This window comes from Algoriphagus limi (genome assembly GCF_024919275.1).
In the GTDB taxonomy this organism is placed as follows: Bacteria; Bacteroidota; Bacteroidia; order Cytophagales; family Cyclobacteriaceae; genus Algoriphagus; species Algoriphagus limi.
Map to the genome: position 1 here is coordinate 37,677 of NZ_JANWGH010000003.1, position 230,686 is coordinate 268,362.

169 protein-coding genes and 1 tRNA gene (1 of these 170 running past the window's edge) are annotated in these 230,686 nt (G+C 41.6%); 74 read left to right on the forward strand and 96 right to left on the reverse strand.

Annotation, left to right across the window (positions count from 1 at the left end; genetic code table 11):
- The 6 genes from NY014_RS12385 to NY014_RS12410 all read right to left on the reverse strand — a co-directional run.
- Positions 1-873: immunoglobulin domain-containing protein (locus NY014_RS12385; RefSeq protein ID WP_259414908.1), on the reverse strand; the 873-nt coding region annotated here is incomplete at its 3' end.
- A 351-nt stretch (positions 874-1,224) separates the two neighbouring features.
- Positions 1,225-2,514 (reverse strand): hypothetical protein, encoded by a 1,290-nt coding sequence (locus NY014_RS12390; RefSeq protein ID WP_259414909.1) that lies wholly within the window; start codon positions 2,512-2,514, stop codon positions 1,225-1,227.
- Positions 2,515-2,675: 161 nt separating this feature from the next.
- A complete protein-coding gene (rho, locus tag NY014_RS12395) occupies positions 2,676-4,412 on the reverse strand; it encodes a transcription termination factor Rho (protein ID WP_259414910.1) in 1,737 nt (578 codons plus the stop codon).
- 187 nt (positions 4,413-4,599) lie between these two features.
- Positions 4,600-5,292, reverse strand: a complete 693-nt coding sequence (gene recO, locus NY014_RS12400) for a DNA repair protein RecO (protein WP_259414911.1) — start codon at positions 5,290-5,292, stop codon at positions 4,600-4,602.
- Positions 5,289-5,876: a thymidine kinase gene (locus tag NY014_RS12405; RefSeq protein ID WP_135076427.1), complete on the reverse strand. Its 588-nt coding sequence runs from the start codon at positions 5,874-5,876 to the stop codon at positions 5,289-5,291. Before NY014_RS12405 ends, recO begins: the two co-directional genes overlap by 4 nt.
- Positions 5,877-5,879: 3 nt before the next feature.
- Positions 5,880-6,206 carry a 2Fe-2S iron-sulfur cluster-binding protein gene (locus tag NY014_RS12410; protein WP_135076424.1) on the reverse strand — a complete coding sequence of 109 codons (327 nt, stop codon included), beginning with the start codon at positions 6,204-6,206 and terminating at the stop codon, positions 5,880-5,882.
- Between the two features lie 31 nt (positions 6,207-6,237).
- Here NY014_RS12410 and NY014_RS12415 point away from each other — a divergent pair, with 31 nt between their 5' ends.
- On the forward strand, positions 6,238-7,338 hold the full coding sequence (locus tag NY014_RS12415) for a DUF8457 domain-containing protein (protein WP_259414912.1): 1,101 nt from the start codon (positions 6,238-6,240) through the stop codon (positions 7,336-7,338).
- Here the strand turns inward: NY014_RS12415 and rodA are convergent.
- The 5 genes from rodA to NY014_RS12440 are packed head-to-tail and all read right to left on the reverse strand — an operon-like array spanning position 7,335 to position 12,795.
- Positions 7,335-8,609, reverse strand: a complete 1,275-nt coding sequence (gene rodA / locus NY014_RS12420) for a rod shape-determining protein RodA (protein ID WP_135076418.1) — start codon at positions 8,607-8,609, stop codon at positions 7,335-7,337. The genes NY014_RS12415 and rodA overlap by 4 nt on opposite strands.
- Positions 8,610-10,412, reverse strand: coding sequence for a penicillin-binding protein 2 (mrdA, locus tag NY014_RS12425; protein WP_259414913.1), 1,803 nt, complete (start codon positions 10,410-10,412; stop codon positions 8,610-8,612).
- Positions 10,409-10,933, reverse strand: a complete 525-nt coding sequence (locus NY014_RS12430) for a rod shape-determining protein MreD (protein WP_259414914.1) — start codon at positions 10,931-10,933, stop codon at positions 10,409-10,411. Before NY014_RS12430 ends, mrdA begins: the two co-directional genes overlap by 4 nt.
- Complete coding sequence (mreC, locus tag NY014_RS12435; protein WP_259414915.1) at positions 10,923-11,759, reverse strand: rod shape-determining protein MreC; 837 nt, start codon at positions 11,757-11,759, stop codon at positions 10,923-10,925. The genes NY014_RS12430 and mreC overlap by 11 nt, the downstream gene beginning before the upstream one ends.
- Before the next feature lie 7 nt (positions 11,760-11,766).
- Positions 11,767-12,795, reverse strand: a complete 1,029-nt coding sequence (locus tag NY014_RS12440) for a rod shape-determining protein (protein ID WP_135076406.1) — start codon at positions 12,793-12,795, stop codon at positions 11,767-11,769.
- A gap of 327 nt (positions 12,796-13,122) precedes the next feature.
- Between NY014_RS12440 and rimP the strand changes: the two genes are divergently transcribed.
- From rimP to NY014_RS12465, 5 genes are all read left to right on the forward strand, one after another.
- Complete coding sequence (rimP, locus tag NY014_RS12445) at positions 13,123-13,596, forward strand: ribosome maturation factor RimP (protein ID WP_259414916.1); 474 nt, start codon at positions 13,123-13,125, stop codon at positions 13,594-13,596.
- 5 nt (positions 13,597-13,601) lie between these two features.
- Positions 13,602-14,846: a transcription termination factor NusA gene (gene nusA / locus NY014_RS12450; RefSeq protein ID WP_259414917.1), complete on the forward strand. Its 1,245-nt coding sequence runs from the start codon at positions 13,602-13,604 to the stop codon at positions 14,844-14,846.
- 61 nt (positions 14,847-14,907) lie between these two features.
- A complete protein-coding gene (gene infB, locus NY014_RS12455) occupies positions 14,908-17,661 on the forward strand; it encodes a translation initiation factor IF-2 (protein WP_259414918.1) in 2,754 nt (917 codons plus the stop codon).
- Between the two features lie 332 nt (positions 17,662-17,993).
- Positions 17,994-18,500: a hypothetical protein gene (locus tag NY014_RS12460; RefSeq protein WP_259414919.1), complete on the forward strand. Its 507-nt coding sequence runs from the start codon at positions 17,994-17,996 to the stop codon at positions 18,498-18,500.
- A 204-nt stretch (positions 18,501-18,704) separates the two neighbouring features.
- Complete coding sequence (locus tag NY014_RS12465; protein WP_259414920.1) at positions 18,705-19,814, forward strand: hypothetical protein; 1,110 nt, start codon at positions 18,705-18,707, stop codon at positions 19,812-19,814.
- 9 nt (positions 19,815-19,823) lie between these two features.
- Here NY014_RS12465 and NY014_RS12470 read toward each other — a convergent pair whose 3' ends face one another.
- Positions 19,824-21,458, reverse strand: a complete 1,635-nt coding sequence (locus NY014_RS12470) for a carbon starvation CstA family protein (protein WP_259414921.1) — start codon at positions 21,456-21,458, stop codon at positions 19,824-19,826.
- Positions 21,459-21,662: 204 nt separating this feature from the next.
- Here NY014_RS12470 and accD point away from each other — a divergent pair, with 204 nt between their 5' ends.
- The 7 genes from accD to NY014_RS12505 all read left to right on the forward strand — a co-directional run bounded on the left by accD (position 21,663) and on the right by NY014_RS12505 (position 28,418).
- Positions 21,663-22,505: an acetyl-CoA carboxylase, carboxyltransferase subunit beta gene (gene accD / locus NY014_RS12475; protein WP_259414922.1), complete on the forward strand. Its 843-nt coding sequence runs from the start codon at positions 21,663-21,665 to the stop codon at positions 22,503-22,505.
- A gap of 138 nt (positions 22,506-22,643) precedes the next feature.
- Positions 22,644-23,948, forward strand: coding sequence for an NADH:ubiquinone reductase (Na(+)-transporting) subunit F (gene nqrF / locus NY014_RS12480; protein ID WP_135076378.1), 1,305 nt, complete (start codon positions 22,644-22,646; stop codon positions 23,946-23,948).
- A 126-nt stretch (positions 23,949-24,074) separates the two neighbouring features.
- Positions 24,075-25,229, forward strand: a complete 1,155-nt coding sequence (locus NY014_RS12485; protein ID WP_259414923.1) for a formimidoylglutamase — start codon at positions 24,075-24,077, stop codon at positions 25,227-25,229.
- A complete protein-coding gene (locus NY014_RS12490) occupies positions 25,229-25,456 on the forward strand; it encodes a cytochrome b5 domain-containing protein (protein ID WP_259414924.1) in 228 nt (75 codons plus the stop codon). Before NY014_RS12485 ends, NY014_RS12490 begins: the two co-directional genes overlap by 1 nt.
- Before the next feature lies 1 nt (position 25,457).
- On the forward strand, positions 25,458-26,300 hold the full coding sequence (locus NY014_RS12495) for an N-acetylglucosamine kinase (protein ID WP_259414925.1): 843 nt from the start codon (positions 25,458-25,460) through the stop codon (positions 26,298-26,300).
- The gene (murQ, locus tag NY014_RS12500) at positions 26,297-27,109 is read left to right on the forward strand and encodes an N-acetylmuramic acid 6-phosphate etherase (protein WP_259414926.1); all 813 of its coding nucleotides are present in this window, start codon (positions 26,297-26,299) and stop codon (positions 27,107-27,109) included. The genes NY014_RS12495 and murQ overlap by 4 nt, the downstream gene beginning before the upstream one ends.
- A gap of 109 nt (positions 27,110-27,218) precedes the next feature.
- On the forward strand, positions 27,219-28,418 hold the full coding sequence (locus NY014_RS12505; RefSeq protein WP_259414927.1) for a pseudouridine synthase: 1,200 nt from the start codon (positions 27,219-27,221) through the stop codon (positions 28,416-28,418).
- 316 nt (positions 28,419-28,734) lie between these two features.
- Here the strand turns inward: NY014_RS12505 and trxA are convergent, their stop codons facing one another.
- The 10 genes from trxA to NY014_RS12555 form a co-directional block, all read right to left on the reverse strand.
- Positions 28,735-29,040: a thioredoxin gene (gene trxA / locus NY014_RS12510; protein ID WP_259414928.1), complete on the reverse strand. Its 306-nt coding sequence runs from the start codon at positions 29,038-29,040 to the stop codon at positions 28,735-28,737.
- A gap of 64 nt (positions 29,041-29,104) precedes the next feature.
- Positions 29,105-29,650, reverse strand: coding sequence for an OmpH/Skp family outer membrane protein (locus NY014_RS12515; RefSeq protein WP_135076357.1), 546 nt, complete (start codon positions 29,648-29,650; stop codon positions 29,105-29,107).
- A gap of 11 nt (positions 29,651-29,661) precedes the next feature.
- Positions 29,662-30,192: an OmpH/Skp family outer membrane protein gene (locus NY014_RS12520; protein ID WP_259414929.1), complete on the reverse strand. Its 531-nt coding sequence runs from the start codon at positions 30,190-30,192 to the stop codon at positions 29,662-29,664.
- An 88-nt stretch (positions 30,193-30,280) separates the two neighbouring features.
- The gene (locus NY014_RS12525; RefSeq protein WP_259414930.1) at positions 30,281-32,977 is read right to left on the reverse strand and encodes a BamA/OMP85 family outer membrane protein; all 2,697 of its coding nucleotides are present in this window, start codon (positions 32,975-32,977) and stop codon (positions 30,281-30,283) included.
- Positions 32,978-32,983: 6 nt separating this feature from the next.
- Positions 32,984-33,721 (reverse strand): undecaprenyl pyrophosphate synthase, encoded by a 738-nt coding sequence (gene uppS, locus NY014_RS12530; RefSeq protein WP_259414931.1) that lies wholly within the window; start codon positions 33,719-33,721, stop codon positions 32,984-32,986.
- A gap of 82 nt (positions 33,722-33,803) precedes the next feature.
- On the reverse strand, positions 33,804-34,553 hold the full coding sequence (gene porG, locus NY014_RS12535) for a type IX secretion system protein PorG (protein WP_259414932.1): 750 nt from the start codon (positions 34,551-34,553) through the stop codon (positions 33,804-33,806).
- 103 nt (positions 34,554-34,656) lie between these two features.
- Positions 34,657-35,532: an NAD kinase gene (locus tag NY014_RS12540; RefSeq protein ID WP_259414933.1), complete on the reverse strand. Its 876-nt coding sequence runs from the start codon at positions 35,530-35,532 to the stop codon at positions 34,657-34,659.
- Positions 35,533-35,535: 3 nt separating this feature from the next.
- Positions 35,536-36,201, reverse strand: a complete 666-nt coding sequence (locus tag NY014_RS12545) for a CBS domain-containing protein (protein WP_259414934.1) — start codon at positions 36,199-36,201, stop codon at positions 35,536-35,538.
- Between the two features lie 81 nt (positions 36,202-36,282).
- Positions 36,283-37,479, reverse strand: a complete 1,197-nt coding sequence (gene chrA / locus NY014_RS12550) for a chromate efflux transporter (RefSeq protein ID WP_259414935.1) — start codon at positions 37,477-37,479, stop codon at positions 36,283-36,285.
- Positions 37,480-37,482: 3 nt separating this feature from the next.
- Positions 37,483-38,460, reverse strand: coding sequence for an isopenicillin N synthase family dioxygenase (locus tag NY014_RS12555; RefSeq protein WP_259414936.1), 978 nt, complete (start codon positions 38,458-38,460; stop codon positions 37,483-37,485).
- 74 nt (positions 38,461-38,534) lie between these two features.
- Here NY014_RS12555 and NY014_RS12560 point away from each other — a divergent pair, with 74 nt between their 5' ends.
- The 3 genes from NY014_RS12560 to NY014_RS12570 all read left to right on the forward strand — a co-directional run bounded on the left by NY014_RS12560 (position 38,535) and on the right by NY014_RS12570 (position 41,273).
- Positions 38,535-39,308, forward strand: a complete 774-nt coding sequence (locus tag NY014_RS12560) for a hypothetical protein (RefSeq protein ID WP_259414937.1) — start codon at positions 38,535-38,537, stop codon at positions 39,306-39,308.
- Positions 39,309-39,346: 38 nt separating this feature from the next.
- Entirely contained in the window at positions 39,347-40,618 is a 1,272-nt protein-coding gene (serS, locus tag NY014_RS12565; RefSeq protein ID WP_259414938.1) for a serine--tRNA ligase, read from the forward strand.
- A 232-nt stretch (positions 40,619-40,850) separates the two neighbouring features.
- Positions 40,851-41,273, forward strand: coding sequence for a nuclear transport factor 2 family protein (locus NY014_RS12570; protein WP_259414939.1), 423 nt, complete (start codon positions 40,851-40,853; stop codon positions 41,271-41,273).
- Positions 41,274-41,290: 17 nt separating this feature from the next.
- Here the strand turns inward: NY014_RS12570 and uvrA are convergent, their stop codons facing one another.
- Complete coding sequence (gene uvrA, locus NY014_RS12575) at positions 41,291-44,107, reverse strand: excinuclease ABC subunit UvrA (RefSeq protein ID WP_259414940.1); 2,817 nt, start codon at positions 44,105-44,107, stop codon at positions 41,291-41,293.
- A gap of 685 nt (positions 44,108-44,792) precedes the next feature.
- Between uvrA and pnuC the strand changes: the two genes are divergently transcribed.
- The 3 genes from pnuC to NY014_RS12590 are packed head-to-tail and all read left to right on the forward strand — an operon-like array spanning position 44,793 to position 47,481.
- Positions 44,793-45,410: a nicotinamide riboside transporter PnuC gene (gene pnuC, locus NY014_RS12580; RefSeq protein ID WP_259414941.1), complete on the forward strand. Its 618-nt coding sequence runs from the start codon at positions 44,793-44,795 to the stop codon at positions 45,408-45,410.
- Complete coding sequence (locus NY014_RS12585) at positions 45,397-45,927, forward strand: AAA family ATPase (RefSeq protein WP_259414942.1); 531 nt, start codon at positions 45,397-45,399, stop codon at positions 45,925-45,927. Before pnuC ends, NY014_RS12585 begins: the two co-directional genes overlap by 14 nt.
- A gap of 6 nt (positions 45,928-45,933) precedes the next feature.
- The gene (locus NY014_RS12590) at positions 45,934-47,481 is read left to right on the forward strand and encodes an arylsulfatase (protein ID WP_259414943.1); all 1,548 of its coding nucleotides are present in this window, start codon (positions 45,934-45,936) and stop codon (positions 47,479-47,481) included.
- 17 nt (positions 47,482-47,498) lie between these two features.
- Here NY014_RS12590 and NY014_RS12595 read toward each other — a convergent pair whose 3' ends face one another.
- Genes NY014_RS12595 through NY014_RS12605 form a run of 3 tightly spaced genes read right to left on the reverse strand, consistent with a single transcriptional unit; the run spans position 47,499 to position 51,714 of the window.
- The gene (locus NY014_RS12595; protein WP_259414944.1) at positions 47,499-48,533 is read right to left on the reverse strand and encodes a metallophosphoesterase family protein; all 1,035 of its coding nucleotides are present in this window, start codon (positions 48,531-48,533) and stop codon (positions 47,499-47,501) included.
- A 38-nt stretch (positions 48,534-48,571) separates the two neighbouring features.
- Entirely contained in the window at positions 48,572-49,651 is a 1,080-nt protein-coding gene (locus NY014_RS12600; RefSeq protein WP_259414945.1) for a serine hydrolase domain-containing protein, read from the reverse strand.
- A complete protein-coding gene (locus tag NY014_RS12605; RefSeq protein WP_259414946.1) occupies positions 49,648-51,714 on the reverse strand; it encodes a S9 family peptidase in 2,067 nt (688 codons plus the stop codon). The genes NY014_RS12600 and NY014_RS12605 overlap by 4 nt, the downstream gene beginning before the upstream one ends.
- Before the next feature lie 137 nt (positions 51,715-51,851).
- Here NY014_RS12605 and NY014_RS12610 point away from each other — a divergent pair, with 137 nt between their 5' ends.
- Complete coding sequence (locus NY014_RS12610) at positions 51,852-53,189, forward strand: glucuronyl esterase domain-containing protein (protein ID WP_259414947.1); 1,338 nt, start codon at positions 51,852-51,854, stop codon at positions 53,187-53,189.
- Between the two features lie 75 nt (positions 53,190-53,264).
- Complete coding sequence (locus tag NY014_RS12615) at positions 53,265-54,230, forward strand: alkaline phosphatase family protein (RefSeq protein WP_259414948.1); 966 nt, start codon at positions 53,265-53,267, stop codon at positions 54,228-54,230.
- A 33-nt stretch (positions 54,231-54,263) separates the two neighbouring features.
- On the opposite strand, the gene NY014_RS12620 is transcribed toward NY014_RS12615, so the two are convergent.
- Positions 54,264-55,808 carry a M20/M25/M40 family metallo-hydrolase gene (locus NY014_RS12620; RefSeq protein ID WP_259414949.1) on the reverse strand — a complete coding sequence of 515 codons (1,545 nt, stop codon included), beginning with the start codon at positions 55,806-55,808 and terminating at the stop codon, positions 54,264-54,266.
- Between the two features lie 193 nt (positions 55,809-56,001).
- Between NY014_RS12620 and NY014_RS12625 the strand changes: the two genes are divergently transcribed.
- Genes NY014_RS12625 through NY014_RS12650 form a run of 6 tightly spaced genes read left to right on the forward strand, consistent with a single transcriptional unit; the run spans position 56,002 to position 62,530 of the window.
- On the forward strand, positions 56,002-56,889 hold the full coding sequence (locus NY014_RS12625; protein ID WP_259414950.1) for an EboA domain-containing protein: 888 nt from the start codon (positions 56,002-56,004) through the stop codon (positions 56,887-56,889).
- A gap of 42 nt (positions 56,890-56,931) precedes the next feature.
- Positions 56,932-57,843 carry a TatD family hydrolase gene (locus NY014_RS12630; protein ID WP_259414951.1) on the forward strand — a complete coding sequence of 304 codons (912 nt, stop codon included), beginning with the start codon at positions 56,932-56,934 and terminating at the stop codon, positions 57,841-57,843.
- A gap of 3 nt (positions 57,844-57,846) precedes the next feature.
- Positions 57,847-58,755 (forward strand): UbiA-like protein EboC, encoded by a 909-nt coding sequence (gene eboC, locus NY014_RS12635; protein WP_259414952.1) that lies wholly within the window; start codon positions 57,847-57,849, stop codon positions 58,753-58,755.
- Between the two features lie 49 nt (positions 58,756-58,804).
- Positions 58,805-59,953, forward strand: coding sequence for a 3-dehydroquinate synthase (locus NY014_RS12640; RefSeq protein ID WP_259414953.1), 1,149 nt, complete (start codon positions 58,805-58,807; stop codon positions 59,951-59,953).
- 2 nt (positions 59,954-59,955) lie between these two features.
- The gene (gene eboE, locus NY014_RS12645; RefSeq protein WP_259414954.1) at positions 59,956-61,158 is read left to right on the forward strand and encodes a metabolite traffic protein EboE; all 1,203 of its coding nucleotides are present in this window, start codon (positions 59,956-59,958) and stop codon (positions 61,156-61,158) included.
- Position 61,159: 1 nt separating this feature from the next.
- Complete coding sequence (locus NY014_RS12650) at positions 61,160-62,530, forward strand: alkaline phosphatase family protein (protein ID WP_259414955.1); 1,371 nt, start codon at positions 61,160-61,162, stop codon at positions 62,528-62,530.
- On the opposite strand, the gene NY014_RS12655 is transcribed toward NY014_RS12650, so the two are convergent.
- The 8 genes from NY014_RS12655 to NY014_RS12690 form a co-directional block, all read right to left on the reverse strand.
- Complete coding sequence (locus tag NY014_RS12655; RefSeq protein ID WP_259414956.1) at positions 62,527-63,111, reverse strand: HD domain-containing protein; 585 nt, start codon at positions 63,109-63,111, stop codon at positions 62,527-62,529. The two genes, NY014_RS12650 and NY014_RS12655, sit on opposite strands and share 4 nt — an antisense overlap.
- Positions 63,108-64,004: a YitT family protein gene (locus NY014_RS12660; protein ID WP_259414957.1), complete on the reverse strand. Its 897-nt coding sequence runs from the start codon at positions 64,002-64,004 to the stop codon at positions 63,108-63,110. Before NY014_RS12660 ends, NY014_RS12655 begins: the two co-directional genes overlap by 4 nt.
- 196 nt (positions 64,005-64,200) lie before the next feature.
- Positions 64,201-67,815: an amidohydrolase family protein gene (locus NY014_RS12665; RefSeq protein WP_259414958.1), complete on the reverse strand. Its 3,615-nt coding sequence runs from the start codon at positions 67,813-67,815 to the stop codon at positions 64,201-64,203.
- Positions 67,816-67,911: 96 nt separating this feature from the next.
- Complete coding sequence (locus tag NY014_RS12670; protein ID WP_259414959.1) at positions 67,912-68,658, reverse strand: DUF6090 family protein; 747 nt, start codon at positions 68,656-68,658, stop codon at positions 67,912-67,914.
- A gap of 32 nt (positions 68,659-68,690) precedes the next feature.
- Positions 68,691-69,740, reverse strand: a complete 1,050-nt coding sequence (locus NY014_RS12675) for an adenylate/guanylate cyclase domain-containing protein (RefSeq protein WP_259414960.1) — start codon at positions 69,738-69,740, stop codon at positions 68,691-68,693.
- A gap of 8 nt (positions 69,741-69,748) precedes the next feature.
- On the reverse strand, positions 69,749-70,132 hold the full coding sequence (locus NY014_RS12680; RefSeq protein WP_259414961.1) for a response regulator: 384 nt from the start codon (positions 70,130-70,132) through the stop codon (positions 69,749-69,751).
- Entirely contained in the window at positions 70,129-71,499 is a 1,371-nt protein-coding gene (locus tag NY014_RS12685; RefSeq protein ID WP_259414962.1) for a sensor histidine kinase, read from the reverse strand. The genes NY014_RS12680 and NY014_RS12685 overlap by 4 nt, the downstream gene beginning before the upstream one ends.
- Entirely contained in the window at positions 71,496-75,083 is a 3,588-nt protein-coding gene (locus NY014_RS12690; RefSeq protein ID WP_259414963.1) for a two-component regulator propeller domain-containing protein, read from the reverse strand. Before NY014_RS12690 ends, NY014_RS12685 begins: the two co-directional genes overlap by 4 nt.
- A gap of 456 nt (positions 75,084-75,539) precedes the next feature.
- On the opposite strand from NY014_RS12690, the gene NY014_RS12695 reads away from it, so the two are divergent.
- From NY014_RS12695 to NY014_RS12720, 6 genes are all read left to right on the forward strand, one after another.
- On the forward strand, positions 75,540-76,742 hold the full coding sequence (locus NY014_RS12695) for an FIST signal transduction protein (RefSeq protein ID WP_259414964.1): 1,203 nt from the start codon (positions 75,540-75,542) through the stop codon (positions 76,740-76,742).
- Positions 76,743-76,752: 10 nt separating this feature from the next.
- Positions 76,753-78,096 carry an adenylate/guanylate cyclase domain-containing protein gene (locus tag NY014_RS12700; RefSeq protein ID WP_259414965.1) on the forward strand — a complete coding sequence of 448 codons (1,344 nt, stop codon included), beginning with the start codon at positions 76,753-76,755 and terminating at the stop codon, positions 78,094-78,096.
- An 86-nt stretch (positions 78,097-78,182) separates the two neighbouring features.
- The gene (locus tag NY014_RS12705) at positions 78,183-80,366 is read left to right on the forward strand and encodes a hypothetical protein (RefSeq protein WP_259414966.1); all 2,184 of its coding nucleotides are present in this window, start codon (positions 78,183-78,185) and stop codon (positions 80,364-80,366) included.
- A gap of 17 nt (positions 80,367-80,383) precedes the next feature.
- A complete protein-coding gene (locus NY014_RS12710) occupies positions 80,384-81,856 on the forward strand; it encodes a hypothetical protein (RefSeq protein WP_259414967.1) in 1,473 nt (490 codons plus the stop codon).
- Between the two features lie 371 nt (positions 81,857-82,227).
- Positions 82,228-83,154 carry a bile acid:sodium symporter family protein gene (locus NY014_RS12715; RefSeq protein WP_259414968.1) on the forward strand — a complete coding sequence of 309 codons (927 nt, stop codon included), beginning with the start codon at positions 82,228-82,230 and terminating at the stop codon, positions 83,152-83,154.
- Positions 83,155-83,222: 68 nt separating this feature from the next.
- A complete protein-coding gene (locus NY014_RS12720) occupies positions 83,223-86,489 on the forward strand; it encodes a S41 family peptidase (protein WP_259414969.1) in 3,267 nt (1,088 codons plus the stop codon).
- A 35-nt stretch (positions 86,490-86,524) separates the two neighbouring features.
- Here NY014_RS12720 and NY014_RS12725 read toward each other — a convergent pair whose 3' ends face one another.
- From NY014_RS12725 to NY014_RS12850, 25 genes are all read right to left on the reverse strand, one after another.
- A complete protein-coding gene (locus NY014_RS12725) occupies positions 86,525-87,277 on the reverse strand; it encodes an SDR family NAD(P)-dependent oxidoreductase (RefSeq protein WP_259414970.1) in 753 nt (250 codons plus the stop codon).
- Positions 87,278-87,279: 2 nt separating this feature from the next.
- A complete protein-coding gene (locus NY014_RS12730; RefSeq protein WP_259414971.1) occupies positions 87,280-87,480 on the reverse strand; it encodes a hypothetical protein in 201 nt (66 codons plus the stop codon).
- 180 nt (positions 87,481-87,660) lie between these two features.
- Positions 87,661-88,461, reverse strand: a complete 801-nt coding sequence (locus NY014_RS12735) for a DUF6090 family protein (RefSeq protein WP_259414972.1) — start codon at positions 88,459-88,461, stop codon at positions 87,661-87,663.
- A gap of 267 nt (positions 88,462-88,728) precedes the next feature.
- Entirely contained in the window at positions 88,729-89,760 is a 1,032-nt protein-coding gene (locus NY014_RS12740; RefSeq protein ID WP_259414973.1) for a methyltransferase, read from the reverse strand.
- A 230-nt stretch (positions 89,761-89,990) separates the two neighbouring features.
- Entirely contained in the window at positions 89,991-90,512 is a 522-nt protein-coding gene (locus tag NY014_RS12745) for an ester cyclase (protein ID WP_259414974.1), read from the reverse strand.
- A 268-nt stretch (positions 90,513-90,780) separates the two neighbouring features.
- Positions 90,781-91,926 carry an FIST signal transduction protein gene (locus NY014_RS12750; protein ID WP_259414975.1) on the reverse strand — a complete coding sequence of 382 codons (1,146 nt, stop codon included), beginning with the start codon at positions 91,924-91,926 and terminating at the stop codon, positions 90,781-90,783.
- A 9-nt stretch (positions 91,927-91,935) separates the two neighbouring features.
- The gene (locus NY014_RS12755) at positions 91,936-93,078 is read right to left on the reverse strand and encodes an FIST signal transduction protein (RefSeq protein WP_259414976.1); all 1,143 of its coding nucleotides are present in this window, start codon (positions 93,076-93,078) and stop codon (positions 91,936-91,938) included.
- A 3-nt stretch (positions 93,079-93,081) separates the two neighbouring features.
- Positions 93,082-95,034, reverse strand: coding sequence for an ATP-binding protein (locus tag NY014_RS12760; protein WP_259414977.1), 1,953 nt, complete (start codon positions 95,032-95,034; stop codon positions 93,082-93,084).
- Complete coding sequence (locus tag NY014_RS12765) at positions 95,031-98,279, reverse strand: sensor histidine kinase (RefSeq protein WP_259414978.1); 3,249 nt, start codon at positions 98,277-98,279, stop codon at positions 95,031-95,033. Before NY014_RS12765 ends, NY014_RS12760 begins: the two co-directional genes overlap by 4 nt.
- A 49-nt stretch (positions 98,280-98,328) precedes the next feature.
- Positions 98,329-102,003 carry a sensor histidine kinase gene (locus NY014_RS12770; protein WP_259414979.1) on the reverse strand — a complete coding sequence of 1,225 codons (3,675 nt, stop codon included), beginning with the start codon at positions 102,001-102,003 and terminating at the stop codon, positions 98,329-98,331.
- Positions 102,004-102,005: 2 nt separating this feature from the next.
- Entirely contained in the window at positions 102,006-105,695 is a 3,690-nt protein-coding gene (locus NY014_RS12775; RefSeq protein ID WP_259414980.1) for a sensor histidine kinase, read from the reverse strand.
- A complete protein-coding gene (locus NY014_RS12780) occupies positions 105,692-106,765 on the reverse strand; it encodes a sensor histidine kinase (protein WP_259414981.1) in 1,074 nt (357 codons plus the stop codon). Before NY014_RS12780 ends, NY014_RS12775 begins: the two co-directional genes overlap by 4 nt.
- Positions 106,766-107,905, reverse strand: coding sequence for an FIST signal transduction protein (locus NY014_RS12785; RefSeq protein ID WP_259414982.1), 1,140 nt, complete (start codon positions 107,903-107,905; stop codon positions 106,766-106,768).
- 22 nt (positions 107,906-107,927) lie between these two features.
- Positions 107,928-109,067, reverse strand: coding sequence for an FIST signal transduction protein (locus tag NY014_RS12790; protein ID WP_259414983.1), 1,140 nt, complete (start codon positions 109,065-109,067; stop codon positions 107,928-107,930).
- A 23-nt stretch (positions 109,068-109,090) separates the two neighbouring features.
- Entirely contained in the window at positions 109,091-110,251 is a 1,161-nt protein-coding gene (locus NY014_RS12795; protein ID WP_259414984.1) for an FIST signal transduction protein, read from the reverse strand.
- Positions 110,248-123,450, reverse strand: a complete 13,203-nt coding sequence (locus tag NY014_RS12800) for an ATP-binding protein (RefSeq protein ID WP_259414985.1) — start codon at positions 123,448-123,450, stop codon at positions 110,248-110,250. Before NY014_RS12800 ends, NY014_RS12795 begins: the two co-directional genes overlap by 4 nt.
- A 7-nt stretch (positions 123,451-123,457) precedes the next feature.
- Positions 123,458-130,531, reverse strand: a complete 7,074-nt coding sequence (locus tag NY014_RS12805; protein WP_259415535.1) for an ATP-binding protein — start codon at positions 130,529-130,531, stop codon at positions 123,458-123,460.
- A 374-nt stretch (positions 130,532-130,905) separates the two neighbouring features.
- On the reverse strand, positions 130,906-131,634 hold the full coding sequence (locus NY014_RS12810; protein ID WP_259414986.1) for a DUF6090 family protein: 729 nt from the start codon (positions 131,632-131,634) through the stop codon (positions 130,906-130,908).
- A gap of 4 nt (positions 131,635-131,638) precedes the next feature.
- Entirely contained in the window at positions 131,639-132,400 is a 762-nt protein-coding gene (locus tag NY014_RS12815; RefSeq protein ID WP_259414987.1) for a DUF6090 family protein, read from the reverse strand.
- A 1-nt stretch (position 132,401) separates the two neighbouring features.
- Positions 132,402-133,196, reverse strand: a complete 795-nt coding sequence (locus NY014_RS12820; RefSeq protein ID WP_259414988.1) for a DUF6090 family protein — start codon at positions 133,194-133,196, stop codon at positions 132,402-132,404.
- Complete coding sequence (locus NY014_RS12825; RefSeq protein ID WP_259414989.1) at positions 133,196-133,939, reverse strand: DUF6090 family protein; 744 nt, start codon at positions 133,937-133,939, stop codon at positions 133,196-133,198. The genes NY014_RS12820 and NY014_RS12825 overlap by 1 nt, the downstream gene beginning before the upstream one ends.
- Complete coding sequence (locus NY014_RS12835; RefSeq protein WP_354003185.1) at positions 133,936-137,319, reverse strand: sensor histidine kinase; 3,384 nt, start codon at positions 137,317-137,319, stop codon at positions 133,936-133,938. Before NY014_RS12835 ends, NY014_RS12825 begins: the two co-directional genes overlap by 4 nt.
- Positions 137,316-138,077 carry a DUF6090 family protein gene (locus NY014_RS12840; protein WP_259414990.1) on the reverse strand — a complete coding sequence of 254 codons (762 nt, stop codon included), beginning with the start codon at positions 138,075-138,077 and terminating at the stop codon, positions 137,316-137,318. Before NY014_RS12840 ends, NY014_RS12835 begins: the two co-directional genes overlap by 4 nt.
- Positions 138,078-138,093: 16 nt before the next feature.
- Positions 138,094-138,876, reverse strand: a complete 783-nt coding sequence (locus tag NY014_RS12845) for a DUF6090 family protein (RefSeq protein WP_259414991.1) — start codon at positions 138,874-138,876, stop codon at positions 138,094-138,096.
- The gene (locus NY014_RS12850; protein WP_259414992.1) at positions 138,873-139,940 is read right to left on the reverse strand and encodes a DUF6090 family protein; all 1,068 of its coding nucleotides are present in this window, start codon (positions 139,938-139,940) and stop codon (positions 138,873-138,875) included. The genes NY014_RS12845 and NY014_RS12850 overlap by 4 nt, the downstream gene beginning before the upstream one ends.
- Positions 139,941-140,397: 457 nt before the next feature.
- On the opposite strand from NY014_RS12850, the gene NY014_RS12855 reads away from it, so the two are divergent.
- From NY014_RS12855 to NY014_RS12865, 3 genes are all read left to right on the forward strand, one after another.
- Complete coding sequence (locus NY014_RS12855; protein ID WP_259414993.1) at positions 140,398-144,417, forward strand: hybrid sensor histidine kinase/response regulator transcription factor; 4,020 nt, start codon at positions 140,398-140,400, stop codon at positions 144,415-144,417.
- A 296-nt stretch (positions 144,418-144,713) separates the two neighbouring features.
- The gene (locus NY014_RS12860) at positions 144,714-145,886 is read left to right on the forward strand and encodes a right-handed parallel beta-helix repeat-containing protein (protein ID WP_259414994.1); all 1,173 of its coding nucleotides are present in this window, start codon (positions 144,714-144,716) and stop codon (positions 145,884-145,886) included.
- A 280-nt stretch (positions 145,887-146,166) separates the two neighbouring features.
- The gene (locus tag NY014_RS12865; RefSeq protein WP_259414995.1) at positions 146,167-146,415 is read left to right on the forward strand and encodes an NHL repeat-containing protein; all 249 of its coding nucleotides are present in this window, start codon (positions 146,167-146,169) and stop codon (positions 146,413-146,415) included.
- A gap of 283 nt (positions 146,416-146,698) precedes the next feature.
- On the opposite strand, the gene NY014_RS12870 is transcribed toward NY014_RS12865, so the two are convergent.
- The 14 genes from NY014_RS12870 to NY014_RS12935 form a co-directional block, all read right to left on the reverse strand.
- Entirely contained in the window at positions 146,699-147,412 is a 714-nt protein-coding gene (locus NY014_RS12870) for a DUF6090 family protein (protein WP_259414996.1), read from the reverse strand.
- A 29-nt stretch (positions 147,413-147,441) separates the two neighbouring features.
- Complete coding sequence (locus tag NY014_RS12875) at positions 147,442-148,161, reverse strand: hypothetical protein (protein ID WP_259414997.1); 720 nt, start codon at positions 148,159-148,161, stop codon at positions 147,442-147,444.
- A 102-nt stretch (positions 148,162-148,263) separates the two neighbouring features.
- Entirely contained in the window at positions 148,264-150,078 is a 1,815-nt protein-coding gene (locus NY014_RS12880) for a potassium channel family protein (RefSeq protein WP_259414998.1), read from the reverse strand.
- A 1-nt stretch (position 150,079) separates the two neighbouring features.
- Positions 150,080-151,765, reverse strand: a complete 1,686-nt coding sequence (locus tag NY014_RS12885; RefSeq protein ID WP_259414999.1) for a potassium channel family protein — start codon at positions 151,763-151,765, stop codon at positions 150,080-150,082.
- Position 151,766: 1 nt separating this feature from the next.
- Positions 151,767-153,611: a potassium channel family protein gene (locus tag NY014_RS12890; RefSeq protein WP_259415000.1), complete on the reverse strand. Its 1,845-nt coding sequence runs from the start codon at positions 153,609-153,611 to the stop codon at positions 151,767-151,769.
- 4 nt (positions 153,612-153,615) lie between these two features.
- On the reverse strand, positions 153,616-154,047 hold the full coding sequence (locus tag NY014_RS12895) for a YybH family protein (protein ID WP_259415001.1): 432 nt from the start codon (positions 154,045-154,047) through the stop codon (positions 153,616-153,618).
- Positions 154,044-156,074 (reverse strand): S9 family peptidase, encoded by a 2,031-nt coding sequence (locus tag NY014_RS12900; protein ID WP_259415002.1) that lies wholly within the window; start codon positions 156,072-156,074, stop codon positions 154,044-154,046. The genes NY014_RS12895 and NY014_RS12900 overlap by 4 nt, the downstream gene beginning before the upstream one ends.
- Positions 156,075-156,081: 7 nt before the next feature.
- Entirely contained in the window at positions 156,082-157,404 is a 1,323-nt protein-coding gene (locus NY014_RS12905) for an APC family permease (RefSeq protein ID WP_259415003.1), read from the reverse strand.
- A gap of 3 nt (positions 157,405-157,407) precedes the next feature.
- Positions 157,408-159,054, reverse strand: a complete 1,647-nt coding sequence (locus tag NY014_RS12910) for an arylsulfatase (protein WP_259415004.1) — start codon at positions 159,052-159,054, stop codon at positions 157,408-157,410.
- A gap of 83 nt (positions 159,055-159,137) precedes the next feature.
- Positions 159,138-161,030, reverse strand: a complete 1,893-nt coding sequence (locus NY014_RS12915; RefSeq protein WP_259415005.1) for an adenylate/guanylate cyclase domain-containing protein — start codon at positions 161,028-161,030, stop codon at positions 159,138-159,140.
- 65 nt (positions 161,031-161,095) lie between these two features.
- The gene (locus NY014_RS12920; RefSeq protein WP_259415006.1) at positions 161,096-162,481 is read right to left on the reverse strand and encodes a sulfatase-like hydrolase/transferase; all 1,386 of its coding nucleotides are present in this window, start codon (positions 162,479-162,481) and stop codon (positions 161,096-161,098) included.
- A 5-nt stretch (positions 162,482-162,486) separates the two neighbouring features.
- A complete protein-coding gene (locus NY014_RS12925) occupies positions 162,487-163,299 on the reverse strand; it encodes a peptidylprolyl isomerase (RefSeq protein WP_259415007.1) in 813 nt (270 codons plus the stop codon).
- A gap of 36 nt (positions 163,300-163,335) precedes the next feature.
- Positions 163,336-164,406 carry a DUF3500 domain-containing protein gene (locus NY014_RS12930; protein WP_259415008.1) on the reverse strand — a complete coding sequence of 357 codons (1,071 nt, stop codon included), beginning with the start codon at positions 164,404-164,406 and terminating at the stop codon, positions 163,336-163,338.
- A gap of 10 nt (positions 164,407-164,416) precedes the next feature.
- On the reverse strand, positions 164,417-165,181 hold the full coding sequence (locus NY014_RS12935) for a hypothetical protein (RefSeq protein WP_259415009.1): 765 nt from the start codon (positions 165,179-165,181) through the stop codon (positions 164,417-164,419).
- A 758-nt stretch (positions 165,182-165,939) separates the two neighbouring features.
- Between NY014_RS12935 and htpG the strand changes: the two genes are divergently transcribed.
- From htpG to NY014_RS12960, 5 genes are all read left to right on the forward strand, one after another.
- Complete coding sequence (gene htpG / locus NY014_RS12940) at positions 165,940-167,826, forward strand: molecular chaperone HtpG (RefSeq protein ID WP_259415010.1); 1,887 nt, start codon at positions 165,940-165,942, stop codon at positions 167,824-167,826.
- A 449-nt stretch (positions 167,827-168,275) separates the two neighbouring features.
- A complete protein-coding gene (locus NY014_RS12945; protein ID WP_259415011.1) occupies positions 168,276-169,049 on the forward strand; it encodes a hypothetical protein in 774 nt (257 codons plus the stop codon).
- Between the two features lie 326 nt (positions 169,050-169,375).
- On the forward strand, positions 169,376-170,539 hold the full coding sequence (locus NY014_RS12950; RefSeq protein ID WP_259415012.1) for a 6-bladed beta-propeller: 1,164 nt from the start codon (positions 169,376-169,378) through the stop codon (positions 170,537-170,539).
- A gap of 442 nt (positions 170,540-170,981) precedes the next feature.
- Positions 170,982-172,235: a methionine adenosyltransferase gene (gene metK / locus NY014_RS12955; RefSeq protein ID WP_259415013.1), complete on the forward strand. Its 1,254-nt coding sequence runs from the start codon at positions 170,982-170,984 to the stop codon at positions 172,233-172,235.
- 182 nt (positions 172,236-172,417) lie between these two features.
- Positions 172,418-174,592, forward strand: coding sequence for a bifunctional alpha,alpha-trehalose-phosphate synthase (UDP-forming)/trehalose-phosphatase (locus NY014_RS12960; RefSeq protein ID WP_259415014.1), 2,175 nt, complete (start codon positions 172,418-172,420; stop codon positions 174,590-174,592).
- A 270-nt stretch (positions 174,593-174,862) separates the two neighbouring features.
- Here NY014_RS12960 and NY014_RS12965 read toward each other — a convergent pair whose 3' ends face one another.
- The 7 genes from NY014_RS12965 to NY014_RS12995 form a co-directional block, all read right to left on the reverse strand.
- Complete coding sequence (locus tag NY014_RS12965; RefSeq protein WP_259415015.1) at positions 174,863-176,644, reverse strand: glycoside hydrolase family 15 protein; 1,782 nt, start codon at positions 176,642-176,644, stop codon at positions 174,863-174,865.
- Positions 176,645-176,832: 188 nt separating this feature from the next.
- Entirely contained in the window at positions 176,833-177,972 is a 1,140-nt protein-coding gene (locus NY014_RS12970; RefSeq protein ID WP_259415016.1) for a 6-bladed beta-propeller, read from the reverse strand.
- Positions 177,973-178,024: 52 nt separating this feature from the next.
- Entirely contained in the window at positions 178,025-178,228 is a 204-nt protein-coding gene (locus NY014_RS12975) for a hypothetical protein (RefSeq protein ID WP_259415017.1), read from the reverse strand.
- A gap of 225 nt (positions 178,229-178,453) precedes the next feature.
- Positions 178,454-179,020, reverse strand: coding sequence for a nicotinate (nicotinamide) nucleotide adenylyltransferase (gene nadD / locus NY014_RS12980; RefSeq protein ID WP_259415018.1), 567 nt, complete (start codon positions 179,018-179,020; stop codon positions 178,454-178,456).
- Between the two features lie 3 nt (positions 179,021-179,023).
- Complete coding sequence (gmk, locus tag NY014_RS12985) at positions 179,024-179,596, reverse strand: guanylate kinase (protein ID WP_259415019.1); 573 nt, start codon at positions 179,594-179,596, stop codon at positions 179,024-179,026.
- A gap of 1 nt (position 179,597) precedes the next feature.
- The gene (locus NY014_RS12990; RefSeq protein ID WP_135076044.1) at positions 179,598-179,873 is read right to left on the reverse strand and encodes a mycothiol system anti-sigma-R factor; all 276 of its coding nucleotides are present in this window, start codon (positions 179,871-179,873) and stop codon (positions 179,598-179,600) included.
- Positions 179,874-179,885: 12 nt separating this feature from the next.
- A complete protein-coding gene (locus NY014_RS12995) occupies positions 179,886-180,479 on the reverse strand; it encodes a sigma-70 family RNA polymerase sigma factor (RefSeq protein ID WP_135076041.1) in 594 nt (197 codons plus the stop codon).
- 117 nt (positions 180,480-180,596) lie between these two features.
- Here NY014_RS12995 and NY014_RS13000 point away from each other — a divergent pair, with 117 nt between their 5' ends.
- From NY014_RS13000 to NY014_RS13050, 11 genes are all read left to right on the forward strand, one after another.
- Positions 180,597-181,433: a lysophospholipid acyltransferase family protein gene (locus NY014_RS13000; RefSeq protein WP_259415020.1), complete on the forward strand. Its 837-nt coding sequence runs from the start codon at positions 180,597-180,599 to the stop codon at positions 181,431-181,433.
- A 202-nt stretch (positions 181,434-181,635) separates the two neighbouring features.
- Positions 181,636-183,894 (forward strand): ATP-dependent helicase, encoded by a 2,259-nt coding sequence (locus NY014_RS13005; RefSeq protein WP_259415021.1) that lies wholly within the window; start codon positions 181,636-181,638, stop codon positions 183,892-183,894.
- A gap of 95 nt (positions 183,895-183,989) precedes the next feature.
- A complete protein-coding gene (locus NY014_RS13010) occupies positions 183,990-184,607 on the forward strand; it encodes a DUF4290 domain-containing protein (RefSeq protein ID WP_435520639.1) in 618 nt (205 codons plus the stop codon).
- Positions 184,608-185,912 (forward strand): UDP-N-acetylglucosamine 1-carboxyvinyltransferase, encoded by a 1,305-nt coding sequence (murA, locus tag NY014_RS13015; RefSeq protein WP_135076032.1) that lies wholly within the window; start codon positions 184,608-184,610, stop codon positions 185,910-185,912.
- An 11-nt stretch (positions 185,913-185,923) separates the two neighbouring features.
- Positions 185,924-186,916, forward strand: coding sequence for a glycosyltransferase family 61 protein (locus NY014_RS13020; RefSeq protein WP_259415022.1), 993 nt, complete (start codon positions 185,924-185,926; stop codon positions 186,914-186,916).
- Positions 186,917-187,009: 93 nt separating this feature from the next.
- Positions 187,010-188,728, forward strand: coding sequence for an IlvD/Edd family dehydratase (locus tag NY014_RS13025; protein ID WP_259415023.1), 1,719 nt, complete (start codon positions 187,010-187,012; stop codon positions 188,726-188,728).
- Positions 188,729-188,753: 25 nt separating this feature from the next.
- Complete coding sequence (locus tag NY014_RS13030) at positions 188,754-189,527, forward strand: SDR family NAD(P)-dependent oxidoreductase (RefSeq protein ID WP_259415024.1); 774 nt, start codon at positions 188,754-188,756, stop codon at positions 189,525-189,527.
- Between the two features lie 13 nt (positions 189,528-189,540).
- Positions 189,541-190,209 (forward strand): acetoacetate decarboxylase family protein, encoded by a 669-nt coding sequence (locus NY014_RS13035; protein WP_259415025.1) that lies wholly within the window; start codon positions 189,541-189,543, stop codon positions 190,207-190,209.
- Positions 190,193-190,984, forward strand: coding sequence for an SDR family NAD(P)-dependent oxidoreductase (locus NY014_RS13040; RefSeq protein ID WP_259415026.1), 792 nt, complete (start codon positions 190,193-190,195; stop codon positions 190,982-190,984). Before NY014_RS13035 ends, NY014_RS13040 begins: the two co-directional genes overlap by 17 nt.
- Positions 190,985-191,009: 25 nt before the next feature.
- Positions 191,010-191,651, forward strand: a complete 642-nt coding sequence (locus tag NY014_RS13045) for a hypothetical protein (protein WP_259415027.1) — start codon at positions 191,010-191,012, stop codon at positions 191,649-191,651.
- Between the two features lie 385 nt (positions 191,652-192,036).
- A complete protein-coding gene (locus tag NY014_RS13050) occupies positions 192,037-192,924 on the forward strand; it encodes a Nif3-like dinuclear metal center hexameric protein (RefSeq protein ID WP_259415028.1) in 888 nt (295 codons plus the stop codon).
- A 67-nt stretch (positions 192,925-192,991) separates the two neighbouring features.
- On the opposite strand, the gene NY014_RS13055 is transcribed toward NY014_RS13050, so the two are convergent.
- A complete protein-coding gene (locus NY014_RS13055) occupies positions 192,992-193,531 on the reverse strand; it encodes a retropepsin-like aspartic protease (protein ID WP_259415029.1) in 540 nt (179 codons plus the stop codon).
- Positions 193,532-193,600: 69 nt separating this feature from the next.
- A tRNA-Arg gene (locus NY014_RS13060) sits at positions 193,601-193,672 on the reverse strand.
- A 214-nt stretch (positions 193,673-193,886) separates the two neighbouring features.
- Between NY014_RS13060 and NY014_RS13065 the strand changes: the two genes are divergently transcribed.
- The 12 genes from NY014_RS13065 to NY014_RS13120 all read left to right on the forward strand — a co-directional run bounded on the left by NY014_RS13065 (position 193,887) and on the right by NY014_RS13120 (position 203,648).
- Positions 193,887-194,447: a 30S ribosomal protein S16 gene (locus NY014_RS13065; RefSeq protein ID WP_259415030.1), complete on the forward strand. Its 561-nt coding sequence runs from the start codon at positions 193,887-193,889 to the stop codon at positions 194,445-194,447.
- 14 nt (positions 194,448-194,461) lie between these two features.
- Positions 194,462-194,992: a ribosome maturation factor RimM gene (rimM, locus tag NY014_RS13070; protein WP_259415031.1), complete on the forward strand. Its 531-nt coding sequence runs from the start codon at positions 194,462-194,464 to the stop codon at positions 194,990-194,992.
- Positions 194,993-194,995: 3 nt separating this feature from the next.
- Complete coding sequence (gene trmD, locus NY014_RS13075; protein ID WP_259415032.1) at positions 194,996-195,712, forward strand: tRNA (guanosine(37)-N1)-methyltransferase TrmD; 717 nt, start codon at positions 194,996-194,998, stop codon at positions 195,710-195,712.
- Between the two features lie 51 nt (positions 195,713-195,763).
- Positions 195,764-196,129, forward strand: coding sequence for a 50S ribosomal protein L19 (gene rplS / locus NY014_RS13080; RefSeq protein WP_259415033.1), 366 nt, complete (start codon positions 195,764-195,766; stop codon positions 196,127-196,129).
- 85 nt (positions 196,130-196,214) lie between these two features.
- Complete coding sequence (locus NY014_RS13085) at positions 196,215-196,496, forward strand: hypothetical protein (RefSeq protein ID WP_259415034.1); 282 nt, start codon at positions 196,215-196,217, stop codon at positions 196,494-196,496.
- A gap of 152 nt (positions 196,497-196,648) precedes the next feature.
- On the forward strand, positions 196,649-198,187 hold the full coding sequence (gene gltX / locus NY014_RS13090; RefSeq protein ID WP_259415035.1) for a glutamate--tRNA ligase: 1,539 nt from the start codon (positions 196,649-196,651) through the stop codon (positions 198,185-198,187).
- 10 nt (positions 198,188-198,197) lie between these two features.
- Positions 198,198-198,410, forward strand: coding sequence for a hypothetical protein (locus NY014_RS13095; protein ID WP_259415036.1), 213 nt, complete (start codon positions 198,198-198,200; stop codon positions 198,408-198,410).
- A gap of 170 nt (positions 198,411-198,580) precedes the next feature.
- A complete protein-coding gene (locus NY014_RS13100; RefSeq protein ID WP_259415037.1) occupies positions 198,581-201,349 on the forward strand; it encodes a TonB-dependent receptor in 2,769 nt (922 codons plus the stop codon).
- Positions 201,350-201,356: 7 nt separating this feature from the next.
- On the forward strand, positions 201,357-202,019 hold the full coding sequence (locus tag NY014_RS13105) for a porin family protein (protein WP_259415038.1): 663 nt from the start codon (positions 201,357-201,359) through the stop codon (positions 202,017-202,019).
- Between the two features lie 68 nt (positions 202,020-202,087).
- Positions 202,088-202,582, forward strand: a complete 495-nt coding sequence (locus tag NY014_RS13110) for an RNA polymerase sigma factor (RefSeq protein WP_259415039.1) — start codon at positions 202,088-202,090, stop codon at positions 202,580-202,582.
- Complete coding sequence (locus tag NY014_RS13115; RefSeq protein WP_259415040.1) at positions 202,572-202,886, forward strand: hypothetical protein; 315 nt, start codon at positions 202,572-202,574, stop codon at positions 202,884-202,886. The genes NY014_RS13110 and NY014_RS13115 overlap by 11 nt, the downstream gene beginning before the upstream one ends.
- A 12-nt stretch (positions 202,887-202,898) precedes the next feature.
- On the forward strand, positions 202,899-203,648 hold the full coding sequence (locus NY014_RS13120; protein ID WP_259415041.1) for a Spy/CpxP family protein refolding chaperone: 750 nt from the start codon (positions 202,899-202,901) through the stop codon (positions 203,646-203,648).
- Positions 203,649-203,707: 59 nt separating this feature from the next.
- Here the strand turns inward: NY014_RS13120 and NY014_RS13125 are convergent, their stop codons facing one another.
- A complete protein-coding gene (locus NY014_RS13125) occupies positions 203,708-204,997 on the reverse strand; it encodes an amidohydrolase (protein ID WP_259415042.1) in 1,290 nt (429 codons plus the stop codon).
- A 130-nt stretch (positions 204,998-205,127) separates the two neighbouring features.
- Here NY014_RS13125 and NY014_RS13130 point away from each other — a divergent pair, with 130 nt between their 5' ends.
- From NY014_RS13130 to dnaN, 5 genes are all read left to right on the forward strand, one after another.
- Entirely contained in the window at positions 205,128-205,826 is a 699-nt protein-coding gene (locus NY014_RS13130; protein ID WP_259415043.1) for an SDR family oxidoreductase, read from the forward strand.
- A 485-nt stretch (positions 205,827-206,311) separates the two neighbouring features.
- A complete protein-coding gene (gldA, locus tag NY014_RS13135; protein WP_259415044.1) occupies positions 206,312-207,217 on the forward strand; it encodes a gliding motility-associated ABC transporter ATP-binding subunit GldA in 906 nt (301 codons plus the stop codon).
- Positions 207,214-207,933, forward strand: coding sequence for a gliding motility-associated ABC transporter permease subunit GldF (gene gldF, locus NY014_RS13140; protein WP_259415045.1), 720 nt, complete (start codon positions 207,214-207,216; stop codon positions 207,931-207,933). Before gldA ends, gldF begins: the two co-directional genes overlap by 4 nt.
- On the forward strand, positions 207,930-209,606 hold the full coding sequence (gldG, locus tag NY014_RS13145) for a gliding motility-associated ABC transporter substrate-binding protein GldG (RefSeq protein ID WP_259415046.1): 1,677 nt from the start codon (positions 207,930-207,932) through the stop codon (positions 209,604-209,606). Before gldF ends, gldG begins: the two co-directional genes overlap by 4 nt.
- Positions 209,607-209,828: 222 nt before the next feature.
- Positions 209,829-210,953 carry a DNA polymerase III subunit beta gene (gene dnaN, locus NY014_RS13150; protein ID WP_135075954.1) on the forward strand — a complete coding sequence of 375 codons (1,125 nt, stop codon included), beginning with the start codon at positions 209,829-209,831 and terminating at the stop codon, positions 210,951-210,953.
- A gap of 109 nt (positions 210,954-211,062) precedes the next feature.
- On the opposite strand, the gene NY014_RS13155 is transcribed toward dnaN, so the two are convergent.
- The 4 genes from NY014_RS13155 to NY014_RS13170 form a co-directional block, all read right to left on the reverse strand.
- Positions 211,063-211,287 carry a VF530 family protein gene (locus tag NY014_RS13155; RefSeq protein ID WP_259415047.1) on the reverse strand — a complete coding sequence of 75 codons (225 nt, stop codon included), beginning with the start codon at positions 211,285-211,287 and terminating at the stop codon, positions 211,063-211,065.
- Positions 211,288-211,452: 165 nt separating this feature from the next.
- A complete protein-coding gene (locus NY014_RS13160; RefSeq protein WP_259415048.1) occupies positions 211,453-212,868 on the reverse strand; it encodes a S1C family serine protease in 1,416 nt (471 codons plus the stop codon).
- Positions 212,869-212,931: 63 nt separating this feature from the next.
- Complete coding sequence (locus tag NY014_RS13165) at positions 212,932-213,507, reverse strand: hypothetical protein (protein ID WP_259415049.1); 576 nt, start codon at positions 213,505-213,507, stop codon at positions 212,932-212,934.
- The gene (locus NY014_RS13170) at positions 213,494-213,994 is read right to left on the reverse strand and encodes an RNA polymerase sigma factor (RefSeq protein ID WP_259415050.1); all 501 of its coding nucleotides are present in this window, start codon (positions 213,992-213,994) and stop codon (positions 213,494-213,496) included. Before NY014_RS13170 ends, NY014_RS13165 begins: the two co-directional genes overlap by 14 nt.
- A 142-nt stretch (positions 213,995-214,136) precedes the next feature.
- On the opposite strand from NY014_RS13170, the gene NY014_RS13175 reads away from it, so the two are divergent.
- A complete protein-coding gene (locus NY014_RS13175) occupies positions 214,137-214,739 on the forward strand; it encodes a DUF7010 family protein (RefSeq protein WP_259415051.1) in 603 nt (200 codons plus the stop codon).
- Between the two features lie 212 nt (positions 214,740-214,951).
- Entirely contained in the window at positions 214,952-215,950 is a 999-nt protein-coding gene (locus NY014_RS13180) for a hypothetical protein (protein ID WP_259415052.1), read from the forward strand.
- A 172-nt stretch (positions 215,951-216,122) separates the two neighbouring features.
- Here NY014_RS13180 and NY014_RS13185 read toward each other — a convergent pair whose 3' ends face one another.
- The 3 genes from NY014_RS13185 to NY014_RS13195 all read right to left on the reverse strand — a co-directional run bounded on the left by NY014_RS13185 (position 216,123) and on the right by NY014_RS13195 (position 220,640).
- Positions 216,123-217,925, reverse strand: coding sequence for a serine hydrolase (locus NY014_RS13185; protein WP_259415053.1), 1,803 nt, complete (start codon positions 217,923-217,925; stop codon positions 216,123-216,125).
- 69 nt (positions 217,926-217,994) lie between these two features.
- Positions 217,995-218,942 carry a sugar phosphate isomerase/epimerase family protein gene (locus NY014_RS13190; RefSeq protein WP_259415054.1) on the reverse strand — a complete coding sequence of 316 codons (948 nt, stop codon included), beginning with the start codon at positions 218,940-218,942 and terminating at the stop codon, positions 217,995-217,997.
- A 192-nt stretch (positions 218,943-219,134) separates the two neighbouring features.
- Positions 219,135-220,640 carry a Gfo/Idh/MocA family protein gene (locus tag NY014_RS13195; RefSeq protein WP_259415055.1) on the reverse strand — a complete coding sequence of 502 codons (1,506 nt, stop codon included), beginning with the start codon at positions 220,638-220,640 and terminating at the stop codon, positions 219,135-219,137.
- Between the two features lie 147 nt (positions 220,641-220,787).
- Between NY014_RS13195 and NY014_RS13200 the strand changes: the two genes are divergently transcribed.
- Entirely contained in the window at positions 220,788-222,422 is a 1,635-nt protein-coding gene (locus NY014_RS13200; protein WP_259415056.1) for a sulfatase family protein, read from the forward strand.
- A gap of 145 nt (positions 222,423-222,567) precedes the next feature.
- Here NY014_RS13200 and NY014_RS13205 read toward each other — a convergent pair whose 3' ends face one another.
- The 3 genes from NY014_RS13205 to NY014_RS13215 are packed head-to-tail and all read right to left on the reverse strand — an operon-like array spanning position 222,568 to position 226,536.
- The gene (locus NY014_RS13205) at positions 222,568-223,368 is read right to left on the reverse strand and encodes a GH25 family lysozyme (protein WP_259415057.1); all 801 of its coding nucleotides are present in this window, start codon (positions 223,366-223,368) and stop codon (positions 222,568-222,570) included.
- A gap of 14 nt (positions 223,369-223,382) precedes the next feature.
- Complete coding sequence (locus tag NY014_RS13210) at positions 223,383-225,242, reverse strand: alpha-amylase family protein (RefSeq protein ID WP_259415058.1); 1,860 nt, start codon at positions 225,240-225,242, stop codon at positions 223,383-223,385.
- 4 nt (positions 225,243-225,246) lie between these two features.
- Complete coding sequence (locus NY014_RS13215) at positions 225,247-226,536, reverse strand: M20/M25/M40 family metallo-hydrolase (RefSeq protein ID WP_259415059.1); 1,290 nt, start codon at positions 226,534-226,536, stop codon at positions 225,247-225,249.
- A gap of 161 nt (positions 226,537-226,697) precedes the next feature.
- Here NY014_RS13215 and NY014_RS13220 point away from each other — a divergent pair, with 161 nt between their 5' ends.
- Together NY014_RS13220 and NY014_RS13225 are read left to right on the forward strand one after the other, a co-directional pair.
- On the forward strand, positions 226,698-228,404 hold the full coding sequence (locus NY014_RS13220; RefSeq protein ID WP_259415060.1) for a GMC oxidoreductase: 1,707 nt from the start codon (positions 226,698-226,700) through the stop codon (positions 228,402-228,404).
- Positions 228,405-228,407: 3 nt separating this feature from the next.
- Positions 228,408-229,001, forward strand: a complete 594-nt coding sequence (locus NY014_RS13225) for a gluconate 2-dehydrogenase subunit 3 family protein (protein WP_259415061.1) — start codon at positions 228,408-228,410, stop codon at positions 228,999-229,001.
- Between the two features lie 16 nt (positions 229,002-229,017).
- Here the strand turns inward: NY014_RS13225 and NY014_RS13230 are convergent, their stop codons facing one another.
- Positions 229,018-229,443 carry a hypothetical protein gene (locus NY014_RS13230; RefSeq protein ID WP_259415062.1) on the reverse strand — a complete coding sequence of 142 codons (426 nt, stop codon included), beginning with the start codon at positions 229,441-229,443 and terminating at the stop codon, positions 229,018-229,020.
- A gap of 175 nt (positions 229,444-229,618) precedes the next feature.
- Positions 229,619-230,686 carry the 3' portion of a PEGA domain-containing protein gene (locus NY014_RS13235; protein ID WP_259415063.1) on the reverse strand. 267 nt of this gene lie beyond the right edge of the window, so 1,068 of the gene's 1,335 nt are visible here — the last part of the coding sequence; its start codon lies beyond the right edge, outside the window; its stop codon occupies positions 229,619-229,621.

Here is a 230,686-nt window from a genome sequence, read left to right on the forward strand (position 1 = left end):
GAACCATTCATAGGAGATGGTTCCCGTACCGGTTGCGGCGACGCTCAGGTCGGTAACTGATCCGTTTTGGCAGACGGTTTCTCCCACGGGCTGTGAGGTGATTTCTGTTTCCGGGGTTACGGTCAGCTGAACGATATCGGAGTTGACTGATCCGCAGGTTGCACTGGTAGCGGTGGCGAAATAGTAGAAGGTTCCGTCGTTCGAGATATCGGGAGTATGTGTTGCGCCGGTTCCTACGGAGGTTGCTCCGGAGTAAGAGTTTGAGGAGTTGACGAACCATTCATAGGAGATGGTTCCCGTACCGGTTGCGGCGACGCTCAGGTCGGTAACTGATCCGTTTTGGCAGACGGTTTCTCCCACGGGCTGTGAGGTGATTTCTGTTTCCGGGGTTACGGTGATGGTTCCTGTTTCAGTTGTTGTCCCAGCACAACTGCCCCCTGATGCATTAACCTCAAAAGGATATGATCCGGCAGTCCCAGGACCAGGCGCTCCGCTAATGGTTAATGTATTGCCTGACATTGAGTATGTAACACCTGTAGGGAGGCCTATCACTGAAACAGATCCTGAACCTAAGACTTCATAAGTGATATTTACGATATTCTGCTCTTCGCATATTGTCTGGATATCTGTCCCAGCAGCAGAAGTCAAATTTATAGTACAAGCAAAAATCTCCTCAATCCTTAAATTCTCTTTAGGATCAACTTCTTTTTTGATTGTTGTTATCGGCTCAATCTCCTTTTGTTCTTCAGCTTCGAAAAGCTGAATGAAAGGTTTGAGATCAGAGATATTGATTTCTTTGGTTTGGGCATAGAACTTCCAGCTGAAAAATATCAGAACTATAAAAAGTGATACTTTGAGTAAAGTTCTACTCATAGGCCGTTGTTTAGCATTTAAATGCATTTCAGTCGGCTAAAAATGCATTTCAAATTTAACTTTTATCTTTTGGAAAGCCTAATAAATTGAATGAATTTTCTAGTCTTTCCGCTTGATAATCAGTTAAGTTATAAGGTATATATCCCCTTATTATATACTTTATATATCTCAATCTTATATTATTCCAAATTCAAATAATATATGATCAAGTACATTATTTTGTTACTTGACGAATTTTATTTCAATTATTACAGATAAAGGGATTCAAATCTATTTAAAATTTTGTCATATCCAAAAAATCAAGAAAAAAATTGGATATGTATAAGATGGGTATAGAAAAATTTTGGAGGCTTATTTTCGAATGATTCGTATTTGTTGATTTTCATTGTTCCAAAAAATATCTAGGAGGAATAATCCTTCTCCTGCATTTCTTAAATAATCCGAAACTGTTTTTTCCACTTCCATAGTGGAGTACACCAAAAATTCAGTTCCAGTCCCTTGAGAATTATAGATTCTGACTAAAAGAGGAGAGTCATTCAAAGAGTCTTTGTCCCGTAATTGAAGTTGAATACTTTCATTGTTTTTTGATGGGTTGGGATACAAAACCCAAGCACTTTCTCCTCGGGAAGGATTAACAGTAATGCCCCGTATTTCAGTGTAATTTGCAGTACCATCAAAATCTATCTGCTTCAATCTATAAAAAATATTTCCACCTCCAATAGGAAGTTTTTGGTCTATGAATACATATTCTTTTGGACCATCAGAATAACCCACACCGACTACATTGCCGATCTTTTCCCAATTCTTAACCCCATTAATTGATCGCTCTATTTCAAATCCTTGATTTTCCCATTCTTTGGTAGTTGCCCATTGTAACTCAGCTATTCTTAATTGAGAATTAAATTCGGCAGTGAAATAAGCATATTCAACTGGAAGAATACGGGCTGAAAGAATTTTGCAGAGTTCACCCAATTGTATTTCATCTGTCCAGGAAATATTGCCTGAGGTTCCGGGAATTGGAGGGTTAGTATTCTCACAAAGTTCCGATTGATCTCCTGACCAACCTGTAACAACCACTCCACCAGTTCCGATATTCAATACTGCTTCACCCAATTCTAATTTTGAATTCGGTCCTTGGAGATTGATCGTGACTTGTTCTAAGGTGAATATATTTCTTGTATCATCTCTGGAATCAAAGCGGATTTCTCCTCCATCCTCCACGCAGATAGTTACATTTTCTAACTCAGTTATATAAATCAAGTCCAATACGGAACCTGCCCCAACCACTATACAACCATTTGTAATAGTGAATCCAGGCTCATTTCCTTGATTTGGACGATCCAAAGTTAAATCAGCTCCGTTTTGCAAAATGATACCACCTAGATTAAAATCAGATGCTTCCCAAGTATAGGCTACATTCGCACCGGTGAATTTTGCAATCTGTCCCTCTAAAAAATCTCCAGTTCCAGTCCATCGGCTTTCATCCAAGCCTTGGTTGGTTCGATCATTTACAAGGGTTATGGAGGAAGTATAGGTTCTTGGACTTCCGCATTCAGCGCATTGACTATAGGATTTTGTGCTGAATTGAAATAGCACAATGAGAAGCGAAATGAAGATTTTCAGATCGATTTTCTGTTCCAATTTTTAGGCAAAAGGGGTGATTGGGATGGGAGCAGATTAGTACATACAAAAGTTTGAAATTTTTGATACTTTCTGCAAAAAATTAGGGGTGTACTGCATAAAAATAAAAAGACCCTGAAAGTAATGACAATCAGGGTCTATAGCTTTGATTTTTGAATGAATTACCCGTTCATACTGATCAGGAATTCCGCATTGTCCCGGGTTCCTTTCATACGCTGAAGCAGGAACTCCATGGACTCTTGTGCCGTCATATCGCTCATCAATTTGCGAAGGATCCAAACGCGCTGCATCTCTTCTTTGTCCATTAATAGATCTTCTCGACGAGTACCAGAACTCAAGACATCAATAGATGGATAGATTCTTCTGTTTGCAAGTTTACGATCCAATGCCAATTCCATGTTACCGGTTCCCTTGAATTCCTCGAAGATCACTTCATCCATTTTAGAACCAGTTTCAACCAAGGCTGTTGCGATAATGGTCAAAGAGCCGCCATTTTCTACATTTCTCGCAGCTCCGAAGAATCGCTTAGGCTTATGCAAGGCATTGGCATCCACACCACCGGAAAGGATTTTTCCGGAGCTTGGTACGACGGTATTGTGTGCTCTAGCCAATCGGGTGATGGAATCCAACAAAATCACTACATCGTGACCTACTTCTACCATTCGCTTTGCTTTCTCCAAAACGATATTAGCAACCTTCACATGGCGCTCAGCCTGCTCATCAAAAGTAGATGAAATTACTTCTGCTCGTACAGATCGAGCCATATCTGTCACTTCCTCAGGTCGCTCATCGATCAACAAGATCATCAAATGAACCTCTGGATGATTTTGTGTGATGGCATTAGCAATTTGTTGCAAAAGAACTGTCTTACCAGTTTTTGGCTGAGCTACGATCATACCACGTTGTCCCTTTCCGATAGGAGCAAACAAATCCAAAATTCGAGTGGAATACCCATCCGGTTTGGTAGACAAGTTCAATCGCTCCTCAGGGAATAATGGGGTGAGGTATTCAAATGGAACTCGATCCCGAATTTCGTCGGTGGTTTTTCCATTGACTGTCCCGATCTTCAATAAGGCGAAATATTTTTCTCCTTCTTTAGGAGGACGGATAGATCCTTTAATATGGTCTCCCGTTTTCAGGCCAAAAAGTTTGATTTGACTTGGAGATACGTAGATATCATCAGGAGATGCAAGGTAGTTATAATCTAAAGAACGAAGGAATCCATATCCTTCTTGCATGATTTCCAATACCCCTTCATTTTCGATGACTCCGTCAAATTCCCGAGGGCTTACGTAAGTTTTTTTCTTTCCACCTTGAACGGTTTCAGCTGTAGGAGTCAAGATCTCATCTTGAGATTTGAAGTTTTTGCGCTTTGGAAGATCTACTTCAGGTTCGCTTTTCTGTTCAGGAGTGCTTTGTTTGTCTTCCTGAGAAGCTTTTTCCACATTCACTTCCTCAAAAACGCGCTTTCTTGGTCGGAAAGTTTTTGGAGATTCCTCTGCAGTTTCTGCAGCTTTTTTCTCGGGTTTATGCTTAGGCTTTTCAGCTTTTGGCTCTTCCTTCTGTTTGGCTTTTTCTTCTTTAGGAGCTGAATCTTCCGATTTTTCAGTCACGTTCTGTCTTCTGAATTTCGGCTTGTATTCCGCTTCTTCTTGAGGTTTTTCAGCTGCTTTTGGGGCAGGTTTGGATTCTGGTTCTGGAGCTGGTTTTTCTTGGATTTCTGCGAGGGCGGGCTTTTTCTTAGGGAGGGCTTTCTCGGGGGTGATTGCTTGTTGGTCGAGAATTGCGTAGACGAGTTCGTCTTTTTTAAGGGATTTGAAGTTTTTGACGCCCAACTCCTCTGCGATTTCCTTCAGCTCAGACAATAATCTGATTCTGAGTTCTTCTATGTTGTACATAAAGAGATGATAAGTAAATAATAATGTGTGCTAAAATGCTAATTAGGAATCGTAAATGTTTTCGAAGCAAAAAAGAACTGCTGGAAAGTTTCAAGCCAAAGTGGGCTGGCCTGTTCATTTACGGTGTTGATGCAATATTACAGTTATATCGTTGATTTAACAAATATTTATTTTCAGTGAAATAAATTTATTCTTCCATAATCTGTCTAATTACGGTAATGGACTTCCATGGTTGATTATGATCCAATTGCTCTGAAAAGAAGTCCAATAAATAATCCAGTAACTTTCTTCGGATTAGATGAGGTATGCGTGCCTTGCAGGCGAAGGAATTTTCCATCAATTCATGCAAATAAGTCGATACTACGGGTATTTCTTCAGGAGAAAAAGGCAAGGTTCTGCTTTCTTCTAAGAAAATGGAAACTTCCTCTGGTCCAAAACCCAAAAACTTTGCCAACTGAATTAAAAATGCATGCGGATAATGCCGGAGCTCGATATTCGGTAAGTCCAAATGAATCAGAGATTTTTTTATCCAATCAAAAAGCCATTCGTTTTGATAATTTTCATAAATGGACTTGCTAATTGCCTCTGCCACAAAAAGAGCGATGCTTGTTTTTCGAAAATCAAACGGGATCAACTGGTAAGGATGGTTGATTTTTGCTTCAGAAATCCGCTGAAGACCTGCCCCTTCTTTTTCATAGACCACCAAGTCCAACATAGTCATGGGTTGGTACAAGGCGATTTTTGATTTGTTTCCGGCTTTTCGAACGCTGTTTACAATGTAGGATTTAAAGCCTAATTCGCGGGTGAAGATTTTAACGATCACGCTGCTTTCCTGATATCGGATGCAACTGATGACGATTCCTTCTGTCTTCCGAATCATGGTCGCTTATCTTCCAGAAAGCATCTTCGGCATCGGGCTTCGTAACTTTCTTTTTCACCCAAAACCACCTTTTGGCGAGAATCAGAAAGCCGAAGGGAGAAAGCCGCCAAATCTCCGCATTTCATACATATGGCGTGTACCTTGGTGACATATTCAGCAGTCGCCATCAACTTTGGCATGGGGTCAAAGGGCTGTCCTTCAAAATCCATATCCAAGCCAGCTAAAATTACGCGCTTTCCTTGATTGGCTAATTGATTGACCACCGGAACGATGCGGTCATCGAAAAACTGAACCTCGTCGATTCCCACCACATCACAATCACCTGTCAATAGTAAAATGTCTTCTGCAAAATTGACTGGAGTAGATCGAATCGAAGTCTCATTGTGTGATACCACTTCTTCTTCGTGGTAACGCGTGTCTATTTTGGGCTTAAAAATCTCGACCTTCAACTTGGCGATTTTTGCCCGATTTAATCTGCGAATTAATTCCTCGGTTTTTCCGGAAAACATGGACCCACAGATGACTTCAATCTGTCCTTTTCGCTCTGTATTTTTTGTTCCTCTTGGGGATCTTTCTACAAACATACCTCAGTCACTATACTCTAAATGAGGAAATTTATTGATTTCTGCTACTCTAATATGCAATTCACCTGCTGGAAGTTCAGCCTGGCAGCATAACCGCTCATTATCTTTTAATCTACCCTGATTTCTGAAAAAAAGCTCCCGTTCATTCGGAGGGCTAAGATTTTCCATTCCGGAAACCACGATCATTTTGCAACTTGTACAGCGTCCTTTTTTGCCGCAGGCATGCATCCAGTCAATGCCATTTTCATGAATTAATTCAATAACTTTACCCGAAGATTTCTCCGAATCTATGGTACGATTGTAGAGATTTTCTATCACAATTCGGGACATTTGTTCGTTGACTTTTGTAAATCACCAGCTAATGACAACTCAAATTAACAGCAATTATTTAGAAAAATACGCCAAAGATTACGCAGAGATTGTCTGCGATCGCTTTTATCAGAATCGCCAATTTATTACCGGACAGGATATAGTGGGCCTCACTGCATCCGTTCAGGTCAATTTTTTTGTGATACGGAGGCTTTTTGAGCTTTGGCAGCAGGAATTACAAAAGCTAAAGAGTAACCCCTATTTCGATTATCGGGATGTGGCAGTTCACGAGGCTTTGACCCAATTTATGAATGTCCTTTCCCGCCGGATCAAAGTGGAGCGAAATCATCTTCAGCCCTTGGTTGAATTTGCTGTTCAAAAATCTATTGAATTGGCAACAAATCCGGTAGCTTTTTACCAGGCCGAAATAGATAAAGCTCCTTCGCAAAAAATCAATGAGTACCTCGCCGAAAATAAAAGATATTACAAATGGCATCCTCAGGTTATTACTTTTTTGATTGATAAAGCTGGTTTTGGACAGGATCCAATTGCCTACAAAAAAGCGATTGCGGCAAATTATCAAGCAATCAAGGAGCAGTTGGAATCGGTAAATCTACTGTTGGCGACCTTAGGAGAAATTAAAGCCTTTGACCTGGATGCTTATATTGAAAATGCACAAGAGACAGAAGCACCAAAGCCGATAGTTGAGGAAGAAAAACAAGACTCATTCTTTGATCAAATTGAGTCCGAGCCTGCTTCTTCTGAACCAGAGGAAGAGAAGGTTCCTGAAGTGGCACCAGCTCCTGAGGCTCCTCAAGCACAGCCCATTTCTCAATCAAATTTCACAGGAAAATTAGATCCTAATCAAATCAAATCTCGCTTTGCTGCGGAGAGTTACAAGGGAATGAAAGGTTTGATTGGGGAATTGTCAGAAAGTTTGGCAATCAATCAGCGCTTTATGTTCCGTAAGGAATTATTCGAAGGCAATGATGATCTTTTGACCCATGCTTTGAAAACCCTTGACGCTTGTAAATCTTTCGATGAGGCAGTCGAGGTGATCAACGTACGCTATTTGACGGAATTGGGATGGGACGAAAGCTCCGAACCTGTAGAGGAGTTTTTGCACGTGGTTTACAGACGTTTTTCGGATTAACTGATTCGACCTAGTTGCTGAGAACGGGAGGCATCCATTTTTACAAAAATGAAAAGCAACATGGTAAATGACCACAAGGACGATCCTCCATAACTGAAGAAGGGTAGGGGAATTCCAACTACTGGAAAGAGTCCAATGGTCATGGAAATATTGATCATAAAGTGGAAAAATAGGATGGAAACCACGGAATATCCATAAATCCTCGAGAATCGGGTCTTTTGGCGCTCAGCCATAACCACTAGGCGATAAAGCAGGGCCACAAATAGTCCAATCACGATAAAGCTTCCTGCCCATCCAAATTCCTCTCCCAGCGTACAGAATATAAAGTCTGTGTGCTGTTCTGGAACAAAATCAAACTTTGTCTGAGTACCTTGAAGATATCCTTTCCCAAAGAAACCTCCCGATCCAATAGCGATTTTGGATTGGGTTACATTCCAACCTACTCCCAGGGGATCGATGTCTGGATTAAACAATACCATGATTCGGTTTTGTTGATGAGGGGGGAGTTTAGAAACAACCCAGTCAATACTATAGGTGTAGCCAATCATCAACAAAGCAATCGCCGAAAAAGCAATGGTTCGCTTCCAGGAAGTTTTTCCGATTGATATCAGAATCAAGGCGAGAATAGCGATTGCTCCTACGAGATAAAGATTATTTTCAATTCCTAAAGCCAAAAGAGTCAAGGCAATAAATCCTAACCCTAGGATGTAGTATCGTTGAGGTAGCCCTTCACGGTAGAACATGATCAAAAAGGAAAAATAAACCATGGCCGTTCCTGTGTCAGGCTGCAATAAAATCAAGACTATAGGAAGCATTAGGACTCCAAATGCTACTAATTGATTTTTGGTTTTGGCAAGGTCAAATGTCGGTCGCTCCATCACTTTGGCAAGTGCTAGGGCGGTTGCAAATTTGGCAAATTCTCCGGGCTGTATGCGGAAGGAGCCAAATCCAATTGAAAGAACCTGTCCATTGACTTCTTTTCCAAAGACAGGTGTCAATAGAAGAATAAACAGAAAGACCAGATAGATGGGAAGGGCTAGATTTTCAAAAAGGCGATGATCTGCCGCCATGATCAAAATGATCAAGACCACCGAGATCCCAATCCGGACAAGCTGCTGACCGGAATTTATGGACATGTCAAACATGCTTTGAGGAGCCTGACTGTCATACACGGCAGCATAGATATTAAACCACCCGATGATCACCAAGGCAAAATAAATGACCACTACCAGCCAATCTACTCGGTTAATAGGAATATCGGGCTCTCTCATTTAATAGATAAAGTTTCCTGCCAAAACATATTCTTCCAAAGCTGGACGGGTAATCTGCCCTTTGATGTACTTTTCAATCATCAAAGACGCGGTACTTGCAGCGGCTCTACCTCCCCAGCCGGCATTCTCCACATAAACCGCGATGGCAATTTTTGGATCGTCTTTTGGTGCAAAAGCCACAAATACGGAATGGTCTTCTCCATGAGGATTTTGAGCAGTCCCGGTTTTTCCTGCAATCACCAAATCCTCAATAATCGCTCGGTTTGCTGTTCCATAAAGTGCTTCAGCCATGGCATCTTGGATTAGGTCAAAATGCTTGGCATCCACACCCACTTCATGCTTGGTGCGGTATTTGGCAGGGATTCGAGTTGGATCTCCGTCAATTGCTTTGATCAAATGAGGGGTATAGTAATAGCCTTTGTTTGCAAAAATCGCTGCCAAATTTGCCATTTGAAGCGGGGTGACCAATAACTCCCCCTGCCCAATAGAAAGAGAGTAGATGGTGGAATATTTCCATCTTCCTTCTCCATAAATTCTATCATAGAGCTTACTCGAAGGGACATCGCCTCCATATTCACCAATCATATCGACGCCAAGTCGTCCACCCAGTCCAAATTTCAGCACTTTTTCCCGCCAAGAATCGAGACCAATTTCAGTGTCCTTGAATGTATTCGAGGAAACTTCCCGGTTGATCATTCTGCGGAACGCTTGGTGATAATAAGGATTACAAGAGTTTCGAATAGCTCCAAACAAATTCACAGGTGAAGGGTGATTATGACAAGCAACTAATGATTTGTTGCAGGCATAGGTTGTTTCTGGAAAAAGAATTCCTTCCTGAAGTCCGATCAAACTTTGGACAATTTTGAAAGTCGAACCTGGAGGATAGCGAGCCATAATAGGTCTATTTAGGAATGGCTTGCTATTCAAGGAATTTAAAATAGTGTAATTTTTCCCAAAATCTGCTCCAGTTAGATCGTTGGGATCATAAAAGGGAGCGGAAATAAATGCCAAGATTTCCCCGGTTTTTGGTTCAATAGCTACAACAGATCCTGTTTTCCCTTGCATCAAATATTCTCCATAGAGCTGAAGATCCCGATCCAAGGTGGAGGTCAAATTAGTGCCTGCTACCGAAGCGGTGTCATAGGCTCCATTTTTAAAAGGTCCTTTGTCGACTCCGCGTACGTTGACCATCTTGTATTTCACACCTTTTTGGCCTCGGAGCTCATCTTCATAAAATCGCTCCATTCCGCTGAGGCCTACATAATCTCCCTGTTCGTAATAGTCCGTGGTATCTCGCTCCAACTGTTGGCCATTAATCTCTCCGATATATCCCAAAGCATGTGCGGCAATAGGAGTCGGATATGAACGAACCGATCGAGTCGTGATGAATAAGCCCGGATAGTCGATTAAGAAGTCCTGGATTTTGGCAAAATCCGTAGTAGAAATTTGCTTGATCAAAGGAGATGGCTTGACCGAGGAATATTTCCTCGCCGCATTGTAAGCCGTGATTAATTGTTCTTTTTCAATTCCAAAAATGCTGAGAAAGCGAGCGGTGTCTTTGACTGTAAATTCCTTTGGGACAACCATCAAATCAAAAATGGGATTGTTGTAAACCAACAATTCTCCGTTCCGATCATAGATTAGTCCCCGATAAGGATGATCCACCACCCGCTGAATAGCATTTCGTTCAGCTCTTCTCGAAAAACTATCATCGACAACCTGAATCATGAAGAGCTTGGTAAGGAGCACCAAACCCACTAAGAAAATGACAATGATAATGATAAACGGCCTTTGGTCGTTCATAGAATTCCCCTCCTTCTTTTAAAGAACAACGCCTGTACAAGTATAGCCAAAAGCGCAGTCAAAATCGAAGAAAAGAAGCTTTTGTTTAGGATATTTAAGAAGCCTAAAGTCCCCCATTGATCTACGAAGAAAAATATGAGGCAAAAGAAAAAAGTCATAGGTAAAATATAAGTCAAATACCAGCCTGTTCCCATTTCCTGTAAGGTTGGTTCGGTATCTTCATCATAGCCTCCTGTTGGGCTAATTACTCTCAACCATAATGGTCTGATAAAAGCCAAAAAGGTGGTTCCAGCAGCATGAATCCCGCCTGTATCATAGAAAATATCCACGACAAGACCCAATCCAAAACTGATCAGCAATAAAGAAATCGGTGTCGTATTGATAGGAAGATGGAGAATTAGGATGATGTAGAGAAAACAAAGACCCACTCCAAAAAGTGCCAGGTTTTTGAATAAGAAAACCTGAAGTGCAACTAGGATAATTCCCCAAGCCAAATACGAAAGTAGATTCCTAATATTCATCGCTGATTTCGGCTTTTTGGTACAAAGAATCCAACTCGCTTAATTCGGTATTTTCAATCAAGTAAACGTGGTTTAGCTTGCTGAAATCTGCACTGAGCTTGACGGTAATATTCAGATAATTTTGATCCTCGCCCGGAGCAACTTCGCTGATCGTCCCGATTAAGATACCTTCCGGGAAAATGGCATTGAAGCCAGAAGTCACCACTGTGTCTCCTTGGCTTGCCAACACATGTCGGGGCACGTAGAGCATTTTTGCATATTGGGGATCATTCCCATCCCAATTGATGGAGCCAAAGACATCACTGGATTTGATTTTTGAAGAAACTAACAAGCCAGTGTTCAAAAGAGAAATTCCAACAGCATAGTTGTTTGAAACGGTTTTTACACGACCCACCACACCTTCTTGGTTGAATATTCCCATTCCCTCTTTCACTCCTTGGTTACTACCTTGGTTGATCGTAAGGTGATTTTGAGTGAGTCTAAGGGTTTGTCCTACCACCCGCGCACTCTGTACTGTGTAGGAGGCTCTAAAAGCTGAATCCAAACCCTCCTCAGAAAGGCTATCGTAAGGAGTTAGTAAGGTGATTTGCTGAAGCAATTCCGCATTTTGAGAAGCTAGGTCCTGATTTTCTTCCGCTAGATTGAAAAAGCCTACAACATCAGCTTGAGTTTTAAGCATGCTCCCTGTCAATGCCATCGAACTGTTGAAAAAAGCTGCCCCTTGGGGGGAGTTATTTCGGACCACCATCCAAATGGCGATGATTTCTAAAAATACAAATAATAAAAGGGCCCTTAGTCTATAAAGGAATTCTAAAATGCGTAGCATTCAGGCTTTAAGTCATCAATACTGTTCGGAAATTTTGTAGGTTTTTCAAGGCAGTACCAGTTCCTCTAACTACTGCGCGAAGTGGATCCTCAGCAATGTGAATAGGCAACTTCGTTTTTTGATGAAGTCGCTTATCCAATCCTTTCAAAAGAGCTCCACCCCCAGTAAGGTGAATTCCATTGTCATAGATATCCGCTGATAATTCAGGGGGAGCAATTTCAAGAGCCTTCAATACCGCTTCTTCAATTTTGGACACAGACTTATCCAAAGCAAAAGCAATTTCAGAATAGGACACTTTGATGACCTTTGGAATACCTGTCATCAAGTCTCTACCTCGGATTTCATAATCTTCAGGAGCCTCGTCCAATTCAGTCAATGCAGAACCAATTGCGATTTTTACTTTTTCAGCAGAACGCTCTCCGATCAGAAGGTTGTGCTGTCTTCGCATGTAATCCAAAATATCCTTGGTGAAGGTGTCTCCAGCTACTCGGATGGATTGGTCGGCCACAATTCCTGACAAAGCAATCAAAGCGATTTCTGTTGTTCCACCTCCGATATCCACGATCATGGAGCCCATTGGCTTTTCTATGTCGATACCGATTCCAATTGCCGCAGCGATTGGCTCAAAAATCATATATACCTCTTTGGCACCAGCATGCTCAGCTGAGTCACGAACAGCTCTTTTTTCCACTTCGGTAATACCAGAAGGAATACAAATCACCATTCGGTGAGATTGCGGGAACATCCCTTTCTTCTGACCTGGGATCATTTTGATAAGACCACGAATCATCTGCTCAGCCGCGTAGAAGTCGGCAATCACGCCATCCTTCAAAGGACGAATAGTCTTGATGTTTTCGTGTGTCTTTTCGTGCATGTTCATCGCTTCCCTTCCGACAGCCAAAACTCGGTTATTGGTCTTGTCTATCGCAATGATGGAAGGCTCATCCACTACGATTTTATCTTTATGAATAATCAGCGTATTGGCTGTCCCCAGATCGATGGCGATGTCACTTGAAAAAAAATCAAATAATCCCATGTTGTATGCTTGGTGTTTTTATTAAATGCAGATTGGAAAGTTTAACAGCGGTAACAAGTTACGCATTATTAAACGGAGGTCGGCAAAATTATTATCTTCTGTCCATAAAATTGAATCATTGGGGATATTTTTTAGATGAAATTGAAGAATAAAAGTCGCTTTCTCCATAAATCCCTAAAAATGACCTTAAATCTTTCAAAATCATTCCTCTCTCCAATTTTCATAGATAAGAGAAAATTGTTTTTCGATTAAAATTATTTTACCTTTGTGCCGTATTCGGAAGTTTCTAGAGGGGACCACATGTCCCCTCTTTCATTATCGATTCTTATGGAGGATTTAAAGCAAAAATTGATTGAGCTTGTCGAGCGGAATCTCCCTGATGAGGAGCATTTCATGGTTGACCTGCAATTGACCCCCAAAAAGGATCAGTTAAATCTGAATATTTTGATCGATGCCGATCAGGGATTGACAATCGATTCTTGTGCTAAAGTGAGTCGATCGGTTTCTGAGGAAATTGAAACCTTGGATTTGATTGATTCCGCTTATCGGATCGAAGTTTCCTCTCCCGGAGTGGATTTTCCGCTTTCAAGCGTCCGTCAATATCGTAAGAATGTCGGAAGAGAGCTGAAGGTTCTTTTGGCAGATGGCAAAGAGCAAAAAGGAAAGCTAGTGGAAGCCAATGATAATGGTATTCTACTTTCTGTAAAAGTTAAAGAGAAGGGGAAAAAGGCAGTAGAAGTAGAAACGCCCATTTCCTATGTTGAGATAAAAAAATCAGTTGTACAAGTGTCTTTTAAATAAATCAAATGGATGCCAAAGTTTTAATCGAATCCTTCGCGGAATTTGCGAGATCTAAAAATGTGGATCGCCCTACGATGATCCGTATTCTTGAGGATGTGTTCAGAGCCATGATCCGGAAAAAATTTGAAACGGATGAAAACTTTGACGTAACCATCAACGCCGATAAGGGGGATTTGGAGATTTTCCGAATTCGGGAGATTGTAGACGACAACTCAGAGGATATTTGGGATTTCGATAAAATCAGCCTTACTGATGCTCGTAAAATCGAACCTGATTTCGAAATCGGGGAGGAAGTTTATGAGAAAATTGAGCTGGAAGAATTTGGCAGAAGAGCAGTACAAATGGCTCGTCAGACTTTGATCCAAAAGATCAAAGATTTGGAAAAAGATATTCTGTTTAACAAATACGAGGAATTGGTAGGAGAAGTAGTCACTGCTGAAGTTTATCAGATTTTGAGCAGAGAAGTGTTGTTGATTGATGGAGAAGGCAACGAGTTGATCTTACCAAAAGGAGAGCAGATTCCTAAGGATAGGTTTAGAAAAGGGGATACTGTGAAGGCGATTGTTCACAAAGTGGACATGATGAACGGAAACCCTAAAATCATCCTTTCTAGAACTTCACCTGTGTTCTTGGAAAGACTATTCGAAAACGAGGTTCCTGAAGTATATGATGGTTTGATTACCATTGTAAAAATCGTTCGTGAGCCAGGTGAGCGGGCAAAAGTGGCTGTTGAATCCTATGATGATCGCATTGATCCGGTAGGAGCTTGTGTGGGTATGAAAGGATCACGAATTCACGCAATTGTTCGTGAATTGCAGAATGAAAATATAGATGTAATCAATTACACAGAAAACTTGGAGCTGTATGTATCCAGAGCTTTGAGTCCTGCTAAAGTTTCTTCCATTTCTGTAAATGAGGAAACCAAGCGAATTTCAGTGTTCTTGAAGCCAGATCAGGTTTCACTTGCTATCGGAAAAGGTGGTTATAATATCAAATTGGCCAGCAAATTGGTAGGATATGAAATTGATGTCTTCAGAGAGCTTAATGAGAATGAAGAAGAAGACGTGGATTTGGTTGAATTTGCAGATGAAATCGATGCTTGGATCATCGATGAATTGAAGAAAACTGGTTTGGATACAGCCAAATCGGTATTGGCTTTGACCAAGGAGGATTTGGTACGTCGTACGGAACTGGAAGAAGAAACCATTGAGGAAATTTTCCGAATCCTACGTCAAGAATTTGAACAATAATAGACTGAAAGTCTACCTATTACCCAATATTTAAAATAGATTTCGAAAGCGGTTTTTGCGTATGTCAGAAGAAAAAATGATGAGATTAGGCGCTTTAGCTAGGAAGCTCAACGTGGGTACTGCTACCCTTGTAGAGACTTTGGCGAAAAAGGGCCATGAGGTGCAGGATAATCCTAATTCTAAAATCAGCATGGAGCAAGTGGAGCTGCTGAATAAAGAATTCAGGTCCTCAGCTCAAGAAAAAGAAGAAGCTTCACATTTATCAATTGGGAAGCGTCACGAGACAGTTACGCTCGAATCCGAACCTCAGCCTGAGCCCGCTCCAGCTCCCGCTCCGACTCCGGCACCAAAAGAAGAGCCTGCTCCTCCAGCTCCCGCTCCAGAGCCTGTAGCTGAAAAGCCCGCTCCAGCAGAGCCTCAACCTGAAAAGGTGAATATTGAAGGCCCAAAACTGGAAGGTATTAAAGTATTGGGTAAAATTGACCTGACTCCGAAAGGGGATACTAAAAAGCCTAAAAAAGAAGAGCCTGCGGTGAAGAAACCAGAGGCTAAGAAGGCTCCTGAAGCACCTAAAGCTCCTGAAAAACCAAAAGCACAGGAAAAGCAAGTTGAAAAGCCTGCTGCTCCAGCACCTCAGAAGCCTGTGGAAAAAGCTCCTCCGGCACCAGCTCCAAAAGATGAGGTAATCGCTGCAAAAGCGGATAACCTGAAAGGGCTGACCGTTTTAGGTAAAATCGAATTACCAACCGAAAAGAAGAAGAAAGGCGGTCCTGTTGCTTCTTCGGACGAACGTGCTCGTGATAAGAAGCGACCAAGAAAACGTATTGACAAGGGCAATAGGAATAGAGGTCAAGGCCAACAAGGTCAAGGTGATGGACAGAAGGGTGGAAAGAAAGGACAGCCGGCTAGAACGCACAAAGTAGAGCCTACTCAAAAGGAAATCCAAGATCAAATCAAGCAAACGCTTGCCAGATTGCAAGGTGGAAAATCCGGAGGAAAAAAGAGCCGCCGTGATAAGAAAGCCGAGCGAGAGAAGGATACAGCCGAAATGGCACAGGAAGGATCAAAGATTCTAAAAGTTACCGAATTTATTTCGGCAAACGATCTTGCTTCCCTATTGGATGTCTCTGTGAATGAGATCATATCTACCTGTATGTCATTGGGAATGTTCGTTTCCATCAATCAGCGATTGGATGCAGAAGCAATTACCATTATCGCAGATGAGTTTGGCTATGAGGTAGAATTTACCAAAGATATTGAAGAGGAAATTGTAGAGGAAGAAGAGGATAAGCCAGAAGATCTTGTGGAGCGAGCTCCAATTGTCACTATCATGGGACACGTCGATCATGGTAAGACCTCTCTCTTGGACTACATTCGCCGATCAAAGGTAACTGCTGATGAGGCTGGAGGTATCACCCAGCATATCGGGGCCTATGATGTGCGTACCAAAGATGGACATAAGATCGCCTTCTTGGATACGCCGGGTCACGAAGCCTTTACTGCGATGCGTGCACGTGGTGCTAAAATCACTGACGTGGCCATCATTGTGATTGCTGCCGACGATAGCATCATGCCTCAAACCAAAGAAGCTATCAACCACGCTCAAGTAGCGGGTGTTCCGATGATCTTTGCGATCAACAAGGTGGATAAGCCAAACGCCAATCCAAATAAGATCAAAGAGGAATTAGCGAATATGAACTTATTGGTAGAAGAATGGGGTGGTAAATACCAGTCTCAGGATATTTCTGCCAAAACAGGTCAAGGTGTTGATGAGCTTTTGGAAAAAGTTCTTTTGGAAGCTGAAATCCTTGAATTAAAAGCTAATCCTAATAAGAACGCTGTTGGTACTGTAATCGAAGCGTCTTTGGATAAAGGTCGTGGTTATGTAGCAACCGTAATGATTCAAGCAGGAACATTGCACGTTGGTGATGTGATGGTAGCTGGATCTCACTATGGCCGTGTGAAGGCTATGTTTGACCATACCGGTAAAAAACTGAAAGAGGCTGGACCATCTACTCCAATTCAGATATTAGGTTTAAGTGGAGCTCCTCAGGCAGGGGATTCCTTGAAAGTCTATGACAATGAACGGGAGGCCAGAGAAATTGCCAACTCCAGAGAGCAAATTCAACGAGAGCAAAGTCTCCGAACCAAGAAGCATATCACCTTGGATGAAATAGGCAGACGATTGGCAATTGGTAACTTCAAAGAACTCAACATCATCATCAAAGGTGATGTGGATGGTTCTGTGGAAGCCTTATCCGATTCCCTGTTGAAACTTTCTACCGATGAGGTAAAAGTGAGTATCATCCATAAAGGTGTTGGACAGATTTCCGAATCTGATGTATTGCTAGCTTCTGCTTCTGATGCGATCATCTTAGGATTCCAGGTTCGTCCTTCTACCAATGCGAAGAGACTTGCTGAACAGGAAGAAATCGAGATCAGACACTACTCAATCATCTACGATGCGATCAACCAAATCAAGGATGCGATAGAGGGTATGCTTGAGCCGGAATTTGAAGAAGTTATTACGGGTAATATCCAAGTTCGCGAGGTATTCAAAATCTCCAAAGTGGGAACAGTCGCTGGTTCTTATGTGACAGATGGATACATCACTAGAAAGAACAAAATCCGTGTGATTCGAGATGGTATTGTAATCCACGATGGTGAAATCGACCAATTGAAGCGATTCAAGGATGATGTAGCCGAAGTGAAAGCTGGATACGAATGCGGTATTTCTATCAAAAACTTCAACAACATCCAAGTAGATGATACTATTGAAGGTTATGAAATGCGAGAAGTAAAGCGCAAGCTTTAATCAACATAAATTCAACTGAAAAGGAGTAGGGAAACCTGCTCCTTTTTTCTTTAATCAAATGCTGTTTGCACTTCAATTTTTATTCAAGGCGCTTTCAATTCTAAGTTTGCTTTGTCTTTTTTTGGGATTGATCCGTCCCGTTTTGGTGCTTTGGTTTTTGGATAGGATGAATAGGCTAAAGGTGATCCAAGTGTATGGCCTTTTATTCTTGATTTCCGGTCTTTTTTATTGGCTTCTGAATTTTATTTCCAAATAAAAATTCTGACTTTTATCATATTCCGATTGTATTGGTCTTGAAAAAATTAGTCCCTGTACTTTTATTTCTATGTTTTGTGTCGTACCACTTTGGGTACTACCTCTACTATTTTTCCTCTCATTACCAGTTAGAGCAGAGTTGGCAGGATAAAATCTATTCAGAGCAAACTGAAGGCTTGGAAGAGCGATTTCTGGAAATTCCACTTTCGGCTCCCTACATGGCTGATCAGGATGAATACCAATTGACCAATACCCGTTTTGAAAAAGACGGGAAGTATTATCGAGCCATTAAGCAACGTTATCAAAAAGATACGCTTCAAATCATCTATGTGCCTGATACGGCAAGAAGAACTTTAGAATCCACAGTTCAGAAATGGATAAGTTTTTTGACCGAAAATGACTATCCAGGCAAGAGTGAAAATTCAACACAATTGAAGGTTTTCATCAAGGATTATGTGGAAACACCTTCTTTTGAAATTCAGTGGATAGGGGAATCTCCTTATCTACAACATCAAGGGTTTATTTTTTCAACTTACAAGAGTCCTTTTTTTCAATTAACTACCCCACCTCCGCAATTCGCGTAATCAATTTCTTTTTCCGGCATTTTAAAAACTGCTAGGATTTAAATCTAGAGTTGAATTCAACTCTCCAGATCAATTTACCCCATTCTTCAGGTGCGGCAATAGGCTTTTCTTTTAAACAAAGTTAAGTCTTCCTTGCTATGTATTCCTATCTCCTTTCGAGTAAGGTTTGGGGATTTTCTAAAACATTTATTACGCATTTAAATCATGAAAAAAACATATACAGTTATTGTATTGGCTTTAGGTTTCTTGCTTTTGCCATCAATTAGTTGGTCACAAGGATGTGTGGCTATCCGTCAATATTCTGGCTTGGGAAATGCCGTTGGGCAGGGTAATTTTCAAGCCAAAGGGGATTTGAACCTCAGTTTGAATTACCGCTATTTTAAGAGTTTTAGGCATTTTCGAGGCACTCATGAAGAACCAAACCGAGTCGAAGATGGAACAGAAGTGATCAACTGGTCCCATGGAGTAGACTTCAATATCAGTTATGCTTTTTCCAATCGGTTGTATGGAATAATTTCTCTGCCATTTGCCTATAATGAACGATCCTCACTTTATGAGCATGGCAGAACTGAAAGGCATAGCACTTATTCTAAAGGTTTGGCTGACATGCGGATTGGCGCTGGATTTTGGTTGTTTTCAGATGAAAAACCTAGAAAAGGAAATATCGCAATGGGTCTAGGAGTAAAAATCCCAAGTGGAGACGATGCTGCTAGTGATACCTTTTTTAATGTTGGGCCAAATGGAGAATCAGAAATCAGACCGGTAGATCAATCTATTCAGCTTGGAGATGGAGGAGTAGGTTTGATTTTGGATACCCAGGGGATATGGGAACTTTCGCATGGATTCTATTCCTATTTCAGTGGATTTTATATGATCAATCCACGAAACACAAATGGTACTCCTACTTATAGGAGACGCGAAAGTGAAGCAATCATGAGTGTGACTGATCAATATGCATTCCGTAGCGGTTTGTTCTATAGTGTTAAATCCATTCACGGCCTGGGCTTAGTTTTTGGAGGAAGGCTAGAAGGGATCCCGGTAAGAGATTTTGTTGGAGAAAGTGATGGATTTAGAAGGCCAGGCTATGTGATTTCGGTGGAACCCGGGCTAAGTTATATGCTGGGAAATGTGACTGGAACTCTAAATGTTCCTATTGCTTTGGTGAGAAATCGAACTAGAAGTTTGACAGATATTGCAGACTCTACACCAGATAATATCCGACATGGAGATGCGGCTTTTGCAGATTATCTGATCAATTTTTCTTTGGCTTGGAGAATACCAAAGAAAGCTCCGCAAATATTTAATTCTTTGTAGGCGAAAAGGTCAAAGAGCCTTTGCAGGTTCTTTGACCTTACTTTTGATACTTTTCGTAGCCAAGACCATTAGGGAAATTGCCAAGATGAATAGCAAGGCTGCCATGATAGAAAGCACATAGACTTGATCTTGAAAATTTTTCCATGCGAATAATCCAAGGGAAGCCAAAGTCACCGTAAACATGAAAAACATGGGAATGGTAACAAAAAGCGCATTCTTCTTTTTATGGATCATCCAAACAGCAATAGTTAAGAGTGCTAAAGCAGCAAGCAACTGATTAGCAGAGCCGAAAATGGGCCATAAAACAGCAAATTCTCCTGAAGCCAACAAGAGTGCTGAGAAAATCACGACCAATCCAGTTGAAATAAATCGATTTTGAGAAAGCGTCTTTCCTGCTGGAGTTTTGACATCTTCAAAATATTCTTGGACAGTGAATCGCGCCAATCTTGTACACGTATCAAGCGTAGTCAATGCAAAGGCAGAAACGGTTAAGGCTACAAAACTCACTGCAAACTCCTCTGAAATCCCCAAGGTGGAAATCATTCCTCCCAAACCCGTTGAAAAAAGAGCTACAGGGCCTTCTTCGCCAAGACGAGATAGGTATTCTCCTTTTTCCAAAATCACTACCGCACCTACTGATAAGATTGCAAGAAATGATTCGATCAACATGCCCCCAAATCCAACGATTTTGGCATCACTTTCTTTATCAAGTTGCTTGGAAGTAGTGCCCGAGGCTACCAGGGAATGAAAGCCACTAATGGCACCACAGGCTATCGTCACAAATAGGACAGGGAAGATATACCCCAAATTTTCGGTAGCGAGTGTGATTTCACTACTCATTTTGATACTAGGATTGGCGAAGACTACACCCAAGATGGCAGCGATCATCATTCCATAAAGAAGGAAACTATTCAGGTAATCCCTTGGCTGAAGAAGCAGGCTGACAGGAGTGACCGATGCGATGAAAGCATAAGCTAAAAGCAGGAAGATCCAGGCTTTATAATCTAAAGCAAAGGGGATTAGCATGCCCAAGTAAACCGAAAAATACATCAGGACTATCCCAATAACAGAGATTATTAAGAAGGCTTTTTTGCGATTACCAACTAGGCGATTGACAAATCCAAAAACTACTGCAAGGAGAATAAATAAGAAGGAAGCCGAGGCTACACTTGGGTTGGTGATAAAAGTTTTGGCAATAATGTCTGCAAAAACCCCAATTACAAGAATTAATGTTGAGAAGCTAAAGATGACAAACAGCTGTTTTCCCTGAAGTCCGATTTGATTTCGGATAATGACCCCAATTGATTTTCCTTCGGTTCGAAGTGACGCAGCCATACTTCCTAAGTCATGGACTGCCCCAAAAAATATTCCCCCTACCAAAATCCAAAGAACGGCAGGGATCCACCCAAATGTCACGGCGATGATGGGTCCAACAATCGGCCCCGCCCCGGCGATGGAGGCAAAGTGATGGCCCAAAACTACAATAGGTTTGCTAGGTTCATAATCCACTCCATCTCGTAGCGTGTGGGCTGGAGAAGGGTTTTTGTCATTCAATCCAAATTTCCGGTACACGAAATTTCCATAAAACCGGTAGGCTAGAATAAGAATGATTGCCGAAAGGATAAGGATGATGGTGTAGCTCATGGGCTAGGTGATTTTGGGTATTGGCCAAAGTGGCCAGAATGCCTGAAATTAAGAAAATATTTAGGATTTTATGGGTAAAAATGACTGGATAAGCGAGCAGTTTGAATTACATAAAGGGTCATGGCTTGATAAGTTCTGTTTTCATTTCATGGATTTAAGGTCTAAATTTGTTTCTTTAACTTTTCTAACCCAGAAAAAACAGATATGGCGTGGTTTAAACGAACTGATAAAGGGATTAAAACCTCAACCGCTGAGAAAAAGGATGCTCCTGATGGGCTTTGGTTTAAAACCCCAAAAGGAAATATCATTCATACGCGGGAGCTCAAGAATAATTCCTATGTGTGCCCGGATGATGATTATCACGTAAAAATCGGTTCAGCCGAGTATTTTGAAATTCTCTTCGACGATAACAAATTCACCGAGCTGGATGCAAATATGACTTCAGGGGATCCTTTGAAGTTTACTGATACCAAGCCTTACCCTGTTCGGATCAAAAGCAGCATTGAAAAGACGGAATTGAAAGATGCCGTGCGAACTGCCCATGGAAAAATGAACGGGTTGAATATTGTCATTGCTTGTATGGATTTTAATTTCATCGGGGGCTCTATGGGTTCTGTGGTTGGAGAAAAAATTGCCCGAGCGATTGATTACGCACTAAAACACAAAGTTCCATTCTTGATGATTTCCAAATCAGGTGGAGCGCGGATGATGGAAGCTGGATTTTCCTTGATGCAAATGGCAAAGACTTCTGCGAAACTGGCTTTATTGGATCAGGCAGGTATTCCTTATATTTCACTTTTGACAGATCCAACGACCGGCGGAGTTACCGCTTCTTATGCCATGTTGGGCGATTTTAATATTGCCGAGCCTGGTGCTTTGATTGGTTTTGCAGGTCCTCGGGTTATTCGAGAGACAATCGGCAAAGATCTTCCAAAAGGTTTTCAAAGTTCCGAGTTTGTATTGGAACACGGATTTTTGGATTTCATTGTCGACAGACGGCAGTTGAAAAGCAGACTGACAACTTTGTTAAACCTCTTGAACAATTAATCAGTTATGATCTTATAAAAAAGCAAATTCAACCTTCAATTTTATAGGAAGGGTTGAATGCTTTTGATGATTAATAAATATATTTGTGCGCCTGTAAAAAAGGCATTTAATCCATAAGAATAGAAAAACCAAAATTTCATGGGTTCAGTAATTATCACGTCAATCGTAGCATTTACCCTGATCATCTTGTTGCTGGTTTTTATCCTCCTATTTGCTCAGTCCAAACTGGTCAACTCTGGAGATGTGAAAATCGTCATCAACGGAGATGAAGGCAGCCCTATCATCGCTTCAGCGGGTACCAGCTTGCTTTCAACTTTGGGTAATCAGAAGATTTTTCTTCCTTCAGCATGTGGAGGGGGCGGTACTTGTGCGATGTGCAAGTGCGTAGTAGAAGAAGGAGGCGGTGAAGTCCTTCCAACTGAAGTTGGTCACCTTAGTCGAGCAGAGCAGCAAGGAAATGTCCGATTGGCTTGCCAGGTAAAGGTTAAGCAGGATATGAAAATCCGTGTTCCGGAAGAGATTTTCGGAATCAAGAAGTGGGAATGCGAAGTTATTTCCAACTACAACGTTTCTACCTTTATCAAGGAATTTAAGGTGAAACTTCCAGAAGGCGAGACACTCGACTTCGAATCCGGAGGTTATATCCAAATTGACGTTCCACCAATCACGGTTAATTTCAAAGATATCGATATCACTCCACATCCTGAGTTGGGTCACCCAGCAGATGTATACAAGAGTGATTGGGATAAATTTGGATTGTGGGATTTGGTGATGAAAAATGACGAGGAGCTTTTCCGAGCTTACTCCATGGCCAACCACCCAGCTGAAGGTAACATTATCATGTTGACCATCCGTATTGCTACTCCACCATGGGATAGAGCAAATAACAAGTGGATGGATGTAAATCCAGGGGTATGTTCTTCTTACGTATTCTCCAGAAAGCCGGGTGATAAAGTGACTATTTCTGGTCCTTACGGAGAATTCCACATCAACCCAACTCAGCGTGAAATGATCTATATCGGTGGTGGTGCTGGTATGGCTCCATTGAGATCTCATATCTTCCACCTGTTCCACACTGAGAAAACTCATCGTAAGGTTTCTTACTGGTATGGAGGCCGTTCTAAAAAAGAACTATTCTACGTACCTCATTTCCGAGCGATCGAAAAAGACTTCCCGAATTTCAAATTCTACATCGGACTTTCTGAACCACTTCCAGAAGATAATTGGAAGATTAAGAAATCCCTAGATGACGAAGAAGGAGATGGCTATGTAGGATTTATTCACCAGGTATTGTATGACAACTATCTGAAGAATCATCCAGAGCCAGACGAGATCGAATATTACCTATGCGGTCCTCCTTTGATGAACGCAGCTGTACTAAAAATGCTCGATGATCTAGGAATTCCGGATGAAAACATCCGATTCGACGACTTCGGAGGATAAAACAAGAAAGTCTGTCTCGGAAAACGGGACAGACTTTTTTTATTATTGGTAAGCATAAGCCTTTTTAAAGAAGCTGTCTTCGGTGGATACTTCTTTTTGATTATTTTTAAAATCTAACGCACCCGTATGAGTATTCAGTCTTTTTTTGAACCAGTTGCCGAATTTCTTTGGCAGAAAAAATATCCCGATAACTCCTTCTTTAAACAGATTCATTGGTATGGAGAGGAATTTCCCGATTTAAAGGGGATTCAAATTGCTTTGGTAGGATTGAAGGAAACTAGAGGAGTCAAGCAATCCAAGAGCGCCGAGCGTGGAGCTTCAGAGATTCGAGAAAAACTTTATTCCCTTAAAAGAGGAATTGGTCCCTATAGAGTGGCAGATTTGGGGGATTTGATTCCTGGAGAGAATCTCCAGGAAACCTATGAGCGAATTCAGAAAGTCGGGGATTTCTTGATGAAAAAACAAATTCTGCCGATTTATCTGGGAGGAACTCATGACTTGGATATTGGACAATATTTGTCCTATGAGAAAATGAAAAAGCTGGTCAGCCTTCTGACAGTGGATGCGAAACTTGATATGGAAGAAGACGGTCCCATGGCTGATAAGCATACTCAGGAGATCATCCTCCATCAACCTAATTTTCTTTTCACTTATTCCCATTTGGCCTATCAAAGCTATTTGGTAGACCCGACTTTAATTAATGTGATTGAGAAGTTGTATTTCGACCATATGCGACTGGGAATGGTTCGAAAGGAGTTTAAGGAAATTGAGCCCATAATTCGTAATGCGGATTTATTGAGTTTCGATCTTTCGGCAGTGCAGTCATCTGATGCTCCAGGTGTACTTGAAGCGAATCCGTTCGGTTTGACTGCTGAGGAAGCTTGTCAGATTTGTTGGTTTGCTGGGATGAATGAGAAATTGAGCTCATTCGGACTTTATGGATATGAGCCATACTATGATGATGCACAGAATAAGACGGCTATGGTTGCTGCTGTAATGATTTGGTACTTTATCGAAGGGTTTTATTCTAGAAAGGACAGTTTATCATTTAAGAGCAGCGATTACATCAAGTACACGGTTTCCTTGGACACCAAGCCAAATACCTTGGTTTTTTATAAAAGTAAGCGAAGCGGGAAATGGTGGATGGAAATCCCCCATGGCGATAAGGACCATTTTGAGCGTGGCAGTTCCACCGTTCCTTGTAGCTATTCTGATTACCAAACTGCCCAAAAAGGAGAGATTCCTGAGCGCTGGATTAATGCCCAGATCAAGTTGCTCTAATGAATACTTACACTCGGCAACAACTTGCCCTTCGAAATGGTCAAGACAAACCCGAAGTTTGGATTGCATTTCGCGGGGTAATATATGATGTGACAGAATCGCGACTTTGGAAAACCGGAAAGCATTATGAGCATTGGGCCGGGCAAGACCTTACGGAGGAATTAAGCGATGCTCCCCATACAGAACAGGTTTTTGAGCGATTCAAACCTATAGGTAGATTGATTTGATATGATATTAATTGCTGATAGCGGTTCCAGTAAAACAGACTGGAGAGTAATCCATGCTAATGGGCAGATTTCCCAATTTCGTGGAGTAGGGTTTAATCCTTATTACCAGAGTTCAGAGCAAATGGCTTCTGAAATGAAGGTTGACTTTTTATTGAACCTCCAGGATGAAATTCGAGAAATCCACTATTATGGTGCGGGTTGCTCGACTCCTGAACGCAAAGCTGAAGTTGCAAAGGCTTTATCCACTGTTTTCCCATCAGCATCAATCGAAGTTGATCATGACTTAGCCGCGGCAGCAAGAGCTACCTGTGGCCATTCTGCTGGGATAGCTTGTATTTTGGGCACTGGATCGAATAGTTGTGATTATGATGGAGAAAAAATCATCGCCAATAGGCCAGCACCTGGTTATATCTTAGGAGATGAAGGTGGAGGGGGATACATTGGCCAAAAACTCCTAAAGGACTTTATCAATGAAGATATGCCTCAGGAAATACGGAAGGATCTCATAGATGAATTTCAGTTGACTCAGGCCATTATTCAAGAAAACATTTATAGAAAACCTTTTCCAAATCGGTACATGGCAAGTTTTTGCCGCTTCATTTCTGAGCATAAAAGTCATCCTTATTGTTACAGACTTTTTTACGATTCATTTATGGAATTCTTCGAAATGCATGTATTCCGGTATCCTGATTTTCATAAGAAGCCAGTGAACTTCGTAGGTTCTATTGCATATTACAATTCCGATATCCTTCGTAAAGCCGCTATGGATAAAGGTCTTCATGTTAAATTAATTCTAGAAAGCCCAATCGCGGGCTTGACACTTTACCACCAAGAAATGCTATGAAGGTAACAGAAACCAGTTCCCTATATGACAATTTGGAGCAAATGTCCATCAAGGATTTACTCCGAAATATTAATCAGGAAGACCATAAGGTAGCCGAAGCAGTCAAATTGGTGATTCCAAAGATTACTGCTTTGGTGGAAAAGATTGTTCCTAGAATGAAAGAAGGGGGGAGGCTTTTTTATATAGGTGCAGGAACGTCTGGAAGGCTAGGTATTTTGGACGCTTCTGAATGTCCTCCTACCTATGGGGTTCCTCACGATTGGGTGATTGGATTAATAGCAGGGGGAGATGCGGCAATTCGGAAAGCAGTAGAAAATGCCGAAGATGACCCAAATCAAGCATGGAGGGATATTCAGGAATATGGTTTCAACGAGTTGGATACCGTGATTGGAATCGCTGCTTCCGGTACTACACCCTATGTTATTGGAGGAGTTAGGACTGCCAAGGAAAAAGGATTGTTGACAGGATGTATCACCTGTAATCCTGATTCACCTTTGAGTAAAGAAGTGGAGTATCCTATTGAAGTGATCGTAGGGCCCGAATTTGTGACGGGAAGTACCCGTATGAAAGCTGGAACTGCGCAGAAGTTGGTTCTGAATATGATTTCTACCACAACGATGATTAAGTTGGGAAGAGTAAAAGGCAATAAGATGGTTGATATGCAGCTTTCCAATGCGAAGCTAGTGGAGCGTGGGACACGGATGATTATGGAGGCAACAGGCTTAGATGCTCAAGAAGCGAAAGAATTATTATTGAAAGAAGGGTCTGTTAGAAAAGCTACTCAGGCTTTTTATCAGGGAAAGAAATAATTCTTTAGAACAAAATTGATAAAAAGCCTGTATCTTTGCAGGCTCTTTAAGCGGTTGAATTTCAATTGCTTATTTTAAAATTTAATTACAGCAGTGATGCTGCATACTTATGAGAAAAAACAATTCAAGAAAGCCTTTTTTCAATCAAGAAAAGCAAGGTAAAAAAGAAGAGAGATCACAGGATTTCTCAGGATTTGAATCCAAAAAAAGATCCTTTGGCTCCTCTGAAAAGAAAAGTGGTCCAAAAGGAGGAAAATTCGAAAAGAAAGGTGGGAACCCTGCATTCAAAAACAAATTTGAAGACGAGGGTAAACCAAAATTTTCAAAAGACTCTAAACCGGGTAAACGATTTTTTGGAGAAGAAGAATCCGGTAAAGGAAGACCTCAACCGAAGGAATCCAAGTCTTCGGGGCGAGTTTATTTGGGAAGGGGAAAAGATCAAAAGCCTATTTATGGCGATAAATCCGAAGGTTTTTCTGGAAATAAACCTACTAAAAAGGGCTTCGGCAAGAACAGACCTTCTAGAATCCAAAATCAGGATTTGATTCGTCCTGAATATCAATTTGAAAATGTTCCAAAAGGCAAGAAGAACCAAGATCAAGATGAAATTCGTCTGAACAAATACATTGCGAATTCTGGAATCTGTTCAAGAAGGGAAGCTGATGAATTGATCGCACAAGGTCTTGTTTCCGTGAATGGCAAGGTGGTGACCGAATTGGGATTGAAAGTCCATCGAAATGATCGTGTCGTTTACAATGGGAAAAGAATAAATCCTGAGAAGCCAGTTTATTTGCTTTTGAATAAGCCCAAGGATTTCATCACCACGACTGAAGATCCCATGGAGCGAAAGACCGTCATGAATCTCGTGGAGAATGCCTGTGAGGAGCGAATTTTCCCAGTAGGAAGATTGGATCGGAACACCACAGGTCTGTTATTATTTACCAATGACGGAGAACTGGCAGCAAAGCTTTCTCATCCTTCGAATGAGATCAAGAAGATCTATCAAGTGACATTGGATAAGCCTTTGACTAAAAATGATGAAGAGGCGATTCGCGAAGGACTTACGCTAGAGGATGGCCCTGCCAACGTTGATGATTTGCAGGTACTTTCTCTGGATAGAAAGATTTTGGGATTGGAAATCCACATTGGTAGAAACCGTATCGTAAGGAGAATATTTGCTCACTTAGGTTATGATGTGACTGCTCTAGATCGAGTACTATATGCAGGCTTGGATAAGAAAGATCTCAAACGCGGACATTATCGCTTCCTTAGCGAAAAGGAAGTCATGCGATTGAAATATTTCACCTAATAAAAAAGCTCCTGAAAAGGAGCTTTTTTTTTTAATAGATTATTAAAATTTGAATCATTAATTAGACAGCCTGTATACTTTTTCCAGTAGTAATCGATACGTATATAGCTTTAGCAAAATCTTTTTAATGCTTGAATCAAGTCTTTTTTTGTCATGATTCTCGCCCCAGTTCGTGTCTCCACGAACTGGAATTCATCTTTGTCGTTTTACGTGAGTGGAGACACTCACGTCGGCGATATAATGGATTATTAAAATTTGAATCATTAATTAGACAGCCTGTATACTTTTTCCTGTAGTAATCGATGCGGATGAAGCTTTAGCAAAATCCTTTTAACGCTTGAATCAGATCTTTTTTTGTCATGATTCCGGCTTTTCTCCAAAGGATTTTTCCTCTTTTAAAAAGTACATAATGAGGAATGGATCGTATTCCAAATTGCTGGGAAAGCTGAGGGTATTGATCTACATTCAATTTGAGTAATTTGATTTTCCCTCCCAATTCATCCAATGCCATATCCAAAACGGGATTCATGGTTTGACAAGGGCCGCACCAGTCTGCATAAAAATCCACCAAAATGGCATCTTGACTTTTTTGGATCAGTTCTTTTGGGTTTTTCTTTGGCATGGTTGAAATAAAAAAGCCGGCTCCTGAATAACAAGAACCGGCTAAAATTAAGTTTCAATTTCGATTAGTTTCCAGCTGGAGGAGTAGGTAATTGGATACCTAACTTAGCCAAAACCAACTCAGTAAATTTATCTTCTTCTTTAGTGTAAAGCAAGATTGGTGCTTGACCTGCAGTTTCTGCGAAAACGTGTGTGTAGTTGTTTTCAGCAGCTACCGCATTGATAGCGTTGATTACTTTAGTCTGAACTGGCTCAAGCAATTCTTGTAATTTTCTCTGGTAGGAGATTTCAGCATCTTGCTGATACTTTTGAACATCCTCTTGAAGTTTTGTCAATTCTGCTTCTTTGGCTGCACGTGCATCGTCAGTCATAGTAGGAGCAGCTTGCTGGTAAGACTGCACCTGACGCTGAAAATCAGCAACTTTTGTTTGGATATTAGTTTGAAGCTGAGTTTGGTAATCTTGAAGATCAGCTCCGATTTGTTCCATTTCTGGCATCAAATCCATGATAAACTCAACATTGGTATACCCAATTTTCAATTCTTGTGCCTGAGCGGCAAATCCTACGCAAAGCAGAGCAATTGCAGAAAGGATAACTTTTACTTTCATCATTTGTGTTTTATTTAATTGTTGTCTTCAATTCCCAATTCATCCAAGACAAATTCTGAATAATCATGCCTTGGATCGGTATAAATAATGCCCGAAGGTACGGAAGCTTTGTCAAATAATACAGCCAAGTTATTTTTTCGAGAAACTCGCTCGATGGCATCGTATATTTTTGACTGCAAAGGCTGCAGAAGTTCGGCCTGCTTTTGGAAATACTGACCGTTAATTCCAAATATTCGACTGTTGAATTCCTGAGATTGCTTTTCTTTTTCCCGGATTTCACCAAGTCGCTTTTGGTACATTTCTTCTGTCAGGAGGACTTCTTCCGCCTTCAGCTGCACATACATTTCTTTTATCTCAGCGTCCAAATCCTGTGCCTCTTTCTTCCAGGCATTGCTTAGCTTTTCAAGCTCTTGTTGTACGGTTTTATAGTCCGGATGTTTATTCAGAATATATTCCGAATCAATATATCCGAATTTTTGAGCTGTTAACTGACTGGAAATCAGAGTAAAGCCAAATAAAAGCGCTATGGTTAGAAATCTTTTCATGTTCAAGTCATTTTAAGGAGCTTGGATAAAACGAATTCAAGGCTCCGAAAATTTTGACATAAATTAACCAATACACGCCATTTTCCTACTATCTGAATTGCTGTCCGATGGTAAAGTGGAACTGTGGACCACTTCTTCGGGTCTGTCCAGGAATTGCATCAAATCCATATCCCCAGTCAACTCCAAGCAAACCAAAGGCTGGCATGAAGATTCTAGCACCAAAACCAGCTGATTTTTTCAAATCATACGGGTTAAATTCTTTATAGGATCCCCAGTTGTTTCCGGCTTCAGCAAATCCAAGCACGAAGATGGTTGCAGAAGGATTTGGAGAAACTAGGAATCGTAATTCCATCACATACTTATTATAGACTATACCACCGTAAGGATCTGGATTTTCAGTTCCTCGGGTATCTCTACCTGGAGTGATGGATTGGTTTTCGTAGCCTCTCAAACCGATGATTTCTTGACCTAAAGCAAAGTTGTTGAAGGTCATACCATCACCACCCATTACGAAACGCTCCAAAGGAATTATTCCGATTCGGTCTCCGTAGGAGCCCAAGAAGCCCATATGTGCTCGAGCACTAGCTACTAGCTTGTTTGACCCAAATAGTGGAGTGTAAATACTCGCATCAAACATCCACTTGTGGTATTCCAACCACTTGTATTTTTCCTCATCCGGAGACTCCGCATCTATATTTTTATTCAAAGATGTATAAGGTGGAGTCAATGCTGTAGACAACATAATGTTGGATCCAAAACGAGGATAGATCGGGTTGTCTACGTTATTTCTAGCAATCGTATTATTGAATGTAATACTGTTGGATCGACCTGTTGGATAGCTTAGACCGAAGGAAGTTCCGAATCGGTCAAACTCATAAACTTGGAACTGTAATGAATTCGAAATGCTGAAATAGTCATCTGGCCAAGTCACCCTTCTTGCCAAACCTATGGTCGCTCCGGTGATTTTGAAGAAACCTAATTCGTTTCCAAAGTTGGCAGAGTTAAAGAAGTCTACCTGTCGCTGTACAGAGTGGTTAAAGCTAATGCTCAGAGCGTTTGGTTTTCTTCCGCCAAACCAAGGTTCAGTAAGGGAAACTGAATAGTTCTGGAATGTTCGCCCGTTTGCTTGTACACGTAAGGATAGTTTTTGACCATCACCTACTGGAAGGGGATCCCACTTGTCGAAATTACCGATGTTTTTGATGGAGAAGTTGTTGAATACAAGTCCAACTGTACCTACGAAGCCGTAGAATCCACCCCAACCACCGGAGAGTTCAATCTGGTCATTTGGTCTTTCTTCCAGCTCAAAAGTGATATCTACGGTAGCTGCCTCAAAGTTTGGTCTAAGGTCCGGATTGATCTTTTCCGGGTCAAAATAACCCAATTGGGAGAGTTCTCGGATGGTTCGAACCAACAAGGCTCTGTTGAATTTCTGCCCAGGTAGAATCCGGATTTCCCGCATCACCACGTGGTCAGAAGTCCGCTCATTACCTTTAATGTTGACCGAATTCACAGTAACCTGTGGTCCTTCGAAAATCCGCATTTCCAGATCAATGGAGTCTCCGACTACATTAACTTCTACCGGTTGGATATTGAAGAAAAGGTATCCATCATCTTGGTAAAGGGAGCTGACATCATCCCCTTTTTGAGGGTCATAATTCAAACGCTTATCCAAGCGTTCTTTATCGTAAACATCACCTTTTTGAATGCCTAATTTGGCTCTCAATACCTCATCTGGATGGATGAAGTTTCCTGTAAATTCAATGTTTCGATAGTAATATTTTCTGCCTTCCTCTAGCTCCAAATCAATATTGATCTCATCTTTTCCATAAGCATAAACCGAATCCGATACAATTTTTGCATCCCGGAATCCTTTTGTTTGGTAGAAGTTGATCACATTGTCTTTGTCGTTTCGATATTCCTTCGGAATGTATTTGGAGCCGGCAAAGAAGTTCAGTTTGAAATTTTTATTGATATACGTTTTTACATCCTCTCTTGAAGCAGAGTCTGTATATCGAATCGTGTTGGCGAAATCAGAAGCAGAAGCATCTGTCATTCGTGAATAAAGGTCTCTGAAAACACTCACCCGAGCATGTTCCTTGGTCTTTTTCAGCTTCCCTTTTACTTTGGAATCAGCAATTTCCTCATTTCCGAAAATGCGGATTTCATTGATTTTTACCTTGCTTTTTGGATCTACATCAAATCGAAGCAATACACTATTAGGCAAAGTGGTGTCACGGACCTGATTGACCTTTACTTCAGTGTTCAAGTAGCCTTTGTCCACAAAATATTTTTGAATATTTCGTTCTGCGGTATTCAATACATCTTCACGGACTACTCGTCCTCGGATATTGATTTTATCCCGGAGTTCACTTTCCTGAGTTTTGTTGATTCCGGTAAATTCCACTCTTGAGAATCGAGGTCTTTCGGTCAGTTCCAAAAGCAAATAGATGTCTTCACCTTCGATTTTGGTAACCAAAATTTTCACATCACCAATGATGCCTTGATTCCACAGTTTCTTCAATGCATTGGAAATGGCATCACCTGGAACTTCAATCCGGTCATCGACTTTGATACCTGCAAGAGAAATAATGGCGTTTTCATCCAGTGTTGAAAGCCCTACTGCCTTGATTTCGGCCACTCGAAAAGTCTGGGGTTTGGAATAATTTAATTCCAAAATATCAACTGGCTTGGCTGTGGCAAAGCGAGATTGTCCCAGTCGAATCTGTGACATCGCCGTACTTGCCCAAATCAGACAAAACAGAATCAGTAAACTTCTTTTCATCAAAACTTAAGATTTAATCTGCTCACCAGTTTTACCAAATCTACGCTCTCTTTGTTGATAGTCTAGAATGGCTGCGACTAGGTGTTCTCTTCTGAAATCCGGCCATAGCACAGGAGTAAAATGCAACTCCGTGTAGGCCAATTGCCAAAGCAGAAAATTGCTTATACGAAACTCTCCGCTAGTCCGAATCATTAATTCCGGATCCGGGATACCGGCAGTTTCTAAATGGTCGGCAACTACCTGTTGGTTGATGTCTTCCACTTGCAATTTTCCTTCAGAGATTTTTTGAGCAATGCGCTTGGTCGCTTGGGTAATTTCCCACTGTCCGCTATAACTCAAAGCCAAGATTACAGTAAGTCCATCATTTTGGGCTGTAGTTCTTTTGGCTTCCATGAGTTTATCGTAGGCAGCAGGTGGAAGGCTATCTAGGTCTCCGATACTTTCCAGACGAATATTGTTTTTCATCATCATGGGAACTTCATCGGTGATGGTCTTGACTAGAAGCTCCATCAAACCATTGATTTCTTCCTGAGGGCGGGACCAGTTTTCGGTAGAAAATGAAAAGAGGGTAAGGTACTTTACACCTAAGTTTTCAGCACCTTCAATGGCGTCTTTTACTGCTTGGATGGCATTTCGGTGACCGAAGATCCGCATGGCGCCTTTTTTCTTCGCCCAGCGGCCGTTACCGTCCATGATGATTGCAATATGTTTTGGGATTCGCTTTAGGTCTAAAACTTCCTTCATTACTTCCGATCCGGGTGCCTTCAATTTTGGAGGTACAAAAATGCTATTTCTTTTCCAATAATTTAGCCTAAGTATCAAATAATTAATAGGCGTAGCATTTTGTACTCTGGATCGTATAGCTCAAGCTGACTCCCAAAAAATAGTACCAATCCTTGTCATAGGGGTTTCCAAAGTTTATCCCAAAAGGAATATCGGGATTTGCTGGATCTTGAAAACGGGGGATCGGAGGTGTGCTTCCGTCAATCTTATCGATATAGTCCGTAAATGTGGCTCGTATACCTGCTTCAACTTGTAAAGTCCATCGATCATTCAATCGATACTTGATGCCACCGCCAAAAGGGATGATTACCGAGCCAAGATTGTAGCGTTCTGAAGGATTGTATGCAAAGGTATTTCCCTTCATAAAGAAATGGGAATAGCCGATTCCAAAGAATGCATAAGGTGACCAGAAGAATTCAGAATCATTTCTCAGGAAATCCAGGAAATTAAATTCCATTATCGCAGTTCCTTCTAAAACTCCTCCTCTAAATCTAGCATCCCGACGCTGTGCAGGTAAATCCAAAGGTCGAACACTATCGGTTGCCCGAAGCGTCCCAGCGGTAATTCCTACCCTAAGTGACCAGACATTGTCAAAATTTCTCTTGCCAAACAACGTGCCGTGAAGACCCAAATGGTCCAGGTCAATATTCCGTAGGATATCTCCAGTGTATGCCGTAGTACCCAATCCACCCCCGACTTCATATTTCTGAGCATGAGCTTGGGAAAAAATCCCCATCCCAAAAATCCAGAAAAAGAATAGGAAGGAAGAAATCTGAAAATTGACCTTTTTCAAGACGATGCAAGTTATGAAGTACCTAACGTTTAAAAAACGCCGTTTCGTATCTACAGGGTTAATCTTTGTTAAGCTGTTTTTCAAGATTTATTTGAACTGGAAATCAATTTCTCATGTCAAATCCCCAATTCAATTTATGCCTTAAGGTATCAAAAAAATCGTAATTGGGGAGCTTGACAAGTTTAGCGAAGAATTTTTCCTTTCTGATTTTAAATTTCATTTCTGAAGAAACAGAGGTGGATCTTGAGTCAAGTGATATCAAAAATCGCTCTGCTCTTCCTTCTATTTCAAAACTGATTTCACTTTCATCCGAAACGATAATGGGACGAACATTCAAATTATGTGGGCTAACAGGAGTGATAACAAAGTTCTTGGCTGAAGGTGAAATCAAAGGCCCCCCGCAGCTAAGGGAATATCCGGTAGATCCCGTTGGAGTTGCTACAATTAATCCATCCGCCCAATAACTATTCAGATAGCGCCCATCAATGTAGGTATGGACTGTAATCATGGAAGAGGTGTCTCGTTTGTGAATGGTGAATTCATTCAATCCGAAATTCAATCCATCAAACAATCTCCTTTTGGTCTTAAGAGAAACCAAACTTCGGTTTTCGATTTGAAAATTTTCGGTAGCTAAATGCTCTACAGCCTCACTGATTTTGTCGGTGGAAACAGTAGCCAAAAAGCCCAAACGGCCAGTATTTAATCCCAAAATCGGCGTTTCTAATTCTCCAACCTGACAGACAGAATCCAGCAATGTCCCATCGCCGCCTATTGAAATCAGAAACTTCATGGCTTTCATGTCTTTGGGATTTTCCAAAACTTCAAACTTCAGTCCGGTCTTGCCATGCATTCGCAGATTTCGATCAAATTGCTGAGTCACAAAGATTTCGAAACCGTGATTTTCTAAGGATTTAAATAGAGCCCGTACGTCTTTTAAGAATTCATGCTTCAATGACAGGCCATGCAGCGCGATTTTCATACGCTAAATATCTAAAAATCTCAGCAAGTTACCGATTCGGTCTTCTTCACTGCTGATTTGAGTCTCTTCTTGGTAATGATCTAGAATTTTGTAGCCGAAGCGCTCCAAGGTGGCTTTGATATATCGCAACTCAGGCTTGTCGAGCTTGAGCGTCAATTTGATTTTGTTTTCATCCAGTGGGTCACTGCTGATGAAAGAACTCAAAATCTTGGTGTTTTCGGTTTCTGCCAAGCGGGCGATTTCGGCAAGGCTGTAATCCGTCATATTCATTGACAAGACCAAAACAGATCCTTGCGATTGTATAGAGAGACTGTCAGCAATCGCCGCAATCGCATCTTCCATAGTGACTACTCCCATATAAGCCATTTCTCGATCCAATACTGCTACGATGTTTGAATCCTGCTCAGAGCTGACTCTCAGCACATCATAAATATGCTGATCTGAATAAACCCAGCATGCTGGCATGTCTAAGGAAATTTCTTCCACTGTTGCCTCAGGATTATTTAAATCGAAGATGGTTTCCTCACTTAAAAAACCAAGGAATTTCCCCTTATCCACTACAGGCAGAAAATTGGTACGAATCTCCTGCATCCAACTCAAAGCCATCTTAGCTTGATCGCTCAGCTTAAGTGGTGGAATGAGATTATTGATGAATTCGTAGGCCTGCATGAATGAAAGATAGGAAATGATTTGAAATGTTAAAACGTCCAAGAGCCTATTCTTGTTCCCTTGACCGAAATTCTGAGTTGATTAAAACAACCAATTATTAAGGATTCCTAGCAAAATTCCGCCCAAAATGATCCAAGGAGAGGAGATTTTGGTGAATTGTAAAAGAGAATAAGCTCCCAGAATCATGAGAATATTCAAAAAGTTGGCTTCTAGGGGTTCAAAAAGAAGATAGGCAGCTGCAATCAGCATTCCGCAAGAAACTGCGTTGATTCCCTCCAAGGCAGCCCGAACAGGTCGATATTTCTTTAATTGATCCCAAAATCGAATCACAAAGAATATCATGAAAATCCCGGGAAGAAAGATTCCTGCCGCAGCAATTAAGCCTCCTGTTAAGAATCCGATTAGCCCATATTCCCGCATGGAAAGAGCTCCCACAAAAGAGGAGATACTAAAGGTGGGGCCAGGGATTCCCTGAGAAATTGCATATCCAGTCAAAAATTCTTCTGAAGAAAGGAAGTTTTTGAAATCTACAAATTCGGCATAGAGGTAGGGAACTAAAACTTGTCCTCCACCAAAAATCAAACTTCCGTTCCGGTAGAAATTCTCAAAAAGCAATACGGGTTGATATCTGGTCAACGCACCCAAAACAGCTGCAATAACCAAAACACCTCCCCATAAATAAAAATTTGCCCATTGAATGCGCAAGGGCTCATCCTGTTCCAGTTTCGGTTGTTTTTTATACTTGATAGAAGTGCTCAATCCGCCGATTACCAAGAGCACAGGGAAGACAAATGGTGAACTGTAGAAAAATGCCACAAAAGTGGAAATCAATACCAAGACCATAGCTTCTGTGGTTTGAACCATTTTACTGATGGTTTTTTGCGCAGCAAAAATGATAAAGCCAATAGCCATTGGTTGAATGAATTTGGCGAAGTTGAGGGCATCCGGGCTGGTTTCTTGCAAGAAGAAAATTAGGGCTGCTGCCGCAGTCATAATCAGCGTTGCTGGAATGATCCAAACCAATAAAGCTAAATAGGCTAGATTAGGTCCTCCCACTCGGAATCCGATAGCAGATATCAATTGAGTGGAGGATGGACCGGGGAGCATGTTGCAGAGAGCATTGAGCTCCCAAAGTTCATCTTCGGTGATGTAGTTTCGAACCTTCACCATACGCTCCAGAAGCATGGCTAAAAATGCCTGAGGTCCACCAAAGGCAGTAAGAGAAAGGGCCAGAATGTCCTTCAGAAATAAGTAGTATCTGACCCTTTTTATTGACATCGCTTATTTTCTCAGTCCCAATTCACGAAGTCGCTCTTCCAAGAATTCTCCTGCTGTTGCATCTGTAAACTGCTTTGGATTTTCAGCGCTGATGCAGCTTTCCAAACAGGTCAAATCCATTTCTGAACGTGGATGCATGAAGAACGGAATAGAAAAACGGCTAGTATTCATCAATTCTCGCGGTGGATTGACTACGCGGTGAATGGTGGATTTCAGTTTTTTATTTGTCAATCGCTCCAACATATCACCTACATTCACTACCAATTGATCAGGTAGTGCAGTGATTGGGATCCATTTTCCGTCTTTTCTAAGTACCTGCAAACCATCAGCACTTGCTCCCATCAATAAGGTTATCAAGTTGATATCTCCATGCTCGGCGGCACGTACTGCATCCTCAGGAACCTCCTCAGGGTTTTGGATTGGGAAGTAGTGAATTTGGCGGAGGATGGAATTTCCATAGGCAACTTTATCCTCAAAGTAATCCTGAGGCAGATCCAAACTTATGGCAATGGCCTGCAACATGGATTTTCCAGCTTTTTCCAGGGTTTGGTAAGCTTCGATTGCTACCTCTTTGAACTCAGGAACTTCTTCCGGCCAAACATTCTCCGGATATTCCTTTTTCACAGAATCTTCGTCAGCAATAAAAGACAGTTCCTGTCCTACATGGTAGAATTCCTTCAAATCACCGGTATTTCTACCCTTTGCATGCTCTTTTCCTTTCCCTGTGTAACCTCTTTGATAACCAATTTCTGGTCTTTCATATTTTGCTTTTACTTCATCAGGAAGAGCAAAATACTTCTTGATGGCAGCATAAAGTCTATCCTGCAAGTCTTGGCTAAGTCCGTGGTTTTTGATCGCCACAAAACCAATGTTTTCGTAGGCTTCGCTCAATTTCTTGACAAAAGCCGCTTTCTGTTCGGGAGTCCCCGAGGTGAAATCCGCCAAGTCTAAGCTTGGAATTTCATCGAAAAGGATGGACATATTTTAGTTGATTTAGATGATAATGAGCACAAATTTTGCCCAAAAATAATACCTTTAGTTTCAAATCCCTCACCATGAAAAAAAACCTCTTTGCACTTTCCATATTGGGCTTTGCATTATTTTCTTGTTCTGAAAATCGCAAGAAAATCAACGAGCAAGTTGTTGGACCAGCCCAAATTGATTCAGCTACGGTAGTCAGCACCAGCCCAAATGTAGCCTTTTTTCAATATGATGAGTTGCCGGATTATCCGGACGCTGTTTTGGAATTGTTCACTCCATTGGGTAATCAGGTCTTCAAGCCGGGAAAAGTCCCTTTTGAGTTCAATATCAAGAATTACCCTTTTGAGGAAGAAGCTTCGAATCAATTTAAGCTTTTTATGGTATTGAATAATAATGATCCTATTGGATATCGAAGTCCAATCTTTCAGCAGGAGTTAGAAGAAGGAACTTATCGGGTTGTTGCTTTTTTGGTAGACGAGGCGGGATTTGCCTTGAAGAATTTCGGGAATTACGTAGACCGTGATTTTCAGGTGGGGGATTCTCGACCCTTTCCTTATTCTGCTGAGCCGTATTTGGCTGTGAATTATCCAAGAAACCAAGAATTGATTGAGGAGGGGGAAGAATTGGTGGTGGACTTTTTGGTATTGGGTGGAGATATGAAACTCGACGATCTTCAAGTGAAAATCGAAGTAGGTGATTATCATTATGAGATTGATCATATGGCACCCGTTCGGGTGGATAATCTCCCCTCAGGTGAATACCAAGTAAAAATTTCCCTTTTAAGAAAAGACGGAACTGAGCTGGAAGGACCATTCTCTTCGGTTTCTAAGACGGTCCTTGTCCGATAAGTCCTTATCTTTGTGCCTCAAAAATTCCAAAAGTATTCATGCTATTAGTTAATCATATTCGTGATCAATTTGATGTGGTTTTGGCCGGCTTGCAAAAGCGGAATTTTCCGGATGCATTGGCGGTATTGAATCAGGTGCTTGCACTCGATGATCAACGAAAAACTACTCAAACCCAACGGGATCAGCTTCAGGCTGAATCCAACAGTATTTCCAAGGAAATTGGAATGCTCATGAAGTCTGGAAAACGAGAAGAAGCAGAGCAAATCAAAGCCCGAACTGCTCAACTCAAGCAGGAAATCAAGGACTTGGATGATCAAAATTCCAAAGCTGAGGAAGAGTTAAAAGCCCTTCTATATACGATTCCGAATATTCCTCATTCTTCTGTTCCTGCAGGGAAATCTGCAGAAGACAATGAAGTTGTTTTGGAGCATGGTGTTATCCCAAACCTTGGTGAGGATAAATTGCCGCATTGGGAGCTGATCAAAAAATATGACATCATTGACTTTGATCTAGGGGTGAAAATCACCGGAGCAGGCTTCCCTGTCTACAAAGGAAAGGGAGCAAGATTGCAGCGAGCTTTGATCAATTTCTTCTTAGATGAAGCCTTGAAAGCTGGGTTTTTGGAAGTACAGCCGCCGATTTTGGTAAATGAAGACTCAGGGTATGGAACAGGCCAACTTCCGGATAAGGAAGGGCAAATGTATCATGCTACTGCTGATAATTTATACCTGATTCCAACGGCGGAAGTCCCTATTACCAATTTGTATCGGGATGTGATTCTTTCGGAGGAGGATTTACCGATTCGAAATGTAGGCTATACGCCATGTTTCCGTCGGGAAGCCGGAAGTTGGGGTGCGCATGTGCGGGGTTTGAATCGATTGCACCAATTCGACAAAGTAGAAATCGTACAAATCACGCATCCCGATAAATCCTACGAGGCTTTGGAAGAGATGAGTTCCTATGTACAGGGATTATTGCAAAAGCTCGAGCTCCCATATCGAGTGCTTCGACTTTGTGGAGGAGATATGGGCTTTACTTCTGCTTTGACTTACGATATGGAAGTATTCTCAGCGGCTCAGGAGCGATGGTTGGAGGTGAGTTCTGTTTCCAATTTTGAAACTTACCAAACCAATCGTCTAAAATTGCGATTCAGAGGCGAGGATAAGAAAACCCAATTGGCTCACTCGCTGAATGGATCAGCTTTGGCTCTTCCACGAATTGTAGCTGCTATTTTGGAAAATAACCAAGGACCGGGTGGTATTCAAATGCCAAAAGTCTTGCACCCATATTTGGGATTTGATAAGATCTAATTGACGAATTGGGCTAGTAGCACATTTTAATTTAAAACCACATAGTAACATAAATAGCATAGTAGATATTGGCTGGAAATAAGAGGGTTAAGCGTTAGTTTTCGGTCAAGAGCGGATATCAAAAAGTTATGTACCCTATGATTCTATGTGGTGAAAAAAACCACATAGCAACATAGAAAACAGAGTTGATTAGGGCTGGGATTGAGCGGTCTCCCTTTAACCATTTCAAACAATGAAAAATATCCTTGTTCTCTTTTTTCTGATCCTTATCTCAGGTAGTGTTTTGGCCCAAGAGCAAACAGATCGGGAATTGATTCAAGCTACGGTCAAAAATTATTTTGATGGGATGATTCAGCGAGACCGATCCAAATTGGAAGAGGCTTTTTTGCCGGAGGCGAGATTGATAGGATATAGAGGAGAAAACCTGACTATCACGGATTTTGAAACTTGGGCAGAAGGAACTGCCAAGGGAGAACCCCGAGACCCGGCTGCCTATAAAAATGAAATCATATCCATCCGAGTACAAGGGAATACTGCTTCTGTCGAAACAGAGTTGTATTGGCCAGGAATCTATTATTATGATTTTCTTACACTTATTAAGGTAGAAGGCAAGTGGAAGATTGTACACAAAAGCTGGTACGAGCGAAAACTTTAAACTTTAGCTTACATTTATTAAGTAAAACTCTCCCGCAGATACTTAGCAGTATAATTTCCTTCTTCTTTTGCCAAATCTTCTGGGGTCCCTGCATAGGTCAAATGCCCTCCTTTGTTTCCCCCTTCTGGACCCAAATCGATCACCCAATCGGCAGAACGGATCACTTCTGTGTTATGCTCAATGATAATTACCGAATGACCCTGATCGATCAATGCATTGATGCTGTGTAAGAGCTTGCTGATATCGTGGAAGTGAAGTCCAGTAGTCGGTTCGTCAAAAATAAAGAGCACCTGATCACCGGATTTGGTGCCGCCTTTTCCAAGGAATGAAGCTAATTTTACTCGTTGGGCCTCTCCTCCGGAAAGGGTATTGGAGCTTTGTCCCATCCCGATATAGCCTAATCCAACTTCCTGCAAAGGCTGAAGCCGATTGATTATTTGGGTTTTTCCCTGAAAGAATTCCATCGCTTCGTCTATGGTCATTCCCAAGACTTCGGAGATATCCTTGTCCTTGTATTTGACATCGAGGATTTCATTCTTGAAGCGTTTTCCCTTGCAGGATTCACAGGTTAGGTGGATATCTGCCATAAATTGCATTTCCACAGTAATCGTTCCTTCCCCCTGACAAGCTTCACATCGGCCTCCGTCTACATTGAAAGAGAAAAATGCAGGTTTGTATCCTCGTTGCTTAGAAAGTGGCTGATCTGCAAAAAGTGCCCGAATGGCATCGTATGCCTTGACATAGGTGACAGGATTGGATCTGGATGATTTTCCAATCGGATTTTGATCCACAAATTCCACTTGGGTAATCCGCTTGTAATCCCCTTCAATTCGGTCGTATTTTCCACTCTCATCAATGACGGTTCCGAGCATTTTGCCTAAAGCAGGATAAAGGACTTTTTTGATCAGCGTAGATTTTCCAGAACCGGAAACGCCTGTCACGACGGTTAAGGTGTTTAGCGGGAATTGTACGGTGAGATTTTTCAAATTATTCTCTCGAGCCCCTTTGACGATAATGGAGTCTTTCCACTTTCGGTTGCCATTCTTTTTCCAGATTTGCTCTTCACCACGAAGGTATTTGGCAGTATGCGTTTGGGCCGAGGCCATCAAATCCTGAATCGATCCTTGGAACAATAATTCCCCGCCATGTACTCCTGCATCCGGTCCGATGTCGATGATTTGATCGGCAGCTTTCATGACTTTTTCCTCATGCTCCACCACAATAACGGTATTTCCCATATCCCGAAGAGACTTGAGTACTCCTACCAATCGATCCGTGTCCCGAGGGTGCAAACCAATACTCGGTTCGTCCAAAATGTACATGGAGCCAACCAATGCGGAACCTAGCGAAGTTGCCAGTTTGATACGTTGATACTCCCCCCCGGAAAGGGTAGAGGTCAATCGATTCAGCGTCAAATATCCAAGTCCAACCTGATCCATAAATTCCAATCGACTGACAATTTCCTTTAGTAGTCGGTTGGCTACTTTGGTCTCATGATCATTCAGTTTCAGATTTTGGAAAAATTCCAACGCCTCATCTATAGGCATCAAAACCAAGTCCGTAATTGACTTCCCATTGATTTTGACATAAGATGCATCCTTTCGCAAGCGAGTGCCTCGACATTCCGGACAGGTAGTTCGGCCACGGAATCGGGAGAGCATCACCCGATATTGGATTTTATGGGTTTTGGTTTCAAGCTCCTTGAAAAATTCATTCAAGCCACGAAAATAGGAATTTCCTGTCCAGAGCAATTCCTGCTCCTTTTCTGTCAGTTCATTATAAGGCCGATGAATTGGGAAATCGAATTCGATTCCCTTTTTCAATAGTGGTTCCACCCAGGAGCGTGAAGTCTCTCCCCTCCAAGGAGCGATCGCTCCCTCGTAAACGGAAAGTTCTTTGTCAGGAATCACCAAGTCAGGATCAATTCCTAGGACACTTCCAAAACCTTCGCAGCGCTTGCAGGCTCCATAAGGATTATTGAAAGAGAAGAAGTTGACCGAGGGAAGCTCAAAACTCATCCCATCTAATTCAAATCGGTCGGAAAATTCACGGGTTTCTTGGTCTGGGATTGTGATTTTACAATCTCCATGTCCTTCGAAAAGAGCCGTTTGTACCGAGTCAGCAATACGGAACTGATTGTCCTCATCGTTTTTTCTCACAGAGGCTCGGTCGATCAGGATTTCATAATTTCCCTTTGGGATTTTTTTCTCCTCCAAAAGATCTTCCACGAAATAGGCCTCCCCATCAATCAAGATTCGGGTATAGCCTTTTTGTAAAAGTAATTCCAGCTCCTGTTCGATTTTCCTTCCCTTGGCTACTTGAAGCGGACAGGAAATCATGACCTTGGAACCTTCCTCAAAGGATAAAATAAAGTCCACAATATCCGTGACGGTATGGTGCTTGACTTCATTTCCTGAGATGGGCGAGAAGGTCTTTCCCACCCGGGCAAAAAGTAATTTCAGGTAGTCATAAATCTCGGTAGTCGTACCAACTGTGGAGCGCGGATTTTTGGTAGTGACTTTTTGTTGGATTGCTATGGCTGGAGCTACTCCCTTGATGTATTCGACCTCGGGTTTTTCCATTCTTCCGAGAAACTGACGGGCATAGCTACTCAAGCTTTCCACGTACATGCGCTGGCCTTCTGCAAAGAGGGTGTCAAATGCAAGAGAAGATTTACCCGAACCAGAAAGTCCTGTGATAACCACAAAGTTGTTTCTCGGTATTGCAACGCTCAGGTTTTTCAAGTTATTGACCCGGGCGTTTTTGATAATGATGAATTTCTTTGGATCGAGAGATTCGAGGTCTTTTGTATCAGTCAAGGTACTCAAAGTCATAGCTGGCAAAGTTAATCATCTAACCCTAGAAGTCATGCGAAAGTTTGATACACTGTATTCGCATTGCAAGTAATAAATACTAAACAATCTTAATTCGTTTCCGTCACTGCGAGACCTGCAGGGCGAAGTAGTCTCCCAGATTTAGAGGTAACTTTCAAGAGATTGCTTAGTTGTCGTTCCTCCTCCTCGCAATGACGGCCAACTTTGACTTTCCTCAAAACTCCCACCTTGTAAACACCCCAAAGTTTTGGGCAGTCTGCCTTTCTGTACCGTATGCATCCCAATTAGCGCCGATTCCAAATCCGAGTGGCCCTTTTTTCAATCCCACATTGTTTACCACTTACTAATATCCATTCGTGGGTGAAGATATTCAAGGCGGCAAAGACAAGTCAAATAAAAGCTCCAAAGGAGCGTAATATATGTAGCCCGGGGTTTTAACCCCGGGTTATATTGCAAATAATATTCCTGCGCTGGCCAAGCATTTTTGAATTGGAAATGTGGCTTGTTGCCAGCAAGATGGAGATGAAGCTATGGTAAAATAAGGGAAAGTTATGCTAGATATCGAATTTTGGTGTTTGGATAAGAATTAAAAAGTAAACGGTACGATTTACGGATTACCGATTACTATTTACAAGGAAACCCTCCAATCTTCCCACTTTCCAACTTTTATCCTTTTCTTCGCAACATGGATTTTCAATTTTTCATCGATGGACTGTCCGAAGGCCTTAAAGCCATGACTTGGCTAGAAGGGATAGCTGTATTTTTTGGGATTGCTTCGGTTTTTTATTCCATGCGGGAAAATATTTTGGTGTATCCGACTGGCCTAGTTTCCACCCTGATTTATGTATGGATTTGCCTTCAGTACAAGCTCTATGCGGACATGGGAATCAATGCCTATTATTTCAGCATGTCCATCTATGGTTGGTATGTGTGGACTCATCCTAAAGAAGATCAGCAGGTCCTGCCTGTCACTTGGCTCAAACCTTCAGGCTGGGTTACTTCTGCTTTGATTTTTGTGGCTTCCTATGGGATTCTTTCTTTTGTACTCAGCAATTTTACAGATTCAGACGTGCCTTATTGGGATTCATTCACCACTTCCTCTGCTTTTGTGGGGATGTGGCTGATGGCAAGAAAAAAAGTAGAAAACTGGATTTTTTGGATCATAACTGATTTGGTTTCTGTGCCTCTTTATTTTTACAAAGGGCTGATTTTAACGTCTTTTCAGTTTTTATTCTTTACCGTTTTGGCAATTATGGGCTTATTTGCCTGGGTCAAATCAGCTAAACACTATGCCGAATCCTAAACGCGTACTCATTTTAGGACCGGAGTCCACTGGGAAAAGTACCTTGGCCTCTGATTTGGCGGTTCATTATGATGAGCCTTGGGTGCCGGAATTTGCGCGGGAATATCTCGATATGTTGGATCGGGAATATGAATTTGGAGACCTTTTGAGAATTGGGAAAGGTCAAATGGCTTTAGAGGATGAAAAAGCACAGACAGCCCAAAAGCTACTTTTTTGTGATACGGACTTGCGGGTGATACAAGTCTGGTCTCAGCATAAATTCGGAGAAGTTCATTCTTGGATTTTGGAGGAATTGGAAAAACGTGCCTATGATTTGATTTTGCTGACAGATATTGATTTGCCTTGGGAGCCTGATCCTTTACGGGAGCATCCCGAACCTGAAATGCGGGAATATTTTTTGAATTGGTATGCAGATATCGCAGCGAAAAGTGGTTTTCCTTGGGAAAAAATCAGTGGATCGCGTAGTCAACGCCTGGAAAAATCCATAGATTTAATCCAAACCCACCTCTTCAATTAATTCACTATGACCGCACGATTTCTTCTCGCGTTTTTGTTTTTGGGACTTTTTTCTTGCGAAAAAGCCGAACAAAAACCTCAAAAACCCAATATTGTCCTGATTCTTGCCGATGATTTGGGATATGGAGAAGTAGGATTCAATGGTCAAAAACTGATCAAAACACCAAATATGGATGCTTTGGCAGCGAGCGGAAGGATTTTCACTAATCATTATACTGCGGCTCCAGTTTGCGCACCGGCGAGAGGGATGATTTTGACAGGTTTGCACAGTGGGCATGCTTACATTCGGGGCAATGATGAGTGGCGGGAGAGAGGAGAAGTTTGGGATTATGCCAAAGCTGCGGAAGATCCAAATTTGGAAGGGCAACGACCACTGCCAGCTGAGACTTTGACAATTGCCAAAGTACTTCAGCAAAATGGATATAAAACTGGAATTGTAGGAAAATGGGGTTTAGGAGCTCCTTTGAGTGAAGGAATCCCAAATAATCTGGGTTTCGATTACTTCTTTGGCTACAACTGTCAGCGGCAGGCTCATAATCTCTATCCGCCGCATTTGTGGGAGAATGAAACGAAGATTCCATTAAACAATGAGATTGTCGTTCCAGGGACGAAATTGGATGAAGGGGCAGACCCTGTGGATCCAGCTTCCTATGCTCGCTATCAGCAGCAAGAATATGCTCCTGAAGTGATGCATGAGAAGGCTTTGGCTTTTTTGGAGGAAAATTCAGATCAGCCTTTTTTCCTTTATTATGCTTCTCCATTACCGCATTTGCCATTGCAAGTTCCACAGGATTTGGTACAGAATTATGTGGAAGTTTTTGGGGAAGAAGCTCCTTATGATGGTTCGAAAGGTTACTTCCCAACCCGCTATCCACGGGCCACTTATGCAGCCATGATTACTTTATTGGACAAGCAAATTGGAGAACTTCGCCAGAAGGTAGAGGAATTGGGGCAGACTGAAAATACCATCTTTATCCTAACAAGCGACAATGGTCCTACCTACACGGGAGGAGTGGATTTTGACTTTTTTGAAAGCTCTCAACCTTTCAGTAATGGTTATGGGCGAACCAAAGGCTTTGTCTATGAAGGTGGAATTCGGGTTCCTATGGTGGTTAATTGGCCTGGAAAAGTTGAGTCCGGTTCTCATTCCGATCATATTTCTGCCTTTTATGATCTTTTTCCAACTCTCTGTGATTTGATTGGAGTTGATACTCCTGAAAATCTTGATGGGATGAGTTTTTTGCCTGCGATATTGGGAGAGGAACAAAAGTCCCATGAATTTCTGTATTGGGAATTTCCTGAATATAGAGGGCAGCAGGCTGTTCGGATGGGAAATTGGAAGGCTGTTCGTCAAAAGTTGAAGGAAGGAATTGTCAAAACAGAGTTGTATGACCTATCAGTTGATCCTTTGGAGGAAAATGATCTAGCAGAAAGTTACCCTGAGATCGTTGTCCAGCTGGAGGAAATCATGAGTAAGGAGCATGAGGAATCTGTTATTGATCGTTTTAAATTTGAAGCGCTAGGTGATCAACTCAGTGCTGATTCAGGGAATTAATCGAGAGAAGTATAGATTTACTTTTTCTCAAAAATCAGCGTATCTCCATCCGAGGGGATATGGCCTTTCTTATCCAAAATTCCCTCCATCAATAAATTGGCGATGGAAACGCCCTCTTCATCCACTGTCACCCAAAGGAAATGATCCATTGACCTTCCTAGTGAATTGTTCTGTACGCCTCCGGTGGTAGCCAAATTGATATAGTCCATCCCATTTCGCTCAAGGTATCGGAATGTGTGGGTGTGCCCATTGAAAACGGTATAATTTCTTCCCTCCAGTGCTTGCTCCAATTTGAAAAATCGCTCATTTTCTGGATTTTCCCACATGGGCTTATGCATCATTAAAAAAGTCCATTTTACATCTGGGTTTTTCTGTAGCACTTCCAAAAAGTAATTCATCTGATCTTCACTGATGTTTCCAAAACTTCTCTCCGGTAAGTTGTCGTATTCGGTTTGAGCATAAGCTTCCCGACCTTGTTCATCCAAGACCCTTATTCCCTCATTTCTGATTTTTTCAATCTCATCATTTCGCTCTTTTCCATGGTCTTCACTGTCCAGAATTAGGAAAAGGGTGTTTTTATAGATGAAGTGGTAGTAGTTTTTCCCATATCGCTCCTTCCAAATCCCCTGAGCAAAATTTCCTGTCAAGTCATGATTCCCTCCGGTGTAAAAAACAGGGGCTTTGGCAGCCTCTGTGCGGGCATCAAAAGAATCCCATTGCTGATCCCAACTTACAGAATCCGGCGCTCCACCTTCTATCAAGTCCCCTACATTGACTATCAATTCTGGCCTCATCAGATTCAGTTGAGCGATAGCAACCTCATAGATTCTCGGTCTTTCACCACCCGTTAAATCACTATGCACAGCGAAAGAGAATTTCTCCGAATCATTGTCAAATGTCTCTTTAGTCCAAGGTGTATTTCCCGAATCGATATCATGGGTGAAAATTGGGGGAGTAGTGTTTTCTTTTTCCTTACATGAGATAAATGGGTTTAACCCAAGTGTTAGCAGAAAAAGGAAAATTGGGCCGAAATTGGAAAATGACTTTTTCATAGGGAGGGTAGGAAGGTGGGATATTTACAAAATCAGGATTACCATTTATAGAGTGAAACCGTAGCAGCCTCAACCAATTTCATTTGATCAGGATGGTAATTATTGTTGAGGACGATGATGGTTTTATTTTCCTCAATGAAGCGTACAATAATGGTTTTATAGCCTGGGTTGTCCCCTGTATGCATGACCATCTTTTCAAATGGACTTTTTGGCTCAATATCCCATCCGAAACCATAATAGCTGCGAGTTCCATCATTCAATCTATAGGGTTCAAAGGCTTCCTGAAGAGTTTTCTGACTGATTAATTTTTCTCCGTAAAGCACCTGATCCCAAATCAGCAAGTCTTGTGCAGTGCTGCTGACTCTTCCAGGTCCTTTTCGATTGCCAAGCCAAACTGTATAATCTGATGAGTGGAAGCGATTGGCATTGACGTAATTTCCATTTTCATCCTTTAAATGACCTGCTGCGAAATTGGGAACTTTGGCTTTTTCTTCCAGACTTCGAATACTCGTGCTTTTCATCCCAAGCGGTTCAAAAATCCACTCGCTAGAAAGCTCCACAAAGTCTTTTCCTGTTGCTTTTTCTACAATGCTTCCCAAAAGCACATAGCCTGTATTACTGTATTGGTATTTTTCTCCAGGTTCAAAAAGTTTGGGAGGAGCATACTTTCGTAAGTATTCCAAGATTTCCGGGTTTCCAGCCACTTTGCTTTTATCCCAATGCTCATCCATGATGGCCTGATAATCCGGCAAGCCAGAAGTATGTGTCAATAAATGCCGAATATTTATGCCTTTGTAGGGAATGTCCAGGTATTTCTCCACCGGATCATCAAAATCCAATAAGCCTTTTTCTTTGCATAGCATGATCATCATTGCCGTGAACTGCTTGGAAACGGAAGCCATTTCAAAAATATCACCCGTTTTCAAGGGAATGTTTTCCTCGTAGCTCCTCATCCCAGTAGCTTTTTCGAATAGGATTTCTCCATTTTCAGCCACTAAGACAACTCCCGAAAATCCATCTGCAGATGCATGCTCAAAAGCTTCTTCGAGCAGTTTCTTTTGGGCAAAAACGGAGAATGCTGAAAAAAAGGCTAGGATAAAAAGGATTTGTTTTCTCATGGTTGGATTTGTCTTTGGATAAATTCAATAGCGGCTTCATAGGCTTTCACCCAATTGCGATGAAGGATGAATGAATGTACTTCATCAGGGAAGACTAACTGCTCGACAGTAACACCCTGCTTTCCCAGGACCTCCGCTAATTCCACAGATTCTGAGAAAAGTACATTTCTATCATCGTCACCGTGAATCAGCAAAACGGGATCTTCCCAATTTTCGACATAAGCCATAGGAGATGATTGAAAGGCTAATTCGGCCATCTCGGGAAATTTTTCAGGTTCGTACCAAGGAGCAAAAACAGGAATATCCTGATTCCAATTATGAACACCGTGAATATCCACCCCAGCAAGGAATTTCTCTGGTGCTTGTGCAAGACCATGCGCAGTCAAAAAGCCTCCATAACTTCCGCCCCAAGGGATGATTTTTCCGGCATCCACATCTGGTCTAGTTGCTAGATAATCTGCTGCAGCCAGCAAATCTAAAACCTCACTTGCACCTCCTGCTCCATAGTTTTCTTCTTCACGAAAGTCCATTCCATAGCCAATTCCACTTCGATAGTTCAGCGTCAAAGCAATAAAACCATTGGCGGCGAAATATTGCTGCAATGCATAGGCATTGCTATAATATTGAGAGTAATTGAATCCCAAAAGCATCTGTCTTCGACTTCCTCCATGCAGGAAAATAACCGCTGGATATTGCTTGTTCGGGTCGTGATTAGGAGGAAGAAAAAGCTGAGCCCTGCTTTTAAATCCATCGGAAGCTTGGATATCAAGTCCGATAGGGGTTACGAGATTTTTGGGGAAATTTTCTGGGAATAGCTCTTCCGCCAATAGGTTGTTTTGATTGTAGTATCGAATAACCGGCCAAGCAGGTCGGGTAGCATTCGCTGAAAGATAAGCTATGCCATTTTCTATCCGGACAGGAGTCCAGTTGATATTTCCTTTCTCTGTAAGGTCCTCCAGGTTATAAGAAGTTAAATCGAGTCTATAGATTTTTCTCCGTTCGATGTCTCCGATATTGCTGGTAATCAGTAGCTCATTTTTCGTAAAGGAAGTATTCACCTTTTCCACAAACCCTTGTCCTTTTGTCAAGTGTTGAACTTCCCCATTGGAAGGATTGACAGCATACAATTGAACCCAGCCATTTTTTTCCCAAGGGAAAACCAAGGAGCCGCTTGGTGTCCACCAAATTCGATCTGATTCAGCAGGAATGTCCCGAACCACGACCGAGCCTTTTCCGGGATCAGCTCGCCAAACTTCCGAAGCCTCCATTGTTTCAATGCTTAAAATCCGAATGCTCCAAGGATTAGCTTCCTTGTGAGAAGTGAAGGGAAGTTTGTTGTTCACATTAGGGATGCGCAGGTAGGCTAGTTTTTTTCCATCCGGAGACCAAGCAGGGTAACGGTCATGATCAAGACTGGTTTCTGGATAGCTGAGGGTTTTTTTTTCTCTGTTCCACAGACCGATATAGGAGTGATCTCCTCGATTGGATACGAATGAAATCCACTTTCCATCCGGGGAAAAAGCATAGGAGCCAATCGAACCTCTAGCCTGAAAAACCTTAGAAGAAGCATTCTCTGAACCTATTTCCAATTGATGTAAATCCCTCCCTTTTCGGAAAATCAATAGCTTGGAATCCGGAGAAAATACGGGTCCGCTTCCTTCTGATAGGAGCTTTTCCTCACCGTTTTGGAGATTGATCAAATGGATTTTAAAATCCGTGTTTTCCTGAAGTTGGGCAGGATTGGCGGCTTCACCAGCAGAGTTTTTTGAATTTCCCCGAACATAAACTAAATACCTGCCATCCGGTGAAAAAGTCAAGGAGCCAATGCCGATCCCAATATCACCCTCATAGGAAGTCAATGATTCAGCTTTAAAATCTGGAGCCTTTGCAAAAAAGATATTCCGTTCTCCTTCGGAATTAAATACCCAAGCGACAGCTTTTCCATCAGGACTAGCAATGAGGTCAGTTGGGAAAGGGGCGGCAAGATAATCGGAGATGTTTTGTGATTTTCCAGGGAGAGTGAGAGAAAGGAAAACCAAGGCAAGGAAAAAGATTTTCTTCATAGTGCTATGTGTTTCAGACAATTTAGTGATCTGTGGAGGGCTTTCAAAGTCCAAGTGATTCAGAAACTTCCGCTGGTCAAATCTTTTGTTTTTTTCGAGCCAAAAAATGTAGATTCCCTATTCTAAACAATAAACCCATGAGTAGAATAATCTTGATTTTTTGTGTTTTTATAGGGTTCGTTCGGGAAAGTCAAGCACAGTTTTCTCAGGCGAGTCGAGATTCAATTCAAAAGCTCAGTCAGGTAGATCATCAATTGATGATGAAAATGCTCGGCATAGAAAGTCTTCGACCTGGACCTTCGGGGAACCCTTCTGCTCCCAATGCAGCAAACTCGGATGAAAGCAAGGCCAAAACCTACGAATCTGTTCCTAATCCATGGATTTTTGAGAATGGAGAGCCGGTAAAGACAGTTTCTGATTGGGAGAGGCGAAGGGAAGAATTGTTTGAACTCTTTGATCGGGAAATGTATGGAAGAACTCCCGAGAATTTACCAGTTGTCAATTGGGAATTGGTTTGGGAAAAAGATAGCCTAATAGGAGATGTGGAGGTGATCTATAAAAGCCTTAAAGGCTGGGTGGATAACTCTTCTTTTCCTTCCATTTCCGTTGCCATCGATTTTGAATATGCCCTTCCTAAAAACAGGAGTGAAAAGGTTCCTCTGATCATGGAATTTGGCTGGAGGTGGCCGCCTGGAATGCGTAGACCTCCTGCTCCTCCAGGGCCTAGTTGGCAAGAATTGGTCTTAAAGGCTGGATGGGGTTTTGGAGTCATCATTCCAACGAGTTATCAAGCCGACAACGGAGCGGGATTACGTGCTGGAATTATTGGCTTGATGAATCAAGGTAACCCTCGAAAATTGGATGATTGGGGCACGCTCAAAGCTTGGGCTTGGGGAGCGAGTAGGGCTTTGGATTATTTGGAAACTGACCTATCGGTAAATTCTGAAAAGGTAGTCATCGAGGGGCTTTCTCGCTATGGAAAAGCTGCTTTGGTAACTATGGCTTATGATTCCCGCTTTGCCGTAGGATTGATCAGTTCATCCGGGGCTGGCGGAGCAAAATTACTTCGCAGAACTTTTGGAGAGCAGGTGGAAAATCTAGCCAGTTCAGGTGAATATCATTGGTTTGCTCCAAATTTCATCAAATATGCCGGGCCACTTATACCGAATGATTTGCCGGTGGATGCTCATGAATTGATAGCACTTTGTGCTCCTCGGCCTATATTTATTTCGGTCGGTTCTCCTGAAGTTGAAGGTCAGTGGATTGATGCGAAGGGGATGTTTGAGGCAGAAGTTTTAGCCGGACCTGTCTATGAATTATTGGGCAAAAAGCCCTTGCCGACGGACCAATTCCCTCCCATACAGACCTTTTTGAAAGAAGGGGACTTGGCTTTTCGCCAGCATGAGGGAGGTCATACTGTGGGGCCTAATTGGCCCTATTTTATTGAGTGGGCAAGGAGGTATTTAGACAATTAATGAAGATTTAAGTACCAAGTATCTGGTATCAAGAAGATGGAGGATTTGTTGAAGTCATCTATTTGTTTTAAAAGTATGAAGCCCCGAGTTTTTATTGTTTTTCTGATTTGTCTTTTTCCTGTTTTTGGATTTTCGCAGGGAAAGAAGGTAGTGTTTATCATTTTGGATGGAATACCAGCGCCAGAATTGGAACGGGTTGAAACTCCTAATATGGATGAGATAGCCAAAAAAGGAGGCTATTCCAGAGCCTTTACCGGAGGGGAAAGGGGTGGAGAATCCGAGACTCCAACCATTTCTGCCGTAGGATACAACTCACTGCTAACTGGGACTTGGGCCAATAAACACAATGTTTGGGATAATGATATTGAGTCTCCTGATTATGCTTATTGGTCTGTTTTTAGACTAATGCGTGAAGCCCGTCCAAAATCAAAACTAGCTATATTTTCTACCTGGGAAGATAATCGGACCAAACTCCTTGGCGAGGGATTGGGTGAAACAGGAAATTTGAAATTGGATTTTGCTTTTGATGGTTTTGAAAAGGATACCTTGCGTTTCCCGCATGATTTGGAGAAGGGCTATATTCAGAAAATTGATAACCTTGTCTCTTACGAGGCAGCCCATATTTTGAAGAACCAAGCCCCCGATCTTTCTTGGGTTTATTTAGAATTTACTGATGATATGGGCCATAGTTTTGGAAAAAGCCCGCAATTGACTGCAGCCATCGAATTGGCAGATCGTCAAGTAGGTAGAATCTGGGAAGCAATTGAGTTTAGGGAGAAAAACTTCGGGGAGGAATGGCTGATTTGGATTACCACCGATCATGGCCGAAAAGCTCCCGACTACAAAGACCATGGAGGACAAAGTGATTCAGAAAGAGAAATCTGGATGGTAACTAACATCTCCAATCTAAGTGAAAAATTCTATTCAGGGAATGCCGCTATGGTGGATATTTTACCTACTCTGATTGATTTTATGGGAATTCCTGTTCCGGAAATGCAAAAGCAAAATTGGGATGGGACTTCCTTATTGCAGAAAAAATAAAGGCTCGAGAATTAATCCCGAGCCTTTGGTTTTTTAATCCATTCCTCCTTTTCGAGTTGGGGATCGCTGGGTTGGCCAGCTTGTTGGGTTACCATCTCTTCCAACTGGAATTCTTCGCTCACGGGATACCATTTCCGGTTCCTCACTTGCCATGTAAACCATGATTGCAGCAAGAATCACATTATTTTGAACATCATCGAAGACGATTTTGTCATAGGTGTCCAAATTCGTGTGCCAAGTGTAGTTGAAATAAGACCAGCTTAACGAACTTAAAGAGAATGCCGGCACGCCAGCTGCTACGAATGAAGCGTAGTCAGATCCTCCGCCACCAGGGTTTCCAGGGAAAGTGGTGTTGATGTCACGAGTGATTTCTCTAGGAACTTTGGACATCCATCGACCCAAGTAATCATAACTGTGGATGAATCCCTGACCGGAAATATTTGCAACTCTTCCTGTTCCATTATCTTGGTTGAAAAGGGCCTGAATCTTACCCATCATTTCTGGATGATCTTCTACAAAAGCACGAGAACCATTCAATCCCTGCTCCTCAGAACCCCAATGTCCCACTAAAATAGTACGTTTTGGATTTGGATAAACTTCTTTCAAAATCCGCATCACCTCCATCATCATGATGGTTCCTGTTCCATTGTCAGTTGCACCGGTACCTCCATCCCAAGAATCAAAGTGTGCAGAAAGTAGCACATACTCATCTGGCTTTTCTGTGCCTTTGATCTCTGCGATCGTATTGAAGGTTGGCTGAACGCCGGTTTCTTTGGATTGAGCATTGAGATGAATCATTGGCTTCTTTCCGCTATCAGCCAATCTATATAGCATTCCGTAGTCCTCTAGCGACAGGTCTACAGTAGGGACTTTCTTGGTGTAAGCAGAAAAGATCTTATTGGCACCAAACCCTCTAGACCAATAGCTAGTGAGGACTCCCAAAGCACCTGCGTCTTCAAGGGCTTGAGGTAATTCCCGACGGCCAAGCCCAGTTTTTTGGATTCTTGCCTGCCAGGCACGTTCGAAAATGCTTCGCTCTGCCTTCATCTTTTCGAAGGACTCTTCAGTAGCCCATTCTTCCCAGTTGTAGTCTGGACGACCGGTAAGCTGAGGCGCAGATATCATTACATATTTTCCTTTGACATTCGGTAGCCAAGCTTGGAAAGCAGCCGAATCCTGCAAGTCTGGAAGGATAATTACTTCTCCGCTTGCACCGCCTTCAGGAGAAGCAGGAGACCAAGCGAGTTGGGTGCCGGAAAGAGACTTTACCCAAGGCTCCATCATGTCGATGTGCGTAATGCCACGATCCCATCCGCGCCATTCACCCCACTGCTCATTTCGAGCTTCAATTCCCCATGATTGGTATTTTTCAACCGCCCAGTCATGAGCATCTTGCATTTGAGGAGAACCCACCAATCGAGGACCAATTCCATCCATCAGTTCATGGGCAATTTCCTTAAGCTGGGAATTTTCCCGAGCTTCTTGAATGATTTTTTCAATCACTTCATTTTGCTGGGCCTGTGCTTGTATGCCGAATAGCAATAGAAGCCCCATTCCAAAAAGGTAGCGTTTTTTCATATTTCAAGGAGTTTAGAACTTAAAAGTATAGGAAGCTATTGAGAATTCTAAAACCACTGGTGGAAATGCCTGGAAGAATGAGTTTTTATGATTTTTTTCAGAAAGTCTCTTTTTCGCCCTCCATTCCTTGAAAAGGAGGTGGATTTTTTGTTGGGATTGAGTTTATTTACCTATTCGGAAAAAACGAACAACAATGAACCCAAAATCAGAGCTTTTAGCCTTTTTAAAAGCAATCATTCATAATAATGCAGAAGAAAAGTCTTTGAATTGGCTGGATGAAAAGGCTCAAAAAATCCAAGATTCAAAATCAAAAAATGCCTTTTATCTCGCTTTTTCGCAGGCTTCTCGCTTTTTTTCAAAAGACAATCTTCAACTAGATTCTGAAGCAAAACAAAAAGCAGATACGCTGATAGCTGGATTTCAGCCTGAGTTTTGGAATGTTCTTCAAACAGCCAGAACTTACCTTTTGCTTCATTTTTCTTTGGAAAAAGACGAGTGGTTGAAAGCTATTAATCAGCTTTTTGAAACCGGTGATTTGTATGAGCAACAGGCACTTTATGCTTCCTTGTCTTTGATGCCTTTTTCTGAAGAAATGCTTCCAAGAGCGATTGAAGGATGTCGTACCAACATGACCTTGGTTTTTGATGCCATTGCCTTGAATAATCCCTATGCTCCCAAACATTTCCCTGAGCTAAATTGGAATCAGATGGTATTAAAGGCGGTCTTTATGCAAAGACCACTTTACAGAATACAGCAATTGGAGCTGCGAAGGAATCCCGCCTTGGCGGAAATCGCCTCAGATTTTGCGCATGAGCGTTGGGCTGCAGGACGTAATGTGATGCCAGAACTTTGGAGGTTGGTTTCTCCATTCGTGAATGAAAAGTTTATGGGAGATCTGGAAAAAGTGATGAGCTCAGAAGATTTGCTCGAACAAAAAGGAGGTGCTTTGGCACTTTATCATTCAGATTTTGCTCAAGCAAAAGAATTATTAAATAAATACCCCGAATTGATTCAGGAGATCGAGAAAGGAGCAATTTCTTGGGAAGAAATCGGTCAGGAATATCAAGATACGAGAGTCTAAAGCTAGACTACAAAAAATTAGTAAACTCAAAATAGTATTAATATGCCCATGTATATAGACCCCCATATTCATTTAGTCTCCCGAACTACGGATGACTATGAAGCCATGCACAAGGCGGGGATAGTTGCCACGATCGAGCCTGCCTTTTGGTTGGGTCAGCCTCGTACGGAAGTTGGAAGTTTCAAGGATTATTTCAGCACTTTGGTTGGTTGGGAGCGTTTTCGAGCCAGTCAGTTCGGGATTGTTCACTACTGCACCATGGGATTGAATAGTAAAGAGGCGAATAATATTCCTTTGGCAGAGCAGGTGATGGAATTGCTTCCTCTTTATGTAGGAAAAGAAGGGGTGGTTGCCATCGGTGAGATTGGATATGATGATCAAACTGAGGCCGAAGACCGATTCTATCGAGTGCAATTAGAATTAGCGAAAGAGGTGGATTTACCGGTGCTTATCCACACCCCACATCGGGATAAAAAGCGTGGAACAACCCGCTCCATGGACGTAGCTGAAGAACACGGAATGGATCCGGGATGGATTATCGTGGATCATAATAATGAAGAAACCGTGAAGGAAGTGTTGGATCGGGGATATTGGGCTGGGTTCACAATTTATCCGCATACCAAAATGGGTTCCGAGCGTATGGTTGAAATCGTCAAGCAGTATGGCCCTGAACGCATTATTGTCAATTCCGCAGCGGATTGGGGAATTTCAGATCCATTGGCAGTCCCTAAGACGGCCGATTTGATGCGAAAAATGGGTATTCCTGAGGAGCATGTTCAGATGGTTACCTATAAAAATGCACTTGCAGCTTTTTCAATTTCAGGCCAAATGCATGAGGATGACTGGTTGAAAGCTCCTCCTATTGATCAAACCAAAAAAATGAGTGGTAATTCTGTGCTTCGTGGAGGCCAAGTGCCACGAGTAGAGGGGCCATCCGACCGAGTAGAAAATTAATCCATGAAGGGAAAGCTTTTTGCTTATTTGCAAATTACCCGTCCTGCTAATGTGGTCACAGCTGTGGCCGATGTCTGGGCGGGTTTTGCTATTGCTGGTGGCTGGAGCTATTTAATTTCGACCTGGAAAGACGGATCCGGATTTTGGATTAATCTCTTGTGGCTTTCCATCAGTACGATTGGCTTGTATGGAGGCGGAGTCGCATTTAATGATATTGCAGATGCGGAATTGGATGCGGTGGAGCGTCCGGAACGTCCTATACCTAGTGGCCGAGCAAAAAAATCCACAGCTATTATTGTAGCTAGTCTTCTCTTGTTTTTTGGGGTTTTGGCAGCTTTTCAGGTTAATCACCTTGCAGGAATTTTAGCCATAGTGATTAGCCTTTGCGCCCTAACCTATGATTACTGGGGAAAGCATCAAAACATCTTTGGCCCTATTAACATGGGGCTTTGCCGTGCTGGGAACCTATTGCTTGGAGTGGCTGTGGCGCCGGAAGTTTTGGAGAAAGTAGGGCCGATTGGAATACTTCCTTTGATCTATGTGGCGGCGATCACCATGGTGAGTCGGGGAGAAGTGCATGGAAAAAATAGACGAGCTCTCTTCGCAGGATTGGGGATGTATGCTGTCATAGTGATTGGAATATTTCTTTTAGCCAAAATTCAGGGGCCAAATTATTGGCATGTAATCCCCTTTTTAGCCTTGCTTTCTTATATGATTTTTCCACCGCTTATCAGAGCTATTCAAACTGAATCCCCACAATTAATCGGAAAATCGGTCAAAGCTGCCGTAATTTCTCTCATCATCGTGAATGCGTCTTTAGGTGCAGCCTTTGAAAGCTGGGAGATAGGATTGGTTGTTTTGGCCTTATTACCCTTATCTTTGATTCTGGCCAAAGCCTTTGCTGTCACCTAGATTTTGGCTTAAAAAGAAACTTTCACGGCCAAAGACCAATTATTTCCATATGGATACTATTCTTCAGCAGTCCTTTTCGGTTTCTTTCAATTATCCGGTTTGCTTTACGGAAAATCTATTTTCTGCTGAAAATCCAGTTTTTGTTAACGTCTTAGAAAAAGGAAAGAAGGTAAAGACCTTTTTTGTAGTTGATAGCGGGGTGGTTGAGGCTTTTCCAAATTTATTGGAAGAAATAAAGACTTACGCTTCACATCATAAAGAGCGATTCTTTCTGTGCGCAGACCCATTGGTAGTACCGGGTGGAGAAGCTTGTAAAAATGATCCAACCATTTACCAGCAAGTAGTTCAGGCCACAAATGACTTTGGGATTGATAGACATTCTTACATCGTCGCGATTGGTGGAGGAGCTGTTTTGGATATGGTTGGTTTCGCAGCTGCCATTTCCCACCGAGGGATTCGTTTGATCCGAATTCCAACGACTGTTTTATCCCAAAATGACTCAGGTGTAGGTGTAAAAAACAGTATCAACTACTTCGGGAAGAAAAATTACCTAGGAACCTTCACTACTCCGATTGCTGTATTAAATGACTTCAATTTCCTCCAAACATTGGATGATCGTGATTGGAGATCTGGAATTTCAGAGGCTTTAAAAGTGGCTTTGATTAAGGATTTGGACTTTTTCGAATGGTTGGAAGCTAATGCTTCAGACATGGCGAGACGGCAAATCGAGCCGATGAAAACACAAATAATCCGATGTGCCCAAATGCATATGGATCATATTGCGGGAAGAGATCCATTTGAGTTTGGGTCTTCCCGTCCCTTGGATTTTGGTCATTGGGCCGCTCATAAATTGGAGCATCTCAGCGAGTATCGCGTGCGGCATGGGGAGGCTGTTGCCATCGGGATTGCATTGGATTCTACCTATTCCCACCTCTTGGGCTGGATTAGTCATGATGATTTGAATCGAATTTTACAGGTAATTCAGACTTTAGGCTTTTCACTTTACGAACCGGAACTTTCAGGAGAAAATTTAATTCAGGGGCTTCGGGAATTCCAGGAGCATCTAGGCGGTGAGTTGACCATCATGCTGCTAGAAAAGCTTGGAAAAGGAGTTGAGGTGCATGAAATGGATGAAGAGTTAATTCGAAAGGCAATTGAATTTTTAAAGGAGAAAAGCCAAGAACCAAAGCTGATTTAAGCATGCAAGTTGGACACTTTCAATTCAGTTATTGCAGTAATATTCACCCCGGTGAAAGTTGGGAAGCAACCTTCGAAAATTTAAAATCCTACATTCCTCAAATCAGAGAAAACCTTCAATGGAAGGGGGCATTTGGGATAGGCTTAAGACTTTCCAACGAAGCGAGTTTGGAACTGGAAAAGAAGGATGAATTAGCCGCTTTTCAATCTTGGCTCGCTCAAGAAAACGCCTATGTTTTTACACTGAATGGCTTTCCTTATGGAGATTTTCATCATACCCGGGTAAAAGATCAGGTTCACTTTCCTGACTGGACTACTGACGATCGAAAAAATTATACCATTCGATCATTTCGAATTTTAGCCCAATTGCTACCCGATGGGATGAGTGGAGGGATTTCAACCTCACCTATTTCCTACCGACACTGGTTTAAAACTCCCGAAGAAAAGGATGATGCAATGCAAAAAGCTACAGCCAATTTGATGGAAGTAGTAGCAGAGCTTGCGAAGATTCAAACCGAAACAGGGAAAACCTTGCATTTAGACATTGAACCGGAGCCAGATGGAATTTTAGAGAATTCTGATGAGATGCTTTGGCTTTTTGATTCCTGGCTAATTCCCAAAGGAGCGCCGATTCTTTCTCAAAAGCTTGGAATTACCCTTTCTGAAGCTGAAATATTGATTCTGGAGCATATCCAAGTATGCTACGACGTTTGCCACTTTGCAATTGTTTATGAGCATCCGGCAAACACTTTTTCCAAATTCAATAATGCCGGAATTAAAATAGGCAAGATCCAAATTTCAGCTGCTTTGAAACTGGATTTGGGAGAAAATAGAGCTGAAATTCAGCAGAAACTACTTCCCTTTGCTGAATCGACTTACCTGCATCAAGTGGTTGGTAGAAAGGCAGATGGAAGTCTTGTCTCCTATTCAGATTTGCCAGAGGCACTTGAGGCAATTCAAGATGCTGAGGAGAAGGAATGGCGAATTCACTTTCATGTACCGCTATTTGTAGAGTCTTATGGCCAGTTTTTTTCGACTCAAAGCAGTATCTTAAATGTCTTGAGTGAATTAAGGAATCATCCTGAAATTACAGAGCATTTAGAAGTAGAAACCTACACTTGGGAGGTTTTGCCGGATGAAATGCGTTTGGAATTAGGTGAGTCAATAAGTCGGGAATTGGAATGGGTTCTTCAACGATTGGAGTAAGATGAAAAAAACAGTTGTTCTAAATATCGTTGCATTGTCATCCAGAGTAATTGGGGAGAATACTCCTTTTCTCAGTGGATGGATTGCTAAGCAAAAAAAAGCTATTGTAGAGCCTGTTTTGCCAGCTGTAACCTGCTCGGCTCAATCTGTTTACCTAACCGGGAAAATGCCTTCCGAAAATGGAATTGTGGGAAATGGCTGGTATTTCAGGGATGAATGTGAAATTAAATTTTGGAGACAATCCAATCGCTTGGTTCGGGCTCCAAAAATCTGGGATAAGTTAAAGACGGAAAATTCTGGCTTCACTTGTGCCAATATGTTTTGGTGGTACAATATGTATTCTTCGGTGGATTTAGCGGTGACGCCTCGCCCACTTTATCCTTCAGATGGGAGGAAATTGCCTGATTGTCACTCTCAGCCGATGGAATTACGGGATAGACTTCAAAATGAATTGGGTCAGTTTCCTCTTTTTTCCTTCTGGGGACCAAATGCTAATATTTCCTCTACCCAATGGATCGCCGAGGCCACCAAAAAGGTAGATCAATGGTATAACCCAACACTTAACTTGGTGTATTTACCCCATCTGGACTATGGGTTACAGAAGTATGGACTAGATTTTTCAAAAATCGGATCGCTTTTGAAGGAAGTAGATGAAGTAGCAAAAGATCTAATTACCTATTTTGAAAGTCAAGGAACCCAAGTTCTCTTGCTCTCTGAATATGGTATCACAAATGTCTCCCAACCTATTCATATCAACCGCTTGCTCCGATCTGCGGGATGGATTCAGGTGAAGGATGAATTGGGCTTGGAAACTTTGGATGCAGGCACTTCTCAGGCTTTTGCGATCGCTGACCATCAAATTGCCCACGTGCATGTTCAAGATCCCGCGGTTTTTGATCAAGTAAAAAGTTTATTAGAAAATACTCCGGGGATTGAGTTGGTACTTGACAAAAAGGCTCAGGCAAATTATGGTTTAGATCATCCTCGATCAGGAGATTTGGTAGTGGTAGCGGATAAGGACTCCTGGTTTACTTATTATTTCTGGTTGGATGATGAAAAAGCTCCAGATTATGCGCGATGTGTGGACATTCATCGAAAGCCCGGCTATGACCCGGTAGAATTATTTTTAGATCCTGCGATTAAAATTCCTTTGCTAAAAGTGGGGTCTAAGGTTTTGAAGAAAAAACTGGGATTCAGATATCTGATGGATGTAATTCCTCTAGATGCGACGCTAGTTAAAGGATCACATGGTAGATTACCGGAGGAGGATGAAGACAAGCCGATTTTTGTGGGAAATACTAGCCTTCTGAATTCAGAAAAAATTCAACCTACAGACGTTTTTGATTTAATTTATCAGGCTGTCCAGGATTAAAGAACTTTTAATTTTTCCTTAACGGATTCGATATTTTCCTGCTTTTTAGGCTCACGGTATTTCTTACAGTAATCTGTATGATAATCGTGTTTTTCCAAAAATGTCAATTGTAATTCATTCCAAGCTTGTTCGGAAAGTGAAGGATTAAAGTGAAGTAATTCCTCGTATAAAGCATTTCCTTGACGTAAAAAGTCATCCGTTCCTAAGTATTCCAAATCTGCATCTGCAATGATTCGCTCCAGTTGGTTAGTTGGTGTTTGAGGGATCTTGGTTGCCATGATCATTCCATGGATTTTTTTCAAGTCCTCATCTGAGACAAGATCCTTCAGGTACTTGGTGGCTATACCACAACCAATTTCCTCATGATTTTTTGGGTTTTCTACAAATCCAGTATCGTGAAAAAGTGCGGCTAGTCGAAGAAGTTCAATCTCGGATTCGCTGATTTTTTCAATTCCGGCTAAAAATAGAGCCTTTTCAGACACATATTGGGTATGAGCCAGATTGTGGTATGTCAGATAATCCGGAAGCTTTTCCAGAATATCCTGATACACGCGTTTTTGTATTTTTTCAAAGTCAATCATATGTGCTTTTTCCCCACTTTTTTGATGACACCACCCTTGACTTCCTTGATGGTCTGCACGTAGAAGAAAGCTTTCGGGTCTATTTCTTGAATGGCTAATTTCATTCGATGGACTTCAAGACGGGTCACAACCGTCATGATAATATCCACAGGATGATGAATATGAAAGGTGTCTGGAAGGTACCCTCTTTCACCTTTATATACTGAAATTGCCTTCTTAAAATCTTTTACTATCAATTCTTTGACCAATTCGTGTTCTTTTGAAATAATTGTTAATGCAGTGTACTCTTCAAAGCCTTCCACGACGTAGTCAGTAGTCTTTATAGCTGTAAAATACGTTAAAATTGAATACATGGCAGGTTCTATCCCAAAAACAAAGGCTGCGGACAGCATAATTAGGGAATTGAGAAACACGGTGATCTCACTGGCAGTCAAGGCTGAGTTCTTGTGAAAGTACTCTGTAATCACCTCAAAACCGTCAATTAAGCCACCTCCACGGATAATTAGACCAATACCTGTTCCCATCAAAAACCCACCAAATACCGCAATCAAAACCTTATCGTCAGTCACAGTCGGAACTTCCAGAAAGTGAAGTACAATGGTCAAAAGAAAAATGGATATGCCACTTTGGATGGCAAATGTTCTGCCTATCATTCTCCAAGCCATAAATAGGAATGGAAGGTTAAGCAGTACCAATAACAAATTAAGATCAATACCAAAACCCAGATTGACCAAAATAGCAATACCTGTCACTCCTCCATCCAAAAACCTATTGGGGAGCATGAATGCCTCCAAGGCGATGGCCGCCAAGGCAACCCCTGCTATGGTGTAGGCAAGCGAGTGAGGTGAAAGGATGGATTTCCAATCGATGGGTTGTTTCGAAAGTTTTGTCATCCTTTAACTAGTTGATAAAATCCTCACAGGTATTTGAATAAATCCTTTTCAAAAGGGTGGTTTTCAATAAGGTAGATTTAAGAAAATAATAATTTAGTAGTTTCCCAAGAAAGAATTCAAATATTTTAGGGAAATCTTTCAAATGTTGGATTGAAACTAATCAGCCATCCTGAATTTTCAGGATGGCTGAAGGTTTTTAATGCTCTAAACTGGTGGTAACTTTTGGAGCCTCTTTGGTCCATGAACTTACGTCCAATTTTCTTGGAGTAGGAAGAATTTCATCCAAAGTATTTCCATCATAGATCCGTCCGTCTTTCACCACATGCGTGATGGTATTGGTGTTTCGGATATTTTCCAATGGGTTTTCTGAAAGAATTACCAAGTCAGCTAATTTCCCGCTTTCTATACTTCCCAGTTCTTTGTCCAAGCCCAAAGCTTCAGCTCCCAAAATGGTAGCTGTACGAAGTGCATCCATGTTACTCATGCCTCCACTAGCCACAGACCAAAGTTCCCAATGGTAGCCTAGTCCCTGCAATTGTCCATGGGAACCAACACCTGCTAATCCGCCTCGTTTCACGATATCATTGATTCCTCTCGCATGATCTTCGAAGACATGGTCTTCTGGGGCAAACCAGCCTCCAAGTCCTCCCACTCTTCTTCGGGCTTTGGAGTTCATTTCATTGTATGGAGTAAAGCGATTTAGCTTCGGATCGTGAAGCGGGCTTTCTGTGGTGTAGTAATAATTTTCTGCCCAAGGACCGCCATAAGCCACCAAGAGGGTAGGAGTCACGGCCATTTTGCTTTCAGCAATTGTGTGGGTCACATCAGAATATAGAGGGTAAATCGGAATCGCGTGCTCATGACCAGGGTATCCATCAAATAATTGGGTCATGTTGAGTTTGTAATCCAATCCACCTTCAGTGGTAGGCATCAGCTTTTGCTCTTTGGCAGCCATGATGACCCATTGTCTATGCTGTCTATTACCAACCAGGTACATTTTGATGTATTGGGTATTGAAGTACTTGGAGTATTGCTTCAGCACGTTTTTGGTTTGCTCTAAGGACTTCAGATTGTACATCCAATAACCAACACCTGGTCCTGTGGAATAAACCCGCGGTCCAGGAATCATACCTGCTTCAACCATATCCGCATAGGTCAATACATCAGTGGTTGCTGTCTGTGGATCTCTGGTGGTAGTTACTCCATAGGCTAGGTTGGCAGCATAGATCCAAACGGTGTTTTTATGAAGATTCCAAGTTGGCCACATGTGAGCATGGGTGTCAACAAATCCAGGCGTAACTGTTTTGCCTGCTAAGTCAACGACTTCTGCCCCAGTGGCATCAAGTGTTCCCGTTGCCCCAACTGCTTTAATTCGGTTATTCTCGATTAGAATGTCACCTCTTTCAATGACCTCATCATCCTTCATGGTGATGATTCGAGCATTTTGGAGTAGAATTTTTCCAGTTGGGATATCCTTCGCAAAGTAAACCTTCACCTGATACTCTTCAGGCTTGTAGGTTTCTTTCTCTTTTTGCTGGGCTTTATAAATACTATCGGCCTTAGCTAATTCTTTGTCCGCTTTGAATAAGGAATCGATTCGTTCTTTTTCAGCTTTAGCCAAGGAATCTGCCAATTTTACTGCAGCCTCACCTTGTGCTTTCAAAGCTGCTACGCTATCCGCATTTGCCAGCATTTTTGCTTTTTTAGCACTTGCTACTGAATCTTCTACAAATTCAGCTCTGGCGATATCATAGACCCAATGCCCATTTCCTAGAGACCAATGGACTTTTTCTCCATTGGCTTCCCAAGCCGGCCATTCGCCTCCGATTTCTGTGAGTTGTCGGGAAGGGAAACTACTTGACTTTGGATCGGCAACATTAATGCTTGGAGTTTTTCCTACTTGAGGGATGGTCACAACATAGACATTATTGTTTACCTGGGCCAAAGCTTTGTTTCCTTTCGGAGCCATCAAAATGGTACTTGCACTTGCTGGACTCATTTGAGGTTCCTGTGCAGAAACTCCTTCAGGAAGCATACAATAATTCAATGAACTGGCATTTGAAAAAGGCTTACCCATGACATAGCGATAGTCTGCAAGTTCCGCATGCTCATGATCGTCATGCGAGTCTAAAACAGATCCAAATGGAGTGATACCAGTGATTTTTGCATGGGTTTTCTCATCTGTTCCATCCCATTGTATGCTGAGAAGGGTGCCTCCAGGTCCGTTCAAATAGATTCTTGAAGTATCCTGAGTAAAGTGTGCGTTTCCTATTCCTCGAGCATCCCGGATTTTCCGAACAGATCCTCCAGAAGCAGGAATCCAAGCTAAAATGGATTCTGCACCACTGATTCCAGGTCCTTCCGAATCTTCCATCAAGCGCTTGTCTCCTTTAAAGACAACGATTTTTCCATTTGGTCCCCAAACTGGCCCCATGTAAAGGGCACTTTCCTGCGTCAGTCGAGTAATAGTAGTGGATCTTCCAAAGCTAGCTTTGTATAGATGTCCTCCCTCTTGTTCGTCCCAAGTGGTAAATACCAATTGGCTTCCATCAGGGCTCCAAGAAGGCATGGCCTCTGTAAAATCATGATTACTTACCCTCATAGGCTCTCCATTAGGGAAGTCCATGACGTATAGTCGATTCAAAGCTGTAAATGCGAGTTTTTTTCCACCAGGAGAAGGTACTCCATCGCGGATTTGTGTGGCAAGTTTGGCGGTGGTGTCTTTTACTTCATAATTGAAATAGAGGCGAGGCCCCATAGCCAATTTTACATCTGCCTCAAATGGGATTTCTACCGCAGAACTTCCATCCACTGGGATTCTCCAGATTTTTCCACCGTAGGAAGCAATGACATTTTTGCTGTCTGGAGTGAAAGCCATGGCTGGTAATACACCCTGTGGAGCAATGGATTCCTGTTCATCTCGCTGAACAGGGTAGGCGAGCCATTTTTCTTCGCCAGAATTCAAATCACGAATCACTAAGCCGGTCCTATCATCCCATCTCGAACCATAAACCAACCAATTCCCATCATCGGAAAGAGTGGGGGTAAATGCTGATCCGTAGCGGGAAGTGATGCTGGTAATTTTACCTTCTTCCAGATCATAGGTTCCGACCTGATACTGTGGAAGCATAGCATTGTAATTCCAGGAACCTGTTCGATGGGAGAAATAGATTTTTTTACCATCCGGGCTGACAAATGGATCGATTGTCTTCATGGAGCTTGGATCTGGATTGAGTTGGATTCCTCCGCCACCATCCTTATGATACATCCAAAGTTTAGTGATTCTACGGCCTTTGGCTACCACAATGTAATCCCCATCTGGAGTCCAGTCAGCTCCCGGTACATCACCGTTTTTGTCTTTTGTGATTTGGACGGTGTCTTTTTTGACTAGGTCTATGTACCAAAGATTATCGTTTCCAGCCCTGTCAGATGTGAAAAGGATTTTTTCTCCATCTGGTGAAAACCGAGGATGCGTCTCGTAGGCCATTCCTGTTGTGATTGGGGTAGCTTTTCCTCCTTCGATTGGAATGGTGTAGATGTCGCCCATCAAGTCAAAGGCGATGGTCTTGCCATCCGGACTGACATCCAAACTTATCCAAGTCCCTTCTTGGGTAGTGAATTTTACTTCCCGCTCAGGTTTGAGAGGAAGATCCTTGAATTTGGGGTAGTCGAGGGAGTCTTTTTTGGTGCTGTCACTTTGAATGACTTTTTCCAAAATTTGAGGTGCGTTTTCGGTTTTTGGAACAATAGCAGCGAAGCTTATCGTAGCTCCTAAAGCCACCAAAAAAGCTGGTTGGATGATTTTTTTCATATTGATTTGGGTTTTCGGCTGGATAATCTACTAGGAAAATTTCTAATTCTATGGAAATCTGAGTAGTGTACTCGAAATACCAAAGATTCATTCAATTTATCCATCAGTTTGTGAATCTAGGATTTCTTCATCTCCCTGTCTTATTAATTCTCTTTCAATTAATCCGATAAAGTTATCTAAAGCAGGAATTAAATTTTCAATCCTACTTTTAAATATAAATGTGCTGTTTTTTTGAAGTTGGATCAGATGCAAAAACTCATCTTTGTAGATCACCTTGGGATCAGAAATTTTATTCTGTATAGATTGCTCATTGTTACTAAGCGTAACGATCATTCTGGAAGTGATTTGTTCCACCAAATCATTTTCCACAGATTCATCTGAGTTAATTCTTTCGAAAATTTTTTCAGTTCTGGGGATAATAAATTCATACAAATCTGCCATCTGAGAGCGGATGGAGTCATTAGATATTTTATCGATGCCACCCGATTTTATAGAGCCGTAGGTTCCTGAGTTATATTGAAAAAGAACCTCATAACGAAGTGCTGAAAAATATTGGTTTAGGGTATCCAGGTTTTCTTCCTTGATTTGGCGAAACTCCAAAAGTCGGTTTGCTGCGTTTTGCTTATTGTTTAATCTTGGAATTTGATTAGAAAAGTATCGCTTATCTTTTTCCAGGGTATTTCTTAGCTCATGGAGCATTTTCAATTCATAATTCTTGAGTTTCCGCTCCTCATTCCAAGTGTTGATCTGCAAAGCGATTAAGATTCCAACCACAACCAAGAAAATTTCACCTACCGCATAGGCCAAGTACTTGGTAATCTGATTTTTTTGAACCAGAGACATTCGGAATTTTCGAAAGAAGGAAACCATCCGGACTATTTAATTTCAGAAAGTACCTCAAGCACTTTTACCGGTTGGGCTTTGTTCTTGAGCTTAAGTTCTCCGATTTCTTGAAAGGAGAATTCGGTCACCACTGAATTGGCGTATTTTTCTAAAAGTAAAATCTGCCCGGGGCTAGCAGCAGATTGAAGTCGGGCTGCGACATTCACGGCATCTCCAATAACAGTGTAATCCAACCGTTTCAAGGACTTGGAACCAATGTTTCCAGATACCATTTCGCCGGTGTTGATCCCTATAGAAACTTCCGGTTTGAATTTGTTTTCCTTCGAAAATGCTGGCATTTCGTCCATTTTTTCTCGAATGGCTAAAGAGGTTCGAATTGCCCGAGCGAAGTGGTTTTCCCCCTGAAAAACTGCCATCACTGCATCTCCAATGAATTTATCCACGCTTCCCTGCTCATTAATGATTTCCTTGACCATCAAGTCAAAGTAATCGTTCAGGAGGTTGACAACCACATTTGGTTCTTCATTTTCTGAGATTTTGGTGAAGGCTACTAAATCAATGAAAACAACAGTGGCTTCAATGATTTCATTTTCCAAAAGACTGGATTCCAGTTCCTTATTTCCCATGAAATTTAGAACCGTCTCATCCACATACATTTTTAGAATGTTGTTTTCCCGTAGGGCTTTGAGTGTGGATTTAATTTGATTTCTGTATTGAATGGTCTTATCTAGGGTGATTTCTAAATCTCTAAAGTCCACCGGTTTGGTGATAAAATCAAAGGCCCCAAGGTTCATGGCAGTCCGGATATTTTCCATATCACCATAGGCAGAGATGATGACAGTTTTCAAGAGTGAATTTTTCTCTTTCACCTTAGAAAGCAGAGTCAATCCATCCATCTCGGGCATATTGATATCACTCAGAATCAAATCTACATCCGGATTTTCCTCGATTACTTCCAGGGCTATTCTTCCATTAAGTGCAAAAAGGAATTCTAATTCCCCGCCCTTGATTCGTTTTCGGAACTTCTGTTTGATCAGGATTTCTAAATCCGCCTCATCATCGACTACCAAGATTTTAACCATAGCACCTTTTATTTTTGGCTTTCGATCAACTTGTTGACCTCTACTTTGAGGGATTCAAAATCAATCGGTTTAGTGAAAAATTCCTTCGCTCCGGATTGCATGGCCTTCTCGTAGTTCTGCGAATCTCCATATGCCGAAATCATACTGACCTGAATTTCCGGGAAATGGGATTTGACTTTGTTGAGTAATTCAAGGCCGCTCATGCCAGGCATATTAATGTCTGAAAAAACATAGACCACCTTAGGTGGATGCTCCGAATCCAAGACTTCCAGAGCTTCTTCCCCAGAAAAGGCAAAGGCTAATTCCAATACCCCGCTTTTTACTTCTTTTCGGAATTTTTGTCGAAAAAGTAGTTCTACATCTTTCTCGTCGTCTACAATTAAGATTTTCATGATTGTGTTGTTTGGGGGATGATAATTTCAAATTCGGTGTATTCTCCTGGCTTACTGTTTACTTTAAGATCGCCACCATGCCCGTTTGTTATAATATCATAACTCATGGACAATCCTAATCCTGTACCTTTTCCCGTCGGTTTGGTCGTGAAAAAGGGTTGGAAGATTTTGGACTTGATCTCATCAGGAATGCCTTTTCCATTGTCCCGAACTGTAATTTTCACCCCGTTTTGGATTTTTTGGGTTTTGACCCAGACCGTCGGCATAAAGTCCGTTTGGCCTGCCTTTTCCAGTTCTTTTTTCTTCTCGTCTGCTGCATAAAAGCCGTTATTGATCAAATTCAATAAGACTCTACCGATATCGCCAGGGACTATATCAATTGGCTCGACGCTTTCATCAAGTTCAATTTTAAAGTCCGCCGTAAAACTCTTGTCTTTAGCTCGTAATCCATGGTAGGAAAGCCTAAGGTACTCGTCAGTCAGGGCGTTGATATCTGATTTTTCCTTTTGACCGGAGCTGCTTCTACTGTGGAGAAGCATTCCTTTAACGATGGAATCTGCTCGTTTTCCATGGTGAAGGATTTTTTGAAGATTAGCTTTCAAATCCTCAAGGATTTCTTTGGCATCTTCCTGATGTCCAGAATCCAGCTCTTCCTTAGCTTCATCAATTAATTCAGAACTTACCTCAGAGAAATTATTTACAAAATTGAGAGGGTTCTGTATTTCATGGGCAATTCCTGCGGTAAGCTCACCAAGAGAGGCCATTTTCTCGGAATGAATCAATTGATCCTGAGCTGCTTTAAGCTCTAGGAGTGCTTTTTCCAGCTCATTCTTTTTCTGGGTAATTTCTTTGGTTCGTTCCTGGACCTGCTTTTCCAACTGGGCTTTAAGTGCTTCGGTTACCTTGTATTCCCGTTCCTTCTGAAGAGCTTTCAGTCGCTCTTGCTCCAAAGCCTTTCGCTGCTTAGTATTATTGATCCACATCACGATAGCCCATACGATTGCAAAGAAGGTAGCCGTGCTGTGATAAACCTCTATAGAATTGAAAAATGAAGGACTGATAACCTCTAGAAACTCTTGGATAACGATCAGTCCCATCAAAGGTAACCAAGCATAGATCATCCCTTTCCTATGCTGAAGTTCAGGATTGCGAAGCGTCAAATAGACAATCAATGCCCCCAATCCAAAATTCAAGAAAAGCGCGATTTGGGATATTACTGGGATGCCAGAATTAGAAAATGCCCAAAGGACAAATGCTGCTATCATCCCGCCGTTGATGATGCGCTTCCACTCCGCAGAAACCTCAATTGGCCCCATCGGACGCCGGAGATAGAACAATAAAATCAGCAGGATGGCTCCTAGATTCATAGCACTTCTGGTTTTTGGGTTGAGTTTAAAGGTAGGAATATAGTGAAAGTGGTATAAGAATCCGACCCCGTTTTGCTTTCTGCTGTTAATTCACCCTGATAGGACTTGACCGTATCGTAGCTTAAAGAGAGTCCTAGACCTGTTCCAAAACCAGTTGGTTTGGTTGTAAAGAAGGGTTGGAATATCTTCCCAATAATGTCTTGAGGGATTCCTGTTCCATTATCTGTGATCTTAATTTCGATTCCTTTCTTTGTTCGATGGGTACTGATTTTTACCCGAGGAATGTAATTGGGATCTTCCGTTTCCTTGGATTTTTCATGGACAGCATAGAAGGCATTGTTGCAAATATTGATTAGGATACGTCCAATTTCCTTTCGAATCACTTCAACCTCAGGAAGGGTTGGCTCTAAATCCGTTGAGTAATCCGCTTTGAAGTCGGGTTCTTTTGCCCGAACACCGTGGTAACTCAGACGAAGACATTCATCGGCTAGAGCATTGATATCGGTTGGCTCTTTATTCCCGACACTAGCCTTTGAGTGTTGTAGCATTGCCTTTACGATGGCGTCAGCGCGCATGCTATGAAGGGAGATTCGATCCAGATTATCTTTGATTTCTTTTGCTAAGGACTTTGCTTCATCGTATTCTCCATTTTGGATTTCGTCATTCATTTCATCCATCAGTTCATGACTGACTTCGGAAAAATTCTTGACAAAATTGAGCGGGTTCTGAATTTCATGGGCAATACCCGCGGTCAACTCACCCAAGGAAGCCATCTTTTCCGCCTGTATCAATTGGGATTGGGTGGCTTTTAGGTTTTCATGGGTTTGATTAAGCTCTTCATAGGCTTTTTCGATTTCTTTGGCATGCGCCAATTCCCGCTCCTTCGCCCTTTCCCGTTCAGCCTTCAAAAGGCGATTTTTTTGGTAAAGGTGCATGGGATAAATCATGGAAAGAAAAACCACCAAATAGAAAGCATAAGCCCACCAGCTTCTATACCAAGGAGGAAGGATGGTGAAAGAAAAAGTAACAACATCACTCCACTCTGATGGCTGATCTATACTGTTTCCCGCATAGCGGGCACGGACTCGGAAGGTGTAGTCTCCTTCTTGAATATTGCCAAAGGTAGCGGATGTCCTACGTAAGATCGGGCTCCAATCAGACTCATAACCTTCTAGAATATGCTGATATTCGATCAGGTAGGGTTTTGCCAATTCATTGGTGCTGAATTCAATATTGATCTGATTGTGTCTATAGGGAAGTTCCAGATTTTCCGGAATCGGGATAAAAGGGGTTACCCCATCCATTTTTACCCCTTCAAATCGATCCTTCAATTCCTGTTTTTCAGCAGCAGGGAGCCTTCTGCCCAAGGTAATCAGCTGGTCTGTAATGCTAGAAAAAGATTCAGAACCCTCACTTTCTATAAATAAATGCCAAGGGATTACTTCTTCGTTAAGTCGAACCTGTTTGATTTCAATTATTGGCGGAGTAGTGTCGGCTTGTATTCGACTAGGATCCATTCGGACCAGGCCTGTTTTTACGCTTCCTGTTCCTGCCCAGATTAATCCTTTGGAATCCAAAAGCATCCCATTTTGGCCATCGGTAAGGTCTTTTACAGGGAAGCCAGTGTCCGAATTGAAAATCTCAAAATTTCTGAGTTTAGGATCTTGTTCTGGATGATATTCCAGACTTGTGATCCCCTGATTGGTTCCTATGGAAATGGATTTTCCAGGTAAATCGACAATCTGTAAAATGAAATTATCAGGCAATCCATTTTCCGTATTGAAGCTGTTAAAAGGATTGGATTGGATTTCTTCACCTGAGGTGATTTTATTTTGGATTTCTCTGGGTAAAATGCTCAATCCATGAGTCGTTCCTATCCAGAGGTTTTCCGACTCATCCATTTCTAATCGTACTACCGTTGGATCGATTAGACCTTGATCTAGTCCAAAATTGATAAAGCTTTCCCCATCATATCGGCTTATTCCTCCATCTAAAACTCCAAACCAAATAATTCCATCGCTATCCTCTTCGATACTTGTAATGATCTCTCCGATTAATCCTTGGTCTTTGGTAAAATGCTCAAAACCATTTCCATCAAAACGGCTGACTCCATAGTCTGTACCTATCCAAATATCTCCGGACTTACTCTCAAAAAGCGAGTAAATCTCATTGGAGAGTAAGCCTTGCTCTATTCCATAATGAGAAATCCGATTTCCATCCAATACACTTAGTCCGTCACCGGATGTACCAAACCAAATTCGGTTTTGTTGGCCTTCTAATAAGCTGTAAACAATATCTCCAGAAAGACCCTGAGAAGAAGAATAAGTGGTAAAAGATTTCCCGTCATATTTACTGACACCCCATCCATTGGTTCCAAACCATAAATTGCCTTCATGGTCCTCCATACTGGTCAGGATAATATTTCCAGCAAGTCCCTGTTGATTTGTGTAGCTGGTAAAGCCTAAGCCGTCCAAGCGGCTCACTCCGCCTCCATCAGTACAAAACCAAAGTTTTCCTCGCTGATCTTTTACAATGTCCAAAACACTGTTTCCGGCTAGTCCTTGTTCGGTGGTATAGCTAATAATTTTATCCCCTTCGAATCTGCTGATTCCTGTCTCGGTAGCTACCCAAACCCATCCATCCGAATCCTGATTGATTGCTCGGACAACATTTCCTGCTAATCCATTCTGACGTGTGAAGCAAGTGAATCGCCCATTTTCTAGTCGGCACACCCCGGCACCTAAAGTACCAATCCAGATAGATTCTGGAGATTCTGCAAAAATGGCTCGTACTCGATTAGAGGGAAGGCCATTTGCCTGTCCAAATGAATTTAAATTTTCTCCATCGTAGGAAAACAAACCTGCACCATTGGTTCCTATCCAAAGTGTACCATCAGCATCAGCAGTCAAGCTGATGATAGCTTCTTCTCCTAATTCCTCATTGAAAGGAGCCGGAGAAAAATTATTTCCATTATATCGAATAAGTCCGGCCCCATCGGTACCCATCCAAATGTTACCATTCAGATCTTCAGCCAGAGTATAGACTATGTCATCTCCCAATTCATTGTAGCCAAAGTTTTGAAAGACTACACCATCAAACTTACTAACTCCACCTTCTACAGTTCCAAACCAGAGATTTCCTTGGGAATCCTCTAAAATATCCCGGACGGCATTTCCAGCTAAGCCTTGGCTTTCCGTGTAATTAAAAAACTCCAATCCGTCAAACCTACTGACTCCTCCTCCGGCAGTTCCAAACCAAATATGCCCTCGGCTATCAACCAAAGCACAGTTTACTCCATCAATAGGTAGTCCCTCATCAGAGGTGTATTTTTTGAATTGTGCTATTCCTCCTTCACCTAAGATAAAGGCTCTTCCAGTAGAATCGAGTAGAACAGATCCGTCCTCATTTCTTAATACTTGAAAATTATTTTGTTGTGGAGGTTCAATCCCACGACTGGAATAATTGGACAAAAGAACTATTTCAGGAGAAGCGAGTTCACTAAGTGAAATTTTTTCGGGTTTGTGTTCAGGAGCTAGGTCTGAAATAGAGATTTTGATTGGGGATTCGGTTTGCTGAAAATTCATTTCGGAAGAACTCTCCTCCTGCGAGCTACAGGAAAAAAGAATCAAGCTGAATAGCAAAAACGGAAATAAAAAGTCTTTCATAGAGAAATAAAAAATAGGGGTTTTGAGAGCTTCCTAGAAGATTTAAAAGGAGTAAAAAAAACTTGAAAATAATACATCAGGCCTGGGATTAGATAAAAATTAAAATTGGGCTAGAGAATAGAATTCTTCCAATTTGTATTGGGAAAATACAAAAAGTATTTCAATTCTGTTAAAATGTCAGAAATAAGTTGACTTAAGTGTGGCCTAGCTGATTTTTCTGGTAATTAAGTGTTTCAAAGAATTTTAGCCGTTTGAAACTATTTCATTTAATTAAATAAGATTTGGTCAATTTTTCGGGGCTTATTCTTATATTGACACAGGCCTATCTAGGCAAAATCATATTTTCAACCATTGTTTATCATCAATTTTTAACCCATGGAAACAAAAATTGGCGTAGGAGCCAGCAATCAAACCAATTCCTTTGCAGCCGGAAAGGAGGCAGCTTCTCAAGCTATGAAAAATGGCAAAATCGAACGTCCTGATTTTGCCTTGATATTTTGTGGCGGAAAACATGACCCCAGAGAATTTTTGAATGGAGTCAATGAAATTATTCCAGACACCCCAAAAACGGGAGGATCTTCATTTGGAATCATCACCGATGAATTTATCGGATATGATGGGTTCGAGGTAGGAGTGACCATTTTCAGCTCGGATAAAATCCGATTTGAAGTTTTCGCAGAAGGTGATCTGAACAAGGACGAATATCAAGCTGGGATGAAGCTTGGTAAAAAACTTCAATCCGCTATCAAGGATGATGCTTGTGGTTTGTGGGTATTCTATGATTCCTCCAAGCAGCAGAATCCACCTATGTTGAATTTTGCTACTCCTTTATTTGCTGCTATAGAGCAATTTATTCCAGAAGAGCTATCGGTAGCGGGAGGGGGATTTTTGACTGATATGATGCTGAGCACTTGCTACCAGTTTGTCAACAATGAAATTTATTCCCAGCATGTTGTCGGAATTTTGATTTCTGGCGCTTGCAAAATGGATACTGTCATTCTTCATGGATGCCAGCCTTGCAGTGATTACATCACGATTACCAAAGTTCAGGGACCGGTCGTTTTAGAAATAGAAAATAAGCCAGCCTTAGAAGTAATTGATGAATTGCTGGGACCGGATCACGGGATCAGTGTCAAGGATTTTGCAATGAATGTGACTCTTGGAGTCAATAGGGGAGATAAATTCGGTGATTTTCAGGAGAAAGATTATGCTAATCGATTGACCTTGGCTGTGGATGAGCCAAATAAAGCCTTGGTGATGTTTGAGCCTGATCTGCAAGATGGAGCAGAGGTACAATTGATGCGAAGAAATTTAGAGCCGGATTATGTAGAGGAAGTCATCAATGGATTAAAAGCACAGGCCGGAGATTCAAAACCAGTTTTTTCTTTTTACATTAATTGTGGAGGAAGAGCAAAACCTTTTTCGGGAGTGAATTTTGAAGATGCCGAAGAAGTCCAAAAAGCCCTTAAGGGTATTCCATTGTCAGGATTTTATTCTGGTGTGGAGGCTGCCCGCGTAGGGTCCAATATTCAACCATTGGATTGGACTGGGGTTTTATGCCTGATTTCCGAAGACTGATTTTTTATTAATGAGCTCCAACGAAAACAACGAAAGCGCACAGCGGGAAATAAACTATTACAAAGAAAGACTCAAGAAGCTGACAAGCTCCTACATGAGTCTGGAATACCGTAATGCCGATCTTTCCAAAGACGTGCTTCAGATGAGTGAGGGGCTCAAGGTTATCGCTGAACTTCAAAATCAGAAGGCTGAGAGCAATATGGATGAATTGCTCGATAGTCTTTCGGAACAAATCAACATCCGCCTGAAAATGGATGTGACCCTGGTACTAATTCCAGATGAAAAAGGGTCTTTTATTCATAGCCCAAAATTTATCAAGGCTTATGCAGGGTATGCCATAGAGAAAGTAAAATCCTTAACCATAGCTATACCTCCTGACTTCTATGAGTCCAGGAGGTATATTATTTTCAATCAAGGAACCGAGGAAGATGAATTTGCTGCGAGTCTGTTGAGGGATTTCGACATGAGTCAATTCCTTCTTTCACCCATTATTCACAATCAGCAAGTTTTCGGGTACTTTTTTATTGGAAGAAGATCTCAACTCCTACAATCCGGTACCGGTATTTTGCCTTATCACCAAAATATTTTAGATGCGATGGGAGGGGTGGTTTCGGCGGTTCAAAATCAAATCGACCGAAATATGATTCTAGAAGAGTTGGTGGAGGAGCGAACCAAGGAATTGAAGAAAGAGAAGGAACTGACCGAAGAACTTTTATTGAACATCCTACCCTATGAGACTACTCAGGAGCTCAAAGCAACCGGATATGCAAAGGCGAAGGATTACAATGTGGTGACTGTTTTATTTACGGATTTCAAAAACTTCACCCAATTCAGTGCCGGGATGCCTTCACACGAACTCGTGGCGGAAATTGATTTTTATTATCGGGCCTTCGATCAAATCACTGCCAAGCATAACATTGAAAAAATCAAGACAATTGGTGATAGCTATATGTGTGCATCGGGACTGCCTGTAGTTAAAGAACGGCATGCTCAGGATGCGATCAATGCGGCTTTGGAGATCCGGGATTTTGTAAATCAAGTCAAAGCAGAACGAATCGCTATGGGTCGGCCTTTTTTTGAAATTAGAATCGGGCTGCACAGTGGGCCTGTGATTGCCGGAATTGTTGGTATCAAAAAATTCGCTTATGATATCTGGGGAGATACAGTAAACGTCGCCTCCCGTATGGAATCCTGCAGTGAAGCCGGGAAAGTCAATATCAGTAATGTGACCTACGAGCTAGTCAAGGATGAATACGAATTTGACTATCGTGGAAAAATAGAAGCAAAAAATAAAGGGGTCATTGACATGTACTATGTAGAAAGGAAGAAAGATTCTTCCAGTTCCAATAGTTAATTGTTTCCTCTCATCATACTTAACCCATTTTCATTCCCGGAATCGATTCGGGAACAAGTTTTTTTTTAATCAATAAAATCCAGCTTATGAGTCAATTTGATTTTCCGAGGATCAATTTTCATGGATCTGTGCTCCTCGATGTCCCGACAGGTAATAACGGGAAGTTTTCACCTTTAAAAATTTACAATCAGGATGCTGCGCTTCCCTATCGGCCTCCAAGGGTAAATATCTCTCCGGATTTAGTTTCGAAAATTCAGAATTTAAATTATGATGTCCAGAATGATGCATCAGGACAGAGCTATGTTGTGATCGATTCGGTTACAGATGAGGTTTATGATGATTGGGCCACTTATTTGCTCGGGACATCCGGGCATGATGATAAATTTGTTGACCTCTATAAAAATGTTCCTTTAGATGGACCCGGAGATCAGCCTTCTCTTTATGATGGATTGGTTCAGCCGGGATATTGGAATTACTATGGAGATCTTAGCGTCTATGCAGAGGATATTCGGATAACAGGGATACAAATCCCGGATGGGCAGGGGAAAGTGATTACTTATACGCCTGATAATAGCGAAGGATGTCCGGCGGGTTTAGCCCAGCTTTTAGGACGGTCATTTTCATTTCACCAGCAGTTTTTTGATAAAAAAAGCAAGACAACAGCCATGTTTTGCGATGTAGATAGTATAAACGATACTTGTACACAGCTTTTCATTTCTCTGGCTGGGATCTATGGCGAGCCGAACGGAGAAGAAAAGACTTTTTTATCGGGAGTTCCCTGTAAGTCTACCTTTACTTGGTTGTCACTTTGCAAGGTCTTAAACTACAATAATGGCCTGCTTATGCCTATGAGTGGAGGCACTTATTTTGAATCCACTATTAATTTGAATGCTAATCAAACAGATGCTTCTGTTCAACAGGATTTGAACCAATATGCAGGTTTTCAGGTAGATGCGCTCTCTATGAAAATTCTCCTTCATCAGGTGTATGAGGTGAGAAATCCCATTTATTCTGAAATGCCAACGGCTCCACTTGGGAATAATCAAACTTCGGTTCATAAGAACCCGGCAAGGGTGGCATTTTCGGGTTCGCTTTGTCCCTTTGTGGAAAGCGTAGATATGAAAACCCATAATGTGGGTAGGATTTTGAAAAATGAAATAGCCAATAACCCTGCTATAAATTACACTGAGGTTAATCCTCCTGTAATTGCTCCTACTCCCATGGGAACCAATCAAAAGCCACTAGACCTTCCCAAAACGGTTCAGCTGCCTCCTGCTTTTGTGAGGGTTAATCCAAAAGAAAACCTGATCAGCTTAGATGTGATTAACACAATCTGCGAATATGGTGTCGGCTTTGAAGAGAAATATTGCTACTATGGAGGAGATACCTCGATTAAGAAGTTTCTTGGTTGGGAAAATTATGACTTCGGTGAGTTGACTCTCAAATTTGTTCCTGATGATAAGACAGCTCCTACTACCATAGGGAGTTTTAATCATAAACTGGATTATAACATGAATACCTTCCTTGCACGGGGAGGAGTGATGGATTTTCCGCTTCCAAGCGGGATTTCTGACTTTTCAGCAGGAAAGTTTGCTATCTATACCAGTTCGGACCAGGAATTATTGATGGAGGATGACTATCTAATATTGTCAGATCAACAAGGCTCCTATGCAGAACAGGGACAGTTGCCTTCTGAGGGATATAAATTTGATGGTGCTGGTAGAGGCCCGGTTATTTTAAGATGCTTTTATAGAGGGAACCCGGTTACGACTCCAGTATTGGGGAAAATCCGAAATGGAAACACAAATAAATTCCAGGACTTTTATTTCTCAGATGGTGTGCCTTTCGAGTACTGTACCAATGAAGCAGGATGTGTTCAGTATATCTTGGGGATTACTCCTGAGCAATACAATGCACCCGCATCTCAGGCGGAGGGACTTTATTTTGCTGCCAATGGCTATTTTGTAGCTACTCGGGTGCTTTCTGCTGATAAGGATTTGGAAGTCTATCTCAATGGGGAAAAACCTTTGACCTTCCAGGTGCTGTATGACAATATTCTTTCGAATTACAATAATGTCCTACCAATCATGAATGCCATTCTTCCATTTAAGGAGGAGGTTTGGAGTGAGCCCTACACCATGCGAAGAATGCTGAAGCTTACTGACGAGAAAAACTGGGGAGGCTACATGTATATGCCCGTTACACGGGAGCTTTCCAAAAATCAGCAAGCCTTACTCCAAATGTGGGCTAACCTTAAAATCAATTCCTAGTCTCAAATTTTTGTGATATGAAAAATTTAATCCTTAGAGTATCAGGATTTTTCCTGCTTCTGCTTCTTAATCAATATTGTTCCAGTCCTACGGATAACGAAACTGCGGATGAGACAATGGAAATGGCTGACTCTCCATTATATGATAGAATTCAACAGTTATTCGAATCAGATAGTACGGTTTCAGATTTTATCCAAGTGAGTCTTGAGGAGGTTGATCCTGGGTTTTGGATGCCGGAATTACAGAGTCCGGTCTATGCTACTATTGGTGAGCAATGGGTATTGTTTGGCGGAAGAAAATCCGGATTACATAATATGGCTAAAGATCCCCCCGCTTTCCCCAACTTAATGGCAAATGATTCCATTTGGGTGGTGGATTTTGCAAATAAAAAATCCACAGGGGTACCTATTCCAATGCCTTATTTTCACCAACTCTCAGGTAGTAGTATGCTTCATTATCAGGAAGGTGAAACACTCTATGCGTCTGGAGGATATACGAGTGATGGAACAGATTCAGTAAGCAACTGGACTTCAGATTACTTTTTCGAGATTAATGTCCCTAACCTTATTCAATATGTCCTTTCCGAAGGAGCAAATCCAACCTTGGATCAAATCTTCACCAAGGTGATTCGAGATCCATTTCTACAAGTAACAGGTGGAGAAATGATGGTAGCTAACGGGAATTTCTACCTTATTGGAGGGCAGAATTATAAGGGTTCATATCTTCCTGGGAATACCGGAGATTATACCTCAGCTGTTCGAAGGTTTAGACTTGCTCAGGAAGGTACTAGTTGGGCTATTTCAGATACTTTATCGGTTATCGATTCGGCAAAACTCCATCGTAGGGATTACACCTTGGCGGAAGTCATTACACCTGGTCCTGATTCCTTGGGTGCAGTGATATATGGAGGGGTCTTCACTAGACAAGGTTTGGGATATCGATCCCCAGTCTATCTCAATGACCTTGGTTCGGGAAACCCCGATGTGACTTTGGATGAGCAAACTTTGCAAAAAGCGAATTTTTATTCAGCAGCTCAAGTAGATGCGGTCATGGCATTTGGCGAATTTCGTGTTAGTCGGATAAGCATTTTGGGAGGAATTACCTATATGGTTTATGATCCGAATTCTGGGCAATTGGCAGCACCCGATAGTATACCCTTACCATTTTCCAATTTGATTTCTACTTACTATACAAATGGCGAGGACGAAACCATAGAGCTGGTTCAAACTCCACCTCAGGCTCAGATGCCGGGATATTTGGGGGCAAATGCGGTCTTTTTTCCGCTCCCTAGTTTACTTTATGGAGAAGCGGCTTCCATTATTGACCTCAACAAAGTTTTCGAAGGAGATCCCTCAGGACCCGTACTTGTTGGATATATGTATGGGGGCATCGATTCCCCTGTTCAAAATCCTATGGGGGGCAATAGTAATTATAATACAAGCGTTAACTCCAAGCTTTATGGAGTGTATATGACTTTGGTTCTTCCTTAAAAAATCAAAAGTTTCGGATAGTGAATTCCCAAATTTGGGGATTCATTATCTGACTTATGGCATGAGTCAGGGTAAGAACACAAAGGCCAATCAAGCTAATCATGCTGATTTCAATGATGCCCTTGCATAGGTTCAATTCTGCTTTTTGGGAATTAGTATTTGATTTCATGGGCTTAAAAATTTGAATGGAGATAGGTAGAAAAAATAATGTTGGCTATTGAAACTATTAAAAAAATTCAATTAATCAAAGAATTGTAATATTTTATTTTGTAATTGATTCAATAGGTGAAATATTTAAATCAAAAAAATGAAAAACTGTTACTTTTTGAACAGTCTGTGATTTTGAGCGATTTTCAAGGAATTCTTAGAGGATGAAGAATTATTTGTTTCCTACACTAGTAGTCCTAATCGTCTGTTTGGCCTTACTATTCCCAGGTATTTTGGTTAACTGGGGAGGCTTCGAAACATCTCTGTTGATTGTTCCTTTGCTTCAACTAATCATGTTTGGAGTGGGAACAGAAATGAGTCTAGGTGATTTTTTGGGAGTGGTCAAAATGCCTAAGGGTGTGCTTATAGGTATGACCTGTCAATTTACCATTATGCCTTTTCTGGGCTTTTCATTAGCTAGAATTTTTTCTTTTCCACCAGAAATAGCCGCAGGATTAATTTTGGTAGGATCCTCTCCATCAGGCTTGGCTTCCAATGTTATGTCCTACCTATCCAAAGCAAATTTGGCCTTATCAGTGACCATGACAGCTGTTGCAACGGCTCTTGCTCCGGTATTGACTCCTTTTTTGATGAGTTGGTTAGGAGGAGCCTATGTTCCAGTTGACTTTCTCTCCATGATGTGGAGCATTATTCAGATTGTAATCATTCCAGTCGTCTTGGGATTGATTTTTAATCATTTCATGAAAGGTAAAGCTGCTTGGTTGGACCAAATACTACCAGTGCTTTCCATGGGAGGAATTATTTTGATCATCGGAGTAATTACAGCAAATGGAAGGGATAGCCTATTGCAGATCGGGATTCTGTTGGTAATAGCCTGCCTTCTTCATAATATCTTGGGATATGTACTTGGGTATGCGAGCGCAAGGGTTTTAGGTTTAGATGAAAAATCTTCCCGGACTGTGGCTTTTGAAGTGGGGATGCAAAACTCAGGTCTTGCCTCGGGGATTGCGGTACAAATGGGGAAAATCGCGACAGTTGGTTTGGCTCCCGCGGTTTTTGGGCCATTGATGAATTTTACCGGTTCGCTGTTAGCCTCCTTTTGGAGGAAAAAATCCGAAGCCAACCAATAATCAAATTGCATTTTTTTCTACCTCCAGAAGTGTGTAGATTTTATCACTTAATTGAAAATCTTTAGATCATGAATAAGAAACTGCTTTGCTCGCTGATTATCAGTTTGGGAGTAACTGGCCTATCCTTTTCTCAAGAAGGGCCTGGTTACTTTATGCATCCGGATGTTCACGAAAACACCCTTGTTTTTGTAGCGGAAGGAGATGTTTGGATGACATCCCTTCAAGGAGGGATGGCTACACGCCTGACCACTCATCCTGGTGATGAATCCAATCCAAAAATTTCACCTGATGGTAAATGGGTGGCTTATGCTGCCAGTTATGAAGGACCTACTGAGGTTTATGTGATGCCTGTCAATGGAGGCCTGCCTAAAAGGCTGACTTACGAACCTTCGGCTTCTGTCCCGGTGGCTTGGAAATCATCCACAGAAGTTGCTTACACTACCAATCAGTATTCCACACTTCCTCGATTGCGAACAGTAGTGGTGGATGTCAATTCCAGGGAAAAGAAGGTTCTTCCACTAGAAATGGCAGCCGAAGGGAGCTTTGATCGAGAGTCTGACACTTACTTTTTCGTCAGACCCACTTACCACAACAATGTGACTAAGCGCTATCAAGGCGGTACAGCCCGTCAACTTTGGAAATACAGCAACGGAGCACCAGAGGCTGTAAAATTGACTAAAGACTACAGCGGCGAAGATCATCATCCGTTTTTTCATCAGGGAAGGGTGTACTTCATCTCTTCTCGGGATGGAATTCAGAATGTCTGGTCCATGAAGTCAGATGGTTCGGATATTCAGCAGCACACCAAAGAAGCATCTTATGATGTGAGAGAGTATTCCCTAGCTGGAAATACGCTGGTTTATCGGGCTGGAGCGGATTTATTCCAAATGGATTTGGGCCAAGATCAAGCTCAAATAATTGCTATTAATCTGGTTTCTGATTTTGATCAGTTAAGGGAAAAATGGGTGGACAATCCTGCTTCCTACATTACCAATATTTCTGTTTCCAATGACGGAGAAAAAGTTGCTTTGACAGCTCGGGGTCGGGTTTTTGTCTTTCCTGCAAAAGAAGGAAGAATGGTTCGCTTGAGTAGAAAAGATGGGGTGCGCTATCGGGATGCGGTGTTTACCACCGATTCCAAGGATATTTTGACTTTCTCTGACGAAAGTGGTGAATTTGAAATCCACCAATACTCAGGTTTGGGTTTGGATCAGGGAAAGCAATTGACTGATAACGGGACTACGCTTCGCTTCAACCTGACCCCTTCTCCCGATGGAAAGTGGCTAGCTTGGACCGACTTGAACAATGACCTATGGATTAGAAATCTCTCCACAGGAAAAGAAGTCAAAGCCAATCTGACCGATGAAGACTTGCATGGCAGTATGTCTTGGTCACCCGATAGTCAGTGGCTGGCTTACGGACAGGCCGCTTCGAATACCTTTACCCAGCTCTTTGTCTTCAATCCGAGTACAGAAAAGCGAATAACCCTAACTTCTAACCGGACCAACAGCTTAAATCCTCAATGGAGTGCTGACGGGAAGTGGGTTTATTTCCTTTCTGACCGAAATTTCGAAACCCGTGTAGGAAGTCCATGGGGGCAGCGTCAGCCGGAACCTTTCTGGGAAAAGCAGATCAAAATCTATCACATTCCTCTCCAAAAGGGTTTGATCTCTCCTTTCACTCCAAAAAATGAGCTGAAAGTAGAGGAGAAAAATTCAGAAGGCCCTGTTGCCGTGAAGATCGATGAGGAGGGCTTGATGGAGCGTGTGCAGGAAGTGCCTGTACCAGCAGGAAATTACAAAAATCTGATTGTAACCGAAAAGGCCTTGTACTACCATCGGGTGGGACCCGGTCCGGGAGTTTATTACGGAGGAGGGGCATCCAATGATGATGAACCAGCTTTGATGATGACTCCGATTTCCGAAAAGGCGGAGCAGAAAGTATTTGCTGATAAAATCAACAGCTATGCGGTTTCAGCAAACAATAAGTATGTTTTGTTGCGTCAAGGGGCCAACCATTTCTTGGTGGAATTGGGGACTTCTCCGGTTTCGGATTTATCCAAAAATAGATTGGACTTGAGCGGCTGGAAATTCAGCATTGATCCTCGGGAAGACTGGAAGCAGATCTATACCGATGCTTGGCGAATGGAGCGAGATTATTTCTATGACGCAGGCATGCATGGTGTGGATTGGGATAAAATGTACGAGAAATATCTTCCGCTTGTGGATCGGGTGACGACTCGAAATGAACTTTCAGATGTGATCGGGGAGCTGATTGGTGAACTGTCCGTTCTACACACTTCCGTTCGTGGAGGGGATACCCGATATGGAGAGGATAATATTCAGTTTGGAATGCTTGGAGGCCTTTTCTCCAAAACCCAAAATGGCTATCAAATCGACTACATTTTCCAAAGCGATCCGGACTATCCAGATGAGAAATCCCCATTATCTCATCCTGCTTTTGGAATCGAGGAAGGCGATGTGATTACGCATATCGACGGGACTTCTGTTTTAGAAGTGGATGATATGCAGGTGTTACTTCGAGATAAGGCTGGAAAACAGGTTCGCCTAGCAGTAGCCGGAAAAGGGGACTTCATTCTGAAACCCATGAGCTCAGGTCAAGAAAGCAATCTGCGATACAACGATTGGGAGTACACCCGCAGACTGGAAACAGAAGCCAAATCCAATGGAGATATAGGCTATGTGCATTTAAGAGCCATGACTTCTGGGGATATCGGACAGTGGTATCGGGATTTTTATCCGCAGTTTAAGAAGAAAGGCTTGGTCATCGACGTGCGTCACAATCGGGGAGGAAATATAGATTCATTCATACTTGAAAAGCTGATGAGGGAAGCCTTTTTCTATTGGAAGAGCAGAACCGGTGAACCCTATTGGAATATGAATTATGCTTTCCGTGGACATTTGGTTTTGCTGGTAGATGAGTTTACCGCTTCCGATGGAGAGGCTTTTGCCGAAGGCTTCAGAAGATTGGGGCTTGGCAAAGCTATTGGTGCGAGAACCTGGGGAGGAGAAGTTTGGCTTTCAGGAGTGAATATCCTTTCGGACAATGGAATTGCCCGGGCTCCGATGAATGGGGTTTATGGAGTTGTTGGTGGAGACACCAACAACGGCGATAAAGTAGAATGGCTGATTGAAGGAGTTGGCTTTATTCCTGATATCGAAGTGATCAACCTGCCGAAGGCGACTTTCGAAGGGAAAGATGCTCAGCTAGATGCGGCGATTGAGCACTTGAAGGAGTTGATCCAAAAAGATCCAAGAACAGTTCCAAGTCCGCCACCTTATCCGGATTTGAGTTTTAGGAATGGTCAAAACTGATAAAAAAAGCGCTTGAAATAATTCAGGCGCTTTTTTTATCCCTTGGCCATTACGCCTCCGTCAATGGTATATACACTTCCGGTGATCCAAGAAGCTTCATCGGAAGCAAGAAAAAGTACCAGGTTTGCGATATCATGGGGAGATCCTAAGCGTTGAATCAGGGTATTTTTTCCCGCGTCTTCTACGGCTTTTCCCGGATCAGGAAAGGCAGCAGCTGAATCATGAATCAGCGGAGTATCCACAGGGCCCGGACAAATACAATTGATCCGCACGCTTGGTCCATAATCTACGGCTGCTTGTTTGGAAAGAGCAACCAAACCCGCCTTGGATGCACAATAAGCAGGGTGATTGGGAAAGGTTTTAAATGCCGCAATCGAAGAATTGATAATGACTGATGCGCTTGGTCGTTTTTGTAAATCAGGAAGGGCTGCTTTTAGCAAATAGAAAACGGAGTTCAAGTTCACATCAATGGTTCGAAGCCAGTCTTCAGTTTTGAGGGAAGTAATAGAACCGAGCCCTAATGTTCCTGCATTTACAGAGATTCCATCTAATTGGCCAAATCGTTTAATAGCCAGATCCACCAATTCCTGATTATAGCTTGGATTGCTTACATCTCCTTTCAAAAAGACTACATTGGAGCCGATTTGAGTTACAAGTTCGGCTCCGGATTTTTCATTTCTTCCGCTCAAAATCAGATTAGCTCCTTCTCTAGCGAAGGCCTGAGCAATAGCTTTTCCCATTCCGCTTGTGGCGCCCGTTACCAAAAAGGTTTTATTGAGAAATTTCATACTTATTTGGCTCCTCCAATTTTTCCATCTCCATCGAGATCCTTTCCGCTATGTTCCTCCAGTATTTGAAGGGTTTTGATCAGTAATTCCTGTGTTTTCCGTAATTCATGCTCTAATTGAGCTACTCGGGCTTCTAAGGAAGCTGCCCGCGAACTGTGCTCAGAGATTTGACTTTGTTGGATGAGGTTCCAGAATAGTCCCATAGTTTTTTAGGCTTAATATACACAGTGTACAAAGCTATACCAACAATTAATCTTTATGTCATTTGAAGATAATTTAAGGTAACACTGGAGTTGAGGTCTTTAATCTATCAGAAAGGATTATTATTGAACCGAATGAACTAATGGCAAAAAGGGTACTACTAATCTTTTTAGATTGTCCAATTATTTATTATTCCTGAGAGAAGAATTAATAAGGAGTTTGATTTCTTCTATTAAAGAAAGAACATCTTTTGCTGAGCGGGCTGCATCTTCAAGTAATACGTTTTTGATAGCAATTCTATTCGCAAGTTCACGGCTCCATACGGCTTCTTTATCTGAGGAGAATCGTTTGTTAATAGGAGTCTTTTCATAACCCGATGAATGGGGTATCCCTGGATAATCCCAAATCACATCTGAATCTTCCCCATAAATAGTACTTACATTAAATCGATTTACGAAAAATTCTGTCACCTGTCCTGCCCATTGATTAGCTGCCTTTTCTGAGTAGCTATTTGCTAAAGCATTTACTATTTCAAAATTGGAAAGTGCTCTTCGTAGTTCTTCGCTTTGAAGAATGGAGAGCTTGCCAGAATTGACAAGGTCGTTGTAAGCAGTTACCTGAATACCAAAAGGAACATCTATAAATGATTTCCGGAGCATTCCAACCAAGCTATCAGTCGGGGTACTTCCCTCTGGTTCTGCTAGAAGCACAAGCAATTGCTCATTGTGGTCCAGTTGTTCTAGTACAGCTCCAAGAATTAGTTGAAAGGACGACTCGGCTGTTTCAAAATCGTTTAGCAAAGAATTCAAATATTGATTCTCTTCTTTTTCGCGCTTTCTTTCTTCATTCCAGGTATTCACCTGAAGGGCAATAAGAATTCCGATCACCACCAGCAGGATTTCTCCTAAAGCGTAAAATAGATACTTTCTGATACTTGCTGTCTCTAATAGAGATTGTCGGATTTTCCGTAAAATTTTTAGCATAATTCTAACTGCATAATGTAATCTTAAATACTTACTTTCTTCAGGTGATTCAACTTCTAACGAACCCTATGTGCTTTCACAATATCATAGCTTAAACTCAGGGCAAGACTAATCCCAAGTGCGAAATCATATCCGGATTGAAGTTTCAGGAAAGGAACGAAGCGATAAGAATTCGATGTCGTTGGACTTGTCAGTTGATTTGAATGAGAAAGAGGAAATCCAGCCTAACCTTCCTCTTTCTTTTTTACTTGATTTGTAAAATCGCTACTATTTGATTGCTATTGCAGCACTTGAAGGACCGGCTAGAGGGAGAATATTGGTAGATTCAAATCCAACAGCATTTGCCCACTTAGTGAAATCATTGAAAGTGTAGTCAAACCCACTACCTGTTTCAATCAGCATATTGATGCTCATCATCAAGCCAAATGCATTCTTTTTTCTCTCATTGTCTATGATTCCTTCAATAGCTACAAAAGACCCGCCTTTAGGCAAAGCCTCATAGGCTTTTCTCATCAGCATTAATTTGGTCTCCTCATCCCAATCATGGAGAATATTTCCCATAACTACAATGTCTGCTTTAGGTATAGGATCCTTGAAAAAATCTCCGTTTCCTGTGATGACCCTGTCTTGAAGATTAAAATGCCTAATATTTTCCAAGGCTATTGGAGCTACCGGTGGTAAATCCCAAGAGATAAATTTCATATGTGGTTGGTGCTGGGCAACAATGAGGGAAAGTAATGCTCCTGAACCACCTACGTCTACCAAGGTATTGTACTTCGAGAAATCAAATGTTTTTGCAAAAGCCATAAAGTTTCCCATCTGAACACCACTCATGGCCTGGATAAATTCCTTAAGTCTTTCTGGGTCGGCATAGATTGCTTCAAAAAGATCATTACCATTCTTGGCTTCGTTTTGTTGTTTTCCGGTAAGTAAAGCCTCTTCAAGATTTCCCCAGAATCCATAAAGTCGGTTATTGAGCATCTCCAGCATCCCACCTATGTAGGAGTCTTTATTTTTATCTAAGAAAATGTCACTTTCAAGTTGATTGGAATACCTGGCGGTCTCCATGATTCCTTCCCGATTTAAAAATCCAAAAGTGGTCAGGGTATCCAGATAATCATAAACATTTCTGTCAGTGCATTTAAAACCATAATGGGCTTTAATTGCCATTCCTGACATGGACTTCTTTTCAGCGAGTAATGTGAAAAGTTGAAGTTTGGTAGCTGAGATTAGAATTTTTGATGCCCAAAATCCTGTTCCAATTTTCAGGATGTTTTCCGGAGTGGGTTGATTTTTCATGTGCTTTGGGTTTTTTGGGTTAAGAATTGATTGAAAAGAGAGACTTCAATGAAGTTCCCCTAGAACTATGTTCAGAGAATTGACTCTGTCGAGTTAAATTCCAGAATAGTCTCATGGTGATAAAATTGATTTATTTAAGATTAAGCAATCTTCTAATTCAAAAAAATAGCCCTCATCTATAAAGTATATCCGAGAGCTATTTTCTTAGGGTAAAAAAAACTAATTAGAAATTACTCATTCATATCTGAATCTACTGTCTCCATTTGTGATTTTTCAAATTCCATGATCGCCAACAATATTTGGCTTGTATCCCAATAGCCATAATCTTTGACTATTTTCCCATTTTCAAACTGGAAAGTTTCATGAAAAGGAATTTCAAATGATTTTCCAGATGCAGTATGAGTAGCTTTCCAGGTCCCCCAACAGTTTACCCAGGTTTCTCCTTCATCAGTTTTGACCATTTCAATGGCATCATCGGTTACAGTCACTGATACATTAGAAAATGTATTCATATCTTCCTTTTGTTGAGTAATTAAATCATTCAAGGAAATAGGATTGTCTTCGGTTGCATTATAAAATATTTGGGCATTTTCAGCATAATATTCTCTTTGGGCATCAAAATTACCTGCTGCCGTTTCAGCCAATAGCATTTTTATAGCATCGATTTCAGGGGATGATTGGGTATATCTCGATTCCTGTTGACAAGAAGTCATAAATAGCCCAATGGACAATAATAAAATTAGATTTTTCATAGTTGTTGGATTTGAGTTAAAAACAATTGCTATCTGAATTTAAGGAAAAAATAGCTGATAAACAGATTTTTATGTTTTTGTTTGTTTGAATTTGTTTTTAAAAGAATTGAAATATTTCTAGTTAAATTGATTGATCATTACAAAATGAAACTAAGCCAATTGCTTTATGCAGTAATCCATCTAGCTTTCAATAAGAAGTAGTTAAAATTTCATCGCTCAGAATTAGTTCTCAGTTATGTAAAAGCCCCTTTCTTACTTTCAAAGCAAATTATTTCTCCTTCAAAGCCACTAAGCAGGTTGCTAGATTATGAAGTTCGAGATCTCCTCCTCTTGCTTTTCCTATTTCTCCTTGACTCAACATTCCTGCTATAGGTCTGGACCATACACTATATATCTCTTTGAATTCTCGATTAAATTCTGGCCCAAAGGATATTTGTCTTCCTGTGCAAGAAAATAATAGAATTGCATCAGGTCCGGGCATTTCTTCCTCTTTAAAATTACGGATAACACCTACTGTTTCATCGATCGTATCCAGATCGGGCAAGAGACAAAATTTAATTTTGGCGCCTTCCGGCATGAATCCGGTAAAAAGTAGTGACATATCTTGCATGTTGACTACACCCCCTCTCATAATAGGTTCACCTTTCTCGCGAAGGAGTTGAATCATCAATGAGTGATTTATCTCAGTTTGAATATCATATAAATTATCTGGAAGTTTCTGAATTCCTCCAAATCGCATAATGAGTTGAAGTGCAGGTTCCCCATCTATTTCGTAAACAATATTTTCCGAACTTTTAGTTATTGTTTTAGCAGTTCCTATGGAATTCCATCCATGAAATGAAACGCCTTTTAACTCTATTTTATCTGCATTAAAAACGATAATGATAATAGCGTGATTACCTTTCTTGTTGTTAGTAAAAACAAATGATTCCTGGAGCAAAAGGTTATCCCCTGCGATGCCTCCATATACAGGGATATCACTATCCAAAACTTCCTTGAATCCATTCACTATCTTTTCAAGATTGTAATCTTTCCATGCTCCGCTTCCGGAAACAAGAATTGCCGGATTATTAAGAGTTTTCAATGCTTTCTGAGCTAGAGACTTGGTGGTTTCTTTTAAACCTTGATTACCCACCTCTTCAATCAATATTTTAAAATCCTCTAAATCTATATCCAACAAAAGAATGGAGATTGAATTCTTATCCAATTCCGAATTACAAATCTCTCCTCCCTCCGTAGTTGCTCCAAAAATTTGTATTCCTCTTGAATCCAATAGGTTGGTAAGTTTGTCAATATCTTGTTCTATAGAAAGGAATACAAAAGCCAAATTAGGTGAAAAACCATCTGACAAAGCTGTTATTAATTCAGTTTCTATAACACCAATTGATTCCCCTTTAATTGTTTTCGCTTTCATTTTTCAATTCTAAATTTCCTTAAATGCCACGCAAATACTGGTGAGGTTATGTACCTCGAGTTCCCCTCCTGAAGCTTTCCCAAATTCCCCCTGGCAGAAAAATCCAGCCATGGGTGCATTCCAAATTTTTTGGATTCCTCTGACCTCCCTTTTTATTTCTGGTCCAAAAGCAGTAAGTCTTCCTGCACAGGCAAATAACAATACTGCATCTGCTTCCGTCATCTTGTTTTTCTTTAGGTCTTGAACCGCTCTAATTGAATCATCAAGAATATTCAAATCGGGCAAAAGGCAAAATTTAATTTTTGATCCTTCTGGCATTGAACCAATAAAATAAAAGTACCCTTCCTCTCTATTGATTATAGCCACTCGCATAATCGGATCCCCTTTATCCCTTTGCAATTGGATTTGAAGGGATTGATTCAATTCTACCATTAAGTCAGTAGTATTTTCAGGAGGGTTGGTGATCCCAGCATACCTTAATAACAGTTCCAATGGAGGCTCACCATCTATGCCATATACCTTATTTTCAATGCTCTTGGTTATTGTTTTAGGGGTTCCAATCGCCTTCCATTCACAAGTCGCAATACCATTAATTTCAACCTTACTATTGTCAATAGCGATAACCATTGCAGCTCGGGGACTATCTTTTTTGTTTGTGAATATATAGGTATCTGATAGACTGAAACCATCTCCAGCCATACCACCAAAAACAATAGCGTCTTTTCCAAAAACACTTTTAAAGCCATCCGTAAATTTTTCAATATAAGGATCTTTCCAAATCCCACTACCTGTGAATATGAAAGCTGGTTTTTCATAGAGCCCCAGTGATTTTTCTGAAACTGATTTGGCAACCTCAGAATATCCACCTTGTCCAACTTCCTCAAAAATAATCCTGAAGTAATCAGGATTTAAATCCATCAGCATGATTGAGATTGAATTCGTATCTATCTCTGTATCAATGATCTCTCCATCTGTGGTCGCTCCAAATATTTGAACTCCTTCTTTGTCCAAGAGATCGCAGATTGCTTCCCTATCAATCTGAATGGATAGAAATACTAAAGCAAGTGTGGGCTTGAAACCGTCCGACATTGCTCCATTCAAAGCTATTCTTATGTCTTCGGTTAAACGCCCTGATATTGTTTTTGCTTTCATTTTTTAATTGGTTGGAAATGGGATTTCAAGGGTAAAAACGGTTCCCCTACCTTCTTTACTTTCAATTTTTATCTCCCCTCCATGAGCCTTCACAATATCATAGCTTAAACTCAGCCCTAGACCAGTTCCAGAACCGGTCGGCTTAGTGGTGAAGAAAGGTTGGAAGATTTTTTCTTTGATAGATTCAGGAATTCCTTTGCCGTTATCCTTTACAGAGATTTCAATACCTCTTTCAGTCTTATTGGTGTTGACGATTACTTCGGGTTTGTATCCTTCTATTCCTGACTTGGCTTTCTCATCAACCACATAGAATGCGTTGTTGATCAGGTTTAACAACACCCTTCCAATATCCTGAGCTACTATGTTTACTTTTGGAAGATTAGGTTCAAAATCGGTCTTGAAATCCGCCTGAAAGCTTTTATCCTTTGCGCGAAGTCCATGATAGCTTAACCGAAGGTATTCATCAGCCAATTCATTCAGATCGGTAAGAGTCCTCTCTCCGGAATTGGTTCGACTATGCTCGAGCATGCTTTTTACAATGGCACCAGCTCGCTTTCCATGATGATTTATTTTTTCCTCATTGTTCTCGATATCGGTGGCTATGAGTTTTACCTCTTCCAGATCACCATTTTCGATCTCCTCTATTAGATCCGCTATCAATTCTTTGTTAAGCTCTGAGAAGTTATTGACAAAGTTGAGCGGATTCTGTATTTCGTGAGCAATACCCGCAGTTAGCTCTCCGAGAGAGGCCATCTTTTCAGATTGAATCAGCTGGGCTTGGGTAGATTTCAATTGGTTGTAAGCTCCTTCGATTTGGAGTTTTGATTTATGCTTTGCTCGATTATTTCTATAGAGAAAAAATGCAATGATCAGTAGGGTGAAAGTACTTCCGATCAAAATAGTGGTTCTCAATCTTGATTGATAGGCTTCATTAGCCCTTTCCAATTCTGCCTGACGCTGGAGCTCATCAAAATTTGCCAAATCAGCAAAGCCTGTCATTTTGCTCATGTATTCCAGACTGTCTTGGTAATTTAAAGCCATTTTATAGTATGTTATGGCTTTGGAGGGATCCCTGTTTTCATAAAAATCTGAAAAAAACAGAGAGCTTTCAGATACATCCTCATACAGTCCGTTTGTCAGGCCACGAATTAAGGATTCTTCTGCATAGTATAAAGCTGAGTCTGGCTGCTCTTTTTGGGTATATATTGAAGCAATCTTTCGAAGAATTGATGGGCTTTTCCTTACTTCAGATCTTACCGCATAGGATAGTTTATAATAAAAAAGAGCTGAATCAAGGTTTTGAAATCTATTATGGATATTTCCCATCCTATCGTAAGCAACGTCCATTGGAACAGGTGCTTGGATGGACTCAGCGAGAGCAATCCCTTGATAACCATAGTAAAATGCTGAATCAATATCCCCAATTTCACTATTAACGACTCCTAATTCTGCATAGATAGTAGCAAGTGCCCCCGGTTTATTTGTTCTAAAAAATTCATCTTTGGCCTTTAGAAAGTATTCCCGTGCTTCTACAAATTTTTGATTTTGTCTTGTGATTGACCCCAGCATTCTGTAATACTCCCCTTTCCGCTCTGGATCATATTCTTCAACTTCTCGAAGTCCATCTAATGCTATGCGATAGGCTGTTATAGAATTTCCTAAGGTCTCGTGGGATAATGCCAAAGACCCCAGAGCCCTTAATTCCATCCTCTTATTTCCGATTTTTTTTGCCAACTCAAAGCCTTTGGTGGCATAATAAATCCCCGAATCCGGCCGACTGAATTTATAATAGTTCGCCAAATTGCTTAGATAAAATGCTCTAGAAGAATCAGAAACACTCTCTTTAAGACCCCTATGATATTCCAAATAGTTATTATTGAAATCGGCCTCATTATCCTGACTCATTCCATATAAAGAGAGTACTAAAAGGAGAGCAAGGAGTACTGTTTTTTTCATGCTGCCGGTATTTTTAATGTGAACACAGTGCCACTGCCCTCTTTGCTACTTACTTTCAACTCCCCTCCATGCGCCTTTACAATATCATAGCTTAAGCTCAATCCTAAGCCTGTGCCTGAACCGGTAGGTTTGGTAGTGAAGAAAGGTTGGAAGATTTTTTCCTTTATAGAGTCGGGGATTCCGTTTCCGTTATCCTTGACTGATATTTCTATACCGCTTTCAGTCTTTTTGGTACTGACGATTACTTCGGGTTTGTAACCTTCAATTCCTGACTTGGCTTTTTCATTTACGGCATAGAATGCGTTGTTGATTAGGTTCAACAAGACCCTTCCGATATCCTGCCTGACTACTTGAACTTTTGGAAGATCAGGATCCAATTCTGCTTTGAAATCGGCCGAGAAAGATTTGTCCTTGGCTCTGAGTCCGTGATAGGAAAGTTTAAGGTACTCTTCCGCCAGTACATTAAGATTGGTCGCATGTTTTTCTCCGGAGCTAGATCGGCTATGCTGAAGCATTCCTTTAACAATGGAATCTGCCCGTTTACCATGCTGAACAATCTTAGCTTCGTTTTCTTGGATATTGGCAACTAACTCCTTTACCTGATCAAGATTTCCCTTTTCAATTTCCTCACGCAACTCCTCAATTAATTCCTGATTGAGTTCCGAAAAATTCTTTACAAAATTTAGTGGGTTCTGTATTTCATGGGCGATTCCAGCTGTAAGCTCACCAAGAGAAGCCATTTTTTCAGATTGAATAAGCTGGGCTTGAGTTGCCTTCAATCCTTCGTAAGCTTTTTCTATTTCCCGAGCTTGAGCTAGTTCTTTTTCCCTGTTCTTTTCTTTTTCCCGTGCCAAAATTCTTCCTGTTTGGAATTTCACCAAACCATACACGATTAGTCCAAATAAGATGAAATAAAGAACAAACGCCCACCAGGTGGCATACCATGGAGGAAGGATTTCGAAAGAATAGGCAATTTCTTCAGATTCTAAATTAAAAGCATTTCTAGCTTTCACCCTGAATGTATAGCTACCATAGGGAAGATTGCTGAATTCCCTTGAGGTTCTGCTATCCCAATCTGACCATTCTTCATCAAGCCCATCCAAGTATGTCTTATACTGAATTTGATTTTCCTTGATAAAAAAGGGAGCGATATAATTGAATAGTATATTATTTCCCTTGTAGACCAAACTTGGAACTTGATCTCCAAAGTATTTGGGAAGAACCAGATTCCCTTCGGATGATTCTACTCTATTAAAATACAAAGGAAGGGGATGGTCTGTCTTATACTCTTTGGTGGCATCTACCCTTAGAAGTCCTTCGTCTGTTGCAAACCAAAAAGTGCCATCTTCCTCTGTATAAGTACCACCTGTAATGTTTGCTGTAATTAGGTTTAATGGATATTCTCTTATAACATAGCTACCATCTTCTTGTGGTATGGCTAAACGGTTTTCACCTCCAAACGAGAGAAAAACATTTCCCATGGTGCCGAGTCCTATCCCATAGGTATCAAGATTTAGATCTGCTTTTTTATCTGAAAAGCTAAAGACTTCATCTCTTTTGAATGAATCACTTTCTTTATCAAAGAAAAAGTAACCCTCTACTCCTGAGGTATAAATCTTTCCATCGATTGCTGTAACGACACCTGAGACCCCTTCTACAGAGGTTTCGTCAGAAAATGTGGTAGTAACAGCATCTTCTATTTTCAAATTACCCGATGCGGTTTTTGGAATTTGTACTCTGTAAAGGTAGCCGGCCTGAGTTCCAGCCCAGATTTCGCCATCAGCATCTTCCTGAATGGAATATATTGATCTTCCTACATCAGTTATCGGACCTATTGATTCGTATTGGTAATCACCATTAGCCTTTGGTTCTCTTTTGAAAACATGCAAACCAAAGGTCCCTCCCGTGAAAATGTATCCTGGATGTTGTTTAGATATCTGCAAGGTTACCGTTTGAAAAGGCTGTGTTTCCGGGATCAAACGTGCACTATTACCCCGAATTTCATATAGCCCTGGTCCTGTAGAAACCAATTGATTTCCATCTTCAGCCATGGCGAAAACTTGCGTATTGGGAAGGTTTTGTACTTTTTTTATCTCCCCATCTTCACTATCAATGTATAAAATTGAGGTAGAGCCTCCCATATACAAATCATCTCCATAGGCATTTAAAGAAAGGATATTTCCTACCTCATATTCATCAGAATTGAACTGTGTTAAAGGGGAAAAGAGCTCAATTTTACAAAGCCCTGCATTAGTGCCGACCCAAAGGTTTTGGGTGTTGTCTAGATGAAAAGCATATACACTTTGATCAGGAATAGAATTCTTGGTTGTGAATTGGTTCAGAGCTTTTCCTTCCTGATCCAAAATGAAAAACCCATGACCAAGCACAGATAAAGCATAGGTATTGTTGGGTAAAGCTAGGCCTCTGTATAAGCTTCTCTCTTGAAGCAAGTAATCAATTTCAGTTTTGAATGGTAAAAAGCTTTGTCCATTATATTGGTAGAGCCCGCCCGCAAAAGCACCAACTAGAAATTCCCCAGAATTTTTATACGGTAAAAGGACCTGAACCCTATCGTTGTTAAATATTTCACTTCCTTCAATAAATTCTAAGGTTCCATTATTATTCCTAAATAGACCCATCTCAGCTTGATGAGCTAAGTAGTTATCCTCAAATTCCCAACCATACATAAATGCAGTATCGGGTTTCCAGATTTTGATTTTTTTGTTGGGATCGGGCTCATTTGGTGAATAGATAAAAATAGCTTCTCTCGCTTGAAAATAAATTTCACCTTGAGCCTCTACTATGGTCCAGATGTCGTTGAAAGCAATTTCCTCTGGGATTAGATGCGCGATAGAAACTTCTTTGGTTGCACCAGTAGAATCTGTTTCAACCACTCCAAAATCACTGATTGATCCGTAATAATACGTCCCATCCGAAGCCAAATAAGTTGAGCGAACATTTGTTAAAAAGTCTTGGACGGGAGAAGGTAATAATTCCCAGTTTACCCCATCAAATTTTTGAAGACCAGTGGAAGTACCCGTATAGATGTAGCCCTCATTATCCTGGCCCACATTCCATACTTGTTGACCTGCGGGAGTATTATCGCCAATGATGTAATTGGTATACTTGGGAACTCCCTTGGAGCCATTAATCTGTCCAATGGAATTTTGGCTAAGGCCAAATTGCATTGCCGCGAACAATAGGCTGATTACGGCTATTCTGAAAGTTGAAAAAAATCTCTTCATAATCTTCTATTTAGTAGTGGGAAATTTCCTTTTCATAATTTACTTAAAATCAATTAATTGGTAGACTAATAATAAATTGGCTTCCTTCTCCTTCTTTGCTTTTTATCTTTATTTCTCCCCCATGAGCCTTCACAATATCATAGCTTAAGCTCAAACCTAAGCCAGTACCCGAACCGGTAGGTTTGGTGGTGAAGAAGGGCTGGAAGATTTTTTCTTTGATGGAGTCGGGGATTCCGTTTCCGTTATCCTTGACGGATATTTCTATACCGTTTTCAGTCTTTTTGGTACTGACGATTACTTCGGGTTTGTAACCTTCAATTCCTGACTTGGCTTTTTCATCTACCACGTAGAAGGCATTATTTATAAGGTTAAGTAGCACCCGGCCTATGTCTTGGGCGGCGACCTTTGCTTTAGGGAGATCAGGAGCCAATTCAAGTTTGAAATTAGAATTGAATGACTTGTCCTTAGCTCGAAGTCCATGGTAACTCAATCGGATGTATTCATCGGCAAGGGCATTCAAATCGGTGAGGGTCCTCTCTCCCGAGTTGGAGCGGCTGTGTGCCAACATTCCCTTCACGATAGTTCCGGCCCGTTTCCCATGATGGTTGATTTTGGAAAGGTTTTCCTTCAAATCATCCGCAATCTCAATAGCCACATTTGCATTTCCTGCTGCCAACTCTTCCTTCATTTCTTCAATCAGTTCATTGCTGATTTCAGAGAAGTTGTTGACGAAATTCAGCGGATTTTGAATCTCATGAGCGATCCCTGCGGTTAGTTCTCCCAGTGAAGCCATTTTCTCGGATTGGATTAATTGCTGCTGTGTGGATTTCAAGTTTTCTAGCGACTGATTCAATTGAGCCGTGCGGTGATTGACCCGGTCTTCCAATAATCGGTTTTCTTTTTTGAGGTAATAGGATCTGATCTGAACGACAGTGTAAATCACCAATCCAAGCAAGATGACATAAATCAAGAAAGCCCACCAAGTGAACCACCATGGCGGATTGATAGTGAAAGAAAAGGTTGCAGGCTCACTCCATACCCCATCAAAGCCTTTGCTGATTACTTTGAAAGTATAATCCCCTGGTAATAAGTTGAAGTAGGTTTTTGAAGTGGGATTTTTGGTGATATCTGACCAATCCTTGTCGGAGCCTTCTAGTACATACCTGAATGCAATTTCATCCCTGCTTCGGATAGTAGGATTTGAGAAGGTAAAGGTGAGAGAGTTTTGATTATAGGGGAGTACTAGGCCAAGAGGAACTTTGGTTTTAGGGTCCAAACCGTCCCAGGTGATCTTGTTCTCATTGAGGTAATTGGAGGCATTACCGATATCAGCAGATAGGCTATCAAATACTGAAAGATCCCTGCCTTGTTGAGAGTTTTTGAAAAGATTGGCTGTTTGATCCATGATGCGGATACCAGTCAATTCCACTATTGCAGGAGCATCTGTATTCAGTTTGGGATCCTGAAGATTGACAGTTAGGATAGGAGATGCAGCCCACCAAACCTTTCCACTTCTTGTCACCTTGGCAGTCATCTGATTATAGTCAGTGTAGGGAAAACCTTCAGCTCGTCCATAATTCAAAAACCTCCAAGGCTGATTTGGATTATCCTCTGAGGGTTGTTCGATGACGACTATTCCGTCCGATGTTCCTAATTGAATTCTTCCTTCTGAGACTACCAAATCATAAAGTGATTCAGGTTCCATCCCATGATCACTATTCACATTGGTGATTTGGTTTCGCTCTTTGTTAATTATTGAGATTCCCCGACCCCCACCAATGATCATTTGATCTTCAGAATCTCTAAAAATGACAGATTGATCTACTGTAGATAGGCCTTCGTAAATGCCAAGGAAACTGACTGTATTTTTTTCAGGGTCAATGAAATTGATGCCGGAATTAGTGACAACCCAGATTTTATTCAAGTGGTCTTCTTCTATTCCCCATGTAGTGCTCCCTGCCAAGCCTGTAAATCCATCCACTTTTTTCATGGTCTCTTCATTTTGATCAAAAACAATTAGTCCATCATTAGTGGCAAGCCAAAGGGTACCATCTTCGCGTAATCTTGCGCGCCAAAAAAACCTGGCTGTTTCCGAATTTCCCCGATAAGAAGTAATCGTGTTCTCTTTTAGATTTAAAATGCTAAAACCTCCGAGGGAACCGATAAATAAAATATCCTCAGAAAGTTTGGATACTCCACGATGGTCATTAGGTCCGATTTCTCTTGGGATTTCAAGATATTTAAGAGTCTTGGTGGCGGGATCGTAAATGTTGAGTCCGCCATAAGATGCTAACCAAACTCGTTGATTTTGATCTTCCTCAATGCCCCAAACTTCATTGCTCACCAGGCCATTTTCTATATTGAGGTGCCTGGAATCCATTCCTAAAGGATCGTAAAGAATCAGGCCATTGGTAAACGTTCCAGCCCAATAAATTCCATCTTTTTCATCTATTAAACTGACTGCTGGTGGCCCAGAACCAGTTAATCGGAAGTTGGTTTTGATGGTTTTTAAAGTTCCTTTGCTTGGGTTAAAAATGGAAAATGACTCATCAGATCCCATCCAAATATTGCCTTCTTGATCTAGGGTAATGTCAATTAAATTTCCTGAAAAGCCTTGCTCTTCTCCCATTCGGGAGATCATCTGCTTTTCTAAGGAAACATTGATTGCTCCAGTACCAAATGAATTCAACCAAACAGAACCATCAGGTACTTCTGTTAAATCAAATATTGATGGAACACCTATTCCCTCATCTCTACCTAGAAATTTAACCATTGTTCGGTCAGGGTTTGCAATAGCAATCCCTGAATTTAAACCTATCCATAGGTGGTTTTTAGAGTCGACAAAGCTCCCTAATGCATTGATTAGGTTAAGATTTTTCGATTCAAAATTGACACTTGAAAGGGTCCTGTTTTTTAGATCAACGAATTTTAAAAGTCCTGAAATTCTTCCTCCCCAATAATTACCATCTCGGTCTATAGTTCCGCGGGTGAAACCATAAGGGAGTTTGAATTTTTCTACTATCTCATTTTCAAGATCAACAATCAAGAAACCCCGTTGGAAAGTCGAAACAATCAACCGGCCTTCCTGATCAAAATCTAAGTCTGAAATTACATTTATAACGCCTGAGGCGAATTCGTTTGTGATTATTTCATAAAGATGAAATTCATTTCCAGTGAATTTGACCAATCCTTGCTCTGTCCCTATCCAATGAGATCCATCAGGAGCGATAGCTTGGGCATAAATCGTATTTCCCGGAAGCCCTTGCCCATTCGATAAATTTAATATACCAGCAGTGCTTCCTTCTGCTTTAAGAGGTGTTCCGACTAGGCTTACAATAGGCGCAGTTAAAGGAAATTTTACGCTTTGTAAAGAATCAAATTCAATCTCTAGTGTTAGTGGTGCTTCTTCCAATTCTTCCCAATCAAAACTGATCTCTTCCAATGGCTTTTTAAGTGGTTTTTCTTCCTCAAGAGAAAAAGGCTTGGAAGGCAGTCTATCCCAATTAAAGCTCATTTTTCTTCCCTTCGGGACACTGTCTTTAGGAATCGTTTTCCATTCAATGGTTTTTCCTTCTGGAATTTCAAAAGGAACAGGAGTGGGTATCTGAAAATTGGATGGATTTTCAGGAATAGGTACGGTTTCATCAGATTGACATGCCAAAGCCAATGCCAGTGAAAAAAGTAAAAATACCCGTAGGCCAAAAGATTGCATGTCCTCTTTCATAGTTAGATTGATTTTAAAGGGAGTTTGATGGTGAATTGAGTTCCTTTTCCCACTTCTGATTGGACATCAAAAGTTCCACCATGCGCTTTGATGATATCATAGCTCAAACTCAGACCTAAGCCTGTCCCAGAACCAGCAGGTTTGGTGGTGAAGAAAGGTTGGAAAATTTTGTCTTTGACAGAGTCAGGGATTCCATTCCCGTTGTCTGTAACTGAAATTTCGATTTCGTTTTGATTCTTTTTTGTCCTGACTACTACCTCCGGTTGGTATCCCTCTGCTCCTTCAGTGGATTTGGAGTTAGATTTGGCTTTTTCATCCACCGCATAAAAAGCATTATTGATCAGGTTCAATAATACACGACCAATATCCTGAGCCACTACATTTACCTTTGGTAGTTTGGATTCAAAGTCTGTTCGGAAATCAGACTGAAAGCTTTTATCCTTAGCACGAAATCCATGGTAACTCAATCTCAGGTATTCATCCGCAAGGGCATTCAAATCAGTTGGAGTTTTTTCGCCTGAGTTGGATCGGCTGTGCTCGAGCATTCCTTTTACAATGGAGTCTGCCCGTTTTCCATGGTGTTTGATTTTTGATAAATTTTCTTTGAGGTCAACAGCAATGGATTTAACCTCATCCAAGTTGCCACTTTCAATTTCCTCATTCATTTCATCTAAAAGTTCTTCACTGACTTCGGAGAAATTGTTGACGAAATTGAGCGGGTTCTTTATTTCATGAGCGATTCCCGCAGTAAGTTCTCCGAGAGAAGCCATTTTTTCAGATTGAATGAGCTGCTCTTGGGTCGCTTTTAGATTTTCGAGCGATTGATTCAATTCTGCGGTTCGTTGATTTACTCGCTCTTCAAGGAGTCGATTTTCCTTCTGCAGATAATAAGATCTGATTTGTACAATTGTATAAATCAATAAGGCAAGAAGTGTAGCATAAACCAGGAATGCCCACCATTTTAACCACCAAGGGAGGTTGATTGTAAATGAATAAGTGGCAGGTTCACTCCAGACTCCATTGAATCCTTTGCTGATCACCTTGAAGGTGTAATCTCCTGGGAAAAGGTTAAAATAGGTTTTTGAAAAGGGCTTGTCAGTGACTTCAGACCATTCCTCGTCAGCACCTTCCAAGACATATTTATAGACGATTTCATCTCGACCTCGGATAGATGGATTGGAAAAAGTAAAGGTGAGGGAGTTTTGGTCATGGGGTAGAGACAAGCCAAGAGGAACCTTAGTTTTAGGGTCCAAACTATCCCATTTGATAGTATTTTTTTTCAGATACCCCTGTACATTTTCTAAACCGGAAGTAAGACTGTCAGTGGACGAAAGAACTCTTCCTTGCTCAGCTTTTATAAAAAAGTTCGCTGTTTGATCCATGATTCGAATCCCTGTTAGTTCCACATTGGCCGGAGCATTTGCGTCTAATTCGGGATTTTGAAGATTGACTGTGACAATTGGAGATGCGCCCCACCATACTTTTCCTTCTTTGGTTGCCTTAGCAGTCATTTGATTGTAATCAGTAAAAGGAGAGCCTTCTGCTCTTCCGTAATTCATGAATCGCCAAGGTTGATTGGGATCATCTTCACTTGGTTTTTCGATAACCACGATTCCATCTGAAGTTCCCAATTCAAGTCTATTATTGGATTCAATTATGTCGAAAACCCTATCTGGAATCAAGCCATGCTTGCTAGAAATACTCGTAATCTGATTTTGCTTTTCGTTGATGATTGAGATTCCTCCACTTCCACCGATAATTATTTCATTTTCGCTAGTCTTAAAAATTGCAGATTGGTCAATCGAAGACAGTCCCTGTTCTGATCCCAAATAAGTGATCGTGTTCTTTTCGGGATCGATCATGTTTATTCCAGAATCAGTGACTACCCAGACTTTACCTTGCTGATCTTCTTCAAGTCCCCAAACAATATTGGAGGAAAGCCCGGATGACTGATCGATTTTTTTCATGGATCCATTTTCTTGGTCCAAAACGATTAAACCATTATTGGTAGCGATCCAAATTTTTCCGTCTTTGAGTAATCTTGCCCGCCAAAAAATTAAGGCTGTTTCTGTATTGCCTTGGAAAGAAGTAATGGTACTTTCTTTCAAATTCAGAAAACTGAATCCTCCATAAGAGCCTAGGAAAAAGGTTTCTTCGGAGATTTTCGAAATTCCCCTGTGATTATTAGAGCTCAGATGGCTTGGAATTTCCAGATATTTGATGGTTTTAGTCGTGGGGTCGTAAATATTCAGGCCTCCGTAGGTGGCTAGCCAAACACGATGCTCATCATCTTCTTCTATTCCCCAGACATTGTTGTCAATAAGTCCATCACTAGAAGATAGGTGTCTAGAATCCATCCCCATGGGGTCGTAAATAAGCAGACCATTTGTTATGGTACCAAGCCAATAAATCCCTTCTTCTTCATCGATTATGCTGACTGCCGGAGGGCCCGAACCAAATAGCCTTAGGTTAGTTTGGATGGTTTTTATGGCGGATTTATCAGGATTAAAAATTGAAAAACCATTGGTGTGGGCCAGCCAAACTTGTCCTTTTCGATCGACATTTATATTGATTGCATCATTTGTATACCCATGTTCCTCTCCAATCCGCGAAATGATGCCTCTTTCCAAGGAAATATTATTGATTCCGTTTTGAAATGACTCTAGCCAAACTGACCCATCAGGGGATTCGACTGTTCCTGAAAAATCGCCAAATATGCCTTCACTATTTCCTATGAATTTTACCTTTTCACGCTCTGGGCTTATTATTGCTATACCACTGTTGTAACATATCCATAGGTTGTTTTTTGAATCTACGCTCAGGGCACTAAATAATGGCAATTCATCAGCCTCAAAAACAAGGGAGTAAACCTTTATATTTTTAAGGTCGATAAGCTTGGGAATATCTCCAATCATACCTCCCCAGTAGTTCCCGTCTTGATCTATACCTCCTCTAGTAAACCCATAGGGAAGCTCAAAATATTCCAATAATTCGGCTTCAGGATTTAGAACTATAATCCCCGATCCTGTAGTTGAAATGATCATCCTTCCAGATGAATCGATATCAAGGTCTGCGATAAAATTGGGACCTCCTGCTGAATAATCCCTTGTGAGGATGTCAAACAAGTGAAATTCAGTGCCGGTATATTTTATTAAGCCCTGCTCAGTACTTAGCCAATGTGTTCCATCTGGTGCGATGACTTGTGCTATAACAGAATTTCCTGGTAACCCCTGACGACTGGACAATTCTAGAACTCCGGCCTTGGTTCCTTCCGTTTTTTGAGGTATTCCTGCTTCCGAGATGATTGGGTCAGGTAGGGGAAGGATGAAATGATGGATTGAATCCGATTCTAATTTTAGATTCAGCGCCACTTCATTTAATTCTTCCCAATTGAAAGGGATTTCAGTGATTTGTTGCTTGAGTGGCACTTCTTCTTCTAATGAAAAAGGCTTTGAAGGCAGTCTATCCCAATTAAAGCTTATTTTTCTGCCCTTCGGAACACTGGCTATAGGGATTGTTTTCCATTCAATGGTTTTCCCTTCTGGAATTTCAAAGGGAACAGGCGATGGAATTTGAAAATTAGATGGGTTCTCAGGAGTTAGAACAGTAGTGTCTGATTGACAGGCTACTGCCAATCCAATAGAAAAAAGTAAAAATACTTGTAGTCTGAATGAATGCATGTGTTTGTTCATGACTCGTTAGATTTTTGTGGTATTAGTATTTTAAATAGGGCTCCTTCGCCTTCTTTGCTTTCTATTTGGAGTTCTCCACCATGGGCCTTGATAATGTCATGTGTGATGGAAAGCCCCAATCCTGTTCCTTCTGTGCCTTTTTTGGTCGTGAAGAATGGTTGAAGGATTTTTTCCCGAATCGTATTTGGGATTCCTGTCCCGTTGTCCTCGATTTCAATTAAGATTTTTCCATTCTTTAGACTAGAATGGGCTCTAAGTGTGGGTTCGTAGTTGTTGCCTTCATCCGTTGATTGGCTGTTTAGCTTTTCTCTCATGGAGTCAAAAGCATTGTTGCAGATATTGAGAATTACCCGAGAAAAGTCCTCTACGATCAAATCTGCCTCCCCAACATCCTCCATTAAGTCCAATTGTAAATTCACTTGGATAGGATTTTTGCCAGCTCGCATGCCGTGATAGGAGAGGTTGACAAATTCTCTGATAAGTGGATTGACTTCCTGTGCGCTTTTTTGATTATCTCCGGATCGACTGTGTTGAAGCATGGACTTAACGATTCGATCTGCTCGCGAACCATGCTCAAGAACCTTGGAAAGATTGCTTTTCACATCTTCCAGAATTGAGATTATTTCTTCTTTTGAGTCGGATGGAGGCATATTTTCCAATTCCTCGAAAACCTCATCAATCAACTCCTTATTCAGTTCGGAAAAATTGTTGACAAAATTCAGGGGGTTTTTGATCTCATGAGCAATACCTGCAGTCAACTGACCCAATGAGGCGAGCTTTTCCTGCTGTACTAATTGATCTTGGGCAGCTTTTAGATCCTCTAGAGATTTTTGAAGTGCTGAATTCGCCTCTTCAATGTCTTTTCTTTTCAGTTCCAGCTCTTCGATAGTTTCTTCAAGCAATACGGAAGTAGTCCGTTTCACTTTTTCAGTTCTATCCAGTTTGAATTCCAAAATGGCAATCTCCTTTTCAGCATCCTTTACTGCTTTAGTAATAGCAGCTTTTTGATCATCAGAAAGATGCTCAATCTGTTCAATGTTGTCGAGGATATTTTGAAGGTGAACGTTCATTTATTTTTCTTTAAGCGCTACAGTGCAGGTAGTCAGGTTATGCATTTCAAGATTTCCTCCAGCCATTCTGCCTAATTCTGCATAGGAAAACATGCCAGTCATCGGTACATTCCAAACCTTCCTAATTCCTTCTATTTCAGCATTCATCATAGGTCCAAATGATAAAACTCTGCCAGCACAGCTGAATACAACTAAGGCATCTGCCTCCTGCATTTCCATGTCTTTGAGTTTTTGAACTCCTTTCACCACTTTCTCCATCACATCCCAGTCAGGAGGTAGAGAAAAGCGGATTTTTGATCCTTGCGGAACTGTACCGCTGGTGTAAAAGGAATGGTCAGACCAATCTACCACCAAACCAGGACGCATTACTGGGTCACCTTTCTCACGTTGTAGCTGCAAAGGGAAATTTGCGGCAAGCTCAAGTAATACATCTTTGTTTTCAGGGGTGATATTTTCGAGCCCTCCATATTTGGTAGTAATATCCAGTGCCGGTTCATTGTCTATCGTGAATACATGATTCCCTTCGCTTTTGGTCACTGTTTTTTCTGTTCCCATCGCTTTCCATCCGCAGGTAGCAATACCACTAACCGATACTTTTTCTTCATCTAGGACCAAACAAACTATTCCATGCTCGCTTTCCCATCCATTTGAAAAGACCCATGTTTTGTCAAAAGCTAAATCATCACCTGCAGCTCCACCAAAAGCATTAACATCTTCCCCTGCAATTTCCTGAAGCCCCAGCAACACTTCTTCTCCATCCGTGGCTGCATTGCTTACTGCCAATAAAAAGGCAACTTTTTCAAAGTCATTTTTGGCTCTAATTGCGATGGATTTGGAAGTTTCCCGGTAATTGTTGTTTTGAAATTCTGCTGTATGAATTCGGAAATATTCTTTTTTTATGTCAAGTAATAAGATGGCTACAGACCCATTTTCAGTTTCTTCATCGATAAATTCCCCATTGGTAGTAGAGCCAAAAATGCTCATACCCGCTTCATCCAATATATTGCAAATTGCCTTTCGGTCTTGAGAAACAGATAGAAAGACAATGGCTAGGGTAGGGAGGAAACCCTCGGCCATACTTTCATTGAGTGCCGATTTTATTTCAGCTGTTGTTTTTCCCTTGATTGATTTTGCTTTCATTTTTTAAATGGTTTTTGAGGGATTATTTCTCTTTCAATGCTATCCAGCTGACTGTTGTCCCATGAAATTCACAGCGACCTTCATCCAACTTTCCAAATTCGCCTAGGGAAAAATAGCCTATCATGGGCTTTCCCCAGGTGGAGGCCAATCCTTCTATTTCTGTAGTGATCAAAGGTCCAAATGATCCTAATCTTCCGACGCAGGAAAACACAAGTAAAACATCGGAATCTGGCATTTTCTCCTCTTTGTAAGTTCTTGTGCTTTCAATGACTTTGTCAATCACATCAAAATCCGGCGGTAGGGAAAAGCGGAATTTATCTCCCTCTTTTACATGACCTCCTATCATGATTGACTGATCGGAAGGGTTTAAAAAAAGTGCCGGCTTCATGATTACATTTCCTGATTCCCTTTCAAATTGTAAAGGATAGCCTAGATCCGAAGGCAATAGTCCACTTGCTTCGGTATTGGATAGGACTATTTCATTGCCCAAAAACCGTTGTATGACCTTCATGGCTGGTTCATCATCAATAGTATAAACCCATGTTCCTTCGGTTTTTGTGATTTTTTTGCTTGTGCCTACTGGTTTCCAACCTGATACAGCCAATCCGCAAATCGAGATATGGTCCTGATCAAGAATTAGAGCAAGTAATCCACTTTTGCTTGAAGCAGAATTCGTGAAAACAATACCTGAAAAATCTACCGGATTGCCTGCAATGCCTCCAGCGACTACCGCGTCATAGCCTGCTGCATCAGTCAAACCTCGGATTAGCTCATCTCCTGAAACTTGAAAATCCACAGGGGAAATGATAAAAGCAGGGTTTTTAAAATAGTTGCTACCGACTGAACCGGTTTGGTACCCAACCTCGTACGCAGACGATCCTTGGTAACCGTTGATTTCAATTTTAAAATTCTCCGGCTTCATATCTAAAAGCATGATGACGATATCATCCTCTGCGATTCCATGTTCGGAAAACTTTTGAGGCACTGTTAAACCAAAAATTTCAATACCTGATGCTCCAAAGATTTCTCGTAATGGTTCAGCATCTTCAATGTTGGTCAAAATGATGATTGCAAGGGTTGGCTTGAATCCATCAGCCATACTTTCAGCTAATGCTTTTTTAATTTCTTCAGGAGATTTTCCCTGTATTGATTTTGCGTTCATTTTTTCAGTGTAAATCGGTGAGATTATTTCTCTTTCAATGCTACCCAGCAACAAGCCGTCGAATGAACATGCTGTTGTCCATTTTTGGCTCTTCCAAATTCTCCATAAGTAAAAAAGCCAGCCATAGGGCTATTCCATACTTTAGCCAATCCCTCGTTTTCCATAGTTACAAGAGGGCCCAGCGCCGGTTCTCTGCCCGCACAGGAGAATATGAGTAAGGCATCCGCATCTCCATCTGCAGTGGTTTTCACCTCTTTTGCCTCCTCTATGATTTCTTCTACGATGTCAAAACTAGGTGGCTCGGAAAACCAAAATGTCTCCCCCTCCTTCATTTCCATATCCATGACGAGTGCATTTTCTTCGAAATCAATACCCATGGGTGACTTGATCAATATTTCATCACTATTTTCCCTATTCGTAATGAATGGGAATTCGAATGAAAGCTCGTTTAAAACATCAAAATCCTTTTCCCCGCTTTTTTCTCCTTTTCCCAAGTACTTCAGGTACATATCTACCGCAGGCTTATTATCAATCGAATAGAGGATTTTTCCTTTGCATTTGGTGACTACTCTGGAGATTCCCAATTTTTTCCAGCCTGTGATTGCCATCCCGCTAAAAGCGACTCTATCTGAGTCCAGGACCAAGGCAACAAGGCCGTGATTTGTTTCCCGGGTTTGGGTGAATACTGTCGTTTCATTTATGGTAAAATCATCCCCGGCCATACCTCCAAAAAAGATCTTGTCCCTACCTAAGGCCTCCGAGAGTTCATCGACTAAGGATGCTCCTTCAAACAATTCCTTTGTAGGGGTTACACCCGTACTACAGATTATCATTGAGGGATTTTGAAATTGGGTAAGGGCAGAATTTGCCACTTTTTTTGCCACTTCCTTTATACCCAGCGTTCCGATTTCCTCCAGAACAATTGAATAAGCTTCCCTTGCCAAATCCATCAAGAGAATTGCGATTTCACCTGAGCTTTGATGGCCATTTACAAACTCACCACAAGAAGTGGCACCAAAAACGTCTATATCCTGATGGGAAAGAATTTCACAGACCGCATTTCTATCCTGCTTTACAGAAATAAAAACAACAGCGATGCTAGGATTAAACCCATCAGCTAAGGATGCTTCTAAGGCTTTTTGAATCTCTTCTGGAGTTTTTCCGAAAATAGATTTTGCTTTCATGTGCTGAGTTTGATGATGAAATTTGTCCCTTTGTCGAGGGCAGTTTCTATGGCTAATTCTCCTCCATGGGCCTTGACAATATCATTGGTGATACTCAGTCCCAAGCCTGTTCCTTGGGTGCCTTTTTTCGTAGTAAAAAAGGGCTGCAGAACTTTGTCTTTTATCTCCTTAGGAATTCCCGGACCGTTGTCTTCAATACTAATGCTGATATGGTCTTTTCCTGATTTTGTGCAGATTGAGAGTTTGGGCTTGTATTCTTCCTTCTCCAGTGACTTTTGCCTTATTTTTTCTCGCATGGCATCAAATGCATTATTACAAAGGTTTACAATCACGCGGCTGAAGTCCTCGGTCACTAGTGGGATTTCACGGATAGACTCATCCAAATCCATTTCAATAGCTACGTTGATCGGATCTTTACCAGCGCGCATTCCATGAAAGGCAAGGTTTACATACTCTTTGATAGTTGAGTTTAGGTTGGTAGGTTCCTTCTTGCCGGTTCCTCCTCTGGAATGCTGAAGCATGGAGGTTACGATTCCATTGGCTCGTGAACCATGCTCATGAACCTTAGAAAGGTTACTTTTTATGTCTTCTAGAATCGCGATTATTTCTTCCTTGGTATCGGAGGCAGGAATGCTTTCTAATTCTTCGAAGACCTCCTCAATCAATTCCTTATTCAACTCGGAGAAGTTGTTGACGAAATTCAGCGGGTTTTTGATCTCATGTGCAATTCCTGCAGTGAGCTGACCGAGTGAGGCTAGTTTTTCCTGTTGCACGAGTTGGGTTTGAGTGGCCTTTAGTTCGCTCATCGCCGACTCAATCTCTGCTTTAGCCTGTTCCAGTTTTACAAAATCCTCATATCTCGAATAAGCAATGGCAAATGCTTCTGAAAGTGATTTTACTAAGTCAATTTCGTCTTCGGTCAAGGAGACGGTTGAGCCGACATAGATCATCCCCTGTAAAAAAGGAATGAAGTGGAGGAAAAGGGATTCAGGCGGTGCCGCTGCTCCTTGATAGGTTTTTTCGTCCTGAATCAGATCCTTTTCCATGATTTGTTGGATCCATTGGACAAAATCTTCCTTATCCCAATGTTGTCTATAAACTTTCTCTTTTCGCCAGGCTTTTACTGTTTGATAGGTGAGGTCGCTGGCATTGAATGGGAGTCGCAAGGCACCTAAAGATTCACCTTCCGAGGAAGACAGGTATGCCTCCACAATTTCATTTTTTTCATGGATGATAAATACACCGCACCGAATAAAAGGAATCCCCAAAATATTGAGCTCCTTAAAAAGAAGAGGGGTGATTTTATCCAAATCTTCTGCCTTTCGCATGGAGGAAATATCGGCTCGAACTCGATCGAGAGAGGCTTGGCGCAAAGCAGCTTTTGCACTGGCTTGAGCTCCTTGAAGATCAAGGAATCGGGTAAAGGCGAAAGAAAATACCGCTGTTGCCCTTCGCATTAAATCCCAACTTTCTTCCGAGATAGGACCTGGAGAGGCTGCTCCCAAGAATCCATTTGAAAATTTATAAAGGTGATAGGTTCGTTCAGGAATACTGTCTCCATAGAACTCAGCTTTGCCAAGAAGCTCAGACTTGCTTTCGCAGTATCGGATCCATTCAACCCGCTGATCACCTTTCATCACGATGGACGTCTTGTTTTCCTTGGATTGATTGAATTTTAGCATTTGACGACCTACCCAAGTGTCTTGTAGGTCAAGATTCATCTGATCCGAAATAGCTTTTGCTGGGTCTTGGCTATTTTTTATGGTAAACCAGCATTGGGTTTGGCCAGTATTTTCATCATGAATGTAAATGGAGCTTGTTTCCAATTCCTCAACACCCAGATTCCCCATTTCTTCTCGTAGCAGTTGCGCCACCTCGGTCAATTCCTCAGGATCTTGCATAGCCAATGAGCGGGAACGGACTTTTTCCAAAGCTGCTTCAATTTGAGCTTCCCGAGCCTGATTTTCTGCTTTTTTAAGGTCTAAGAATCGGGTGTAAGTCAAGTCAAAAACCTGAGCAAATCGCTTGAAAATATCTTCTTCCTCACAAGGAACCTCCGTAATGATGACGAGGTATCCAGTCTTAAAATAGGCGGCATGTAGGCGCTGCCAATTTGGTCTAGGGATACCTGAGGATTCCATCTCTTCAAAAATTTTCTCAGCAATTGGGATTTTCATCAACCAATCGTAGTGCTGATGAAGCTGTTCATCTTCAAGAGTGACTGTGCGGTAGGAGTCTCCTTTTTTCCAACCTTCATAGAGAGTTTCGTGAGCATAGTCACCTACATTCGGAAGGAAAAATGGATCGATTAATCCATTATCCGCACTCAACCACCATTCATCCTCTTTTCGGTCTTTTTCACAAAGGACAAAACCACAGGTCCAAAGATTATCTACCAAGACATTTAACTCATGGAATAAAACAATGGCAACATCCCCCAATTCCTCGGCTTTTTGCATACCCATGGTACGGGATCGCACCCGCTCCAATGCTGCTTCAATTTGGGCTTCCCGAGCCTGAATTTCTGCTTTTTGAAGATCTAGGAATCGAGTATAGGTCTGCTCAAATACCTTAGCGAATCGAACAAAAACATTGTGGTTTTCTGGAAGTGGTTTATTGGATACAAAAACAAAAAACCCTTGCTCGAAAAAGGCGAGGTGATAGATCAATGATTCCGGTGGAGGAGAATTTTCAAGTATGGTTGGGTCTGGAATAATGGTCAACATATATTTCATATGTTCCATTAAGCCCTCGCCTTCTAATTTTTTGACTAATAGAGTTTCTCCCTTTTTCCAACTTTTATACATGAGTTCGGAAAACCAGTCATGCGTATGTTCATAAATGATTTTTGAAAATTGTCTATCACCCCCAAAAATACCTTCTATAGCAGGGTCACCCATCCAAGCTTCGGATATGGGTTCGTTTTCACGGCATATATGTATGCCAAAGCCAAATAATTGAATGTCTAAACTTTCAATTTGTTGGATTACAGTTTTATTCACTTGGACCAACTCCTCACTTTTCTGCATCCCCATTGATCTGGATCGAATCCTTTCCAATGATGCCTCAACCTGAGCCTCCCTAGCTTGTGCTTCGGCTTTTTGGAGATCCAAGAATCGCGTATATGTCTGGTCAAAGACTTTGGTAAACCGCTTGAATATATCCTGTGATTCGGGCACCTTTTCATAGGTAATGAACAGAATAAATCCCTGGTTGAATTTACATAAGTGATTGATCTGATATGTGGGTAGCGAAAGCCCAAGCCTTTCAATTTCGTCAAAAGTAGGCTTCAGGTCCGGGAAGGATTTCATGTAGGCATAGTGCTCCTCCAAGGCTTTACCTCCGAGCTCCTGAACTAACATCGTATTGTCACTCAGAATGAATTCACCCATCTCCTCAAAAGAAGCTTCACCATAAAGGCGAAGCTGAAATGGGGTTTGAAGGGTCCCTTCACTACTCATGCAGCAGGTGGCTGTCTTTCTATCCTCCGCCAGAATATTATACCCACAGCTCCATGCAGGGATCCCCAATGCTTGGATTTCCAAAAAAAGCAAATTGGCTACTTCAGGTAGTTCGGAACTACTCTGCATACCCATGGTTCTGGCTCGAATTTTTTCTAGGGAAGCTTCAATTTTAGCTTCACGAGCCTGAGCTTCGGCCTTTTGGAGATCCAAGAATCGCTGATAGGTTCGCCCGAATTCCCGTGCAAAGCGACTAACTATGCTCTTTTCTTCCTCTGTAGCTTTCCGGGAATGGTTGAAACCCAAGTATCCAAATCGGAAATGACCTTGGGTGGTAAATAAGCCATTGGGGAAATCTGATGGACTTATTTTGTTTTCGTCCGGTAAGGCTTCCATTACTTCTGATAGTAATTCCCATAAATAAGGAAGGTCCTCAGGGGCATAATCTATGGTATTCACAGAATTTGGTTCGCAGGTTTTCCATTGTTCGAAGGCTTGTTTCCATGCATCTATGGCATGGATATCAATCAGTTGATCTGCTACTACCCTGTTTTCAGCCGAAGTTGTAATCCTTAAGTTAAAGGTTTCGTTTGCCTCATCAAAAAGCGTCAAATGGGTCAGCACTGGATTGATTCCAAGGATATCAAATTGATCGAATAGCACGCAGAGTACATCGGTCAACTCATCGGTTTGGTGCATGGCCATTGCTCTCGCTCTCACACGTTCAAGAGAAGCCTCTATTTGCGCCTCACGGGCTTGTTTTTGGGCTTTTTCAATATCCAAATAGCGCTGGTATAGGCGCCCAAACTCACTAGCAAACCTACCTAGTATTTTTTTCTCCTCTGCTGTGGCTTCACGGGATTGGTTGATTCCCAAGTATCCAAATTTGCAATTTGCCTCAGTGGTGTGAATGCCATTCGGAAAGTCTTCTGGGTTGATTTTAGATCCCTTTGGTAAGGATGAGAAAATTCCGTTAAACAATTCCCAAACTTTGGGCAGCACTTCTGGCAAAAAGTGGATATGAGTAACTGTTTCAGGATTTTGGGATTTAAAAGTTTCCACAGTATGAGACCAAGTATCCATCGCATCGAGTTGCACTACCTGTTCGGCATGTACGGGCTTGCCATCCTTACTCGTCATTCGATAGACAAATGTGTTGTTCTCTAAATTGATCAGCGTCAAATGCGTCCAATGTGCATCGACTTCCAAATTGCTTAATTGATCAAACATCAATGCCAAAACTTCAGACAATTCATTAGGATGGTGCATGGCCATTGCTCTTGCCCTTACCCGCTCCAACGCCGCTTCAATCTTGGCTTCCCGGGCCTGAGTTTCGGCTTTTTGTAAATCGAGGAATCTTGTATAGGCTTGTTCAAAGACTTTTGCGAAGCGTGGGAAAATATATTCCTCTTTAAACTCTTCCTCTGTGATTATCAGGAGGTATCCGTACTTATAGGAGGTTACATGGTTTTTCTGCCATACAGGAAGGGGACGACCCGAGTCGATTACTTTCTGAAAATTCGCACTGAAGCTGGGGATAGTCATCAGGTGGTCATAAATATCCTTCAGTTCTTTTCCTTCCTGGACATAAGAGTAAAGTTCCACTTGGTTTAACCAAGTATCATACATGCTTTGCTCTCCATGATCTGCATCATAGGGGATGAATAACTGTTCAAAAAACTGTCCGGAAATTGGGCTTCCCATCCATTTTTCAACTAGTTTTTCATCTTTTCGACAAATAGCAAAGCCTGCAGTCCATAAGTTTGCACCAAGTATTTTTAATTGTTCGAATAAGACAGCGGCCACTTCAGAAAGCTCCTTACTTTTATGCATTGCCATTGTCCGAGCACGAACCCTTTCAAGTGCTGCTTCAATTTGGGATTCTCTGACTTGTTCCTCAGCCTTTTGAATGTCTAAGAATCGCTGATAAACACGAGTGAATTCAAGGCAAAATCTGGAAAGAATTTCCTTTTCCTCCTCGCTTGCTTGTCGCTGATGGTCATAACCCAAATAACCGAAGGGAGTATAACCTGCCATGGAATAGCCTCCTTCTGGAAAATCTTCTGGTCCCATTCGGTCTTCTTCCGGCATACTCTCAAAGGTTTCCGAAAAGATTCCAAATAGCTGTGGAAGTACCTCTTTGGAGTAAAAAATCACCTCAACTTTATCCGAATTATCATGTATAAATTTTTCATACAAAGCTCTTAGCGGTTCCATGCTATCTACATGGACTACTTGCTTTCCTGGAGTTCTTGTTCCTGATTTGCCCGAAGCTCGATAAGTAAGGGTTCTGTTTTCCCGATCAAAAAGACTTAAAAAGACATTTACTGGATGTATTCCCAAATGATCAAATTGCCGGAAGAGAACGCTTAGCACATCATGCAACTCATCCGAACTCTGCATAGCCATAGATCGGGCACGTACCCGTTCCAAAGCAAGTTGGATCTCTGCCTCTCTCGCTTGTGCTTCTGCTTTTTGTAAGTCTAGGAAGCGAGTGTAGGTTTGCTCAAATACTTTGGCAAAGCGCTTGAAAATTTCCGGTTCTGGATAGGGTTCGAGCGTTATGATCAATAAATACCCCTTGGAAAAATAGGCGGCATTCCACTGCTGCTTTTCAGGAAAGGAAAGTCCTTCGTCCAAGATCTTTTGGAAAAACGGCCTGACCTCCGGAAGGGACAGCATGTAATCGTAATGGCTTTTGAGTGATGCTCCTGACTTTTCAATGGTTAGAAAATCGGTTTTTTTCTGCCAACCCAAGTACATTTGCTTGTGTGCAGGATCAGAGGTGTTTGGAATAGAAACAGAAGGGAAGACCCCATTTTCATTGGCAAACCAAAATTCATCCTTTTCGACATTCTCTTGGCACAATCCAAATCCAGTGCCCCAGAGATTGCCGCCCAAAGCTCTAAGCTGTTCGAAAAGTACAAAGGCAGCATCTGCAAGTTCTTCGGATTTTTGCATGGCCATGGTACGGGCTCGGACACGCTCAAGAGCCAGCTGAATCTCTGCCTCTCGCGCTTGGTCTTCAGCTTTTTGGAGATCGAGGAAACGGGTATAGGTTTGCTCAAATACTTTTGCGAAGCGTTTTAATATGTCTAAGGATTCACTAGGTATAGGATCAGGGTTGGTAATGATTATCAAGCCCTTAGAAAAATAAGCCCCTGTATGAAATCGGCGATCTGAGATTAAATGTTCCTTAGTAGGGATTTTCATCTCTTCTACCACATAGGTGATCCAATCTTTTAATTCCTGACCCTGAAGATCCACCTGAATTGATTCTTGCTTATTTTTCCATCCCTCATAAAATTTCTTTATGGAGGTTGGTTCATCGATGGATCCTTTAAATATTTGACCTATCGCTTTGCCTCCCTGTTCAGTAGACCAAAACTCGATAACTCTTTCATCCTCATTAATTATAGCTATGTTTATTCTTTCTGTTTCGTAACCTAGCTCATTGAATTGTTGAAATACGACTGATGCAGTTTCAGAGAGTTCCTCACTTTTGTGCATCCCCATAGTCCTGGACCTCACTCGTTCCAATGCCGCCTCAATCTTAGCCTCTCTCGCCTGGGCTTCAGCTTTTTGCAGATCTTCAAATCGCTTATATGCCAGATCAAATGCCGCTCCGAGTTTTGGTAGGATAAAACTCATCTCATCGGGAGGAGGAATCGTAAAATCAATATTCAGCTTCCCTTTGTTTAAGGGAACAACCGGTTGCCATAGATATTGCAATTCACCACTATCGAGGAATGGCCTAAATTCATCTGCGATATCTTCGTTTATTACCCGTAACCAAGCTTCACAATCGTAAAGCTCTTTAAGGTTCATTTCATTTATCCAATATTCTTCGTCGTTTTTAAGAATTTTCCAAATCCAAAGGTGGGAGGGGATATCATCCGGATTCACTTTCATATATAATTCAAATGAGTTACCCGAGGTCGATTCTTCAATCTCAGTTATATCCCACATACCAATTTGCCCATTATCAAGCTGTAGGTAAATAGTGGCGGCCGAAACGCCTTCTATTCCCAGTTCTATTAATTGATTTCGGATTTCTACTGTAACTTTTTGTATTTCGGAAGATTCGTGCATTGCCAGTGCCCTTGATCTTATTCGTTCAATGGCTATTTCAATTTCTGCCTCACGTGCTTGGGCTTCAGCTTTTTGCAGGTCTAAGAATCGCGTATAGGTTTGTTCAAATACTTTTGCGAAGCGTATCAAAATATCATGGCTATCAGCTCCAAGGGGCTCACCAGAAATTAAGTTTAAATACCCTTGTTTAAAATTTGCATTATAAAAGATTACTGGATCTGGAAAATTGGCTGCCATTTCATTAGCCAATTGGTTATCTGCTTCATCAATGGCAAGACTTATATGATTTATTCTGATTTTGCCAGTTATTTCTTGAATGAATAAAGGCTCTTTCCTTTTCCATGCTTCATACCGCTCCTTGAAGACCTGATCGGCATCTACAGGGAGATCAAAACCTTCTAGTAAACTCCCGTCACTTTGTGTTATCCAGGCCTTGTGATTCCGTTCTTTTTCGTAATAAATACAGAATCCGCAGGTAATAAATTGTGTTATTCCCAGCGACTGGAGCTCTGAATAAAGCGTCATAGATACTTCCCCAAGCTCCTCACTTTTGTGCATGGCCATTGTTCTAGCCCTTACTCTCTCAAGGCCTGCTTCAATCTGCGCTTCTCTAGCCTGTGCCTCTGCTTTTTGGAGATCAAGGAAGCGGGTGTAGGCTTGTTCGAAGGCCAAGGAGATCCGATTCAGAATCTGGATGCTTTCTTCTGGAAAGGGTTCATAATCGATAAATTCGATGAGGCCACATTCCATGTTGGTATATTCAAACCACACTTCCGGTTCGCGCATCACAAATTCCTTGAAGTCATCCGGCAGGTCTTTCATGCCGGTCTGGCTGAAAAGATACCTGCTGAATTCATGTTTCACCTCGTCTTTTTGGTGGATGCTCAGATTTTTACGATCGCTCTCCCAGAAGGCCCACCATTTTTGGATTACATCATTATCCTGATTGGTAAATTCAAAAGGCCAGGGGTACTGAGAATGGATAATGTCGGAAAACCATCCTTGAATTTTCCGAGTCGATTTATCGAACAAGAGCAGCATGCAACCCCATTTGGCAATCCCCAGTTTTTCCACCTGCTCGTACATCACCTGCACCACTTCGCGTAGCTCTTCGCTCGACTGCATGGCCATAGACCGAGCCCGGATACGCTCCAGGGCTAGTTGTACCTCAGCTTCTCTTGCCTGTTCTTCAGCTCTTTGAAGATCAAGGAAGCGTGAATAAGTCTGTTCAAAGACTTTTGCGAACCGTATCGTTATTTCAACTTTTTCTTCTGAGAGCAATTCTGCTCCTACCAAGATTAAGTATCCATGCTTGAAATTGAAGGTCTGCAAATTCAACCTTTTGGGAGTATAGGATATTAGTTCCTCAGCCGTAAAAGGAAAGTTGGTACTGTTTTCGGCTATATAAGTTTGGTGAAGAATAGTTTCCTCTTCATTCAGAGAAACTACGTGATAAGGTTCTTGTTTTTCCCAGCTAGCAGTAAGTGAACGCATTACCTTCGTTTCATCTCTAGGAATACCCATTACCTCTCTCATAATTGTCCCGTCGTTGGGATTGACGACATAGTAGGAATCAATCAAGCCCTTTGGATCAACAAGCGTAACTCCGCTAGACATAGATCCTATTCCAAGAATTGAAAGTTCTTTGTAGACCAATTCTCCCACTTCAAGCAACTCCCCACTATGTTGCATCGCCATCGTTTTACTCCGCACCCTTTCCAAAGCTGCTTCAATTTGTGCTTCTTTTGCTTGGGCTTCTGCCCTCTGAAGATCGAGGAAGCGGGTGTAGGTCTGTTCAAAGACACTTGCTATTCGCTTGAGCACGGTGATACTACTCTCAGGGAATGGAACGACATCCACAAATTCAATTAATCCGCAATCCATATTGATATAAGTGAAGTACACTTCAGGCTCTTTCATTATCACCTCTAGTACCTCCTTGGGAATGGATTTCATCCCTGTTTTGGAAAGCATGTAACGACTAAACTCATGTTTCTCCTCATCCCGTAAGTGTATGCTCAGAACTTTCTCGTCACTTTCCCAAAAGTCCCACCACTTGCGGATAATCTCATGTTCTTCATTCTCAATGTCATAGGGTTTGGGATGTTGGGCATAGACAATTTCTGAAAACCACCCTTGTATTTTTCGCTTTTCAGCATCAAAAAGTAGTAGCATGCATCCCCATTTGGCGATTTCTAGCTTGTTCACCTGTTCGTACATCACTTGTACAAGCTCCTTCAGCTCGTCGCTTTTTTGCATTGCCATTGATCTGGCCCGAATTCTTTCGAGTGCCAATTGAATTTCTGCTTCTCTTGCCTGGGCTTCTGCTTTTTCGAGATCAAGGAAGCGGGTGTAGGTCTGTTCGAACATGGCACCGAACCTCCTGAAAATCCCAATATGTTCTTCAGACATCGTAGTCAGACCTGCCGTACATAACAATCCGTATTTATTGGCTATACTGGCAGTATGGATTTTCTTCGGAATTCTCATACTGTCTTTAGCCTCGGGGGGCAAATGCTTAAACTCAGTTGTTTCAAAGAGATACCGGTCCCAGCTTTTCTTGAGCGTCCCCTTAATTTCCAGCTCAAATAGATTTTTCTGATCTCTCCAAACATCCATAAACGCTTCAAAATATGGATGCTCAAAGAAAGGGAACCAATAGTTTGCAGATCCACTTTCAGGACTGGCAATCCAACAATTCACACCTCCTTTTTCGGGTTCAACGACCCAGATAAAACAACGGTCGATCTCCACGTCCAAGGACTTGAGCTCAGTGAAAATCCTACCTAAAATATCCCCTAGTTCAATGGATGATCGCATAGCCATGGAAGCGGCTCTCACCCTTTCCAAAGCAGCTTCTATCTGCGCCTCTCTTGCCTGGGCTTCTGCTTTTTGAAGATCGAGGAAGCGAGTAAAGGCCTGCTGGAAGACTTGACCAAATCGCCTAAAGACATCCCATTGCTCTTCAACAGGTTCATAGGTGATGAACATTAGGAAGCCATGGCTGAAATAAACAATGTGGAAAACTTGATAAGTCGGCAGGGGGAATCCTGCATCCGCAACCTGTTCTGCATTTACACGAAATTCGGGAAGCGATAGCAGAAAGTCGTAGTGCGCTTTTACTTCTTCCCCACTTATTTCGTCAACATGAAATTTCTTTCCCTTCTTATAGGGTGTGTAAAAATCGTAACCCACCCCGATAGAAGGCAGCGACATGGGTATCTGCAGCACACCCTCGCTGCTCATGCAGCATAAATAAGACTTGGCATCGTTTTCCCAAAGGCAGTAGCCTGCACTCCAAGCATTGATGCCCAGAGCCTGCACCTGCAAATAAAGGTTGTTAGCCATTTCCGGAAACTCATCGCTGTGGTGCATGGCCATGGTTCGGGCCCTCACCCGTTCCAATGCTAGCTGGATTTCTCCCTCGCGAGCTTGTGCTTCTGCTTTTTGAAGATCGAGAAAGCGAGTGTAGGTCTGCTCAAAGACTTTGGCAAATCGCTTCAAAATCTCATTCTCTGAATCCGTGAAGGGAATCCCTGAATAATTCTGAATTCCCAGCATGACATCACTCAATAAAACAACAGAACGTGAAAATCCCGGGCTTGAAAAAATGAATTTCTTTCTTTCTTCCGGTACTTCAGGGTAATGAAGAAAGAAAAATTCAAAAAAATCATTCTTTTCCTCTTTGCGGAATTGGTCGGAAATGAAATTAAGACCGGCCTTCTTGGCATTTCTTATAGAATTGAACACGGCATTATTCCTATATGGAATGTGCTGAAGAACAGGATAAGGCCTGCCTGGGACTGCGGTCCAAAGATTAAAGTCATCCGTATCTCTAAAAGACAAATCAAACTGAGCAGAATCAATGTTGAAATTGAGTTGGCGGAACTGCTCAAAAACTACCTGAATTACTTCAGGGAATTCCTCACTCTTGTGCATAGCCAGGGATCGGGAACGTACTTTCTCCAAAGCCGCCTCAATCTGGGCTTCTCTGGCCTGTGCTTCTGCTTTTTGAAGATCCAAGTATCGGCGATAGGCGAGTTGAAAGACATTTGCAGCTCGTCGGAGAAGGTTTAGAGAGGTCTCATCAGGCTTGGTATAGGTTACCATTACGAGGGCTCCTCCCTTGAAGTCTGAGATTGACCAATAGGCTATTATTTCTTTCGGTCGGGTGGATTCAATCTTTTTGGAAAGCATAGCATAGGCCTGAGGAGAATATTTTTTCATAGCGAGTAACCACTCCTGACCCTTTTCTCCATCATTAACCAAGACATAATCCTTGTCTCCAGCATAATAATGGGCCATCATCTCCTCTACGATCTTTATCCCAGATTTTGGGAACTTAGCCATTCCCTGAAAAAGCTTTTCCTCCATGCCAGGTGCACGAACAGCTCCCCAAGATTCGAAATAGTCTTCATCCTCTTCATATAAATGAATAGCACAGACTTCAAGGTCTTTTTGACCTAATTTGCCCATTTGAATTCTTAGTTCTAAGGCTACCTCTTCCAATTCTTTTGAAGAGTGCATCGCCAAGGCCCTAGCCCGAACGCGCTCAAGTGCAGCTTCAATCTGTGCTTCCCGAGCTTGTTCCTCGGCTTTCTGAAGGTCAAGGAAGCGAGTGTAAGTCTGTTCGAAGGCTTTTGCGAAGCGAAAAAGAATTGATTCTTGATCCGTGCCAAGTTGAGCATTGGCGACGATATGCAGATACCCATGAATGAAGTGAGCATTATAAAAATGAATAGGATCCGGCATGTTTTTGCGTGCTATATCGACTTGCTCAGGATCTATCCCCGATTTAACCTTTTGCAAATGTTTCAGAAAATCAGATTTGCTTGTTTTCTGGTAAAAATTTGGAAGGTCAGATTTCCATGCCTTGTAGCGCTCAGTTAATAAAGCATCGCTTTTAAGAGGTAGGAAAAACTGACTCATACGATTACCATCAAATTGGGTTAGCCACATATTCTGAAGCCCCTTATCTTCATTTATGATCGCATAGCCACATTGTTGGACAGATTCGAAACCCAAATTCAAAAACTCCCTATACATCAATACCGCTACTTCTTCAAGTTCAATGGAATCATGCATGGCCATGGTTCGGGCCCGAACTCGCTCCAAAGCCGCTTCAACTTCCAACTCCCGATTTTTCTTGACCAAGTCGGCTGTTTTTTCTTCTACCAGCCGTTCCAGTTCTTCCGCCTTTTGCTTCCAGTTCTCTATGCCCCAAGTATCTTTTTCGCTTTCTACTTCTTCAGGCTTGGAGCCATGCCAATGGATTACTTTCCATTCGCTATTTCTATAATTCAAGACTGTGGTAAACCGCATGTACATTTCCACGTCTTCGGATTCTGTTTTAACTGTTAAAAAGATATCGTCAGCAAAGACTGCGGTATTTTCATCATCAGAAATAAACCGATCCATAGGCTCCTGTCGCCAGGATATATCCAGTCCTTCGGCTTGCTTCTTTTGAATTTCAAGCAGCTTGATCAAGCCCTGACTTCCGATTACTTTTTCGTCTATGGCAGTTCCAAAACCCATTATTTTTTCATCGACCAATTTTTTCATTAGGCTAGGATTATCCCCTTCAATGCCTGTTTTCATGAATTGCCTATAGGTTTTTTCTAATAATTGCTGCTTCTTCTTTTCCATCGAATTCTTAGACAATTGGTAAAGTGATTTTAAACTGGGCCCCACCTTCGGCTAGGTTTTGTGCGGTCAATTCGCCTCCATGGGCCTTGATGATATCATAGCTAAGTGACAGGCCAAGACCCGTCCCTTCTCCTGTGGGCTTTGTGGTAAAAAACGGTTGGAATATCTTATCTAGAATATGCTCAGGAATGCCTTTGGCATTGTCTGAGATTTTGATTTCTATAAAATTCTCAATCAGTCCTGTTTCTAATTTGACCATCGGTTTGTACTCTGATACCTCATTGGATTTCCGGTAATCATGAACTGCATAAAATGCATTGTTGACCAGGTTGAGCAGGACTCTACCGATATCCTGATTAATGATGCTGATAGCAGGGAGGTCGGGGTAAAGATCCGTCTTGAAATCGGCCGAAAAGCTTTTGTCTTTGGCTCGCATTCCATGAAAGCCCAGTTTTATGCATTCATCTGCCAAAGCGTTGATATCTACCGATTCCTTCTTCCCATCAGATTTTCGGCTGTGTTCCAGCATGCCTTTCACAATGGATCCGGCACGTTTTCCATGATGGTTGATTTTGGTCAGATTGTCTTTCAGATCGGAGAGAATGGCTTCTACTTCTTCTACATCTCCAGCTTCCAGTTCTTCTTTCAATTCATCCAAAAGCTCAGTACTCAGTTCTGAGAAATTGTTGACAAAGTTGAGGGGGTTCTGAATTTCATGGGCGATTCCGGCTGTTAGTTCACCCAGAGAAGCCATCTTTTCGGATTGAATCAATTGGGCTTGGGCAGCTTTCAATTCGGATAGAGCTTCTTCTGCTTTTTGCTTGGCTTCCCTGATTTCTACAAGGTCTTTTTCAGCCTTTTTCAAGTCCTCAAATCGTTTGTAAGCCAAATCAAAAACACCGGCAAAACGAATCAATGTATCAATGGATTCCTGTGGAGGCTCAGGTACTTTTCCCGCCAAACTGAATCCGATTTCTCCATGAGAAGTGCGGGCAATGATAAAGGTAAGTCCGCCTAATTGCAGGATGTCCTCTTTGCTAGGGGCATGGGGATCTGCCTGTTCATAGTGGCCATAGGTATTCATTTTGTCGATGTAATCCCAGGCTTCTTCTCCATCCAGCGCCAATACGAATGCTGGCTTTTTGCTCTTTTCCCATTTCGCCAAACTAGGAATAGCATCATGGACAAATTTGGGGACGTTTATGACCATCCCAATACGATCTCCCTCTTCGGAAGTCATGGACATTTCATACTGCTCAGGTGTCCACCGCATATGCCAAAAGTAGTCGGCCTGATATCCCAAGGAGACAAATTCTTTTCGCATAGCCACCACAATATCAAAGAGGTCGGAGGACTCCTGCATGGAGGTTACCTGACCACGAATTCGTTCTAAGGAAAGCTCAATCTGTGTTTCTCTAGCCTGTGCTTCCGAAAGTTGTAGATCTAAGAAACGGCGATGGGCCAAGTCAAAGGCACCTGCAAAACGAACAAGAATATCGAGCGCCTCCTGAGGAGGATCAGTCACAGGTCCGGGTAGGCTATACCCAATTTCACCATGGGTAGTTCTTGCCATGATAAAAGTAAGACCTCCGATATGCCGAATATCCTCATCGGTAGGAGCCTGAGGATCGATGCGCTTAAAGTCCCCCAAAGAGACCATTTTATGGACATAATCGATGGCTGCATCTACATCCATGGGATAGATGACCGTAGGGGAGGTTCCCTTTTCCCATTCGTCAATAAGTGGAATTTCAGCGTGAATGGATCTTGGAAGCTCCATCACAAAACCTATCCGAGTGCCATCCCCAGAGGTCATGGCTTTCTCATATTTATCTGGCTTCCAGAGCATGTGCCAGAAGTATTGAGCCTCATGGCCAAGATTGATAAATTCCGTGCGAAGGGTTACTACCACATCCAGTAAATCGGAGGTAGTCTGCATGGCCATTGCATGGGAACGAACCCGCTCTACAGCTAAATTGATCCGAGCTTCCCGGGCTTGTTCTTCAGCTTTTTGAAGGTCCAAAAAGCGGGTGTAAGTCTGTTCGAATACCTTAGCAAAGCGAACTAGAATGTCCCGAAATTCATCTGAAATAGGGTTTATGTTCTGATAAAATAAAATTCCCTGTTTGTAGAAAGCATCTTCAAAAGTCCACTGAGGAAGATTTAATTGGGTCAATTCTAATACTGCTTCCGGAACAAATGCATCAGGATGTCCCCCCTTATTATATGCAACCAATTGATTGACCCACTCATCGAATTTGTCCTTTTGAAGAGTTCTACTCAAGAATTGAGGCGCAGATTTGCTTTCTTTTGCTTTTTTCCAAGCTTGATACAATTCTTGAATAAATGGGTGATGGTCTAATGGCAAAGCCATTTGCTCTCTCATTACCGGCCCACCCGAATCTGATATGTATGAGATGAATTGATTTTTTTCTTCATCTATAAGGCTTACGCCTAAAAGTCCCTGATCGTCGTCTTGTCCTAAGCTTCTCAATTCCTTTAAAATAAAGGAAGAAGTCGGGAATAGCTCCTCACTGGACTGCATAGCCATCGTACGGGCTCTGATTCGCTCCAAAGAGGCTTCAATTTCTGCTTCTCTTGCTTGTTTTTCAGCTGTTTGTAAATCTAAAAAGCGGGTGTATGTCTGCTCGAATACTTTTGCGAATCGTATAACAATGCTTTGTAATTCCTCAGAAATAGGCTCGTGATCCATCGCATATAGCAAACCATATTTCATGGATGCGAAGGAAAACATGACATAATTTTTGGATAAAACCTCTTCCTTAATATTCTCTGGTAATCCTCCTAATTCGGTATTGGTAAACATCCAATTATCATATTCTCGCTTTTCCTCATCGCGTAGTTCAAGCGTGAATTTTTTTTCTTGGTTTTTATAATTCTCAAAAATTCTCTGAGAGATCTTATGGTCTGAATATCTTAGGCTATATGGTTCCGGAAGAATACTATTCGTGTGAGTTGTTAGCCAATAAATCGCCTTTTCATTCTCTTCATCGATCAATAACAATGCACACCCAAATTTGGCGAAACCTAATGGTTCCATTTGTTGGAACAGTTCAGACACGACTTCTGCCAATTCTTTGCTATCTCGCATTGCCATGGTTCGTGCTCGAACGCGCTCCAAAGCCAGCTGGATTTCTCCTTCTCTCGCCTGTGCTTCAGCTGTTTGTAAATCTAAAAAGCGGGTATAAGTCTGTTCGAATACCTTAGCAAAGCGAACTAGAATATCCCTAAATTCATCCGAAATGGGGTTGACGCTTTGATACCATAAAATCCCTTGCTTGAAGAAAGCATCTTCAAAAGTAAATTGGGGCAGATTGAAATAGTTTTTGGACAGATCTATTACATCAACAGGAATAAATGCATCTGGATGTTCTCCATTTTTATATGAAATCAGTTGATTGATCCATTCGCGGAAGGGTTTCTGAGGAAGCGTTCTGCTAAGGAATTGGGGTGCAGATTTGCTTTCTCTTGCTTTTTTCCAAGTTTGATACAATTCTCGAATCAATGGATGGTGTTCTAAAGGCAATACCATTTGGTCCCTCATTACAGGTCCACCTGAGTCCGATATGTAAGAAATAAGTTGACCCATTTCTTCATATACCAGACTGACACCAAAAAGACCTTCGACATCATCCTGCCCTAAGCTTCTCAATTCTTTTAAAATAAAGGAAGAAGTCGGGAATAGCTCCTCACTGGACTGCATAGCCATCGTGCGGGCTCTGATTCGCTCCAAGGAGGCTTCAATTTGTGCCTCTCGTGCCTGTTTTTCAGCTTTTTTTAGATCTAAGAATCTCGTATAGGTTTGCTCAAAAACCTTGGCGAAGCGTATGAAAATCTCATGAGATTCCGGTACCGGTTCGTAAGTAATGAACAGGAGATATCCATATTTGAAATAGGCTACATGGTCAATTTGATAGGTAGGGAAGGGGATTCCTGCTGATTTCATTTGAAGCAGTTGATCGCCTACTCCAGGGAGGGAACATAAATAGTCATAATGAGCAGGGCATTCCTCTTCAGTTATTTCGTTGACCAATAAGGTTTCTCCTCTCTTTCCAGCCTCGTAATATTTTAAAAACACCCCTTCTCTCGGAGTTCGGTAAGCCTGAAAAACCATATTCCCATTACTTCCCCATTCCAAGGAACCTTGAGGATCTCCATCGTCTATATTAAAGGCACAAAACCAATTGTCCATTCCCAGATTTTGCACCTGCTTGACTAATTCCATGGAAAGATCAGCTAACTCCGAACTGGAATGCATGGCCATAGACCTACTTCTCACTCTCTCCAAAGCCGCTTCAATCTGAGCTTCCCTGGCTTGAGCTTCTGCTTTCTGTAGATCTAGAAAACGGGTATAGGTCTGTTCAAAGGCCTTAGCAAACCTGCTTAGCAATTGATGTTCAGTTCGGCCTAATGGGGTTGCAGTAAATGCATAGATCAATCCTTGCTGAAAAGAGGCAAACTGGTAGTATTCGGATTCGTTTTCTTGGATCGTTTTCCTCAAAGAGTCCGGAGTTTTAAAAGTCTTATTCCAGGCTTTATAATAGTCTTGCAGTGCAGGACCATGCAGTTCAAACCCAAAAGTTTTTTGACCTGCATGCCAGTTGTCAATCATCTTTGGGTAGATAGGATGCTGATCATAGTGTAGAAATGCAGAGAGCAGCCTTGCTTTTCCATCATCATCCCGAATAGTACTCCAAACAGTAAATTCCTGCTTTTCTTCATCCGGTAAAGCGAAGCCTACACGACGGGCTTCAACTCCAAGTTCCTTTAGCTGCTCAAAAAGAATTGTAGAGGCTTCGGCTAAGTCTTCGCTTCGATGCATCGCCATGCCAGCAGCTCGCACCCTCTCCAGAGCAGCTTCAATTTGAGCTTCCCGTGCTTGGTTTTCAGCTTTTTGAAGGTCTAAAAAGCGGGTGTAAGTTTGCTCAAAGACTTTTGCAAAACGCTTGAAGATGGAATGAAACTCAGGAACTTCATCAAAAGTGATAAACATCAAATACCCGTACTTAAAATAAGCGGCATGATCAACTTGGCTCTTGGGAAGAGCTATACCGGCTGCATCCAACTCCTCAAATATTTTGTCAAGTGTAGGCAGGGAGGCCATGTAGTTATACGTGTCCTCCAATTTCTTGCCCTCCATCTTTTCTATGCGTAGCGATATCTCCTTCTCTGAGTCCTCGACAATTCGTTTAAAAATACCCTCAGTAGTAGGCGTATCAAATGGCTTGATCGGTCTTCCATCTCCTGAACTTACCCACTGTGAAATGACTGTTTTATCTTCATTGAATATGTTAAAACCACAGCTCCAGGGGTTCAAACCAAGTCCCTTGATTTGACTGAACATCTCTGTGGCTGCCTCGGACAATTCATTACTGGATTGCATGGCCATGGTTCTGCTTCTCACTCTTTCTAGAGCAGTTTCAATCTGTGCTTCTCTAGTTTGTGCTTCGGCTTTTTGAAGGTCTAAGAATCTGGTATATGCCAAATCAATCACTTGAGCGAAGCGCTGAAGAACTTCTGGAAAATCTCCTGGCAATGGCTCTGTCCCTACGGCCTCTAAAAATCCATTTTTGAACATTGCCTGCCCTGCATACATTTTCTGGAGGAAATAAAAAGAATCCTTGTACTCTTGGGAGGCATCCTTAAATACAGTTTCTGAAAAAATCAGATCTCCATAGGATTTGATCTCCTCTCCTTCCAGTAGAATCTCCCGATAGGGAACTTGCCTTTCAAAATCCCTCAATACCGCATTCAAAACAGGATGATCCAAGAAAGGAAACTGGTATTGATTCAAAATTGAATCCCCTGTACTGTCTTTTCCCCATACAGTGAATTCGCGAGAATTTCCATTTCTGAAAAAGATGCTGCATTCCCATGCGGCTAATCCAAGTTTTTGCAATTCCTCAAAAATGACAGCGATGATATCTTCCAATTCATCACTTTGGCGTAATCCCATAGCATGCGCCCTAACCCTTTCCAATGAGGCTTCGATTTGAGCTTCTCTAGCCTGTGCTTCGGCTTGCTGAATATCTAGAAAGCGTCTATACGCTAAGGAAAATACCTGGTGAAATCGTTTGAATAAGTCTAGTACTTCCTGCTTTAATTCATTATAGAGGGAAAGCCCCAATCCTCCTTCACCTATAGACAGAAAGCAATAGCTCAGTTCGGAGGTCTGATCCAAAATGGGGTCAGAAAAATGATTTTCCTCTTTTCGATGTGCTGCAAATTCTTTGAGTTTTTCTCCCTGAATACTACCAATGAAATGCCCGTCTTTGGAAGCTAGCATTTGTTGGACCATTTCGTATTCTACGGGGCTTTTGAGGTATTCTGTAAGCTCAACGGTGTTTTCTTGATATGGAGGAAAGTACTGATAGCAGAGGTAATGGCCTTTTTCCTCATTGATAATCGCTGTTTGCACGTTCCGGATATTTTCAATCCCAAAGCCCTGCAATTGATCAGCAAGAATCCGACAGACATCGAGCATATCTTCGGGTTTTTTCATCCCCATGGCTACGGTCCGGACACGTTCCAAAGAAGCCTCTATTTCTAATTCACGATTTTTGGCCTCCAGTTCAACCGTTCGGCGCTTGACAGCTTCCCGGAGTTCCTGGTTTTCTTTGCTGATTTTTTTGATTGCAAGAGTCTGTCCCTCGTCCACCCGCATATCCGGAAATGAACCATGCTGCTGAGCTACTTTCCAGCCTGCGGGAGTTTCTCGGAGTATGGTAGAGATCCGTATGCTAGCATAAAAATTCCATTGCTCATCGGTTTTTACATAAATGTCACAAGTCTCATTGATCAGCACGTGAGGGTCAATCCAAATGGGATTGACTTGCCTATTTCTCATTTCGGCTTTTCCGCCTAGCTCATCTTTTTGCGCTTTCAAAAATGCAATACCTTCAGCCTTGGAGTGACAGATTTCGGTCTCAGAAGTTCCGATCATCTCAAAATGATCATCCAAAGTAGCCGCAAAAGCCTCTTCGTCGAATTGAAGATAGCTATCCCAGTAAGCATGATAGACGGCCAGAGCCTGATCTATCCGAGAAGTTTTTTCCTTCATTGGAAAAGAATTAGTGTAAAAACAAGGAACCTTCTAAAGGAATCCTCAAGCTTGGTAGTTGCTTTTCCAAATGAAAACAAGAAGAAATCTGTACAGGAAGATGTCGACTGATAAAAAGGAAAGAGCAGTATCTAATTAGTTAGTCTTCAATGAAATAGTTTGGCATTCATAAAATACAAAATCCAAATTGAAATAATCTTATTTATCTCCTTGATTTTCTTGAGATTTTGAAAAAAATGATCAAAAGTAGGCTTAGACTAACTTGAAATAGTTCAATTCGGAAAATGGAGAGGGAGAATGTAAAATGCTAGAATTTTGTAGGAGGGAATAGGAAAATAAAAGTCAGGAGTTTCTGGTGGATTTTGTGGAAAAAATCAATCGTGCTCTTCTTCTTTGATTAAAACTAAAGCCTCTTCCAAATCTTTGTCGAGCTGTTTCAATAGGTTTAGAAATTGATAATTCATCGAATTCGTAGTAGCTACCAAATTTACAAACTTCTCCTCATTTACTATTTGTTGAATATCCTCCTTGTTTATTGATTCTTGTTTCAAAAATCGATTATAGACCACCATCATTTTCTTTTCGATAAAATAAGGGAGGACTTCATTATTCCAGAAATTTCCAAGTAATTCCTCTAGATCTCCCATAGACAAGTAATCTTGAAGGGAGATACGTAGTTTCGCATTCAGGCTTTGCCTACCTAGAATAGTTCTTTCAGTACTTAGTTCTTGCTCTGTAATCGCGAAATTTAAAGTAGTGAAGGCATAGGTAGTCAAATAGAAAATTTGAGTTGGATCATTTTCCAAGGAGTCTTTTGTCAACTCTCCAGCCAAGAAACGATTGGAAAGTTCTAAAATGCGTTCATTGAAGGAAATGATTTTTTCAAGATTTGACCGGGCTTCATTAATTTCTTCCTCGAGGCTTTGGAGGGTTTGGTCGGAGATTTTCTCCTGTTTTCGACCCTCATTCCAGTTATTCACTTGTAGTGCAATCAGAATTCCGATTACGACAAGCAAGATCTCACCCAAGGCATATACCAGATATCGTGTTACTTTATTTCGTGAGAGTAGTTTTTGACGGATTTTTCTAAAAAATGGGATCATAGCTTCAATGGATGTCCTTTTTAATAAGATCTATAATCGATTCTATTTTTTCTTTCAATGGGAAATAGAAGTTCTGGTGTAGATTTTTAGAAGCTACTATAAATAGATAGAGTTGGCTTTCAAATTCCTGATTTTCCAAGAATTTAAAGTCGTTTGGTGGGAATCTGCTTGGAGTCGTTTCAATCAGGCTTTCATCGATGAGATCGAGATGCCTGCGGAAATTGCCATTTTTTAAAAAAAATTCATGACCAATATCTCTTCTTTTGACTACATAGGTTTCCTGATTTTTGATAAGTTCAAGATTAGATTGCCAGGCAGAAATTGCCTTCCGAAGAGCAGGGTCTGAAAAGACTGAAAGACTTCCGGAATTGATGATTTCCTCGATTGTCCCTTGATTTGGTAAATAACGGGCTTCCATTTTAAATACTCCAACCATTAAGTCGGAGAGTTCTTTTTCACTACTACTCTTTGGGAGAATTGGTCCGGTGTAGTCACCAAGCTTTAGGCTTTTCTGGATAATAGAATCATTTAGTGTAATTACTTTATTGAGGATTTCCCAGTTGGATTCAAATTCCTGCAATAAAGCCTTCAGGAGCTTTTGTTCTTTTTCTTGATTTTTGCGGTTCTCATTCCAATTATTGACTTGAAGGGCTATCAAAATCCCGATCACCACTAAGAAGATCTCTCCTATAGCATAAAGAATGTACCTTCGGACTTTATTTTGTTCCATGAGTTTTTTTCGAATGATTCGGAAGAAGCGCAGCATATCAATCAGAATTTATTGCGGCTATAATGTCTTTTGCCTGCAAAATGAGTAGTAATCTGGATCGCTTTAGTTCAAGCCGATGTGCTAATTTGTATTTAAGCACTCCATCTTCCCTGAACTCTTTGAAAAGGACTTCGTAGGTATCTTCTGACCATAAGTTAGGCCGTACCTTGAGAGAATCTTTCAAAGTATTGTCCAAAAAAATATGCTGGTATCTTACGGCTATGTGTTCATTAATTGATTGACCAAGCAGATATTCTTCATTCATCAGCTCATTAATACGTGGCACGGTATAGTTATACAATGCATCTAACCGACGCGTCAATCTCTTATCCTGAATGATAGATAAAGACCCATCACTTACTGCGGCATTGTACACATCCATCCTTGGATCAAAGAATTGAGAATAGCCTGACATATTGAAGATGGGTGAAAAGTTGTTCTCCTGAAACGGTCTGAATTTGCCCTTGATAAGATCAAAAGACAGATCTGACCACCTTTTTAGCATGAGTTCAAGTATAGATATGTTGGTTTCCTCTGCCTCTATAAAAGTATCTGCGAGCTCACTGGCTAGTGTTGCTTCTTCTTTAAGACTAGCAACCAAATTCTTTTCCTTTGATCTTGTTTTATTATTCTCATTCCAATTATTGACCTGAAGGGCAATCAAAATCCCGATCACCACTAAGAAAATCTCCCCGATAGCATAGGCTAAATATCGGGTTACCCGGTTCCCTGCTTTGCCGGCAGGCAGGTGTTGTAGAAGTTTTTGACGGATTTTTCGGAAGAAGGAGATCATTAATTAAGCTTTTCTATTTCTATTAAACTCTGAACCTCATTCATTTGCCTGATTATGCCTATTAGACGGGGTTTGACAGATGAAACTACATTATTACCAAGCTTTATCAATTCCATAAATTCATCGGTATGAATCACCTCTTCAAAATTTGAATAATCTAGGGATTCAATAATGACCCCTTCTGGTCCTGGGGTCAGTTTCTGAGGAAAGATCTGATAGAAAAGTTCAAATTTTTCTATCATTTCAGGTCGCGCTAATTCATTTACATAAATCGATACCAGTTTGAAATTGTAACTGTATAATCGAATCAGATCGTTTCTGAGTTTTTCATTTTGGATCTTATCAAAACCACCTGATTTCAGAGCCTCATAAGCACCATCTGAATAAGGGAAAAATAATCCGATAGATCCCAGATTGTTGAGATGCTGTTCAAGAGAATCTCTGGAGTATTCGTCATCTATTCTCATTTTCAAGAGTTCATTCAGGCTTCTTTCTGCCCTATTGAAAATATTTAGAGCAACCTGTTTATCTTCAATCTCACTAAGGAGCTCCCGGTTTATCTCTGAAAGCATTTCTAATTCAAAGGCCCGGTCTTTACGGCTTTCATTCCAGTTATTGATCTGCAGAGCAATCAGGATTCCGATCACCACTAAGAAGATCTCCCCTAAGGCATAAATAAGGTATCTCGTGACCCGATTTTGGGTCAAAAGTTTTTGACGGAATTTGCGGAAGAAGGAGATCATACATGGTTAGTTTTGAGATGAATAGAGAAAGTAGTCCCTACACCCTCTGTACTTTCAACTTTCAATTCTCCTCCGTGGGCTTTCACGATGTCATAACTTAAACTCAAACCTAACCCTGTTCCGATACCAGTTGGTTTGGTCGTGAAGAAGGGTTGGAAAATCTTGTCTTTGATTGAATCAGGGATTCCGTTTCCATTGTCTTTTACAGAAATTTCTACGCCGTCAGAATTAGCCTTGGTAGATACAATGACTTTTGGTTTAAAGGACTCAGAACTTCCCGTTTCATTTTCGATCTTTTGCCTCCTGTCATCACAGGCATAAAAAGCATTGTTGATCAAATTCAGCAAAACCCTACCAAGGTCTTGAGATATCACGTCCACCATTGGTAGCTTTGGATCAAAATCTGTTTCGAATTCTGCTTGGAAGCTTTTGTCTTTGGCGCGAAGACCATGGAAACTTAAGCGAAGGCATTCATCAGCTAGATTATTTAAGTCAGTAAGCTCCTTTTTTCCATCTGACTTTCTACTGTGTTCCAGCATTCCTTTGACAATGGATCCGGCCCGTTTACCATGGTGGTTGATTTTGGAGAGGTTTTCTTTGAGATCCTCGGAAATGGATTTGACTTCATCCAGATCTCCCTTTTCGATTTCTTCCTGAAGCTCTTCTAAAAGTTCTCCGCTTACTTCGGAGAAATTATTGACAAAGTTCAAAGGGTTTTGAATCTCATGGGCAATACCAGCTGTGAGTTCTCCAAGAGACGCCATTTTTTCAGATTGGATGAGTTGGGCCTGAGTAGCTTTTAGATCGGCATAAGCCTTTTCGATTTCCTTGGCTTGAGCAAGTTCCCGGTCTCTTGCCTTGTCCCTTTCTTTTTTGGCAGCCCTTCGCCTTTCCTCTTGGACAAAGAATACGGCAAGCAAAACAAAAGCTGCTACATAGATGGAATAAGCCCACCAAGTTTGGTGCCAAGGAGGCAATACCCTAATGTCTAGAATGGTAGGCTCTTCATTCCATACCCCATCTAGATTCATGGATTTTACTTCAAGAACGTAGTCTCCCGCTGGTAGATTGGTGTAAGTCAATCTACCATTAGTGCCTGCATCTTGCCAGGTTTCATCAAATCCAAGCAGCCTATATTGAGAAGGATTTTGTCCATTTCCTCCAAAATGAATAGAGGCAAACTCCATACTCAGCGTAGTGATCCCTGGTGGAATTAGGAGAGAGGAAAGCATGTGATTGGGCTTTATTTCTGCTGAGTCTAAATAGGATTGATAGTTTTCTCCATCTAGTCGAATTTCCTTGAAGAGTATTTGGGGTGAATTGGGATTGGTTTTGATTTGATCCGGATGAAAAACATTTGCTCCACTTGTTCCGGAGAAGTAGATTTTTCCTGAAGGGCCCCGGTGGTTTAACCCGCCAAACAAAAGGGATTGGAGACCTCGTTCATACCCAAACCGCCGGAATTCCCCTGATTCGGGGAAGTATTGAAGAATTCCAGAAGATGTCGCCAAGTAAATATTTCCCTGATCATCATAACTGATAGCATTGATTTCTAAATCAGGGAACTCTGTGTCTTCGAAATCTACCCAATGAAGGAATTTTTCATAGTTTAAATCAGTATATCCAAAACCATTGGTAAGGGCAATCCATACCCTATTTTGATTATCAATTACCGGCTGAGCTGGAGCGTAGTTCGAAAATTTCCGACGAAATAAATCGTATATAATTATTTCTTTCGTTTTTGTATTGATTGAAAAAAGATTTTCAACAGAATCTTCTACTGTTCCCAAGAGCAACCCATTTGGATCGATTAAATTTCCTCTAAGTCTACCAAATTTTGATTCTGGATCGATAAGAGTGAAATGTTCTGTTTCAGGGTCAAAAACATCAATACCTTCTGTGTGGCTTATCCAAATTTTTCCTTGTGGGTCCTCCACAATATTAAAAATCCAATCAGAGGTAAGTGAGTTAGAATCTGATGGGTCATGTTTGTAGCGAATAATCTGATCGGAATTAGGTGATATCCGATTAAGTCCTCCATTGTTTGGACCTGGTTGACCGGTTCCTACCCAAAGGGTCCCATCAGATGAGATAAAAGTTTCCCAAGCAAACGGGTGCGTTAATTCTTTTGAGATAGTCTTGCCTCCTGGAGGACGTGAATCTCCGGCTCCTATTCTTTCCAATATAGTTTTCCCATCTTGAGAAAAATGGATTAATCCCTTTTCCAGAGATGTTCGAGCTCCTACCCAAAAAGTCCCATCCTCCAACTCGTAAGCAGATAAAATATCTGCGATTACTTTACCATTTTCATCTCGGAGTAGGCCAAAATCTGATTGGTATAAATTGAGTAAACTGATTCCGTAGGAAAACCTTGTAGCCCACAATATTCCCTGATGATCGATGAATAAATTACATCCATGATTACTTTCCATTGGTAGCAGTCCCCGGGAATTGTTGATTTCAGAGTGAATAATTTCCATCTCACCCGTTTCCAGGTCAATCCTGCTGATTGAGTTAATTTGATTTAACCATAAGAAATTGTTTTGGAGTTTGTATGATGCATCATTTTCAAAACCTTTTTCTTTTAAAATTTCAGGCTGACTAACTTTGAAAAACTCCCATTCATCCCCAGGACTTGACCTTTTTGCAAAACCATTGGGATTTAAAATAACCGTTCCTGTTTCACCATAAGGGAATACAATCGTGGGATAGTTTTGAGAAAATAGCTGACCATCAGAGCTGTTTTGATCCAAGGGTAAATCTTCATAGCTGTATTCTCCTTCGGGTGATCGAGTTCCTAAAAAAAGTTCTCCTTCAATATTTAATAGGAAATTTAACCGTCCGTCTTTTCCTAGATTCATTTCTCTAATATTTCCCTCTCTCTGCCCTTCTTCCAGAAAGAAAGAATTGGATATAGAGTCATAGCGCTTGATCCCAGATCTTGTTCCTACGAGAACGTCCTTATTTTCAAGGATTTTGACCTCCAGGTATCTGATGTTTTCATCTATATCTCGGAAAAAATCAATTTCTTCAGATCCGGGATTTATATATCCTAAATCACCATCTGGTATGGATACCCAAATACCTCCATTTTGATCTGCTTCCACATAGCGCCCTTCATAAAAAAACTTCTCGTACTGCTTCCCGTCAAAACGGTAAACGCCATCCCATGTACCCAACCAAATGAAACCATAAGAGTCTTGGGCGATGTCTGTTACAGAAGTGGTGGGGAGTCCATTTTCTGGAGTAAGGTTATTGAAAATGTAATTTTGAGCTTGAGTAGGGAAAGCAAAAAATATTGAGGCAAAGCAAAAAAGAAGTACCGATAATCGTGTTCTTTTGGATGTTTTTTGGGTTTTAAGCAGCTTTTGTATCTTCATTCAAGTTTGTTTATTTCCTCATCAATAAGCTCCAGGATGTAATTCAGTCTGGGACGAAAAATTCGCTCCTTGTAACCTGCTTCTGTGATGCTTTTATTAATGATTGTGTTGAGAAGATACTGAATTTCAGGATCATTTGACATAGCCTCAAGATCAAATCTTACCCCCGCATAGTCTTTGGATTCATTATCGGTTATATTGACAGTGCCAAAATCAGGGTCCATATACCGTAGGATTCGGTCTGCGTAGGATTGGATGACCGTACTGTTTTTATCCTCAAGTCGAAAGCTGTATTCTAAGAAAGTATCATAACTAGACAAAAGCCGTTTTAGCTCTTTATTGGTAATCATACTCAATGTTCCAGAGGATTTCATTTCATCATAGGTAGGTAAAGTGGGATTGAAATAGTGTACAAAGCCAGCTCTTTCCAACGCAAACACAGTTTGAATGCTATCGACCTCTTTTGGAAGTGTATTTATCAAATGGAGGAGTTGTCTGGCATAAGCCTCTCTATTTTCCAAAAAATCCAAGATTAGATCCAGACGATTGAGGTTTTGTTGGTAGTCTTGTCTTAGATTCTCCAAAAGTATTGCCTTCTGTTTCTTTAGCTTTCGATTTTCATTCCAGGTGTTGACTTGGAGTGCGATTAAGATTCCAATAACAACCAAGAAGATTTCCCCCAAAGCATAGGCTAGGTATCGCGTAAATCTATTTTGCTGCAGAAGTTTTTGGCGGATTTTTCTGAAAAATGAAATCATATGTCTTTTTATGTCATTAGTCTTTTAGCTCTTCTTCTATCAAGGCCTGCAATCGGGCATTATGCTTTCTCATTTCTTGATACAGCTCTATCATGTAGGCATTGTTTGCAATTGCTAAGGTCCAGCCATTTCTAATAACCTTATTGTTCATTATTTCTCCAGCTTCTTTGCATAGTGCTTCGAATCGGTCCTCGCTAATTTCCATTATGGGTATCGATTCGTTTTTCAATCCTAATGTATCCAGGTTTATTAGTGGGAGCCATTCGTAATAAGCTAGTTCATCATAGATATAGTGTTCATAATCTCTTCGAATGTGGTTTCTGTTTTGGACAATTTCGGCATTTAAAACTTCCATAGACATAAGTAGATCCTTGATCGTGTCATTTCTTATTAGGCTTAAATTCCCTGAGCTAGTCAATTCATGGAAGGTGTTGTTGTTGGGAGTGAACTCATACCAATAGTGGATTTTCAAAAAATCATCATTGACTTCTCTGAGCTCCTGCATGGTAGCTGGAGCATCTATTTTCATCACTCTAAGTGCTGAATTGATAACATCCTTACGATTGATTGTCATCCGATCAAGGCCTTCAGTATCTCTGTTTAGATCCCGCTGAAGTCCTTTGAGATACTTTTTTTCAAGTTGGCGATCGAGTCGGTTCTCATTCCAGTTGTTGACCTGAAGGGCAATTAGTATTCCTATTACTACAAGCAAAATTTCTCCTATAGCATAGACCAAGTAGCGAGTCACCCGGTTCTGTTGAAGGAGTTTTTGACGGATTTTTCGGAAGAAGGAGATCATGGTGTTAGAGGAATAAACTCGTACGTTTTATCAGTCATATTTAAAACAATTCGGTACTTCCCGGCAGGCACCTCTAGATTTGGGCCTTGCCAATACATATATCCTTTCGGAAATGTATTCCCTCCCCAGTTGCGGTTCCAAGTCTGATTTTCCCTGAATTTAATCTGGCCTCCTGGTAATTCTATTTCAGCCTCCCAAATATTGGGGTCCTCTGATTTTCTTACAAATGGGACATCTGTACCCCAATCTTGATAAGGGGAGCCTTCGCCTACTAAGCCTAGGTTTTCGTATAGCAACTTGACTTGGGGAAATTGCCTTTTGATTTGGGTTTTCAGAGTTTCTCCTAGTTCGCGCACGTGAAAAACCTCAGCTGAATAGCTATCATGAAGGACCGCTGCTTTGATCAAAGCAGCCCTGACCTCTGGGTAGTTGATCATTTCCTGGCTTCTCAAAATCTGATCTCCAGTAAAGACACCTGGCATTTCTAAAAATCTTTGATTTAAAGCAATTCCAAAGGTCAAATCTGGTGTGGGGATGGTTTCCTTAAAAAGCAGCTCTTTGAGGAGCTTTTCAGATCGATTAAATTCCAAATTGGCCATCGAGGCATACTCTGTCAGATCTCTTGCGAGTAATATCTCATCCGGGTTTCCTGGTTTTACTTTCAGATTTTGGAGAAAGAAGCCCGCGCTGGTTTGGAAGGGACTTGGTTCCGCTTCCTCATAATTCAGTATCCCTGGGATATGCGCGGGAGCCAAAAGTTCCGGACGATTATACAAGGTGTCTATGTATAGATTTTGCTGCATGAAATGATACTCCAAGAAAAGTAGCTCCTGGATTTCCACATCCAAGACATTGTAGATCTGCTCGATGGTGACAGCAAATTCCTCCTGACGCTTTCGCTCCTCATTCCAGTTGTTGACCTGCAAGGCGATCAGAATACCTGCCATTACCAAGATAATTTCGCCCACAGCGTAGGTCAGGTACCGGGTCACTCGGTTCCCTACTTTACCGGTAGGCAAGTCTTGAACAAGTTTTTGGCGGATTTTTCTAAAAAATGATATCATTTTAGTTCAGCAATTGAGAGATAAGTGAAACACTAAAAATTTTCAGTATAAACCAGCCGATTAATCTTTGAATAACGGCGAGCAAATGAGTCACTGGATATTCTTCGAGGAGTTTCTGACGGGTTTCCCGGAAAAATTGAATCATAAATGGGTAAGAAGTTAATTCAGAGGCAACTAGTTGCATAGCTTTAAGTAAGTTAAGGGAAAAAAGGGATATATCTTGATGCTGGATTTTTGGAGCCTTCTAGATTTAAGGTTTCTGATTTTGACATGGTTTTTCTTCCGAAATACCAGCGCGGTTTTTTTATTTTCACTATTCTTTTTTTATTAAAAATAATAGGCTAAGTTGTTGATTGCTAATTGTTTTAAATAGATGAGAAGCGCTAGGTTTTTTTTTCTAATTATTTTTTTCTTAAAGTCTTTTCTTACGACTGGTCAGGAGGTTAAAATCACTCCAGTGCCTTTTATTTTTGATCCCTCCTTCAGTATTATTTCAGGGATGTGTCAGGACGAAAATGGCTTTATCTGGCTCGCCAAGACCTCTGATGGTTTAATTCGCTTTGATGGGACGAACAAAAAATATTATAGGCCCAATCCCAATGACAGTAGCGCACTACACTTAGATCAACTCGAATGTATCGCAGCTGGAAAAGGAGGGGAGATTTGGATTGGAAGCACCGTCGATGGTTTAGATCGATTTGATCCTGAGTCCGAATCTTTCACTCATTATAGGAAGGCACCAGAAAATCCCAACAGTCTTCGAAGTAACAGAATATATTCCTTATTGGTGGATCGCTCAGGGACCTTATGGATCGGTACAGACGTAGGAGTAGATACATTGGATAGAGAGACTGGGAATTTCGTCCAAATCAAGGTTGACAGTCCTAATGGTCAAATGCTTCAAAAGGCATTTATCCGGAACATTTATGAAGACAGTTCAGGAGTAATTTGGATAGGTGCTGGTAATGCCTTCGATCGCACAGATTCTCCTTCCTCTGGTCTATACCGCGTAGAAAAAAACACCGGTTTGATTACCCATTTTAGACATGATCCTGCAGATCCTAATTCCCTTATTGGGAATCGTGTAAAGGCAATATTTGAAGATAGTAAGGGCAATTTTTATATAGGTTCGGATGGAGATGGACTTCACCTGATGGACCGGGAAACAGGAAAGTTTCAAAGGCTTACTAATATTCCTGGCAATCCCAATGCTCTTTCCCGTCCGCCAATTAATGACAGAGCTTCTTTTGCAGTTGATCACATCACTTTCATTAACGAAGATGCCGAAGGTGGTATTTGGATTGGGACTTATGCGGGGGGTATAAACCGGTATGACCCCAAATCCAAGAAAATGGCGTTTTTTGGTTCAACTGGTGAGGAGTCCCAGTACCACGATAATAATGGCTACTGGACCTCACTCAAAACAGATGATAATTTGATTTGGATTTCTTCCTGGCTACCCGAAAATGAGAATCAAGTGCTCTATCGGGTCTCTACGTTACAAGAGAATTTTGAATATTTTAAAACTGGACCAAGAGCTGTCTTTTTTGGTGAAGATCAGGAAAAAGGTATCTGGGTTGGCACCTCGCAGGGTGTTTTTGGTCATGAATTGGACACATCAGAGGATAGTTTTTTTAGTTTCGTAAAGAGGACCATTGGCCCTGACATTTTACGTGCCCTGAAATTTGATCAGGAGGGGAATGTTTGGATAGGTACGAGTTCGAGAGGCTTATTTTTTTTCGATAGAGCTACAAACACTTATCAAAACTATGGAAGGAAAGATGCAAATAAGGAAGGCTTAATCTCACCCATTGCCAATGCCATACTGCCAATCAGAGGAGGAAACGCATGGATAGCCACAGGAGGGGGACTTAATTTTTTTGAATCGAAAAGTAGGACTTTCAGGGACTATAGGCATGATCCAACTGATTCGGCCAGCCTAAGCTCGAGCAATGTCATCAGTCTGGCCCAAGATTCAAAAGGTCAGATTTGGATTGGCACGAGAAATGGAATCAACTTACTTCAAGATGATTCAGGGAAATTTAAAAGATACTTGGATGGCACCGAGATTTCAATACTAGGAATTTATGAGGACGAGAAAGGAAGGATTTGGGCCGGATCATATCGTTCAGGGTTTTTTTTATACGATCAAGAAAAAGATCAGTTTAATCCCTACTATGACAATACGGGGCTGATTACCGATTTACTCAGGATTACAGGGCTGGTAGAAGATGACTCTGGCTTCCTTTGGTTATTTACTGATATTGGATTTATCCGCCTCAATCCTGAAACGAATAATGCGGCTTTGTTTGGAAATAGCTGGAAAGAACCTAGTCAAGCAGGCTATTTTTCTTTTGAGCCATTCATCTCTACAGAAAAGGAGATTTTTGTAGGCAATGATGAGGGTTATTTTTCATTTCGTCCAGACAAACTAGTAAGTCAATATTCCGTCGCTCCCATTCCATACTTAACCTCATTTCTTTTGGGAGAGCGAGAAATCTCTGCGAGAACAGATCCAAAGATTTTACCCAAAAGTCTTTTGGAAACTTCTGAAATTCAACTCGCCCATAATCAGAATACCTTTTCTTTCCAGTTTGCCAGTATTGATTTTGTTACTTTGGAGCCAGATAAAAATCTTCGTTACCAACTCGAAAATTATGATCAAAATTGGAAGAATGGCAATACCCACCAAGCAGAGTATTATGCTTTGCCTCCGGGTGAGTACGTCTTCCATATCCAGGCAACCAATCGATTTGGGGTCGTAGGGCTTAAATCTATTTCAGTTGAGATTTTACCTCCATGGTTTACCCAATGGTGGGCATGGCTAGGGTATGGCTTAGTGTTCTTTTTGCTCCTTTTCGTTATTTATAGCTTTTTGTTGAGAAGAAAACTGGCCCAGGCTGAAGTGATCCAGCTAAAGGAATTGGATCAGTTTAAAACCAGAATCTACACCAATTTGACCCATGAATTCCGGACCCCCTTAACTGTAATCACAGGGATTTCAGACTATATATTGAGTCACCCGACGGTGGAAAACTTAAGGGATGGATTGCCTATGATCAAGCGGAATGGTGTCCAATTATTAAGGCTGGTCAACCAGATGCTGGATTTGTCCAAACTTCAGTCTGGGGTTTTAACTGCAAAAATGATCCATGATGATATTTTGGAGTATTTACACTATTTGACAGAATCCTTTCACTCATATTCAGACTCCAAGGATATCCGCTTACACTTTTTTACAGACTTAAAGACCTTGCATATGGACTTTGATCCGGAAAAAATTCAAACCATTTTTTCTAACCTCTTAGGCAATGCGATCAAATTCACTCCATCCGGTGGAAACATCTACCTCAAGGTGGAAAAAATCAAGGCTAAAGAAGGAGAAGATATGCTTGAATTGAAGGTAATCGATACAGGTAAAGGAATACACTCTGAACATTTATCGCGGATTTTTGACCGATTTTTTCAGGTGGATGATTCCGCCACTAGAACTGAGGAAGGTAGTGGAATTGGATTGGCACTTACCAAAGAACTCGTCGAACTCATGGCAGGAACTATTGAGGTCAGCAGTCAGCTTGGAAAAGGTTCAGAATTTACCCTCAGGCTACCCATCCGAAACCATGCTCCCAAAGGTTCTGCGGTGGAATTGACCCAAAACTTAAAGCCTTTTGTCAAGGATACACTAAAAGCCTCCGCTATTGGGGTGGAAGAAAATTACGATGAAAGCCTTCCACTCGCATTGCTTATCGAAGACAATGAGGATGTTTTAGGCTATTTGGAACTTTGCCTCAGGGGAAACTATCGTATTCAAAAAGCAAGAAATGGTCTTCAGGGAATTCACTTGGCTATTGAAATAATCCCGGATATTATCGTCTCTGATGTAATGATGCCTGAAAAGGATGGCTATGAAGTAGTGGAAAGGTTAAAAGACGATGAACGAACCAGTCATATTCCTATCATCCTACTTACCGCTAAGGCAGACATGGACTCCCGATTGGCAGGGTTGGAAACAGGAGCCGATGCTTACCTGACCAAGCCTTTTAATAAAAATGAGTTGGAGATTAGGCTTCGTAAATTGATAGAGGTCCGACAAAAACTCATTTCCAGATATGAAGGTCTGAAGACCCTACCCGAGCCAAAGACATCATCTGAATTGAAAGAGGACACCTTCCTTAAAAAAATCCGAGATCTTGTAGAAAGTGAAATGGGAAATGAAGAATTTGGCATCTCGGAGATTTGCAAAATGCTGGGGGTCAGCCGGACCCAGCTTCATCGCAAACTGAAGGCCTTGACTAATAAATCAACCTCTCAGGTGATCCGAACCATTCGTATGCAGGAGGCCATGAGACTTTTAGAAAATTCTAGTTTAAACATTTCTGAAATCGGCTATGCAGTCGGATACAGCAATCCTAGCCATTTTACACAGGAGTTTATCAAAGAGTTTGGGCAGGCACCGAGCTTTTATAGAAAAGGCTAACGCTGCTTTGAATTCACTAGATCGAAGCATTTGATTTAAAGGACCCAAGCCTCCCGTTTTTCCCCAAGTCTGTATTATCTGCATTTTTTTTGATTTGGAACCATGTCTAATGCATTTGAAACAATAGCTAAGGCCGATTTTTTTATTTCTACATACTTTTCAGAAGTAAATAACTCATTGATCTGGGACTACCTTTTAGACTTTTAGTCGAATATGTTTTTCCATAAAGATGAGCTTTAAAGTCCCCGAAGGTCTAATTCTTCAAAAAATAATTATCCATAAAAACCCAAAAAATCATGAAAAAATTAATTTTTCCATTATTAGCAATACTCTTTTTAGCCTCTTGTACTAATGAAGATATTGTTCCGATAGAAAAAATTGATAGCCAAAATTTTTCGACAAAAAAGGTGGAAATGAGTACTACTTTACTAGAGCAGCTGTCAAGAGAATTTGATGAGTTCAGAGCCACGAATGAGGTTAGAAAACAAAAAGCTAAAATCAATGGTAAAAAAGTGGAATGTACTGAAACAGTCTTTGTACCAGACGATTATCCAACAATTCAGGAAGCTATTTTTGCAGTTTGTGAAAATGGAAAAGTATTTGTTAGATCTGGCACCTATTATGAATCTCCAGGAACAGAGACTCCAGGTATTTTCATAAAGGCAATTGGCGATGTGACTTTGAAAGGAGGGTTCGGTCTCGGGGCAGACAATGTAAAGATTCATGGTTTTAAGATTGATAATGCATACTCGTATTGGGGTCCTAAAGTTGGGATAGCAAGTGCACCAGGGTTTAATGGCTTTGATATAAAACATAATACCATATATAGTACAGAGACTAATAATCCATATCTTCCCTTTGGCCACATAGGGATATATTTTGGTTATTGCGATAATGCCATAATAGCTCATAATAATATTTCAGGAAACATGGAGGTGGGAATCTTTATAGACGCAGTTGTTTTGGAATTACCCGGGTCGCCACCTCAACCATTTAGGTCTAGTATTAATAATACAATTTCAAACAATACCATTACTGGTATATTCGGTGATCTAAATGTATTATATCCTGGATCGGGTATTGTTCTAAGATGTGCTGATAATAACAGGGTGCAAGGAAATAATATAGACACCACCAATGGATGGGGTATTCGTCTTATAGCTGACTTCGGTCAGAGTTGTGACGGTAATATTGTAAAAAACAATTCTGTTAAAAATACTTTGTACGATGGTATTGGAAGCTATTTTGGCGGAAATGGCACCATTGCCCATAATTCCAATAATACCATTGGTCCTAATAATGAAAGCAATAATAATGGTGAATCAGGTATTTACCTCGATGAATATTCTCTTAACAATATAGTTTTCAACAATACAGCAAAGAACAACTCGCTATGTGATATTGTAAATGAGGGTACAGATAATACATTTAAAAACAACTCCAGTGATTGTGCCATTGGCATCGACTAGAAAAGTATAATCAATTAATGATTTAAATTTAAAGGAAATAGGACATAATATTTGTAAGGGCCTATTTCTTTTTTAGGAGAAGTTAGAATATTTGACATTGCTGTATTTATTCAACGGGCTGCCATTTTCATAGGCAGCCTCGAAGACTTCCAAGTCACGCACTTAGTAAAAACTAAATTATTCTGTTTGAAAATTGCTTTGCGTCCTGAAAATTGAATTTAACAGAGGTGTTCTATTAGAACCTACCATTTTAGTTAAATGGCTTCAGAATCCAGAAGGATTGACTTGGGATAAAGAAGGAGGATTGTTGGTTGTGGAATCTGAGGCTTCTCGATTATCGCGGGTTGACTTGGCAACCGGTGTAGTAACCACGATAGCCAACGGACTCAAACTGAGCGCAGCTCCCATTAATTTAGATAATCTTGTGACTCCAACTTTTTGGTTTGATGGGGTGGCTGTCGGCCAATCGGGAGATATTTATGTTTCCGGAGGCGGTAAGAATGTTATTTACCGCATCTCTACAAATTAAGGACAAGCTCATTGACTGAATTTTTTAAGCTAAACGGGTGACCACTCCTCCTTTTCCATTCGGAAGAGGGGGAGTTTTTTTCTTCGATAATTTTCAGAATTCCTTTCTGGGTGCAAGTATTTTTTAGGATTAAAAATCCTTTTATCCTGCTTCGTCTGAATGAGGACTTAGGTAATTAAACCACAGGCTGTTTCTGAAAAAGCATCCCCAACAGCATAGGCGAGGTAGCGAGTGATCCGATTCTGAGCAAGTAGTTTTTGGCGGATTTTTCTGAAAAAAGAAATCATTGAAGATGGGCTTTAATTTGAGATTTCAGAGAGGAAATTTCTTGTAAGGCGGCATACATTCTATTGATAGATCCTTCCCGGTTGTCCTGAAACATCTTGAATAGCACGATGTGCTGTTGGTTTTCCATAAAAGTCTTCAAGTCTCTTGGCTCCATTCGATCATCATAGTCAAAGTCATTAAACTCCCTCTTTGCCAAGGGAATCCAGTCTTCATTGAAGGAGCCTTCCACGTCAGAAAGTGACTGATAGACCTTGAAAAGGATTTCATCATAATAATTGATCAAATCAACCTGAAGAGTTTTATCAGAGAGCATGTCCATTCCTTTGGATTTTAATACCTCGAACCCACTGGTTTGAGATTTGAAGCGCTCAAATCGGATCACTTTTGCCATCCAAATATTGAGTGTTTCATCAAAGACTCCCTGATTTACCCGATTCAGAATAGAATCCGTGATTTGATTGGCCAAAACTGCTTTTTGGTATTCTTGGGTAATCAATACTGAATCCCGGGTAAGATTTTCGCTAATGAGGGATAGAATCTCTTTTTCAAAAACCTTGGTCTTTCGTTCCTCATTCCAATTGTTCACCTGTAAGGCAATTAGGATTCCTATGCTGACCAAGATGATCTCTCCTACAGCATAGGTCAGGTACCGGGTCACTCGGTTCTGGGAAAGAAGTTTTCGGCGGATTTTTCTGAAGAAGGAGATCATAGGCTTTCCGAGTAATGAAAAAGTTTCAATTAAGGGAGTTCATATTCTTCGTGAATCAATTCCAATAAATCTTCAGCATCTTTCCTTAGGGATGCTGCGCGCACACTATTTCCAAGGCACATTTTTGATAAATAATGAATCTGAAAAGCGAGTTCATTTAGGGTTTGAAAATCATCCGTGACCAGCTCAGGATTAGTTGTCGGAACTACAAAGTTCAACTCTTCATCCATCGTAGCATTCAATGCTTGGGAGTTGAAAACCTTGCCACCCATTTCCCGGAATGTGGATTTGGTTCGGGTGTCATTTTCGTCCCAATCATGGAGCACAATTACTTTCTTTTCATACTTGAGTAACTCCTCGACGACAAGTCTTTTTTTGATCAGGCGGAGGTTTCCGGCATTTTTTAATTGCTGAATGGTACCATCTGAGTATACAAATGGACTATCATTAAAGACCTGTCTGGCTAAGAAATAGATTTGGTTTCCCAACAAATGTTTTTCCTCGGAGACTATCATGTTTGCCAAGGAGTCCATTAGGTGGGATTTGTTCTTTTTAAAAGTAATGTAGGTGTTTAGGCTTGCGGTGTCGGATTTTAGGTCTTCTACCAAGGAAAGCATGTATTCCTTTTCTATCGTTTTGTTGCTTAAAGATTCCCGATAATTCTCAGCGAGAAACCCACAGAATACCGCCAAAAAAAGAAGGAAAAAGTCCTTCAAATTTCCCCACCAAGGATTTTTTTTCTTCTTCATCCAATTATTTTGTAAGGTGATAAATAGTTTGGGCCGCATAAAGTTGAACCCATAATCTTTTGTCTGAGTTTTATGTGGACTTTTCTTAAGAAAGAGATCATTTCAGTTTAGTAATTGCGAGATGAGTGATACACTAAAGATGGTAAGCATAAACCAGCCGATAAATCCCTGAATGATGGCTAGGTATCGCGGTAATCCCTTGATGGGAATTTCGCCAAAACCCAGCGTAGTGAAGGTATTGATGGAGAGCATAAGTGCATTGAGAACCTTGATTAGTAGGTCATAAACCAAGGCGATTAAGAATCCCCCAACTAATAGAAACGACTTCCAGGCTTTTTGGCCTGCCGGGAGATCTTCCCAAGTTCCTTTCAGGATATCAACCTTACTCAGAATTTTAGCACTGAGTTGGGTTCCTGAGATCGCCCATTGATAGAGTGGAAGTGCGGTTGCTGAGAAGAACCGTGGAACAGACTTCTCCGATTGGGTAATCAGGGATTTGAATTCATCATAGCCTAAAAGCTCGTTTTTCTTTTCTTCCAGATAGACTTCATGCATTCCGGCATTTCTCTGGAGGTATTTGAAAAAGAAGCTGTAACGGTCCACAATCCTATTTTTGCCATGGGAATCCCATGAATTGGGGAAGAAAAGGTAAATAAGAGCAAAGGCAATAATGACGTATAGAGAAAAGACTATTGCCTTGGAAGGCTCAGTACCATAATCTGAAAAGAGCTTCAAAAATTGATTTACCTTCCACTTAAAGTAAGACCTAAAGCCAGGGTTTTGCTGATGTAATACTTCAAGACGCTTCGTCTCAAAATCCTTGAGTTCCAGATATACTTCATTTGCTGATTCTGTGTCGTATTTATTTTTAAAGTATTTGAAGAATAGGCCTTTAATTGAGATTTCATTGGCATAAATACTTCTATTGTAGTATCGCACCGAATCTAAATAAAGGTTGGAAAATTCTTCCCTCTCCTCTGGAAGCAAGTTGAAATGCAACTTTTTCATTTCATTCCAAACAAGGATAGCATATGAATCAGCATGCACCAGCTTACCTTTGAATTGCTCCCATTCGACCTCATCTTTTTCGGTAAGTTCATCGATTTCAAATTTTACGGTAGAAGAAAAAGTGTTTGATTTCAAGTTAAGACTAGCATCAATTTTTTCTAAATGCAGATAGGGGTCATTTAAATCAATAAGATTGTTTTCCAAATTGAAAGCATCACTGATTTGGCTGAAATGAAGTTGAGCTGTGTTTTTAGAGAATATGTTATTGTTTCTTATTTGAGCTGACTTTGAATTTAAAAGAGTAAGCGAAAATCTGCTGTTTTCGGACTGGCTTGAAAACTCATTGTGCTCCATTAAAAAGTATCCTTTATAATCAAGACTTTTATAGCAGTTTTTGAAAAACCGAAACCCATCATTAAATGAGGAATATCTAATCATGATATAACTGGAAGTTTCATCATTAAGTCCTTCTCTTTCACAGTTCAGGGTATTCAGTTCAAAACCATCACTGAAAATACAGTTGGAAATGAGAACTGAAATAACATCATTGAGTATTAATTTTTTTTGAAATTGAACGAATCTAATTACTCCATCAGCATAGGCTACATTTTCCCCATTATACAATCGAGCAAGGAATTGCACATTGTTCAACTCAACATGTTTATCAACTACTATTAATTCTGACTTATTATACAAACTGTCATTTTCGAAAGAAACGCGTTCTTTAAATCGCTGGTCAGTATCCGGATTGAATTTTATGAGAGCATCACTCAGTCTAAATACACTGTCTTTTTCTTGATCAATTAGTCTAAAAAACTCAGTATAAGAGTATTCTTTATACTCGTTTTCTTCTTGGGCAAGAACCCCCTGAGCATAGAAAATCAAAAAAAATAGAAGCAGTCTTTTCATATCAATTCAACAATTGCGAAATCAACGACACTGAGAATATAGTCAGCATAAACCAGCCGATAAATCCCTGAATGATGGCTAGGTATCGCGGTAATCCCTTGATGGGAATCTCTCCAAAGCCTAAAGTGGTGAAGGTGTTGATGGAGAGCATAAGCGCATTGAGAACCTTGATTAGTAGGTCATAAACCAAAGCGATCAAGAATCCCCCAACCAGTAGAAATGACTTCCATGCTTTTTGGCCTGCCGGGAGATCTTCCCAAGTTCCTTTCAGAATATCAACCTTGCTTAGGATTTTAGCACTGAGTCGGGTTCCTGAGATCGCCCATTGGTAGAGGGGAAGTGCGGTTGCTGAGAAAAAGCGTGGGACAGACTTCTCCGATTGGGTAATCAAGGATTTGAATTCATCATAGCCCAATAGTTCGTTTTTCTTTTCTTCCAGATAGACTTCATGCATTCCGGCATTTCTCTGGAGGTATTTGAAAAAGAAGCTATAGCGGTCCACAATCCTGTTTTTGCCATGGGCATCCCATGAATTAGGGAAGAAGAGATAGATCAGTGCGAATACAAGAATGACGTAGATTGAAAAAATAATAGCCCTTGCAGGTTCAGTTCCATAAGCAGAGAAGACCTTTAGAAACTGATTAATCTTCCATGTAAAAAAGCTCTTGAAACTTGGGTTCTGATCGAATAGGTAGGCTAGGCGTCTTGTTTCAAAGTTCTTCATTTCAACATAGCAAGCATTATAGCTATCCTGGTCACCGAATTTTTGGTACCTATCCTGCAAAACTTTATAAGATCCTACCAGGAGATCGTATGCAATCTTATTTTCAAAGTTAAATGAATCAGAAGCAAAGTATTTTTCTGGACTTGGATCAAAAAGAGATCGAGGCTGGGAATAATAAAGTCTCCTTTTTATTTGATCAAATGGCAAATACGTATTCGTTTCAGGGAATTGTGCTCCCGTCACATTCATACTTCCTATCTGATTTTCAGTAATATGAGCAACAGAGGTGACCTGAGAATTTCTTGCTGATATTTCCCCTATAGTTGAATTGGTGATTTCTAGGCTTGAAAATTGCACATTCTCAATATCAATCGTATCAATCTTTCCATTGGTGATTTCAAGTTGTGGAAAACCAGTTGACCTTACGAAGAAAAGCCTTCCCTCAATCTTTGGTTCATCCAGATATACCTTCGAGGGAACATCTAAGTCATAAAATCCAAGGTTACCCTTGAATTCGCAGTTGATTAAATTATAGTAAACAAAGTCGTCCGAGCCCCCAAAAAAAGTGGTTTTATCAAAAATGGCGTTTTTAATGGGGATCATTCGATTTTTATAGTTTAAAAACCTGACTTCCTCCTTAAACCTGATATTTTTGATGGAAATGGTTGAATCTTTAAAGATTCCTTCGAAATGGAAGTCTTTAACATTAATTGGTTTTCTTATAGTCCCAGCGATCAATATTTGCTCATCTTCTTGAGTCCATTGAGGTTCATAAAACAAGGTGTCCTTTTCAAAATCAATATAAACCTTGATATTACTTACGGAATAGGCAGAATCCGGCCAGTTATTGATTTCATCAATCCAATCTGTAATCGAAGGAATTTCCCGCCATTTTGAGGTTTCATCTTGAGCAAAACTCTGTACGGAAATAAATACGGCAACTAAGAAGATTATTATTTTCATATCAATTCAAAAGTTGACTTATCAATGACACTGAGAATATGGTCAACATAAACCAGCCGATAAATCCCTGGATGATGGCTAGGTATCGCGGTAATCCTTTAATAGGAATCTCTCCAAAACCTAAAGTGGTGAAGGTGTTGATGGAGAGCATGATAGCATTTAGGATTTTGATAAGCAGATCATAGAGCACAGAAATGATAAAAGCACCGATCAAAAGCACCGATTTCCAAAAGCGTTGATGTGTTGGAAGATCTTGCCAGGTGCCTTTCATAATATCCACACGCTTAAGCAGGGAAGCTGAAAGACGAGTACCTGAGACGGCCCATTTGTAAAGAGGCATGGCTGTAGCTATAAAAAATCGAGGAATGTATTTTTCCGCGTTTTGCATATAGACTTTAAAATCTTCAGCTTCAAGCAATTCCTTCTGCTGCTCTTCCAAATACACATCATGCATTCCCGCATCTTGATTCATATACTTGGTAAAAAATCTATACCGATTCATAATCCGGTTTTTGCCATGTTTGTCCCAAGAATTTGGGAAAAAGAGGTAGATCAGGGCAAAAGCGAGGATGACATAAACGGAAAAAATAATGGCTCTTGCAGGACGCGTTCCATAAAGGGAAAAGACCTTTAGGAAGCGGTTGATCTGTAAAGTAAAGAAATTATCGAAGTTGGGATTTGTATCGTAAAGGTACTTTAGTCTTTCTGTCTCCAGGTTTTTGATTTCTACATAAACAGCATTCTTGTTTTCATGATCGAAGGTAGCAGTGTAATGATTATAGAGAATCCCTCTAATCGCATTTTCCCCTCGATAGACCTCTTGATCCACTACTCGAATAGAATCGTAATAAGGTGCAAGCAGATTTTCATCGTTAAAAGGGATGTTTTCAAACCTACTACCATACTCCCCAAAATCTTGATTACTGATAAGTTTGCCAGCGAATTGGTCCCAACCTATTTTATATTTGGCGCTGAGCTCGTCGATAGCAAGTTGTACATAGGGGCCAAATGCATTCTTCGTTATAGTCAATTGATTGATACCAATTAAATCTGTTATGATTACCTCGGCAATCACGCTATCTAGTTGATTGTTGGTAAAACTGGTCAACTGGTTATTTTCAGATACAAAAAATATTCTCCCCTTCCCGTAGAGTTGATTGTCCTCAAATACATTATTAAAGGTGCCTCTCCCATAGATAAATACATTTCGTCCAAAAGATTCATCTTCCTTGTCATTGAGGTAAAAGATGTTGTTTCTAAGAACAATAATTAACGTAGTAATATTATCTCCTGGGAAAAAGCTCGGAAAGAACCGCGATGCGTCATAAAAAGTAGAATTATAAATTTTGATCCCATCCAAATCAGGATAAGCCTTAATAGCATGCTGGAGTCCGGGTCCATTTGCTACTGCATCAATCCCTGCTTTAAATGTGCATTGATTAAATGTAATTTCGCCACAATGCCTAAGGCTCACTTTTTTTTCAAAAACATAGTGTTGTATTACTCCATTTGAGATAAGGTCACTGAATCCTTCCATTTGTTCAAAAAAATGGACATTTGTTAATCGAATCTCAGGCTTTATCGTCCTTTGGGGAGCATTTTTTTGGATAGAATAGGTAAATAAGCCATCATTCAAATCGTTGATAAACGCGGAGTCTGTTTCTGGATTAAAAGAGATTATGGCATTCTCGTAGGTAAAAACAGAATCTTTTGAGTCTTCCATCATTTGAAAGAATTCCGAATAAGAAAACTCTTCATATTCGATATCCTGAGCGAAGGCAGGTCCAGAAGATAAGCCTAAGACCAGTAAAAAACAGGGGAGTATTTTTCTAAAAAATGAGACCATCTTTCTACTTTAAAGTCACAAATAATTGAGAGTGAATTAGCCAAGTCCCCGATTTCTTGGTCCATTGGGCTGAATATTTTCCTCCTACAACGGGTTCTTCTGAATCCTCGAAATACCCCTTCCATGTCCCGGTTTCCCAAGCCAATTGAGTTTCTGGATTGACAATGACTTCATCGGGAGTTCGAATCCAATACATTCTGGGTCCTGATACCTCCTGTACATAATCCATCAATGCTTCTTTTCCCGAGATCAAAGTCCCGGCACCTGTGGTGATTAGTACATCATCTGTTAGAAAAGTTGCGTTTAATTCCTCATCAAAAGCGCGTAAGGCAGCGTTAGAAGCTTCTCTTTGTGCAAGAATCTGAGATTTCTCAGATTCCTGCACAAAGGTGAAATGGAATAAAAAGCAGAAAAAAAGGCAGCTTAATCCCTTCATTTTTGGTCTCGATAATGATTAAACCAGCTTAAAATCGCGCCACTTTTACTCATCAGCATACTAGGACGATTCACCAAGCCATGTGAAGCATTTGGGATACGAACCATGGCTGATTCCACTCCCTGAAGCTTGAGAGCTGCATAGTATTGTTCGGATTCTGAAATAGGGGTTCGGAAATCCTTTTCTCCGGTAAGAAGCATGGTTGGGGTAGTTACATTGCCTACCAAGGAAAGAGGAGATCTTCTCCAGTAATTTTCAATATCCTCCCAAGGCTTTGCCCCAAACCAGTATTTGGTAAAAAAGACAGGATTGTCTGCATGCAGTACAAAGCTGGTCCAATTAATCACGGGCTTGGCTACTACGGCCGCTTTGAATCGATCTGTTTTACCCACAATCCAAGCAGTCAAAACTCCCCCACCAGATCCTCCTGTCACGAATAGGTTTTCGGTGTCGATGTAGCCTTTTTCAATGACTGCATCCACACCTGACATCAGGTCTTCATAATCATGATTGGGATAGTCATGATGGATCAAGTTGCCAAATTCCTGGCCGTAGCCGGTACTTCCTCTTGGATTGGTATAAAGCACCACATAGCCAGCAGCGGCATAGGCTTGAATTTCATAGGCAAAGGAAGGCCCATACATGGCAAAGGGACCACCATGGATTTCCAAAATGAAGGGGTGCTTTTTGTTTGGGTCAAAGTCAGGAGGGGTTACAATCCAACCTTGGATTTTTCGGCCATCAAAGCTGGATTCCCACCAGATTTCTTCTGTTTTTCCAATTTTCCGGTAGGAGAAAACATCATCATTCAAAGCAGTAAGTCGGGAGGTGTTTCCACCATTCCAGACTGCCAAATCAGCAGGATGCTCAGGCCCTCCTAAGGTGTAGGCAATTCGGTTGTTGGTTGAAACGGAATAGGTTCCAGAATTATAAGGTCTTCCCAAATCCAATCCGCCTAGACCTTCTACTAGGGTTCGGATTTTTCCATTCAGGGAAACATGGGCTACTTTGGTGTCCCCAAATTCATCGTATTGAAAATAGATTCCTTGGCCATTTGCATCCCATTGTGGATTACCAGCATCTCGGTCTAGGTCAGCTGTCAGGTTTTTGATCCCCGTTCCATCCGTGTTCATAACATAAAGATGCGTGATTTGGTACCCTTGGAAGCTATCGTCAAATCCAGTGTAAGCAATCATTTTTCCATCTGGTGATAGAGTTGGACCCGAATCAGGACCAAAACGGGAAGTCAAGGCGGTGATCTTTCCACTCGCTAAATCAAGTTGGTAGATTTCGGAGTTTGCTGGCTCCAATTCCGAATTTTCATGAAGATTGGCAGAGAAAAAGAGGCTTTGACCATCAGCAGACCAGATAGGAGATCCGTAATTCTGATCATCAAAAGTTCGCTGTCTCGCGGTACCACCAGAAAGGCCTATGGTAAAAATCTGTCTATACCCAGGGCTTACATAGCCTCCGCCATCTCTTCGGTAAACCATTTCATCAATAAAGATCGGTGGGGCATTCCATTCTGCACCTTGTGGCTTGGAGGGGATTTTTAGTAAGGAATTTGCTTTAGCAGGGACGAATTGAGTGAAAGCCAAATGCTGATTGTCATAGGACCAGGATACAGCACTAGGAGGAGTTGCTGAGTTGGTGAGCGCAACAGAGCTATTGGTGTCGAAGTAGTGGACAAAGAGTTTCACCTTGTCATCTTGTTGATTGGACAGAAAAGCCAATTTGCTTCCATCATGTGACCAAACCGGAGCATAGTCTCGTTGATTACCTTGGGTAATGGGGCGATTTTGTGTTCCATCAACATTGGCGATCCATAAATTGGAATAGTCGCGGTCGGTCATGATGTCCTTGAAGTTGCGGACATAGACGATCTTGCTTCCATCTGGAGAGATGCTCGGGCTAGTCACATATTCGAGATCGAAGAGATCTGTCAATTCGAGATTTGTTTTTTGCTGGGCGATGGTCAGCGAATACAGCCCGAAAGAAAGAAAAAGGAAAACCAGTACTTTTTTCATGGTATTATTAGTTAATGATAGGTTGATTGGATCTTTTTTTAATCTGTGTTCTTAGTATATAGATGACGGCCAATAGCAATATGAAAAGGCCTATTGCTAATAATTCATTATTGCTTAGTTGAAAAAATACCCAGGCTAAAGCGATCAGGGTGATGATTCCAATGGTATTCCCGAAGGGTACTCGAAAGTAGTTGGGCACATCGGATTTATTTTTCCAGCGAAATTTGAGATAGGCCAGGACAGCCCCAAAGTAGATAACCAAGGAGGCCCCTGTGACCAATACCAACAAATACCGGAAGCTGCCGGATGCAGCGAAAGCAAATTCTAAAACACCCAAGAATAAAATAGCCACATAGGGAGTACCGTGGGAAGGATGTACTTTGGAAAGAACCGGATGAAGCAATCCGTCTTTTGCGCCTGCATACAGGATTCTAGGAAGAAGTGTAATAATGGAACTTAAAGTGCTCCAAACAGCAATGAAAGAGAGAATCAATACCAAAAGAAATCCCGTTTCCCCAAAAATCACCTTGGCTAATTCAGCTAAAGGAGCTTCCTGATTAGTAAGCATCAAATCTCCCAAAACCCCTTGGGCAGCCAGGTGGATGGTACAAAATCCTAGAATCACCATTACGATTCCTATGATAAAACCCATAGGGCCTGTTCGGGTAGGATCTTTCATTTCTCCACCATTGGCTAGAGCCAGTTCCCCTCCCAAAAAGGCAAAAATGAGCAAAATGGAAGCCTCTCCAACTTGCCCGAATTCAGGGAATCCTTCCCAACTGATATTGGCAAAATCTATTTGGGTAAGTGCAATACTAACCAAAGCCATCAGAGATAGTACCTTGGTCCAAGTGAGGATTTTGATAAAGACCATGCTGTCTTTTATTCCCTTAAAATTCAAAAAACAGCTGAAAGCGGTGATGGCAGCGAAGAAGGCAACCCTCATCCCGGTTTCTTTGAAAATAGGAAAGTATGAACCTGCAATATCAGCAAGTGCGTTCATCAAAGCGCCGCATGCTAAAACTCCTACTCCCAACCAATACAGAATATTGGCAATAAATCCGGCCATGGGGCCAAAGGCACGATTGATGTAAACATACAAACCTCCGGTATCTGGCACTCGGCTGCCCAATTCTCCAAAACATAGTCCGAGACACATAAAAATAAATCCGCAGAAGATGTAGGCCAGAATACTGGCATGGCCCAAAATCCCATAAACCAAAGCTGGTAAAAGGAATATCCCACTACCAATGGAAATGCTAAGCACATTGGTAATGACACCACCCATTCCCACTTCACGCTTCAGCTCAGTTGTTTGTTTTTCTGCCATAGATTAATCATTTAAGCCCTCGCCTGGTCGAGGAGTTGGGGTTCTGACACCAACTGATTTTGAATAGGTATTCCATTCCTGAAGCAATTCTTCGTATTTCTCAGGATAGTGTTCTTTCACATTATTTTGCTCGTCCAGTGAAGCGGACAAGTCATACAATTCAAAGTTTTCTTCTGAATAGGGAGCAGTGATATTGAGTAATTTCCACTTGCCTTTTCGAAGCATGATCCGACCTCTATGCTCCAAAGCAAATACATAGGTAGAATCGTGGATTACATTTTGCCCTTCTTGCAAAATGGGAAAGAGGGATTTTCCAGCCAGGGGCTTTACTTCTTTTCCTTTCCATTCGGAAGGATATTCCAAATCTGCGAGTTGATAAAAAGTAGGAGCCAAATCCATCACCGTCACGAATTGATCCACAATTGGATTGGTTTGAAGTACGGATGAACCTGCAATTATCATGGGTGCAATCATACCTCCTTCGGTAGTATATCCTTTGAAATAGCGATAGGGGGAAGTTCCTGCTTCGGCCCATTGTGGTCCATAGGAAATGAAGGAATTTTCCTTACCCATTTCTTCATAGGCATCTGAATAATTGTCCTGAAGAAAAGGACCGAAATAGGAACTGTAATAAAAGTCTTCAGCTGCCGCTCCATTGTCAGAAACGAAGACGATCAGTGTATTTTCATACAATCCATTTTCCTTTAGATTGCTTACTAATCGGCCAATATTGTAATCGAGGTTGTCGACCATTCCAGCATAGAGCTCCATTTTCCGGGCTTCTTTTTGTTGCTCTTGGGTAGAAAGGGAATCCCAAGGAGTGACAATCGGGTGTAAGGCCGGAAGCGAGGCATTGGACGGGATGATTCCAGCTTTTTTGAGGGATTCCAGCCTTTTTTCTCGGAGAGCTTCATAGCCTTCATTGTACCGTCCTTGGTATTTTTTCCAAAACTTTTCATCCACCTGAAGTGGCCAATGGGGTGAAGTGTAGGCGGCAAAAGCAAAAAACGGTTGCTTATCTTCCTTATTGGACTCTATATAGGAAATCAACTTGTCTGTATAAAAATCAGTAGAGTAAGCACCTTCAGGCCAGCTAACAGTTTGACCGTTTTCGGTGTAAGGGGATTCAGGAGCATCTGGGAAAACACCTCTGCTGCTGTAATGATTAGCACCTCCTTCTAAGGTGACAAATGAATTTTCGAACCCTTTTTGGTGTGGGTTGTCTTCTGGACGTAGTCCTAGATGCCATTTGCCTACGGTATAGGTGTGATATCCGGCTTGCTGAAGTAATTCTGGTATTGGAATAATCCGCTCGCTCAAATGTCCTTCATAGCCAGGTACACCAGTGACTAGGTCTTGCGATCCCATTCCTGCTACATGATTGTAATTACCAGATAGCATCATGGCCCGAGTAACGGCGCAATAGGGAGCAGTATGGTATTGACTAAAGCGGATTCCATCTTTTGCCAATTGGTCCAAATTGGGAGTTTCAATATCTCCCCCAAAAGATCCCAAATCCGCATAGCCTAGATCATCCGCTACAATTAAGAGGATATTGGGTTTTTGGGAAGATGGTTTTTCTGGGGTCTTAGTAGTACAGGAATAAAAAGCTAATGTGATAATCCAAAAGGATAAAAGGACTGATTTCATTGAAAAGTGAAATAAATGATATTCAAAAAGTTAAGGAATTATCTTGACATTGTACAATTTCCATTTTCTAAGACTTGGAAAAATCAAAAAATCCGATCATGATGAATTGCCTCAAATTTTTGAATTTGATTTTTCCTGGACTCCACATACCACATGGAAAGAGGTCCTTTGCCTTTCACAGGGACCAATCCGCGGAATTCAAAGCATAAATTAGGATTGTCCTTGATTCGGGAGTATGTGCTTTTGGAAATATTGATTTTGTTCAATCCGCAGGCTGCTTCCATTCGCTGAGCCGTATTTACGGTGTCTCCCCAAATGTCATATTGGAATTTTTTGATCCCTACAATTCCAGCTACTACTGGACCTGTATTGATCCCAATTCGCATATCAAATTTTGCCTTTGATGGGATGGAAGGGTCAAAATTTCGCTGATTGATAAAGTCTTTGATTTTCAAGGCAGCGTTTATGACATCCATGACGCAGGAATGGTTGTTGAGTCCCCCGGCTGCTAAATAGGCATCTCCGATCGTTTTGATTTTTTCAAGACCAAACTCCTCAATAATCAAGTCAAAGGCTTTGAAACAGATATTCAGCTCATGGACTAATTCCTTGGCCGAAAGGTGCTGGGCTTTTTTGGTAAAGTCAGCAAAGTCGGTAAAAATGACCGTCACTTCTTCAAAGTCTCTAGCTTCCGATTTTCCGGTTTCTTTGAGCTCTTCAGCGACTTTGGTAGGTAGAATATTCAAAAGGAGTTTGTCAGATCGATCCTTTTCTTTTCGGATGATATGACTCGCTTTTTTGATGAATTTATATCGTCTCCACCAGCCTACTGCCAAGACCAAAAACAATACTCCACTAATCATAAAAATGATGCGTTGATTTCGCTCCACTTTTAGTCTTTCATCAAAGACTAGGCTTTGCTCTCGCATCTGTTGAGCATTTTGAATACTATCTAAAAGTTGCTGTTTTTCAAACTCATAATTCGCCATCATCTTCGTGATTTCCTTGGTGTTGGATTCATTCAAGATGCTGTCTTTGAGTTGGGCAGCTTTTTTGAGATAAGTGAGTTCGGACCGTACATCTCCGGTTTTTTCGGCTACTTCCGTCAACCGCTCATAGGCCATCCGGATTACCTTCACTTCTGAAGCCTTTTGGGCGTTTTCCAGGGATTTTTCAGCGTGGAACTTGGACTTAGGATAATTACTTTTTTGCAAATACAAACTTGCAAGCCGATTATGGGTGTAAGCCAAGCCACGGGAATAACCCAAGGAATCCCGAATTCTGAGTGCTTCCAAAAGGGTTTTTTCTGCCAAATCCAATTCTCCTTTGTTGGCGTAATTGTTTCCCAAATTGCTCAACGAAAGTCCTATTGAGTAGGGGTTTTTGATTTGATAAGCCATGTCGAGCGCCATTTGGTGATAATAAATGGCGGAGTCCACAGGTCCCGTATGCTCGAAAATGATGGCGAGATTATTTAAGCTTGAATGAATGCGCCGTGGATCGCCTTCTTTCTTTTCTATATCCATGGAAATCCGGGCATGTCTAAACGCTTCCACATAATCATGTTGGTCATAATAAACCAAACTCAGATTGTTGTGAACACTGGCTATTCCTAAGGCATCGTTAAGTCTTTCATAGATAGAAAGTGCTAGTAGATGGTTTTCAATAGATCGCTCGATATCTCCAAAAAATGAGTAAATACCTGCCAGAAATGTATAGGCTCTTGCCTCTTCGGAATCAAAGCCTGCTTGCTGAAGTTGAGGGATCATTTGTTCCATCCCATTTGGGTCAAAACTTGAAGGGTTCAGCTCCTCTTCGGCTATGGTTTTATAAAAATTACTTTTCAATAGCCCCTCCTCATAGTTCCTCTTTTGGCTGATTAATATTGCCTGATCTGCAAATGAGATCGCTTTTTCAAACTCGTAATCTCCGTAAGCTTCAAAAGATAGGTTGCATAGGCTATCAATTTCCTGCATCCACTTGCTTTGGCTGAATCCCTGGAAGGAAGCCAAGAAAAAAAGTAATATGATGGCACATCGGATCATTCTTTCTGTCTTTTTTGATTCAGATACTCATAATGACTATTGTCCTGAGCTCCTCTTACTACCAAGCTGGGCGGTAGAGGCCCAAGTTGCTGTACTGCCAAATCCATGGCTCGCATCATTTGAGCTAACTTTTCGGGATTCTCCTTGGCCAAATTGTTGGTCTCTCCCGGATCTAAGCGAAGGTTGAAAAGGAGAGTGTCATGTGCTGGTACACCTCTCATCCAGGGAGCACCCTGAAATCCTCTAAATGGTCTTTTGATTTTCCAGCCATCTTTCTGATAGGCACGCTGATCAGCTCCCATGTAGTAAATAAATTCATCTCCTTCTCGATATCCATTTTCGAATAAAACAGCACTGAGATCTTTACCGTCAATGGCTCGATCTTGTGGGATTTCTGCACCTACCAGCTTGCTAAAAGTCGGAAACCAATCCATTTGGGTAGCCAAGTCTTCATAAACTTGACCTGGATCAATTTTTCCTTTCCACATAGCCACTGTCGGCACCCGAACTCCTCCTTCAAAAGTGAATTGCTTTCCTTCTCGAAGCGGTCCTGCCGAACCACCATGATCTTCCATCACCAACCAAGGGCCGTTGTCTGAAGAAAAGACAATCAGGGTATTTTCTAAAAGGTCTTTTTCTTCCAACTTCTTGAGAATTTGACCTACGCTCCAGTCGATTTCTTGGATGACATCGCCATACAAGCCTCGCTGGGAAGTGCCTTCAAAAGCAGGCGAGGCATAGATGGGTACATGGGGCATGTTATGCGCCAAGTAGAGCAAAAATGGGCCGCCAGCTGCCTGATCTATAAATTCCAGAGATTTATGGGTATAGGTTTGAGTGGTATAGCGCTGATTGACTTGGATGGAGTCCACCTCATTGTCTTTCATGTAGACTACGGATTCCATGTCATTGCTATATGGAATCCCGTAATAGCTGTCAAAACCCTGGTTTAGCGGCAAAAACTTCTCTCGATGTCCAAGATGCCACTTTCCGACGATGGCAGTTTGGTAGCCTTTTCCTTTCAGGACTTCCGCAAAAGTGATTTCTTCAGGATCCATCCCGGTAAAACTTTCAGGAAAAAATACCTGATTGATTCCCATGCGCTGAGGCATTCTTCCGGTGAGCAATCCAGCTCTTGATGGACTACATACCGGAGAAGCTGAAAGGAAATTGGTGAATTTTATTCCTTCATCAGCTATCCGATCAATATTGGGGGTTAAGATGTCAGTGGCTCCGAAACAGCCCAAATCTCCATAGCCCAAATCATCGGTAAAAATGAACACGATGTTGGGTAATTCACTGCTAGCTATTTCTGTTTGCGATTCTTCCTTGCAGGAAAACAGAAACGAAATCAGGATTACTATCGGAATCAATTTCTTCATTTTGCTTAAGGCTTGGATGGGTTTAACCAAATCATTTTAAGGATATATACATTTTCAAGAGGCCGATTCCGTTGATCAGTATCTACCGCAGCGATGGCATCAATTACCTCCAAACCAGAAATCACTTGACCAAAGACGGTGTAGTTTTGATCCAAATGCGGAGTGCCTCCTATTTCTTGATAGACCTTTCTATGGGAATCTGGAATGGTATATTTTTCAAATTCCTGATTTGCTAGTCTAGTTTCCCATTTTTCGGATAAAGCACGAACAAGCAAGGTGTCCTTTAGCTCGCGTGCTTGGTTCATGGAGTCAAGCAGGGCCTTATTATTTGGGTTATTTACTGCGTAATGTCGTTGAAGGAAGGTATTAATGCGACCTTCATTGTGAGCCAGAAGGCTGTCGTTTTGGATTTTTCCCTGAACCAAATAAAACTGAGTACTGCTGGAAGCCCGCTGTGGATTATTGGTTCGGGCAGCTGCCAAAGCTCCCTTTTTATGGAAAAGATCCGGATGGAACTCGGCAGGAACTTGATAAGGAAGGGCGGAACTCCCCAAAGCTTCTCCGGCTGCTGCATTTTTGCTTTCGGTATCCCCTCCCTGAATCATAAACTCTTCAATGACCCGATGAAAAAGTAGGCTGTCATAAATTTCATCCTGAACAAGTTTGAGGAAATTATCCCGATGCTGTGGAGTTTCATGATATAACTCCACGATCAGATTCCCCATACTAGTCTGAATTTCAATTTGAGGACGTTCTTGTCCCCGGGTATTTTGCCAAATACCCAAACATAAAATCAAAATAATCAGGGAGTTTTTCATGTTCTTTTAGTTCGTTTAACTCCGAAAAATTGGTTTTTAATGATCGTGTGCCATCCGGTGATTTTTGAGAATATCTTCTCCGAAATCATTTCCATTTTCCCGCCAAATGGAATGTATGTGATTCGCATTATCCAGGAAGCCTACATTGTCATATTCAATCAGGAAGTCTGGACTGTGAATCACGTAATAATGTGGTTTCATTGGTTCATAGCTTCCAATCCAAGCAAAATAGACCTCATCCATGCCTTTGGCATGAAGCATGGCGAGGTATTCATTTGCTTTGGGGTGGTTGAGATTTCCAATATATTCCTCGATTAGATAATGTAAGATTTGCTGCTGTGCCTCTGAGAGATCACTTCCTTTAATGCCTTGGAACTCCTCCAGCCATTGAGGTCGGTCTGGACTTGTGATAATATCTCCCGGGACCTTTCCTTCCAAAGTTGCTATGGATTTTTGCTCATCATTCAGCGAGTTGACAAACCAAAATCCATAATCTTCTTCCTTACTTAAAGGTCGAAGTCCCGCATATTGTGTTTCTTCTACCACAGCTGGATCCGATCCCAAGAATAGAGGTGTCATGCTAAATTCATCACCAGAAACTGTCAGATTTAAGGAAAGGTGGTGCCCCTCAAATTTGACTCCCCAATTCCTGTCGGATTCAGGGTTCCCGGCTAGCAAAACATAATAGTTTCCATAGTCCCAGTTCAGTCCACGGATCATTTGGATACTGTTCTCGTTGATTTCTCCGCGTTGGTATTTCAGTTCAAAAAGCTCATGGAGTATATCGTCTACCTGCATGATGGCAAATGCTTTCAGGTATCCTTGGGAACTGAGCAGTTCGCTTAATAATTTATGAAAAGCAATCTTGCTCTTATCCCCCAAATCACCGTATCGAAGGCCATTTCTAGGAGCCAGTCCTATCGGGAGATTGGTCCAAGTAACCCTGGCGGAATCTTCCATGGAGACTAGCACTTGCTCTCGCTGAGAGTTCTCTAAGGTTCTAAGAAAAGCCTTTGCTTTTTCTTGAATACCTTCTACGCTTTGGGAGAAGCTAAAGAAGGGAAAAGCTGCAAGAAGCAAGATGAAGATTAAGGATTTTTGTGTCATAAGTTCAATGTCAGGCGAGTAAGAATCGGACTACTTTTTCCCAAATCGCTGTCTCATTAAGCGTCAAATGGGAAAGCTGTAAAAGCACATAAAGTACCAAGGCAGTGCCAAATGGAAGGATATTTCGATGATTTCGAAAGTCTTTCCAAATCAGAATAACTAGTGCTATATCAATCAAAACAAAGGCGAGAACCTCAACAGGAACTCCCGGTGCCAGGTAGTAAATGTCAAATAGGAAGAGCAGAATTCGGTCGACGGTTGGACCAAGGAAAGTTAGAGATGCAGCTATCATCCAACGGGCATGAAGGCTTGGTTTTTTTCGATTGATGATGGCTAGTGAATAAAATACCATCAACCAAATCAGGTAAATGAATGCAATAGAAAGAAAGGCTGCAATTTGTCCCTGCGCTTCTTCCAAGCTTACACTTGCTATGCCAGCATCAACCTGTTGCTGAAAAGCAAAAAGTTGGGTTTGGTAGGAATGCCGCATCATCAGCCAGGTAGAGATGATGACCATTGGAACGATGAGGTAGCTGAGTTTTCCTAAGCTTCTATGGAGTTTTACTTTTTTATATCGAATCAAAAGGGGTTGGGCAATAATCAATCCCAACCAAAGTGCCATTAATAGAAAATGAATATGGACTATTCCCGGATGGGGAAAAGTAATCTTGCTTAGGTAAGTGACAAAGAATCCCGCAATGGTAAGCGGGATAAATAACATTAGCCAATAGCCAAGATTTGGGTAAAGACGAAAAACATTTTCCTTCGAGTGCATTACTAAAGGGTTAAAATTGAAAATTAGATCCTTGCCTTCCTGTCTTCAAAAATGGAAAATTCCAGAACGGGAAAGAGTTTGAAAATAAGGTTGTTTGGCAAGTATAAGGTAACAAAAAAATGTCGATCACACCAAAAATAGTGTAGTTGATTTCTCCAAAGTTATCAAATGGCGAATTTTTGATTATCAAAAGGTTAAGTGGGCAAATAATATTTTTCTAGGCATTCTTCATAGTTGAAGCTGTTATATCCCTTAAAATTATGGTTTTTCCAATAGTACACGTTTATTTTTAGATCTATCTCGCTCGACGGAGGATAACCGATATCGCCGAAGGCGAATCTCTGCGAAGATGTATCTTTATTTATTTCGCCACAGGCGTATTTCACTGAGCGCAGCGAAGTGTATTTCCATTGTATATCGCGAAGCATATTTTTAGCGAAGCCATATCTCGCTCGACGAAGGAGAGCTTATCTCGCCGAAGGCGTATCTTAGCGAAGCTATATCTTAATTTATCTCGCCGCAGGCGTATCTCACTGAGCTCAGCGAAGTTTATTTCCATAGTATTTCGCCGAAGGCCTATTTCACGACCGAAGGGAGCGTATTTCGCGAAGCCTATTTCAGCGAAGCTATATTTCCCGACCAAAGGGAGTGTATTCCCCAATAACCCATTCTGCCAACTTGTCACTTTTTCTCGATTGGAACAGGCATTGATAATTTCCTTGTGTCAATAATTGTATTCACTTAAACTGATTTATACCATGCAGGAAAAAGGTACCATCTCGATTCATACCGAGAATATTTTCCCGATCATTAAAAAATTCTTGTATTCTGATCACGAGATTTTCCTTCGTGAATTGGTTTCCAATGCTGTCGATGCCACCCAAAAAATCAAACGTTTGGCGACATTAGGTCAGTACAAAGGTGAGTTGGGTGACATTACCGTGGAGGTTTCTTTCGACGAAAAGAAGAAGACCATTACCATCTCTGACAAAGGGCTAGGAATGACTGCTGAGGAGATCAAAAAGTACATCAATCAGATTGCTTTCTCTGGAGCTACTGAATTCGTAGAGAAATTCAAAGATGCCAAAGATGCCAATGAAATCATTGGGAAGTTTGGTTTAGGTTTCTACTCTGCCTTTATGGTGGCTAAAAAAGTGGAAATCCACACCCTTTCCTATCAGGATGGAGCTGAGCCAGCTATTTGGACCTGTGATGGAAGCACCGAATTCGAAATCAAAAAAGGAAAGCGCAAGGATCGCGGAACTGATGTGATTTTGTATATCAATGAGGATTCTGAGGAGTTTCTCGATAAGTGGAAACTTCAGGGTATTCTGGACAAATACTGCAAATTCCTGCCTGTGCCGATCAAGTTTGGCACCAAGAGCGAATCCGTAGAAGATGGAGAAGATAAGGATGGAAACAAAAAGTGGAAGTCCGTGGAAGTGGATAATATCATCAATACCACTTCTCCGATTTGGACTAAGTCACCAAGCGACCTGAAGGATGAAGATTACCTAGCTTTCTATAAGGAACTCTATCCAATGAGTGAGGATCCGCTTTTCTGGATTCACTTGAATGTAGACTATCCATTCAACCTGACAGGGGTGCTTTATTTCCCTAAGGTGAAGAATGAATTTGAATTGCAGCGCAATAAGATCAAGCTTTTCAGCCGTCAGGTATTCATTACTGATGAGGTGAAGGATATCGTTCCTGAATTCCTCATGTTGCTTCATGGGGTGATTGATTCTCCGGATATTCCGTTGAACGTATCCCGAAGCTTCTTGCAGGCGGATGGAAATGTGAAGAAGATCAACAACTACATTACCAAAAAGGTAGCTGACAAACTTTCCGAACTATTTAAAAAAGATCGAAAAGCCTATGAGGCTAAGTGGAATGACATCGGTCTTTTCGTGAAATACGGGATGATCTCCGAAGATAAATTCTACGAAAAAGGAAAGGAATTTACCTTACTGAAAAATACCAATGACGAGTATTTCACTTTGGATGAATACACGGAAAAAGTGAAAGCTATTCAGACCAACAAAGATGATCAGACCATCTTCTTGTATGCCACTGATGTGGACAAGCAAGATAGCTTTATCGCTTCTGCCAATGCCAAAGGTTATGATGTCTTGGTGATGGATTCTCCAATTGACAGCCATTTTATCCAGCATATCGAAACCAAGCTTGACAAAACCCAATTGAAGCGTGTGGATGCCGATGTGGTAGAGAAGTTGATTCTAAAAGAGGATTCTTATGCCAATTTGCTGACTGAAGAGCAAAGTAAGCAGGTGAAAGAACTCTTCGAAAAAGCGATTGACAACAAATCCTATTCTGTGGAAGTGGAGGGATTGAGTCCGGAGGAAATGCCGGTAACAATCACCATGGAAGAGTGGATGCGCAGAATGAAAGATATGGCACAGACCGGAGGCGGACCGATGAGTTTCTATGGCAATATGCCGGACAGCTACAAGGTAGCGATCAACGGAAACCATCCTTTGGTTGACAAGATTCTGAAAGCAGAGGGAGAAGAAGCCCAGCTTCAATTGGCTAAGCAAGCTTTTGACTTGGCCAAACTTTCTCAAGGCTTGCTGACAGGTAAAGATTTGACCGCCTTTGTAAAAAGAAGCGTTGAGATGATTTAACCTTTGGGGTCTCGCAGACCTCGAAGGTTTCTTGAAGTAAAAACAATTTTAAAGAGAAGGAAATTTTTCCTAAATCCCCGTCAAATCGACGGGGATTTTTTATTATTACCATTCATACGCTATAATTAGTTTTTCATTACCAAATATCAACTGATGGTTAATAAATTGTATTTCAAGGGGTTGTAAATATAAATATTTTTATAATAGAAATTTTTATTATTAATAATCAATAAGTTAGACTTAGGTTATAAATAAAAATTAGTAGAAGGCTTGCGTTTTAAAAATGGGGGGGGGTAATTTTAGTTCAAGTTCAATGCGCAAAGGGCTTTTTATTCAATCGTTTAATTTTAAATTCTAAAAACTATGAAAAATGGATTATTTAAATTTCTTAGCTCGAGTCTCGTTCAATTTATCAGAGGTTTTGTCTTTTTTTAATTTTAAAGATGGGAGTGGCTGCGTTTATCTTAATGGCTCCATCATGTACTGATGAGAGTGATCCAACCTTCACCGATTATTCAGGAAAGTTCAAGGTTTTAACAAACAGTATTGGAAATTTTAAACTAAAGTTTAAAGATATTTCCGAAAATGCTTTGAATTATCGTCTTTCCAATGACCAAACTCAGCAATTGATTCTTGCTCCTGTTGATGGAGGTGGCGAATTATCTCCAGCTGATCGTAATCATATCCTAAGTACGGTAGATAATCTTAATTCACTAGTTGCTACTTTGGAAAATTACAACCTAGAACCAATATATAATCTTCAGGGAGCGCCTTCGACTGACCTATTAGTTGAATTTAATACAAATGAGCTCTTAAATGTAATGGCACCCGCCGTTCATGAGGCCAAGAATTATTTGAAAAGAAAAGGTTTCTCGGAATTAGAAATAGACGAAATGATATCACACGAAGGGGGGTCAGAATTGGATTTGATACCCTTAGTTTCGACCATGGCCAATGTAGAAAGATCAAATTTCACCTCTTTCCATTTTAGTGATATTTTGATCACTCCAGCCTTAGCTATTACAAGTCAGGATGTTTTTAACTGTGGAATGGCAGCAATTGGTGCAGATATATTGTGGGCCTTAGGAAGTTCAAATGCCTCAAAGTGGTCGAAGAAAGCTATTAAAAAAGCATTTGGGGTGGTCGCTAAAAGAGCCCTTGGACCGATTGGAGTAGCCATAGCTGTTGTTTCTTTTAGCACTTGTTTAGCAGCTGTTTCTTAGAATGAAAGTCTTATTCTTCTTTATTCCATTGATTGGATATTTGCTCTTCATTAGGGTAAAGAAATTAGTTGACGCAGTAAGACAAGCAGACAATGAAAAGCTTAAAGTAGAAGTGTTATTTACGACTTTGTCGGGTTTAGCAGTGATTTGTTTTATCATTCTTTTGCTAAAGCTTTTCTAGAGCTAGAAGGTTTTTTAATGCAGTGGCCTCGATCATTATTTGGCAGGCTGCAATCCTGGAAGATGCCCAGAAGAAGGTGAAACAATTTAATTAACTTATATAGAGGGCACCAGTAGGTGTCCTCTAATTTATACATGGAATGATAATGAGAAAGTACTTTATATTGATTACGATTATATGTTGGATGGGGTGTAAAAGTGAAGTTTTCGAGTCAAATGAATTTGATGACAGTCCCACGATTATAGATTTATCTGACAATAAAAACTTTGAAGAATCAGACTTTTTCGATCTATTTTCTATTGATGAAATTATTGAGTTGCAACTCCCAGAAGGTAGCTATTTAGGTAGCCTGAGAAGATTTGAAATTTTCGATGACCATTTGTTTGCTCTAGATCCATCATTTAACAATCTAGCCAAGTTTGATCTGAAAGGAAATTACATAACACAAATTGGAAGAATAGGAGAAGGCCCTGATGAAATTCCAGAGATAGTAGACTTTTCAATTGATTCCAAAACTGGCCATATTGGTTTAGCTAGTTACAGTCAAATGAAAATATCAAGGTATGATCAAAACGGTAATTTTGTAGAAGCTACAAAGATTGGTGAGCAGATTGATCAACTCGCAATCTTCGATAATAAATTATGTTTGTCTTTGACATATTTTAATACCATTAATAGGAATTTTGGGATTTATAGTTTTACTGGTGATTCCCTTTCTACTCATTTTCCTTTCCCGAATGATATGTTTCCAATGGGATTACTTAATATTTCGGGCCACTTAACCAAAAGTAATAGTGGTATTCTTTTTAATGAACCGGCTTCGTCAATAATCTATTCTTTTTCAAATGATTTATTACCCTATAAAAAATATAGATTCGAAAGAAACAATGAGTTATGGCCAGAAGAAAAAAGACATGATTTAAATGGATATTTTCAATCTTTGGCGACAGGAAGACTTACCTTCTTAAGGAAATATTATGAAGAGAATAAAGACTATTTAATTTTTAGTATTAATCTGGCTCAATCCGGCACCCCTACTTCTCCTGTTGATCCGAGGCTAGGTTACTACAATAAAAAAACAAATAAGACTTTTCTAAGTAGGAATGCTGACTACCTGAAACACTTAGAGGGGCCGATATTTGCCAATGATGAGTATTTTTTCATGTATGTTCAGAAGTATAAGTTTTTCCGGATAATTCAGGAAAATGAGACGTTTGAATTTAATTTAGTTTCTAACAATGTTGATTTTAAGAACCTAAATGAAAATGAGGAGGATGCAATCTTGGTTTTGAAATTGAAAATTAAGTAATGTGCTTCTTGCATAGATTTAGGTCCTTATTCTTGAAAGGAGGAATCGAATAAAAGGTATAGGAAAAAAAATATTGGTTGCCGTTTCACTATTGGTTTTTGGTCAAAATGAAAGTTTTAAGTCAAGTATATCAACGTTTGGCTAGCTTTGGGTGGTAGAGTTATTTGGGCTAAACAGGCACCTAACTTTTGCAACAAACTCAAAAGAATGGTTTTTATGGTTGAAAAACCTATTTATCCACATAATAACCCTCCAAGGGTTCTTAAAACCAATCCCCGTCAATCTTCGGGGATTTTTTGTTTTCAAAGAGTTGGAGAAGACCTTTTTTGGAAATTCTGCATTACTTACTCTCTTCTATTATGCTTGTCCAAATCCGGTTTTTTATTTCCCTCAGTTCCTGTATTTTTGCGCTCCATCTACGAATGCATCAATCATTTAATTTATGCCCTATTTATTTACTTCAGAGTCTGTGTCAGAAGGCCATCCAGACAAAATCGCTGACCAAATTTCCGACGCATTAATTGATAATTTTTTGGCTTTCGATCCAAGTTCCAAAGTGGCTTGCGAAACCCTCGTGACCACCGGACAGGTGATTTTGGCAGGTGAAGTCAAATCGGATATTTACCTCGATGTGCAGAAGATTGCACGTGATGTGATCAACCGCATCGGCTATACCAAAAGTGAGTACATGTTTGAAGGCAATTCCTGTGGAGTTTTGTCTGCGATTCATGAACAGTCTGCCGATATCAACCAAGGGGTAGAGCGAGAAAACCCAGAAGAGCAAGGTGCGGGTGACCAAGGAATGATGTTTGGTTATGCCACCAATGAAACAGAAAATTACATGCCTTTGGCATTGGATCTATCCCATCGAATCTTGCGAGAACTAGCCGCTCTTCGCCGGGAAAATAAGGATATTACTTACCTGCGTCCTGACTCCAAGGCTCAGGTGACCATCGAATACAGTGATGACAATGTGCCGCAGCGAATAGATGCCATTGTGATCTCTACTCAGCATGATGACTTTGATACCGAGGAAGCCATGTTGGCAAAAATCAAATCGGATTTGATTTCCATTTTGATCCCTCGTGTTAAAGCAGGACTTACGCCGGATATCCAACAACTTTTCACTTCTGATATCAAATATCACATCAACCCTACCGGTAAATTCGTGATCGGTGGCCCTCATGGAGATACTGGTTTGACCGGCCGAAAGATCATCGTGGATACCTACGGTGGAAAAGGGGCACACGGAGGAGGGGCTTTCTCTGGAAAAGATCCATCAAAAGTGGACCGCTCAGCTGCTTATGCCACAAGACATATTGCCAAAAATATGGTAGCTGCCGGAGTAGCAGATGAAATGCTGGTACAGGTTTCCTATGCAATTGGAGTGGCTGCTCCAATGGGAATCTATGTCAATACCTATGGCACTTCCAAAGTGGGAATGACCGATGGAGAGATCGCCACCAAGATTGGTAAATTATTCGATATGCGCCCTTATGCGATTGAGCAGCGCTTAAAGCTTCGAAATCCTATCTATGAGGAAACTGCAGCTTATGGACACATGGGTAGAGAACCGCAAATCGTAACCAAGCGATTCTGTTCACCTTACCGTGATGAGATTAGCTTGGATGTGGAGCTCTTCACTTGGGAAAAGCTGGATTATGTAGACAAAATCAAATCAGCTTTTGGTCTTTAATCCAATCTAAAATTCATTTCAAAACCCCGGAACTATGCCGGGGTTTTTTGTTTTCCTCACTCAGCAGAAGTCAGTTTCCCTCGAAAAAGGCTCTGTTTTTAAGTCTATTTCTTTATCTTTAAGCATATCACCTTTTTGTAGAGGGAGCATTCCCTTTTCATGTTTTTAATCTAAAACCTATCATGGCAAAAACCATTATTGTATCCAACCGACTTCCTATTTCTCTTCGTCATCGCAACGGACGCTTTGAGTTTAAACCATCAGCCGGAGGATTGGCTACCGGACTGGGTTCCATCTATAAATCCGGAGAAAATATTTGGATCGGTTGGCCTGGAAATACCGTCGAAGATCCTGAGCAGCGAGCGGAAATCATCCTGGAACTCCACGACCTCAAAATGGCCCCGGTTTTCCTCTCCAAGGAAGATGTGGAGCAGTTTTATGAAGGCTTTAGCAATGAGACACTTTGGCCTGCCTTCCACTATTTCACCCAATACATGGTCTATAATCCGGAGCATTGGGAAGCTTATGTGCGGGTAAATCAAAAGTTTTGTGATGCCATTTTGAAAAAAGCTGATCCCGACGATACCATTTGGGTCCATGATTATCAATTGCTTTTACTTCCCCAAATGCTTCGGGAAGTGTTGCCGGATGCTACCATTGCCTTTTTCCAGCATATTCCCTTTCCTTCTTATGAAATAATCCGAATGATCCCTTGGAGAAAGCAATTGCTAGAGGGAGTTTGTGGAGCGGATTTGATCGGTTTCCATACTTACGATGATATGCGCCACTTCCTCAGTGCTGTAGGACGAATTACCGGTCTGTCCAGTGAAAGTGGTTATATACAGGCTGAGAATCGCATTATCAATGTGGATTCTTTTCCGATGGGAATTGACTATGACAAATTTGCCAAACAGGCTAGAAGTAAGAAGACTCAAAATATTGTTCGGGAATTCAGAAATCAGGTTGTGGATCAGAAGCTGATTCTCACCATCGACCGACTCGATTATTCCAAAGGTATCCCACAGCGATTACATGCTTTCAACCAGTTGCTGGCCGAGCACAAAGAACTACATGGCAAGGTTTCCATGATCATGATTGTGGTACCTAGCCGGGATAAGGTACAATCCTATAAAGAGCTTAAGGAAGAAATTGACTTGCTCGTGGGAAGAATTAATTCGGATTATTCCACCCTCAATTGGGTGCCTGTGCACTATTTCTATCGAAGTTTTCCTTTCGAGGAACTCAGTGCTTTCTACAATTTGGCTGACATTGCCTTGGTGACTCCACTTAGGGATGGGATGAATCTGGTATGTAAGGAATATGTGGCGAGTCGGACCAATCAGAATGGGGTATTGATCCTTTCAGAAATGGCCGGTGCTTCCAAGGAATTACAGGATGCCATCCTGGTAAACCCTAATGATCAACAAGGGGTAGTGGATGCGATTTATCAGGCCTTGACCATGAAACCTGCCGAACAAAAAGACCGGATTACATCCTTGCAGTCCACTGTCAAGAAGTATGACATCTTCCAATGGGTAAAGGTTTTCATGGACCGCATCGAGCATGTGAAGGAAAAGCAGGCCGAACTCACCTCCAAAGACGTGGATACCAAAGTCATCAATGAGATTGATAAGGCCTTCAAAAAAGCAGAGCGACCAATTCTATTTTTGGATTACGATGGGACACTCACAGGCTTCGTTGCTAATCCTCAAGATGCCAAGCCGGATGCTGAGCTGAAAGCCATCATCAAAGGATTGAGCCAAAAAGCGGAGGTGGTTTTGATCTCTGGACGAGACAAGGATACCTTGGGAACATGGTTTAAAGGTTTCCAGATCGATATGATTGCCGAGCATGGCGTTTGGGTGAAGCGAAAGTCGAATCGGGCAGAATGGGAACTCTATGCCGATGTGGATGATAGCTGGAAAGAAGACATCCGAAATGTGATGGAATACTACGTCCTACGAACTCCGGGAGCTTTTATCGAGGAAAAACATCATTCCCTCGTTTGGCATTATCGAAAAGTGGAAAGCGGCTTAGGAGATCTTCGTATGCGTGAACTTTTCAGCCATTTGAAATACATGGCTAGAGGTCATAATCTTCAGGTATTGGAAGGAAATATGGTCCTCGAGATCAAGCGTCCCGATATCAACAAAGGCCGAGCAGCCACAGCTTTAATGAAAGGGCAGGAATTTGACTTTATTTTGGCGATAGGAGATGATTGGACGGATGAGGATACCTTCAAGGCCATGCCGAAAAATGCCTATACCATCCGTGTCGGCTATGCCTATACCCAAGCCAATTACAACATCAAGTCTTTTAGACAGGTGAGGAATTTGTTGGGGAAGTTGATTCAATAGGTTGTCGGCTTCGCCTCCAAAGATACACTTCGCTGCGCTCAGTGAGATACGCCTGCGGCGAGATAGGCTCTCCTTCGTCGAGAGAGATACAGCTTCGCTGAAATATGCTGCGCGAAATATACTCCCTTTGGTCGTGAAATACTGCTTCGCGAAATACAATGGAAATACACTTCGCTGCGCTCAGTGAGATATGCCTGCGGCAAGATATTCTTTGCCACTTCTTTGCTTTGCGGGAGGATAATCCGCTGCGTGGCTAGGAGTTTTATGCCTCTACAAGAAATTCGGGATGTCCAGTTTTTTACCGATACGGAAGGCAGCATTCATCAATCCTACATGTGAGTAGGCCTGCGGGAAATTACCCCATTGACTTCCTGTGGCCTGATCAACGTCCTCAGAAAACAGGTTTAGGTGATTGCAGTATTTGACCAAGGTTTCAAAGCCTTCAATTGCCTCGTCCAATCGGTTCACACAAGCCAAAGCCTCAATATACCAGAAAGCACAAATCAAGAAGGTAGTCTCCGGCACTCCGAAATCGTCCATGTGTTTGTATCGATAAAACAAAAAGTCCTTCGCAAGCAGATCTTCTTCCAAAGCCTTCAAATGATTGTTTGCCCGCTCCAAATCATCCCCAAAATAACCCATGGTGATCAATTGTAGCGTGGAGGCATCCATATGTTGGGAACCGATAGCCTGGGAATAAGCCTTACGCTCAGGGAGATAACAAGCTTCAATTTTTTTAGCTGCTTCATCCCGAAGCAAGATGGCCTTTTGATACATGGCCTCATTCTTCAGCCGAATCCCGATTTTTGCGGCCGAATTGGCACCGGCCCAATGGAAAAGGAAAGTATAGCAATGTTCTTGCGCGAGATTTCGAAACTCCCACAAACCCGCATCTTTCTCGTTCATCGTAGCCTCAATTTTATCCAGCAAATTCATGATCAAAGGCTCAGAATGACTCCGCTCGGACTCCGTAAAACGCTGATCAGAGTACAAAGGCAAAAGTGAAACCAAGACCTGACCATACAAGTCATTTTGAATATGGGTGTAGGCCTGATTGCCAAATCGAACAGGCTTATTTCCCAAGTATCCGTCTAAATCGGATATCTCCTCCGTCAAAAGCCAATCTCCCGTGATGGAATAAAGTGGCTGATAGCGTCCATCCGGCCCGGTGGGTAGGTTTTGGATAAAGTCGAAATACTTCTCCAACTCTTCAAAGTGACCCAGACTATTGAAACAGGTCAGCGTGTAGTAGGTATCCCGGATCCAGCAATAGCGGTAGTCCCAATTTCGGGTACTGCCCGGAGACTCAGGAAGGGAAGTGGTGGAGGCTGCGATGATGGCTCCTGTATCTTCAAATTGGTGGATTTTCAGAATAAGGGCCGAGCGCAAAACAAGTCGTTGGGAAAAGTTAGGAATGCTGGTAGACTTGACCCATGATCTCCAATAGTCCGTTGTCGATTGTAGAAAGCGTTCCGAGGTAGTCTCGATAGGAGCTTCCAAAGGCCTACCATAAGTTAGTACCAAATACACCGGTCGCTGCAGTACAAAAGGCTTTCCCTCGCAGATATATGCCAAGGGTGCATTGGTGGTCAGGCGCAGTTCCTGCTCTATCCCCATGTAGCGAATGTGATTACTACCTTGACTTGGGGTAAGTGCCAACTGACCCTTATTGGTGACCGGCTGACAAGTGATTTTGATCTTTGGACTTCCGGAAAGAGGCTCTACTTTACGGATTAGCATCAAAGGCTTGTAGTAGCGATCGTAGTTTTTGAATCGCGGGGCAAAATCCGTGACCTTATAGCTGTAGGAACCATTGGAAATGACCGTTTCCAGAATATTCGTGTTTTCTACATAGGATTGGCTGGAAGTGAACTGTCCGGAATCGGGAAGAATCGTGAATTTGCCTCCCTTCTCTCGGTCTAGCATCCCGCCGAAAATAAAGTCTGAATCGAATCTAGGCATGCAGAGCCAAGAGATATTACTGTCTTTTTCGATATGGGCAATATAGGCGCAGTTACCGATCAGGCCGGATTCATAAAGATGTTTGCTCATGGAGTTGAAGCTTAGGTTTAAAAAAAGTGCGGCTAATGGGTCATTGGCAAATAAGCAAAAAAGGGAATAGGATGCAAAGACTAGGGACTAATCTCTGAAGGCTTCATCCTGAAATACCTATCTAGATAAGCAGAGAAAATATGGCAACTGATATCATTGCCGATAAGTACAAAATTTAAAAAAATAAGCTAACCTATTTCTTCGAGCTCAATGAAAAGCAGTAAAAACTCCTCAGGGCCTAAATCCCCCATTTCATCGAAGGCAGCCTCTAAATTTTTGTTCTTCGAAAAATCCCAACCCCCATCCTGGTTGGGCTTGAGCACTGCAATAAACTCTCCGCTCTCGCTTAAACCAAGAATTCCATCAAAGCCGATGTTACCGATTTTGTTGTGGATTAGCTCCTCAGTATCATAAATTCTATTAGTTGATTTTGATAGAAGTCTGCCCTTAATTCCAGGATATTTAAATGTTGTGAATGAAAGGAATTTTTCATTTTGGAAAATATCAAAAACACCAATATACATTTGGCTTTCAACAAAATATTCTAACGGATGGGGATGGTTGCCATAATCGATTTTTGAAATCGGAGCTTCTAAATCAAAAATATAATCAGCTGAAATTTTTCGGCTCTTAGCATTATATCGAAAAATGGTGTCTCTATTCCCAACAGTAAAATTATAATTATATCTATCAATTTTAGAAATAACATTCCTACCATACAAGGGGGTCATGTCTAAATAATCAACAAAAGGTATGGCTGATACAACCAATTCTTGATTTTCATAAACTTTGAATCCATCCTCTGCATTCAGGGAACCATTATTAATCAGAATCTCCGAACTACCTGATGGTAATAGGTCTATATACCTAATATTTTCATTATACTTCTCCTCTTTGATAAAATTGCCGTCAAGATCGAAGAAATATTTTTTCCGATAATCCATTGGAATCAGGATTAGTACATTCTCCTTTTCATCATAGTATATATTTTCCAAGTTCTTATATTCACCAGGCCCTTCACCGATTCTATGGATGTGATTTAAATACTTTCCTGTGTCATCAAAAATAATCACTGCATTTCCTATAATTCTATCAACCAAAATAACCCGATTTTGAATAGCTAGGATCTTATACACACTTCCAACAGGTGCAAAAGTATTTTCCGTAAACCTTACTATCCGAGCAGATTTTATGGATAGATTTTCAACAGAGGCTACTGACTGAATTTTTATCGGATGGATATCCCCCTCCTCCGAAGAGTTTTGATTGCATGAATAGATTAAATTCAGAGAAAAGATTGCTAGAATGTAATAAAATCGTTTGATCATACTTTTTTAAAATAGAAATGCGGGTCGATCTGACCCGCAATCAGTCTTTTTGTCAATTCGTGAAAGAACAAGAAGTAGTAGCCTCAGCATTACAATCAATACCATCAATCAGTCCCCAAAGGTTCGTCTTTCGACCACAAACCGTAACCGTTATAGTTTCACCATCGATTTCTATTGAGTCTTCACATTCCTCTTCTCCTTCTAAAACTTGAGCATTTGCTATGGAGCCACTATATGATATGCATAATGTAGCCAAGAAGGCTAATCCAAATAATAATTTTATCATTTTTTTTGCCGTGCGTGAGACACGAACGGGGGCTTTTTTTAAAAGTTTTTTCGGCCAAAAACGACTTCGACTCCGAAGTTGGAACTAATCTAATACACTAGTTTTCATAAATGAAAAACATAGTGGAAAATTTATTCGATTTTTCCAGTAACGGTATGTTTTTTTTCAAAACGGCCGGTTTGCATGAATAAAAGTCTACAAATACAGCTTCTTATCCTGAATATACTCCTCTACTCTTTGGGGGAGCAGGTATTTGACGGAATAGCCTTTTTGTATTGATTCTCGGATAAAAGTTGCCGAAATATCCAGCAAAGGGGCATCTACCCACTGTACGGCAGGATGATCAAACTCCCTTTTTTCCCCAGGTCGCGGATAGACATAGACCTGATAGTGGGCTAGAATCTGCTCGTAATTTTTCCACTTTTTAAATTGACTGAGATTATCCGACCCCAAAAAAATACGGAACCGATGCTGGGGATACTGCTCACTGAGATAAGTCAGCGTATCGATGGTATAGCTCGGGCGGGGCATGTGAAATTCCACATCGCTGGCCCGAAAGTGGAAATTATCTTCAATAGCCAGCTCCACCATGCGCAGTCGATCAAACTCATGGATGAGGGATTTTCTTTTCTTCAGAGGATTCTGAGGACTGACCACAAACCATACTTCATCCAAATCTGTCCGGTCATAAATCGTCTCGGCAATAATCATATGACCGATGTGAATAGGATTGAAGCTGCCGAAGAAGAGTCCGATATTCACCGTTTAGGAGGCTAAAAATTCCCGAACAAGTTTTTCTGCTTCTGCTGAGGACTTGGCAAAATCATCATTGATTATAGTCACATCAAACTGCGGCTCAAATTTCATCTCAAATTCTGCCTTATACAATCTTCTGGATAGGGATTCATCAGATTCGGTTCCTCGGTCATTGAGTCGGGATTTGAGGACTTCTAAAGACGGAACCTTCACAAAAATCGCCAGTGCATGATCTCCGAAATATTTTTTCAGCGCCAATCCACCCTTGACGTCTACATCAAAAATGACCGCTTTACCTGAATCCCAAATGCGCTGTATTTCTTCTTTCAGCGTGCCATAAAAGTTTCCTTCATAGACCTCTTCCCATTCAATGAAAGCATCCTCGTCGATTTTTCGCTTAAATTCCTCTTGGGACAAAAAGTAATAATCCTTCCCGTGCACCTCATGTCTTCCTCTTCGGTCCCGCGTACAGGCTGAAATAGAAAATCCCAGATTTGGGATTCGTTCGATCAGGTATTTGACCAGGGAGGTCTTTCCCGATCCGGAAGGCGCGGAGAAAATGATGGCTTTGCCTTGCGTCATCTTATTTGCTTTCTTGGATCATTTGCCGGATAGAGTCGGCTAATTGATGGGGTACAGGTTGTTTGGTACATTTGGTTTTCAGTACTTCCCGGATGGCTTGTTCCAGATGAAAGTGCTCAAAGCAGGGCTGGCATTTGTCCAGCTTTTCTTTGAGGATTTCTTTGCCTTCCTCACCCATTTCTCCATCTAGAATACTTTCCAGCAGCTGAAAGCATTTGCTGACATCACTGCACTGAAGCTTTCGCTCCTCGGAAGATCCTTGTCCATTGTTTTCCATTTGGTATTCGTTTTATTCCTCCTCGTCTGTCTTGTAGCCCATGGATTGGGCATATCCTCGCAATTTTTCTTTTAACAGGTTCCGCGCCCGATGCAATCTCGATCGAACCGTTCCGATCGGGATATCCAAAATTTTGGCCATCTCTTCGTAGGTAAAACCCTCCAGATCCGCCAAAATGATCACTGTACGGAAGTCTACCGCCAAGGCATTAAGCGCATTGGAAATCTCATCTCCGAGCATATCCTTGACCGAATCAGCCCGTAAATCAGTAGTTCCTTGAAAGTCAACATCATCAGAGTTGTAATAAGTTTCAACTTCCTGATAATCGACCTTCGCAGGCTGCTTGCTTTTCTTCCGATATTCGTTGATAAAGCTGTTTTTCAGGATGCGAAACAGCCAGGCTTTGGCGTTGGTTCCCTGCTCAAAAGAATTGATAAATCGGTAGGCCTTGAGATACGTGTCCTGCACCAGGTCTTTGGCATCGTCCTCATCAAAGGTGAGCCGGTAGGCAAAATTGTACATGGAGTCTATGTGTGGCATAAACTCCCCGTCAAAAATGCGGTTTTTCTCTTCCTGCGTATATTTTCTGCGCTGACTTTCCGACATAAGTCTCAAAAGTAATAATCTGCTTAATTTATAACTAGGAATCGGGAACTTATCCCCTCTTTTCCTTTATTTTGTTGCTTCGAAAAGGCCAAATTTTCTGACATCCCTCGATAAGCCATGCTTTTCTTTCGATTGCTATCCCGACTTCCTCTTTCGGTCCTGTACCTATTCACGGACATCCTGTATCTAGTGGCCCGTTTTGTGATTCGGTATCGAAAAAAGGTCATCGATGAAAATCTTCGATATGCCTTTCCGGAACTTACAGACAAAGAGCGAAAAAAGGTCCGAAACCGATTTTACAGGAATTTTTCTGACACATTTGCTGAAACGATCAAATTACTGACAATTTCGGAGGAGGAATTTCGCCGCAGGTTTGTCATAGTCAATCAGCCTGATTTGGATGCCCCGGTCCATCAAGGGGTAAGCTCCATCATGATGACAGGGCATATTTTCAACTGGGAATGGGGAGTAGTAGGAACGAATTTATACACGGAGGTTCCTGTCGAAACAGTTTACCTGAAAGTGAATAATCCCTTTTTCAATGAGTTGATCAAAAAAATCCGGACACGATTTGGCGGATATGTAACCGAGAAAAAGGCATTTCGACGAGGCATGCTTACCTTGGGTAGGGATCCACGCATTGTCTTGCTTGGCTCAGATCAGCGCCCTCCATCTTCCGAAAATCGCTATCAGCGGGATTTTCTAAATCGCCCAGCGGTCTTTTTCGAAGGGGGAGAATTTCTTTCCAAAAAAATGAACCTCTATGTCCATTATGGGAAAATGACCAAAGTCAAGCGAGGATATTATCGCTATGAATACCTGCCTTTGGCAAGCCCTCCCTATGATGCTGAGGAACCACATTCCATCACGGATCGTTTTTGTGAAATGCTGGAAGAAAATATCCGCGAGCAGCCCGACATGTATCTTTGGAGCCATAAGCGGTGGAAGATTTGAAGTAGGATGAATTGAAAAATTGGAAAATTTCAAAATTGAAAAAATGTCCAAAATTCAGTTTCAATAAAATGTAAGCATCTAACTTCTTGTCTCTGATTTCTTGTTTCTGGCTACTTGATACTTGGTACTTGGTACTTTGGACTTCGTACTTAATACATATTACCATTTGTTATTAAACTCTAGCTACTAGCTACTCAAAATAATGGATTACTTAGAGGAACTCAACCCCCCGCAGCGGGAAGCAGTCGAACATACAGAAGGGCCGGTGATGATTATTGCCGGTGCCGGCTCAGGCAAAACCCGGGTTTTAACTTACCGGATTGCCCACCTGATCTATGCTCGGGGGATTGATCCTTTTCAAATTCTTTCCCTGACTTTTACCAACAAGGCCGCCAATGAAATGAAGCAGCGGATCGAACGATTGGTTGGCCTGGAAGCTCGGAATACCTGGATGGGGACGTTCCACTCCATTTTTGCAAAAATCCTACGTGTCGAGTCCGAAAAAATCGGCTATCCATCCAATTTCACCATTTACGATACGGATGATTCGAAATCGCTCATTCGGACCATCGTCAAGGAAATGCGATTGGATGATAAAGTGTACAAACCGGGAGTGGTTCTTTCCCGGATTTCAGGTGCAAAAAACCGCCTCATCTCCTGGCAAGCCTATCAGGCAGATCCCTTTGTCAAGGCAGATGATGAGGCAGCCATGAAACCTAGGATGGGGGAGATTTATCAACGCTACCAAGAGCGACTTTTCAAGGCTGGTGCTATGGATTTTGATGATCTCTTATTTAATACAAATGTGCTTTTCAGAGATCATATCGATGTGCTCAACAAATATCAGCAGCGCTTTAAATATGTGATGGTGGATGAGTTTCAGGACACCAACCTTTCCCAATACCTAATCACCAAAAAACTGGCAGCCGTTCATCAAAATATCTGTGTAGTAGGGGATGATGCCCAGAGTATTTATGCTTTCCGCGGTGCGGATATCCAGAATATCTTGAATTTTGAAAAGGACTACCCGGATCTTTTCGTGGTGAAATTGGAGCAGAATTACCGTTCCACCAAGACCATTGTGGAGGCTGCCAATTCCATTATTGACAAAAATAAAGCCCAGCTCAAAAAGACCGTTTGGACCTCAAATCCCAATGGAGATCTGATCGAATTAATCAAAGCAGCCTCGGATAATGAGGAGGGCCGAATCGTAGCTACGACCATTTTCGAAGAAAAGAATAATAAGAAACTTCAAAACTCTGATTTTGCAGTTCTATATCGAACCAACTCCCAGTCCCGAGCGATAGAAGAAGCGCTTCGCAAAATGAACCTGACCTATAAAATTGTGGGAGGGCTTTCTTTCTATCAGCGTAAGGAAATCAAGGATTTGATGGCCTACTTACGCTTTACGGTCAATCCAATGGATGAGGAAGCTTTCAAACGAATCATCAATTATCCTAAGCGGGGAATTGGTAATACTTCAGTTGAAAAAATCTTGGTAGCAGCTTACGACCATGATGTGCCACTTTGGGAAGTGGTTCAAAATCCATTTCCATTTTTGGGAGGCCGTGCAGGTTCGGCTGTGGATGATTTTGCAACCATGATTAAGGCTTTTCAGATCGAAGTTCAGCGAAAGGATGCCTACGAAGCAGCCAGTTCCATTGCTAAGCAAAGCGGTTTGCTTCGGGAACTATATGAGGATAAGACCATTGAAGGGTTGAACCGATATGAAAACGTGCAGGAACTCCTCAATGCGATGAAGGAGTATGTGGACAATCCTGAAAATGAAGACAAGAGTTTGGGAGCCTTCTTGCAGGAAATCGCCCTGCTTACCGATAATGACCGGGATAAGGATACCACCGATGCCATCACCTTGATGACCATTCACTCCGCCAAAGGATTGGAATTCAAGCAGGTCTTTGTGGTGGGAATGGAGGAGGATTTATTTCCTTCTCAAATGATGATGCAGAGTCGGGAAGACTTGGAAGAGGAACGTCGCTTATTCTATGTGGCTACTACCCGCGCAATGGATAAGTTGTATTTGACCTATGCGCTCAGTCGCTATCGATTTGGTCGCTTGCTCAATTGTGAACCGAGCCGCTTTTTGGAAGAAATCGATCCGGCCTGTATCAAAGTGAATAAGAAAATGGCTACTCGGGAAATGCCGGGAGTATTCCGGCGAGAAGGCTTACCTGGAAGTACGGGATTTATCGGAATCAAGAAAAAACCAGAAACCCGTAGGCCTACTCAGATGAAGGTGCATACGCCGAGTCCCGATTTCAAGCCCAGCAATACCAATAACCTACAGGAAGGACAATTGGTGGAGCATCCAAAATTCGGTTATGGGAAGGTTTTGAAGATCGAAGTGGATGGACTTAATCGCAAGGCTACCATCCAATTTGAGCATTTTGGGGAGAAGACTTTATTACTTAGCTTTGCAAAGCTCAGGATTATAGACTAAGTGAATGCCCTTCTGCCTTTGGTGATTTTTTGTTACCTTTTGATCGGCAGCCCAAGAGGGCGAAAGAGCAGCTAAAATCAGAAAACAAGACTATTTTGAAAGAATACGGAAAAAACATTCAAGGCTTGGTGGACTATGTCTGCAGCATTGAAGACCGGGAAAAACGCACTGCCAGCGCTTATACCATTATTGATATCATCAAGCAGTTGAATCCTGCTATGAAGCAGGAGAATGATCAGAAAATTTGGGATGATATCTACATCATGTCAGATTTCAAATTGGATGTGGATAGTCCCTTCCCAATGCCAGAAAAGGAGTTGCTCGGGAAAAAGCCTTTGCCAATCGGCTATCCTAGAGGAGAAGTTCGCTTTAAGCATTATGGACGAAACATCGAGAAATTGATCGAGAAAGCGATCGAAATCGAAGATGATGAGGAGCAGGAAGCAGCAATCATCTACATCGGACAGTTAATGCGAAGCTTTCATTCCACTTGGAACCGCGACAATTTCGATGATGGCATCATCATTGACGATATCAAAACGCTCTCCGGTGGGAAGCTGCATATCGATTTGGAAAAAGTAAAAGAAAACGCCCTTTTCGAATCCAATACCAGACGGGACTTCAAAGTGCCATCCCACGAAGAGCACAGTGGTAAAAACAAGCGAGGCGGAGGCCGTCGCAGAAATGGACATAACAAAAAACGGCGAAACTAAATGGCATCTTTTCGGGTCCGTGGTGGAAATCAGCTCAAGGGTGAGATTATTCCCCAAGGAGCAAAAAACGAAGCGCTTCAAATTCTTTGCGCAGTACTTTTAACAGACGAAAAAGTCACCATCCATAAAATCCCCAATATCCGGGACGTCAACAAACTCATAGAGCTTTTGAGCGATATGGGTGTGAAGGTGACCAAACTTGGTCCTGAATCCTACTCATTTCAAGCAGACGAGATCAATCTGGAATATTTGGAAACAGAAGACTTTTTGAAAAAAGCTTCTGCACTCCGAGGTTCTGTGATGATTTTGGGTCCACTTTTGACCCGCTTTGGTACAGGAAAACTATCCAAGCCGGGCGGAGATAAGATCGGCCGACGTAGGATGGATACCCACTTTACCGGTTTCCAAAAACTAGGAGCCAAATTTCACTATGATGCCGAGCGAGAAATTTTCCATATAGACGGAAAGCATCTGAAGGGTACTTATATGCTTTTGGATGAAGCTTCTGTCACTGGCACTGCCAATATCGTGATGGCAGCCGTAATGGCAGAAGGCAAGACTACCATCTATAACGCGGCCTGCGAACCTTATTTACAGCAGCTTTGCGACATGCTCAACCGCATGGGAGCTAAAATCACCGGAGTCGGTTCCAACTTGCTTCACATTGAAGGAGTGGAGCGACTAGGTGGGACCACTCATACCATGTTGCCGGATATGATTGAGATTGGTTCTTTCATAGGTTTGGCAGCCATGACTCAATCCGAAATCACCATTAAAAACTGTCAAATCCCGAAGCTTGGTATCATTCCTGATACATTTAAGCGAATGGGGATTAAGATGGAGTTCCGTGGTGATGATATTTTTATTCCTGCACAAGATCATTATGAAATTGAAACCTTTATAGATGGTTCGATTTTGACGATTGCAGATCAGATTTGGCCTGGCTTTACTCCAGATTTATTGTCTATCGTATTGGTGACAGCTACCCAGGCAAAAGGGACGGTTTTAGTACACCAAAAAATGTTTGAATCCCGCTTGTTCTTCGTGGATAAGTTGATCGACATGGGAGCACAGATTATCCTTTGCGACCCGCATCGTGCTACTGTGATCGGCTTGGATAGAAAATATCCGCTACGTGGTATTCGCATGACTTCTCCTGATATTCGAGCTGGGGTGGCTTTGTTGATTGCAGCCCTTTCTGCAAATGGGACCTCCATCATCGATAATATCGAGCAAATTGATCGGGGCTATCAAATGATTGATCAGCGATTGAATGCATTGGGTGCTGATATAGAGCGTCTGTAAAAACAAGACTTATGCCGCTGAGCCCCTCTGAGTTGGAACAGGAAATCCGAGTAAATCGAAAGCTTCCTCAGAATATCAGAGAGGAAGATCAACCCCTGTTCCAAAACTGGCTCGAATCCTCTTTTAGTATGAAACCCTGTTGGGTTTTAGAGGATGCCTTGATTCTTCAGGATACCGTTTTTTCTTGGAGGGAATTACGTTTTTTCGATTCCCATACCCATGTTTATGGCTTGGGCCCCTTGCCTTTGGGGAAGCGAGTTTTGAATTGTGCCCTTCGAAAATGGAGAACCATCGAAGCGGGTATTTGGATCAAGGATGAGTGGAGTGCGAATTATTTTCATTGGATGACGGATTGTCTTCCGCGCATTTGGCAAGGTCTTGAAAAAGGAATCACGGATCGAGTGATTTTGCATGAAGCCTATCAAAAACTCCCTTATGTAAGCCAAAGCCTTGAGATGATCGGGGTAACTCCTGTTTATTATTCTGCTTCTGAAAATCTAAAAGTTAAAAAGCTAGTATTGACTTCCAGAACAGCAGAATTCCCTCATTTCAACCCAAAATACACCTTGGAGACCAGGGACAGAATTTCTAAGATTTCTGAGAATCCCAGCCGGAAAGTTTACATCAGTCGCGAAAAAGCTCCTAAGCGTCGGGTGCTCAATGAAACGGAAGTAGAGTTGATGCTGCGCAAAAGAGGATTTGAGATTTTTCATGCCGAAAATTTCTCAGTCCAGCAACAGGTAGAACTCATGGGCGAAACGCAATTGCTGGTTTCTTTGCACGGAGCCGCTTTGACTAATATGATTTTTTTGCCTTCAGGAAGCCAAGTGTTGGAACTTCGCAATTATCATGATGATAAGACTAATTGCTATTTCAATTTAGCCAATGCGCTCGGGCTATCTTATTATTATACCTTAAACGAAGGGACCGAGAAGAACACTATTTTGGCCGATTTCAACATAGATGTAGAATCTCTTGAAGAGGTTTTGGATAGCATGGCTTGAATTGGGGAGAAAGCAAGGAGAATAGGTTTTTACTCGATTAAATCTTCTTTTTTTCCTATCTTCTAGAAAAAATTCTCAAACCCAAAAAAAACCATGTCCAAGAAAAAACTCCGTAGTCAGGAGTGGTATGGCCGTACAGGAAAAGACGGCTTTATTTATCGCTCCTGGATGAAAAATCAAGGCCTTCCCCACCATCTTTTTGAAGGCGAAAAACCAGTCATCGGAATATGTAATACCTGGTCTGAATTCACTCCCTGTAATGCCCATTTTCGGGAATTAGCTGAATCCATCAAACAAGGAATTTGGGAAGCTGGAGGATTTCCTTTGGAGTTTCCGGTCATGTCTTTGGGAGAGTGTTCCATCAAGCCTACGGCTATGCTTTTTAGAAATCTGGCTTCCATGGATGTGGAAGAAAGCATCCGTGCAAACCCTATGGATGGGGTAATTTTAATGTGTGGATGTGATAAGACCACTCCATCTTTGGTCATGGGTGCTGCTTCGGTTGATTTACCCACTTTGGTTGTTTCGGGAGGGCCTATGTTGGTGGGAAGGTTTAAGGGTAAAAAAATCGGCACATCCGATGTTTGGCGATTTGCAGAAGAATACAAATTAGGAAAGCTTTCTCAGGAAGAATTTATTGAGGCTGAAGCTGCCATGTCCCGTTCCAGAGGTCATTGCGCACCAATGGGAACAGCTTCTACGATGGCTGCCATGGTGGAGGCTTTAGGTTTAGCTATGCCGGATAATGCTACCATTCCAGCTGCTGATTCCAGAAGGAAAGTTTTGGCACATATGGCTGGAATGCGGATTGTGGAGTTGGTCAAAGAAGATATGCGTATGAGCAAAATTCTCACCCGAAAAGCATTTGAAAATGCCATTATGGTCAATGCAGCTCTGGGAGGTTCTACCAACTTTATTCTGCATTTGACAGCCATCGCAAGAAGGATTGGAGTGGAGTTGGACTTGACGGATTTTGATCATTTTTCATCCCAAATTCCACTCATAGCCAACGTACAGCCATCAGGAGAGCATTGGGTGGAGGACTTATTTTATGCTGGAGGTTTACCGGCTGTGATGCGAGAAATTCAATCCAAGCTTCATACAGAATGTATGACCGTCAATGGTAAAATACTTGGGCAAAACATCGAAAAGGCAGAGTGCTACGACCGAGATTTGATCGGAACTTTGGAAAAACCCATCAAGCCGGATTCTGGAATTGCAGTACTTAAAGGAAACCTTTGTCCCCATGGAGCAGTGCTCAAACCATCTGCAGCAAGTCCGCATCTTTTAACACATACAGGAAAGGCTGTGGTATTTGAAGATATTGATGATTACAAAGCACGGATTGATGATCCTGATTTAGAAGTGGATGAAACCTCTGTTTTGGTACTCAAAAATGTGGGACCAAAAGGCTATCCTGGAATGCCTGAGGTAGGGAATATGGGGTTGCCGGCTAAGCTTTTGCAAAAAGGGATTAAGGACATGGTCCGTATTTCCGATGGTCGAATGAGTGGAACGGGATATGGGACAGTGGTGCTCCATGTTTCGCCGGAATCAGCCATTGGAGGGCCTTTGGCTTTGGTGCAAAATGGAGATTTGATCGAATTAGATGTGCCTAATCGTAGCCTGAATTTACTTATTCCTGAAAGTGAATTGGAACGGAGAATGGCGGAATTTAAGCCAACTGAATTGCCTTATGATAGAGGCTATGTCAACCTATTCTTGGACCGGGTAAACCAAGCCCATGAAGGAGTTGATTTTGACTTTCTACAAGGAAGTTCCGGATCGGAGGTGAAAAGGGACTCCCATTAATTTAATAAAACCCTTCGAGGGCTAAATGAATACAAAAATGAAAAGTCCAAAGACAGTAATTATCACAGGGGCAGGCCAAGGAATAGGTTTGGAAATTGCCCGAAAAATGCTTGAAAATGGATCTCAGGTTGTAATTAATGATTCCGAGAAAAGCTTGGTGGAGGATGCTGTAGCCAACCTTTCAAGAGTAGGAAAAGGTAGTGTGATTGGATGTTCGGGTGATGCGGCATCAGACTCAGTCATTCAAGAAATGGTCGACTTGGCTTTGCATCATTTTGGAAAAATAGATCAGGTAGTTGCCAATGCCGGGATTACCCTTTTTGGAAATTTTTTGGAATACAATCGGGAGGATTTTATGGAAGTGATGAGAGTAAATCAAGCCGGCACTTTCTTTTTGGTGCAAGCTGTAGCCCGAGTGATGAAAAGACAAGAAGAGGGAGGTTCGATTCTGTTGACTTCTTCTGTAACAGCGCATCAAAGCCACGAAAATCTAACCGCCTATGCGATGAGTAAGGCGGCAATTGAGATGCTAGCCAAAAATCTGGTTATGGAATTAGCACCTCATGGAATTCGGATCAATGCTATTGCTCCTGGGGCAACTCTTACGGAACGAACCACCACTGACCCTGACTATGCTAAAATCTGGTCACAGTTAACCCCATTGGGAAGGCCGGCGTCCACAACTGACATTGCAGAAGCAGCAGCCTTTTTACTATCCGATGCGGCTAGGCACATCACAGGTCAGACTTTGGTAATTGACGGAGGCTGGACTTCTGTAAGCCCTTCTCCTTATTCCTAAATTGAGCTGATCTATGACGGAGCCTCTTTCGAAAGATTCGGTTCAAAAATCCCCTGCACCTTGGGATTTAAAAGGTGAGGGCGTGATTTTGGTCTATAAATTTTCCAAAAAATGGATTAAGGAAAAAGGGCAATTGCCGGAGTATTTGAAGGGGAAATTTTCAGGTGGTTTAGGCTACCTTATGTTGGTTAATTACACTCAAAGTCCTGTGGGGGCCTATCGGGAATTATTGTTTATCCCTGGAAAATTCAAGCTAAAAGGTAAGCAGTCCATCACCCGTATTTTTGTGGATTCGGAGCAAAGCACCCAAAATGGTAGAGCCAATTGGGGGATTCCTAAAGAGACTATGGACTTTGATTGGGTAGAGGATGATGGGGAAATCAAAATTCAGGTAAAATCTCAAGGGGAGTACTTTTTCTCCTGTGAGATCAAACATTTTGGATTTCCATTTCCTGCAAGCACAAAGCTTCTTCCTATTGACCTTTATCAGCAGTGGGAGGGGAAAGGATTTTACACGAAACCTTCCGGAAAAGGGAAGGCCAAGTTGGCGAGGGTGAAGATTCATGAAGTCAATCCGAAATTTTTTCCTCCGGTAGATCAAATCAAACCGCTATTAGCAGTTCATATCCGCCCTTTTCAAATTCATTTCCCAAAACCGATCATTCATGAGGGGAGCATTTAGCCAGAAAAATATCATCGTCACAGGTGCTGCCTCAGGAATAGGAAAGGAGTTGGTAAGGCTATTAAATGGGCAGCAGGCACAGATTTTAGCAGCGGATTTTTCGGAAGAAGGTTTGGATGAATTGGAAAAGGAATTTCCAGGTATTCAGATTCTAAAAGTAGACTTAAGTCAAAAGGAGGGGAATCAAAAGATTTTGGATTGGGTTCGGACACATTGGACTCGAGTGGACGTGAGCATAGCTAATGCAGGAAAGGCGGAATATGGCTTAGCCGAGCAGCAAAACTGGAGGGAAATGGATCAGCTTTTTCAGCTCAATGTATTTAGTCCCATACAGTTGGGAATGGAATTGCGTCAGTTGCTGAAAGAAAATTTTGGAAGACATGTGATTGTGGCTTCGGCTATTTCCTATTGGACGGTGCCGGGTTATAGTATTTATGCTGCAAGTAAATCTTCCTTATTACAATGGGCTCGTACGGTTTGGAAAGAGTCAGGAGGTGATTGGTTGACTTTGGTCTTTCCAATCGCTACAGACACGCATTTTTTTGATGCGGCAGGCAAATCCATTCCCAAGGCATTTCCCATTCAAAGACCCCAAAAAGTAGCAGAAAATATCCTTAATGGGATTATCCGGCGAAAAAAACGTATTTTCCCTTCTAACTTATTTCCATGGATGATGAATTTGGATCGCTTTCTCTTTTTGATCCAACCGATTTATCAGTCTATTGAAAGAAAAAAATTGAAGAAATGGGTTCTAAACAATCCTAAAAATGAATAAGTTAGCTAATCTAACCCTTTAAAAAATGAATAAGTCTTACCTCTTTATTTTGGCGATTCTGGCGACTTTAGCCTGTTCTCCAAAGATGCCCGATACCCTTCCTTTTCAGGTTGCAAAAGCCTATGGCTTTGAGAATTTTGATGAGCTGAAGTCGATTTCTTATACTTGGAATGTACAGCGGGATTCGGTGAATGTTTTTTCAAGAAATTGGTCTTGGGATATCAAAAATCGGATGGTTACCTACTCCGGGCCTGATACCACATTCACCTACAGTCAGGATTTACCCAAGGAATCCCTTCCTGATGCAGACAAGGGTTTTGTGAATGATAAGTATTGGTGCATGATGCCCTTTCAACTGGCTTGGGATTCAGGATATGAATATGAGGTGACTGAAAATGTACCGACACCCCTTCACCAGCAGAATTCTACCAAGTTGACGGTGGTTTATGGCTCAGGGGATGGCTATACCCCGGGAGATGCCTATGATTTGTACCTGGATGAAAACTATCATATTCTAGAGTGGACTTACAGAAGACAAAATGCTCCGGAGGGAAGAACCTGGACCTGGGAAAATCTTCAGGATTTCGGTCCGATTAAATTAGCAACCGATCATCGGGACGGAGCTGGGAACCGCTTTATTTGGATTTCTGATGTGAAAGTAGAGTAGTTTGACAACTGCTCAAAAATTATCGACCACCTCAATTTTGGGGTGGTTTTTTTGTTGTCCTAAATGTAAAAACGGATGAGGTGGAGAAGATTAACCCGGATTATGCATCTACCAAATCTCCTTTCACCATTATTAAGCAGGATTATCCATTCTTTTGGAAGTCGAAGGATTTGATCACTCTCTTTTTCTCTTTTGCAGAAATAGCGCGGACCATAATATCCGGATGTTGCAAATGGGTTTAGAGGAGTTTTATAGCGGATAGCTATTGGATTAATCTTTTGAAGTTTACCAAGAGTTAATTAAGTGGCTAATCAAAGCTAAAATGCCGCTAGTTAACAATTAGCATATTCAAAAATTTTGGTAAATTTTTAAAAATATCCAGACCATGAAAAAATCCAGAAGAAGCTTTCTAACCCAATCAGGTCTGCTCTTGGGGGCAGGTTTGACTATCAATCCTATTTGGTCTTTTGCTCAATCCGAACAAAGAGAAATTACAGTTGGGGAAATCATGGATGCCTTTATCGGTCAGGTTTCTGGAGCTCCTTTTCCTCAAACGGTGGATACTTTAAAAGTAGGTTCTCGAGATCAGATAGTGACTGGTGTGGTGACGACCATGTTTGCCACTATGGAGGTAATTGAGCGAGCGATAGCATTGCAGGCAAACTTTATCATCCCTCATGAGCCCACTTTTTTCAATCATTTGGATGAAACAGAATGGTTGGAAAAGGATGCGGTTTTTCAAAGAAAGTATGATTTGATGAAAGAAAACGGGATTGCCCTATGGAGAAATCATGATTACATTCATCGATTGGCGGATGATGGAGTTCGCCTTGGGGTGGTGAAAGATTTAGAGTGGGAGGCTTATTATCAAGCAAACAGTCCGATTTTAAACATTCCTCAAACTAATCTCGCTTCTTTAATCCACCACTTGAAAAGTAAATTGGATGTGCCCGCGATGCGCTATGTAGGTGATTTGGATCAATCCTGTGAAAAAGTCCTATTAATTCCCGGAGCAGCGGGAGGAATAGCGCAGCTTGAAGGAATAATGAAGTATAATCCCGATGTGCTGATATGTGGGGAATCCAATGAATGGGAGACTCCTGAGTATGTGCGTGCTGCTAATTCGCAAGGGAAAAAGCTGAGTATGATCGTCATCGGGCATTCCGCTAGCGAAGAAGGAGGTTCCGAGTTTCTAGAGACTTGGCTAGAGTCCCAATTTCCTGGATTACCCGTATTCCATGTTCCTTCCGGGAATTCTTTGGAAATTATTTAAGGGTGAGGCTAATATTTACGAATTGAATTTTTGGAATTGGGTGTTATTAGAACCTGTCTGAGATATTCTACCTTGACTCTTTCAAATACAAGATGAGGTTGTTGTAGTCAATGATAGCTTCATTATCTGATAGGATATCGGCACCGATGATTCCATCTGTTTCCTTAATGCCAAGGCTATTAAAGGCATTGTTTACATGATTAAGATTCATCAGGGTCAATTTTTGGTTTTCAATTTTTATGCTTCCGATTTCGATGGTGTTATTTCCGGAGTCTTCCATTCTGAGATTGGCACCTCCTGCTCCAGTTCCTGTACTTTGAGCAGCTCTTGATTTCATATTGAATTTATTCTTGCGCTTGGTTTCTATAATCGTTACCCCTGCACCAGTATCTAAAATGAAGTTTGCATCTACTCCATTAATCTTGCCTTTTAAATGTAGGTGACCTGATTTTTCTTTTTCCATCTGCACCTTGGTGTAGCCACTTTCAATTAGATATTCCGAAAGAGTAGCGATTGGTTTTAGGTTGGAAGAAATGTCTTCTTTCTGCTTTTCCGTGCAATTAGATAGTAAAATTGAAATGGTGCAGATTAAAAGAATTTTTTTCATTCTTGATCGGTTTTTTGATTTTGTAGGATTTCAAAAAATCTCAAGTTTTTCATATTGGAAAGAGATAAGTAGCCCCGACAGGAATCGAACCTGTATCTAAAGTTTAGGAAACTTCTATTCTATCCATTGAACTACGGGGCCATAGGCAAGATCACCACCTTTAAGAATTAATTTTTTCAAAGCTTTAATCCAAACAGGCTACAACTGATCCTAAAGGACCTGCAAGATACTAGAAATGCCAAAAAACCCGCAAATATTCTAGAGTCAACTTATGGGGATTCAGAGTTTTACCCTATCTTTGCACTCCAAATTTAGGATGGACGGGTTCCATCCATTAAACAAACAATAACAAACTATGTCAGTAAAAATCAGATTAGCACGTCGAGGCAGAAAGAAAATGGCCATCTACGACGTGGTTGTCGCTGATGCGAGAGCTCCACGGGATGGACGCTTCATCGAGAAAATCGGAACTTACAATCCGAACACGAACCCTGCATCGATCAACATCAACAATGAGCGCGCTCTACAGTGGTTGTTGAACGGAGCCCAGCCTACCGATACGGTAAAGGCAATGCTGTCTTACAGAGGGGTAATGCTTAAAAAACACCTCCAAATCGGAGTGGTGAAAGGTGCGATCACGCAAGAACAAGCGGACGCGAAATTTGAGGCTTGGTTGTCTGAGAAAGAAGCTAAGATTCAAAGCAAGGTAGACTCAATCGGTAAAGCGAAAGAAGAAGCTCGTCAAAAAGCTCTTGAAGCTGAAGCCGCTAAGAATCAGGCTCGTCTTGATGCGATCAAAGCAAGAGAAGAAGAGGCAAAAGCAGCAGCTGCTGCAGCCGAAGCTCCTGCTGAAGAAGCCGCTGAAGATGCTGCTCCTGAAGCTTCCGCAGAAGGCGAAGAAGCTACAGAAGCTTAATATAAAATCTCCCCATGAACAAGGAGCAGTGCTTTCAATTGGGCTATGTGGCCAAAGTTCATGGACTTCGTGGTGAAGTAATGGTGGTTCTCGATGTGGATTATCCAGAAGATTATGAAGATCTGGAGCACATCTTTCTCGAGCAAAAAGGACGCTTGGTTCCATTCTTTTTGGAGCATTTTGTTCTTCAGACCGGGAATAAGGCCTTGGCCAAATTTGAGGACTTTGACACCATTGAGCAGGTAGAGCCATTGGTTGGTTCGGGAGTTTTCCTCCCACTGACAGCTTTACCGGAGCTAGGTGAAGACCAATACTACTACCACGAGTTGATCGGGTTTGAAGTAGAAGATGAGAAAACCGGGGTCTTAGGTCCCGTGGAAACCATCTACGACTTGGAAACCCAAGACCTTCTGGGAGTGAGCTACCAAAACAAGGAAGTTCTTATTCCGATTCAGGATGAGATCATTCTTAAGGTAGACAAGGCAGCAAAAAAAGTTTTCTGCCGATTGCCAGAAGGATTGCTTGACATTTATCTGGAAGACTGAGACATGCACATCGATATCATCAGTGTGGTACCTGGACTGCTGGAAGGACCTTTTTCACATTCTATCCTAAAAAGGGCGGAAGAAAAAGGACTAGCTACAGTGAGGGTTCACAATTTGCGTGACTTCGCCACAGGAAAACAGAAGCAGGTTGACGATTATGCTTTTGGTGGAGGAGCCGGCATGGTGATGATGGTAGAGCCCATTGCGAAATGCATCGAGAGCCTTCAAAGTCAGCGGGAATATGATGAAATCATCTACATGACCCCTGATGGAGAGACCTTCGATCAGCCTATGGCTAATTCACTATCGCTTCAGCAAAATCTATTAATCCTTTGTGGACATTATAAAGGGGTAGATGAGCGGATTCGAGAGCGATACATTACCAAGGAAATTAGCATTGGTGATTTTGTGCTATCGGGAGGAGAGCTTGCGGCCGCTGTAGTAGCGGATGCGGTGATTCGATTGATCCCTGGTGTACTCAATGATGAGACCTCAGCTTTGACAGATTCCTTTCAGGATCACCTGTTGGCGCCGCCAGTCTATACTCGTCCTGCTGAATGGCAAGGAATGAATGTACCGGAGGTATTGCTTTCAGGTCATGAAGCAAAGATCAATGAATGGAGATTTGAAGCCTCGGTTCGCCGGACCCGTGAACGTAGACCCGATTTGTGGGCTAAGTCAGGTTTGGGTGAAAGCGATTTGAAAAAGAGAAAAAAGTAATTCAACAAGCCACGTGTTGGCCAAACAGCGAAAGCATAAAATATAGAAGCTATGAGCGAACTAATGAAAATTGTAGAAGCGGAATACAACGAAGCAAGAGCTAAATTCCCTTCTTTCAAAGCCGGAGATACCATCAACGTACACGTACGAATCAAAGAAGGTAACAAGGAGCGGGTACAGCAGTTTCAAGGAACTGTAATTCAGCGAAAGAACCCTAACTCTAACGGAGAGACCTTTACTGTACGTAAGATTTCTAACGGAATCGGTGTAGAGCGTATCTTCCCTATCCTTTCTCCAGCTATCGAGAAAATCGAATTGTTGAGACAAGGTAAAGTACGTAGAGCTAGATTGTTCTACTTGAGAGGTCGTCAAGGTAAGGCTGCCCGAATCAAAGAAAAAATCCAGGTGAAACACTAAGTTTCATCCGATTCAACATAAAAGGAACTCAATTTTGGGTTCCTTTTTTCATTTGTTTAAATTCATACAAGCATACAAAATGCTAATGAAAGAAACTCAAATCCTCGATCCTGGACAAAAACTTGGAAAAGTGGTTGTCAAATTAGCCCAGCTGCTTTTTGCTACATTTTCCGTTTTATTATTCCTAATAGCCTATTTGGGGAATCGAGGACTTTTTCAGGATTGGAATATTAAAATTGAGCCTGAATTTTCTTGGTTCTTATCTTCCTATGAGCCCCATCAAATAGTCACTCTATTCTGTGTAGTCGCAGGGTTTAAGTTTTTGATCCTATTGGGGATTATGGTTTGGATAGATCGGGATATATAGATTTCCCACAATCATCCATATTAAATCTGTTTAGTAGAAATTTTTGCTGCCGATTTGAATCGAGCCTTTCCCTTACAAATCCCTATCTTTGCAGCTTCATTGATAAACTATAGGCAGATTTGCCTGTTAAAAGCTAAGCATATTCTAAACCCATGAGCAGAGAAGTTCGCGTACGTTTTGCCCCTTCCCCGACAGGACCTTTACATATAGGTGGAGTCCGTACTGCCTTATATAATTACCTTTTTGCAAGAAAACACAACGGTAAATTTATCCTTCGAATAGAAGATACAGATCAGGCCCGCTATGTTCCGGGTGCCGAGATCTATATCAAGGATTCCTTGGATTGGCTGGGAATTACACCGGATGAAAGTCCATGGAACCCAGGTTCTGTTGGTCCCTATCGTCAGTCAGAGCGAAAGCCTGACTACATGAAATATGCCTTGAGTTTGGTTGAAAAAGGGCTTGCTTACTATGCTTTTGACACTGCTGAGGAATTGGAAGCTATGCGGGAGCGATTGACTGCTGCCCGGGTTGTTCAGCCTCAATACAATAGCATTACGCGAACCCAAATGAAAAATTCCCTGACTTTACCTGAAGATGAGGTGAAAGCGAGACTTGCTTCCGGAGAACCGTATGTGATTCGTGTCAAAATCCCCAGAAAAGAGGAAGTTCGCTTACATGATCAGATTCGAGGTTGGGTAATGGTGCATTCTTCGACGCTTGACGATAAGGTTTTGATGAAGTCAGATGGTATGCCTACATATCACCTGGCAAATATTGTTGATGATCATTTGATGGGGATTACTCATGTGATCCGCGGTGAGGAATGGTTGCCTTCAGCTCCCTTGCATGTCTTGTTATACCGCTATTTTGGGTGGGAAGACACCATGCCGGAATTCGCCCATTTGCCTTTGCTTTTGAAGCCTGATGGAAACGGCAAACTTTCCAAGCGGGATGGAGATCGGTTAGGATTTCCTGTTTTTCCAATTGACTGGAAAAATGAAACCACAGGAGAGACTGCTAGTGGCTTTAGAGAGCAGGGATATCTTCCAGAAGCATTGTTGAATTTCTTAGCATTTTTGGGCTGGAACCCCGGAGATGATCGGGAATTGTTTACCAAAGAAGAATTGATCGAAGCTTTCTCCATCGAGCGAATTGGAAAGGCAGGGACCAAGTTTGACATTGCTAAAGCCAAATGGTACAATGAGCAATATCTTCGGGCAAAAACCGACGCGGAATTGGCTCCTTACATTCAGGTAAGTGCTGAGAAGGAAGGATTCCAAATTTCCGGTGATACTGCCGAGGCTATCGCGGCTTTGACAAAAGGACGGGTTTCCTTCCCGGCAGAAATGTGGCAGGAAAGCCGATTTGTTGTGGTAGCTCCTACCGAATTTGATGAGCAAGTAGCGGCGAAAAAATGGAATGAAGATGCAGTGAAAGTACTTTCTGCTTATCAGGAAAAGTTAGATTCCTTCGAAGGGGATTTTGATGCAAATTCTGCAAAATCCTTGCTTGAATCTACTGCGGAAGCAGCGGGAATCAAACTTGGAAAAGTGATGCAGGCTGTAAGACTTTCTGTGACCGGGGCAGGTGCAGGACCGGATTTGATGGAGATATTTGCTATCTTAGGTCCTAAGGAAGTGGCTCAGCGAATTCGATTCGCCTTAGAAACTTTGCCACTTGCTCAATAAGTTGAATAGTATGAGCAAAAAGAAAAAAAAGAAAAACGAAGAACCGAAAGTCCATGATGACCTGAAAGGGTTTAAAATGGAAATCGATTCCTTTGGGGAGATTTCTTCCACTTTTTCGATCGACAAGATCAATGAGTTTTTGAATAAAAATGTGGAAGACAAAAAACTCAAGGATCGAGATGATTTGGATGAAATACAGAACGGTTCTGATGAAGAAAAATAAAGCTCCCGAGAGGAGCTTTTTTTCTTGAGGAGTTCAAATGCTCTTTTCTTCCCTGTTGAAAAGATGAAAGACTAGTAATCCTCAACCTGATTAGGTTAGCTTCGTTTGTTATGAGAAATAATTACAGATCAATTCTGTAATTTCACCAGCTATTAAACCAACGATTTCCCTTGAAAAAACTTTTACTTTCTCTCTTCCTAGGCTTCTTTTTGATGTATGCCGGATTTTCCCAAACCAGTACTGTAACTGGTGTGGTTAAGGATGCTGAAACAGGTGAAACTCTTCCTTTCTGTAATGTTTTCATTAACAATACCACCATTTCCACGACAACGGATTTGGATGGTGCTTATACGCTTCAGGATTTACAGCCTGGTCCAACAGAGATTGGCTTCTCTTTTATGGGGTATGAGGCGGTCACCAAACAAGTGACTTTAAATCCTGGCGGTACCCTTACCTTGAATCTTTCGCTCAAGCCGCTTGAGACCGAATTAAGTGATGTGGAAATTAAAGCAAAACGAGATAAGGCTTGGGAGAGAGATTTGCGGAAGTTTGAAAACTTATTCCTTGGGAATGATTTGATGGCTGCCCGAACTGAGATCGAAAATCCATGGGTCATCGATTTTCCTCCGTCCGAGGAGCGGAATACTTTTTTGGCGAGTTCCCAATTGCCTATTGAATTGGTAAACAATTACTTGGGTTATAAAATCACCTTCGATTTAACGGAATTCTTCGATAATCCGGTGAATTACAGGATCTCTGGTGCGGCTCGTTTTGAAGAAATGGAGGCAGGGTCTGCTGAGCAAGAGCAAGAATGGGAGAAGAATCGCATGGAGGTTTATCGGAAATCTCCTCAAAATATGTTTCGGGCGATGATTGCCGGAACCCATGAAAAAGAAGGGTTTTTCCTCTATGGAGACAAGCCGGGCGGAGCCGATTCAAGAAATATGCGTTCGGATATTTTCGCCAATGAATTGGGAAAATCCGTGATTCCTTACAAGCCTGAGCAATTGGTAGCACCTGCAGACAAGCCGGGTGAGTATTGGATTTATTTGAAGGGAAGAATTGAAATTCACTATCAGAAGGGCTATAGTCAACAGAATACTTACCGGGATGCTCCTTATCCGGTTTCTTGGTTGGAGGTGAATGGAGGAAGAGTTCGGGTAAGGGAAAATGGGATGATCCTTAATCCTCAAGATGTGGTTTTTTCTGGGGATATGGACCGAAGAAGAGTTGCGTCCATGCTCCCTTTGGACTATGACGCTGAGCGGGCTATTCAGCTTCAAAATTTGGAAAAAACAGCGGCTAACTACCAAGAGCGAATCTACATTCATACTGATCGTCCTTATTATCAAGTAGGAGATGAGGTCTTTTTTCAGGCCTTTATCAATTATGGAAATCCATACCTGAAGAATGAGCTGAGTGAGATTTTGCATGTGGAATTGCTTTCTGAGGACCGCGACTTCATTTTCAAAAAGAAATACAAAATCTTCGAAGGGGCAGCTGGAGGCAGTTTCTTTATTCCAGATTCTCTTGTGGGTAATCATTTTTACCTCAGAGCTTATACCAATTGGAACAGGAATTATGGTCCTGATCACTATTTCACTAAGCCGATTTTGGTAATAGCACCAGGTCAAGAAGTAGAAAAGGCCAATGCGTCAGGTGGAGTTTCCGAAAATGTAACAGTAAGAACAGATAAGCCTCACTATGGGAAGCGGGAAAAGGTCAACTTGAAAATTAACTCTAAAGAGTTATCAGGAAAGCCACTTTCTGCGCGACTTTCAGTCACAGTCTATGATTTGTCGCAGGTGCAGCCTGTATTGGAAGAATCGGTGGCTATCAATTCTTTAATCCTTGAAAAAATTCCTGAATCGGTAGGCTTGGATAGGTTTTCCTACGCGATTGAAAAAAGCTTGAATGAACAGTTTCTTTTGAAAGATCAAAAGGGTAGGGGAACGGCTGGAAATGTCACCGTTTTCGTTAACGGATTTGAGGGAATTGTTGAGTTAGAGGCAAATCGAAATGGGGAGTTTGCCATGGAGGAAATGGAATTTTATGGTCCGATGCGATTGGCTATTCAAGGAGTAGATTCCAAAGGCCGACCTCTGCCTGAAGTAGAATATTTGGAATCACTTCCGGCACCTATTGCTTCCTTTCCGAGTGTGAATTGGCCTAAAATAATTGAAAGTGCCAATAAGCTAGTTTTAGAAAAGCCTTCCGAGGAGTTTGTGGAGTTGGAAGAAGTAGAGGTGGAAGAAAAGGCTCCTTCTTCTAGTGGAGCGATCTATGGAAATCCGGATTTTGTGGTTACCAGTGATAAAATCATGGCTACTGGGAGTGCTGTGGATTTGGTGAATAGCTTGGCTGGAAACGTACCGGGAATGCGAGTGACAATTGCCGGAGCCAGCGGTAAACAACAAATCCGACTTCGCGGAGGTGCAACTTCTGTTTTTGGATCCATGGAACCTGTGGTGATGGTGAATGGAGCGATTTTGGTTTCCGGGCCTGATGCCACCGCGGCAGATAATCTTCGAAATATTAATCCCAATGATATTGACCGGGTTGAAATTGTATCAAGGACAGTATCTATGTTGGGTGATCAAGGGAGAAATGGGGTCATTGCTGTGTACTTAAAAGATGGCATGAGTTCGCAGCAGCAAATGGCTATTCCATCAACTATTTCGGAATTTGTTATTCAAGGTTATGAGGTGCCAAGAAGCTTTTTCGAGTTTTCCTATGACACTATATCTGAAGTACCGAGTCAGGATTTGAGAAAAACTTTATACTGGAATGGAAACCTAGTGACGGATGATTCTGGTGAGGTAGAAATTAGCTTTTTCACCAATGATCAGGCTGGTCCGATGCGGGTGGAGATTCGGGGATTGAGTTTGGATGGAAAACCAATTTCAGGCACCTTTACCATCAATCAGGCAAATCAGTGATGCATTTATGAGAATACCTGCTTTGATTTTTTTCTTTTTAATGCTCGGGATAGAGGCATTTTCACAGACTAGTGTGGGAATTCGTGGAGGATATGTAAGTTCTTCTTTTAGCTATCGTCCTGCAGCCAATATTCGTAACCAAAGCACGGAAAGTATAGCAAAACCGACCTTTGCCTTGGTGGTGGAGCATTTCAATGCAAAAAATGCTGGAGTGGAGTTGAACCTGCAACTGATCACCTTGGGCTTTCGCCAACTGAATGATAACCCGGATAATCCACTCGAAAACCGAACGGAATTCGATTACTTGAAAATCCCTTTTTTGGCTTCCTTTTATGCTGGAAGATCGGGGCGATTTCAGGTGAAGATCGGTCCGCATGTGGGGTATTTGTTAGGCGTTAGGGATGTTCAGCGGGAATTTGAAAATCTTTCTGTACCTGAAATTCCTACGTATGGAGAGGAAGGAGATAATCCAAAGAAATTCATGTATGGGATCAATGCCGGAGCAGGGATTTCAAAGGTTTTTGGAAAAAGCTCTTTAGCAGCAGAGGTGCGTTTTTCCTATGATTTTACCAATCCTGAAAGTCAGGACCGGATTTTTGATATGAATTCGACCACCTTGGAACTTGGGCTTTCGTATCTATTTCGAGTTCGGGAGCGAAAGGAACCCTAGCGAGTTTTTTTAAAAATTTTCAGACTCGCTGTCCTATTTTTTGTCATTTCTCCGATTACTAATTGAATATGAAGCACAGTGAGCTGGAAAATATTCTGAAGAACTATCATCGAGAGGCCTATCTCTGGTCCCGGCAATGCTGTGGTTTTGAGGACGAATTGGCCAAGGATGTGCTTCAGCAGAGTTATTTGAAAATCCTGGAGGGTAAGGCCAAGCTTCGATATCCCGAAAAAGTCAAATTATGGTTGTTCTCGATAATTCGATTCACGGCCATCGATGAACTTCGAAAAAATGGGAAATGGCTACGACTAGAGGATTCCTTTGATTTAATAGAGCAGGAAAGAGAGGAAGTCGAAATGGACTATCAAAAGCTTTTGATGAGATTGTCGCCCATGCAGAGGGAAGTGCTATTGATGGTTTTTTATCATCAGATGACTATCGCTGAAGCAGCTGAAATCCTCCAAATTGGATTGGGTACCGCTCGGACACACTATGAGCGGGGAAAAAAGAAACTGAAAGAACTGATTGAAACTTCTCAAACCGAAGCAGAAAATGGAAAATGAAGACGATTTGATAAAAGGGTTTTTCAAGGATTTGAAAAGACAGGATGAGAGTCTCTCCATTCCTAAATTCCCCGAAACCAAAGTAAAAAGCTTTCCTTGGTGGATTCCAATGGGAATTGCAGCAAGCTTTATTTTGGGAGCTTTCTTGCTATTTCAGCGTCCTGAAGTTCCCGAAGCACCTGCTGATGTGATTATCATTTCCCTTCAGGAAAATGAGAATCATGAGCAAGAAATTTTGATTGAAGAAAAAGCCTATATCGATATATGGGAGTCAAGTACCTCTTCCCTTTTAACTGAATTCTAAACCAACTATACCATGAAAAACCTATTTGCAATTGCCCTTTTCCTGCTTAGTCATCTTCTTTCAGCTCAAGATATCTTCAAAAAAAATCTATACTCAGCCGACCAAATTATGGAGGCCAGGGAGAAGATCAGTTTGACAGATGCCCAAGCATCCAAAATCAAGAAAATCCATGCTGAGAACGCAGGAGAGTTTTCAACCTTAAAATGGGACTTGGATGAAGCAAATTCCAAATTGGAAAAAATGCTTCAAGAGCCTAAAATCGACCAAGTGGCTGTAAATAGGCAGCTTGATAAGGTTTTGGAGCTGGAAAACCAACTCAAGAAAAAGCAACTGAGTACACTAGTCGCTATTAAAAATGAGCTGACTGAAAATCAGATTGAGATGCTTAGTCAAAGTCAAGTTTATGGTTTAAGACGTGTAGGTCCAACGGGTACTTCAAGCGTGATTGGGATTTCTGGTTTGAAATCCAATGAAAGTGTCCGAATAGGACAACCAGTTACCGGATATTCCGCAGTATCTCCAGAGTCAAAAGTTGGAGTAGTGGTTTCTGGAACCGCTTCAGATGATCAACCGCTTTATATTATCAAATCAGATGCTGGTACTGCAGAAAAAAAGTCTTCCCAAGCTCTTGATTTAAATCCTGGTGATATTGAAAGCATCTCTGTCCTGAAAGATAAATCTGCCACTGAAGTGTATGGTGAGAAAGGAAAAAATGGTGTAATCATCATCACCTTGAAAAAAGGTGCAAAGTTTAAAAAATAGAAGTTGATTATGGTTTAAATAAAAAAGGAGACTAATGCAGTCTCCTTTTTTGTTTGACATTACTTCATTCCCATATAATCTACGACGAAATAGCTCATCACTCGTAGTCCTAGGATAAAGCCGCTTTCATCGATGTAGAAATCAGGCGTGTGGTGAGAAGGAGTTTTTGTTGGGTCTCCACCTTTTTTCATTCCGCCTAAGCCAATAAATAAACCGGGCTTTTCACGCTGGTAAAAACTGAAATCCTCAGCTCCAGTCACTGGCGGATTGACGCGGACATGATCCTTTCCTGCAGCAGCTTCCAAAGTTGGGACCATTTTGGCTGTGAGATCAAGGTCATTGACTGTGGATGGATAGAGTTTTTGGATATTTACCTCAGCTTTTGCTCCGGCACTTTCAGCAATGTTCGTTGCGATTTCTGTGATTCGCTTATGTACCAATGCCTGTTGCTCGTCTCCAAAAGTTCGGATAGTTCCGATCATTTCCACTTTTTCAGGGATAATGTTGTGTCGAATTCCACCATGAATAGCCCCAATTGTCACTACAGCGGGGTTTTGGGTGATATTTACACTTCTGGATAGGATGGTCTGAAGGCCAGTCACAATCTGAGAAGCGGTGACAATGGGATCCACTCCTGACCACGGAGATGCACCATGAGCCTGCGTTCCGTGAACAATAATTTCCAAATTATCTACAGCAGCTTGTGCAGGTCCAGGTCTGTAGCCAATGGTTCCTACTTCAGTCTGAGCGGAAATATGTAGCCCGAAAATGGCATCTACGTCTTCCATGACTCCCTCTTCCACGAGTTGCTTAGCGCCCCAAGTGGTCACACCTTCTTCATTGATTCCCTCTTCGGCAGGTTGGAAGATGAATTTGACATTGCCTTCCAATTGATCCTTCATACTGGCTAGAATTTCAGCCACACCCATTAAGATGGCGACGTGAGTATCATGTCCACAGGCATGCATGACGCCTGTTTCCTGACCATTGTAAACGGTCGTCACAGTAGATTTGAAGGGCAAATCTCCACGCTCTGTAACTGGCAAAGCATCCATATCAGCTCGCAGTGCTACGGTAGGTCCAGGTTTGCCTCCTTTGAGATAACCTACCACACCTGTTACGGCCATATTTTCCTTTACTTCTATGCCTAAACTTCGCAGGTGATCTGCTATTTTTTTGGCGGTTCGGAATTCCTGATTTCCCAATTCAGGATTTTGGTGAATATCCCTTCGCCATTCGATTACTTTGGATTCAATTTCACTGGCTTTTTGATCGATTTGTGGGCGAAGGTTTGTTTGCCCAAAAGCCATAGTGCTAATCAGAAATAAGGGGAGTATAAGCTTCTTCATACTAAAATTTGGTTGGTGATGGAAAGGCAATTTATCCATTTCGTGATAGAATAATCTGACTTTTTTGAAAATTGAAGATTATTCGAACCAAAAGGGCTAAATCTGTTTTTTAAAACAAAAAGTAATAATCATGGAAATAAAAGATAAAGTAGCAGTTGTAACAGGAGTCAGTAAAGGAATTGGATTGGAAGTAGTCAAAATCCTCTTGGAAAAAGGTACCATTGTCGCTGGATGGGGAAGAAATAAACCAGAAGTGTCGCATTCCAATTTTCACTTTTTCACCTGTGATGTAGCAAAAGAAGAATCGGTCGAAGAAGCTTTTCAAGCCACAAAAGCCAAGCTTGGAGATGACATCAGAATCCTGATTAATAATGCAGGATTTGGTGTTGCTGGTCCAACCGAGACTTTTTCTTCAGAAGATTGGAAGGCCATGTTTGACACGAATGTTCATGGGATTTTTTACACCACGAAGCGCTTGATTCCGGCTATGAAGGCTGCTGATGAGGGACATATCATCAATGTGGCTTCCATTGCAGGATTGAATGGAGTGAATCAATTTGCTGGATACGTAGGTACCAAGCATGCAGTAAGAGGAATTTCCCATTCTTTGTATATGGAACTTCGTGATTATGGAATCAAGGTTTCTACTATTTATCCGGGTTCTGTACAAACACATTTCTTTGATGAAATTCCGGGTATAGAAGCCAATGAAAACATGATGAGACCGGAGGATGTGGCGATGACTATTGTACAAACTCTTGAAACCCATCCAAACTATTTCGTGGCAGATGTGGAGTGTAGACCTTTGAGGCCGAGAGGGAAGAAGTAGGCAGTTTGCAGTATTCAGTAGGCAGTATGCGGTAAGCAGTGGGAAGTAATCAGTAAACAGTATGCGGTAGGCCGTAAATAGTAAAAAGTTTTCGGTAAGAAGTAATCAGTAAAATTCCCAAAAAAAGCATCCTGCCCAGGTGAGTGTCTTTACTCACCAATTCCTTAATGCTGTTTTGAGTGGAGACACTCACAATGGCGAAGAAAACAGTAGACAGTTACTATTGCAGAATTATTGGTTTCTTTGGTTTTTTTGTCAGGCTGAGCGGAGTCGAAGCCTATTTTTTCAATAGCCTACTAAATATAATTAATAAAGACCTCGACTCCGCTCGGTCTGACATTACATATCCGGGAATCGCATCCTACTGAAATCTGCCTCCTGAACCCTTGCCATTCCCCGCTCATTCCCTATTTTTGCCTTAGACCTTTCGACCGGGTTTTTACCCTTGCCATGCGGGTGAACTCCCGGTCGGTCTTTTGTAGCCTATGTCTCTAGAAGTCTCTCAACTGTGTAAAAATTTTGGTTCTCAAAAAGCGCTGGATGGGGTGACTTTTTCAGCAAAGCCTGGGCGTATTTTAGGGTTTTTGGGTCCAAATGGAGCCGGAAAATCCACCACAATGAAAATCATCACCGGCTATTTGCAGGCAGATTCCGGACAAGTACAAATCCATGGTATTGATGCTCTTGCTCATCCCAAGCAGGTAAGTCCTCTAATCGGCTACCTTCCGGAGAAAAATCCACTTTATGCTGACATGTTCGTAAAGGAGTTTCTATCCTTTGCGGGAGGATTGTATGGACTTTCTGGGAAAACACTAAAATCCCGGCTGGGTGAAATGCTTGAAAAGACAGGCCTAACTTCAGAACAGCACAAAAAAATCGGGCAACTTTCCAAGGGCTATCAACAGCGAGTTGGGCTTGCCAAGGCATTGATTCATGACCCCAAAGTTTTGATTTTGGATGAGCCTACTACGGGTTTGGACCCGAATCAATTGGCAGATATTCGTGGTTTGATACGTGAAATTGCGAAGGATAAAACCTTGATTCTTTCTACCCATATCATGCAAGAGGTGGAGGCGATTTGTCAGGATGTGGTCCTTATTTCCAAAGGTCAAATCAAAGCTGCAGACTCCTTGGCTAATTTTCAGCAACAGGGGAGTGGAGATCAATTAGTTGTGGAAACCGAAGAAGCTTTGGAGCTTTTCTGGTTTGACGCGTTTCCAAGTGCCTCCTTCGGTCCAAAGGGTGATATTCAGGTAATAATTAAGGCGGAAAATATCACGGATGCAAGGAAGGCCATTCTTGGAATTATTCAGGAAAAAGAGTTGAATCTGATTTCCCTAAGTCAGGAAAAGAAAAGTCTAGAGGAGTTATTTAGACAATACACCAAATGAAAAGTCTGATCATCAAAGAAATCAATGCATTTTTGGGTAGCCTGTTGGGCTACCTGATCTTAGCTTTGTTTTTAGTGGCAATTGGATTGATTGTTTGGGTGTTTCCCCAAAGTAGTGTCTTGGATTATGGCTATGCTGATTTGGAGCCACTATTTACTTACACTCCCTATGTTTTCACCTTTTTGATTCCGGCTCTTTCCATGCGTGCCATTGCGGAAGAAAGGCGAAATCACACTTGGGAATTGCTACGAACTTCTCCCTTAAATCTGGTGCAAATTGTCTTTGCCAAATACCTTGCACTTCTGATTCTGGTATTCATAGCCGTCCTTCCCACGCTTTTGTATTTCTACAGCGTGTATCAATTGGGAGATCCGGTAGGGAATTTGGATCAGGCTGGCTTTTTTGGTAGTTGGATAGGTTTGTTGCTCTTAGGAGCAGTATTTGGAGCCGTCGGTATTTTTTCCTCTGCTTTGACTTCTCAACAAGTAGTTGCCTTTGTATTAGGTGTCTTCTTCTGCTTTGTGCTCTATTTTGGATTTTCGGCAGCTTCCGATTTGGGTTTGGGAACTTGGGCCTATTGGATTGAAGAGTTGAGTTTGAGTTTTCATTATATCAACCTAAGCAGGGGAGTAATTGACTCCTCAGATATCTTTTTCTATTTGGGATTGATTTGGTTGTTTTTGGGAGGAGCTGTTTTGGTCTTGAGAAATAAATGAGTAGAAAAAATCAACATATCGTCCGGAATATTGGGGTTTTGCTTGGTGGCTTGCTCATTTTCTTGGCTTTGGGAGCATTTTTGCGTTTTCGAATTGATTTGACCGAGGATAAGCGCTATTCACTTCATCCAGCTACAGAGGATGTCTTGGAGAAAGTTCAAGAACCTATTCATGTCGAAATTTTACTCGTAGGGGATGATTTGCCGGCAGGGATGCGTCGCCTTCAGCGATCTATAGAAGAAACAATCCGAACTTTTGATGCTTTTTCCGATCAAAAAATCAGCTTTTCCTATCTGGATCCGCTCAGCTTACCGGAGGAAGATCAGGAAGAATTTATCCTTCAATTAAACGATTATGGGATCAATCCAACGAGTTTGATGGTCAATCAAACCGGAGGTCAGCAAACCAAATTGATTTTTCCTGGGATTCTTGTTTACAATGAGGAATTCGAAACAGGCGCACTCATTCTGAAAGGAGAGATGGGAATGAGTCAGGAAGAAATCCTAAATCAGTCCATTGAGAATTTAGAGTTTGAACTGAGTAATGCCATCCGAAAATTAAGCAATCCAGGCTCCGGAGCGATTGCCATGGTTATGGGGCAAGGGGAGATGAAAGAGGATGATGGCTATGGTTTGGTAGAAGCACTTGATGGTGATTTTGAGCTGTTCAAAGTCCCCTTGGAGCAGGCTAGAACCGTTGAGGATTTGGTCAATTTTGAATTGATTTTTATTCAAGGCCCACAAGAAAGTTTTAAAGAGCGAGAAGTTTACCTGCTGGATCAGTATGTGATGCATGGAGGTAAATTGGTGGTTCTGAGCGATGGTGTTTTGGTGGATGTGACGCAGGCTGGTGGAGACGGAACATTGGCATTTCCTTTTGAAAATGGGCTTGAAAATCTTTTGTTCAAATATGGAATTCGGGTCAATAAAGATCTGATTCAGGATTTGAACTTTGGATATTTCCCGGTTATGGGAGGTAATTTCGGAAATCAGGAGCAGCTGGTGCCATTGCCTTGGCCTTTTTACGTACAGGCCTCCCGAATGCAGGATCATCCAATTACCAAAGGTTTGGATGTGGTCAATTTTCGATTTGTGAGTAGTTTGGATACGGTGATGGCGCAAGGGATCCAGAAAACCCCGCTTCTTTTTTCCTCAGATTTTACAAGAATTTTACCAGCCCCCGCTCGGGTAGCCTTTCGGGATATGGAAATGGAACCGAATGTGGCTGATTTCCCTTTACGCAATCTTCCCTTAGCGTATTTGTTGGAAGGGGAATTTACATCCCTTTACAAAAACAGATTTTTGCCGGAGGGTTTTGACCAAGCTGATTTCAAAGAAAGCGGAGAAGGAAAAGTAGTGGTCATCGGAGATGGAGAGGTTTTCCAAAGTCAGGTAGATTTCCAATCCGGAGCGCCTTTAAATCTGGGTGAAGATCCTTTTAATCAGATGGTTTTTGCAAATCGTATTTTTCTCAGAAATCTGGTTCAATATTTACAGAACCCTGATGGAATCATTGCTAGTAGGACTCGGACTTTTCAAATCCGTCCCCTTAACCGCGTGAAAATTGTAGAGCAAAAGAGTTTTTGGCAGATCCTTAATGTAGGATTGCCTGTCGCTTTGCTTTTACTTTTGGGAACTGGAGTTTCTTTCTGGAGAAAGAAAAAATATTCCTAGAAAATCTCCTTGGAAAAGAACTCAAAAAACAGGAATTTATTTGGTGATGGAGGCTTTTCGTCCCCTGTTAAATCGATTTTATTTATAAATTTACCCCCATTCCATAAAGTAATCTTTAAATAAGCCCTATGGTATGAAATCGAGCATGTTGAAGAAAGTCACAAAAGGATTGCTGTCAACCATGCGAGATTTTACATGACCTTGTAAAAAACTTATAAGCATATGAAATTTATTGTTTCTTCTTCTGCGCTTTTGAAGCAGCTTTCGGCAATCAACGGTGTCGTCACTACCAATCCGGTAGTACCCATTCTTGAGAACTTTCTATTTGAGATTAAGGATTCGATGTTGACCATCACGGCTTCGGATCTTCAAACTTCCATGATTACTGAAATCCACGTTGAGGCCAAAGAAGATGGAAATATTGCGGTACCAGCTCGTATTTTGATCGATACCTTGAAAAACTTGCCTGAGCAGCCGGTGACATTTAGCATAGATCATGATACCTATGCGGTGGAAATCAGCTCTGACAATGGTCGCTACCGCTTGGCAGGAGAGAATGCAACGGACTTCCCAAAAATCCCTACTGTCAACAATCCGACGACTGTGGACATGTCTACAGAGGTGCTTTCAAGTGCGATTTCCAATACCATTTTTGCGACAAGTTCTGATGAACTTCGTCCAGCGATGACCGGGGTTTACATCAACTTGAGTGATACCAATACAACTTTCGTTGCGACAGATGGTCACCGATTGGTTCGTTACCGAAGAGTGGATGTAGCTTCTTCCAGCCCAGCTAGCTTGATTATCCCAAGAAAAGCCTTGAACCTGCTTAAGTCTACCCTTCCTTCAGAGAATATTTCTGTAACTGTGGAGTTCAATCAGTCCAATGCTTATTTCAAGTTTGGTCAAATCAAAATGATCTGTCGTCTGATCGACGAGCGATTCCCGGATTATGAAAACGTAATCCCTGCTGACAATCCAAACATCATGACCATCGATCGTCAGGACTTGTTGAGTTCACTTCGTCGTATCGCGATCTATGCTAACAAGACGACGCATCAGGTACGATTAAAATTGACCGGGTCTGAATTGATGATCTCTGCGGAGGATTTGGATTTCTCCAATGAGGCGAATGAGCGACTTTCCTGCGAGCATGATGGAGAGGATATTGAGATCGGTTTCAATGCTAAGTTTTTGGTAGAAATGCTTGGTAACTTGAATTCCAAGGAAGTGAGCTTGAAGTTCTCAGCACCGAATAGAGCAGGCTTGATTTTGCCAGCAGAGCAGGATGAAAACGAGGATATCTTGATGCTCGTAATGCCTGTGATGTTGAATAACTATGTATAATCTTACACAACCATAAACCACCGAAGCCCGGATCATTGATTCGGGCTTTTTTGTTGATTGAGTAATAACCCTCCAAGGGATTTTAAACCCTTGGAGGGTTAATCAAAGATTACTTCGTATCCCTCAGCATCTTTAAATACAAGCCCTCCACCCGCTCTCTGGCCCAAGGGGTTTTGCGAAGAAATTTTAAGCTGGATTTAATTGAAGGATCATGAGTAAAACAGCGGATCGTAATCCGCTCCCCTAGTTCTTCCCAGCCATAATGAGCTACCAATTGCTCCAAAATGGTATCGAGTCGAAGACCGTGAAGGGGATTGTTAGGTTGATGTTCCAAGAGGAAGGGATGTTAGTTTTTAGGTATAAATAAATGGTTAAAAGTCATTCTCAAATGTTGATTGGTCATAGCACTTGATGTTTGTTTTCCTGCTTTTCCAGAGGTTGGACTTTTCTATTGCAAAGAGAGATGCTGACTTCAGAAAAGCAGTATAGCAGCAAGAAATCAATCCTTGTTATCTTTAGCTTTTGTAGTATTAACTTCCACCTGAAAATATCCAATTAACCCACTCATACACTCCAAAAGCACATTTTTGCCTTTGTTTTTATCCAGTATTTTTTGGAGATCATCCAGAGTATGAACTTCCTCTTCGTTGGCTTTTATGATCAATTCTCCCAGCGGCCATTCCATTTTATCTGCTTGAGTTCCTTGGTGAATATGGGTGACCACAAGCATGGGCTTTTCCTCGTCTAGAATTTTCAGCATTTCGATCTGTGCATAGGGATCCACTTCTTGAATAGCTTGAATAATCTCAAAACTCAGAGGTTGAATAACCATCCCGAATACTTCTAAAAACCTTCGCTCGCTTAAAATCGGATTTGAAATAATTCCCAATTCAGGATTAGGCATTGCCTTGGCTTTGGCATGTTGAATTTTTCCATCCCTCAAATAGCCGATCTCCACTTCCTCTCCGATGGGTACGAGCTTCATGACATCAAAAATATTCTTGTGTCGATAAAGCCCCTCCTTCCCAATCACAATTCCATGTCGATCAAATTCCACCTGATTGATGGAAAGAATGACATCCCGAGGCTGAATTTTAGCAGCCTCTAAAAAGCCTTTTTTTAAGACTTTGGATACTATCACACCTTTTGCGCGCGACTGCTTCAAAAAAGGGTTAAAGTTTTCAGAGTTTTTCTGCAATTTTCCCCCAAGCCCTGCAAACTGAGGTTCATTCAATAGGAGTAAGTTCTTGATGATAATTTTGATAAAACTTGCTGGAGTAATAAATCCGATATTTTCGGCATCCACAATTACGGCTGTATTGAGTCCTATCACTTCTCCATCTTTGTTGATGCTTGGACCTCCGGAATTTCCAGGATTAATGGCAGCATTCGTAACAAATCGTTCAGTAGTGAATTCCGAACCGGAAATAAAATTCGTGATTTCTCCACCCGTAATATTGGGTTCTATCATTCCCAAAGGATACCCAATCGCCTTGATTACTTCTCCTCGTGGGGGATTTGCCCCTTTTTGAAGGGTTAGGTATTCAATGGGTTGGATAGCCATTTTTTTGAACCGAGCAAGCTCCTCTTCGGTCAGTTTGATAAGGGCCACGTCAGGCTCGAGTTGCTTGACCATTCCGACGACTTCGGTTTCGAAGCGCTCCTCACTTGTCAACATGGAACTGATCTCGATTTTTACGGCATTTCTCACCACATGGGAGTTGGTCACGATGTAGCCTTCGAGATTTTTATGTTTTACGAAAAAGCCCGAACCTGACCAGATACCAGGGATTTTGATGGATGGATTTAAAACGGATTGTATGTCTTCTTCCAGATATCCTTCAACATGGATTTGAACAACCCCGCTTATCATTCTACGGGCGATCTCGTTTAAACTTTGTTTGGTAGTAGTCATCAACTCATGGAGTAGCCGCTAGCTTTAATATAGGAAGGTTTTTTCTGAATACCTGCTCCAATCCTATTCTTCCCCGATTTTTGAAAGTTGCTCGATTAAATCCCGCTCTTTACGGTAGCTTTTTCGAATGACCCAAATAAATCCGAACCAGAAACCTAATCCTGTAATCACGCAATAGGCAAAAAAGATAGGTGAGAGAAATGGCTGGATAGCGATCAAAAATAAGACAATTCCAATTCCATAAATCAGGTAAATAATAGGTGTGAAGACCTTTTGAATCTGCTTACGGCTTTGATAGTACCTTTTGACAGAATCCAAAAAGTCCTGTGTTGAAAGAAAAGTATGAAGTCGCTTCAAACCAATTTTGCTCCAAAATTCAAGCAGGACTCTTAGGACTAATGACCCAATCATCATTCCCAATCCTGAAATCAATTTCCAATCTCCAAATTGACCTATTCGGTAAAAAAAGAAAATTAGAGCAGTAAGAGTTAGCGTAAGAATGCCAATGACAAAGTATTGATCTCTTTTGAGCTTTTTCAAATATAATTTGGCAGAGGAAAGAATTTCATCAGCTGATTTTTGGGTAGGATTCCTTATTTGGGAATCATAGATAGCTTGAATTTCGTCAAAGGTTTCCATGGCTGATGCAGCTATAAAGTTGTTTTTTGATTCGATGGATTTTCACTCGTAGATTTTCAGAACTCAGTCCCATGGTTTCCTCAATAGTCGCATAGGGAATTCCTTCCAATACCATCAAAATAAGTATTTGATTTTGAGGCTGAAGCTTTTCAATGCACTGATGCATTTTTTGAATCTTTCTTTCTTTTTCATCATCAAATTCCACCTGAGGTTCTAAGGAGTATGCTTGGGCTTTATCCTTCTCTTTCTTTTCTTGCTTGATTTTCAAAAGACAGGTATTCACGGCGATCCGATAAATCCAAGTCTGCCAATTGGCATCCTCCCGAAACTGTTTTCTATGGATCCAAGCCTTAATAAATGTTTCTTGAAGAGCATCCTCTGCTAGCATGCTGTTCTGCTGAAAATAGCCTAAGCAAAGCCGATAGATGGTGTCTTTATGCTCCTCAAAACGTGCTTTGAATAATTCCTCTTCAGCTGATTGATTCAAACTCGTGGCTTTTTTAAGATTCTTGATGATTAGAGTGGATAAACTCTGATTTGTTACAAAATCGAAAGAAAAATTTGATAAAAATCGATTCAAGTGTAACAATGATAGCGGGAGCTACTCTAAAAGAAAAAAATAAAATAGCATGAAGACAGAATCTCTTTCAATGGGACTTAGGCAAACAGATCTACTAGATCAATGGAGAATCGAACTCAGTATTCGGTGTAAAAATGGTGTGAACTTCATTCTTGCTGCAGCCTTGATTTGGGCTGGGATTGCGGTGATTTGGAATTGGGAATTGAGTACTTACAATCAAAGTATTCTCACCTTTTCCATTTCCGGGCTAATGTTGCCACTTGCTTGGATTTTTGGAAAAATCTTGAAAACGGCTTGGAATGTGGAAGGGAATCCCCTAAATAAAGTGGGTTTGATTTTCAACCTGGCTCAGCTCTTTTATTTCCCTTTTCTCTTTATCCTTTTAGGAAATAAGCCCGAATTCTTTGCTTTGGGCTATGCCATCATCACCGGAGCGCATTTCTTCCCTTATGCCTGGTATTACAAGACCAATTGGTTTGGGGTTTTTGCAGGGCTGATCCCATTTGGATCGTGGATTCTTTCTAATTACTTCCCAGAAGTGATCGGGCTGATCCCTGCTTTTGTTTCGGGCTGTTTGGGGATTTTGGGGCTGGGATTGGTGAGGGATTATCGGTTAAAAATACTGCAAGGCAATCAGACAGCAATCCTTTGAGGTTTCTAAAACCTCGAAGGATTTATTTTTTCTCAGTTCTTAATATGCTTTATCCAAGAAAAATTTGCGTAAAAAATGATTAATTTTCTAGGTTTTTAGGTAGTTGTAAAACTAATTTCCTTATCTTTTAGTTGTTAACTTTTAATTTTTCAGATCTACGGATCATCAGGAGCAAATTATATCAATGGTTTAAAAATGATAACCGGATTAAGATGAAAAAGTCAATAATTCTATTTGTTTTCTTTGTTGGTCTTCTCTCCTGTAACCAAAACAAATACCCTGTCGGTATTTTTCCTGAGGAAGCGACCAATTTGTCAGTAATCAATTCTCCATTTGACGATGTTAATTCGGATGTACCCACAATTAATCATGGGTTTAAACTTGTTTTTTCATCCAATCGAATTAATTCTCAACCCAATCATTTTAATTTAGTAGAATCCAACTTGGTTTTTTATTGGGATAAGTCAGAGGGATTCTTAAGAGTAGATCGAGGTAATACCCTTTTTGATACCTGGTTGAGAGATTGGATCAGAAAAACGGAAACGAATTTCAATGAAAAAGGGCCCTATACCTTCATTGATTCGGAAGCTGGAGATATTCTGTTATTTAGCAGGGACAATGGCGAGGGCATTTATTCCATTCTTACCGAACCTCGAGAAGCTTCCTCACAAGAGGTCGATGGTGCTGAGGCATCTTTGAGACTAATGGAAAATGGATCGAGTGAAATGTACCCCTCCTTTTATGGAGCCGATTATTTGAAAGGTGCTGGAGTAGAAAGCCAAGGCCGACCTGAAAAAATGCTCTTTAGCTCGGATCGGGATGGTGCTTTTGATATCTATGAAGTGGATCTGCCTGCAAGTGGATCCGTGCTGGATTATCTCCAAAGTGCCAAAGAGAAGGATATCCAAAAAATCGAAATCAATACCATGGCCAATGACCACATGCCTTTTGTCTATGGGGACTTGCTGGTCTTTTCCTCAGACCGTCCGGGAGGATATGGAGGCTATGATTTGTATTATTCCTTCCGTAGTGGAGCCGGCTGGACCGAGCCGGAGAACTTCGGACCAAAGATCAATTCCGAATTTGATGAATATAGACCCGTGGTCTCGGACTCTTGGGAATTTGAAAATCAGGTGATAATCTTCTCCTCCAACCGACCCGGTGGATTGGGTGGGTTTGATTTGTATTTTGTGGGGATTCCGAAGTTTTAAATTGCAAAAATTAAAGTCAATGTATGAAACCTTCGAGGTAAGAAAGACCTCAAAGGTTGTGGGAATATCCTTTGAGGTTTCAAAACCTCGAAGGATTTTGAATTGGCAACAAAAACCTTCGAGGAGATTTCTCAATCGTTCCTCTTTCGAAATGACACCTCAAAGGTTGGGTTTACTGCTTTCTCTCTCCTCTAAACGTCCCATTCGGTTGAATAAAGCTTACCGCGATGATTTCCCCGTCTTTTTCCTCAAACTTCACCTTAAAGCCTTCTAGCACCTTTAGATTAAACTCATGTTCGCCGATATTGACCAATTCGTACTCGGGCTGACCAGGAACGAAAGCATAGAGTTTTTCCTCTTTGATGTAAATTTTCACTTCCTGCACGCCCATCAGCATATAGGCTCCTTCATATTTTTTCAAGTCATCCACCGAAAGCTCATTTTCCTTCGGAGTCCGCTTGAATTCGATCGGGTCGAGGGCAGGCTCCAACGCGGCTTTTAATCCGGAAATATCACCGGTCATATTGCTGACAAACTGAAAAATAAATGGATTGTCTCGATTGGGTTCGCCCTGATAAATCAGATACATATTGAAGGTATCGTAATCTTTGTGTTCCAAGAATCCACCCAAGAGGCCGGTCTGCACAAAGAGCGTATCATTCTTAAGGTCAATCTCCATTTTACCATAGCCGGGATGTTCGTAAGTGCCAGTGTAGTCCATCAAAATGTGGGAAGGCTTGGTCAGGCTAGCTTTTGCGGTAGAGTCGGCAGCTGCTTTGGCTTTGGCTTGTGCTTCTTTTGCTTCTTCCAGTCTCTTGACTGTCTCGCCTAGCCAGTCTACCGGGTCTAGTTCAAGCATATAATCTGAGATTATATTTCTTGTCACCCCCGGTAGCGGCGAACCGTTTTGATTGGTCAAAATCATGATTCCCAAACTGTCTGTTGGGAAAAATGATGCTGAAGCCGAAAAGCCGTCAATATTTCCCCCATGCTCCACCCGATAGTGTCCCCGATAGGAAGCCAAAAACCAGCCATAGCCATAGTTCGAAAACTGTACATCGGGATGTTCTTTGGAAGGAGTGCCTGCAGCCACGACCATCTGCGCACTCATGGCTTCTTTTACATAGTCCTCGGGGATGATTTGTTCTCCCTTGAATTTCCCACCATTGATCCAGGTGATCAGCCAATTGGACATCTCGGAAACGCTGGAATTGATCGCTCCTGCCGGACCCATGGCTGCGATGTTGTAGTAGTCCATTTTTTTGGTCTTGCCTTCCAAATCTACCGAGTAGCCAAAAGATTTATCAGCATCTTTTTCTAGGTCAGGAATACGGAAATTGCTTCGGGTCATGCCCAATTTGTCAAAAAAGAGTTCTTGTACATTCTCTTCCCAGCTTTTTCCGGTAAGTCGGGCACCAATTTCCCCTTGGAGGAAAAACATCCAGTTGTTGTAATACCACCGCTGTCGCAATCCGGTGAAAGGTTCCTGAAATTCGATACGCTTGATCAGTTCGGACTTAGACTCAGAGGGAAACATAAACCAAGAAAAGTCGTGCCTCGGCAATCCCGTCCGGTGTGCCATCAGGTCTTTTACAATGATTTGTTCATTCATCCAAGGTTCTGCAAAGCGAAGTTCGGGGATATATTTTCCTGGTCGTTCGTCGAAGTCGATTTTCTCCTCTTTGCGCAGCACGCCTAAGACTGCGGAAGTAAAGGCCTTGGAGGAAGAGCCGATGGCAAAAAGCGTGTTTTCTGTCACCGGAACCTGATTTTCCACATCCTTATAGCCAAATCCTTTGGCATAGACGATTTTATCCTTTTGGACGATAGCGACCGCAAAGCCGGGAGTATTTAGGGCGACTCGTGCTTTTTCGAGTTCGGTGTCCAAGGTTTTAAAAACATCTGCTTTTTTCTGGGAAAAGGTAGGGTTTAGAAAAAGGCAAAATAAAATGAGGGGTAGAAAGATTTTTTTCATGGCATTAGAAAAAGGTAGAAAACAATAATACAAAAAATAAAGCCTCCAATTAGGAGGCTTAGCGTTGAATTATCCTTCATTTTCCAGTGTTCGCCGGACCATATCCAGATTCACCCGGATTTCTTCGATACTTTCCCACTCACGTCCTTCAGCACCATGTTCGATTCCGACATAGCCATGATAATCATGAGCGAGTACAATTTTCATCATTCGGGTATAATCTAGCGGATGCTCCTCTCCTTGATCGTTCCAAACTGTTGGTTTTAAACTAACTCCCTTCGCATAAGGCATCAATTCATCTACTCCTCTATAAGAGTCATAACTCATGATCCGCTCTCCTTCTGCATGCATTCTAAAGTTTCCGAAATCAGGAAGCGTACCTGCTCGTGAATGGGCTGTTTGTTTGATCAATTCAGCTAGCCATTTGCCATTGGAAGAGAAACCTCCATGGTTTTCAATAATTACATTGATATCGTAGTCATCTGCAAATTCACAGATTCTTCGGAGTGTGGAGCTGCAAACATCAATCGCTTCTTGCTCTAGTTTAGGATCCTGACTGAATGGAACAGCAGTGTAGGCATTGATTCGGATGGAATGGCAACCTAAGAATTGAGCTGCTTCTACCCATTTTTTGTGATTATCTACTGTTTTTTGGCGCTCTTCTGGAGTTGCAGCACCCAATTGCCCTTCACGGTCTACCATGATCAATACATTGGTGACACCTTCGCCCTCAGCGCGGGTTTTCATTTCTTGGAGATAAACCTTGTCTTGAGCTTTATCCATGAAAAATTGATTGACATACTCTACTGCATCGATGTTGTGTTTTTTTGCTTCAATTGCAAAATCCAAATGATCCATTTTACCTGCGAAAAGTGGTCGATAGAGAGACCATTCAGCTAAGGAAATTTTAAAAATCGGATCTGCTTTGGCTTTGGCAAATGAAAATTCAGGGAGCCCGAGCCCTAGGGCCGCAGCGGCCAAGCCAGAGGTTTTGAGGAAATTTCTTCTGTTCGTCATAGGTGGTTGGATTTTGGGTTAATGGTTATTGATGTATTAATAATGGTAACCTAAGTTAATGAATTTGAGGGAGAATGCTTACCCTGATAGAGGGGGCTTCATTTTCCTCGACAGCAGGCGGTTCCTCTTTCCCGCAATGAAACAGCTGCTCACTGCTCAGTGCCAACTGCTCACTGCCCTCTGCCTACTGAATCAAATCTCCCATCCAGACCGATACTCCCTAGTCAGCAAGCGATTGGCCTCTTCATCGTTTGTGATCTTCACAAGATTGGAATCAAAGTGGACTTTTTTACCAGCGCGCAAAGCAATAGCGCCGAGATTAATCGTATCGGTAATGCATTGGGCTCGGGTAAAGCTACCAGGGGTCTGTCTGTTTTCAAGCATAGCATCCACCCACTGATCGGTTTTCCGATCAACTTCTCGGGAATTGATCCGTTCAGAATCCCGGCCTGGCATCATTTTACTTTCCGGTAAAAGCACTGGGTTTTCACCTCGGAAACCACCTAAAATTTTCCCTTTGGTTCCCACAATCATCAACCCTTCTTCGGGTGTATCTTTCGCATCCATTTCCAGTTCTTCAGGAGCAAACGGCTTCATTCCTCCGTCATACCAAAAAAGATCAAAAGCAGGTAATTTTTCCTGTTCAGGGAATTTCCATTTGATCATGCAACTGGCAGGGAAGGCGACATCATTATTCACCCACTGATAGACCTGATTGACTTCCTCTCGGGTCGTGGTGCCAAAGGCTTTTGCAGAAATGGGACTTCGATGGATGCCTAAGGTTTCAAATAGTGGAAACAAACTGTAATGTCCCATATCAGCCACGCTCCCTCCTCCGAACTCATACCAGCCACGGAAAACATTGTGCGTATAGTTTTTATGATAAGGCATATCCGGAACAGGACCGAGCCAAAGTTCCCAGTTCAATCCATCTGGGATAGGTTGAGATTCCGCAGGTCTTTTGGTCCACTGCTGCCAAACAGGTCGATAAGACCAATTGTGGATTTCTTTCAATTCCCCTATCAATCCCGCATCAATCCAAGCTTTGATCTGCCGGTATTCGGGCCGATCCGACCAAGCTAAAAGATGAGTAACCAAGCCAGAATCTTTGGCTTTTTGGATGACTTTTCTCCCTTCAACCAATCGATTTGCAATGGGCTTGTGGGTTACCACATGCATTTTAGAATCCATGGCTGCTAGGGCGATCGGCGCATGAGTATGGTCGGGAGTCATGATTTTGACTACGTCGATTCCACTTTCTTTGGCGAAAAGTTCTCGATAGTCTTCGTAGCTTGCACAGCCTTTGTAGCCACCTGAAGGGCTGTTTTTGGAATAGAATTTTTCAACATATTCTTTCCCAATATCCCTGCCTCCAGGAATTCCGGGTTTGCCTTCCCACCAAGAATCGTCACCGATTGTTCTTCGAATATCATTCCGGATGCCATAAGGAGACCAATCAATGTAATCTGTTGAGAATTTATTTACATCGCAGACTGCAACTACACGTACTTTAGGATTGTTGAGAAGTCCGCTCATTTCGCGAAGGCCTTGTGTACCGCAACCAATATTCGCAACGGTCAATTGATCAGAGGGAGGGATTTTTCCTAGTCCGGCAATGACATTGGAAGGAACGATGGTAAAGGAAGCGGCGAAAGTAGCGGCGGAGGCCAGAAAATCCCGGCGATTTAGCGTGGACATGATTTAGGTTTTTTGGGTTTGAAATGGAATTTAAGAATTTCAGTCTAAAAAGGAGAGCCTTTGATCAAAGTCCTCATTTCATATTTTTTGATATTGGGAAGCTTCTCTTTTAGAAAATCCTAACTTATAGGATCAATTCCATGCCCTATGAAAAATCTAGCTTTCACTTTTTTGATTCTCTTTGTGATTTTCTCCTGTCAAAACAAGGAGCCCCAAATCCAAGAAATTGTTTATCCCGAAAGACCCAATATCGTCTGGATCGTCGTCGAAGATATGTCTCCCGAACATCTGGAAAGCTACGGAGGCACAGGAGGGAAGACGCCCAATTTAAACGCTTTGGCAGCGGAATCTCTGCAATACCAAAATGCCTTTTCCACGGCAGGAGTCTGCGCCCCTAGTCGGGCTGCTTTGATCACTGGGGCCTATCAAACTTCCATTGGAGCGCATCATATGCGGACTACCGGAATGTCTGCGAATGCGCTAGATGCCTATCCTCCGGGATTTAAGAGTTATAATGTGGTATTACCTGAAGGAATGTGGCCATATCCAGTTCACTTGCGCATGGCAGGCTATTATGTGACCAATAATGTGAAGGAAGATTATCAATTTCGATCACCGGTTATGATGTGGGATGAAAGCAGCCGCAATGCCCATTGGCGCAACCGACCCGATAAAAATCAGCCTTTTTTCTCCATTTTCAATTTTATGACTACCCATGAATCTCAGGTTTGGGTAAGAGAAGGTCAGGATAGTCTTTTAGTGAATCCAAAAGACGTAACGGTTCCTCCTGTCTATCCCGATGATTCCCTGACCCGAAGAACTCTGGCTCGCTTTATTACCAATGTGATGCGGATGGATCAACAGGTGGGAGAAGTGATTGCCCAATTGAAGGAAGATGGATTGTACGAAAACACCATCATTTTCTTCTATTCCGACCATGGGGATGGGATGCCCTATTTCAAGCGTGAACTCTACGATAGGGGATTGAAGGTACCTTTACTGGTTAAAGCCCCTTGGCTGGAAGGAGGAACAAAAACAGATGAATTGGTCAGTTTTGTGGATTTTGGACCGACTGTCCTTTCACTTTCGGGAGTTCAAATTCCTGAAAGTATGCAGGGGCAGGCTTTCCTGGGAGCCCAAAAAGCAGAGCCTCGAAAGTATGTCTATGCGGCTAGGGATCGGATGGATAGCGAGTACGATCGGGTAAGGGCTGTTTCCGATGGTCGATTTAAATACATCCGAAACTACATGCCAGAAAAGCCGAATTACCAGAATATCCAATATCGTTTGAATAATCCATTGATGGTCCACCTGTTGGATTTGAATGAAAAAGGCTTGCTTAATGAAAATCAAGCCCGCTGGTTTGCCCAAAGCAAGCCCGAGGAAGAACTCTACGATACCCAAAGCGATCCTTGGGAGTTTACCAATCTGGCAGGCAATCCTGACTACGCTGAAAAGCTTGCTGAACTACGCAAAGCACATGAGGACTGGGTTGTTGAGTACGGAGACAAAGGTGCCCTGAATGAAATGGAAATGGTGAAAGCCATGTGGAATGGAGGCGATAATCCTCCGGTCACCGCGGAGGCAGACGTTGAATTTGAAAATGGCATGGTCACCTTGAGTTGCTCTACCCCTTCTGCTTTGATCGGTTGGAGAAAGTCCAGCTTCGAATCCTGGAAGATCTACACCGGACCTTTTGAAGCAATGGCAGGAGATTCCCTGTATGTGAATACTCATCGGATCGGGTATGTGGCGGCGGAAGTGGCTGTGAAGCTGGAATAAATTGAAAAAAGTTTGATATCAATTTGTCCTGAATCTTTTGAATCTAGACACTCAAGTAAGTGATTAGAATTATCCCGCTTTCGGAAAAGCATTATTGCGATGTAAATGGGAAGAGAAATACCAAATCTGAATGATTTAACAGCACTTAAGGCATTTTCAATTTGTGTAGCTGAAATCTTCCCCCACGTAGGATATTCAAATCGATTCTTTCTCCAATACCTTCCAGACTTCCCTTTTCTGAAAACTGCCAGATTACCCAATTTTTGGTCTCTGGTTCTAAAACTCGATTATAATTCGCAACCCAAATAGGATATTCATCAAATCCCTGATTGTGAAGAACCTCCCAAAAAAATCGATCTCCAGTATAAATCATTGGTTTTACTCCGTAATGAGCTTCGACAAGATTCAACCAGTTTTTGATGCCTTGGCGCAATCGGTTCCTGGATTGAATTGTGCTGTGCTTCTCAATATCCAACACGGGGATGAGATTTCCGGATTCTAATTTGACAGTTCGGATAAAATTTTCAGCTTGGTGGGTGCTATTTTCATTGGGGCGGTAATAGTGGTAAACCCCTCGAACCACAGGCAACTTTTTGGCTGCTTCCCAGTTTTCATAAAATCTCCGGTCCAAGCCATCGCTTCCCATGGTAGCACGAAAGACTAAAAACTGGACAGGACGATTTTGGAGTTGAAGGGTCAGCTTATTGAAGTCAATTTTTCCTTGATATTGAGAAATGTCAATTCCCAAAATTCCATCTGGAAATTGATTAAATACCTGATCAAACTTTTGCGTTTCTGTCCAAGCAGGAGTTTTTCGGGTATAGTCAGATAGCTCCCGCTTGATCCATTTGTTGTATTTGATTAGAGAAACAGTTCCTCCAATCAGGGTAAGCAGGATTAGAAAAATTACCCAAATCCAGGAGTTAGAAGCCTTTTTTCGGGGCATGGAAACTACTTGTCTTATTTCACTTCAAACACCGCCGACTCCCATGGCCCAAAGTCCAAGTCGATTTCAGCCCCGGCATCCGTCACTCGCAACAAAGTCTTCTTCTTCCCAAACATGAGCTCTTTAATTTCCCGCTCGCCTTTTTCCAGATTCCATTCTTTGAATAGTTCCGGAGAAAGTTTGAGCGTCGTTTTCACCGATTGGAATTCATCGAAGTTGGTCACCACTATTAGCTTTTGGCTTTCATCCCAGCGGGCAAAAGCAAAGGCTTTATCTGTGTATGCTGGATTTTGTTGACGGTTGAAGGAATGCAATTCTAGGTATTCACCCATTAAAGCAGAGCTGTTTCGGGTGAAGTTGAGCACTTCGGAATAGTAGTTTCGAAGGGCTTTTTCATTTTCCGACAGCTGTCCTCCATCAAACTTCCCTCCATTCATCCATTTCTGATGCTGCGGAACTCCTATGTAATCGAAAATAGAGGTTCGGCTAGGCTGTCCAAATCCTGCATTCTCTGCTCCCGGTTCGCCTACTTCTTGACCGAAATAAATCATGGTAGGAGAAGTTGAAACGGTTGCCGAAACGACCATGGCAGGCATAGCTTTCCAGGGATTTCCGGCAAATTCTGGACTTGCTATTCTTTGTTCGTCATGGTTTTCCAGAAAGTGGAGCATATGATGCTCAATGTCTTTCAATCCTTCCAAAATCGGCGCCAGATTATCGGTCGAACCGTAACCTTGCATGATATGCTTCAAGGTGTCGTACAACTCCACCTTATCGTAGAGATAATCCATTTTTCCCTTGTGGATGTAGTCTCGGTACAGGCTTGGGTTGTATACTTCGGCCAGAAGAAATGCTTCCGAATTGGTCTTTTTGATATGGGAATTCAGGTAGGACCAAAACTCCACCGGTACCATCTCAGCCATATCAAATCGGAATCCGTCTACCTTTTTTGCTAGCCAAAACTGGGTGATGTCCTTGAACTTTTTCCAGGAATCAGGCACTTCTTTGCCCTGCCAAAAGTCATAATGCGCCTTCCAATCTAGGGAATCAGCTCCGACTGGTAACTCATCAAAATCTTTTGTTCCGTCAGGTCTGACCCCATAATTTATTTTGACTGTTTCATACCAATCATAAAAATCAGGCTGGGCTTTTCTGGAACCATTGCCTGTCCATTTGGCTGGGTTTTCATCAAATTTTCTGTCAGCTAAGGGATTCTCTTCTCCGCCAAGAGGTTGGTATCCGTTTTTGGGTTCGGGTACTTGAAAGGCTTCTCCCGGGATGTAATAAAAGTTGTTGTCTCGGGTATATTCCACCGAAGTATCATCATCCGCGCCGAAATCCCTCACTCCAGCAGGATTGTTTTTCCCTTCATAATGCCGGGAAACATGATTAGGTACGATATCGATAATCACCTTCATCCCATGCTTGTGTGTACGTTCGATCAAAGCTTCGAATTCTTCCATCCGCTTGGTCACATCCACTGCCAAGTCCGGGTTGACTTGGTAGTAATCCCGCACGGCATAAGGCGAACCTGCCCGTCCTTTGATCACATCCGGATCATCGGAGCTTACACCGATTTCTGGAAAATCCCCGATTACTCCATGATGTGGCACGCCGGTATACCAGATATGTGATATCCCGAGTTTTTTGATTTCATCCAAGGCGGTATCTGTGAAGTCATTGAACTTTCCAACCCCATTTTCCTCCTTGGTTCCCCAAGGTTTGTTGGTGGTATTGGTATTGCCAAAAAGTCTTGTAAAAACCTGATAGACAACGATTTTTTGAGGTTTCATAGGTTCGCTTTCTTGAGGTTTTGGAGATTGGCAGGAAAGAATCGCCGCCGTTATCATCGCCGGGATTAAAAATTTCTTCATCAGGTTATCGGGTCAATCGGTAGAGCAGAAGAGTATTCCGTTTTATCAGGTCAGGAAATTGTTTCATGTTGATTGTTTCGCCAGGGGCATGGGCTCCACGACCGGAAGCCCCAAGACCATCCAAGCCTGGAAGAATATCCGCCACATAAGCTATGTCAGCTGCTCCTCGACTTCCTGGATCACCCGGTTTCACTTCTCCCAATCCCATATCTAAACTTACCTGATTCAAGATAGCTGCCAATTCATAATTTTCTTCTCGGGGACTCATGGAAGGAATTCCGTCCCGGAAGGTAATTTCTGCATCAGTTTGATTAAGGTTTCGATCGACAATTTCTTGCATTTTGGCTCGTGTGCGCTCCTTTTGTTCTTCTCCCAAAAATCGTAAATCTCCTGTTACATAAGCTTCACGCGCTACGATATTGGTTTTTCCCAAAGCTTCGCCTTTTCCTGTTTCTTCATCATAGGAAATATCTGAACCTCCGATAATCTGTCCAGGGTTAAAAGTCAAGTATTGCTCTCCTGCGAGCTCTTCCCGAAATTCCGTCAAAATTCTTGCAGCTTCATAGATGGCGCCATAGCCCACACTTTCACGAAAAACTCCACTGGAATGACTTTGACGTCCCGTGGTTTTCAAAGTCCAGCCACTTGATCCTCTACGGGCGACGGTCACGGAGTTGAAACCTTGGGCTGTCTCATAGCCCAAAGCAATATCATGGGATTTGGCACGCTCGATGAAATCCCGTCTCGAAAGCTCATTGTCTCCTGAGCTCTCTTCATCACCCATAAAATACACGGTAATACTTCGGTCATCCAATAAGCCCAATTCATGCAATGCTTTTAGACTGGCAAAAACCAGTACATCTCCACCTTTCATATCATTAGCTCCTTGTCCGGTTGCGGTACTGTCATTGAGCCAAGTGAACGGAGTAAAAGGCATATCTTTTTCAAATACAGTATCCAAGTGCCCAATCAGTAAAAGTTTCTTGCCCTTTGTTCCTTTTCTGCTTGCTACAAAATGGCCTGCTCGATTTACTTCGGCAGGAACTTCTATCCATTCGGTTTCAAAGCCTATTTTCTGAAATTCCCTTTCAAAAACACGACCTACTTCTCTGACTCCTTCCTTGTTCAAAGAACCGGAATTAATATTGAGAACCTCCTCCAAAAGAGCGACCGTCTCTTGGTAATTTTTATCAATTAATTCGACAAGTTGCAGCTCCTCTTTATTGAGTTTTTGTTGCGCAAAACTAAGAAAGGGCCCAAAGGCCAAAATCAAGATTAGGGCTAGTTTTTTCATCTAGGAAAAATAGGGGAAAATGGGGATGAGGGCAAGAAGTATTAAGGAGTAATAAACATGAAAAGAAAACTATACTTTTTACTGTTTTGCTTTTCATGATCTAAACAGGGTTTTTAGAGGAAAATTGGCTATTATTATTCTTTCCAATAAACCTATTGTAAATGGCCAATTTTAATATTGATGCAGATAAAAGCCTTACTTATGATGCGATCGTCATCGGGTCAGGCATCAGTGGAGGCTGGGCTGCAAAAGAACTTTGCGAAGCAGGACTCAAAACGCTGGTACTAGAGCGAGGTAGAATCGTGGAGCATGTGGTGGATTACCCTACCATGAATTTGGATCCCTGGGAGCATGAACTTCGTGGAGGTCTTACCCCAGAACAAGCTGCTCGCCATCCCAAAGGTGGTCGATCGGGATTTATAGGAGCATTCAATGAGCACTTTCATGCTAATGATGTTGAAAATCCCTACACTGAAGTGAAACCTTTCATGTGGGTTCGGGCCCATCAAATGGGAGGCCGATCCTTGCTTTGGGGAAAGCAAACTTACCGTTGGTCTGATTTGGATTTTGAAGCCAACGCTAAGGATGGTCACGGAGTGGATTGGCCGATTCGATACAAAGATTTGGAACCTTGGTATACCCATGTAGAGAAATTCGCAGGAATTAGCGGAGAGGCGATAGGTTTACCACAATTACCGGACTCCCATTTTTTGCCTCCTATGGAGTTAAACTGTGTTGAAAAGCATGTAAAAGAACGGATCGAAAAGGATTTTCCAGGAAGAAATTTAATAATTGGCCGTGTGGCTCACTTGACAGAACCTTTGAATGGGCGAGGAAAGTGTCAGTTCCGAAACAGATGCGATAGAGGCTGCCCTTATGGAGCATATTTCAGTTCGAATGCAGTCACTCTTCCAGCAGCAAATGCAACCGGAAATTTGACCATCCGACCTTTTTCCATCGTTCAATCCATCGTCTATGATGAGGAAAAAGGAAAAGCTTCAGGCGTACGAATTATAGATGCTGAAACGGGTGAGGATATCGTTTACAAAGCGAAGATTGTATTTGTCAATGCCTCGACGCTTAGCACTACTCAAATCCTATTGAACTCTACATCCAATCGTTTTCCAAATGGTTTAGGGAATGACTCTGGTGAATTGGGGCACAACTTAATGGACCATACCTATAGAATCGGCGCTATGGGGACAGTGGAAGGCTTTGAGGATAAATATTACAAAGGAAGACGCCCTAATGGGATTTATATTCCCCGCTATGTGAATCTGAAAGACGGGCCTCAAAGTGACAATTTTGTTCGCGGTTGGGGTTTCCAAGGTGGAGGATACCGACATGGGTGGGGAGCAGGAAGCAACCAAGAGGATTTTGGAGGAGAATTCAAGGATGGATTAATGAAACCTGGACCTTGGGAGTTTTTCATCACAGGATTTGCAGAATGCCTTCCATCCCATGAAAACAAAGTCTATCTCAATAAAGATGTCTTGGATAAATGGGGGCAACCGACCCTTTCCATAGATGCGGAATGGGGACCAAATGAATTGGCTTTGAATAAACAGATTCGAATCGACGCTAAGGAAATGCTGGAGCGTGCAGGTTTGAAGGATATCCATGACTTTGATAATGAGCATGAGATGGGGTACGGAATCCATGAAATGGGTACTGCAAGAATGGGGGGTGATCCAAAAACTTCTGTTTTGAATGCGACCAATCAGGTTCATACCTGTAAAAATGTTTTTGTAACAGACGGAGCTTGTATGACTTCCTCCTCCTGTGTCAATCCTTCCTTGACTTATATGGCATTGACTGCGCGAGCAGCCAATCATGCAGTATCTGAACTTAAAAAAATGAACCTCTAAGCCATGAATAGACGAGACGCACTCAAAAAATCAGCCTTGGCACTTGGAGCAGCCGCTGGAGCTCCGACACTGCTGAGCTTATTGCAAGCCTGTGCCAAGCAGGATAGATTGACATGGACTCCCATTTTTTTAAATGAGGATCAAGCGAGATTTATGACCGCTTTTGTGGATTTTCTATTACCAAAAACCGAAACCCCAGGAGGCTTGGATGTAAAGGCTGATGTCTTTATCGACTTGATGTATGCCAAAACCTATGATGAGGCCGGTCAGAAATATGTGGTTTCAGAAATCGAGAAATTCAATACTGATTGTAAGGAAAAGTATGGGAATGTCTTTGCCGAACTTTCAGTTGAAGACAAAGCAGCTTGTTTTAAGGATCATGAATCGAATTCACCGAAATATGCACCCAAAGTTTGGGGGACTGCAGTGGGACCACAGGAGCCTGTTGGTTTTTACAGAGGTTTAAAATCCATGGTACTTTGGGCTTACTTTAGTTCAGAAGAAGTTGGAAAAAATATCCTCAGTTATGATCCTATTCCTGGGGATTATTTAGGATGTATTCCACTATCAGATGTTGGGAATACTTGGAGTTTATAATTCCTGTAAAGTGAGTTTAGGATTGTTCTTTGGAAGCGGGATGAATTTTCAATTTCCAATAAATAAAACCACCTATTGCGCCTAATATGAATCCTATTGGACCTGTATAAAAAATTCCAAGCAATGGTCCTAAGTTAGCTTCAGGCTGAAATATTAATGGGCCGAAAAAGCCAATAATAAATCCAATTGCACCAAATAGCAGAGCTCCTTTTATGATGTATTGAAATGAGGAGTTCATTGATGCTTTTAGAATAAACTTCACTGCTAAATAGGTGATATAGACAGCTAAAAGAGAACCTAAAATTGCTGAAACTAAGGTAGGTATATTGATGGAAATAGATTCTGAAATTTTGAGAAAAACTACATTCAAAATCATTGATGAGAAATAGAATGTTGTTATAGCTACCAATGCGACGATAAGAATTCGAGAAAACTTTTCCATAGAATTTATTATAAAGTGTCTTTCTTAATCGAAACCAAACCTTTAGAATTAAAGGGTTTGAGGTTAACCTACTTTTGTACTGAGATAAATCTCCAGGTTAACTTGTTGATCTTATAATACTTAACTCATTTGGAAAAAACAAAAAACCCTGAGGTGATATCCTCAGGGTTTTGATTTATTGTAGTCGAGCTTGAATTTCTTGAATTAGCCCTTCATATTTTTTCAGAATTCGGGACCAATCTTCAAACTTCTCATCGTCTTTTACTGTCACTTGGTTTCTACCATCAAGGTAAGCTTCCTGACTCACCAATTTTACAGCATAAGCTAATTGGTCAGAATTGCCACCGCTACTCACGATTACTCGAGTTCGAATCACACTGGACTGGAAGTTTTCAACTTGCCAAGAAGTGGTCAAATATCCAGTATTGAAATCTACTGTCTCGAGGATATCAAAGTATCGAGTAATGATGGAGGAAAGAATTCTCCAAGCTTCTTCAGATGAATATTGTGAATTGACCGGAACCGTGATACGAACGTTTGCCAAGTCAGAGGAAACAGAAGAAGTGTAAGCCTCATCTACAGTCATTTCGATGTAGTCAGTTACAGGAGGTTCCTGCATATTGGCTTGGTTGTAGTAGTTTTTGATGTATCGAACGTACCCGTCTTTTAATACTCTCACTTCCACACTTCCATTGGAAGGAACTTTTAGATCATAGCTTCCGGTTCCGACCGTTCTTCCACCGATTTCAATAATTGCATCAGTAGGGTTGGTAGTGATTTTCACTAAACGATCAGAAAGCAATGCCTGCTCTCTTGTCGGTGGCTCCGGATCAGTTTCCGGCTTATTACAAAATACTTTGGTGTATTCTACATAGCCATCCTTATTTACAGTCACGGTCACGCATTCTCCGAGCGGAATATTGATATCTTGATTTCCTTTTCCAAGAGAAACCCCATTGGCCATTACTACGCCATCCGCAGGAAGAACTTCCAGACGAACCTGTCTATCCTTCAATTCAAAGTAGTCTTTGATTGGTGGGGTTTCACGGTCAGGAGAGTTGTAATAAGTCTTGGTGATAGGAGCAAAGCCTGATTTTTTCACTTCTACAGTGTGGAACCGATCTTTTTCGATCACAAGGTAAATAGCCTTTTTCCCGATGTTTCTACCATCTACGTAGATATCAGCATCATAAGGTTCAGCAGAAATCTCCACTCTTCGAGCATCCAAAGAAACACGCTGATC

Bases quoted from the DNA above. Each gene is read 5' to 3' on its own strand.
- NY014_RS13200 (WP_259415056.1), top strand. From the start codon at position 220,788: ATGAAAAATCTAGCTTTCACTTTTTTGATTCTCTTTGTGATTTTCTCC.
- NY014_RS12840 (WP_259414990.1), bottom strand. From the start codon at position 138,077: ATGATTTCATTTTTCAGAAAAATCCGCCAAAAACTTCTGCAGCAAAAT.
- NY014_RS12560 (WP_259414937.1), top strand. From the start codon at position 38,535: ATGAAAAAAAACCTCTTTGCACTTTCCATATTGGGCTTTGCATTATTT.
- NY014_RS12860 (WP_259414994.1), top strand. From the start codon at position 144,714: ATGAAAAAATTAATTTTTCCATTATTAGCAATACTCTTTTTAGCCTCT.
- NY014_RS12620 (WP_259414949.1), bottom strand. From the start codon at position 55,808: ATGAAAAAACGCTACCTTTTTGGAATGGGGCTTCTATTGCTATTCGGC.
- eboC (WP_259414952.1), top strand. From the start codon at position 57,847: ATGAAGGGAAAGCTTTTTGCTTATTTGCAAATTACCCGTCCTGCTAAT.
- NY014_RS12795 (WP_259414984.1), bottom strand. From the start codon at position 110,251: ATGAAAGCAAAATCTATTTTCGGAAAAACTCCAGAAGAGATTCAAAAA.
- NY014_RS12570 (WP_259414939.1), top strand. From the start codon at position 40,851: ATGAAAAATATCCTTGTTCTCTTTTTTCTGATCCTTATCTCAGGTAGT.
- NY014_RS13165 (WP_259415049.1), bottom strand. From the start codon at position 213,507: ATGGAAACCTTTGACGAAATTCAAGCTATCTATGATTCCCAAATAAGG.
- NY014_RS12825 (WP_259414989.1), bottom strand. From the start codon at position 133,939: ATGATCTCCTTCTTCCGCAAATTCCGTCAAAAACTTTTGACCCAAAAT.
- NY014_RS13230 (WP_259415062.1), bottom strand. From the start codon at position 229,443: ATGGAAAAGTTTTCTCGAATTCTTATCGTCGCATTGGTAGCTATAACA.
- NY014_RS13045 (WP_259415027.1), top strand. From the start codon at position 191,010: ATGAATAAGTCTTACCTCTTTATTTTGGCGATTCTGGCGACTTTAGCC.
- NY014_RS13085 (WP_259415034.1), top strand. From the start codon at position 196,215: ATGAAAGAAACTCAAATCCTCGATCCTGGACAAAAACTTGGAAAAGTG.
- NY014_RS13220 (WP_259415060.1), top strand. From the start codon at position 226,698: ATGGCCAATTTTAATATTGATGCAGATAAAAGCCTTACTTATGATGCG.
- NY014_RS12595 (WP_259414944.1), bottom strand. From the start codon at position 48,533: ATGAAAAAGTCATTTTCCAATTTCGGCCCAATTTTCCTTTTTCTGCTA.
- NY014_RS12730 (WP_259414971.1), bottom strand. From the start codon at position 87,480: ATGGGACTATTCTGGAACCTCATCCAACAAAGTCAAATCTCTGAGCAC.
- NY014_RS12925 (WP_259415007.1), bottom strand. From the start codon at position 163,299: ATGAAAAACTCCCTGATTATTTTGATTTTATGTTTGGGTATTTGGCAA.
- NY014_RS12695 (WP_259414964.1), top strand. From the start codon at position 75,540: ATGGAAACAAAAATTGGCGTAGGAGCCAGCAATCAAACCAATTCCTTT.
- NY014_RS12405 (WP_135076427.1), bottom strand. From the start codon at position 5,876: ATGTTTGTAGAAAGATCCCCAAGAGGAACAAAAAATACAGAGCGAAAA.
- NY014_RS13065 (WP_259415030.1), top strand. From the start codon at position 193,887: ATGTCAGTAAAAATCAGATTAGCACGTCGAGGCAGAAAGAAAATGGCC.
- gldG (WP_259415046.1), top strand. From the start codon at position 207,930: ATGAGTAGAAAAAATCAACATATCGTCCGGAATATTGGGGTTTTGCTT.
- serS (WP_259414938.1), top strand. From the start codon at position 39,347: ATGCTATTAGTTAATCATATTCGTGATCAATTTGATGTGGTTTTGGCC.
- NY014_RS12750 (WP_259414975.1), bottom strand. From the start codon at position 91,926: ATGAAAGCGAAAACAATTAAAGGGGAATCAATTGGTGTTATAGAAACT.
- NY014_RS12950 (WP_259415012.1), top strand. From the start codon at position 169,376: ATGAGAAAGTACTTTATATTGATTACGATTATATGTTGGATGGGGTGT.
- NY014_RS13210 (WP_259415058.1), bottom strand. From the start codon at position 225,242: ATGAAGAAATTTTTAATCCCGGCGATGATAACGGCGGCGATTCTTTCC.
- NY014_RS12540 (WP_259414933.1), bottom strand. From the start codon at position 35,532: ATGAAAATCGCGCTGCATGGCCTGTCATTGAAGCATGAATTCTTAAAA.
- NY014_RS12700 (WP_259414965.1), top strand. From the start codon at position 76,753: ATGAGCTCCAACGAAAACAACGAAAGCGCACAGCGGGAAATAAACTAT.
- NY014_RS12610 (WP_259414947.1), top strand. From the start codon at position 51,852: ATGAGTAGAATAATCTTGATTTTTTGTGTTTTTATAGGGTTCGTTCGG.
- NY014_RS13180 (WP_259415052.1), top strand. From the start codon at position 214,952: ATGAAAAAGTCAATAATTCTATTTGTTTTCTTTGTTGGTCTTCTCTCC.
- NY014_RS12885 (WP_259414999.1), bottom strand. From the start codon at position 151,765: ATGAAAATAATAATCTTCTTAGTTGCCGTATTTATTTCCGTACAGAGT.
- NY014_RS13195 (WP_259415055.1), bottom strand. From the start codon at position 220,640: ATGTCCACGCTAAATCGCCGGGATTTTCTGGCCTCCGCCGCTACTTTC.
- NY014_RS12995 (WP_135076041.1), bottom strand. From the start codon at position 180,479: ATGTCGGAAAGTCAGCGCAGAAAATATACGCAGGAAGAGAAAAACCGC.
- NY014_RS12810 (WP_259414986.1), bottom strand. From the start codon at position 131,634: ATGATCCCATTTTTTAGAAAAATCCGTCAAAAACTACTCTCACGAAAT.
- NY014_RS13095 (WP_259415036.1), top strand. From the start codon at position 198,198: ATGAGCAAAAAGAAAAAAAAGAAAAACGAAGAACCGAAAGTCCATGAT.
- NY014_RS12590 (WP_259414943.1), top strand. From the start codon at position 45,934: ATGACCGCACGATTTCTTCTCGCGTTTTTGTTTTTGGGACTTTTTTCT.
- uppS (WP_259414931.1), bottom strand. From the start codon at position 33,721: ATGAAGGAAGTTTTAGACCTAAAGCGAATCCCAAAACATATTGCAATC.
- NY014_RS13185 (WP_259415053.1), bottom strand. From the start codon at position 217,925: ATGAAAAAAATCTTTCTACCCCTCATTTTATTTTGCCTTTTTCTAAAC.
- NY014_RS13115 (WP_259415040.1), top strand. From the start codon at position 202,572: ATGGAAAATGAAGACGATTTGATAAAAGGGTTTTTCAAGGATTTGAAA.
- NY014_RS13205 (WP_259415057.1), bottom strand. From the start codon at position 223,368: ATGCCCCGAAAAAAGGCTTCTAACTCCTGGATTTGGGTAATTTTTCTA.
- NY014_RS12845 (WP_259414991.1), bottom strand. From the start codon at position 138,876: ATGATCTCCTTCTTCCGAAAAATCCGTCAAAAACTCCTTCAACAGAAC.
- NY014_RS13055 (WP_259415029.1), bottom strand. From the start codon at position 193,531: ATGAAAAAAATTCTTTTAATCTGCACCATTTCAATTTTACTATCTAAT.
- murQ (WP_259414926.1), top strand. From the start codon at position 26,297: ATGAAGGTAACAGAAACCAGTTCCCTATATGACAATTTGGAGCAAATG.
- NY014_RS13005 (WP_259415021.1), top strand. From the start codon at position 181,636: ATGGATTACTTAGAGGAACTCAACCCCCCGCAGCGGGAAGCAGTCGAA.
- NY014_RS12680 (WP_259414961.1), bottom strand. From the start codon at position 70,132: ATGAAAATCTTAATTGTAGACGACGAGAAAGATGTAGAACTACTTTTT.
- eboE (WP_259414954.1), top strand. From the start codon at position 59,956: ATGCAAGTTGGACACTTTCAATTCAGTTATTGCAGTAATATTCACCCC.
- htpG (WP_259415010.1), top strand. From the start codon at position 165,940: ATGCAGGAAAAAGGTACCATCTCGATTCATACCGAGAATATTTTCCCG.
- NY014_RS13040 (WP_259415026.1), top strand. From the start codon at position 190,193: ATGAGGGGAGCATTTAGCCAGAAAAATATCATCGTCACAGGTGCTGCC.
- NY014_RS13215 (WP_259415059.1), bottom strand. From the start codon at position 226,536: ATGAAAAAACTAGCCCTAATCTTGATTTTGGCCTTTGGGCCCTTTCTT.
- NY014_RS12520 (WP_259414929.1), bottom strand. From the start codon at position 30,192: ATGAAAAGATTTCTAACCATAGCGCTTTTATTTGGCTTTACTCTGATT.
- NY014_RS12800 (WP_259414985.1), bottom strand. From the start codon at position 123,450: ATGGAAAAGAAGAAGCAGCAATTATTAGAAAAAACCTATAGGCAATTC.
- NY014_RS12920 (WP_259415006.1), bottom strand. From the start codon at position 162,481: ATGAAGAAATTGATTCCGATAGTAATCCTGATTTCGTTTCTGTTTTCC.
- NY014_RS12410 (WP_135076424.1), bottom strand. From the start codon at position 6,206: ATGTCCCGAATTGTGATAGAAAATCTCTACAATCGTACCATAGATTCG.
- NY014_RS12675 (WP_259414960.1), bottom strand. From the start codon at position 69,740: ATGGTTAAAATCTTGGTAGTCGATGATGAGGCGGATTTAGAAATCCTG.
- NY014_RS12690 (WP_259414963.1), bottom strand. From the start codon at position 75,083: ATGAATTTTCAGCAAACCGAATCCCCAATCAAAATCTCTATTTCAGAC.
- NY014_RS12900 (WP_259415002.1), bottom strand. From the start codon at position 156,074: ATGAAAAAAGTACTGGTTTTCCTTTTTCTTTCTTTCGGGCTGTATTCG.
- NY014_RS12705 (WP_259414966.1), top strand. From the start codon at position 78,183: ATGAGTCAATTTGATTTTCCGAGGATCAATTTTCATGGATCTGTGCTC.
- NY014_RS12715 (WP_259414968.1), top strand. From the start codon at position 82,228: ATGAAGAATTATTTGTTTCCTACACTAGTAGTCCTAATCGTCTGTTTG.
- NY014_RS12775 (WP_259414980.1), bottom strand. From the start codon at position 105,695: ATGAACAAACACATGCATTCATTCAGACTACAAGTATTTTTACTTTTT.
- NY014_RS12625 (WP_259414950.1), top strand. From the start codon at position 56,002: ATGAACCCAAAATCAGAGCTTTTAGCCTTTTTAAAAGCAATCATTCAT.
- NY014_RS12650 (WP_259414955.1), top strand. From the start codon at position 61,160: ATGAAAAAAACAGTTGTTCTAAATATCGTTGCATTGTCATCCAGAGTA.
- NY014_RS12935 (WP_259415009.1), bottom strand. From the start codon at position 165,181: ATGCACTCGAAGGAAAATGTTTTTCGTCTTTACCCAAATCTTGGCTAT.
- NY014_RS12670 (WP_259414959.1), bottom strand. From the start codon at position 68,658: ATGTCTCTGGTTCAAAAAAATCAGATTACCAAGTACTTGGCCTATGCG.
- accD (WP_259414922.1), top strand. From the start codon at position 21,663: ATGGCGTGGTTTAAACGAACTGATAAAGGGATTAAAACCTCAACCGCT.
- NY014_RS12785 (WP_259414982.1), bottom strand. From the start codon at position 107,905: ATGAAAGCAAAATCAATCAAGGGAAAAACAACAGCTGAAATAAAATCG.
- NY014_RS12790 (WP_259414983.1), bottom strand. From the start codon at position 109,067: ATGAACGCAAAATCAATACAGGGAAAATCTCCTGAAGAAATTAAAAAA.
- NY014_RS13175 (WP_259415051.1), top strand. From the start codon at position 214,137: ATGAAGACAGAATCTCTTTCAATGGGACTTAGGCAAACAGATCTACTA.
- NY014_RS12735 (WP_259414972.1), bottom strand. From the start codon at position 88,461: ATGCTAAAAATTTTACGGAAAATCCGACAATCTCTATTAGAGACAGCA.
- NY014_RS12965 (WP_259415015.1), bottom strand. From the start codon at position 176,644: ATGAGCAAACATCTTTATGAATCCGGCCTGATCGGTAACTGCGCCTAT.
- NY014_RS13125 (WP_259415042.1), bottom strand. From the start codon at position 204,997: ATGAAGAAGCTTATACTCCCCTTATTTCTGATTAGCACTATGGCTTTT.
- NY014_RS12660 (WP_259414957.1), bottom strand. From the start codon at position 64,004: ATGACAAAACTTTCGAAACAACCCATCGATTGGAAATCCATCCTTTCA.
- NY014_RS13050 (WP_259415028.1), top strand. From the start codon at position 192,037: ATGAAAAAATCCAGAAGAAGCTTTCTAACCCAATCAGGTCTGCTCTTG.
- NY014_RS12640 (WP_259414953.1), top strand. From the start codon at position 58,805: ATGGATACTATTCTTCAGCAGTCCTTTTCGGTTTCTTTCAATTATCCG.
- NY014_RS12770 (WP_259414979.1), bottom strand. From the start codon at position 102,003: ATGAAAGAGGACATGCAATCTTTTGGCCTACGGGTATTTTTACTTTTT.
- NY014_RS12430 (WP_259414914.1), bottom strand. From the start codon at position 10,933: ATGAATATTAGGAATCTACTTTCGTATTTGGCTTGGGGAATTATCCTA.
- NY014_RS12585 (WP_259414942.1), top strand. From the start codon at position 45,397: ATGCCGAATCCTAAACGCGTACTCATTTTAGGACCGGAGTCCACTGGG.
- NY014_RS12910 (WP_259415004.1), bottom strand. From the start codon at position 159,054: ATGAAATCAGTCCTTTTATCCTTTTGGATTATCACATTAGCTTTTTAT.
- NY014_RS12470 (WP_259414921.1), bottom strand. From the start codon at position 21,458: ATGAGCTACACCATCATCCTTATCCTTTCGGCAATCATTCTTATTCTA.
- NY014_RS13000 (WP_259415020.1), top strand. From the start codon at position 180,597: ATGCTTTTCTTTCGATTGCTATCCCGACTTCCTCTTTCGGTCCTGTAC.
- NY014_RS12850 (WP_259414992.1), bottom strand. From the start codon at position 139,940: ATGATATCATTTTTTAGAAAAATCCGCCAAAAACTTGTTCAAGACTTG.
- NY014_RS12970 (WP_259415016.1), bottom strand. From the start codon at position 177,972: ATGATCAAACGATTTTATTACATTCTAGCAATCTTTTCTCTGAATTTA.
- NY014_RS12780 (WP_259414981.1), bottom strand. From the start codon at position 106,765: ATGAACGTTCACCTTCAAAATATCCTCGACAACATTGAACAGATTGAG.
- rho (WP_259414910.1), bottom strand. From the start codon at position 4,412: ATGTACAACATAGAAGAACTCAGAATCAGATTATTGTCTGAGCTGAAG.
- NY014_RS12740 (WP_259414973.1), bottom strand. From the start codon at position 89,760: ATGAAAAATCAACCCACTCCGGAAAACATCCTGAAAATTGGAACAGGA.
- NY014_RS12505 (WP_259414927.1), top strand. From the start codon at position 27,219: ATGAGAAAAAACAATTCAAGAAAGCCTTTTTTCAATCAAGAAAAGCAA.
- NY014_RS13110 (WP_259415039.1), top strand. From the start codon at position 202,088: ATGAAGCACAGTGAGCTGGAAAATATTCTGAAGAACTATCATCGAGAG.
- rimP (WP_259414916.1), top strand. From the start codon at position 13,123: ATGGAGGATTTAAAGCAAAAATTGATTGAGCTTGTCGAGCGGAATCTC.
- NY014_RS12665 (WP_259414958.1), bottom strand. From the start codon at position 67,815: ATGAAAAAAATCATCCAACCAGCTTTTTTGGTGGCTTTAGGAGCTACG.
- NY014_RS12490 (WP_259414924.1), top strand. From the start codon at position 25,229: ATGAATACTTACACTCGGCAACAACTTGCCCTTCGAAATGGTCAAGAC.
- trmD (WP_259415032.1), top strand. From the start codon at position 194,996: ATGCACATCGATATCATCAGTGTGGTACCTGGACTGCTGGAAGGACCT.
- NY014_RS12465 (WP_259414920.1), top strand. From the start codon at position 18,705: ATGAAAAAAACATATACAGTTATTGTATTGGCTTTAGGTTTCTTGCTT.
- NY014_RS12815 (WP_259414987.1), bottom strand. From the start codon at position 132,400: ATGCTGCGCTTCTTCCGAATCATTCGAAAAAAACTCATGGAACAAAAT.
- rimM (WP_259415031.1), top strand. From the start codon at position 194,462: ATGAACAAGGAGCAGTGCTTTCAATTGGGCTATGTGGCCAAAGTTCAT.
- murA (WP_135076032.1), top strand. From the start codon at position 184,608: ATGGCATCTTTTCGGGTCCGTGGTGGAAATCAGCTCAAGGGTGAGATT.
- gmk (WP_259415019.1), bottom strand. From the start codon at position 179,596: ATGACGCAAGGCAAAGCCATCATTTTCTCCGCGCCTTCCGGATCGGGA.
- NY014_RS12515 (WP_135076357.1), bottom strand. From the start codon at position 29,650: ATGATGAAAGTAAAAGTTATCCTTTCTGCAATTGCTCTGCTTTGCGTA.
- NY014_RS12755 (WP_259414976.1), bottom strand. From the start codon at position 93,078: ATGAAAGCAAAAACAATATCAGGGCGTTTAACCGAAGACATAAGAATA.
- rodA (WP_135076418.1), bottom strand. From the start codon at position 8,609: ATGAGAGAGCCCGATATTCCTATTAACCGAGTAGATTGGCTGGTAGTG.
- NY014_RS12615 (WP_259414948.1), top strand. From the start codon at position 53,265: ATGAAGCCCCGAGTTTTTATTGTTTTTCTGATTTGTCTTTTTCCTGTT.
- NY014_RS12415 (WP_259414912.1), top strand. From the start codon at position 6,238: ATGACAACTCAAATTAACAGCAATTATTTAGAAAAATACGCCAAAGAT.
- NY014_RS13225 (WP_259415061.1), top strand. From the start codon at position 228,408: ATGAATAGACGAGACGCACTCAAAAAATCAGCCTTGGCACTTGGAGCA.
- rplS (WP_259415033.1), top strand. From the start codon at position 195,764: ATGAGCGAACTAATGAAAATTGTAGAAGCGGAATACAACGAAGCAAGA.
- chrA (WP_259414935.1), bottom strand. From the start codon at position 37,479: ATGTCAATAAAAAGGGTCAGATACTACTTATTTCTGAAGGACATTCTG.
- NY014_RS12545 (WP_259414934.1), bottom strand. From the start codon at position 36,201: ATGCAGGCCTACGAATTCATCAATAATCTCATTCCACCACTTAAGCTG.
- NY014_RS13105 (WP_259415038.1), top strand. From the start codon at position 201,357: ATGAGAATACCTGCTTTGATTTTTTTCTTTTTAATGCTCGGGATAGAG.
- NY014_RS12600 (WP_259414945.1), bottom strand. From the start codon at position 49,651: ATGAGAAAACAAATCCTTTTTATCCTAGCCTTTTTTTCAGCATTCTCC.
- NY014_RS12930 (WP_259415008.1), bottom strand. From the start codon at position 164,406: ATGACACAAAAATCCTTAATCTTCATCTTGCTTCTTGCAGCTTTTCCC.
- NY014_RS13190 (WP_259415054.1), bottom strand. From the start codon at position 218,942: ATGACGAACAGAAGAAATTTCCTCAAAACCTCTGGCTTGGCCGCTGCG.
- gldF (WP_259415045.1), top strand. From the start codon at position 207,214: ATGAAAAGTCTGATCATCAAAGAAATCAATGCATTTTTGGGTAGCCTG.
- NY014_RS12890 (WP_259415000.1), bottom strand. From the start codon at position 153,611: ATGGTCTCATTTTTTAGAAAAATACTCCCCTGTTTTTTACTGGTCTTA.
- infB (WP_259414918.1), top strand. From the start codon at position 14,908: ATGTCAGAAGAAAAAATGATGAGATTAGGCGCTTTAGCTAGGAAGCTC.
- NY014_RS13030 (WP_259415024.1), top strand. From the start codon at position 188,754: ATGAATACAAAAATGAAAAGTCCAAAGACAGTAATTATCACAGGGGCA.
- NY014_RS12630 (WP_259414951.1), top strand. From the start codon at position 56,932: ATGCCCATGTATATAGACCCCCATATTCATTTAGTCTCCCGAACTACG.
- NY014_RS12720 (WP_259414969.1), top strand. From the start codon at position 83,223: ATGAATAAGAAACTGCTTTGCTCGCTGATTATCAGTTTGGGAGTAACT.
- NY014_RS12485 (WP_259414923.1), top strand. From the start codon at position 24,075: ATGAGTATTCAGTCTTTTTTTGAACCAGTTGCCGAATTTCTTTGGCAG.
- NY014_RS13130 (WP_259415043.1), top strand. From the start codon at position 205,128: ATGGAAATAAAAGATAAAGTAGCAGTTGTAACAGGAGTCAGTAAAGGA.
- mreC (WP_259414915.1), bottom strand. From the start codon at position 11,759: ATGCTACGCATTTTAGAATTCCTTTATAGACTAAGGGCCCTTTTATTA.
- NY014_RS12870 (WP_259414996.1), bottom strand. From the start codon at position 147,412: ATGATCTCCTTCTTCAGAAAAATCCGCCGAAAACTTCTTTCCCAGAAC.
- NY014_RS12805 (WP_259415535.1), bottom strand. From the start codon at position 130,531: ATGAAGGAAAAAACTTCTCGGATAGATCAGGCTCTGGCCGTCTATCAT.
- NY014_RS12725 (WP_259414970.1), bottom strand. From the start codon at position 87,277: ATGAAATTTCTCAATAAAACCTTTTTGGTAACGGGCGCCACAAGCGGA.
- gldA (WP_259415044.1), top strand. From the start codon at position 206,312: ATGTCTCTAGAAGTCTCTCAACTGTGTAAAAATTTTGGTTCTCAAAAA.
- mrdA (WP_259414913.1), bottom strand. From the start codon at position 10,412: ATGAACGACCAAAGGCCGTTTATCATTATCATTGTCATTTTCTTAGTG.
- NY014_RS12915 (WP_259415005.1), bottom strand. From the start codon at position 161,030: ATGCAGGAAATTGATAGCCTATGCAACCTATCTTTTGAAGCTTACGGA.
- NY014_RS12440 (WP_135076406.1), bottom strand. From the start codon at position 12,795: ATGGGATTATTTGATTTTTTTTCAAGTGACATCGCCATCGATCTGGGG.
- NY014_RS12880 (WP_259414998.1), bottom strand. From the start codon at position 150,078: ATGAAAAGACTGCTTCTATTTTTTTTGATTTTCTATGCTCAGGGGGTT.
- NY014_RS12495 (WP_259414925.1), top strand. From the start codon at position 25,458: ATGATATTAATTGCTGATAGCGGTTCCAGTAAAACAGACTGGAGAGTA.
- NY014_RS12905 (WP_259415003.1), bottom strand. From the start codon at position 157,404: ATGGCAGAAAAACAAACAACTGAGCTGAAGCGTGAAGTGGGAATGGGT.
- NY014_RS12655 (WP_259414956.1), bottom strand. From the start codon at position 63,111: ATGATTGACTTTGAAAAAATACAAAAACGCGTGTATCAGGATATTCTG.
- nusA (WP_259414917.1), top strand. From the start codon at position 13,602: ATGGATGCCAAAGTTTTAATCGAATCCTTCGCGGAATTTGCGAGATCT.
- NY014_RS13120 (WP_259415041.1), top strand. From the start codon at position 202,899: ATGAAAAACCTATTTGCAATTGCCCTTTTCCTGCTTAGTCATCTTCTT.
- NY014_RS12835 (WP_354003185.1), bottom strand. From the start codon at position 137,319: ATGAAGATACAAAAGCTGCTTAAAACCCAAAAAACATCCAAAAGAACA.
- gltX (WP_259415035.1), top strand. From the start codon at position 196,649: ATGAGCAGAGAAGTTCGCGTACGTTTTGCCCCTTCCCCGACAGGACCT.
- NY014_RS12555 (WP_259414936.1), bottom strand. From the start codon at position 38,460: ATGTCCATCCTTTTCGATGAAATTCCAAGCTTAGACTTGGCGGATTTC.
- metK (WP_259415013.1), top strand. From the start codon at position 170,982: ATGCCCTATTTATTTACTTCAGAGTCTGTGTCAGAAGGCCATCCAGAC.
- NY014_RS13160 (WP_259415048.1), bottom strand. From the start codon at position 212,868: ATGACTACTACCAAACAAAGTTTAAACGAGATCGCCCGTAGAATGATA.
- NY014_RS12760 (WP_259414977.1), bottom strand. From the start codon at position 95,034: ATGAAAAAAACAGTACTCCTTGCTCTCCTTTTAGTACTCTCTTTATAT.
- NY014_RS12765 (WP_259414978.1), bottom strand. From the start codon at position 98,279: ATGAAGAGATTTTTTTCAACTTTCAGAATAGCCGTAATCAGCCTATTG.
- nqrF (WP_135076378.1), top strand. From the start codon at position 22,644: ATGGGTTCAGTAATTATCACGTCAATCGTAGCATTTACCCTGATCATC.
- NY014_RS13025 (WP_259415023.1), top strand. From the start codon at position 187,010: ATGTCCAAGAAAAAACTCCGTAGTCAGGAGTGGTATGGCCGTACAGGA.
- NY014_RS12875 (WP_259414997.1), bottom strand. From the start codon at position 148,161: ATGAAGAAGAAAAAAAATCCTTGGTGGGGAAATTTGAAGGACTTTTTC.
- uvrA (WP_259414940.1), bottom strand. From the start codon at position 44,107: ATGACTTTGAGTACCTTGACTGATACAAAAGACCTCGAATCTCTCGAT.
- NY014_RS12685 (WP_259414962.1), bottom strand. From the start codon at position 71,499: ATGAATCTAGGAGCCATCCTGCTGATTTTATTGTTCTATCTCCGGCGT.
- NY014_RS12960 (WP_259415014.1), top strand. From the start codon at position 172,418: ATGGCAAAAACCATTATTGTATCCAACCGACTTCCTATTTCTCTTCGT.
- trxA (WP_259414928.1), bottom strand. From the start codon at position 29,040: ATGCCAAAGAAAAACCCAAAAGAACTGATCCAAAAAAGTCAAGATGCC.
- dnaN (WP_135075954.1), top strand. From the start codon at position 209,829: ATGAAATTTATTGTTTCTTCTTCTGCGCTTTTGAAGCAGCTTTCGGCA.
- NY014_RS12525 (WP_259414930.1), bottom strand. From the start codon at position 32,977: ATGAAAAGAAGTTTACTGATTCTGTTTTGTCTGATTTGGGCAAGTACG.
- NY014_RS13020 (WP_259415022.1), top strand. From the start codon at position 185,924: ATGCCGCTGAGCCCCTCTGAGTTGGAACAGGAAATCCGAGTAAATCGA.
- pnuC (WP_259414941.1), top strand. From the start codon at position 44,793: ATGGATTTTCAATTTTTCATCGATGGACTGTCCGAAGGCCTTAAAGCC.
- NY014_RS12745 (WP_259414974.1), bottom strand. From the start codon at position 90,512: ATGAAAAATCTAATTTTATTATTGTCCATTGGGCTATTTATGACTTCT.
- NY014_RS12820 (WP_259414988.1), bottom strand. From the start codon at position 133,196: ATGATCTCCTTCTTCCGAAAAATCCGTCAAAAACTTCTACAACACCTG.
- NY014_RS12710 (WP_259414967.1), top strand. From the start codon at position 80,384: ATGAAAAATTTAATCCTTAGAGTATCAGGATTTTTCCTGCTTCTGCTT.
- NY014_RS12895 (WP_259415001.1), bottom strand. From the start codon at position 154,047: ATGAAGGGATTAAGCTGCCTTTTTTTCTGCTTTTTATTCCATTTCACC.
- NY014_RS13035 (WP_259415025.1), top strand. From the start codon at position 189,541: ATGACGGAGCCTCTTTCGAAAGATTCGGTTCAAAAATCCCCTGCACCT.
- recO (WP_259414911.1), bottom strand. From the start codon at position 5,292: ATGATTCGGAAGACAGAAGGAATCGTCATCAGTTGCATCCGATATCAG.
- NY014_RS12605 (WP_259414946.1), bottom strand. From the start codon at position 51,714: ATGAAGAAAATCTTTTTCCTTGCCTTGGTTTTCCTTTCTCTCACTCTC.
- NY014_RS12990 (WP_135076044.1), bottom strand. From the start codon at position 179,873: ATGGAAAACAATGGACAAGGATCTTCCGAGGAGCGAAAGCTTCAGTGC.